This is a genomic window from Brevibacillus panacihumi (assembly GCF_003710985.1).
GTDB lineage: Bacteria > Bacillota > Bacilli > Brevibacillales > Brevibacillaceae > Brevibacillus > Brevibacillus panacihumi.
Map to the genome: position 1 here is coordinate 57,672 of NZ_RHHT01000003.1, position 176,640 is coordinate 234,311.

176 protein-coding genes, 1 pseudogene, 2 riboswitches and 2 other annotated features (1 of these 181 cut by a window edge) are annotated in these 176,640 nt (G+C 52.0%); of the genes and pseudogenes, 125 read left to right on the forward strand and 52 right to left on the reverse strand.

The features are described from left to right. The 8 genes from EDM58_RS03070 to EDM58_RS03105 form a co-directional block, all read left to right on the forward strand. Positions 1-574 carry the end of an amidohydrolase gene (locus EDM58_RS03070; protein WP_122912037.1) on the forward strand. Its footprint begins 686 nt before the window's first position, so only the last 574 of its 1,260 coding nucleotides appear in the window; its start codon lies beyond the left edge, outside the window; its stop codon occupies positions 572-574. A gap of 60 nt (positions 575-634) precedes the next feature. Next, positions 635-2,038, forward strand: a complete 1,404-nt coding sequence (locus tag EDM58_RS03075; protein WP_122912038.1) for a M20 family metallopeptidase — start codon at positions 635-637, stop codon at positions 2,036-2,038. An 80-nt stretch (positions 2,039-2,118) separates the two neighbouring features. Next, positions 2,119-2,365 (forward strand) — a binding site (T-box leader). A 74-nt stretch (positions 2,366-2,439) separates the two neighbouring features. Further along, the gene (locus EDM58_RS03080; protein WP_031305559.1) at positions 2,440-2,940 is read left to right on the forward strand and encodes an Lrp/AsnC family transcriptional regulator; all 501 of its coding nucleotides are present in this window, start codon (positions 2,440-2,442) and stop codon (positions 2,938-2,940) included. Then, the gene (locus EDM58_RS03085) at positions 2,937-4,121 is read left to right on the forward strand and encodes an aminotransferase (protein WP_122912039.1); all 1,185 of its coding nucleotides are present in this window, start codon (positions 2,937-2,939) and stop codon (positions 4,119-4,121) included. Before EDM58_RS03080 ends, EDM58_RS03085 begins: the two co-directional genes overlap by 4 nt. Before the next feature lie 297 nt (positions 4,122-4,418). Beyond that, entirely contained in the window at positions 4,419-4,958 is a 540-nt protein-coding gene (locus EDM58_RS03090; protein ID WP_183187398.1) for a sigma-70 family RNA polymerase sigma factor, read from the forward strand. After that, positions 4,951-6,018: a DUF4179 domain-containing protein gene (locus EDM58_RS03095; RefSeq protein ID WP_122912041.1), complete on the forward strand. Its 1,068-nt coding sequence runs from the start codon at positions 4,951-4,953 to the stop codon at positions 6,016-6,018. Before EDM58_RS03090 ends, EDM58_RS03095 begins: the two co-directional genes overlap by 8 nt. A 108-nt stretch (positions 6,019-6,126) precedes the next feature. Beyond that, positions 6,127-6,447, forward strand: coding sequence for a hypothetical protein (locus tag EDM58_RS03100; protein WP_122912042.1), 321 nt, complete (start codon positions 6,127-6,129; stop codon positions 6,445-6,447). Positions 6,448-6,554: 107 nt separating this feature from the next. Continuing rightward, on the forward strand, positions 6,555-7,013 hold the full coding sequence (locus tag EDM58_RS03105) for a DinB family protein (RefSeq protein WP_122912043.1): 459 nt from the start codon (positions 6,555-6,557) through the stop codon (positions 7,011-7,013). 77 nt (positions 7,014-7,090) lie between these two features. On the opposite strand, the gene EDM58_RS03110 is transcribed toward EDM58_RS03105, so the two are convergent. Then, positions 7,091-8,005, reverse strand: coding sequence for an amidoligase family protein (locus EDM58_RS03110; RefSeq protein WP_122912044.1), 915 nt, complete (start codon positions 8,003-8,005; stop codon positions 7,091-7,093). 292 nt (positions 8,006-8,297) lie between these two features. On the opposite strand from EDM58_RS03110, the gene EDM58_RS03115 reads away from it, so the two are divergent. Both EDM58_RS03115 and EDM58_RS03120 read left to right on the forward strand, forming a co-directional pair. Then, positions 8,298-9,065: a putative protein N(5)-glutamine methyltransferase gene (locus EDM58_RS03115; protein ID WP_221175399.1), complete on the forward strand. Its 768-nt coding sequence runs from the start codon at positions 8,298-8,300 to the stop codon at positions 9,063-9,065. Positions 9,066-9,595: 530 nt separating this feature from the next. Next, positions 9,596-10,393 (forward strand): hypothetical protein, encoded by a 798-nt coding sequence (locus EDM58_RS03120; RefSeq protein ID WP_122912046.1) that lies wholly within the window; start codon positions 9,596-9,598, stop codon positions 10,391-10,393. A 362-nt stretch (positions 10,394-10,755) separates the two neighbouring features. Here the strand turns inward: EDM58_RS03120 and EDM58_RS03125 are convergent, their stop codons facing one another. The 3 genes from EDM58_RS03125 to EDM58_RS03135 all read right to left on the reverse strand — a co-directional run bounded on the left by EDM58_RS03125 (position 10,756) and on the right by EDM58_RS03135 (position 13,506). Next, the gene (locus EDM58_RS03125) at positions 10,756-12,195 is read right to left on the reverse strand and encodes an amino acid permease (RefSeq protein ID WP_122912047.1); all 1,440 of its coding nucleotides are present in this window, start codon (positions 12,193-12,195) and stop codon (positions 10,756-10,758) included. A 123-nt stretch (positions 12,196-12,318) separates the two neighbouring features. Beyond that, positions 12,319-12,507: riboswitch (Lysine riboswitch) on the reverse strand. 81 nt (positions 12,508-12,588) lie between these two features. Beyond that, positions 12,589-12,939 carry a VOC family protein gene (locus EDM58_RS03130; protein WP_023556068.1) on the reverse strand — a complete coding sequence of 117 codons (351 nt, stop codon included), beginning with the start codon at positions 12,937-12,939 and terminating at the stop codon, positions 12,589-12,591. Between the two features lie 78 nt (positions 12,940-13,017). Then, complete coding sequence (locus tag EDM58_RS03135; protein ID WP_122912048.1) at positions 13,018-13,506, reverse strand: DinB family protein; 489 nt, start codon at positions 13,504-13,506, stop codon at positions 13,018-13,020. 152 nt (positions 13,507-13,658) lie between these two features. Between EDM58_RS03135 and EDM58_RS03140 the strand changes: the two genes are divergently transcribed. Next, complete coding sequence (locus EDM58_RS03140; RefSeq protein WP_122912049.1) at positions 13,659-14,216, forward strand: CGNR zinc finger domain-containing protein; 558 nt, start codon at positions 13,659-13,661, stop codon at positions 14,214-14,216. A gap of 42 nt (positions 14,217-14,258) precedes the next feature. On the opposite strand, the gene EDM58_RS03145 is transcribed toward EDM58_RS03140, so the two are convergent. Continuing rightward, complete coding sequence (locus tag EDM58_RS03145; RefSeq protein ID WP_183187399.1) at positions 14,259-15,056, reverse strand: inositol monophosphatase family protein; 798 nt, start codon at positions 15,054-15,056, stop codon at positions 14,259-14,261. Then, positions 15,056-15,847 carry a TrmB family transcriptional regulator gene (locus EDM58_RS03150; protein ID WP_122912051.1) on the reverse strand — a complete coding sequence of 264 codons (792 nt, stop codon included), beginning with the start codon at positions 15,845-15,847 and terminating at the stop codon, positions 15,056-15,058. The genes EDM58_RS03145 and EDM58_RS03150 overlap by 1 nt, the downstream gene beginning before the upstream one ends. A 147-nt stretch (positions 15,848-15,994) precedes the next feature. On the opposite strand from EDM58_RS03150, the gene EDM58_RS03155 reads away from it, so the two are divergent. Together EDM58_RS03155 and EDM58_RS03160 are read left to right on the forward strand one after the other, a co-directional pair. Further along, positions 15,995-16,735, forward strand: coding sequence for an alpha/beta fold hydrolase (locus tag EDM58_RS03155; RefSeq protein WP_122912052.1), 741 nt, complete (start codon positions 15,995-15,997; stop codon positions 16,733-16,735). Between the two features lie 102 nt (positions 16,736-16,837). After that, positions 16,838-17,302: a hypothetical protein gene (locus EDM58_RS03160; RefSeq protein WP_122912053.1), complete on the forward strand. Its 465-nt coding sequence runs from the start codon at positions 16,838-16,840 to the stop codon at positions 17,300-17,302. 58 nt (positions 17,303-17,360) lie between these two features. Here EDM58_RS03160 and EDM58_RS03165 read toward each other — a convergent pair whose 3' ends face one another. Continuing rightward, positions 17,361-17,798 (reverse strand): Dps family protein, encoded by a 438-nt coding sequence (locus EDM58_RS03165; protein ID WP_122912054.1) that lies wholly within the window; start codon positions 17,796-17,798, stop codon positions 17,361-17,363. Between the two features lie 88 nt (positions 17,799-17,886). Here EDM58_RS03165 and mobA point away from each other — a divergent pair, with 88 nt between their 5' ends. Then, entirely contained in the window at positions 17,887-18,504 is a 618-nt protein-coding gene (gene mobA, locus EDM58_RS03170) for a molybdenum cofactor guanylyltransferase (RefSeq protein WP_122912055.1), read from the forward strand. 57 nt (positions 18,505-18,561) lie between these two features. On the opposite strand, the gene EDM58_RS03175 is transcribed toward mobA, so the two are convergent. Beyond that, positions 18,562-19,050: a GNAT family N-acetyltransferase gene (locus EDM58_RS03175; protein ID WP_122912056.1), complete on the reverse strand. Its 489-nt coding sequence runs from the start codon at positions 19,048-19,050 to the stop codon at positions 18,562-18,564. Positions 19,051-19,068: 18 nt separating this feature from the next. Continuing rightward, positions 19,069-19,884: a formate dehydrogenase accessory sulfurtransferase FdhD gene (gene fdhD, locus EDM58_RS03185; RefSeq protein WP_122912057.1), complete on the reverse strand. Its 816-nt coding sequence runs from the start codon at positions 19,882-19,884 to the stop codon at positions 19,069-19,071. Positions 19,885-20,296: 412 nt separating this feature from the next. On the opposite strand from fdhD, the gene EDM58_RS03190 reads away from it, so the two are divergent. From EDM58_RS03190 to EDM58_RS03225, 7 genes are all read left to right on the forward strand, one after another. After that, positions 20,297-21,571, forward strand: a complete 1,275-nt coding sequence (locus EDM58_RS03190) for an L-lactate MFS transporter (protein ID WP_023556056.1) — start codon at positions 20,297-20,299, stop codon at positions 21,569-21,571. 50 nt (positions 21,572-21,621) lie between these two features. Continuing rightward, complete coding sequence (locus EDM58_RS03195; protein ID WP_023556055.1) at positions 21,622-21,987, forward strand: Na-translocating system protein MpsC family protein; 366 nt, start codon at positions 21,622-21,624, stop codon at positions 21,985-21,987. 217 nt (positions 21,988-22,204) lie between these two features. Then, positions 22,205-24,553 carry an FdhF/YdeP family oxidoreductase gene (locus EDM58_RS03200; protein WP_122912058.1) on the forward strand — a complete coding sequence of 783 codons (2,349 nt, stop codon included), beginning with the start codon at positions 22,205-22,207 and terminating at the stop codon, positions 24,551-24,553. A 50-nt stretch (positions 24,554-24,603) separates the two neighbouring features. Beyond that, positions 24,604-25,863, forward strand: a complete 1,260-nt coding sequence (locus tag EDM58_RS03205; RefSeq protein WP_122912059.1) for a molybdopterin molybdotransferase MoeA — start codon at positions 24,604-24,606, stop codon at positions 25,861-25,863. 3 nt (positions 25,864-25,866) lie between these two features. Further along, the gene (mobB, locus tag EDM58_RS03210; RefSeq protein ID WP_183187400.1) at positions 25,867-26,370 is read left to right on the forward strand and encodes a molybdopterin-guanine dinucleotide biosynthesis protein B; all 504 of its coding nucleotides are present in this window, start codon (positions 25,867-25,869) and stop codon (positions 26,368-26,370) included. A gap of 434 nt (positions 26,371-26,804) precedes the next feature. After that, positions 26,805-27,752 (forward strand): MBL fold metallo-hydrolase, encoded by a 948-nt coding sequence (locus tag EDM58_RS03220; protein WP_183187401.1) that lies wholly within the window; start codon positions 26,805-26,807, stop codon positions 27,750-27,752. Between the two features lie 93 nt (positions 27,753-27,845). After that, the gene (locus EDM58_RS03225) at positions 27,846-29,636 is read left to right on the forward strand and encodes a M3 family oligoendopeptidase (RefSeq protein ID WP_122912061.1); all 1,791 of its coding nucleotides are present in this window, start codon (positions 27,846-27,848) and stop codon (positions 29,634-29,636) included. Between the two features lie 65 nt (positions 29,637-29,701). Here EDM58_RS03225 and EDM58_RS03230 read toward each other — a convergent pair whose 3' ends face one another. After that, positions 29,702-31,351 carry an FAD-binding dehydrogenase gene (locus tag EDM58_RS03230; protein ID WP_122912062.1) on the reverse strand — a complete coding sequence of 550 codons (1,650 nt, stop codon included), beginning with the start codon at positions 31,349-31,351 and terminating at the stop codon, positions 29,702-29,704. Positions 31,352-31,583: 232 nt separating this feature from the next. On the opposite strand from EDM58_RS03230, the gene EDM58_RS03235 reads away from it, so the two are divergent. Beyond that, entirely contained in the window at positions 31,584-32,405 is an 822-nt protein-coding gene (locus tag EDM58_RS03235; protein WP_246000511.1) for an ArsR/SmtB family transcription factor, read from the forward strand. Between the two features lie 7 nt (positions 32,406-32,412). After that, positions 32,413-33,666 (forward strand): MFS transporter, encoded by a 1,254-nt coding sequence (locus tag EDM58_RS03240; protein ID WP_122912063.1) that lies wholly within the window; start codon positions 32,413-32,415, stop codon positions 33,664-33,666. A 56-nt stretch (positions 33,667-33,722) separates the two neighbouring features. Here EDM58_RS03240 and EDM58_RS03245 read toward each other — a convergent pair whose 3' ends face one another. The 5 genes from EDM58_RS03245 to EDM58_RS03265 form a co-directional block, all read right to left on the reverse strand. Next, the gene (locus EDM58_RS03245) at positions 33,723-34,850 is read right to left on the reverse strand and encodes a phosphotransferase (protein WP_183187402.1); all 1,128 of its coding nucleotides are present in this window, start codon (positions 34,848-34,850) and stop codon (positions 33,723-33,725) included. A 131-nt stretch (positions 34,851-34,981) separates the two neighbouring features. Further along, complete coding sequence (helD, locus tag EDM58_RS03250) at positions 34,982-37,336, reverse strand: RNA polymerase recycling motor HelD (RefSeq protein WP_122912065.1); 2,355 nt, start codon at positions 37,334-37,336, stop codon at positions 34,982-34,984. 235 nt (positions 37,337-37,571) lie between these two features. Next, positions 37,572-38,195 (reverse strand): DUF6143 family protein, encoded by a 624-nt coding sequence (locus EDM58_RS03255; RefSeq protein ID WP_122912066.1) that lies wholly within the window; start codon positions 38,193-38,195, stop codon positions 37,572-37,574. Positions 38,196-38,272: 77 nt separating this feature from the next. Beyond that, entirely contained in the window at positions 38,273-39,121 is an 849-nt protein-coding gene (locus EDM58_RS03260) for an arylamine N-acetyltransferase (RefSeq protein WP_183187403.1), read from the reverse strand. An 83-nt stretch (positions 39,122-39,204) separates the two neighbouring features. Further along, positions 39,205-39,579 carry a DUF423 domain-containing protein gene (locus EDM58_RS03265; RefSeq protein WP_023556038.1) on the reverse strand — a complete coding sequence of 125 codons (375 nt, stop codon included), beginning with the start codon at positions 39,577-39,579 and terminating at the stop codon, positions 39,205-39,207. 219 nt (positions 39,580-39,798) lie between these two features. Here EDM58_RS03265 and EDM58_RS03270 point away from each other — a divergent pair, with 219 nt between their 5' ends. After that, on the forward strand, positions 39,799-39,981 hold the full coding sequence (locus EDM58_RS03270) for a hypothetical protein (protein WP_122912068.1): 183 nt from the start codon (positions 39,799-39,801) through the stop codon (positions 39,979-39,981). A gap of 51 nt (positions 39,982-40,032) precedes the next feature. Here the strand turns inward: EDM58_RS03270 and EDM58_RS03275 are convergent, their stop codons facing one another. Both EDM58_RS03275 and EDM58_RS03280 read right to left on the reverse strand, forming a co-directional pair. Beyond that, positions 40,033-41,187: an MFS transporter gene (locus EDM58_RS03275; protein WP_122912069.1), complete on the reverse strand. Its 1,155-nt coding sequence runs from the start codon at positions 41,185-41,187 to the stop codon at positions 40,033-40,035. Then, on the reverse strand, positions 41,184-41,573 hold the full coding sequence (locus EDM58_RS03280; RefSeq protein ID WP_122912070.1) for a MerR family transcriptional regulator: 390 nt from the start codon (positions 41,571-41,573) through the stop codon (positions 41,184-41,186). Before EDM58_RS03280 ends, EDM58_RS03275 begins: the two co-directional genes overlap by 4 nt. A gap of 99 nt (positions 41,574-41,672) precedes the next feature. Here EDM58_RS03280 and EDM58_RS03285 point away from each other — a divergent pair, with 99 nt between their 5' ends. The 5 genes from EDM58_RS03285 to EDM58_RS03305 all read left to right on the forward strand — a co-directional run bounded on the left by EDM58_RS03285 (position 41,673) and on the right by EDM58_RS03305 (position 47,196). Next, positions 41,673-42,521, forward strand: coding sequence for an SDR family NAD(P)-dependent oxidoreductase (locus EDM58_RS03285; RefSeq protein ID WP_122912071.1), 849 nt, complete (start codon positions 41,673-41,675; stop codon positions 42,519-42,521). Positions 42,522-42,523: 2 nt separating this feature from the next. After that, positions 42,524-44,101: an AMP-binding protein gene (locus EDM58_RS03290; protein ID WP_122912072.1), complete on the forward strand. Its 1,578-nt coding sequence runs from the start codon at positions 42,524-42,526 to the stop codon at positions 44,099-44,101. A 159-nt stretch (positions 44,102-44,260) separates the two neighbouring features. Next, positions 44,261-44,584 (forward strand): YqzG/YhdC family protein, encoded by a 324-nt coding sequence (locus EDM58_RS03295; RefSeq protein WP_122912073.1) that lies wholly within the window; start codon positions 44,261-44,263, stop codon positions 44,582-44,584. A gap of 48 nt (positions 44,585-44,632) precedes the next feature. Beyond that, positions 44,633-45,526: an acetamidase/formamidase family protein gene (locus EDM58_RS03300; protein WP_122912074.1), complete on the forward strand. Its 894-nt coding sequence runs from the start codon at positions 44,633-44,635 to the stop codon at positions 45,524-45,526. Positions 45,527-45,771: 245 nt separating this feature from the next. Next, positions 45,772-47,196, forward strand: a complete 1,425-nt coding sequence (locus tag EDM58_RS03305; protein WP_122912075.1) for a SpoVR family protein — start codon at positions 45,772-45,774, stop codon at positions 47,194-47,196. Between the two features lie 69 nt (positions 47,197-47,265). Here EDM58_RS03305 and EDM58_RS03310 read toward each other — a convergent pair whose 3' ends face one another. The 3 genes from EDM58_RS03310 to EDM58_RS03320 all read right to left on the reverse strand — a co-directional run bounded on the left by EDM58_RS03310 (position 47,266) and on the right by EDM58_RS03320 (position 51,481). Continuing rightward, the gene (locus EDM58_RS03310) at positions 47,266-48,609 is read right to left on the reverse strand and encodes a DJ-1/PfpI family protein (RefSeq protein WP_122912076.1); all 1,344 of its coding nucleotides are present in this window, start codon (positions 48,607-48,609) and stop codon (positions 47,266-47,268) included. Then, complete coding sequence (locus EDM58_RS03315) at positions 48,606-50,018, reverse strand: DJ-1/PfpI family protein (RefSeq protein ID WP_122912077.1); 1,413 nt, start codon at positions 50,016-50,018, stop codon at positions 48,606-48,608. The genes EDM58_RS03310 and EDM58_RS03315 overlap by 4 nt, the downstream gene beginning before the upstream one ends. 86 nt (positions 50,019-50,104) lie before the next feature. Next, on the reverse strand, positions 50,105-51,481 hold the full coding sequence (locus EDM58_RS03320; protein ID WP_122912078.1) for a DJ-1/PfpI family protein: 1,377 nt from the start codon (positions 51,479-51,481) through the stop codon (positions 50,105-50,107). A 205-nt stretch (positions 51,482-51,686) separates the two neighbouring features. On the opposite strand from EDM58_RS03320, the gene EDM58_RS03325 reads away from it, so the two are divergent. The 13 genes from EDM58_RS03325 to cyoD all read left to right on the forward strand — a co-directional run bounded on the left by EDM58_RS03325 (position 51,687) and on the right by cyoD (position 62,472). Beyond that, positions 51,687-52,517: a hypothetical protein gene (locus EDM58_RS03325; protein ID WP_122912079.1), complete on the forward strand. Its 831-nt coding sequence runs from the start codon at positions 51,687-51,689 to the stop codon at positions 52,515-52,517. A gap of 1 nt (position 52,518) precedes the next feature. Next, positions 52,519-53,199 (forward strand): response regulator transcription factor, encoded by a 681-nt coding sequence (locus EDM58_RS03330; RefSeq protein WP_122912080.1) that lies wholly within the window; start codon positions 52,519-52,521, stop codon positions 53,197-53,199. Positions 53,200-53,281: 82 nt separating this feature from the next. Next, entirely contained in the window at positions 53,282-54,568 is a 1,287-nt protein-coding gene (locus tag EDM58_RS03335; protein ID WP_246000513.1) for a sensor histidine kinase, read from the forward strand. After that, the gene (locus EDM58_RS03340) at positions 54,565-55,500 is read left to right on the forward strand and encodes a 3-hydroxyacyl-CoA dehydrogenase family protein (RefSeq protein WP_122912082.1); all 936 of its coding nucleotides are present in this window, start codon (positions 54,565-54,567) and stop codon (positions 55,498-55,500) included. Before EDM58_RS03335 ends, EDM58_RS03340 begins: the two co-directional genes overlap by 4 nt. 86 nt (positions 55,501-55,586) lie before the next feature. Beyond that, positions 55,587-55,790 (forward strand): hypothetical protein, encoded by a 204-nt coding sequence (locus tag EDM58_RS03345; RefSeq protein ID WP_122912083.1) that lies wholly within the window; start codon positions 55,587-55,589, stop codon positions 55,788-55,790. A gap of 74 nt (positions 55,791-55,864) precedes the next feature. Continuing rightward, positions 55,865-56,569, forward strand: a complete 705-nt coding sequence (locus tag EDM58_RS03350; protein WP_122912084.1) for a TerC family protein — start codon at positions 55,865-55,867, stop codon at positions 56,567-56,569. Between the two features lie 235 nt (positions 56,570-56,804). Beyond that, entirely contained in the window at positions 56,805-57,017 is a 213-nt protein-coding gene (locus tag EDM58_RS03355; RefSeq protein WP_122912085.1) for a hypothetical protein, read from the forward strand. A gap of 119 nt (positions 57,018-57,136) precedes the next feature. Further along, on the forward strand, positions 57,137-57,499 hold the full coding sequence (locus tag EDM58_RS03360; RefSeq protein WP_122912186.1) for a group I truncated hemoglobin: 363 nt from the start codon (positions 57,137-57,139) through the stop codon (positions 57,497-57,499). 135 nt (positions 57,500-57,634) lie between these two features. Then, entirely contained in the window at positions 57,635-58,240 is a 606-nt protein-coding gene (locus EDM58_RS03365; protein WP_023556017.1) for a VanW family protein, read from the forward strand. A gap of 288 nt (positions 58,241-58,528) precedes the next feature. After that, positions 58,529-59,539, forward strand: a complete 1,011-nt coding sequence (gene cyoA, locus EDM58_RS03370) for a ubiquinol oxidase subunit II (RefSeq protein WP_122912086.1) — start codon at positions 58,529-58,531, stop codon at positions 59,537-59,539. A gap of 23 nt (positions 59,540-59,562) precedes the next feature. Continuing rightward, positions 59,563-61,533, forward strand: a complete 1,971-nt coding sequence (locus tag EDM58_RS03375; RefSeq protein WP_122912087.1) for a cbb3-type cytochrome c oxidase subunit I — start codon at positions 59,563-59,565, stop codon at positions 61,531-61,533. Beyond that, entirely contained in the window at positions 61,533-62,153 is a 621-nt protein-coding gene (gene cyoC / locus EDM58_RS03380; RefSeq protein ID WP_023556014.1) for a cytochrome o ubiquinol oxidase subunit III, read from the forward strand. The genes EDM58_RS03375 and cyoC overlap by 1 nt, the downstream gene beginning before the upstream one ends. A 1-nt stretch (position 62,154) precedes the next feature. Then, positions 62,155-62,472, forward strand: a complete 318-nt coding sequence (cyoD, locus tag EDM58_RS03385; RefSeq protein WP_122912088.1) for a cytochrome o ubiquinol oxidase subunit IV — start codon at positions 62,155-62,157, stop codon at positions 62,470-62,472. A gap of 40 nt (positions 62,473-62,512) precedes the next feature. Here cyoD and EDM58_RS03390 read toward each other — a convergent pair whose 3' ends face one another. After that, complete coding sequence (locus EDM58_RS03390; protein ID WP_122912089.1) at positions 62,513-62,836, reverse strand: hypothetical protein; 324 nt, start codon at positions 62,834-62,836, stop codon at positions 62,513-62,515. A gap of 174 nt (positions 62,837-63,010) precedes the next feature. Here EDM58_RS03390 and EDM58_RS03395 point away from each other — a divergent pair, with 174 nt between their 5' ends. The 4 genes from EDM58_RS03395 to EDM58_RS03410 all read left to right on the forward strand — a co-directional run bounded on the left by EDM58_RS03395 (position 63,011) and on the right by EDM58_RS03410 (position 66,222). Next, positions 63,011-63,580 (forward strand): FAD-dependent oxidoreductase, encoded by a 570-nt coding sequence (locus EDM58_RS03395; protein ID WP_122912090.1) that lies wholly within the window; start codon positions 63,011-63,013, stop codon positions 63,578-63,580. 48 nt (positions 63,581-63,628) lie between these two features. Continuing rightward, positions 63,629-65,191 carry an MDR family MFS transporter gene (locus tag EDM58_RS03400; protein ID WP_425455597.1) on the forward strand — a complete coding sequence of 521 codons (1,563 nt, stop codon included), beginning with the start codon at positions 63,629-63,631 and terminating at the stop codon, positions 65,189-65,191. 126 nt (positions 65,192-65,317) lie between these two features. After that, positions 65,318-65,608, forward strand: a complete 291-nt coding sequence (locus EDM58_RS03405; protein WP_122912092.1) for a DUF3817 domain-containing protein — start codon at positions 65,318-65,320, stop codon at positions 65,606-65,608. 95 nt (positions 65,609-65,703) lie between these two features. Then, a complete protein-coding gene (locus EDM58_RS03410; protein WP_122912093.1) occupies positions 65,704-66,222 on the forward strand; it encodes a DUF2179 domain-containing protein in 519 nt (172 codons plus the stop codon). A 55-nt stretch (positions 66,223-66,277) separates the two neighbouring features. On the opposite strand, the gene EDM58_RS03415 is transcribed toward EDM58_RS03410, so the two are convergent. Genes EDM58_RS03415 through EDM58_RS03430 form a run of 4 tightly spaced genes read right to left on the reverse strand, consistent with a single transcriptional unit; the run spans position 66,278 to position 69,842 of the window. After that, on the reverse strand, positions 66,278-67,099 hold the full coding sequence (locus EDM58_RS03415; protein WP_122912094.1) for an ABC transporter ATP-binding protein: 822 nt from the start codon (positions 67,097-67,099) through the stop codon (positions 66,278-66,280). Further along, positions 67,092-67,910, reverse strand: coding sequence for an ABC transporter permease (locus EDM58_RS03420; protein WP_122912095.1), 819 nt, complete (start codon positions 67,908-67,910; stop codon positions 67,092-67,094). Before EDM58_RS03420 ends, EDM58_RS03415 begins: the two co-directional genes overlap by 8 nt. Positions 67,911-67,929: 19 nt before the next feature. Continuing rightward, positions 67,930-68,490, reverse strand: coding sequence for a nitrous oxide reductase accessory protein NosL (locus EDM58_RS03425; RefSeq protein WP_122912096.1), 561 nt, complete (start codon positions 68,488-68,490; stop codon positions 67,930-67,932). Continuing rightward, positions 68,487-69,842 (reverse strand): right-handed parallel beta-helix repeat-containing protein, encoded by a 1,356-nt coding sequence (locus EDM58_RS03430; protein ID WP_246000517.1) that lies wholly within the window; start codon positions 69,840-69,842, stop codon positions 68,487-68,489. Before EDM58_RS03430 ends, EDM58_RS03425 begins: the two co-directional genes overlap by 4 nt. A 206-nt stretch (positions 69,843-70,048) precedes the next feature. On the opposite strand from EDM58_RS03430, the gene EDM58_RS03435 reads away from it, so the two are divergent. Then, a complete protein-coding gene (locus tag EDM58_RS03435; RefSeq protein WP_246000534.1) occupies positions 70,049-70,348 on the forward strand; it encodes a hypothetical protein in 300 nt (99 codons plus the stop codon). 115 nt (positions 70,349-70,463) lie between these two features. Here EDM58_RS03435 and lhgO read toward each other — a convergent pair whose 3' ends face one another. Beyond that, the gene (gene lhgO / locus EDM58_RS03440; protein ID WP_122912097.1) at positions 70,464-71,660 is read right to left on the reverse strand and encodes an L-2-hydroxyglutarate oxidase; all 1,197 of its coding nucleotides are present in this window, start codon (positions 71,658-71,660) and stop codon (positions 70,464-70,466) included. Positions 71,661-71,949: 289 nt separating this feature from the next. On the opposite strand from lhgO, the gene EDM58_RS03445 reads away from it, so the two are divergent. From EDM58_RS03445 to EDM58_RS03475, 7 genes are all read left to right on the forward strand, one after another. After that, complete coding sequence (locus tag EDM58_RS03445; RefSeq protein WP_122912098.1) at positions 71,950-72,672, forward strand: MBL fold metallo-hydrolase; 723 nt, start codon at positions 71,950-71,952, stop codon at positions 72,670-72,672. A gap of 23 nt (positions 72,673-72,695) precedes the next feature. Beyond that, positions 72,696-73,565, forward strand: coding sequence for a DUF6282 family protein (locus EDM58_RS03450; RefSeq protein ID WP_148039301.1), 870 nt, complete (start codon positions 72,696-72,698; stop codon positions 73,563-73,565). 26 nt (positions 73,566-73,591) lie between these two features. Next, positions 73,592-74,851, forward strand: coding sequence for an MFS transporter (locus EDM58_RS03455; RefSeq protein ID WP_122912100.1), 1,260 nt, complete (start codon positions 73,592-73,594; stop codon positions 74,849-74,851). A gap of 195 nt (positions 74,852-75,046) precedes the next feature. Then, positions 75,047-75,736, forward strand: coding sequence for a FadR/GntR family transcriptional regulator (locus EDM58_RS03460; protein ID WP_122912101.1), 690 nt, complete (start codon positions 75,047-75,049; stop codon positions 75,734-75,736). A 31-nt stretch (positions 75,737-75,767) separates the two neighbouring features. Further along, positions 75,768-77,171 (forward strand): FAD-binding oxidoreductase, encoded by a 1,404-nt coding sequence (locus EDM58_RS03465; RefSeq protein ID WP_122912189.1) that lies wholly within the window; start codon positions 75,768-75,770, stop codon positions 77,169-77,171. Beyond that, positions 77,168-78,502: a (Fe-S)-binding protein gene (locus tag EDM58_RS03470; RefSeq protein ID WP_122912102.1), complete on the forward strand. Its 1,335-nt coding sequence runs from the start codon at positions 77,168-77,170 to the stop codon at positions 78,500-78,502. The genes EDM58_RS03465 and EDM58_RS03470 overlap by 4 nt, the downstream gene beginning before the upstream one ends. Positions 78,503-78,665: 163 nt before the next feature. After that, positions 78,666-79,412 carry an SAM-dependent methyltransferase gene (locus EDM58_RS03475; RefSeq protein ID WP_122912103.1) on the forward strand — a complete coding sequence of 249 codons (747 nt, stop codon included), beginning with the start codon at positions 78,666-78,668 and terminating at the stop codon, positions 79,410-79,412. Positions 79,413-79,422: 10 nt separating this feature from the next. On the opposite strand, the gene EDM58_RS03480 is transcribed toward EDM58_RS03475, so the two are convergent. Further along, entirely contained in the window at positions 79,423-79,920 is a 498-nt protein-coding gene (locus tag EDM58_RS03480) for a DinB family protein (protein WP_122912104.1), read from the reverse strand. 405 nt (positions 79,921-80,325) lie between these two features. Here EDM58_RS03480 and EDM58_RS03485 point away from each other — a divergent pair, with 405 nt between their 5' ends. Further along, on the forward strand, positions 80,326-81,159 hold the full coding sequence (locus EDM58_RS03485) for an alpha/beta hydrolase (RefSeq protein WP_183187405.1): 834 nt from the start codon (positions 80,326-80,328) through the stop codon (positions 81,157-81,159). A 74-nt stretch (positions 81,160-81,233) separates the two neighbouring features. Here EDM58_RS03485 and EDM58_RS03490 read toward each other — a convergent pair whose 3' ends face one another. Next, on the reverse strand, positions 81,234-82,952 hold the full coding sequence (locus EDM58_RS03490) for a methyl-accepting chemotaxis protein (RefSeq protein ID WP_122912106.1): 1,719 nt from the start codon (positions 82,950-82,952) through the stop codon (positions 81,234-81,236). Between the two features lie 437 nt (positions 82,953-83,389). Here EDM58_RS03490 and EDM58_RS03495 point away from each other — a divergent pair, with 437 nt between their 5' ends. After that, the gene (locus EDM58_RS03495) at positions 83,390-84,304 is read left to right on the forward strand and encodes a DUF2268 domain-containing putative Zn-dependent protease (protein ID WP_122912107.1); all 915 of its coding nucleotides are present in this window, start codon (positions 83,390-83,392) and stop codon (positions 84,302-84,304) included. An 81-nt stretch (positions 84,305-84,385) separates the two neighbouring features. Here EDM58_RS03495 and EDM58_RS03500 read toward each other — a convergent pair whose 3' ends face one another. From EDM58_RS03500 to EDM58_RS03530, 7 genes are all read right to left on the reverse strand, one after another. Then, positions 84,386-84,916: a cupin domain-containing protein gene (locus tag EDM58_RS03500; protein WP_023555981.1), complete on the reverse strand. Its 531-nt coding sequence runs from the start codon at positions 84,914-84,916 to the stop codon at positions 84,386-84,388. Next, positions 84,909-85,703, reverse strand: a complete 795-nt coding sequence (locus tag EDM58_RS03505) for an ATP-binding cassette domain-containing protein (protein WP_122912108.1) — start codon at positions 85,701-85,703, stop codon at positions 84,909-84,911. Before EDM58_RS03505 ends, EDM58_RS03500 begins: the two co-directional genes overlap by 8 nt. Next, the gene (locus tag EDM58_RS03510; protein ID WP_122912109.1) at positions 85,704-86,672 is read right to left on the reverse strand and encodes an ABC transporter ATP-binding protein; all 969 of its coding nucleotides are present in this window, start codon (positions 86,670-86,672) and stop codon (positions 85,704-85,706) included. 11 nt (positions 86,673-86,683) lie between these two features. Beyond that, a complete protein-coding gene (locus EDM58_RS03515) occupies positions 86,684-87,574 on the reverse strand; it encodes an ABC transporter permease subunit (protein WP_246000519.1) in 891 nt (296 codons plus the stop codon). 13 nt (positions 87,575-87,587) lie between these two features. Then, positions 87,588-88,592: an ABC transporter permease gene (locus EDM58_RS03520; protein ID WP_023555977.1), complete on the reverse strand. Its 1,005-nt coding sequence runs from the start codon at positions 88,590-88,592 to the stop codon at positions 87,588-87,590. Between the two features lie 24 nt (positions 88,593-88,616). Further along, positions 88,617-90,251, reverse strand: a complete 1,635-nt coding sequence (locus EDM58_RS03525; RefSeq protein ID WP_221175397.1) for an ABC transporter substrate-binding protein — start codon at positions 90,249-90,251, stop codon at positions 88,617-88,619. Positions 90,252-90,333: 82 nt separating this feature from the next. Continuing rightward, complete coding sequence (locus EDM58_RS03530) at positions 90,334-91,035, reverse strand: M15 family metallopeptidase (protein WP_425455598.1); 702 nt, start codon at positions 91,033-91,035, stop codon at positions 90,334-90,336. Positions 91,036-91,319: 284 nt separating this feature from the next. On the opposite strand from EDM58_RS03530, the gene EDM58_RS03535 reads away from it, so the two are divergent. From EDM58_RS03535 to EDM58_RS03680, 30 genes are all read left to right on the forward strand, one after another. Beyond that, entirely contained in the window at positions 91,320-92,963 is a 1,644-nt protein-coding gene (locus EDM58_RS03535; RefSeq protein WP_183187406.1) for an ABC transporter substrate-binding protein, read from the forward strand. Between the two features lie 11 nt (positions 92,964-92,974). Next, a complete protein-coding gene (locus EDM58_RS03540) occupies positions 92,975-93,754 on the forward strand; it encodes a sensor histidine kinase (protein ID WP_183187407.1) in 780 nt (259 codons plus the stop codon). Next, positions 93,751-94,806, forward strand: coding sequence for a response regulator (locus EDM58_RS03545; RefSeq protein WP_122912113.1), 1,056 nt, complete (start codon positions 93,751-93,753; stop codon positions 94,804-94,806). The genes EDM58_RS03540 and EDM58_RS03545 overlap by 4 nt, the downstream gene beginning before the upstream one ends. 5 nt (positions 94,807-94,811) lie before the next feature. Next, positions 94,812-95,972 (forward strand): hypothetical protein, encoded by a 1,161-nt coding sequence (locus tag EDM58_RS03550; RefSeq protein WP_122912114.1) that lies wholly within the window; start codon positions 94,812-94,814, stop codon positions 95,970-95,972. A gap of 106 nt (positions 95,973-96,078) precedes the next feature. After that, positions 96,079-97,686 (forward strand): ABC transporter substrate-binding protein, encoded by a 1,608-nt coding sequence (locus EDM58_RS03555; RefSeq protein WP_122912115.1) that lies wholly within the window; start codon positions 96,079-96,081, stop codon positions 97,684-97,686. Positions 97,687-97,694: 8 nt separating this feature from the next. Then, positions 97,695-98,642, forward strand: coding sequence for an ABC transporter permease (locus tag EDM58_RS03560; protein WP_122912116.1), 948 nt, complete (start codon positions 97,695-97,697; stop codon positions 98,640-98,642). Positions 98,643-98,651: 9 nt separating this feature from the next. Further along, positions 98,652-99,521: an ABC transporter permease gene (locus EDM58_RS03565; RefSeq protein WP_122912117.1), complete on the forward strand. Its 870-nt coding sequence runs from the start codon at positions 98,652-98,654 to the stop codon at positions 99,519-99,521. An 18-nt stretch (positions 99,522-99,539) separates the two neighbouring features. Beyond that, the gene (locus EDM58_RS03570; protein WP_122912118.1) at positions 99,540-100,367 is read left to right on the forward strand and encodes a M55 family metallopeptidase; all 828 of its coding nucleotides are present in this window, start codon (positions 99,540-99,542) and stop codon (positions 100,365-100,367) included. 25 nt (positions 100,368-100,392) lie between these two features. Further along, complete coding sequence (locus tag EDM58_RS03575; RefSeq protein WP_122912119.1) at positions 100,393-101,373, forward strand: ABC transporter ATP-binding protein; 981 nt, start codon at positions 100,393-100,395, stop codon at positions 101,371-101,373. Further along, a complete protein-coding gene (locus EDM58_RS03580; protein WP_122912120.1) occupies positions 101,361-102,353 on the forward strand; it encodes an ABC transporter ATP-binding protein in 993 nt (330 codons plus the stop codon). The genes EDM58_RS03575 and EDM58_RS03580 overlap by 13 nt, the downstream gene beginning before the upstream one ends. 95 nt (positions 102,354-102,448) lie before the next feature. Then, positions 102,449-102,664, forward strand: a riboswitch (cobalamin riboswitch). 115 nt (positions 102,665-102,779) lie between these two features. Further along, positions 102,780-103,328, forward strand: a complete 549-nt coding sequence (cobO, locus tag EDM58_RS03585; RefSeq protein WP_122912121.1) for a cob(I)yrinic acid a,c-diamide adenosyltransferase — start codon at positions 102,780-102,782, stop codon at positions 103,326-103,328. Further along, positions 103,328-104,434: a threonine-phosphate decarboxylase CobD gene (cobD, locus tag EDM58_RS03590; RefSeq protein WP_122912122.1), complete on the forward strand. Its 1,107-nt coding sequence runs from the start codon at positions 103,328-103,330 to the stop codon at positions 104,432-104,434. Before cobO ends, cobD begins: the two co-directional genes overlap by 1 nt. Further along, positions 104,431-104,970: a bifunctional adenosylcobinamide kinase/adenosylcobinamide-phosphate guanylyltransferase gene (gene cobU, locus EDM58_RS03595; protein WP_122912123.1), complete on the forward strand. Its 540-nt coding sequence runs from the start codon at positions 104,431-104,433 to the stop codon at positions 104,968-104,970. The genes cobD and cobU overlap by 4 nt, the downstream gene beginning before the upstream one ends. Continuing rightward, on the forward strand, positions 104,967-105,704 hold the full coding sequence (gene cobS / locus EDM58_RS03600; RefSeq protein WP_122912124.1) for an adenosylcobinamide-GDP ribazoletransferase: 738 nt from the start codon (positions 104,967-104,969) through the stop codon (positions 105,702-105,704). The genes cobU and cobS overlap by 4 nt, the downstream gene beginning before the upstream one ends. A 22-nt stretch (positions 105,705-105,726) precedes the next feature. Further along, positions 105,727-106,323 (forward strand): alpha-ribazole phosphatase, encoded by a 597-nt coding sequence (cobC, locus tag EDM58_RS03605; protein ID WP_122912125.1) that lies wholly within the window; start codon positions 105,727-105,729, stop codon positions 106,321-106,323. Positions 106,324-106,342: 19 nt separating this feature from the next. Then, entirely contained in the window at positions 106,343-107,299 is a 957-nt protein-coding gene (gene cbiB, locus EDM58_RS03610) for an adenosylcobinamide-phosphate synthase CbiB (RefSeq protein WP_122912126.1), read from the forward strand. Positions 107,300-107,345: 46 nt separating this feature from the next. Further along, positions 107,346-109,127 (forward strand): precorrin-3B C(17)-methyltransferase, encoded by a 1,782-nt coding sequence (gene cobJ / locus EDM58_RS03615; protein ID WP_122912127.1) that lies wholly within the window; start codon positions 107,346-107,348, stop codon positions 109,125-109,127. Positions 109,128-109,148: 21 nt separating this feature from the next. Continuing rightward, positions 109,149-110,117: a sirohydrochlorin chelatase gene (locus EDM58_RS03620; RefSeq protein ID WP_122912128.1), complete on the forward strand. Its 969-nt coding sequence runs from the start codon at positions 109,149-109,151 to the stop codon at positions 110,115-110,117. A 12-nt stretch (positions 110,118-110,129) separates the two neighbouring features. Further along, on the forward strand, positions 110,130-110,903 hold the full coding sequence (gene cobK / locus EDM58_RS03625; protein ID WP_122912129.1) for a precorrin-6A reductase: 774 nt from the start codon (positions 110,130-110,132) through the stop codon (positions 110,901-110,903). 2 nt (positions 110,904-110,905) lie between these two features. Next, positions 110,906-111,556 (forward strand): precorrin-8X methylmutase, encoded by a 651-nt coding sequence (locus tag EDM58_RS03630; protein ID WP_023555955.1) that lies wholly within the window; start codon positions 110,906-110,908, stop codon positions 111,554-111,556. A 2-nt stretch (positions 111,557-111,558) separates the two neighbouring features. Continuing rightward, positions 111,559-112,695, forward strand: coding sequence for a cobalt-precorrin-5B (C(1))-methyltransferase (locus EDM58_RS03635; RefSeq protein WP_122912130.1), 1,137 nt, complete (start codon positions 111,559-111,561; stop codon positions 112,693-112,695). After that, positions 112,658-113,893: a precorrin-6y C5,15-methyltransferase (decarboxylating) subunit CbiE gene (gene cbiE / locus EDM58_RS03640; RefSeq protein WP_122912131.1), complete on the forward strand. Its 1,236-nt coding sequence runs from the start codon at positions 112,658-112,660 to the stop codon at positions 113,891-113,893. The genes EDM58_RS03635 and cbiE overlap by 38 nt, the downstream gene beginning before the upstream one ends. Beyond that, positions 113,886-114,602: a precorrin-2 C(20)-methyltransferase gene (gene cobI, locus EDM58_RS03645; RefSeq protein WP_122912132.1), complete on the forward strand. Its 717-nt coding sequence runs from the start codon at positions 113,886-113,888 to the stop codon at positions 114,600-114,602. Before cbiE ends, cobI begins: the two co-directional genes overlap by 8 nt. Continuing rightward, positions 114,599-115,381 (forward strand): precorrin-4 C(11)-methyltransferase, encoded by a 783-nt coding sequence (gene cobM, locus EDM58_RS03650; protein WP_122912133.1) that lies wholly within the window; start codon positions 114,599-114,601, stop codon positions 115,379-115,381. Before cobI ends, cobM begins: the two co-directional genes overlap by 4 nt. Then, the gene (locus EDM58_RS03655; RefSeq protein WP_122912134.1) at positions 115,378-116,520 is read left to right on the forward strand and encodes a cobalt-precorrin 5A hydrolase; all 1,143 of its coding nucleotides are present in this window, start codon (positions 115,378-115,380) and stop codon (positions 116,518-116,520) included. The genes cobM and EDM58_RS03655 overlap by 4 nt, the downstream gene beginning before the upstream one ends. A 2-nt stretch (positions 116,521-116,522) precedes the next feature. Further along, positions 116,523-117,905, forward strand: a complete 1,383-nt coding sequence (locus EDM58_RS03660) for a cobyrinic acid a,c-diamide synthase CobB (protein WP_122912192.1) — start codon at positions 116,523-116,525, stop codon at positions 117,903-117,905. Next, positions 117,898-119,418 carry a cobyric acid synthase gene (locus EDM58_RS03665; protein WP_122912135.1) on the forward strand — a complete coding sequence of 507 codons (1,521 nt, stop codon included), beginning with the start codon at positions 117,898-117,900 and terminating at the stop codon, positions 119,416-119,418. Before EDM58_RS03660 ends, EDM58_RS03665 begins: the two co-directional genes overlap by 8 nt. Beyond that, positions 119,415-120,464, forward strand: a complete 1,050-nt coding sequence (gene cobT, locus EDM58_RS03670) for a nicotinate-nucleotide--dimethylbenzimidazole phosphoribosyltransferase (RefSeq protein ID WP_122912136.1) — start codon at positions 119,415-119,417, stop codon at positions 120,462-120,464. Before EDM58_RS03665 ends, cobT begins: the two co-directional genes overlap by 4 nt. Next, a complete protein-coding gene (gene cobA / locus EDM58_RS03675; protein WP_122912137.1) occupies positions 120,461-121,234 on the forward strand; it encodes a uroporphyrinogen-III C-methyltransferase in 774 nt (257 codons plus the stop codon). The genes cobT and cobA overlap by 4 nt, the downstream gene beginning before the upstream one ends. 3 nt (positions 121,235-121,237) lie before the next feature. After that, on the forward strand, positions 121,238-121,876 hold the full coding sequence (locus EDM58_RS03680; RefSeq protein WP_122912138.1) for a precorrin-2 dehydrogenase/sirohydrochlorin ferrochelatase family protein: 639 nt from the start codon (positions 121,238-121,240) through the stop codon (positions 121,874-121,876). On the opposite strand, the gene EDM58_RS03685 is transcribed toward EDM58_RS03680, so the two are convergent. The 7 genes from EDM58_RS03685 to EDM58_RS03715 all read right to left on the reverse strand — a co-directional run bounded on the left by EDM58_RS03685 (position 121,873) and on the right by EDM58_RS03715 (position 126,601). Then, the gene (locus EDM58_RS03685) at positions 121,873-122,217 is read right to left on the reverse strand and encodes a DoxX family protein (protein ID WP_122912139.1); all 345 of its coding nucleotides are present in this window, start codon (positions 122,215-122,217) and stop codon (positions 121,873-121,875) included. The two genes, EDM58_RS03680 and EDM58_RS03685, sit on opposite strands and share 4 nt — an antisense overlap. A gap of 6 nt (positions 122,218-122,223) precedes the next feature. Continuing rightward, complete coding sequence (locus tag EDM58_RS03690; RefSeq protein ID WP_122912140.1) at positions 122,224-122,844, reverse strand: TetR/AcrR family transcriptional regulator; 621 nt, start codon at positions 122,842-122,844, stop codon at positions 122,224-122,226. 157 nt (positions 122,845-123,001) lie between these two features. Continuing rightward, positions 123,002-123,352: a DUF4260 family protein gene (locus EDM58_RS03695; RefSeq protein WP_122912141.1), complete on the reverse strand. Its 351-nt coding sequence runs from the start codon at positions 123,350-123,352 to the stop codon at positions 123,002-123,004. Continuing rightward, the gene (locus tag EDM58_RS03700) at positions 123,342-123,779 is read right to left on the reverse strand and encodes a MerR family transcriptional regulator (RefSeq protein WP_122912142.1); all 438 of its coding nucleotides are present in this window, start codon (positions 123,777-123,779) and stop codon (positions 123,342-123,344) included. The genes EDM58_RS03695 and EDM58_RS03700 overlap by 11 nt, the downstream gene beginning before the upstream one ends. A gap of 136 nt (positions 123,780-123,915) precedes the next feature. Beyond that, the gene (locus EDM58_RS03705; protein ID WP_023555940.1) at positions 123,916-124,239 is read right to left on the reverse strand and encodes an antibiotic biosynthesis monooxygenase family protein; all 324 of its coding nucleotides are present in this window, start codon (positions 124,237-124,239) and stop codon (positions 123,916-123,918) included. A gap of 60 nt (positions 124,240-124,299) precedes the next feature. Next, entirely contained in the window at positions 124,300-125,208 is a 909-nt protein-coding gene (locus EDM58_RS03710) for an alpha/beta hydrolase (protein ID WP_122912143.1), read from the reverse strand. Positions 125,209-125,344: 136 nt separating this feature from the next. Continuing rightward, complete coding sequence (locus tag EDM58_RS03715) at positions 125,345-126,601, reverse strand: dicarboxylate/amino acid:cation symporter (protein WP_122912144.1); 1,257 nt, start codon at positions 126,599-126,601, stop codon at positions 125,345-125,347. Between the two features lie 235 nt (positions 126,602-126,836). Here EDM58_RS03715 and EDM58_RS03720 point away from each other — a divergent pair, with 235 nt between their 5' ends. The 3 genes from EDM58_RS03720 (at position 126,837) to EDM58_RS03730 (ending at position 129,828) form a co-directional block, all read left to right on the forward strand. Then, positions 126,837-127,574: a stalk domain-containing protein gene (locus tag EDM58_RS03720; protein WP_122912145.1), complete on the forward strand. Its 738-nt coding sequence runs from the start codon at positions 126,837-126,839 to the stop codon at positions 127,572-127,574. A gap of 165 nt (positions 127,575-127,739) precedes the next feature. Further along, complete coding sequence (locus tag EDM58_RS03725; protein ID WP_122912146.1) at positions 127,740-128,429, forward strand: response regulator transcription factor; 690 nt, start codon at positions 127,740-127,742, stop codon at positions 128,427-128,429. Then, positions 128,410-129,828 carry a HAMP domain-containing sensor histidine kinase gene (locus EDM58_RS03730; RefSeq protein WP_122912147.1) on the forward strand — a complete coding sequence of 473 codons (1,419 nt, stop codon included), beginning with the start codon at positions 128,410-128,412 and terminating at the stop codon, positions 129,826-129,828. Before EDM58_RS03725 ends, EDM58_RS03730 begins: the two co-directional genes overlap by 20 nt. A 10-nt stretch (positions 129,829-129,838) precedes the next feature. Here EDM58_RS03730 and EDM58_RS03735 read toward each other — a convergent pair whose 3' ends face one another. Then, a complete protein-coding gene (locus tag EDM58_RS03735; RefSeq protein WP_122912148.1) occupies positions 129,839-130,882 on the reverse strand; it encodes a DctP family TRAP transporter solute-binding subunit in 1,044 nt (347 codons plus the stop codon). A gap of 93 nt (positions 130,883-130,975) precedes the next feature. Between EDM58_RS03735 and EDM58_RS03740 the strand changes: the two genes are divergently transcribed. From EDM58_RS03740 to EDM58_RS03765, 6 genes are all read left to right on the forward strand, one after another. Further along, on the forward strand, positions 130,976-132,568 hold the full coding sequence (locus EDM58_RS03740; RefSeq protein ID WP_425455599.1) for an ATP-binding protein: 1,593 nt from the start codon (positions 130,976-130,978) through the stop codon (positions 132,566-132,568). Beyond that, entirely contained in the window at positions 132,565-133,278 is a 714-nt protein-coding gene (locus EDM58_RS03745) for a response regulator (protein WP_122912149.1), read from the forward strand. The genes EDM58_RS03740 and EDM58_RS03745 overlap by 4 nt, the downstream gene beginning before the upstream one ends. Before the next feature lie 102 nt (positions 133,279-133,380). Then, on the forward strand, positions 133,381-135,030 hold the full coding sequence (locus EDM58_RS03750) for a peptide ABC transporter substrate-binding protein (protein ID WP_122912150.1): 1,650 nt from the start codon (positions 133,381-133,383) through the stop codon (positions 135,028-135,030). Between the two features lie 5 nt (positions 135,031-135,035). Then, positions 135,036-135,965 carry a S66 peptidase family protein gene (locus EDM58_RS03755; protein WP_122912194.1) on the forward strand — a complete coding sequence of 310 codons (930 nt, stop codon included), beginning with the start codon at positions 135,036-135,038 and terminating at the stop codon, positions 135,963-135,965. Then, on the forward strand, positions 135,962-137,164 hold the full coding sequence (locus tag EDM58_RS03760; RefSeq protein ID WP_122912151.1) for a M20 metallopeptidase family protein: 1,203 nt from the start codon (positions 135,962-135,964) through the stop codon (positions 137,162-137,164). Before EDM58_RS03755 ends, EDM58_RS03760 begins: the two co-directional genes overlap by 4 nt. A gap of 100 nt (positions 137,165-137,264) precedes the next feature. Further along, positions 137,265-137,717, forward strand: coding sequence for a Dps family protein (locus EDM58_RS03765; RefSeq protein WP_183187408.1), 453 nt, complete (start codon positions 137,265-137,267; stop codon positions 137,715-137,717). 114 nt (positions 137,718-137,831) lie between these two features. On the opposite strand, the gene EDM58_RS03770 is transcribed toward EDM58_RS03765, so the two are convergent. Next, positions 137,832-138,242, reverse strand: a complete 411-nt coding sequence (locus EDM58_RS03770) for a hypothetical protein (protein WP_148039302.1) — start codon at positions 138,240-138,242, stop codon at positions 137,832-137,834. Between the two features lie 266 nt (positions 138,243-138,508). Between EDM58_RS03770 and coaA the strand changes: the two genes are divergently transcribed. Then, positions 138,509-139,435: a type I pantothenate kinase gene (gene coaA / locus EDM58_RS03775; RefSeq protein ID WP_122912153.1), complete on the forward strand. Its 927-nt coding sequence runs from the start codon at positions 138,509-138,511 to the stop codon at positions 139,433-139,435. Positions 139,436-139,496: 61 nt separating this feature from the next. Further along, positions 139,497-139,939, forward strand: a pseudogene (locus EDM58_RS03780) (2-thiouracil desulfurase family protein). A gap of 1 nt (position 139,940) precedes the next feature. On the opposite strand, the gene EDM58_RS03785 reads toward EDM58_RS03780, so the two are convergent. Further along, on the reverse strand, positions 139,941-140,810 hold the full coding sequence (locus EDM58_RS03785; protein WP_122912154.1) for a LysR family transcriptional regulator: 870 nt from the start codon (positions 140,808-140,810) through the stop codon (positions 139,941-139,943). Between the two features lie 133 nt (positions 140,811-140,943). On the opposite strand from EDM58_RS03785, the gene EDM58_RS03790 reads away from it, so the two are divergent. Next, entirely contained in the window at positions 140,944-142,236 is a 1,293-nt protein-coding gene (locus EDM58_RS03790; protein ID WP_122912155.1) for an NCS2 family permease, read from the forward strand. 162 nt (positions 142,237-142,398) lie between these two features. Here EDM58_RS03790 and EDM58_RS03795 read toward each other — a convergent pair whose 3' ends face one another. Further along, positions 142,399-143,367, reverse strand: a complete 969-nt coding sequence (locus EDM58_RS03795; RefSeq protein ID WP_122912156.1) for a GntR family transcriptional regulator — start codon at positions 143,365-143,367, stop codon at positions 142,399-142,401. 144 nt (positions 143,368-143,511) lie between these two features. Between EDM58_RS03795 and EDM58_RS03800 the strand changes: the two genes are divergently transcribed. The 4 genes from EDM58_RS03800 (at position 143,512) to EDM58_RS03815 (ending at position 146,327) form a co-directional block, all read left to right on the forward strand. Continuing rightward, positions 143,512-144,042: an HPP family protein gene (locus EDM58_RS03800; protein ID WP_122912157.1), complete on the forward strand. Its 531-nt coding sequence runs from the start codon at positions 143,512-143,514 to the stop codon at positions 144,040-144,042. Positions 144,043-144,226: 184 nt separating this feature from the next. Next, positions 144,227-144,862 (forward strand): Crp/Fnr family transcriptional regulator, encoded by a 636-nt coding sequence (locus tag EDM58_RS03805; RefSeq protein WP_246000527.1) that lies wholly within the window; start codon positions 144,227-144,229, stop codon positions 144,860-144,862. 75 nt (positions 144,863-144,937) lie between these two features. Beyond that, on the forward strand, positions 144,938-145,450 hold the full coding sequence (locus EDM58_RS03810) for a ferritin family protein (protein ID WP_246000529.1): 513 nt from the start codon (positions 144,938-144,940) through the stop codon (positions 145,448-145,450). 196 nt (positions 145,451-145,646) lie between these two features. Next, complete coding sequence (locus tag EDM58_RS03815; RefSeq protein WP_122912158.1) at positions 145,647-146,327, forward strand: queuosine precursor transporter; 681 nt, start codon at positions 145,647-145,649, stop codon at positions 146,325-146,327. Positions 146,328-146,665: 338 nt separating this feature from the next. On the opposite strand, the gene trpS is transcribed toward EDM58_RS03815, so the two are convergent. Further along, positions 146,666-147,652, reverse strand: a complete 987-nt coding sequence (gene trpS / locus EDM58_RS03820) for a tryptophan--tRNA ligase (RefSeq protein ID WP_122912159.1) — start codon at positions 147,650-147,652, stop codon at positions 146,666-146,668. Between the two features lie 73 nt (positions 147,653-147,725). After that, positions 147,726-147,997 (reverse strand) — a binding site (T-box leader). Between the two features lie 130 nt (positions 147,998-148,127). On the opposite strand from trpS, the gene EDM58_RS03825 reads away from it, so the two are divergent. The 4 genes from EDM58_RS03825 (at position 148,128) to EDM58_RS03840 (ending at position 151,870) form a co-directional block, all read left to right on the forward strand. Then, positions 148,128-148,712: a TetR/AcrR family transcriptional regulator gene (locus tag EDM58_RS03825; protein ID WP_122912160.1), complete on the forward strand. Its 585-nt coding sequence runs from the start codon at positions 148,128-148,130 to the stop codon at positions 148,710-148,712. A 43-nt stretch (positions 148,713-148,755) separates the two neighbouring features. Then, positions 148,756-149,289: an HXXEE domain-containing protein gene (locus EDM58_RS03830; RefSeq protein WP_122912161.1), complete on the forward strand. Its 534-nt coding sequence runs from the start codon at positions 148,756-148,758 to the stop codon at positions 149,287-149,289. 120 nt (positions 149,290-149,409) lie between these two features. Then, complete coding sequence (locus EDM58_RS03835) at positions 149,410-150,648, forward strand: Zn-dependent hydrolase (protein WP_122912162.1); 1,239 nt, start codon at positions 149,410-149,412, stop codon at positions 150,646-150,648. A gap of 28 nt (positions 150,649-150,676) precedes the next feature. Continuing rightward, a complete protein-coding gene (locus tag EDM58_RS03840) occupies positions 150,677-151,870 on the forward strand; it encodes a M20 family metallopeptidase (protein ID WP_122912163.1) in 1,194 nt (397 codons plus the stop codon). A gap of 68 nt (positions 151,871-151,938) precedes the next feature. Here the strand turns inward: EDM58_RS03840 and rsiV are convergent, their stop codons facing one another. From rsiV to EDM58_RS03855, 3 genes are read right to left on the reverse strand one after another with little or no spacing between them, the layout of a single operon-like run. Beyond that, entirely contained in the window at positions 151,939-152,826 is an 888-nt protein-coding gene (gene rsiV, locus EDM58_RS03845; protein WP_122912164.1) for an anti-sigma-V factor RsiV, read from the reverse strand. Then, the gene (locus EDM58_RS03850; RefSeq protein ID WP_122912165.1) at positions 152,823-153,335 is read right to left on the reverse strand and encodes an RNA polymerase sigma factor SigV; all 513 of its coding nucleotides are present in this window, start codon (positions 153,333-153,335) and stop codon (positions 152,823-152,825) included. Before EDM58_RS03850 ends, rsiV begins: the two co-directional genes overlap by 4 nt. A gap of 59 nt (positions 153,336-153,394) precedes the next feature. Then, positions 153,395-155,293: an acyltransferase family protein gene (locus EDM58_RS03855; protein WP_122912166.1), complete on the reverse strand. Its 1,899-nt coding sequence runs from the start codon at positions 155,291-155,293 to the stop codon at positions 153,395-153,397. Between the two features lie 191 nt (positions 155,294-155,484). Between EDM58_RS03855 and EDM58_RS03860 the strand changes: the two genes are divergently transcribed. The 4 genes from EDM58_RS03860 to EDM58_RS03875 are packed head-to-tail and all read left to right on the forward strand — an operon-like array spanning position 155,485 to position 161,073. Then, on the forward strand, positions 155,485-156,171 hold the full coding sequence (locus tag EDM58_RS03860; protein WP_122912167.1) for an ABC transporter ATP-binding protein: 687 nt from the start codon (positions 155,485-155,487) through the stop codon (positions 156,169-156,171). Beyond that, positions 156,122-157,318, forward strand: coding sequence for an efflux RND transporter periplasmic adaptor subunit (locus tag EDM58_RS03865; RefSeq protein ID WP_246000531.1), 1,197 nt, complete (start codon positions 156,122-156,124; stop codon positions 157,316-157,318). The genes EDM58_RS03860 and EDM58_RS03865 overlap by 50 nt, the downstream gene beginning before the upstream one ends. 19 nt (positions 157,319-157,337) lie before the next feature. Beyond that, a complete protein-coding gene (locus EDM58_RS03870; RefSeq protein ID WP_246000536.1) occupies positions 157,338-160,205 on the forward strand; it encodes an FtsX-like permease family protein in 2,868 nt (955 codons plus the stop codon). Positions 160,206-160,209: 4 nt separating this feature from the next. Further along, entirely contained in the window at positions 160,210-161,073 is an 864-nt protein-coding gene (locus EDM58_RS03875; RefSeq protein WP_122912169.1) for an ABC transporter ATP-binding protein, read from the forward strand. Here EDM58_RS03875 and EDM58_RS03880 read toward each other — a convergent pair. Beyond that, complete coding sequence (locus EDM58_RS03880; RefSeq protein ID WP_122912170.1) at positions 161,070-161,675, reverse strand: MerR family transcriptional regulator; 606 nt, start codon at positions 161,673-161,675, stop codon at positions 161,070-161,072. The genes EDM58_RS03875 and EDM58_RS03880 overlap by 4 nt on opposite strands. Before the next feature lie 281 nt (positions 161,676-161,956). On the opposite strand from EDM58_RS03880, the gene EDM58_RS03885 reads away from it, so the two are divergent. From EDM58_RS03885 to EDM58_RS03895, 3 genes are all read left to right on the forward strand, one after another. Then, positions 161,957-162,145 (forward strand): LSm family protein, encoded by a 189-nt coding sequence (locus tag EDM58_RS03885; protein WP_122912171.1) that lies wholly within the window; start codon positions 161,957-161,959, stop codon positions 162,143-162,145. Positions 162,146-162,344: 199 nt separating this feature from the next. Next, entirely contained in the window at positions 162,345-162,980 is a 636-nt protein-coding gene (locus EDM58_RS03890) for a cyclase family protein (RefSeq protein WP_122912172.1), read from the forward strand. Between the two features lie 73 nt (positions 162,981-163,053). Further along, positions 163,054-163,749: a metal-dependent hydrolase gene (locus tag EDM58_RS03895; protein ID WP_122912198.1), complete on the forward strand. Its 696-nt coding sequence runs from the start codon at positions 163,054-163,056 to the stop codon at positions 163,747-163,749. A gap of 74 nt (positions 163,750-163,823) precedes the next feature. Here the strand turns inward: EDM58_RS03895 and EDM58_RS03900 are convergent, their stop codons facing one another. Beyond that, on the reverse strand, positions 163,824-165,122 hold the full coding sequence (locus EDM58_RS03900) for an amidohydrolase (protein ID WP_122912173.1): 1,299 nt from the start codon (positions 165,120-165,122) through the stop codon (positions 163,824-163,826). Between the two features lie 166 nt (positions 165,123-165,288). Between EDM58_RS03900 and EDM58_RS03905 the strand changes: the two genes are divergently transcribed. The 12 genes from EDM58_RS03905 to EDM58_RS03960 all read left to right on the forward strand — a co-directional run bounded on the left by EDM58_RS03905 (position 165,289) and on the right by EDM58_RS03960 (position 176,534). Then, on the forward strand, positions 165,289-166,152 hold the full coding sequence (locus EDM58_RS03905) for a MurR/RpiR family transcriptional regulator (RefSeq protein WP_122912199.1): 864 nt from the start codon (positions 165,289-165,291) through the stop codon (positions 166,150-166,152). Positions 166,153-166,168: 16 nt separating this feature from the next. Next, the gene (locus EDM58_RS03910) at positions 166,169-167,215 is read left to right on the forward strand and encodes a serine hydrolase domain-containing protein (RefSeq protein ID WP_122912174.1); all 1,047 of its coding nucleotides are present in this window, start codon (positions 166,169-166,171) and stop codon (positions 167,213-167,215) included. Positions 167,216-167,279: 64 nt separating this feature from the next. Next, positions 167,280-168,620 (forward strand): ABC transporter substrate-binding protein, encoded by a 1,341-nt coding sequence (locus EDM58_RS03915; protein ID WP_122912175.1) that lies wholly within the window; start codon positions 167,280-167,282, stop codon positions 168,618-168,620. Positions 168,621-168,791: 171 nt separating this feature from the next. Continuing rightward, entirely contained in the window at positions 168,792-169,637 is an 846-nt protein-coding gene (locus tag EDM58_RS03920; RefSeq protein ID WP_246000537.1) for a carbohydrate ABC transporter permease, read from the forward strand. Between the two features lie 83 nt (positions 169,638-169,720). Further along, complete coding sequence (locus tag EDM58_RS03925) at positions 169,721-170,509, forward strand: carbohydrate ABC transporter permease (protein ID WP_425455600.1); 789 nt, start codon at positions 169,721-169,723, stop codon at positions 170,507-170,509. Next, a complete protein-coding gene (locus tag EDM58_RS03930) occupies positions 170,496-171,485 on the forward strand; it encodes an N-acetylglucosamine kinase (RefSeq protein WP_122912176.1) in 990 nt (329 codons plus the stop codon). The genes EDM58_RS03925 and EDM58_RS03930 overlap by 14 nt, the downstream gene beginning before the upstream one ends. Beyond that, entirely contained in the window at positions 171,478-172,380 is a 903-nt protein-coding gene (gene murQ, locus EDM58_RS03935; RefSeq protein ID WP_122912177.1) for an N-acetylmuramic acid 6-phosphate etherase, read from the forward strand. Before EDM58_RS03930 ends, murQ begins: the two co-directional genes overlap by 8 nt. A gap of 241 nt (positions 172,381-172,621) precedes the next feature. Continuing rightward, on the forward strand, positions 172,622-172,936 hold the full coding sequence (locus tag EDM58_RS03940; protein ID WP_023555891.1) for a DUF3870 domain-containing protein: 315 nt from the start codon (positions 172,622-172,624) through the stop codon (positions 172,934-172,936). Positions 172,937-172,960: 24 nt separating this feature from the next. After that, positions 172,961-174,172 (forward strand): sensor domain-containing diguanylate cyclase, encoded by a 1,212-nt coding sequence (locus EDM58_RS03945; protein WP_122912178.1) that lies wholly within the window; start codon positions 172,961-172,963, stop codon positions 174,170-174,172. Positions 174,173-174,177: 5 nt separating this feature from the next. Then, positions 174,178-174,618 carry a hypothetical protein gene (locus EDM58_RS03950; protein WP_122912179.1) on the forward strand — a complete coding sequence of 147 codons (441 nt, stop codon included), beginning with the start codon at positions 174,178-174,180 and terminating at the stop codon, positions 174,616-174,618. A 201-nt stretch (positions 174,619-174,819) separates the two neighbouring features. Beyond that, a complete protein-coding gene (locus tag EDM58_RS03955; RefSeq protein WP_122912180.1) occupies positions 174,820-175,251 on the forward strand; it encodes a MarR family winged helix-turn-helix transcriptional regulator in 432 nt (143 codons plus the stop codon). A 5-nt stretch (positions 175,252-175,256) separates the two neighbouring features. Continuing rightward, entirely contained in the window at positions 175,257-176,534 is a 1,278-nt protein-coding gene (locus tag EDM58_RS03960; RefSeq protein ID WP_122912202.1) for an MFS transporter, read from the forward strand. Positions 176,535-176,640: the final 106 nt, after the last annotated feature.

Sequence of the window (176,640 nt, forward strand, 5' to 3'; positions counted from 1 at the left end):
AGGCGCATCGCCTGAGGTAGGGAAAAATGCTTTGCTGGGAGCAGCTACCGCTTTGCTTAACATTCATGCAATTACCCGATTTAGCTCCTCCGATACCCGCATCAACGTCGGCGTGCTGGAAGGTGGAACGGCAGCAAACATCATCCCTGCCTATGCGAAAATGATCGTGGAGACCCGCTCCGCGACGGAAGAGGTCAATGCCGAGCTCGAAAAACGAGTTCGCAACATTATCGCCAGCAGCGCTGCCATGCACGATCTCAATTATGAAATTGAAGTCATCGGAGGAGCCATTCCGATTGACTATGACGATGAGATGGCCGATCTGGCTTTGGAAGAGGCAAAAAAGGTCGAAGGCTTCCATTCTTTTAAAAAGGGTGAACAAAACTCGATGGGCAGCGAGGATGCCAGCTTTATGATCAAGCGCGTGCAGGATCGCGGGGGCAAAGGGACGTACATGTCGATTGGAACGGATATTCCGGCACCCCACCATCATCCGAAGTTCGACATTCAGGAGGAAATTCTTCCGCGCAGCGTAGAGTTGCTGAATCGAATTGCGAGACGGCTTCTTGCGTAAAGACTCTTCTATCGGTCACAGGCGAAGCTTCATACTGCAAAATAGAGAGGATGTTCCGATATGCATACACAACGGATTGCAGACATGATCGAAAGCAAAAGAGAGACGTTTATCAAGGTGAGCGACCGCATCTGGGAGTTTGCAGAGACTCGTTTCGAAGAATTCCAGTCGGCCGAACTGCTCGCGAGCACCCTGGAGAGCGAAGGGTTTACGGTAGAGAAAGGCGTCGGCGGAATCAAGACGGCTTTTATCGGAAGTTTCGGAAGCGGCGGTCCGATTGTCGCGATTTTGGGAGAATATGACGCCCTTTCCGGCATGAGTCAAAAGAAAGGTCAGGCGAAACAGGAAGCCGAGGTGCCAGGCGCAAACGGACATGGCTGCGGCCACAATCTGCTCGGCACCGCTTCCCTGGCGGCAGCGGTCGCGGTAAAACAATACATGGAAGAAAACAATCTGCCCGGCACGGTTCGCTACTACGGCTGCCCAGGGGAAGAAGGCGGCTCCGGTAAAACCTTCATGGCACGTGCGGGATTGTTCGATGACGTAGATTTTGCACTCTGCTGGCACCCGATGGGCTACAACAGCATCATGGCGATGAATTCACTTGCCAACTACCAAGTGTATTTCAAATTCCACGGGAAAAGCTCCCACGCTGCCGCCAGCCCGCATCTCGGACGCAGTGCCCTGGATGCCGTCGAGCTGATGAATGTCGGCGTGAACTACCTGCGCGAGCACATCATCCCGGAAGCACGTATACACTACGCAGTTACCAACACAGGCGGCTTTTCGCCGAACGTTGTGCAGTCGTACGCAGAAGTTCTTTACCTGGTGCGCGCTCCAAAAGTGGATCTCGTACAGGAAATTTACGAGCGTGTCTGCAAAATCGCCCGAGGCGCTGCGCTCATGACCGAAACCGAAGTGGAGATCGTCTTTGACAAAGCATGCTCCAACCTGGTGCAAAATCAAACGCTGGAAGAAGTCATGTACCGTAATTTCCAGCAACTGGGTGTTCCGGTCCACGACGAGGCAGAACTGGCTTTGGCCAAAGAGGTACGTTCCACGTTGACTGAGTCAGAATTGCGCACGTCGGAAAAAGAGACGCCAGACGGCCCGGACGCAGATATGGTTACCTGGCTGAATTCGTATACTGGCGAGCAAAGACCGCTCAACGGCTCCTCCGATGTAGGGGACGTAAGCTGGATCACACCAACCGCCCAATGCACGACAGCTTGCTTCATCAATGGCTCGACGCTGCACTCCTGGCAATGGGTCACGCTCGGTGCAACTTCCATTGGTCATAAAGGAATGCTGCATGCCGGTAAAGTAATGGCTGCAACAGCCGTGGATATGCTGAAAAATCCAGAGCTGATCGAAAAAGCCAAAGTCGAATTGAAACAACGTCTGGGCAAAGAGAAGTATGTATGCCCGATTCCGGATGATGTCATGCCTTCCGTGAAAAAATAGAAGGGTGTGACCAGCAGGTTTCAGTTGACAAGCGGGCAAAAGCTTTTTATAATCTGAGTCATTCAAGCAAAGCCATAACAGACAACGCTGTGAAAAGGAAAGTAGAAGAGAGCTTTGACGCAAAGAGAGCGGCCTGCATGCTGAAAGGGCCGTCGCAAACTCTTTTTGAACGCCACCTTGGAGCACTGCCTTTGAACCTGTTTCGTTTTTCGTAGAAGGCAGCGACTGGCCCTCGTTATTGGGCGCACGTCTTATTTGACTGCATGAGTTTGTCTTTTGTGAGAGGGACAAAAAAGCTGAGTGGTACCGCGATCGTTCGCCTCAGCAATCGGAACCAGGTGTATGCCCGGTCCCGGTTGCTGGGGCGTTTTTGATTTTACAAAGAGAATGGAGTGGTGAGAATGAACCGTCAAAAACAGATGGAGCTGCTGCGTCTTTTGGAAGAGGACAGCAGACAGGATGTAGAACAACTGGCGAAGATGCTGGCGGAGCCGAAAGAAGAGATAGAGAAGGCGATCGCCGCTTTGGAAGAGGAAAACATCATTGTGAAATATCCCGCGCTGATCAACTGGGAGCGGGTTGACGATCATCCGTATGTGACGGCCATGATCGATGTAAAAGTAACGCCGAAGCGCGATGTGGGCTTTGATGAGGTGGCCAAGCGCATCTGCCGTTTTCCCGAAGTGCAGGCAGTCTATCTGATGTCGGGAGCCAGCTACGATCTCTCGGTAGTGCTGGAAGGGAAAACGATGCGCGAGGTGGCGTCGTTCGTCTCGCAAAAGCTGGCGACGATCGACTCTGTCGTATCGACAGCAACGCATTTTATCCTGCAGCGCTACAAGCATGACGGCATCGAGTTGGAAGATCGTGATGAAGATCGCAGGATGGTGGTAACCCCATGAGTACACAATCAACCTTGACTGCAAAACGTCGTTTGTCTTCTACAGTCGCGTCTTTGAAGCCATCGGGAATCCGCCGCTTTTTTGACCTGGCGGCATCGATGGAAGGCGTCATCTCGCTCGGGGTCGGGGAGCCGGATTTCGTCACGCCGTGGCGGATGCGGGAAGCGTCGATCTCGTCGCTGGAGCGCGGCTATACCGCCTACACCTCCAATGCCGGGATGCTGGAGCTGCGTGTAGAGATTCAAAAGTATCTGGAGGAGCGCTTTTCCGTCAGCTATCATCCCGAGAAGGAAATCCTCGTGACAGTCGGGGCCAGTGAAGCGATTGACATCGCCTTGCGGGCGATCCTCGATCCGGGCGATGAGGTATTGGTCGTTGAGCCTTGCTACGTATCCTACGAGCCGGTGATCCGTCTGGCTGGCGGGGTGCCCGTCTTTTTGAAGACGACGATGGAGAACCAGTTCAAGCTGACACCACAGGAACTGGAATCACATATTACCGCTCGGACCAAAGCCATTATCTTCTGCTATCCGAACAACCCGACGGGAAGCACGATGAGCGCTGCGGAATGGCAAGCCTTGCTGCCGATCCTCGAAAAGCATGATCTGCTGGTCATCTCCGACGAAATTTACGGGGAGCTGACATACGGACGCATGCACGACAGCATCGCCGCATTGCCTGGGATGAAGGAGCGGACGATCCTGATCTCCGGTTTCTCGAAAGCCTTTGCCATGACAGGCTGGCGTCTCGGCTACGTCTGTGCAGAGCCAGAGCTGCTCGCGGGGATGCTGAAGATTCATCAGTACACCATGCTGTGCGCCCCCACGATGGCACAGATGGCGGCGCTGGAAGCCCTGCGTCATGGACGCGGCGACATGGAGCGGATGGTGGAGAGCTATCGGCAGCGGCGCAATTACGTCGTAGACGGCTTCCGTCAGATCGGACTTGCCTGCCATGAGCCGGAGGGCGCGTTTTACGCTTTCCCTTCCATTGCCTCGACAGGGCTCACAGCCGCAGACTTCGCGGAAAAGCTGCTGATGGAAGAAAAAGTGGCCGTGGTTCCAGGAGATGTGTTCGGAGAGAGCGGGCATGGGCATATCCGCTGCTCCTACGCGACCTCAATGGAGCAGTTGAAAAAGGCGCTGGATCGGATGGAGCGTTTTGTGAGCAAGTTGTCTTAGGTGTTGCCAAGGGGGCGTCAAGACGATCATTGGCGTGCCTCAGCTACAACTACGTCACCCCGGTGAAGCTTCAGGATGGCAGAGAAGCCGTCCTGTAGCTGGGTGTGCCGGGCATAAAGATTCAATCAGAGCTCGCAGCTCTGGACGTGTACGCGGGGATTCCCTAGTCCCCCAATATCTTCCTTTTGAGAACTTGCCGATAAGGCAAGTTTTTTCTTTTTGCAAAAAGTATGAACCGAACTGCTCTCTCGTTGTGTCTATCATATGAGAGACTTCAAACAGGATGTGAAGAATCAAATGAGAGAAGCGATGAATTACAGCGACGAAGAGCTTGCTTGTTCAGGAGATGTGGAGGCTTTTACGAGGTTGATCAAGAAAAACGAGCGAAGCTTGTATCGAGTAGCCCGTACCATATTACAATCCGAAAACGAGTGCCTGGACGCTGCGCAGGAAGCAATTTTAAAAGCGTATCATTCATTGTCTACATTACGTGAGCCCCGTTTGTTCCATTCATGGCTTATGCGTATCCTTGTGAATGAATGCCACCGTCTGGCCCGCAAAACCAGCAAACTTATGTTACTAGACGATTGGCAAGAGCCAGCATCACCCTACCGTTTTGAAGAGAACGTCGAGCTGCAAGAAGCGGTTCAGTTCTTGGAGAAAGAACTTCGACTCTGTATCGTTCTTTACTACTTTGAAGATATTGCGATTAAAGATATGGCGCTCATTCTGAGCCAACCAGAGGGAACCATCAAATCTCGATTGAGTCGCGCTAGAAAAAAGTTGGCTGCCTATTTCACTTCGGAGTCTACGGAATGGAGGAAAGGTTATGAATGAAAGACAAGTGGATAAAGAGCTTCGACAAATTGCCAAGAGAGCGACTGGAGAAGTTCCGGCACATTTCTCCGCTGGAATTGATCAAGTCCTAGAATCGCTCCCACTTCCCAATCGCCATGTACAAAAAAAGTCATACGTACGAAAGAACAATTGGCTGATCCCAGTTGCTTGCCTCATAGTAGGTATGTTTCTGTTGGTCAGTACGGGGTTTGTTTCCCCAACCATGGCCCATATGCTCAAAACATTGCCGTATGTGGGCTCAATCTTCGGATTTATAGGGGATTCCGGGGTAAAAGAAGCGAATCAGCAAGGGCTGACTCAACCACTGGATCAAACGGAGACAGACCAGGGGATCACCGTCGCACTCAAAGAAGCCTATCACGATCGTCTGAACCTCTCTATCGGCTTTACAGTTACATTCCCGCCGAATGTGGATGGGTTTCAACATATAGAAAAATTGAGTTACAACTGGGGAGGGCAGTCAACCACAAGAACGTTCACGGCAGAGGAAGCCAAAAAGAACTATCTACTGCATTGGCGTCACGTTGGAGGAAATACGTACTACGGAACATTCCAGCCGTTTTTCATGGAGGAATTGCCTCAAGAATTCACGCTGCAATTGGGGTTGCAGAAGATGGGGGGCGTTGAAGGCAACTGGTCATTTGAGATTCCGCTTTCCCGAACGTCGGCAGATGAGGTTACGAAAGTAATGGAGCCAAACGTCTCAGGTCAATCTAGAGGGTACACTCTAACGGTTGAACAAATTGTTCGAACCCCTAGTGCAACTAGAATTGTTTTTGGGGTACAGGGTGAAGGCGGGTCTTTCAACTTGAGCGATGACGAAAAGTGGTATCAGATCATGCTTTTGTCGGATGCGATTCGCGTTTTCGATTCAAATGGTGTTCCTCTTTCCAGCATTACTGACGAAAAGGGAAATAGACGAGGCGGCATTGTCGGGGAATCCCGGTTTACGAAGGATTTTCATCCCATTTCGGCGAACTCAAGCTCCATTACGATCGTTGTTGACCAACAATTGCGGTTTGAAATCCCCCTAGACTGACTAGGACATAATATCTGGAGTACAGATTCAGGCGTGACAAGTATCTTTCATTCAAGATCGGTTTGAATTGAAGGAACAGTCAGGATCATTCATGGAAGGGGGAAGTCTATGCCTGATATTGAAGCCAAAATTACTTTAATAAAAAGTAATGGTAGTGAAGCTGGAAGACATAGTGTGGCTTATTCAGGTTATCGTCCTGCACATTTGATTACAGATGATTATTTAACGACTGGAGAGCATGATTACTACGGCGATGCTGTAGCCGAGCCAGGTAAGACTGTTATGGGCACAATTACTTTTCTTTCACCCGAAGCTTATCCTCGAACTTTATGGATTGGAAAAAAGATCAGAATTCAGGAAGGATCAAGAATTGTCGGCTATGCTGAAGTAACACAGATTTTCAATGAATTGTTAAGAAAACAAGATTAAGATAACGGGTTCGCTAGTAAACGGGTGACTTATTATTGGCTAAAACCACGAAGGTATTTGATCCATAATCATGAAAATATGTATGTATTGATAGAGGAGGGGATCGGATGGAAAAGTTGATCGAGGAGTACAGTCAAGACTATGCGCTGCTGCGAGAAGCCATCGAAGGGTTGTCTGAGGAACAGCTGCGTTTCCAACCTGCACCGGACAAATGGAGCATCCATCAGATTGTGATTCATGTGGCCGATGCCGAAATCCTGGCGACACACCGGCTGAGAAAAGTCTTGGCGGAGGAAGAACCGCTTCTGCTGTCATTCGATCAGGAAGCTTGGACGGATAACCTGGATTATGAACGATTGGACCGCGAGCAGCATCTCCTCCTGTTCCAATTGCTGCGGGCCAGCATGCTGCCGCTTCTGGAAAATCTGACCCCCGAGCAGCTTGAGCGGGTCGGGAAATATCCCGATGGAGTGCAGTATACGTTCAAAGAACTGCTGGAATTGCGGGTTCAGCACGTCCGTGTTCACCTCGCCCAGATCGAGCGGGTAAAGCAGGCATTTCGCTAAAATAGGAATGTGGATTGAATGAAAAGCACGTTTATTATAAAGCCCCCCTAACTAGAGGGGGCCGATCTAAAGCAATCTTATGAATCTGGGAGCTTACCTTCCACTTTCCAGCCGTTTGAAGATAAATGGAAAAGGTATTTTATCAGCTTGCCATCGGGATTCTCGATGGCGACCAATAAACCATCTGGCCTAGGCAGTATATGAAGGATTTCGCTATCTGGGACGAGGCTGGTGGCTATAGGGGTTAATATCGGTACCAACATATTTTCCAACCATATTCTCTCTCGATACCAAAGTGGGGCGGGCATGGGCGGAGGATACCCGGTGAGAGGTACTCCGAGGTCATTTGCCATTTGTTTGGGATTACATGAAAGCTTGCGTCCTGCACCAACGGCTGCAACGAAGCGAAGACAAAATTCGACGGTAGTGATTACTTCATCGTATTTCAAAGTGCCGTTAGCATAACGAATTTCTACTGTCCTGTTATCGAACCATGCAGCAAGGTTGATGCCACACCGATGGGATTGAGGACGCCCTCTATGTCGAAGAGCGGCATCCCCTGGGGCGGAAAGAAACTGATCCCGCATTTCCCTGGTGACAGGAGGGCAGTATACCAGCCGATCTTCACTAGTATTTAAAACGTATTTCACTGATTCTTGATATTGCAATGCAGCATCGATAAAATCGGGAATTGCTTCTTCCCCCCAAGGCTCCATGCTAGCGTGGACGTGAAGTCCGCAATTCCAATTTACCCTCGCTCCTGTCGCAATGAGCCTTTTCAACATCGCTTTGATTTGTTCCCGATCTTTCCACTGAATGGGGGGAGTTTGAAGCTCGCTGCCGGACTCTTCGCCTGTATCATCAATTTGCCGTTCATCCAACGCCATTGTCCAGCCTGGCAAAAGCTCGACAACCTCGGGGTTCCCCCCAACAAATTCAATCTCGACGCCAAAATAAAGGTTTTTCCAATCCATAATAATAGGCTTCATCATTCGCCATCCTCCCTGGTTGTGATTGTCACGTTATTTAGGGGGGAAGGCGGCGGAGCACGGGATTAACGAGGGACTTTTTTTCTTGTCAAGAAAAACGCCTCCTGATTAACAGTTTGTAATATATAGATATTATAATCCGAAAAGAATTGGAATCACAAACCTATCAAGAAGCCCGGGATTCCTTGATCGATAAGGAGTCCCGGTTTCATGTTAAGTAGTCCTTTGATTACTATGATTTTCGATTATGATAAAATAAGCAACGAACCTTTCATTTCTAACGGAAGTAGATGATATCATTAACAAAATAATCGTAAACCGGCTTCGCGCTGCTGGTTGTGTTTTTGCTGAAGATGAGGCCCAATTGCTTATCTCCGAAGCACAGACAACAGCTGAGCTCGATGACATGGTAAACCGACGAGTCGCAGGCTTGCCACTCGAACATATTCTTGGCTGGGCCGAGTTCTGTGGTCTGAGGATAGCCGTGGACACTGGGGTTTTCGTACCACGTCAACGTACCGAGTTTTTAGTCCGCCAAGCTATTGCCCTAGCACGTTCAGAAGCCGTAGTGGTGGACCTGTGTTGCGGTTCGGGTGCGTTGGGTGCCGTGTTAGCCGGAAATGTAGAGCGGATCGAGTTGCACGCAGTGGACATCGACCCTGTCGCAGTAAGGTGCGCTCAAAGGAACATCACTACCGCGGGTGGTCACGTCTATGAAGGTGATCTTTATGAACCTCTGCCCTCCACATTGAGGAACCGTGTCGAAATCCTAGTCGCTAATGTACCCTACGTACCGACCGAGTCTATCAGGCTACTTCCCTCAGAGGCCAGAATATATGAAGCCCCCGTGGCACTTAATGGAGGCGAGGATGGACTTGACGTGATGCGGCGAGTAGCGACTGAGGCGGCACTCTGGCTGATTCCAGGTGGTCACTTATTGGTCGAGACTAGTGAGCGACAGCTGCCACTAGCCGTCGAAATCTTCGCACGCAACGGGTTAACCCCGCAAGTTGCAACTGACCAGGAACTAGACGCTACCATCGTTATCGGAACAAGAACCTAGCTCGTTTCGAAGGTAAACGAACGGGTTCGATCGTTGTTTCATAAAAAGAGGTATTCAGGAATGTATTTTGTCTGCTCCTGAATACCTTTATTTATTTTCCAATTAGATTTTCACTGAAAACTTGCAATCATGCCTTTTGCCATCTCCCTGTCGGATTCCTTCCCTGTAACAAGGGCGAATTTGGCGACAAGGGCCGGATAGGCAGCCCACTGCTCGATGATATGCTCATGCATGACAAATTTTGGTGTACACGAAAATAAGCACCATTTGACATCATGGACATCTGAATGGATAGAAAGATAAATCTATAACTAATGAAACTTGAAAATAAAGAGCAAGGGGCTCTCTCCTCCTTCATCATTTCTTTTTATTTTTAAAAATAATCTTGAATATGAACGGTGAAAAAATAATTAATAGAGGAATTAATGCCACTACTCCCATAACTATCTTTTCCAATTAATTCTCCTCCTTCTGTTTACATTATTGGGAATATATTGCAATATTATAACAAAATTCTAGGAGGTGTTTTTGTGAAAGGATTTCGTTTTCTGCTATTTTTTGCAGCAATGAGCCTTCTTTTAATGACAACACCGATCTTTGCAAACAGTAATGAAAGCCATCAGTTTGGAGTATCGATTCCAACAACTCAAGAATTCAAGGATGAAGACTCAGATAAAAAAGTTCAGCTTAGAGAAAAGAGAGATTTCAAAGTAGATGAAGAGCTGGAGAGAGAACTAAAAAAACTAACAAATGATATTACTGAAAAAAATGGAGAAGTTCAGTTCGATGAAAATAAGTATATATCGCTTAAAGATAAAAAAGGGAAAAGCTTCATAGTAGATAAAAAATATTTAAAATACCTTGAAGATGTATCCGATATTGATTTGTCCGAATCAAGAGCAACAATTCCAAATATCTTTGAAAATATCACCAAAAATGAACCAGCCGAAGAACAGCAACCTACTAAAGAAAAAATTTTAAAAGATATTAATTCCCCAGATGCGATTATAAACAGTTGGTGTGATGGGACAGGCCCCATAGGGGACTGCAGAGTTGAAACATATAAAGAAGAGCGCATAGTTACTAAAAAACAATACCTTTATTCAGAATGGAGACCTGATATTGAGATTATTGGAGATATCCCGGTACCTATTTTTAAAAAGGTTGACATTTGCTATATTTTATTTGACAAATATAGAACTCCAAGATACCGTTGTGATTATCAAGGTTGTGTAACTTATGTAACAGGACCAAAAGAATATGTTGGTGAATTCGCAAGTCCAGATATGGATTGCGATGATTTGCCTGATGTTGGGCAAAAATTCTAAGTTTATAGTTAAACGTCCGAATTGATTTTCGGGCGTTTTCGCTTTTTTCAGCGATACCCCGGTTACTACGAAATGTCTATGTAGAGAGGAGAATTCTCCCTCTGTCACCCCAAATCACGGTCTCGTCCCTGTTCCGATTAACTTCCCAATTCTCTTAGTTCGGATTCTACGAAAAAAAGATGTACTGTAACTCAATTGCCAACTAAGAATGGGATGATTCGATTTGATTTTTTCCGTGGATGTTGGACAAAACCTTAGTATCCACACATAACCCTTTAATCATTTGAGATAAATACAGAGTAACATTGTTCTGTCCCCCACGCAAAAGAGACATGGAATGCAAGCGCACCCCATGTCTTTTTCTATTCCTGACGCAAGTCTACTTGCTCCAATTCGACCACTTTCGTCTTTTTGCTCCATTTATACCCCAGCCAGACGATCAGGAAGAGCGGAAGGCCGATGTAGGAGACAGCCACGCCGTACCAGTCGATGGTGTCGCCGAGGAACGCCCCATAGTTCTGACCGATAATGACGATCAGACAGATGATGAAGGCAAAGATCGGGCCAAACGGGAACCACTTCGCCTTGTACGGCAATTCCCGCAGGTCGCGTCCTTGCACCAGAAAAGCCTTGCGGAAGCGGTAGTGGCTGATGGCGATTCCCAGCCAGGCGATGAAGCCGGACATCCCGGAGGCGTTCAGCAGCCAGACGTAGACCACGCCATCTCCGAACAGGGAAGACAAGAAAGCAAATGCGCCGATCAGGGCCGTCAAGATCAAAGCGTTGATCGGTACGCCGTGGCGTGTCAGCTTGGCAAACATCTTCGGTGCCTTGCCTTCCTTCGCGAGATTCCAGAGCATCCGTGTAGAAGCGTACATCCCCGAGTTCCCCGCAGAGAGGACGGAGGTAAGAATGACTGCGTTCATGACGGAAGCCGCGAAGGCAAAGCCTGCTTTTTCAAAGACGATGGTAAACGGACTGATGGCGATGTCGGTCAGATCCCCGCTGATCAGATTCGGATTGTCATATGGGACGAGCAGTCCGATAATGAAAATCGCCAAAATGTAAAACAGCAGGATGCGCCAAAAAATCTGGCGGATGGCACGCGGAATGTTGCGGGCAGGATCTTCGCTCTCCCCGGCCGCGATCCCCACCAGCTCGGTCCCCTGGAAGGAGAAGCCGGCGATCATGAAGACGCCGAGCATCGCCATGAATCCGCCGCTGAAAGGAGCGTCACCCTTGGTGAAGTTTTGGAAACCGACTGCTTCGCCGCCCATGATGCCAAAAATCATCAGAATCCCAAAGATGATGAAAAGAATGACAGTCACTACTTTAATCAGGGAGAACCAGTATTCTGATTCACCGTAACCTTTTACGGATAACATATTTAGTCCGAACATGAGCAGCAGGAACAATGCGCTCCAAATCATCGACGGCACATCTGGCAGCCAGTATTTCATGATCAGCGCGGCGGCGGATAGCTCTACCGCAATCGTGATGGCCCAGTTGTACCAATAATTCCAGCCCAATGCAAAGCCGAGAGATGGATCGACGAACCGGGTGGCATAGGTGCTGAAGGAGCCGGAAACCGGCATAAAGGCAGCCATTTCCCCCAGGCTGGTCATCAAAAAGTACACCATGATGCTGATCGCGATGTAAGCGACCAAGGCACCGCCCGGACCTGCGGAATGAATCGAGCCGCCACTGGCGAGAAACAATCCTGTACCGATCGATCCGCCGATGGCAATCATCGTCAGGTGGCGGGCTTTCAGACCGCGCTTGAGTTGCTGTTGGTTAGACATGATGCGTAAGCACGACCTTTCATAAGAGATATTTTTGGTGAAAGGAAGGTCGGAGAAACGAAAAAACCGCCCTTAGCCCAAATATAGGCCAAGAGCGGTATATTCAATCCCCACCAAGCCTTCACGGAAGATAGCACAACACGTCAGCGCAGGCTCGCCAACGTGACAGTTCTGTCCCTTTCGAGTACAGCCCCAGCCCGTTTGCACAAAAGATGCAGTGCGGGCTTCGGCAGCTTTTCCCTCTTCTGTAGTCCTCGATATCTTTTGTATCTCGTACAGATTCCTATAAAAGCCGCGACCTCTATCCTCATCGTGAAAGATGAGGATAACATGTATGAGATTATGTTACTCATCAAGTATAGTAAAAATTTGATCGAAATCAAGTATTTTGTCCTATTTATGTTGGATCAAACCGATGCCAAGTCCTACCGGATCCACGAGATACGCGAGATAGAAGGCATCGAACTCCATTTTATCGCGTACGATTTGCGCGCCGTTTTCAACCGCTGCCTTGATGGTTTCATCAATCGATTCCACTTCAATCACAACCCGCGTGCCATGGGGATAATCAGCTGGCCCCAGCGAAATCCCGCCATTGATTCCCGGCTGGTTGTCAGAGCCTGTCGCCACCTCCCGATAGCCCCAATTCGGCGCTGCCACCTGCCAGCCAAAGACAGAAGAATAAAAAGATGATGCCCGCTCCGGGTCCTGGCTGTTCATTTCAAATAGTACCACCCTCGACATACGATCGCCTCCTAGCAAAATTTGGATCCGAATTGATAGGAATATTCGCGAGAGTGGGGTTCATGTCCTGCAAAAAAATCAGGAACGTTGCGCGGGCCAGGTTCCCCGGAGCTTGCGCAATTGCACGATTTGACCGGTGTGAAAAGCATCGTGCATCACCAGGCTCATGGCGCTTTGCTGTACCGAGACCTGAGGCAAGGGCTGCTGAAGCTCCTCCATGGTCAGGGAGCGCAGTTTTTCATAGAGGAGATGATGAACTTCTTCCAGACGCTGGACGGTTCGTTTCCAGGCTTCTTCGTCGTCGCTGCTTCCCTGCGGGATAAAGGTATCTTCATTGCTCTGCGCATCGGAGACAAATTCTGTGCCCGACAGACGATGGAGGAAGCGTTCTTTGTAGTACAGCAGATGGCTGACGGTCTCCCAGATGGTATTGGCTGCCGCTCCGTCTGCCCTCCAGCTTGCTTCCTTCGCATCTACGCCAGTTAAGGCAGCACGCAAAGGCGGATACCAGTCCTCCTCGTCATACGTCCATCTCCACTCCTGCAGCAACAACTCTTTCACATCCATGCGAATCCTCCTCGTCTATTCAAGCTTATTTAAGTTGCACCTGTAACCAACGTAAATTAATTTGTTGGTTACAAGTTGGAATGTACCATATGTTGGTATATCATGCAAGATACAGATACGTTTTTTTGCATTGGACAAATGGAGGAATGTGAGTGGAGTGGCTCTGTGTAGACTTTTTAAATAGTGATTGGAGAGATTGGCGCGGCTCCGGCCGTTCGGAAAATCGTTTGGAGAAAACCGAATGGATGGAAGCTTTTCTGCATAAATGGAATCTGACCGCGCCGCTGCCTGCCCCGCAATCGGAGCTTGCATCGTTGCTCTCCTTGCGCCATTTGCTGCGGCAGATGGTCGAAGCTGTGGTCGAGGGCAAGGCCATCTCTGTAAAGGATTTGGATGCGCTGAATCAAGTCCTGGCTTTGTCGCCGTCACATCTGCGCCTGTCCCTAGCAGAACAGGATTATCGGCTGGAGCAGGTAAGTGCGGCAGGGGGCTGGGACAACGTCATGGGAAGGATTGCGGAGTCTTTTGCCGATCTGCTGGTTCATCAGGATCGTCGGAGGCTGAAAATATGCGACAACCGGGATTGTCAGTGGGTCTTTTTTGATGAGAGCCGCAACCGGGTGCGCCGCTGGTGTGATGACAAGGCGTGCGGGAATCTCATGAAAGTGCGCCGGTTTCGAGAGAGGCAAAAAGAGAAGGGAGAAGCGTAGAAAAAGCGCTTCTCCCTTTTTTGCAAGGGGGAATGATTAGCCTCAAGCCGCTATCAGCTTGAGCAACTGGGGATGAAGGGATGTCCCTGAAGCCAGAATTCCTGCGGAGCTCCAGCCGAATTCCTCTCCTGAAGCCGCCGTGACCCGTCCGCCAGCCTCTTGCACCAAAAGAGAACCTGCCAGCCAATCGTAGAGACCTGTCCCGTATTCCCAGTATCCGTCCAGCCGACCGCAAGCTACGTAAGCCAATTGCAGGGAACCCGCTCCCAGTACGCGTGTCGCAAATACTTCCGGCATCACACGAGAGACGGATTCTGCCGTCTGCTTGCCAATCTCCTCATTCATCGGAAAAGAAGAGGCGTACAAGGTCCCGGCTATCGACTGCGAGAGGTCGGTTTTTTTGCTTGCGTGTATCCTTTCGCCATTTCTCCACGCACCTTGACCTGCGCATGCAGTAAACAGCTCGTCTCGGCAAGGATCGTAGATGAAGGAGACGACCGCCTTTCCGTTTTTCACCAGGCAGAGTGTACTCGCCCACATCGTGACGCCATTTAGAAAATGGACCGCCCCATCGATCGGATCAGCAACCCAGTATGGCTGTTCAAACTCTGGCTGCTGTTGCATGGAGACGTCGAATTCGGCATCGGACCAGGCGTAATCGGGAAAATGCTGTGCCAGGGCCATTCGCAGCTGGTCTTGCGCCGCATCGTTCACATGCTGGAAGCGCTCCGTCATTTCCGCAGTAGTCGCGCAGGGATCGAAGGTATGGAAGTGCCGCAGCAGCTCTTTTCCCACCCGACGAATGAGTTCCTCGCAAAAACGCAATTCTGTTCCGTTCATCACAGTTTCCATCCTTTCTCATGTACAAAATGGTGTAGGAGCTTTTCGTAGTGCTCGCCGTATTTCTCTGTCAGCTCGTCTTTGAAATCGGCTTCGATTCTCTGCATCAGCATGTCGTGATAGAAAGCATTTTTCAGCATGGCTACGACGGCGGGATGTGTCGTCTCCAGGGCAGCAGGCTTGATCGCGCCGCCAAAGCTCCCGAGCATGGCCGTCTGCGAGTCGCACAGGAGCGAGAATTTCCGGGCCTCGGCATCTGGCCAATCGTCTCCGCGCTTGTGCACGAATAATTGGGTAAGCCGGGTCGCCACCTCGCCCAAAGAGATCAGGACGACTGTGACACCGCGCTCTTCCGCTTGCAGCAAGGCTTGCTCTACTACGGGTACATCCTCCGCAAAAAAGTCGGCGATCACCATTTCCCGGGCGTTGGCGATCATGCGGTGCAGCGCAGTCTGCAAGGCGTCGGCTCCCTGCCAGTTGTAAAAGGACGGGTTGCTGCGCGGCGGAGCGGAGAGCTCCTTGATCAATGTTTTGGCAGTCAGATCAAACGAGCTTTGCAAATAGCGAACCACCTCTTGGATCGGGACGGCATCATAGAGGACGGGATCAGCCTCGGTTTGCCGGATGATTCCCTTTTCCAGCAAGGAACGAAGTGCGGCATACACGTTGGTCCGGGAGACGGAGACGCGCTTGGCTACTTCATATCCCGAGATGCCTGCTTCATCGTGCAAGGCTAGATAGCAGCGTGCCTCCAAATCGGACAGACCGAGTAGCTTCAGATGTTCGATCATGGGCAAACCCCTCATTTCACAGTAGTAGTATGATTAAATACTACTATTGTGAAAGCAAGACGTCAAGGACCGTTAAACTTCCTGAAAGGACGAGGAAAATAGAGGCATACTAAGAAAACGTGCAACAGGATAGAGGGAGGGTTGACGATGAGTGACAGAAGGCGCAGATTCAAAAGAGGGCTTTTCCTGTTGTTGTTGATTGCTGCCTGTACGGCGATCTGGTTCCTGCGTCCGTTTCCGCCAAATGAGACGGCATTGAAGGCGATGCAGGGAGGAGAAGGCATCACTGTGACGGACTACGGAGAGTGGGTTGTTTTTGAAGGGGGCCGATCTTTTGATCCTTCCGTGATTTTGTACCCGGGAGCGAGAGTCACGCCTGAGAGTTATGCGCCGCTTGCCCGCCTGCTCGCGGGATACGGTCATCGCGTCTTTATCGCCCGAATGCCGTTCAATCTGGCAGTCACTGACATACAGCGTGCGGATGAATTATTGAAAAACTTTCCTGATCAGCCCTTTGTCATTGGAGGGCATTCGATGGGGGGCGCGATGGCTGCTCGCTATGCCGCGCTTCATCCGGACCGGTTCAGCGGTGTGTTTTTTCTCGCTGCTTATCCGGACAAGCGCGGCGATCTCAGCCTGACGAAGCTCCCGGTCCTGTCCTTGCTTGGGACGCGGGATGGCATCGTTAATCAACAGAAATTCGAAGCCGGCAAAAGCTTCCTTCCCACCCAGGCGGTCTATATGAGTATAGAGGGAGGAAACCACTCCCAGTTCGGCAGTTACGGGATGCAAAAAGGGGATTATCCGGCGATTATTTCGGCGCAGGACCAGTGGCAGCAGACAGCCGCTGCCCTGGAGCAGTGGATGCTCCTGACCATGCTGCGTTGACCTTGAAAAAGACGGAGATATTTGATAGGAGAAAGTGGAAACAGAGCCGTCTTATGTATTATGATGAAAGAAGTATTCTGAATAATAAAGGGGAACAACGCAATGTTTAATGAGCGAAAAGCGTTGCAGATGACATTACAGGCATTATTGGAACAACGAATGGCGTTGCGCAGGCAATATGTGGATCAGGACAAGCAGCTTGGCGGCGAGATCAAGCAGGTGTTGTCGCGGATTCGGGAATTGGATGCGGAGGATGGGGAAGATCCGGGCCAGTTTTTCCAGGAGGCTGCCGCATCCTCCGCAGAGGAGATTCCAAGCGCGATGCTGCAAAAGGTAAAGGTGAGAAAGACGCATATCCGGCATGATTACCAGCAGGTCGCAAATCAAATCAAGGAAATTTTGCGCGAGCGCATGTCTCCGGTGTCGCTGGCGGAATTGTGCGAAGAGTTGAAAGAGCGGCACGGTGTTGAATTTTCAAGTGAGTACATCGGCATTCAAAAGTCGTTAAAGCTGCTTCCAGAGGTGAAGGTAGGGAAATCGGGAAGAAAGCTCACCTTTTCCTTGTAAAGAATAGAAAAAAAGGGCAAAGTGAGGTTTCCCGCTTCGCCCTTTCTTTTTTGGTTTGTTATTGCAGGAATGCTTTCAGCATCCAGTTGTGTTTTTCCAGCTGTGCCCGAATAGCCAAGAGCATATCGTAGGTTTCTTCATCACCAGCTTGCTCGGCGATCTCCATCGCCAGCTTCAGCTCGTCCACCATGATGCCGAAGTCGCGTACAATGGATTCAACCATTTGCTCGGCTGTTTCCTTGCCAGATGCCTCCTGAATGCTGGCAGCCTGCAAACAGCCGGATAGAGTAGCGACAGGTTGACCGCCCAGAGTCAAGACGCGCTCGGCCAGCTCGTCGATATGTGCGGCGGCTTCTGTGTAGAATTCCTCGAATTTGGGATGCAAGGTAAAGAAGTGAGGGCCTTTCACGTACCAGTGATAGTTGTGCAGTTTGGTGTAGAGAACAGTCCAGTTGGCGACTTGTTTATTTAAGGCTTCAAAAAGTTGTTTTTCCATGAGTGTTTCTCTCCTTATTTAGAATTATTATTTGTTTATACTTATTATAAACTAGGTACAGAAAATGTCAACCATCCTGGAGGAAAAGATGAGCATTTTTTCGATTGGCGGTGTCATTCTTGCAGGTGGAAACAGCCGTCGCATGGGTTCGCCCAAGGAACTGCTCCCCTGGAGAGGAGGGACCATGCTCTCTGAACTGGTGGAAGCAATGACCGCTGCGCAGCTGCCCTGTCTGATCGTGTCCAATCACGGGGAGAGACTGCCGGAGGAAGTGAAGCAAAAAGGCGATGTGACCATTATCCCCGACGCAGTTCTCTCTGCCGGTCCTGTCAGCGGCCTGGTCACCGCTTTTCGCATTCGCCAGGAGGAAGCGCTGCTTGTCCTGTCCTGCGACCTTCCCTTTATGGACCGGGAACAGATCGAAAGGCTGATCCGATACGCTCAATGCGTCGAGGATTGGGATGTGATCGCGGCCCATGAGCAAGGCAGGCTTCATCCGCTCGTGGCCCTGTATCATCGGCGCACTCAAAGCCGCTTTGAGACTGCTTTGGAGCGAGGAGAGCTGCGCCTGATGCAGACGCTGGCAGAGTTGCGTGTCCATCCGACTCCCGAAGGTCTGCTGGACCCGTGGGCGGTGTTCAATGCCAATACGCCAGAGGAGTATCAAGCGGCAGTAGAAGAGGAGCAGCGGCGCAGAAAGGGATAACTGTAAACTAAAAACAGAAAGACGCTCCGATCATCTTCGATCTGAGCGTCTTGTTTCTTAAGCGCCGTAGTCTCCGTGCAATGTTTTCACAAATAAGACCCTGTCCTGATTGGGTCCGTCGTAGTCAGCAAAGACAGATATCCCGTCCACTTCTTTGTCGCCTTTTTCGATTTCAAAACCCATCTTCGTATGATACGCAATGGAGCCCTTGTTGACAGGGGAAGTAACCGCACGCACGATGCTCCTGCCGTTCTCTCGCATGACAGCAAAAAAACGATGATACAGCTCCCGGCCGATATGATGCTTGCGATAATCGGGATGAACCCCGACAAAGTGGATGTACCCTTCATCCGCATGCGATGGAGATGAAAAACCGATTAGAAAACCGACCATTTTGCCATCCAGCTCGGCGATGAAGCTGGTCGTTGTGAAATGAACAAAGAACAGCTTCGGCAGCTTGTCCGCCATTGGCCTGCCGCCCCACCATTCGTCGATGATGGGGGAGATGATGTCATAGTCGGAACTTTTGACAGAGCGAATGTTCACTCGTAGCACCCCTTGTGGCTAATTGGCTGTTTCCCGCTCATCCAGCTGAATCCGCTGCGCGTGCGTATAGACATTCATTTTGCCGTTGCGCACAAAGCCAACAGCCGTAATATTCAACTCTTCCGCCAACTGCAAGGCGAGCTCCGTAGGCGCGGATTTGGACAGAATGATGCCCGCCCCGATCTTCGCTGCCTTTAGCAGGACCTCCGAGGAAATGCGGCCGCTGAAGACGAGAATTTTATCCTGCGTGGAGATGCCTTTGCGCAGACATTCCCCGTATATTTTGTCCAGTGCGTTATGGCGTCCGATATCCGAGTATTGCAGCACAGGGCCGTCTGGTGTGCAAAGCGCCGCGTTATGGACACCCCCCGTCTGGCGATGAATCTCTGATGTGGATTGCAGCTCCTGCATCAGGCGTATGCCTTGGGCAGGGGTGATCGTAGTGGCGCCTTCCACGGGCTTGGCTGTGCGCGCATCGCTGAAAAAGTAAAAAGACTGCCTGCTTTTTCCGCAGCAGGAGGTAATGCGCCGCTTGGAAAAAAAGCTCTGCGACAATTGGGTTTTCTGATGCAGGTCCACATAGGCGAAGCCTTGCGCTTCATCGATGGTGAGCTGCTTGATCTCGTCGTATTGCTTGATCGCGCCCTCCGCAGCCAAAAAACCGATTACCATCTCTTCCAAATCCGCCGGAGTGCAGACGATGGTGGCGAACTCTTCGTCGTTCAAGAAGATGGTCAGGGGATATTCCGTAACGATTTCATCCTCTTCCCAGGCGTGCTGGTCAGTCGATATTTTGAGAACGGGTCTGCTGATTGTATGGGTCAGGTCTGCCATGTCTTCCTCCTTGCTCACAGGAAAGCACTGTATTGAGTGGGTTCTTCCCATTTTGATAAAGAATTTTTTTAGTAAGAAATATTGTCGAGTGAACGCTTACATGGTAGTATACTATGTAAGGTTGGGATTGTCACAATACTTTCATGATTTCCCCACTTATTGGACACAAATTGACGCGGGATAGCGTTCCTGTCGCCGGTTCTTTTGTGGCCAATCCGAATTGAATAGGCAACATAACACTTGTCTGTTGATGCTGAGGTAGCGTTCCTGCTGATGATTAACTGCTGTGTTTCACCCCTTTTCACTTTTTTCCTTTGCTTTGGAAAAAAGAAGGGTGAACTCAGCAGTTTTTCTTTTTGCAAGAGAGCCGTAACAGGCTTCTCTTAGAACTTATACAAGGAGATGAATGTTTATGGAGCAAAAAGTGAAAAACCGTTGGCTGATTGCCTTGGCTGCGGTGGGAATTCACCTCTCCATCGGTTCGGTATACGCCTGGAGCGTATTCACCAAACCCATCCAGCAGCAATTTGGCTGGGAATTGCCAGACATCCAGTTTACGTTTAGCATCGCAATTCTGTTCCTGGGATTGTCTGCAGCGTTCCTGGGTCATTACGTAGAAAAACACGGCCCGAGAAAAGCGGGTATTCTGGCTTCGATTTTCTTCGGTACCGGGATTGTGGGTGCCGGGCTGGCGACCAGCATGGGAAGCCTGCCGTTTCTGTACATCACGTACGGGGTCCTTGGCGGGATCGGGCTTGGTGTCGGCTACATCACACCTGTATCGACACTGGTAAAATGGTTCCCTGACCGCCGCGGTTTGGCGACTGGGCTTGCGATCATGGGCTTCGGGTTCGCGTCGATGATTGCCAGTCCGATTATGAATATGCTGATCGATAGCGTAGGGATTGCGAATACATTCTACATTTTGGGTATCATCTATTTTGTTGTGATGTTCGCTTCTGCGCAATACCTCGCTCCGCCTCCAAAAGATTGGGTTCCGGCAGGCTTTTCTGCCGATGCGAACGCGGGCAAAAAGCAAATCAAGAAAGATCTGTGCCAACTGACTGCCAACGAAGCAGTGAAAACACGCCGCTTTTATCTCTTGTGGCTGATGCTGTTCATCAACGTAACCTGTGGGATTGCCGTCATTTCCGTAGCGTCGCCAATGGCGCAGGAGATGGTCGGGATGTCTGTCGCGACTGCAGCTCTCATGGTTGGTCTGAATGGATTGTTCAACGGTGCTGGCCGCATCGGCTGGGCTTCCTTCTCTGACTATATCGGCCGTCCTAATACGTATACGGCATTCTTTATCATCCAGGCAGTTCTGTTCTTCCTGCTTCCTGCGTTGACCAATCCGATCCTGTTCATGGTGGCGATGTTCATCATCATGACTTGCTACGGCGGGGGCTTCTCTTCGATCCCGGCATACATCGGAGACTTGTTCGGCACGAAGCAACTGGGTGCCATTCATGGGTACATCTTGACGGCTTGGGCTGCGGCTGGTCTGGCAGGTCCGATCTTTGCGGCGTGGGTACACAAAACAACGAGCAGCTACACAGGCACATTGTCGATCTTCGCAGCCATGTTCGTGGTAGCGCTAGTGATCTCCCTGATCATCCGACTGGATATCAAAAAACTGCAAGAGGAAGCGAAACGAAACGAAAACGCTGTTGAACTCGCGAGTTGATCAATGGTAAAGTCATAATAAGAATGAAGAAGTAAAGGTGACTTGCCGCGATGAATAAATACGAAGCAGAATTTAGCAATCTGGTCAGAGCGTACCGAAAGCGTCATATGGGAAAGGGACCAAGCAAGATCAATACCACCTTTTGCAAAAACTGGGCTATTTGCGAAATGGAGGGCAACCTCTCACCGGTGGAAAAGTTCATTGCTACTTGGGAAGACGGAAAGCAGACCCTGCGAGCGGCACGGACTGAGATGGTCAAGGAAATGTACCGCAACAATCAGCCAGTAGACATGGAAGAATTCCTTGGAGCAAAATTCGTCGAATTATTCCTCGATATTGACATTGAACGCGACTTTGGGATGTCTATCTTCGTGTTTGATAGGGACATTGAAAAGAAATTTAAGAATGAGCCCTAGAATCTACACGAAGCAGCGGTCCTGTTCACCGGTTAGACAATGGGCTTCGCACAGACAGACACGCTGAGGAGACTAGGTAGCGAACCTGCCGTAGCAACCACCGTGAACGCACTCTTATCCTTTGGACAAGGGACGTCTCATGGTGGTTTTTTCGTCGCCTTAGAACCTTTAGGAGAAGAAGGGTGGAAGAGAAGCCAGGGGAGAGGGGCGTTGCGTTATGGGAAAGACGAGACATCAAGGACCGATCAAACTGGACACTTCATGGAAGCCATCGCTATGGGCGTCGTGGATGCCGATGGGAATGGGCAAAATCAAGCCCCACCACATCCGCGATACGATGAAGGTCGTGTATGAGAACCGGGATAATCTTGGATATGCCTATCGGATTTTGACGCAAGGGGTTTGCGACGGGTGCGCACTCGGCGTATCGGGCTTGTACGACCAGACGTTGACAGGACCTCATCTGTGCTCCACGCGGCTCAATGTACTGCGGCTCAACACCATGCCCGCCATCGAGCCGAAATTGCTGGAGGACGTCGATGCGCTGCGCGAGATGTCCAGCGTGGAGCTTCGCCAGCTGGGACGGATCCCATATCCGCTGTCCCGCAAGCCGGGAGAAAAGAAGTTTACGCGACTTGGCTGGAATGAGGCGCTGGACCGCATCGCCAGCAAAATCAAAGGAATCAACCCCAAACAGCTCGCTTTCTTCCTCACTTCGCGGGGAATCACCAATGAAGTCTACTATACAGCGGCGAAAATGGCCCGCTTTCTCGGCACCAACAACATCGACAACGCGTCCCGCATCTGCCATTCTCCGAGCAAGACAGCCTTGAAGCGCTCGCTGGGGATTGGGGCGTCCAGCTGCAATTATCAGGATTGGATCGGGACCGACGTCCTCGTCTTCTGGGGATCAGTGCCTGCCAATAACCAGCCTGTCTCCACCAAGTACATGTATGCCGCCAAAAAGGCAGGGACGAAAATCATCCTGATCAATCCCTACAGGGAGCCTGCGATGGAGAAGTACTGGATCCCGTCCATCCCGGAGAGCGCCATGTTTGGAACCAAGATCGTGGACGAGTTTTACCAGGTAAACATCGGTGGAGACATCGCATTTATGAACGGTGTCATGAAGATCTGGTTCGAGATGGAGGACGAGAAGCCGGGATCGGCGATTGATCGCGATTTTGTCAGCCAGCACGCCAATGGGCTGAAAGAGTTGAGAGCGCATGTCAAAAGCCTGGAATGGAAGGTGCTGGAGGAATCCTCCGGTCTCAGTCGGGAGCGGATGAAGGACTTCGCTCTGCTGCTGGCACGCTCCAGGTCAGGTGTGTTCGTCTGGAGCATGGGATTGACCCAGCATCGCTTTGGCACGGACAACATCTCACAGGTAGCCAACCTGGCGATTCTGCGCGGTTTTATCGGCAGGAAGCACTGCGGCGTCATGCCGATTCGCGGGCACTCCGGGGTGCAAGGCTCGGGCGAGATGGGAGCAGATCCTTTCAGCTTGCCTGGCGGTGATTTTGACGAGAAAAGCTGGAATCGAATCGAGAAGCTGTGGGGCTTTTCGATTCCGAAGTGGCAGGGAGATATTGTCGGCGTCAGCATTGAAAATGCTTTGCTGCCGGAGGGACACGAGCGCAAGACGAGGCTTTTCTACACCAGCGGGGGCAACTTCCTGGAGACGATGCCCAATCCAGACTTCATCAAGACTTGCCTGGAGAGCGTCGAACTGCGCGTACACCAGGATATTATCTTCAATACCTCTACGCTGGTTGACGCCCGGGAGGAAGTCATCATTCTTCCCGCGATGACACGCTACGAGCAGCCGGGTGGAGGCACTTCTACCAGCACGGAGCGGATGGTTTACTTCAGCGCTGAGGTGGAAGGGCCGCGGATTGAGGAGGCGCGTGCGGAATGGCAGATCTATGTCGATCTCGCAGCGCGCGTCTACCCGCAGAAAAAACATCTGATGCATTTTGACAATGCGCAACAGATTCGCAATGAAATTGCCAAGGCAAATCCCAACTACGACGGCATCCAGCACTTGAAAAATCGCGGCGATGTCTTCCAATGGGGCGGAGCCTGGCTATGCGAAGGCGGGATCTGTCCGACAGCGGACGGCCGCGCTAATCTGCTGCCAATCGAAGTACCGGACCTGAAAAAGCCGCAGGGACATTTCTACGTGACGACGCGTCGCGGCAAGCAGTTCAACTCGATGGTGTACGGCAAGACAGACCCGTTCAACAATGCGGACCGCTACGATGTGCTGATCCACCCGGACGATGCGCGCGAGCTGCGCATTGCGGATGGGGAAAATGTGGTCGTCTACAACGCCCATGGAACCTTCCAGGGACGGGCCAAGTATGAGGCAACAAAACGCGGGAATATCCAGGTATACTGGCCGGAGGGCAACGTGCTGATTCCCAAGGGCGTGTACGAGAAGTACGCTGGAATTCCGGAATACAATACAGCGGTTAAAATAGAGAAGGCCGACAGGTTTCACGCCAACAAAGACCTCCAATACGTCGAAAAACGAATTGAAGATCTGGATGTGAACGTAGGCTGACAGTTGAAATGGACGGACGACCTGGTGACAGACAGAAGGAGGAGCAGCAGATGCGTTTTTCACGACAGATGAAGACGGTGGAGGAAGCCTTGCAGGAGCTATTGGCAAGACTGCAAAAGCTGGATGAGGAGCAGGTAGAGCTCGGGGAGGCGTACGGAAGGATCTTGGCGCATGATGTGATCGCCACCTGCGACATGCCGCCTTTTGACCGCTCCCCACTGGACGGGTTTGCCGTGAAAGCCGCAGACACTGTTCATGCAGCTGTCGATCAGCCCGTATACTTGCGGGTGGTAGAGACGGTCGCCGCCGGTCAGGTGCCTCGCCTCCCGGTCGAGACGGGGTGTGCCACGCGAATCATGACCGGAGCGATGATGCCGGCCGGGGCAGACGCGGTCATCATGTTCGAGCAGACGGAAAATCCGGGAGTCCACTCCGAAGTCGTCGGGATCAAACGCGCCCTGCGCCCCGGAGAAAATCTCTCCCGGCGCGGAGAGGAGATCGCGCAGGGGACTGTTGTGGCTCGTGCGGGCGAACGCGTCAATGCAGGGACGATCGCCGTACTGGCGACGTTTGGCTATTCACAGGTGAGTGTCGTCCGCAAGCCGCGAGTCGGGCTGCTCTCCACCGGGATCGAGCTCGTCGCCGTCCATGAACCGCTTGCACCGGGAAAAATCCGCAACAGCAATACAGCGATGCTGGCGGCTCTGATCACCGAGGCAGGCGGGATTCCCGTGCTGTTTCCGGTTCTTCCCGATGATTTGGCGGAAGCGAAGCAAAAAATGACAGCCTACGTCCGCGAAGTGGATCTGTTGATCAGCAGCGGGGGAGTATCGGTAGGGGATTACGATGTCATCGCCTCCCTGGCAGATGAGCCGGAGGTAACGCTCTTGTTCAATCGGATCGCCATGCGCCCGGGAAGTCCCACGACAGGCTTGCTGATATCGGGCAGACCGGTCCTCGCCTTGTCAGGCAATCCCGGAGCCTGTTTTGTCGGGTATGAATTGTTCGCCCGTCCCGCTCTGCAGCGTCTGGCAGGAAAAAGGCAGGTCTCTCTTGATCCGATCAAGGCAAAGCTTGGCCGCTCCTACGAGAAGCCCTGTCCCCACCCTCGCTATCTGCGCGGCAGACTGCTGCAAAAAGACGGCGTCTTGATCGCACAGCCTGATTTCAACGACAAAGCAGGCAATCTGGGGACGCTCAAAAACAGCGAATGCCTGATCGTCATTCCGGCAGGGGGGCGAGGCAAGCAGGCTGGAGAGCTGGTCGATGTGATTGTACATGCTCAGCCAAGCTGGCGGGAAGAGGTGTAGGACGTGACCGACAAACACAAGAAACCGCTTGTGTTGCAAGTGGTGGGATACGCCAACACGGGCAAAACGACTTTGTTGGCCAAGCTCATTCCGCTGCTGGAGCAGGAGGGCATGCGGGTCGGGGTGATCAAGCATGATGGCGGGCATGATTTTGAGATTGACCAGCCGGGAAAAGACACCTGGCGTTATCGCGAGGCAGGCGCTTCGCTGGTCGCCATCACCTCGCAGACGAAGACAGCCTGGATCGAACAACGTCCCGTACCGCTGGCTTCTCTCATCGACCGCATGGGTCAGGCAGGTGTCGAACTGGTGCTGGTGGAGGGATTCAAACGGGAGGCTTATCCGAAGCTCTTGCTCATCCGGGAATCGGAACACCGGGAGCTGCTGCCGGAACTGACCAACGTGGCAGGCATTGTCCATTGGCAGGACGAGGTATATGCGGATCTGCCGCATTTTTTCATCGATGATGCAAGCGGGCTTGCCGCTTTTATACGAAAGCTGCGCTAAAGAGAACCGCCTTCTACGGAAGGCGGTTTATTAGGCTGACAAACCGCAATGGCTGATCCGAAACCCTTCCTTTCCAGATCATATGATCCGTCCCATTCAAGCACGTTGGCAACTCCCTGTCCTTGAAAATTCGGATGAACAAAAACGGTCCCGATTATTTTCCCGTCATGGAGTGCGAGATAAAAATATCTGTCTCTTCCATTCGTATCTAGATCCATTCGGAGATAATGGCATTTATCTTCGATTTCCTGCTCCCTGTCATGAATCAAGTGGGAGATACCTTCCTTTTCAAAGGTATCCGTGACAACGCAATGGAAGAAACCACGCAGCTCCTCAAAGTCAACAGAACTTGGCCTTCTTAACTCGATCGTGCTTAACCACCATTTTCCTTGCTATAATAATGAACATTGAGACTGAAATAAAGGAGTTCCTCCATGCTGATGACATTCTTAACCTGGGCCGGGGGAGTAATCGGGCTCTTCGCATTGTTGTTCGCAGTGTATGTTCTCTACATGTATAGACGGCATATGGCGAACCGGCCGAAAGCTGCCCGTCAGGAGCTGAAGCATAAACCAAACCCTTCCGATTGGCGAGATACAGAGGTTACGTTTTCCTGGATCGGACATTCCACCATCCTGCTCAATCTGTTCGGGGTCAAAATCATCACCGATCCCGTTCTTTGTGAAGGAATCGGGGTCCGCATCCCGGGCTTCGGGCAGGTTGGTCCCAAGCGATTTACGCCGCCAGCCCTGACGATAGAGGAGGTGCAAGAGGCAGGAATCGATCTGATCCTGTTGTCGCACGCGCATATGGATCATGTGGATTTGCCCACCTTGCGCAAGCTGGCCCGCCTCGAGACGCATGTCATTACGGCAAAAAACACGGCAAGGCTGATCAACGCGCTGCCATTCGGAATGATAGAAGAGCTGGAGCCGGGACAAAGCACGAACACGGCGAAGGATGTGACGATTCATGCCATTCCCGTACGTCATTGGGGCAATCGTTTTCCGTGGAATACGGATTATGGCTACAACGGCTACGTGATCGAGAAAAACGGAGTACGCATCTTGTATCCGGGCGATACGGCCTACATTCCGATGACCGACCTGCCAACGACATTTGGCAGATTTGACCTTGTCTTTATGCCGATTGGCGCGTACAGTCCGGATTCCTACCAGCAAGCTCATTGCACGCCGGAGCAGGCGTGGAAGATGTTCGAGGAGACCGGGGCCGATTGGATGGTGCCGATTCATTGGAATACGTTCGTTCTGTCCAGAGAGCCGATCCATGAGCCGATCCAGCGCTTGCGGGAAGCGGCGGGCGAGCAAAGGAAGCGCATCCTGATGGAAGAAATCGGGGATACCAAGACAATACCCGAGTAATTTGCAGGCAGGAATTGGCTTGCTTGCAAAGAATTATTTGAACGTACAAGAAAATTTCGTAGATTTGAAGTGGAATGAACTGGGGGGATTGACATGACGCAACAACTCGCACAGCGTTGGGATCTGGAAGTGCTGTTTCCCGGAGGAAGTGAATCGCAAGCTTTTGCTGCTTTTCTTGACCGCTTGGAAGCTGACATCTCGGAATGGAAGCGAGAGCTGGATCGCCCAGATCTCGTTTTTGAAGAAAAGGAGACATTTTTGGCGGCTGTCTCTTCTGTGCAGAGCTTGTCTGTGCGCATCAGGGAAGCGGGAGCGTTTATCTCCTGCCTGACCGCACAAGATGTAAAGGATGAGGCAGCGAAGCAGCTGGGCGGACGGGTTAAAAGCATTTCGGCAGCCTTATCTGCTGGATTAAGCGCTTGGGAACAGCGGCTGCTGGCGATTGAGGAAGACGCTTGGCGCCAATTGCTCGCAGAGGAGGAGCTGTCACCGCTCGCCTTTTCGCTCGATGAACGCCGCCGCCGCGCGAAAGATAAGCTGCCGACGGAACAGGAAGTGCTGGCAAGCGACCTGGCTGTAGACGGCTATCACGCCTGGCAAGAGCTGTACAATACGGTGGTCGGGCGCATTACGATTGAAGTGGAGCTGGATGGCGAGACGAAGCAGCTGTCGGTCGGGCAAGCAGCCAATCTGATCGGACATCCAGATCGTCAAGTCCGGGAAAAGGTATACGCCAAGTGGCTGGAGGCATGGGGACGGGAAACGGATTTGTGCGCATTGGCTCTCAACCATTTGGGCGGATTCCGCCTGGCCTTGTACCGTCATCGCGGCTGGGATCAGATTTTGCGGGAGCCGCTCGAAATCGGACGGATGCAGGAAAGCACATTGGATGCGATGTGGCAGGCCATCAACAACCGGCGTGACAAGCTCGTCGCCTATTTGCAGCGAAAAGCCAAGCTGCTCGGCCTGGAGAAGCTGAGCTGGTTCGATGTCGGGGCTCCTGTCGGCAGCCAGACGAAAAAGGTGCCTTATGACGAAGCGGCTGCGATGATCGTCGAGCACTTCGGACGATTCAATCCCAATATGGCTGAGTTTGCCCAAAAAGCTTTCGATGAAGCATGGATCGAGGCAGAGGATCGTCCCGGCAAGCGTCCGGGCGGATTTTGCACCAGCTTCCCGGTGTCCAAGCAATCCCGGATTTTCATGACCTATGCAGGCAACGCAAGCAACGTATCCACACTGGCTCATGAGCTGGGCCACGCCTATCACCAGCATGTCATGTGGGGTCTGCCGCCGCTCGCGCAAAATTACGCGATGAATGTAGCGGAGACAGCTTCCACATTTGCCGAGATGATCTTGGCGGATGCCGGGGTCAAGCAGGCAGCGAATGACGAGGAGCGCCTGGTGCTTCTGGAAGACAAGCTGCAGTCCGTGGTTGCGTTCTTCATGAACATCCAGGCGCGGTTCCTGTTCGAGAAAAACTTCTATGAAAAACGCAAGCAAGGGCTGGTCCGCGCGGCGGAGTTGGATCAGATGATGCTGGAAGCCCAGCGGGAAGCATACGGTGATGCTCTCGCGGATTATGAGCCGCATTTCTGGGCATCCAAGCTGCACTTCTACATCACCTCGTACCCGTTCTATAACTTCCCGTACACGTTCGGCTATTTGTTCAGCATGAGCGTCTACGCCCGGGCATTGCAGGAAGGCGAAAGCTTTGCCGCCAAATACGATGCCTTGCTCCAGGACACGGGACGGATGCGGGTCGAGGATTTGGCGCAAAAACACCTCGGCGAGGATATGACCAAAGTGGAATTCTGGCAGGCAGCTGTCGATCTGGCCGTCGCCGACATCGACGAGTTCCTGCGTCTGACCGAAAATCAGTAAGGCAATTGCATGATCTTATGCGAAAGGAGCCTGTCCCCGCGTGGCACAGGCTCCATTTTTGTTTCTCAGGATTGTGCCGCAATGGCCCTGCCTGCTACACGTCCGGTAAATAGGCAGCCGCCGACAAAAGTGCCCTCGAGTGCACGGTACCCGTGGATGCCTCCGCCGCCAAATCCGCAAACCTCTCCGGCAGCATAAAGCCCGGGAACGGGATTTCCAGCGGAATTCAGCACTCTTCCCGATAAATCCGTTTGCAATCCTCCCAAGGTTTTGCGGCTCAGGATATTCAGACGAACGGCGATGAGAGGTCCGTTTTTCGGGTCGAGGATTTTATGCGGCTGGGCGACACGGATGAATCGATCTCCCAGGTAATGGCGTGCACCTCGTATCGCCGTGATCTGGTGGTCCTTCGTAAATTTGTTGTCGATTTCGCGGTCTCTGGCTCTGATCTGCCGCTCGATGTCGGCCGGATTCAATAAATGGTCGCCAGTGAGCTCATTCATGCCGGATACCAGTTCTGCCAAGCCGTCTGCGATAATAAAATCTTCTCCCTTGTCCATAAAGGCTTTTACGGGGGCAGGGACGCTTTTTAAAGCCCTGCCGATGACTTGACGGATGCTTTTCCCTGTCAGATCAGGGTTTTGTTCGGAGCCGGAGAGGGCGAATTCCTTTTCAATGATTTTTTGCGTCAGGATAAACCAGGAGTAGTCGTAGCCTGTCTTTTGAATGGCTTCGAGGGTAGCCAATGTATCAAACCCGGGAAAGTTCGGGGGCTGCAAGCGTTGTCCGCGCGCATCCAGCCAAAGGGAGGATGGTCCGGGAAGAATTCGAATTCCATGCTTGTTCCAGATGGGAGCCCAGTTCTTGATTCCTTCCGTGTAATGCCACATCCGATCGCGGTTTACAATTCTTCCGCCTGCTTCCTCGGTGATGGCGAGCATCCGTCCGTCCACATGCGCCGGGACACCAGACAGCATCCGTTGGGGAGGCGGTCCGAGCCGGCTTGGCCAATTTTGCCGAATGAGGTCATGGTTGCCGCCGATGCCGCCGCTTGATACCAGCACCGCCGGAGCATAATACGCGAAGCTGCCCGTAACCTCTCGGCTGCTGGCTTCTCCGCGGGCGGCAGAGCTGGGGACAAGAATGGACCCGCTGACGCCTACTACGACACCATTTTGTGTGATCAACTGGTCGACACGATGACGCGGCCGAAACTCAACCAAGCCGTTCCTCCTATGCTCACGGACTCGGTGCTCGAAGGGCTCTACGATGCCGGGACCCGTACCCCATACGATATGGAATCGGGGTACTGAATTCCCGTGACCCTCTGCCAGGCCACCGCCGCGCTCTGCCCATCCGACTACGGGGAAAAAGCGGATGCCCATTGCAGTCAGCCAGGCCCGTTTCTCCCCAGCCGCGAAATCTACGTATGCTTCCGCCCATTTTCGCCCCCAATAATCCTCGTCATCCCGGTCAAATCCGGCGGCGCCCAGCCAGTCCTGCCAGGCCAATTCTTTGGAATCTTTAATCCCCATCCGCCTCTGCTCAGGCGAATCGACGAGGAACAATCCCCCGAAGGACCACCAGGCCTGACCACCCATGGAGGCTTCCGGTTCTTGATCCAACAGCAATACTTTTTTCCCGGCATCCGCGATTTCTGCTGTTGCGACCAGACCAGCAAGCCCTGCTCCTACCACGATTGCATCGAATTCCATGACCTTCCCCCCGACCGATTGATTTCTAATCTTTTGACAATTATATCACTTGCTCATCAAAATGATCCTCTGTACAGCGCAGGAAGCTTTGTGATACACTTGAAAAAAATCTATGTTCGATGGTGATCGAATGAATAATAAGTATTCAATTTGTATCGAATGGTTTCCTGCCTATGAATGTGTGATAAGTCTTTATGCGTACTTGAATGAAGCGGAAAGAAAGCATCTGCACATGGGGAGTGATTGGAAGGCGAAAACGCAGAGGATGCTGCCTGCGGATTTTGCCGAGGAACTGGAAGATGAACGCTGGGAGGTACTGCACCGGATCGTCTTGTTGGTCGCGCAGTCTCCCGAGAAGGAAAGTGTCGATGCGTTTCTGGACTGGCTTGAGCGCATTCCTCCCGGAGAAATCTACGAGCGTCTGGCACCGTGGGTGGAGAGCATTCCGCTCAATCTGGGAGAAATTCGCGACCACAGCCTGTCTTTGCTGCGGCGCTGGAATGAGCATTACTTTTCCAAGCTGGAGCCGCTCATTTTGGCCAATCTGCAGAAAAGCGCAGAAGAGCTGAAGGGCCTTGTGTCCACGCTGGAACCGCCCGCACTGATCGACTATGCGACTCGCGGGATCTGGATCGAGCCGATGGAAGATTTGCAACAGGTCGTACTCGTGCCGCAATATCATTGCGCATTTTCATCAGTCCTGGACTTTCATCGCGGAATTGCTACCTGCTTGTATCCTGTGCCGGATGCTGCTGTGGAGCAGTCTGAGCCGCTGCGCGAACTCCTGCCGATGACGCAATGCCTGGCGGATGAAAAGCGCCTGCAGATTCTGCGTTGTCTCGCAATCAGGCCCTGCACGCTGGGGGAGCTGCAGCAGCAAGTATCCTTGGCGAAAAGCACCGTGCATCACCACGTTACGGCACTGCGGCGCGCTGGATTGATCCGTGCCCACTATGCCGGCCATCCGACGGTTTCGTACTACAGCCTGCGCGAGTCGTTTGTCGATCGTCTGCCCTTGCTCTTGCGTGACTTTTTGGGGAGGGAAGGGGAGTAAGTGCCGCATGCAAAAGCTGAAACAGGCTTGGCTGGCGTATCATCCGGTCGTCCACCTCTTGATGGGGGGAACGGTCTTCGTCATGCTCACACAGATGATGAGCATGCCCTTTTTGGCGATCTATCTGAGTGAAACAACTACACTTGGCCCGGCGGCAATCGGAGGCATCATCGGCGCTGGACCATTGGCAGGGACGTTCGGCGGATTTTTGGGCGGTGTTTTGTCGGATATGTTCGGCAGAAAAAGGCTGATGATACTTTCCATGCTGACGATGGCGATCTCGTTCATGGTTTTTGTCATGGTTAGCGATCCGTTGGCCTTGCTGCTCATCAGCCTGTTGAAAGGACTGGCAAGCTCGATTTACGGTACTGTTTCCAAGGCCTTGATGGGAGATCTAACGCCGGCGGACAAAAGATTTCGGGTATTTTCCAACCGCTATATGGCGGTGAATATAGGGTTAACCATTGGGCCGGTCTTTGGAGCCTTTCTCGGGATTGCTGGCAGCGGGACCGCATTTTGGATGACCGCATTCTCCTACCTGCTGTTTGCTTTCGTGCTGCATGTGGCTTGCCGCAAGTATGGCGTGGGAGATGGCGTGGCGAAAGAAGGAATGGATGACGCCGAGGAAAAGCCCAGTCTCCGGCAAATGGGGCAGGTATTGTATCGTGATGCCGCTTTGCTCGCGTTCGTAATCGGAGGGATTCTGTTGGTAACGGTTCACGGTCAGATGTCTGTTACACTGTCCCAGTATCTGAGTGGCAACATCGCAGAAGGAGTAGCCTTGTTCGGGGTGATGATGAGTGCCAATGGCCTGACCGTCGTACTCCTGCAAATTCCGCTGACTCGTCTGGTCGAGCGCTACTCGCTGTTCTCACGGATTGTGGCAGGAGCCTTGCTGATGGCTATCGGGGAGATTGGATTTGCTACTTCTGCCGGGTGGAGCTGGTTTGTAGCGGCGATGGTCGTCTTTACACTTGGCGAGATCCTGATCATCCCTGCCGAGTACGCACAGATCGACCAGATCACGCCTGCCCGCATGCGCGGCACGTATTACGGCGCGCAGAGCATCAGCGAACTGGGAAGCTTTCTGGGCCCGTGGGTGGGAGGCATGATCCTGTTCGCTTACGGTGGTCCGGTCATGTTTTCGTTCATGGCGTTTTTGGCGGTATTCAGTCTGCTCTTTTATTGGCTGGGAAGGCAAATTTATGTGAAGCGGCAGGCACAGGCATTCGTGGTCATGAAAAAGTCAGTTGATGCATAAGAGGATCAAAAGGGAGTCTGGTGCCAGGCAAGCAAGCACTCAGACTCCCTTTTTTGTTATCCTGCCATATCTTTTGCAATGCGCTGTAGCCGGTTCGCTACCCATTCTACATCATAACCTGCTTCCTGCAAGATCACAGTATTATACAGCTCTTCGAGACCGATCCGAAGCATGTAGCAATGGAGCGTATTCTCGGTTTCGGGTGAATTCGAATACATGGCTTTCAGGTGAGTGAGTAGCGGTTGAAGCTTATCTTCGTTCCAGAACAGTAGATTGGCTATATCATAGAGATGGTCACCGTACATGGACAGGCTCCAATCGATCATTCCGGAGATGTGTCCCCGGTCGGCAATGACATTAAATGAGCCTAGATCTCCATGGATCAACTGCTTTTTTCTTAGAGTTACGCTACTTACACAACTTTTTAATTTCCTTATGGCCGTATCGATGATCTCAGCATCCAGGCCTTTTTTCTCTGCCGCGGACCAGTTATAGATCTTATCGATATAAATGGCCTCCACAAAATCGAGCCAAGTAGGGTAAGGGGCCTTTCCTGTTTCGTCAAAACGGCCATATCCATCCGAATTGGATACCTCGAGAGATCGGAGGGTAGACAGAATCTGCAGGAAAGAGGGAACGACTTCGGACAGTTCTTGTCTATTCAGGTCGAACACTTTCACTCCCTCGATGAAATCGTATATGGCGTAAGGTGGTTGCCGTTCTGGTTCATGAATCTGGATGACTCGGCGGATGGGGAGTACATGTTGATATTGGTTATACACCCATTGTTCTTTTTCGAACGCTTCTTTGCGAGATCCCGTCTTGAACACGTACTGGTTCCCGTTCGCTTCGAAAAAGAAGGTCTGAGAGGCTAAGCCTCCCGTCAATTCTTTGATTTCGGATGCGGCAGGATAATGGTTGCGAATGATGGCTTCCATCTCAGCTCTCGTACGTCTTGGAAACATGGTGAGCTCTCCTTTGAAATAGATTTTTCCTAGCAACAATTCATCCAAGGAGAGACCGTAAATGTGAGCGAGTGCGATGACGGAGTTGATGTCTGGAATATTTTTACCGACTTCCCAATTGGAAAGCGTTTGCCTCGTAATGTTCATTCTGGTGGCGATTTGTTCCTGAGTGAATCCGGCTTTTTGTCTTCTTAGCTTGAGCTTCTCGCCAATGTTCATGTTCATCCTCTCCTTACTGCCATTTTCTCATGTTGAGTGGAAAAATCTAGCAAGGATCTCTTGCTTTCGTTGTATAGAAAAAAAACAGCAGCAGTCTGGGATTTTCTTCTCTTACCAGACTGCTGCTGTTGTTATGACCCAATCCACTCACAAGCATCAGGCGAAACATCCGCTAAAAACGGACTGACTTCCCCCGAATAAAGAAGATGCAATTCATGCATTGCGCGGGTGCAGGCCGTATAAAACAGCTTTCGCTCCCTCTCATGACCGTAGCTCTCGCGCGACGCATCATAGAGAATCACGGCATCAAATTCCACGCCTTTGGCCAGATAGGAGGGGATGACCAGGATCCCGCTCTCGAACGTAATCGTACCGCTGCCGATCAGACGAAGCGCAAGCGAATCGTGAAGCTGCTCGTAGGCGGCTTTGGCTTCGGCTGCTGTTTTGGTAATGATGGCGATCGTCTGGTGTCCGTTCTCCTGCAGGGTGTGGACCCGGGAGCAAATCCAGTCCTTGCGCGCTGCTTCATCCTGCACGCGAGTGACGCTTGGCTTCAGCCCGTCCCGATTGAACGGCTCAATCCGCTCGCCACCGGGGATCAACTGTCGTGTAAACTCCACGATAGGCCGCGTCGAACGGTAGCTTTTGGTCAGCAGGAAGGTCTCCGTCTCTGCGGGCTCGTACAAGGAAGCGACTGCTTCAAAGCTGTCCTGGTCAAACGCGTGCGCATAGATGGCTTGATTCCAGTCGCCCAGCACCGTCATTTTGGCCCGCGGGAACAATCGCTGGATGAGAGCGAATTGAAAAGGAGAGTAGTCCTGCGCCTCGTCGATGAAGACATGGCGGACAAGATTGTTGGTCTGAAATCCTTCCAGCCGCTCCTGCAGGTAGAGAAAAGATGGCGTATCCTCATAGGACAGCTGATTTTGCTCCAGGCGAAGTAAAGTCTGCTCACAGATAGCAGGCCAGTTCCCGCTCGGTTCCCCTTCCGGCAGGAGGCTCTCGATTTGTTCAGGCTGGCTGAACAACTGACGGTAGATCGCTTGTGTGTCGATAAAGCCCAGCTCGCGAATCATCAGGCGCAGCGGTTTGAAAGCCCGTTTGACCAGCTTGGCAGCCAGCAGGTCGCGCTCCCGGTCAAAGTCATCAAATGACTCTTCGTGAAACTGGTTTTTGCGCCGCAGTTGCTGATACGCCTTGGCGAATTCTTCCTTGTCCAGCAGCTCCAGCTCGTCATCCACCCAGGGCTTTCTGCGCTCGGAACGCTCGCGTTTTTTCAATTCGGTGAGCAGCCATCTGGCGACGAGAACCATCCGATTGGGAATCGGCAAGGAAGTATCCAAGGAATAGAAGAACTCATGAATCTGCCGGGCGTCAATTAGCTTGCGATCCTGGAAAGCGATGTCGCGAAAAATCAAGCCGGATTGCTTGAGGCGTTCTACGTACTGGTCGATGACGTGCATAAACGCAGCCGAAGACTTCCAGCGGATTGCTTCCAGTCTCGTCTCGTATCCCGGCTCCTCCATCGCTCGCAGGACGTACTCCATCTGTTCCAACGGATGCTCCAGATCAAAGAGGGAGCCAAGCCGATGCTCCGCATATTCCTGGAACGTGGTCTGCTGCATGTTTTCCTCGCCCAGCTCCGGGAGGACGGTGGAGACGTAGCTGTTAAATAGGGCGTTGGGGGAGAACAAGACCACCTGCTCCGCTTGCAGCGTTTTGCGATACCGGTAAAGCAGATAAGCGATGCGCTGCATGGCGGCAGAGGTTTTTCCGCTTCCGGCAGCACCGGAAACTACGACCAGCCTGCTTTTTTCGTTGCGGATGATGCGATTCTGGTCCTTCTGGATCGTCGCGACGATGCTTTTCATCTGTGTGTCAGCCTGTTTGCCCAAAACTTCTTGAAGCAGCTCATCCCCGATGGTTACCCCTGTATCGAAGAGATGGAGCAGACGGCCGTCTCGAATCTTGTATTGACGTTTGCAGGTGATTTCTCCGTCCACGCGCCCTGCAGGTGTATCGTAGCTGGCTGGCCCCGGCGTATAGTCGTAATAGAGACTGGAGATAGGAGCGCGCCAATCATAGATGAGAAAGGCTTCGTCCTTTTCGTCCAGCAGGGAGGCAATCCCCAGGTAGACAGGTTCCGCTTGCCTTTCGCCCTCTTCTCGAAAATCGATGCGGCCAAAGTATGGGTTTTGCTCCAGTCGTCTCAAGGTCTTCAATTGCTTCACGGCATGCCGATGAGCACGTTCCCGTTCGGAGAGGACTTCTGCTTGCTGCTTGATGCTGGCATATGTCTCGACAGCTTCTATCGCATCCTCGAAGTTGACGGTCACGTCATCCCAAAAATGCTTGCGGATACTGACGATGTCCGTCGTGACATCACTCACCTGCTCCGTCAAATCATGGATCCGCTTGTGGATCACTTCCACGACCTGCTCAACGCGCTGTGCTTCCTCACGCCAGTCTTGGTCAGTTACGCTCATCGAACCGCTCCTTTTTGATTTTTTTGGTTCCGCTTGTTTTGTTGACAACCAAATGATTGTGTGCTAAGATAATAGTGGAAATACATATCTTAAAATAGCACAGTAAATTCAAAGACCAATTTCCATTGTAACACGGGATAATTGGCTTTTCAACGTGGGAATCTATTTTTATAAATGAAAGCAGCGGAGTGCGAGGGCACTCCGTTTTTTTGCGTTTTCGAGGGGGCCTCCGTATTCACCGAAACAATGGCTGCTCCCACCAGCCGATCGCAGACAGGACCTGTCCTCCTTCCCGCTCAGCATGGGGAAATTGGAACATCAATGCTGTGCCGGGAGCAAGAATCCAGTGGCCGTTTTTCTCCGCGTTGATGGTGGACATCGGAGGAAGAATGCGGGTGGAGGCGATCACGCCGTCAGCAGGAGGAAAGGCACCTCCGGAAGAGTAGTGGATCTGCCCTTGCGAGGAGGGACAGGGGGAGGGCTGCACAAAGCCGGAGGTAATGTGCGAGGAGGTCTTGGCTCCAGTCACGGCACGCGCCTGTCCGAACCAAACCTGCATTTCCACTGGCTGATCCGTGAAGTTGCTGACATACCAATCATTGATATAAAGCTGCATCGTGGAGCGGACGGGATTGACCAATGCGGCATAGCCCTGCGTGCCGCCGCTGATGTCGATCTTCTCCGTCTGCCCCAGATAGTATCTGCACTGCATGGACATCGACATGGCATAAGGAACCAGCACGTTGCCCGTGACAGCTTCGGGTGCAGGCTGGGTGGGAAAAGGGAAATATCCCATCTGCATGTACATGTCCGGCATTCCGTAGTAGTAGGAAGTATGAGTGTAGGAGGACTTTGCCATCGGTTCTTCTCCTTTAAGGAAATGGTAACTCTACAACATATGGCAAATGTCCCGGGGATGTGATTCGCCGGAATGACTCAATCTTTGGGAGCGAACACGTCGATCCCTTTATTTTGCAAAATGGAGATTGCCTCCCGCACAGGCAGACGCGGCAAGCCGAATTCCTCTGCTGCCACGGCCTCAATCTCGTCAAGGGAGTGGAGCAGGATCTTTTCTTCGGTTCCGTTTTCCAGCATGATTTGCAGCGAGTTGTTCAACAGGGAGAGACTGCGCCCCCGGTCCAATTGATAGAGCTGGACGCGCAGGCAGCCCATATAGGTAGCGTCCGGTTGAAAGGTAAGCGCCACGGATTCAGAAAAGTCGTGAATTTCCTTCGCCTCAGAAGGATCAAAATTCCACCTGTCGCTGACCAGTTCACCGCGGCGAAAGCGCAGAAAACGAAAGCGCTCTGGTTGAACGGGGTCCCGTACGATCCGGACAGACTCGAATCCAAAAGCGATTTCCTGCTCGGCTGCAGAGTGAAGGGCGACTGGTGCAAAAACCGGAGCGGCAGCCCCCATGTCGACGTATACGGGTTCATCATTCGGGAGCAGATCCCGGATGAGAATCGCCATATGCGTAGGCGACAACGGCATGAGATGGCCCTGGTAGCCCAAAGCGCGCAGCAGAGCAAGCAGACTTCCGTTGTTGGCGAAGCAGGTTCCGCCCATGTCGTAACGAACCGCGTTGGCGACGTACTCCTCCGGGGTGGGAACGAGCTTGTCGCTGGACTTTTGCTCGAAAAAAATCAGCTTGCTTACATTTTCATAGGGAAATACCTGCATATGTGCCCGACAAATCGCTTGCAAGAAAGGAAAATCCGGTTCTTGCGGCTCCAGGCGCATTCGATGCAGATAGGTGATTGCCCATTCAGGCAGTTGTTTCATGAAGATCCTCCTTGTACGTAGTATGAAAAACGCCCGCATCAGCAGATAGCTTTGGACTGATCGCGGGCGTCTCTTGGATGAAGTTAAGAAGCAATTTTCCAGGCGTGGATCACGAGCAAGGCCCAACCGACAATGAACAAGACTCCGCCGATCGGGGTGATGGCACCCAGTACCTTGATGCCTGACATCGCCAGTGCATACAGGCTGCCAGAGAAGATCAAAGTCCCGACGAGGAAGCTCCAGCCTGCCCATTGGAGGCCACTGGAATCAGGATACCATTTGATCAAAAGCGCGACAATAATCATGGCCAGCGCGTGGGTAGTCTGATAGGTGACACCCGTGTGGAAGATTCCGAGCGAATACTCGTCCAATCGCTCCTTCAACGCATGGGCACCGAACGCTCCCAACGCGACCGATAATAGTCCACTGATACTGCCCAGCATCAGAAACAGTTTCATGAAAGGGACACTCCTTTGGATAAAGCAGGCATATGTGCCGGCTTGTGAATGGGTCATTGAACTGTTTTCATTGTACCCCAAGATGGAAGCCCTTGCCCAATTGCAAATTCATGAACAACTGTATGTACAACGGTACAAACCCTGTCACCGGCCAGTTCATAGTATGAAGCAACGCAGGGAGCATAAATAGCCCTGCTGGCAAGGGAGGTGACAGGAATTATGAACAAACTTCTTTCTCTTGCAGGTGGTCTCTTGGGCGGGTATGGCTTGCTGAAAACGCCGCTGGAGAACTCCTTCCTTTCCGGACTCGATCCGGTAGTGGATGTGGTTGGGATCGTCGCGATGCTTGTCTTCTCCGTTGGTTTGATCTACACCGGCGTACGGGATTGGATTCAACGCTGACGGCAGGAGGAATATTTGGTGTCTCCTCGTGAGACGCCTTTTTCTTAGGTTTTATGAATGACGGTGGAGTCGGGTTAGGAAGACAAAAATGGCAAGCGCTATTCCGACTAGAATTCCACTGACGAGACCAACATAGTCAATCGAACTGAGACTGATTACTCCTCCTCCTACGATTGCCCCTAACCCGATTCCTACATACAAGGCGGAAGCACTAAAAGAAAGAACGAGGGAAGCTTGATTGGGATGCAAGGAAATCAGGTAAGAATGTAATGCAGGATTGAGAGCAAATCCAGGCATCCCCCATAAAAGCGAAACAATCGAGACCAGAACAATCGTCATCATGCCCGGAGTGAGCAAAGGCAATAAAGAAAAAGAGAGGAGAATGAGGCTGAACCCGCCCAGGGACATGCGCAAAGTCTTGGCCGCCCCGATTCGATCTGTACCGTATCCTCCCAGCAGGTTTCCCGCCAAGCTGCCAATTCCAAAAAGCATAAGAAACCAACTGATATTCTGCAAGGCTGTAATTTTGTGTAAAATAGGTGCTATATAGGTATAGGTAGCAAAGCCGCCTACAGTAGCGATAATACTGACGCTCAAGGTCAACCATACATGTGTATGTAAGCCACTGAGACTCGCTTTGATGGATAATTTCTGTTCTCTCTCGACTTTTGGCAACAGGAATAAAATTCCAACAAAGGTGATCAGCGATATGCTCGTAACAAGCAGGAAAGAGAACCGCCAGCCCCATTCTTGACCAACCCATGTTCCGATCGGCGCTCCCAAGATTAACCCGATTGTTATCCCGGCTGTAATCATGGCTAATGCTTTGCCCCTATGCGATTCAGGGACTAGGCTTGCCGATGCGGCCATCGCGATCGGGGTGAACAGGGCTGCGGAGAGAGCGGCTGCGATTCGAGTAGCGAATAGCCATTCAAATGAAGGGACAATGACGGAAAGTCCGTTTGAAATCGCAAACAGCAGCATGGAGAACAGCAGTAATCTTTTGATGGGCAAATGAATCGTCAATGTTCCCAAAAAGGGTGCGCCAATGGCGTAAGCGAAAGCAAAGGCCGTAACCAGTTGTCCTGCGGTAACGATGGAAACATCAAGATCGGCAGCAATGGTGGGTAAAATTCCTGCAATGACAAAATCGTCTGATCCAATAATGAATGTACCTAACACAAGGATCAAAAGGCGGTAGTTCACTTTGTGCCACCACCCTCACCCTGATTTTTCACCTGAGTCCAGAAATGGATAAGGCTTTCCAGCTCAGATTCAATCTTTTGTAAATTTTTGATTTGTTCATGCGTATGTTCCAGCTTCTCCATGTAAAGAGCGAGTGCAAAATCGGCGCATGTAGGATTAATATCGATCGGATGCAAGGGGTCGCAGGAGACTACGGGATGTATCTCCTCGGTATTCAAGCCTAAACCGAGAAACAGCTGAACTGCTTTCACACGCTCTACATCCTGTTCGCTGTAAATTCGGTACCCGTTTTCCAATCGCTTGGGATGAATGAGCTTCTTTTCCTCATAGTAGCGAAGAGAGCGGATGCTGACTCCCGTTTTTTGCGATAATTCACTTATTTTCATCTATGTTTGCCTCCTTGTATTCTGAAGTTATAGACAGAGTAAAGTATGACATCGTGTGAGGGTCAATAAGGCGTATTTTCGCCAAGAGAGGAGTTCATCATGTCTACCTACAGCGTTATCGAGCATCTGCTGTTTCCGCCGACATTGATACATAGCCAGAAGCTGCGGCTCGCGCTGGAAGGAAAGACTGTGCTTATCACGGGGGCGAGCTCGGGAATTGGTGAGCAGCTTTCGTATCTGTTGGCTGATCAGAGGGTTCATCTCATTTTGGTTGCCAGAAGAGAGGACAAGCTCCTGGCCATGAAGAAAGAGCTCGAATCAAGAGGAGCCAGCATCAGTCTGTTTCCGGCCGACCTTCGCCAGAAGCAGGAGATGGAGGGCTTGCTTGCATTTCTCCATCAGCTTCCCAACGGATTGGATATCGTCGTCAGCAATGCCGGTCATTCCATCAGGCGCCCGATCTATGACTCCCTGGGCCGCTTGCATGACTTTACCCGCACGATGGCAATCCATTATTTTGCCCCGGTCCAACTGCTCATGTCTGTGCTTCCCCTGCTCGAGAAAAAGCAAGGCCAGATTCTCAATATCTCGACCGTAAACGCTCTGCTCCTCCCCTTTCCCCATTGGGCGGCGTACCAGGCATCAAAAGCTGCTTTCGACACCTGGTTTCGATCTGCCCAGCCGGAGATGAACAACAGGGGGATTTCCACGACTTCGATCTACTTTCCATTGGTCCGAACTCCCATGATCGAGCCGACGGAAGCGTATCGGACGTTTCCTGCCATGTCTCCCGTGCACGCAGCAAGGATCATTGCAAAGGCAATCTACAAAAAAAGAGCCCTATACAAGCCATGGTGGCTGATTTTTGGCCAGTTGGCCTCCGTCGTTTTCAGAAGGTGGTTGGAGAAGGGCATTCCAAGGGTTTTGCAGAAAGGCAAGGGAAAATAGACGTGCTGAAACTACTTTATATCTTGAACAAAATGAAGCTGCTTTCTCCCTTGACGTTACTTCGTTTAACGGCCGCCGTCTACCGCCATGGAATCAATCTGATGACGCTGCTGAATTTCTCAGCGAGGATGTACGGGGAAAAGCTGGCGTTAGTAGGCGAAGGGGAAAGCTTAACCTATCAACAATTGTATACACAAGCCGAACAGCTTTGTGCTGTACTGCAAAAGAGATATCAACTTACCCGCGGCAAAAAAGCGGGACTAGCTTGCAGCAACCATGCGTCTTTGGTCAGAGCGATCTTTGCTGTTTCGTCGTCGGGAGCGGATGTCTACCTTCTTCCTGCAAAAACAAGCGAGGGGCAGTTTCAACGCCTGTTGCAGAAGCATGATTTCGATCTGTTGGTCTGCGATGAGGAACAGAGCCACTGGCTAGGCGATTTTCCGTCTGGGAAAATGCTGTTGAGTTATCATGAGACATTGCCAGCGATCAACAGCCTTTGCTTTGAACGTGCGAACGAGAAAACAAAGCTGCAACGGATGTCAGCGGGAAAGCTGGTTTTATTAACCGGGGGAACGACCGGAGGGGCCAAGGAAGCCAGGCACAAACCGTCGCTCTTTCATTATTTGGACCCTTTTTTCGCTTTTCTGACCCGCTTGAACATTTTGCCATGTCATACGGCGTATATTGCAACGCCGATTTATCACGGGTACGGGGTAGCGGTCTTGCTCTTATTCATGGCCCTGGGGAAAAAAGTCGTCGTTCAGCAGAGATTCGAACCCGTACAAGCATGCCGTTTGATTCGCGAACACCAGGTAGAGGTCGTCACCGTCGTACCGCTGATGCTGCATAAAATGCTGAGAACCAACGCAGCTGATTTGAAGTCCCTTGCATGTATTGCCTCGGGTGGAGCAGAGCTGAACCCAAAGCTGGTGAAGGAGACGGCTGAGAAGCTGGGAGCGGTCTTGTACAATCTGTACGGCACGTCGGAAGCGGGCTTGAATATCATCGCGACACCACAGGATCTCCGTTATTCTGCCCGGACGATCGGACGAAAGATTGACGGTGTGCGCATCAAAATCGTGGATGAACACAACAAAGAAGTGGCAGTCGGTCAACCCGGCCAATTATGCATCCAAAACAAGTGGTCGATGAAGAATCGCTCCAAAGCCTGGATCGAGACCGGGGATGTCGGCTACCGGGATGAAAAGAGCTACTATTTTCTATGCGGCAGAACAGATAGCATGATTGTTTCAGCAGGTGTGAATGTGTATCCGCTTGAAGTGGAGCAGATTCTTCTTACTCACCCGCATGTAGAGGATGCCGTCGTGATTGGAGTCCCGGACGAATGGTACGGGCAGCGATTGCAAGCCTATATCCTTCTCGCACCGCAGGCAGAGGTGACAACGGAGGAGATGTTCGCGTGGCTGCGCCCCAGGCTGGCACGCAATCAACAGCCGAAGGAGATTCTTTTTGTAGATCGTTTGCCTTATACCCATTTGGGGAAGGTGGACAGGAAAATGCTGTTACGAAATGGAATCAATTGGGGAAGGGAAAGTAACGGATCGTTCAGGAGGTGTTGATTTGTTTGCAATTGGTATACCGGGACTGATACTCATCAGTACACTCGTGTTATTGGTTGTCATCGTCGTGATGATCGTTCAGGCATTAACTAAGAGACCCTAAATCCGGTTAGATTACCCGTCTTTCGCTTACACTACTTTGTGAAAGGCGGGATCTGCATGCATGCACTCATTCGTTTTGTTCTGCTTTTTTTCCTGATCTCATTTTCTGCTTCCGCAATTGCCATGGCTCCAGAGACTCCTTCCTATGCGAAGTGGGGAAGAATGGCCATGCAAGAAACCCAAAAGCGCTACCCCATGGCCGCTATCATTGATTACCTGCATGTTGGGCGGGAGAACTTGCAGACTGATAGGGCGCGGGAGACCTTCAAGCTATGGCTGCGGCAAGACAGTAGAGAGTTCGGGGTATCGGTCATCATTACGTTTGACCCTCGGACAGAGAAAGTGATTTCGATGGAATTCAGAGATGGCCAGGCGCCATAAAATCCAAACTCTAAAATCACGCTTCGCAAATCAGAAAGGAGATCTAGCATGCATACCATCGCCAAAACAAACCACATCTTCTCATTTGCACCCGACCTCAAATCCGTGATGACAGTGGAATCAGGGGCTGAGATCGTGTTTGAGACCTATGACTGCTACCGGGGGCAGTTGACGGAACCGTCCAAAAACAAGATACATGCTCTGCAGGGGGTGAATCCCGCTACGGGGCCAGTTGCCGTCAAGGGGGCCATGCCGGGGGATACTTTGAAAGTGACAGTGATATCCATTGACCTCGAGGAGACGGGAATCATGTACCTGCGACCAGGGGCAGGAGCGCTGCATAAATATGTGCAGGAACCTGAAGTGAAAACCTTTCGCGTAGCTGATGGCTCGATTTATTTTAACGAACGGCATGTATTCCCTGTCAGGAAGATGATCGGCGTCATCGGTGTCGCGCCAAAGACCGAAGATATCCCTACGTTTTCCCCTGGTAATCACGGCGGAAATATGGATACGAAGGAAATTACGGAGGGGGCAGTCGTCTATCTGCCGGTTTCTGTTGCGGGCGCACAATTGGCCATTGGGGATGTCCATGCGTTGATGGGCGACGGAGAGGTAGCTGTTTGTGGACTGGAGATCGGCAGTCGTGTGCGGGTAAAGGTGGAGGTGCTGAAACAACAGCATTTTCACACCCCTGTTGTGGAGGATTCAACGAATTTCTATGTGATTGCTTCTGCCGCTACGCTCGATGAAGCCTGTCAGTCTGCTGTCGAGAGTATGTTTACATTTTTACAAGAGCGCCTGCCCGAATACGAGGCTAACGAGATTGTCTGCATCATGGGGCTGCGTGGAGATTTGCGCGTGTCACAGATCGTCAATCCATTGCGAACGGCTAAATTTGTGATGCCGAAGGAAGGGTTAGAAGTGACCTTTGCCAGGTAAGCATTGAAATAAGGCGAGAATCTTTTAGGCAAATTTTTTACGAAGTCCGAGAAATAATCGTTTCTTTTTTGCGATAACCCGAAACAAGGACGGGCAGTCAGGCAGGAAACACTTCTGCTTTGACTGCTTTTTGTATCTCTAGCTCAAATAACCTGCAGATGGACCGCATACTTCCGTAAAACATAGCGTCTTTTGCCGACAACCTCATATACATATAGCAGGTGCCTGAAAGAGGAGGGGACGTCATGACAAATGAAGAACGCAAAGAGCTGGAGCGGTCCATCGACGAGATCACCGAAATTGCCAAAGGATTCGGTCTCGATTTTTACCCGATGCGCTATGAGATTTGCCCGGCTGACATTATTTATACATTCGGGGCGTACGGGATGCCGACTCGATTTTCGCATTGGAGTTTTGGCAAATCCTTCCATCGGATGAAGCTGCAATACGACCTGAATCTGAGCAAAATTTACGAACTCGTAATCAACTCCAATCCCTGCTACGCCTTCCTGTTGGACGGCAATACGCTGATCCAGAACAAGCTGATCGTCGCACACGTCCTGGCCCACTGCGACTTTTTCAAGAACAATGTACGCTTCTCCAACACGAACCGTGAAATGGTGGAGAGCATGGCCGCGAGCAGCGAGCGGATTCGCCAGTACGAAATCCAATACGGCAAGGAAGCGGTGGAAGATCTGCTGGATGCAGCCTTGGCGATCCAGGAGCATATCGATCCCAGTCTGCTGCGTCCCAAGCTGCGCTGGAAGCGGGAGTCGGAGGAGCCGGTGAACACCAGCAAGGAACGGACCAGCCCGTACGACGATCTGTGGAATCTGGATCGCAAGGAGAAAAAGGAGCAGGATTCCGCCGCCAAGCCTGCTGCCCGCAAGTTCCCGCCGCAGCCGGAAAAAGACCTCCTGCTGTTCATTATGGAATACAGCACGGTGCTGGAAGACTGGCAGCGCGATGTCCTGACCATTATCCGCGATGAGATGCTGTATTTCTGGCCTCAGCTGGAGACGAAGATCATGAACGAAGGATGGGCGACCTACTGGCATATGCGCATCCTACGCGAGATGGATTTGACCGAAGCGGAGACCATTGATTTCGCCAAGCTGCATTCCTCGGTCATCCAGCCGTCCACGACGAGCATTAACCCGTACCACCTCGGCTTGAAAATCTTCGAGGACATCGAGGAACGCTGGAACAATCCGACACAGGAGGAGCAGGAGCGCTTTGGCCGCAAACCGGGAGAGGGACGCGCCAAGATTTTCGAGGTGCGGGAGCTGGAGTCTGACATCAGCTTCATTCGCAACTTCCTGACGCAGGATCTGGTCAACAAACTCGACCTCTACATGTTTGGCAAACAGGGGAACGAATGGGTCGTAACCGACAAGCAATGGGAGCAGGTGCGGGATGGTTTGGCCGCTACGCGCGTCAACGGCGGCTTCCCGTACGTCATGGTGCATGATGGCGACCACCTCCGCTCTGGGGAGCTGTATTTGAAGCATCACTACGAGGGGCTGGAGCTGGATGTCAAATACGTGGAAAAAACCTTGCCATATGTGTACCATCTCTGGGGCAGGGGCGTTCATCTCGAGACCGTGATGGAGGACCGGCAGGCGCTGTTCAGCTATGAAGGGAAAAAGGTGAATCGCCGCTTTTTGTAAGCATACGAAAAGGAATGTAGAAGGAGGAACTGCAAGCTCGGTCCGTGTTGGGGATCGAGCTTGCGTTTTTTATTTATTCCTGATAAATCGTCTATCGATATAGAAGGCTATGAACAAGGCGAGGAAAGCAGTCAAAAGCAGGTTGCCGTAAGTTTCGAGGGGAAATGGCTTGCCTTCCAGCTGGATATCACTCGCACGATACTCAAGCCGCTTGACTGCATGTTTAGCCGTAAGAAGGTCCTCTTGCTTGGCTAAATCTTCGAGTTGAACTTCGAATAGAAAGCGATCCGGTGAATGGCTGTGTACAAATTGCAGCTCCTTGTTGTTCCCCTGTTCGTTCCAGTTTTTGATCTCCTCTGCGGCCAATGATGTAGCCGTTGTACCCGGAACGATCATCTTATGGATTGTGGGTATTTTCGCTATTGGGTGTCGCGCAATCAGGTTTAAACCGTGCTTCGTTACAATGGGTTCGACCGTATTCGATATGGCATAGACTTGGGTCGTCCCGGAGGAAGAATAAATATCGAATACGGAAGCGAGAGCCATCTCCTCTACGCCATCATAGAGCAGCACTCCTGCCTTTTCCTTATTCCATTGAAAAGCAAGGTTCAGGACATACGTAGAATAGTGCCTATCGATATAGAAGGGATCTACCTTTGGATTGTGTACGAAGTGGTAAGCAGGATAATTCATTTCTTTGGCTACCTTGGCCGCCATCGGTTCACCAAGTTTTTGTGAAATCACATAAAGGACTGCATCGATTCCAGATGTAATACCGGCAGAGGACACTATGTTTTGATCAGCAAGAACATATCGCAGATCTCTCTTCCAGTCCACCTGCGGATAGTTTATTTTTCTAGACCAAATCGTTTGCCAATGCGAGGTGGACGATTTTCCATTCAACAAGCCAGTAGAGGCTAGATTGCCCGCGCCACCGCAAATGCTTACGATCGTAGTTTCTTGGTGTTGAAGGATCCATGCTTTAGCCGGTTCGAACGTCTCTTCCTGATCGGTCAAGAAAGGAATGGCGATAATATCCGGGCTCTTCCCTAGCATTTCATCCATTTCCTGAAACGAGTAGTGCGGCACGACATCCAATCCGCCTGACAGCGTCTTGATGCCGGTGTCTGCAGCAACGGCATATACGTTGTAGGCACCTGTCCTCGCGAAAATTTCGTAGGGAATCATGAAGTCCAGTCCCTCAGTAGCTTCGCTTCCCAACATAACCGCTACAGTAGGCTTAGCCGGATCGTGCTTCGGCATCTTTACACTTTGCAAGGAAGGGAGCGGCTCTTGACGAACCGCACCGTAAAAATCTTTTTGCGAATGAACAACCCCGAGAGTTGCAACCCCTCCAACTAGCAGGGTGAATATACAGACAAAAACAATCAAACGCAGGAATAGCCTTTTCATGTCGTTTTCCTCCTGAGGATGGTACATCCCATACAATACCTGTGTAAGGTATTCATTTGAAAAAAGGGCTTCTTGATGATAAATCTTCTGTCAATACAGAAAGCGATGAATAGGGCAAGGAAAGCAGTCAAAAGGAGATTGCCGTAAGTTTCGAGGGGAAACGGTCTGCCTTCCAGCTGTATATCATCCGAACGAAATTCGAGCCGTTTCAGCGCATGCTTGGCGGTGAGCAGATCCTCTTGCTTGGCTAAATCCTCAAGCTGCACTTCAAATAAAAATCGATCTGGGGAATCGCTGTGCACAAGCTGAGGGTTTGTATTGCTCCTCGTATCGTTCCATTGCCTGATTTCCTCAGCAGCCAATGAATTCGCATCTTTTCCCGGAATCATCAATTTATCCAATTGTGGGGCGTTTGCTATCAAGTGTCTGGAAATCAGGTTCAGACCGTGTTTTGTCACAATGGGTTGCTCCGAGCCGGACATGGATAAAACACGAGTCGTTCCGGTGTCTGCATAGATATCGAATACGGAAGCCAGCGCCATTTCCTCCACGCCGTTATAGAGCAAGACGCCTACCTTTTTCTTGTTCCATTGAAACGCATTATTCAAGAGATAGGTTGAAAAGCGAAAATCCATATAAAATGGGTCCACCTTCGGATTTTTTACGAATTGATAAGAAGGATACTTCATTTCTTTCGCTATTTTTTCCGCCACGGGTTCCCCAACCTTTTGCGAAATCACATAGAGAACGGCATCGATTCCTGATGAAACACCGGCCGAGGATATCACGTTTCCGTCATGATAATACCGCTGATCGTCTAACCAGTTCGTCTCAGGAAATTGCTTGGGGAAAACGACAAGATTCTGCCAGTGTGTTGCTGCTGACTTTCCTTTCAATAGACCGGCAGCTGCGAGATTTCCCGATCCTCCGCAAATGCTTACGAATGTGGTTTGGGAATGTTGTTGTATCCACTTTCGGATAGGAGCAAATTTCTCATCGTCATTCGTTACCATAAATGGGATCGTGATGATGTCAGGGCTTTTTCCTAACAGCTGATCCAACTCTGTAAAAGAATAGTGCGGTACCAGATCAAGACCTCCGGTTAATGACTTCACCTGATTGTCTGAAGCAACGGCAAAGACATTGAATGCCCCTGTTCTGGAGAACAATTCATAGGGAATCATAAAATCTGATCCCTCGGTGGTCTCGTTCCCCAACAAAACGGCTACAGTGGGTTTATTCGGATCATATTCGGGTTGCCTCACGCCTTGCAGTGAGGGAATGGGTTCTTGGCGAAGCGCACCGTAAAAGTCCTTGAATGAACGATTATATCCGAGCAACCCTACACCGCCTACAAACACAGCCAAAATCAACACATAAGTAGCCAAGCGCAAGAATAACATCTTCATCTTATTTTCCTCCGATTATAGGCAGCCTTTGCCTGAATGTAATCAGGCTGCCGACGTATCAACAGCCTGATGCCTGTGTGTATTGTCTATAGCGTTTTTCTCGATGACGTATGGGTTGTTTTCTTCGTAATGAACCGTCTGTCGATAAAGAATGCCATCAGCAATGCGACTGCTGTAAGCAAAAGCGGAACACCGAATGATTCGATAGAGAACGGGTTACCCTCGAATTTCAAGTAGTCAGCGCGATACTCCAAACGTTTTGCTCCGTATATCGCTGTCAGAACATCCTCTTGTTTGGACAAATCCTCAAGCGGCGCATCGAACATAAATCTGTCTGCTGAACCGGTATGCAAGTATTCAGGTACTACGCCATTGCCCTTTTCGTTCCACTCTTGTACAACCTTTTCCGCCAAGGATTTTGCATCGGTGCCTGGAACGATCACACGATCAAGCTCTGGAGCATTCTCCACTTGATATTTCGCAATAAGGTTGAGATGATGTTTCGTCACGATCGGCTGTTCCGAATTTGCAAGGGAAATTACCTTAGTCGTCCCGGAAGCGGCATACGTATCATAAATCGATGACAGCTCCCCTTCGTCCATACCGTCATACAGGAGCACGCCAGTCTGTTGCTGGTTCCATTGGAATGATTGATTGAACCAATAAACGATTTCGCTCAAATCAATATAATAGGGATCAATCTTTGGATTTTTGACAAAATGGTATGATGGGTAATTCATTTCTTTTGCGATTTTTTCCGCCATGGACTCGCCCAATTGTTGTGAAATCACATAGAGGGTAGCGTCGATTCCGGATGTGAGACCAGCCGAAGAAACCATATTCTCGCCGCCGACGACATATCGCTGGTCCCTGATCCAGGTCGTTTCAGGAAATGCCATTCTTGTCTGATCAAAGAATTGCCAATGTATGGTTGATGATTTTCCTTGCAATAATCCGGAGTCCGCAAGATTAATTGCTCCGCCACAAATGCTCAGGAGGAACGTTTTGGAATGCTTTTGGATCCATTCACGCACTGGTTTGTACTTTTCCTGGTCGCCTAAAGGCATGTATGGGATCACAATCAGATCAGGGCTTGCTCCCAATAATTGATCCATTTCCTCAAATGAATAGTGAGGCACCAGATCCAGACCGCCCGTTAATGACGTGATATTTTTGGTCGGTGCAACAGCATATACATTGTAGGCGCCAGTCATCGCCAGCATTTGGTATGGGACTACAAAATCAAATACCTCCGTAGTGGGACTGCCCAAAACAACAGCAGCAGTTGGCTTACTCGGATCATGCTCCGGAATTTCAATATTTTGTATCGCGGAAATCGGTTCATTGCGTATGGCGTACCAGTATGCTTTTTGTTCGCTGATAAATCCGAGCAATCCGCTTCCACCGACCACTAATAAGAAAATACCTACATAAACAGCCAGCCGTACTAACAATCTTTTCAATCGAATCTCCTCCTGTTACCTTCCTGATTACCTTTCTTGCGTCTGACTATATTCCACTTTTGTGAACTGAATATGAATGAAAAGCGATTGCTATCGAGCAGTCGTTTTTTTGTTCATATAGAGTTCACAAGATCGGTTTATTGTCTCTACAGGGTCAGTCTGCGTAGGGCTGGACTCCAGAAAAAATGATGAGGAGAAATGAATTATGAAGAAATCGATCATGACTGCCGTTCTATATGTAGCCGCAGTGATGGGCGGGTTTGCCGCCTATGATGAATGGGTAGTGGAAAAGCAACAGGTTGTCGCAGGGAATATGCATGAAACGAATGGGCATGGCGCACAAACCCACGAAAGCAGCCATGAGCATGGAAGCGATAATCTGCACGATGTACAAAGCGAGGTTAACGTGTCGGTCCAAGCAGAAAAAGAAGAAGTAGTCATTTTCTTAAAAGACAAGGAGGGAAATCCCGTCACGGAACTCGAAATAAACCACGAAAAGATCCTTCATTTGATTATGGTAGATGAAAGCTTACAAAAGTATTATCACGTTCACCCGGAGCAGACGGGCAAAGGAGAATTTCGAGTCACACATTCTTTGAAGGAAGGATCCTATAAGGCGTTTGTTGACATAAAGCCAAAACATCTCGCCTACCATGTGACTCCTGTTCCATTTCAAGTCGGCAATCCTGAAGTAGCCGCGGATCATGGACTTTCGCCGGACAGCACGCTCACGAGACAGGTTGACGGGGAGACTGTGACACTCTTGATGAGTTCATTGCAAGCGAATGAACCCGTTATGCTGAATTTTGAGCTAGATCAAACCAATCTGACTCCTTACCTGGGAGCGATGGGGCATGTCGTCATTCTGGATGAAAAGGCGCAGCATTTTCTCCATGTTCATCCTTCCGATGAGAAACAGCCCATTTTCGAGACCAAGTTCAGCCAACCCGGCATCTATAAAATATGGGCGGAATTCAAGCAAAATGGAAAAGTTCGGGCATTTCCATTTGTTGTAGAAATCAAAGGGGAGAAGTAAGTTGCCAAAAGTCGTCGTAGTAGATGATGATGCGAATATTCGTGAATTGGTCAGACTGTATCTGGAAGATGAAGGCTACGAAATCATCCAAAAATCAAACGGTGAGGAAGCATTAGAATACGTAGAGAATCATGTCGTGGATCTGGTTATCATGGACATCATGATGCCCAAAATGGACGGGTGGGATTTGTGTGCGAATCTTCGCGAGTTCGGAGAGATGCCGATCCTGATGATCACAGCGAAGGGTGAATCGACCGACCGGATCAAAGGCTTTAAGCTGGGGACGGACGATTATCTGGTAAAACCTTTCGATCCCGTGGAGCTGGTGCTGCGGGTAAAGGCATTGCTCAAGCGATATCGTATCGCTACCTCCAGCACGATTAAGCTGGGGAGCATCACCCTGGACCAAAAAAGCTATCATGTGATTTACAAAGACGGAAAAACGGCTACCATTCCCATGAAAGAATTCGACTTGCTGTACAAATTGGGAAGCTATTCCGGGCAGCTATTTACACGCGAAAATTTGATTGAGCAGATCTGGGGCATGGATTATGAGGGAGACGAGCGGACCGTGGATGTGCACATCAAGCGGTTGAGAGAACGGTTTGCCGAATTCGAAGCCGATTTCCGCATTGTGACGATTCGCGGTCTTGGGTACCGATTGGAGGTGAACCGCGATTAAATCTCTCTATTTCCGCGTAGTCCTTATCTTCATCGGCATCGTGATGGTTAGCCTGTTCACCGCGTTTTCAATCAGCAACTGGATGTTTCAAACGCGCATCCACGATATTGTATACGACGGCTTGCTTACAGACGGCCAAAAGATCATTCAAGCCTATCAGTCGACTCCTTCTGCCGAGCTGGTACCGTTTATGCAACACTTCTCCGGTTATTCGGGTAACCTTCTCCAACTCTACAAGAAAGACAGGGAGCCCTTGCTTCAAGAAATAGAGCCTATTCATGTGGATCCTCGTGATATAGAGCTCGTGCTTGCGAATAACATTACACGCACATTAGATGCAAATATTCATAGCATTCCGATGGTTGGGATCCCCCTTCAGATCAATGGTGAGCCTTACGCCATGTTTATTTCCCTGCAACATAATCGGGTAGAGGAAGAGCTCATGCACTCGATCCACGTCTTATACATGTTGATTCTGTTTTTTGGCAGCTTCCTCATTCTGATTGCCGCCCGGTATGTGGTGAATCCGATTCGACGTTTGACGGAAGCGACAAAAAAGATGGCAAAAGGGACATTTGATCGCGAAGGCCTCTCTACGAAGCGCAAGGATGAAATTGGCCAATTAAGCATCAGTTTTCATGAAATGGCCGAAGAGCTTACGAAACTTGATCAAATGAGGAATGAATTCGTTTCCAGTGTTTCCCACGAGATTCAGTCGCCGCTGACTTCCATCACAGGGTTCACGAAGGCTTTGAAGCAGAAGAAATTGAGCGAAGAGGTCCGGTTGAAGTATTTGACGATTATTGAAGAAGAAAGTGAGCGATTATCCCGGTTAGGTCAAAATCTGCTCCAACTCTCCTATTTGCAGCAGGATCACCATCCACTGAAGGTACGTGCATACCGGCTGGATGAGCAGCTGCGAAGGATTGTCATCACGTTGGAACCCTTATGGAAGGCCAAGGAAATCGAAATGGATGAGATGGAGGGCATCGCGATTGAAGCGGATCAAGATCAGCTGGATCAAGTGTGGATTAACTTATTGAGCAATGCCATCAAATTCACTCCGCCCCAAGGCATGATTCGTATCCGATCCACAGAAAACGCTCATCACGTCGTCGTATCCATATCGGATAATGGGATCGGAATCCCGGAAGAAGAGATTGCCTACATTTTTAAACCGTTCCATAAAGTAGACAAAGCCCGTAATAGCTCTGTAAAGGGAAACGGTCTTGGATTATCCATCGTCAAGCAAATCATAGATTTGCATCATGGTGACATCCATGTATCCAGCAATCTGGGAACAGGGACAACTTTTTCCGTCACATTGAATAAAAAAAATGTTCTTTCCCGTCAGGAGGATGACAAATGACAACAAGGGCAGCAGTGATCGGTTCCGGCGTCATGGGGCATGGAATCGCCCAGGTATATGCAATGGCAGGTTATTCGGTCTCATTGTACGATATAAAGGATGAGTTGCTGGGCAAAGCCAGACAAGCCATTGAGCGAAGCCTCTCTCTGCAGGTGCGGGAGGACGTACTGACAGAGCAGGCGAAGCAGGAAGCTTTGGCGCGAATCACGTTGACCACCAACTTGCAGGAAGCGGTAGCGGATGCTGATCTGATCACGGAGGCAATCCCCGAAGTAATCGACCTGAAATGGACCTTGTTTGAACAGTTGGAAGCGTACGCCAAGCCAGATGCAATCATTGCGTCCAATACCTCTACGTTTTCCATCGGGCGACTGATTGAAAAAACGAAGACGCCGCAGCGCTTTATCATTACTCACTTTTTCAATCCAGCCCAGCTTGTACCGCTTGTCGAGATCGTGCGCCACGAGAAAACCTCTGAGGATGTTGTGCAAAAAACAGTGGAATGGATCAAGCAGATCGGCAAATCTCCTGTGCTGCTGAAAAAAGACGTGCCAGGCTTCATCGCCAACCGCCTGCAGACCGCATTGATGCGCGAAGCCTTTTCCCTTCTGGCAAATGGTGTTGCGGAAGCACATGAGATCGATACCGTCATGAAAGACGGCATTGGATTCCGCTGGGCATTTGTCGGTCCGATCGAAACCGCTGACTTCGGCGGGCTGGACACCTGGCAGCGCGTCATGGACAATCTCGCTCCGGAGCTGGACAGATCCGAAGCAGCGCCCGCCATCATCCGGGAGCTGGTGGCAAAGGGCGATCTCGGCACCAAGACAGGAGCGGGCATCTATTCCTATGCGGATACCTCCGTCGAAGATCGCTTGCGAAAGCGCGATGAGCAGTTCCTGCGTCTAGCAAAACAAAAACGGGAGCAGTGAGCCTGTTTCTTGTTCAAAAAAGCTTGCATCGCACCCCGCGCAGCCGTATGATAGCACCATGAAATGATTGATGGGAGTGAAATCATATGGCGAAAAGCAATGCACGCAAGCAACGCGAAAAAATGGCTCGTGAAGGCAAACGCAATCCGGAACAAAACAGAAGCATCTTCGCCTTTGCAGACATGAGACAGCGTGTTACCAAAACGAAAGCAGAAAAACTGCATCAGCAAAAGCATAGAAGGTCGTTATCCTGGAACAGTGATGATGACCTTTTTCTATTTGTTGGATAGGAAAATGTTGGAAATAGTAGTGCGCACAAAGAAGGACAACATGATGAAGAGATCAACCTTATGGGGGAGCAACCATGACATCTGATTTTCTGCTTAGTATCCTGCAATTAATTATGGTAGACGTGGTGTTGAGCGGCGACAATGCAGTCGTCATCGCGCTTGCCTGCCGCAATTTGAGTCCGAGCCTGCAAAAGAAGGCGATATTTTGGGGAACCTTTGGGGCTGTCGGGATGCGTATCCTGCTCACCTTTATCGCGATCTGGCTGTTGAAAATTCCCCTGGTGCAAATGATCGGGGGTCTGCTGCTGATCTGGATTGCCGTCAAGCTATTGAAGGGCGAGGAAGAGGACGGTGAGATCGAGAGCAGCTCGTCGATGATGGGGGCACTGAAAACCATTATCTTCGCGGATATGATTATGAGTCTTGACAATGTGATCGCGGTGGCGGGAGCGGCCAAAGGCAACATTCTGCTCGTCGCAGTCGGACTTGCGATCAGCATTCCGCTGATTATCTGGGGGAGCCGATTGCTGATGAAGCTGATGAAGCGTTTTCCCGTCATTGTTTTGCTCGGGGCAGGCATACTGGGCTTCACGGCAGGGCAGATGATCATGGAGGACAAGCTGGTCGGCGTTTGGGTCGAGCGGTATCTTCCCCTCTCGCCTGTCCTAGTACCTGTTGCTCTTGCTCTTGTGATCATTGCACTTGGTACTTACATGAAACGTCACGGCTCCAAGCCTGATCCGCTTCAGCCCAAAAAGACAGGAGAACAGCTGCACTAAATACAAAAGCGTGAAAAGCCTGTGGACTTCCGGTAGGGGAGACCGCAGGCTTTTCACGCTTTTGTCACAGAGGAAACATATGACAACCCCCTCTCCAATAGGACTGCGAAAAAAACTTTGACAATTTTTCAATAAAAATTTGAACAAAACATGAACAACAAGTGAATTTTATGTTACAATCAAAGCATCGATAAGGAAAACGCAATCATACTCAGATGATAAGGGGTTATGCAACATGAATCATGATTATAAAGCTGCCAGCACATTAAAATGGATGGCTTGGACCGCTACAATTGTGGGAATGCTTTTGCTGGTGTTCAATGTAAGCGATCTCAGATCCGAAAACCTTCCGCTCATGGTCTCCATTGGCTGCCTGATTGCAGGGATGAACATTTTCCTGTTAAGCGCTGTATTCCGCCTGATGAGCTTGAAAACACAAAAATTGTAATCAGATAGAATCAACGAATCGCTCTCTTCGCAGGGCGGTTTTTTTTGTTTCTACATAACACTTCCTTCCCGAGAAAAAACTAAGCATTGGCGGATATCATCGAGGAAAAGGTGGATGGGATGACAACAGGAACTCTTTACGAAAAGCTGGGCGGGGAAGAAGTGATTCGCAAGGTTGTGGACTACTTTTACGATCTAGTCCTCAAAGACGAGACCGTGAACCACTTTTTTGCCAACACGGATATGGAAAAGCAACGCCTTCACCAAACCAAATTCATCAGCTTTGCTTTAGGTGGTCCGGGTCGATACACGGGACAATCCATGGAAAAGGTACATACCGGAATGAATCTGCAGCCCGAGCATTTCGATGCGATCGTCCGGTACCTGCATGATGCCTTGGCCCATTTTCAGGTGGACGAAGCGGATATTTCCCAGGCTTTGCAAACAGTGGAGACGTTGCGAGACGATATATTGTATAAATAAACTTCTACAAGCATACATCGATCTCCAAGATTTACAGATTGTGTATTGGTTCGTTCGCTTGTTACAGTGGTTATGGGATGATGCTGGATCCATGCACGGATACAATCCCAAATCATTGAATTCGAGGGAGAAACCATGTTGAATCGATCTCGTTACTGGATATTGACTTCATTGGCAGGACTCATGCTGACTGTGATCAACGCTCCGCTTGCAAGTGCTGCTCAACCAAATGCAGCTGTACAAAGCTTTGATCGGCAGGAGCTGATCGAGAAGCTGGACGTCAAGGAAAAAGACGTCATCGGGCTCTATTACACCTCCATGGAGGGAAGCTCTGAGAATCGCATTCACAACATCAAGAAAGCGGTAAAAAAGATAAATGGCGAAAAGGTAAAACCGGGTGAATTTTTTTCCTTCAATCAGGAGGTAGGCAACTCCAATCTGGCTGAAGATGGTTGGAAGAAAGCGAATGTCATCGCGGACGGCCAGCTTACGGACGGCTACGGCGGAGGAATCTGCCAGGTGTCTTCCACGCTGTTCAACGCCGTTCAGGAAGCGCAGCTGCCGATCCAGGAGCGTCACAGTCACAGCAAGACAGTCGGCTACGTCCCTGTAGGACAGGATGCGACGATTGCGTATGGCTTGCTTGATTTCCGGTTTTCCAACCCGTACGATCATTCGCTAAAAATCAAGGCCAAGACTTATGACGATTCTGATGTCGTGATTGCTATTCTGAAAAAATGAAGCTAGGAAAGACGTGCTGAGCGCGTCTTTTTTTATGTCTGCTATATCCCTCGCTGGAACAATTTCTCCAACGCAGGGGATTCGTAACAATAATATGATCAACTCGTGAATTCGACGTGAACACTTTGTAACAGAAAAGATACGAAAATATGAACGTCCCCAAAAACCAGTACCAATTCTTTTGCGTTCTGATAACATGATAGTGCGCAGATGAGATGTGTTCACATTTACTAAAATTGAGCTTCCAATTAGGTAGGTCTGTTTTGTCAACGAGGAGGGATTGGGAGAATGAGTGGAGGAAAATGGCCGAGACGACTTCAGTTGGCTGTCTTGGCGGCGCTGGCGAGTATCATGCTGGCCGGTTGCGGCAGCGATTATGTAGTCTTGAACCCCAAGGGGCCGGTAGCACAGACGCAATATGATCTCATTATGATTTCCATTATATTGTGCTCGATTATCATTATCCCGGTTATTGCGCTCACCGCGTTTATCGTCTATCGATATCGGGATACACCGAACAACAAAGCGACGTACAAGCCAAATTGGGCGCACAGCACCAAGCTGGAGGTAATCTGGTGGTCGATTCCGATCGTGATTATCGCGATTCTGGGTTACTTCACCGTGCGCGATACTTATGCATTAAAAGAAAATCCGAATAAAGAAGTACAACCGATGGTCATTCAAGTAACCTCTCTGGATTGGAAATGGTTGTTCACTTACCCTGAACAAAACATTGCAACGGTCAACTATTTGCAGATCCCTGCAGGCGTGCCTGTCCAGTTCCAAATCTCTGCTGAGGCACCGATGAACTCCTTCTGGGTACCGGAGCTTGGCGGACAAATCTACGCCATGGCGGGTATGACGACGGAGTTGTATCTGCAGGCTGACCATCCGGGCGAGTTCCAGGGCAGAGGAGCGAACTTCACGGGTGAAGGCTTTGCTCACATGCAATTCAATGTGAAAGCTACTTCGCAGGACGAGTTTGACCAGTGGGTGAAAGAGGTAAAAGGAACCACACCTGCGATGAGCAAGGAAGATTATGAACAGTTGAGAAAGCCGGGTCTGTCGGAAGTGCTGACGTACTCGTCGTTCCCGGAAGGCTTGTTTGAAGAGATCGTATCCAAATACAGTCACGGCCATCCGATGGAGACAGGCGGCAGCATGCATGACTCGATGCATATGGACGGAGACAAAAAAGAGTCTGCACCTGGCTCAGAAGCCGGGGAGAAAAAAGATGAATCCGCACACTCCACTCATCACATGCCCAACACGGCAATGACACCTGTGATGAGTCACTAACGGAAAGGGAGGAGGAATACCTGATGTGGGAGAGCTTAAAAGAGTTTGCATCTTGGTTCTTTGTTACGGGCGATCCGCTGATCTACGGTGCCATGGTCTCCATTGCTTTGACCATGGTGGCGATCGTCTTCGTTTTGACCAAATATAAAAAATGGGGCTGGCTGTGGCGCGAATGGCTGACGACAGTCGACCACAAGCGAATCGGGATCATGTACCTGATCGCATCCCTGCTGATGCTGTTCCGCGGAGGCGTGGACGCCTTGCTGATGCGTGTGCAGCTGGCATTCCCGAATCTGGAGTTCTTGCACTCCGATCACTACAACGCGATCTTTACGACACATGGTACGATCATGATCTTGTTCATGGCGATGCCAATGATGTTCGGTTTGTTCAATATGGTTGTTCCGCTCCAGCTCGGGGCGCGAGATGTAGCGTATCCGTTCCTGAACGCCGTCAGCTTCTGGCTGTTCATGTTTGGTGCGATGCTGTTCAACCTGTCGTTTGTCATCGGGGGTTCTCCTGATGCTGGTTGGTTGTCGTATCCACCGCTTTCGCAAAATGATTTCAGCCCTGGTCCAGGCCAAAACTTCTGGATTTGGGGAATTCAGATTTCCGGTATCGGTAGCTTGGCGACCGGGATCAACTTCATCGTCACCATTTTGAAAATGCGTGCACCTGGCATGAAGCTGATGAAAATGCCGATGTTTAGCTGGTCTGTATTTTCCAGCTGTGTCATGATCATTCTCGCTTTCCCAATCTTGACGGTAACAATCGCTTTGCTTTATCTCGACCGTTTTGCCGGCGCCCACTTCTTCACGATGGATGGCGGCGGTAACCCGATGATGTACCTCAACCTGATCTGGATGTGGGGTCACCCGGAAGTGTATATCGTAGTCGTGCCTGCCTTCGGTATCTTCTCTGAAGTGGTAGCGACATTTGCGAAGAAAAAACTGTTCGGTTATACATCCATGGTCGCAGCCGTTATGGGGATTGCTATTCTGTCCTTCTTTACCTGGGCTCACCACTTCTTCACAATGGGTACGAGTGCGAACGTTATTGCGTTCTTTGCGATCACGACGATGCTGATCGCGATACCGACCGGTGTGAAGATCTTTAACTGGCTGTTTACGATGTATCGAGGCAAGATCTCCTTCAAGCAGCCGATGATGTGGACGATTGCCTTTATCCCTTGCTTCGTCGTAGGGGGGGCTACAGGTGTTATGTTGTCGGTAGCACCTGCTGACTATCAATATCACAACAGTTACTTCCTGATCGCCCACTTCCACCAAGTCTTGATCGGTGGCGTCGTGTTCGGGTATCTTGCAGGGATATACTATTGGTGGCCAAAACTGTTCGGCTTCAAGCTGGATGAAAAACTGGGAGCATGGGGCTTCTGGCTCTGGAACATCGGTTTCTACGTCTGCTTTATGCCGCAGTACGCGCTGGGCTTCATGGGTATGACCCGTCGCTACTACACATACGGCTGGGATCTCGGCTGGGAGCCGCTGAACCTGGTCTCGACCGTAGGTGCGTTCCTGATGGGGGCAGGCTTTGTCTTCCAGGTATGGCAAATCACGTACAGCATCAAGCACGGCGAACGCGACACCACAGGGGACCCATGGAATGGCCGCACGCTCGAATGGTCGATTCCGTCGCCTGCACCGTTCTATAACTTCGCTGTCGTACCACAGGTAAAAGAGCTGGACGACTTCTGGAGAGTGAAAGAGGAGAAGGCGAACGGCACGTACAAGGAAGAGCCTGTACACCTGGAGCCGATTCACATGCCGAAAAACTCCGGTCTTCCGTTCATCATGTCTGTCTGCTGGTTTATCGCAGGCTTCGGGTTCGTCTGGGAATGGACCTGGATGGCTGTCATCGGTATGGTCGGTGTGGCTTTGGTCATGTGGGCCCGTTCGTTCCAATACGATACCGATTACTATGTACCAGTGGATGAAGTGCGTCGTACGGAAGCCTCACTGGGGAGGGTATATTAATGCAACAAGTGGCGAACAACCATGAGCATGGACATGCGCACGACCACGAGCATGGCCATGAAGATCATGAGCAGCTAAAGGTACTTGGTTTTTGGATCTTCCTGGTGACAGACTGTATCTTGTTCGGCTCCCTTTTTGCGACTTATGCAGTTTTGATGCACAGTTATGCAGGGGGACCTACCGGGAAGGAATTGTTTGAGCTCCCGGGTGTCATCGCCTCCACCTTCATCCTGTTGACCAGCAGCTTTACCAGCGGTCTTGCGATTTTGGCGATGAACAAGGGAAAAGTGAAAGAGCTGATCGGATGGCTCGTAGTAACGGCTCTGCTCGGTCTCTCCTTTATCGGACTGGAGATCAGCGAGTTTACCCATCTGGTGCATGAAGGTGCGACGATGTCCACCAGTGCGTTCTGGTCCGCATTCTTCACGCTGGTCGGAACACATGGTGTGCACGTGTCGGTCGGTCTGTTCTGGATGGTCGCGATCATGATGCAGCTTCGTCGCCGCGGACTTACTCCGGTGACACGCCGCAAAGTAACGACACTCAGCCTGTACTGGCACTTCCTGGACGTCGTATGGATCTTCCTCTTTACGGTCGTCTACCTGATGGGGGTGATGTAGGATGGCGAACCACACAAACCATAACAGCCATGCAGAGAGTCATGGTTCACTGAAATCCTATGTGATCGGCTTTATTCTCTCGATCGTGCTGACGATCATCCCGCTCGTGCTGGTGATGAATCCGCTGTTCAGCAAAGCAGGGACCATCATCGCCATCATGATTATGGCAGTCCTGCAGTTTGTGATTCAGCTGTTCTTCTTCATGCATATCCGCGAAGGAGAAAAACCGCGCTGGAACGTGCAGACACTGGTTCTCGGTCTGGTGATTGTATTGACGATCGTTGCCGGTTCGATCTGGATTATGGCGTTCAACGTATAAGAGATGAAAATGAAAGAGGCATGACCCGGGTAGGATGGGGTCATGCCTTTTGATTTTTAGCAGTGTGCTTCAAGAAGAACATCCACCATACCAGAAGATACAAGTAGCTGATCATCGTCAGAATCGGCCATAGGAATCCTTGTTGTAACTGGACTACAAAATGTTCAAATTCATTCATACCTTCTAATCTTCCAATGCTATTGATTATACTAATAATTGGAACTGTCACAGAAAGAACGATGGCGATGATGGACAGACCTCTTAATGTATGTTGGACGAAACAATAAAAAGCAGTTCCGATGGTTGCTAACAAAAAAAGATAGTACATGATCCAAAACCAATTTGGGAGGGTTTCCCAATACATTTGTTCACCTCCTTGCTAGTTCGCATTTTACATGAAATGGTTAAAACTTACAAATCATATCATTGGCTTTGCAAGGATACACTCACATAAAATTGAAGAACTGCAAGCTAGGACTTTCCCTTTAACTATACTAAGTATATAATTATGTTGTTAAAGATGAAGGGAGCGATTTCCATGTATGATATTGTCATTATCGGAGCAGGACCTGCAGGAGGAAGCGCAGCGCTGTTCGCTGCCAAAGCGGGAAAGAAGACACTTCTCATCGACAACGACAAAGGAATGACCAAACGAGCTTGGTTGGAAAACCATTACGGGATCATGGAAATCACGGGCCCGGATCTGATTGAGATCGGGAAAAAGCAAGCGGTTAAATTCGGTGCTGAGCTGCTCGACGCGCAAGTTACCAACGTAACCAAAACAGATCAGGGCTTGAGCGTGGAAACAGAAGGACACGGCAGCTTTGAAGCCAAGCATGTCATTCTGGCAACAGGCGCGGTTGTCGAACTGGCCACCAAGATTGGCGTAAACATCAAGGATGGTACAGAACCAAGAATCAAGAATGTTGTTGACGTTGACGCGCAAGGAAAAACCAATGTGGCGGGCATCTGGGCTGCAGGTACCTGCGCAGGAGTAAGCGTCCATACCATCATTACAGCAGGTGATGGGGCGAAGGTAGCGATCAACGTCATCAGCGAACTGAATGGCGAGCGCTACGTCGATCACGATGTATTGAAAACTACGTAACTGTAGCTTAGAGGGCAGACCAATGACACCTCCCTAAATCAGCAGTAGATGATTTGGCGGAGGTGTCGTGCCTATTGTTGGGGAGGAAATGACGTGAGTGTCAAAGAAAGCAGAGTCAATTTCGTCGTAGCGGGACTTTTACTGGGCCTGCTGATGGCATCGATGGACAATACCATCGTCGCGACGGCGATGGGAACCATTGTGGGGGAAATGGGCGGTATGGACAAATTCGTCTGGGTAACCTCCGCCTATATGGTCACCACAATGGCAGGCATGCCGATCTTTGGAAAGCTGTCGGACATGTACGGACGCAAGCGATTTTACATATTCGGACTCGTCGTATTTCTGCTTGGCTCAATCCTTTGCGGTACTGCGAACAGCATTGTGCAGTTGAGCATCTACCGCGCGATTCAGGGAATTGGCGGCGGGGCGCTGATGCCGATTGCCTTTACGATTATTTTTGATTTGTTCCCTCCGGAGAAACGTGGGAAGATGACGGGATTGTTCGGGGCGGTCTTTGGCACATCAAGCGTCTTCGGACCGCTTTTGGGCGCATACATTACCGAATACATCAGTTGGCAGTGGATCTTTTACATCAATGTGCCGATCGGGATTTTGTCGCTGTGGTTTATCGTGTTCAACTACCGGGAATCTCTGCAGCACCGGAAGCAAAGCATCGACTGGTGGGGGGCGATCACGCTGGTTGGAGCGGTTGTCAGCCTGATGTTTGCGCTGGAGCTGGGCGGAAACCAATACGCCTGGGGATCCGTGCAAATCCTGAGTCTGCTGATTGCCTTCGCTGTGCTGTTTATTGTGTTTTTGCTGGTGGAGCGAAAGGCGGCAGAGCCGATCATTTCGTTCGCCATGTTCCGCAAAAGGCTGTTTGCCGCCTCCAATGCGGTGGCTCTCATGTATGGCGCATCTTTTATCATCGCGACAGTCTACCTGCCGATTTTTATCCAGGGCGTATTCGGCGGCTCTGCGACGAATAGCGGCCTGATTCTCATGCCGATGATGCTGGGCTCCGTCTTTGGCAGCCAGATCGGCGGATTGTTGACGACACGTACGAGCTTTCGCAATATCATGCTGCTCTCTGCTGTCTTTTTCATCCCGGGCGTCTATCTGCTGGGGACGATTTCGACGGAGGTTCCGCGTTGGCTTTTGACGACGTATATGATCATTACCGGGTTCGGAGTCGGGTTTTCCTTCTCGGTCCTGGGAATGTCCGTTATTCATGGGTTTGACATGCGGCAGCGCGGTTCCGCCAGCTCGACTGGCTCTTTCTTCCGTTCGCTGGGCATGACGCTGGGGATTACGGTATTCGGCATTCTGCAGCGCAATTTGTTTGAGGGCGGCATGACCTCATCATTTGCAGGGCAAAAGAGCATGGCAGGGTTGGTCAGCGATCCGCGTGCCATCCTGTCACCGGAATTGCGGGCCTCTATACCGGAGCCTGTTCTGGAGCAGATCACGACGATCCTTGCGAACTCTATCGCCCAGACATTCCAGTGGGCCTTGGTTCCTGCAGGCCTCGCGCTATTGTTTATCTGTTTGATGGGCAAGGAACGAGTGCAGATCAAGCGTCCCGATCCTGAAGGCACCAAGGCGTAATGAAGATCGCTTTCTCGTAGAGCAGTGGAATATGAACGTATTATGAACATTGAGGGTTTTTCCTTCTTTTGATAGTTTTTCATCTTATAATATTGGAAAATGGACTTGCAAGGAGGAGCCCCTCTCATGTTGAAAACTGCTCTCGGGCGATTTCGCGCCGTTGGCTTGCTTGAGGGAATCTCGTATCTGGTGTTGCTCGGGATTGCCATGCCGCTTAAATATTACTTTGATGTGCCGGAAGCTGTGAAAATCGCCGGTTCACTCCACGGCTTGCTTTTTGTCCTGTATGTCCTGGCTTTGGCTCAGGTGCATTTCAAGAACAAGTGGTCTTTTCTTTTTTCGATAGGAGCATTTATTGCTTCGTTGATTCCTTTCGGCAATTTCGTGCTTGAGGCGAAGTTGCGCAAGATGGCATAGTGTAAAAATCAGGCAACGAGACGGGGATTTCACCCGTCTTTTTCTATGGTATGGTTGGGTGGGGGAGCCAAGTCGGATCAGAAGGAGAATGGACAGTGGGAATGGAGTTCGTGCTGATCATCATCGGCATCAACATTTTGTATGTATCGTTTTTTACGCTGCGGATGCTGATGGTGATCAAAGGCTACCGCGTCATGGCATCCTTGTTGGCAATGGTGGAAGTATTCGTCTATTTGAAAGGGCTGGGTATGGTCCTGAACAATCTGGACAATCCGATCAATCTGGCGGCGTACTGCATCGGTTGGGGGATGGGCGTCTTCATCGGCAGCAAGATCGAGGAAAAACTGGCGCTGGGGTATGTGACGGTGCAGGTGGTGGTCGATTCGCTGGAGATGGATCTGACAGCAAAGCTGCGTGAGCATGGGTATGGTGTGACCTCCTGGGTAGCGGAGGGAAGGGATGGCCCGCGTCTCATGATGCAGGTGTTGGCGAAGAGAAGCAATGAGCAGAAGCTGTGGAAGCTGATCGCAAGCCTCTCCCCAAAGGCTTTTATCGTATCGTTCGAGCCAAAGCATCTCAAAGGCGGATTCTGGGTAAATCGCCTGCGCGGGTAAAAATACTGCAGCCGCTCCAATCCCTTAAGCGGGGAGGAGCGGCTGCTTTTTTGGATTAATCATCGGAGCGTCCCTTGATCTTGACGGCCACCTTCCCCGGCTTATCCGAGAGCGGGGAAGACGAGGGGCTGCCTGGATCCGGTGTCGCAACGGGCCGGGTAGGACGTGAAGACAGCTCCGAGAATGCGCCATGCAATCCCAAAGCTCCATAACGTGTGCGAAATTCCTCGATGGTGCCGGACTCGACAATCTGTCCGTTCATCAGGAAGATGGCCCGATCTGCGGCTGCATCGGCTACCTGCAGCTGGTGCGTGGTAAAAATGACGGACTGCCCGGCAGCCTTCAAGCCTTTGACCAGATCGACGAAGGCGTCCATCCAGTACGGGTCGAGTCCATTGGTCGGTTCGTCCAGGACGACGAGGGACGGATGGGCGATGATGGCTTGGGCGAACAACAGGCGTTGCTGCATTCCTTTGGAAAACTGCGTCACTCTTTTGTCTCTCGCATCATACAATCCGACCGCATGCAAGGCATCGTCCACCTTTGCTTTCGGCACACCCCGCAAGGACGCATAGAAGGAAAGAGTCTCACGCGCCGTCAATCCGGCGGCAAACTGGAAGTGGTCCGGCATGTAGCCGATTTGCTCCAGGTATTCGACGCGCTGTTCCTTCCAATTTAGCCCATTCAGCTCGATGCTGCCTGCACTCGGCTGCAAAATCCCCACGATCATCCGCAGAATTGTGCTTTTTCCCGCTCCGTTTCCTCCACACAGAGCCACCACTTCCCCAGGTTCGATGGACAGGTCGAAGGGATGGACGATCTGTTTCTTGTCGATCTTTTTTTCTGCTCGCGTCATGCGCAATCCCATCTTACTCATGCCTTCTCCCCCTTTCCCACACAAAGGCAGCCAGCAAGAGCATCAGGCTGATCCAGATAAAGCACAAGGTGATGAAACCAACGACACCGAATGGGGAGTCAAACCAATTGACCCACTTGTAGTATTCCGGGCCGAAAATCGAGCCCCCGCCAAGCGAAATCACGGAGAAGAGACGCACCAGCTCGGCGGGATTCAGAATCGTGGCGACCTGGAGGACGGGCTTGATCCACGTGTAGGGGACGAAGCTGAGTGCCGAGATCAGCAGCGTGGGCCATGCGAGAATCAGGAAAAACCAGACACTGACGCCCCAGGTGAGAGCTTGCCAGCGATTTTTGCTCAACGCTCCGATCAGCATGGCGATCCCGAGAAACATCAGGATGAGGCAGATGGAAAAGCTCAAGAGAAAAAGGAGCGTAGAAAAGGAAAACCCTGCTCCGAGCAAAGCGCCGATGACGCCGGAGAGCCCGTACCCAAAACAGACGATAGCGATCAGCACCAGGGCTTGACCGAAGTACTTCCCAAGTAAAAAGGATGACGTCGTCAACGCGTAGGTGGAAAGCAATTGCCAGCTGCCTTCCTCCTTTTCTGCTGTCAGGGAAAAGGAAGAGAGCAGGATCGTCATCAGCGGCAGGAGGTAGAGGACCAAAGTCAGCATGGTTCCAGTCGTGTAGGTATACCCTTCCAGATACGAGCGGGATTGGATCACCATCAAGGCGAGAGTAAAGAGGGTAAACAGGGCCAAAAAAGAGTAGGACCAGGGATTGCGAAAGCCCATTTTCAACTCCCGTCTGGCGATGTGATACATGTGCACGTTTGCCCACTTCCTTAAGTTAGTGTTTTGTATGCTGGCTGTCCGTGCCGCCGTGCGTGGAAGAACTAGATCCGCCATCGTGACTGCCTTGGCTGTCGTGGCCGGCTTGATCGTGGCTCATGCTGCGCTCCCAACTGTGCTTGGCCAGATCGTCATATTTCATCAGGGTGCCTGTTCCTCGATCCTGGATAAACTTCTCAGCGGCAGGGGCTTCCTTGAAGGAGTAGATCCCGTAGCCCATAGGCGTCGTCAGAGTGGAATCATAGACGAAGGCTCCTTGCTCAGCATTGAACCATTCTTCTGTATTGTAGTCGCGCACAAATTGGACGTTGATGTTCTCGACACCGTTTTGGGTGACCCATTCGTTCATGCAGCCGATATCGTCGAATTTGAGCGTGCGTCCATCTTTTAACAAAATTTGTGTCGCATTGTAGTCATCCGGAACATGCATGTGGCAGACTTCGCATTTGTCTACGCCCTCCTGGATGGCGACGGCTTGCGGTTCTTCTTTTCCGCAGCCGACCAACAAGAGTCCCATGCCAACTACAACAGAGAGAATGGCCATTTTCAACGTTTTCATTTTCGATTCACTCCTACATAGATAAAAGTTAAGCTGATGAGCAGAAGCAGGGCTCCGAGAAGACCGGTTTGTGTCCGCGAAGATTCGAGTGGATCACCCTGATCAACAGTGGAAATCGGCGTCATCAAGGGGCTTGCATCCCGGACCTGGACGCTTCCCGTAGCAAACAGACTTTCCAAAAAAACAAAACCCGGCGATTGAAAAAATAGCTGGTAGGGAGGGACAGCGTCTGTCAAGGCGAGAAAGAACGGGTTCATTTCATAGGAAAGATCGCTTCTCTCGTCACCGTCGACATCAAGCCCCTGCAAATTGTCCCAGTAGTTGCCGTCAAAGGAATCTGCATCGCTGTCTTGCGCTTGGGCTTGAATCACGTTGGAGACAAATTGGTTAAAGATAAGCTGGTTGTCTGCCGAGTCCTTGACCTGCATGCCGATGAAGTTGAGCAATAATTCATTGTTGGTGATTTCATTGCCGCTGGAATTCTCTACATACAGTCCGACCCGATTCCCTTCGATGCGATTGCCTTCGAGCAGCGAGTCGCTTACCGAATAGAGCAGGATGCCTTGCGAGTTGGGATTGTCTTTTTGCTTGAGAAAGCGATTGTTGCGTACCGTAGCACTGGCGGTATCCATCAGCATCGCACCTGTGACATTGCCATTTCCTGTATTTTCCAAAACCTGGGTTTTGGAGGTGCCCATGAGATGGATGCCGTAGCGGGATTTTTCTACCTGATTTTGTTCGAGCAGGTTCTCGTGGCTGTTCTCCAGATACAAGCCGTCAAACGCGTTGATGATCTGGTTGCCTACGAGGCGATTTTGATGCGATTGGCGCAGGTCGATGCCATTCCCTTTTTTCGCTTGGACTTTCGAATCTTGCTGTGTTTGGGTGAGCAGCATATGGGCGCTGTGGTCGTGCCCGATGTCAGCCGCGGATTCATTGGGATCGAGGACATGCCCTGTCACGCGAATCTGGCGCAGTTCATTGAAGCTTGCGTCGCGAAGCTGAATGCCTGTCCCCATCGTATCGATCTCCACCTGCTCCACCAGGTTCTGGTTGCCGCGAATGACCAAGGTGGCAAGAGTCTGATTGATCCGCTTGTCCTGCAGCTTCAGCCCGCGCAAGGTCACCTGGTTGCTGTCGATGGTCAGGACGGGATCATCTGTTGCTGTAAGAAGGATGACTTCGCCTGATGCTTGCAGTGTGAGGGGCTTCGTCACGTGAAAGGGGCCTTCGTATTCTCCCGCTGGTATGGTGATGACATCTCCCGGGGCTGCCTGGTCAATCTTTGCCTGCAATGATTCCGTTGCAGCCAGCAATGACTTTGTCGGCAAGAACGTCCACTGGCAAAGCAAGACAAGGCCCACCAAAAGCATCGCACGCGGAATGCATGGGCTTCTCCATCGTCTTTTCAGGGTTCTCCCCCCTTCCGTTACGCGATGAGAATCAATGTGATACGATAATCATAACAGTGATGGCTTTTTTTAAAATGACTCATCCGGGCTATGAAAAGTGGCAAAAAACGGAACTTCGTGTTGGCAGAGGAGGTGTGAATACCGTGATGGATAAAGCCTTGAGGACGATGCTCGACAATTGGGAGAAGATGAAGCGCAGCGAAGAAGATGAGGCCGAGGAGGATGCCAACCAGTTCGAGGCTTCCTTCTATGCATTGATGCAAGAGGTGCGCAACTGGGTTGATGGATTGGAGCAGCCGCCGAAGACGCTGGAGGAAGCCATGCAGTTGGAAAAGATCGAGGAGCTGGTCGAGCAGCTGCCGGTTGAGATCATGCTGAATTTTGAGACGGAGCTGGAGTTGATCGTAGACGGCGAGGTGCGGGAAGAGGATGAGAGGTATGATTGATCCTATATAGCCTTCTCGTTTCTATACGTGCAAGATTAACCATTAGGTACAAGAAAGAAGCTGGTGATAAATGATTCGTTCATCGCCAGCTTCTTTCCTATTTTTAGGGACTATCCTACAACTTGGCTGGCTCCGGTATGCGCTCGCCAATGCTCCGTCCGATCGCGATCGATGCCGTAGCAGCCGGGGAAGGAGCATTCAGAATATGAGTGGATCGTTTGTCATTGACGATGAAGAAATCATCCACCATTTTTCCATCCCGGGTAAGAGCTTGCGCCCGCACGCCATTTTCCGATACGACCAGATCGTCTGCGGTGATTTCCGGGATCAAGCGCTGGAGACTTTGCACAAACACTTTCTTGCTTAACGAACGAACGATTTCCTTCAACCCCTCTCCGAGGTTTTGGGAAGCGACCTTCCACAAGCCTGGATAGGTGACCGCCTCGGCGAAGTCTTTCAGATGGAAATCAGTCTTGCGATAGCCTTCCCGCTTGAAGCTCAATACCGCATTGGGACCAGCGTGAACATGTCCATCCATCATGCGCGTGAAGTGAACGCCGAGAAATGGAAAGTTGGGATTGGGTACAGGGTAAATCAAATGCTTCACCAGATGGTGCTTCTCAGGCTTTAATTCGTAATACTCTCCGCGGAAAGGAACGATTTTCATATTCGTTTTCAGTCCCTGGAGGGAAGCGATACGGTCGGAGTGCAAACCTGCGCAGTTGATCAAGTATTTGGTGCGGATCGTGTTGTTGTTGCACACGATTTCGAGGCCGGCACTTCCTTCCATAATCTTTTCAACCTTCGTGCGCAAGAGAATCGTGCCGCCCTTCTCCTGGATGATTTTGGCCATCGCTTCTGCGACACGCTTGTATTGCACGATTCCCGCATCCATCACCTGGATCGCTTGAAGGCCATACGCATGCGGTTCGATTTCTGCGAGCTGGCTTGAATCGATCAAGGAAATATTCAGTTGATGCTCCAGGCCGCGCTTATACAAATTTTCCAGCAGGGGCAATTCCTGCTTTTCAGTAGCGACAATGACTTTTCCGCACATTTCGTACGGGATCTCATTCTCGTTGCAAAAGGCGCGCAGTAAGTCGCCGCCTTCTTTTGACAGCTTTGCCTTCAGACTTCCCGGCTTATAGTAGATACCGGAATGAATCACCCCGCTATTATGACCTGTTTGGTGAAATGCGAGGGTGTTTTCTTTTTCGATGACGGCGATTTTTGCTTGCGGATATTTTTGAATGAGGGCATAACCGGTAGAAAGACCCACAATGCCACCACCAATAATGACATAGTCGTACATAGGATCACCTTTCTAATTTGGACATAACTTGTATTACAATTATAATTCACATGTAATACAAATCAATCAAAATTATTGAATAATTTCTTGTTTAAAAATATAGACAAATGAAAATTAATACGATATTGTTGATATCACCTAAAAAAAACATACGATTTTGTTCGAAGGAAAGAGAGTGATGAGGAAAAAACGTTTTACTTGTAGTACAACTTGTTTATACAAGTTGATAAGGTTGTAAGATAACCTTGTGGATTTTTCTCGTTTTTTCAAACAAAAGGTGGGTTTGAGCATGGAGATTACCCTCTTGTTTCAAGGCTTTCCAGGAAGAGCGAGCCGTGGTTTTCTTGGTTGGAGCAGCTGCGTACTGATTCGCCAGGTGGGCAAACCACCCATTCTATTTGATACGGTAGGCTTTAACGAGCGTTATACCCTCTTATCGAGGCTGGAAGAATGCGGGGTAAAGCCAGAGGAGATTGGCACGGTGCTGATCAGCCATTTTCATTTTGATCATGCGGTCAATTATCCATTGTTTCCGAACGCTACTTTTTACCTGCATGAAGCAGAAGTGGCTCATATCGAAGAGAATGGCGATGTGGATCTCGCAGTTCCAGCACAGATGTATCCGGCACTGAGAGATTCCGGGAGACTGGAAATCTTGTCTGGAGTGTCAGGCGTTGTCGAAGGGCTGCCATGGCGACTTACGCCCGGTCATACACCTGGTCTGTACTCACTCCTTCTCGATTATCAGGGGAAGAAGTGGGCGCTTGCTTCTGATGCGGTGAAAAACATTTCGGAATTGACTAGCGGCGATGTGGCGGATACGTGGGACGATGAAAAGAGCAGGGAGAGCATTCGCTTCATCAAGCAATGGGCGGATATTGTCGTTCCCGGGCATGATAGGGTGTTGGAAATCAAAAGAACGGACGAAGAAACGAAGATCATTCCAACCCAGGACAGTGAGATAGAGATAAGCATTCCGTGGGTGGAAGAGAAATTCCGGCTAAAAGTGTAAAAGAGAAAGATGGTGAGATGTTCATGAAAGGTTTACAAGGAGCAATCGACATTCACGTTCACTCCAGTCCAAGTATCTTTCCACGATCTGTCAATGATTTTGAATTGGCGAAACAGGCAAAAGAAGCGGGGATGCGGGCCATTGTCCTAAAGGCACATGAGGAGTCTACGGTTTCACGCGCGCAGCTTGTCAGCAAAGTGGTGGAAGGAATCGAGGTATACGGTTCGCTTGTTCTGAATGAATACGTGGGCGGACTGAATCCATATGCCGTGGATATGGCGATTCAACAAGGGGCGAAATTGATCTGGATGCCGACGGGATCAGCCAAGCATCATCTGGATCATTACGGAGGAAAAAGCGACTACAAAGAGCAGAAATCCACCATCCGTCTGTTGCCGCAAAAAGGCATTACGATTCTCTCCGAAGACGGGAAGCTATTGCCGGTAGTCTATGACATCATTGACTTGATCAAGGGATCAGGAGCTGTGCTGGCTACGGGACATCTATCCCCTCTGGAAACGAAAATTCTCACGCAGACAGCGATTTCGCGAGGCGTGGAGAAAGTGCTGGTCGCACATCCGGATCTCAAAATCAATAAAATGGATCTTTCCCTCCAGATTGAATTGGTCCGCATGGGAGCATATGTGGAAAAATCGATGCTAACCCTGATGCCGCTGTGGAAATCGATCGAACCGGATGAACTGGTAGCAGGCATGCGCCAGATTGGCATTGAGAAATGCATCCTGCAAACCGATTTTGGACAGGCCAATCACCCGTCACCAACGGAAGGGTACGGTCATTTTGTCCAGATCTTGCTGGAGCAGGGAATGGATGAGAAAGAGATTGAACAAATGGCTTGTACCAACCCGGCAGAATTGCTTGGATTAACATAGGAAAACAAGGAGAGGAGCTGTTGCAAATGTCTCAACTTCAAGTATCGAACAAGCCCTGGTATAAAGAAGTGACGAAAACACAGTGGCGCGCATTGATCGCAGCCGGCTCAGGTTGGGCGCTGGATTCGATGGACGTCATGCTGTACTCGATGATTTTGGTTCATGTGATGAGCGATCTGCAAATGGACCAAACAATGGGCGGCTTTTTGGCAACGCTTACTTTGCTTAGCTCAGCCATTGGCGGAATTCTTTTTGGTATGGTAGCGGACCGGTATGGCCGCACGAAATCATTGATGCTCAGTATTTTGATTTATTCCTTGTTTACCTTTCTATGCGGCTTCTCGCAAACGATTACACATCTGGCTATCTTCCGCTTCTTGCTGGGGATTGGTATGGGCGGAGAGTGGGTTGCGGGCGCGGCTTTGATCACCGAGACATGGGATGCGAAACACCGCGGTAAAGCGATGGGACTGGTGCAAAGCGCGTGGGCAGTCGGCTATGCGTTGGCGGCTATTGTCGCAGGCGTGATATCCCCGATTTGGGGCTGGAGAGGTGTGTTTTTCTTCGGAATCGTACCAGCTCTCGTCGCCATCTGGATCAGAAAAGGAACGAAAGAACCCGAGATCTGGGAGAAAATGAAAGCGGACGAATCGAAACAGAAAACGAAGAGCAAACCAAAACTTGCTGAGCTGTTTTCCGGCAAAGTTCTTCGTTGGACCATTCTTGGAGCTCTGTTGAGCGTTTGTGCCCAGTTTGGTTACTGGGGCTTGTTTACCTGGATTCCTTCTTTTTTAGGCACGCCGATTGAGCAAGGCGGAGCAGGGCTGGATATCATGAAATCCACGACCTGGATTGTCATCATGCAGACGGGAGCCTGGTTTGGATACGTGTTATTCGGCTTTATGGCGGACAAGTTTGGAAGAAGGAAAGCCTTTATCCTGTTCTTCGTCATGGCGGCTATCCTTGTGCCGATTTATGGCATGACGAGTGATGCGACTCGCCTGCTGATTCTGGGTCCATTCGTCGCCTTCTTCGGTTCCGGATACTTCAGCGGATTTGGAGCTGTTCTGGCCGAGTTGTTCCCGACAGAGATCCGCGCCACTGGACAAGGCTTCTGCTATAACTTTGGACGCGGGGTTGCGGCAACTGCGCCTACAGTCATTGGATTTATGGCCACAAGCATCGGTTTGGGAGCGGCATTTGGTTTCCTCGCGATTGCCTTTGGGCTGGCTGCCCTTCTCGTTCTCCTGTTCTTGCCGGAAACCTTGGGCAAGCAGCTAAGCTAAGACAGGGCAGGGCAAATCCTTTCAATTGCATATTATAAATAAAAGTTCATTATGGATGATCGCCATCATGAGCTTTTATTTATATCAACCCGCGTGATATTTGTAATACAATATTCAATTTTTAGCGGAAAAATTGACTTTTTTCTCAAAAACCCTTAATATTTGTATTACAAATACAAAGATCGGAGAATGGTCATGTCGAAAGAAAAGCTGTCGCAGATGATTTCGCGAGAATTGTTAAAGATGATTGAGTCGGGCAAATACCCTCCAGGTTCAAAATTGCCGACGGAGATGGAGTTGGCCAATCAATTTGGCGTAAGTAGAATCCCGATCCGGGAAGCCCTCAGTGTCCTTCGGGCAGCGGGTGTGATCAACTCCCGCCAAGGTGGAGGGAGCTTCGTCGAGGAGAATAACGGTCCCAACATCTTTGGCAACATCCACATTGAAAAAGACGATGCAGAAATTATCAGCCATCTTTTTGAGATGAGAAAAATCATGGAGCCTGAGGCTGCTTATCTGGCAGCCCTCAGGAGGACACCTGAACATCTGGAACGCATGCGGGAAGCACTGCGCTGGTTGGAAGAAGAGATGGCGGATGATAGTAAAATCGGAATGGAAGCCGACATGGAATTCCACCGGTCCATGATCCAGGCAACACTCAACCCGATCATGATCCAGGCGATGGAAAGTCTGTCTTCCCTGTACGAAAGAGCTTTGCAAATCACGCTGTTGCCCAACCTGGGATTAAAGCAGAAACGAAAAGCAGTCTACCAAGAGCATCAGAACATCCTGCACGCGATCGAGATGGAAGAACCGGAACTGGCAAAAATTCAATGTATCATTCACCTCAAGAACGCGGAGAAAAAACTGGATCTGTTTTTCTAGACAAACAACATGAGGAGAAAAAATGGAAAAGATGACAGAAGGACATATCAAAGAGATTCGCGATATCGTGAAAACCGGCCAAGTGCTGACAAAGGAAAGTGATCGTTTCAGCTATTCGTTTGACGCTTCATTTGGAACCTACCTTCCCGATGTGGTCATCCAGACCAAGAGCGTGGAGGAGTTGGCTGCTCTGGTCAAGCTTGCGAACCGCGAGAAAATTCCCGTGTATCCCCGAGGGCAGGGAACCAGTCTAAGCGGAGGCCCCCTCCCGGTCAAAGGCGGAATGGTCATCGATCTGTCTGTCATGGACGACCTGCTGGAAGTGGATGAAGAAGATCTGGTTGCCATTGTCTCTCCCGGGGTCCTGACCGCCGATATTCACAAAGCGGCCGAGAAAAAAGGCCTGATGTATCCACCCGACCCCAGCAGCTCGCATGTTTCCACGATCGGAGGAAATCTGGCCGAGAATTCCGGGGGGCCGCGCGGTTTGAAGTACGGAGTGACGAAGGATTATGTGATCGGTTTGGAACTGATCACGCCAGAAGGGGAAATCATTCGCACCGGGGGAAAAACCGTCAAAAACGTCACCGGGTATGACTTGACCAAATTGGTCGTCGGGTCGGAAGGGACGTTGGGGATTATCACCAAAGCTGTACTTCGTCTGATTCCCAAGCCACCTGCTTCCGAGACGGTGATGGCGATTTTCGACAGCCTGGTAGACGCGGGACGAGCGATTTCCTTGATCTTAACTTCTGGAATTCTGCCCTCCAAAATGGAACTGATGGACCAAGCCTCGATGACAGCTGTAGAGAATTACAAGCCGTCTGGATTGCCCACGGATGCAGAAGCCTTGATTTTGATTGAATTGGACGGACATCCGGCGGCGATTCGCGATGAAGCGGAACAGGTGCGTCATGTCTGCCAGAAAATTGGAGCAAGGGAAGTTCGCATCCCGCAAACGAAGGAAGAAAAGGAAGAGGTATGGAAGGCGAGAAAGCTGGTTTCTCCCGCGATCGTGAGGGTGAAGCCGACGAAGATTTCCGAAGATGCTACGGTTCCGCGCAGCAAAATTCCGGAAATGTGCCGCCGACTGCAAGAAATCAAGGAAAAATACCAAATCCACCTCGTCGTTTTTGGTCATGTGGGAGACGGAAATCTTCACCCCAATATTATCGCGGACAAGTCTGACAAAGAAGAGATGGCGCGTGTGGAAAAAGCCGTTGCGGAAATTTTTGAGGCGGCCGTCCAGCTCGGCGGAACGTTGTCGGGTGAGCACGGAATCGGCCTGATGAAGGCTCCGTTTATGGAAATGGAATTAGGTGCGGCTGGTCTCGATATGATGAAGCGTATCAAACAGGCTTGGGACCCGAACAACATTATGAACCCTGGCAAAATTTTTCCTGAACCGGGACAAAAGTTGGTGTTGAGCGAATGAAACCAGATGAACAACAGCTTGCCGCTTTGCGCAGCGAATTGAATTACGACAAGACGAATAAATGTGTGCAGTGCGGGTATTGTCTGCCGGCGTGTCCGACTTACTTGACGATGGGAGTGGAAACACACTCCCCCCGCGGTCGCATCAACCTGGTCAAGATGGCGGGAGAAGGCAAGATCAAGGATTTGTCCGTTCTGGAAGAGCCGTTGGATCTGTGTCTGGGATGCCGGGCTTGCGAAACCGTTTGTCCGACTGGTGTTGAATACGGCGCCATTCTGGAATCCGCCCGTGCTGCCATCACGCGGAGAAAAACGTTCACAGTCCCGCAAAAGGCGATGCGCAATCTTTTGTTCAAAAAGGTATTCCCCAGCCGTAAAGCAATGAATCTGATCGGCAATGCGATGTGGGTCTATGAAAAAAGCGGTGTCCAAAAGCTGGCGAGAAAGAGCGGATTGATGAACAAGCTGCCCGCGCATCTGGGTGAATTCGAAAAAATCACCCCGCCAGCCGTAGCGCCTGCGCAGCGTGCCAGTCTTCCTGCCTTTACGCCGGCTAAAGGAGAGCGCAAATACACGGTCGCGATGTTTGTCGGCTGTGTCATGGACGCCATGTTCCGCCGGATCAACCAGCTGTCTGTACAGCTTCTGGCGGAAGTCGGATGTGATGTGATCGTCGTGGAAAATCAGACATGCTGCGGCGCTCTGCATGCCCACACGGGGGAACTTGACGAGAGCAAGAATTTGGCGAAGAGAAATATCCTTGCTTTTGCGCAAAACGATGTAGATTTCATCGTAAACAACGCGGGCGGATGCGGTGCGATGATGGTTGAATACGATCATCTATTGGCAGACGAACCGGAATGGGCGGAACGTGCGGAGCAATTTGTACGGAAAACGAAGGATATCTCCCAGGTTCTTGTCCTTTGCGGAGGCATACAGGGCGAAAAGAGGCCGGCTGAGAGAGTCACGTATCAGCGCTCTTGCCATATGACAAACGTGCAAAAAGTTACCGAAGAGCCTGTTTCGCTGTTGAAGAACCTGTCTCATGTGGATCTGATCGAGATGAATAATGCCAATATGTGCTGCGGCTCTGCGGGTATTTACAACATCGTGAACTACGATGCTTCGATGGAGATCCTGGATCATAAAATGAAGGATGTCAAAGAGACAGAAACGACGACGATTGTCACTACCAATCCGGGCTGTCTGTTGCAAATGAAGTTGGGAATCGAACGTGAAAATATGGGAGATCGGGTACGAGCCGTTCATCTGATTGAATATCTGGCAGAACGATCTGGCATGATCAACGCTGCGGACCAAAGCCTTTCCTAGATAGGAAGGGCTGTTTTGGTTCGATTTGCTTTCCGAAGAATCGCGCATTGATTCGACTGCCAAAAGTTGGTAGTCGCTCGTGAAGGATGACCGACTTTTTATAGCATTTATTTAGAATATGGTTCATGCTAACCTAAGAAATAAAAAGAAGAGGAGATGAACCATGGATAGAAACAGATTTTCAGCGATTGCCCACCAGCATCATGCATTTAGTAATCCAATCAATGAAGCTAAGCTTATGAAAATGATACAGCTGCTATCGCTCAAGCCACAAGATAAAGTGATTGACATTGGGGCAGGAAAATGTGAACTGTTGATTCGTCTAGTAGAAGAATTCAAAATTACAGGCACTGCGATTGAATTGTATGAGGGGGCCATTGAAGAAGCTAAAAGGAAAGCTACTAGCAGAATTCCTGAGGGCAGCATTGAGTATATTGTGGGTGATGCCAAGGCAGCTGTACAGAAACAAGAAGGTTATGATCTGGGGATATGCATTGGCTCCACCCATGCATTGGGCGGACTAGATACTACCCTGCAAGCAATGAAACGCCTGGTAAACAAAAATGGCTATATTCTAATTGGTGAGGGCTACTGGAAACAGCGTCCTTGTTCGGAATATTTGCAAGCGCTTGGAGGAGCTGCAGAGTCTGATTTAAAAAGCCATGCCGAGAATGTAATAGTTGCAGAGGAATTAGGTATGGTTCCGCTCTGGTCTTATGTGGCAAACGAAGATGACTGGGATGATTACGAATGGCTCTATTCTTCATCGATCGAAAATTATTGTCATGAGAATCCCGACGATCCAGATTGCGATGCCATGCTCGCACGAATCAGGTCATGGAGAAGGACTTATTTGCAATGGGGGCGGGATACCCTGGGATTTGGATTGTATTTATTCCGTAATTCGTAACAGTCGTTTACTAGCACAGTGCTTTCAGCTCTTTAATTTGCTCTATATGCCTTTGCTCGTGTAAATACAAGAGTTCAACCCATTGATCCAACGGCAGGTTGCCAAAGACAGGATTCTTTACTGTTATTGTCTTCAAGATCGATTTGTCATCGATCTGACTGAGAACATTCATGAATGTAGTTCGTGAATCGCTTAATAGTTGAATGATTTGCGGAACTTGGAAAGGTTCTGAACTTGGTTCTGAAATTTCAGGCGCTTGAATCTTTTTCGTCCTATCTGACACATGCTGAATCGGTATGTGTTCTCCGTCGACTGGCTTCTTCTTTTCAAGTCCATACAGTATCGATTTTCCAAATAAAGTTTCCGTAATAAACAAATGATGACAAACCTGGGCTATACTCCATTTCTCCGCATCGAATCGTCGATTGAAATCGTCAAAACTCAGTGAAGTAATCTCATGTAACAATTGCTCTCTAGTCTTACCTAGCTGATCTATTAATGTTTCCATACTACTTCTCCTTTCGATTGGCGAGTATCTGAAATTACTTATAGATAGGATATACCAGTGAGATGGAACTTTCTATTATCATAATGCAAGTGATAGACGATTTATGCCTAGAAAGTTGACCTACTATTCTCGAAAAAGTACCCTAGCTGTCATCGCTGCGGGCATTCTTTTTTCGGTGGATCTCATTCGCTATTTTGATAATCTCTTCGTTTGGAAGCGTCTTAGTGGAGCCGAAAAAGTTGAGCGCAACATACATTAAAATATTTCTTAATGTTAAACAGTTAACAATCAAAGGAAGACATTCGTGTATAATACTATATATTCTAAATAGTCAAAAAACACAGAGATTGCGCTCTTTTTCCCATCGATGACGAAATGATGATGTACGAAAATGAGGTGAAGATAGTGGGTACGATCACTTATACAAAAGAGACGGTTTGCTATACCCGGACGGATCGAGAAGAGCTGTATGCGGATCTTTATATCCCGGAAAAGGGAGCAGGGACTACTCCTCTGTTAGTGATGATTCACGGCGGTGCTTGGAAAGCAGGCTCCAAAGAAATGAATCAGGAATGGGGACCGTTTTTGGCACAGCAGGGCTATTGTGTGATGTCGATCGACTATCGGCTGGCAACGCCTGAGTATGCGACTTGGCCTGGCGTTACAGAAGATGTTCGCGCTGCGCTCGCCTATATGAGGGAGCATGCTGCCGAATATCAAGTAGATCCAGCGCGCGTTGGTCTGATCGGGGATTCCTGCGGGGCGCATCTCTCTATTCTATTGGGACTGGAAGAGGAATTCTCCCAATCGGTGCGAGCGATCGTCGGCGTATATGGCGTATACGATGTCAAGCAATGGTGGGAACACACGCAGACCAGCCGCACCGATGATCCAGTGGGATTATTCATGGGAGGCACGCCAAGCGAAATGCCGGATGCCTATCTGGAAGCATCGCCGATGTATCGTCTGGAACAGGCGCTTCAAAAAGGACAGATGAAAGAGACGCCCTTTCTCGTAGTCTGGGGAGATGAAGACGAGGTGGTGTCTTGCCAGCAGTCGAAGGATTTTGTTCAATTGCTTGCACGGTATCAGGTACCCCATAGAGCGATTGAATATCCGGGCCACAAGCACTTCTGGTTTTCGATTCTTCCCTGGCTGGAGGGCGGAGGAATCGGCGATGAGCCGAATGCGCAACTCATCCCGGAGCTGCTTGATTTTTTGCAGGATTCACTGAAGTAGCACGGCAATGACTGGCGAACATGGAAAAGGCCGCCTGGCTATGAGAGCTGGCGGCCTTTTGTCGTCGTTATGCACTACATTTTAAAAGTGTTCAGCATTTGTTTTAGCTCAGTTGTTTTCTCCAAGAGCTGATTCATGGATTGCGACATGTGCTCCATGTTTTCAAGTTGTTCATTTGCTGCTTTGGTCATGTTGGAGGCGGCAACCTCTGCTTGTCTCGCAATGGAGATATTCTCCTGGAAAGCAGCCGTAATTTCCTCAGAACCTGCAGACAGCTGTTCCGATACGGCCGAAACTTCATGAATTTGCTCGGTCACATGCTTAATTTCTTTCAGGATACCGCTGAACAGAGTTCCGGTTTCCTTTACAATCTGTACGCCGGCATCCACATTATTCGTTACGATATCCATGGTATCAATGACTTCTCTCGTATCGTCCTTTGTTTCTTGAATAATTTGAATGATTTGCTGAGCTGACATGGTGGATTGCTCCGCCAGCTTCCGCACCTCATCCGCAACAACAGCGAATCCTCTTCCATGCTCGCCCGCGCGTGCTGCTTCGATGGCAGCATTTAAAGCCAACAGATTGGTTTGATCGGCAATCGCCGTAATAGCCGAAACAATGGTCTCAATTTCCTTCGATTTTTCATCCAAGTTTTTCACAGACAAAGCAGAATTTGCGACAGAGCTCTGGATCAAGGCCATTTGCTCCAGTGTCTTTTGGATATAACCGGCGCCTGTTTCCGATTCCGTAAAGGTTTTCGTAGCCGATTCCGATACCTCGGAGGCTGATTCCGCGATCCGTTGAATGCCAATCGCCATTTCTTCAATCGCTGTTCCGCTTTCCTCAGAACGCGCCACTTGTGTTTGAGCCCCACTTGCCACTTCTTTCATGGAGAGTGTCGTTTCATTTGTCGTAGCATGGGTTAGCTCAATAATTTGCAGCAACTCCTTTGAGGCATGTGCAGTGTCATCAGAGGTTTGTTTCACTTTCGACATGATCTCGCGAACATCTGTAACCATTTTATTGAAATCGTTGGCTAACATCCCGAGCTCATCTTTCTTCCGAATTTGTAAGGAAACGCTAAAGTCACCATTACTGAGCTTTGCAAATGCTTGTTGGATGTCTTGGATGGGAGCAAGCATGCGTTTTGTAGTAAAAAATTGCACAATCAAAACGATCAAGATTACGAAGATCAATACAATGGAGCTGCTTTTCAATAGTTCCAACTGTGCCTTCGAAATGATCGAGGCATCGATATCGAGTCCAAAATATTTGTGGATGGAACCATCTGCTTCTTTTAACGGGATGAGTACAGAGACCCATGTTCCGATGTCATCGGTGTACGGCTCCGTTGTCACCGCTTCGCCCGTTTCGAGCATCTCTCTTACTTTGTTGGCGAGTATGTCTGGCTGGGCGTAAAAGTCCCCTGGGCCAATCTGCAATTCCTGTTTCAACATTTCGACAATATGGGTTGGCGATAGGATGATGGAGGTTTCATTGCCGTTCTGCAGCTCGGTTCCAAAGAAGTAAGCTTGTGCGATTTGCGGGTAACGTTCGGAAATGAGGTCGAGCTGCTTAACCAATTCTGCATCGCTCTGAGTCAAATCCTTGCCCTTGAATGACTCAAGCGCGTAATTGCCGAACCCAATGGCCTGCTGCTGAAACGATTCCAAAAATACCTTTCCCTGGATGTAGGAACTGGCGATGGTAATGATGATCCCCGTAATTAATATATAAATGGTTGACGAAAGAATACTTTTCCCAAAAATGGATTGAAGTCTAAGTTTCAAAATACGTGTCCTCCTCTTGTACAAAATGTCATGATGAAGCAAACTGAATCTAGAAAGATTTCCTAATAATTCCCTCCTATATTTTCTATCGACTATTTCGGAAAACTATTACATATCTATATCTATTTTCCATTACCCATTGCCGGAAAAAGTTAAACGGCCCTTACGAAATATTTAACTGTATGTTTTATAAATTTTGAAAATTTTAATTACTGCTAAACTACCGCTGACTTCATACCTCCTCAACCGTGATCATGGCTGCCGTCCATACCTTTTTGCTAACATAAATGAATAGAGTAGTAGGTAAACGAAGTATAGCGATGAAAATTATCTGAATATTGAATAGCTTACATGGAAGGTTATGGTTGGTCAATATTAACAAAAATATTATAGTGTTTGTTTATATTTACTAAAACGTCAGTTAAGGAGGGGGAGAATTGAAGCGATTTGCGATTATGGCTTTCACTTTCTCTATGATGCTCATCACGCTGCTCTGCTCGAGTGACCGATTGCATACTGGCAACCTCTCCATTCAGCATCGCGCTGGCACGAAGCAAGCATTTACCGTTCTTTTGCTTGATCAGCAAATAGCTGAATATTTACGGGCTGTAAAAAACGATCCGGACAAGCCCAAAAGGGAGATCTTTGAAGAGAGCGTCTTCCAGCCGGTTTGGGAGGAATGTTTTCAAGGCGGTGAGTATCTTCATTTGCTTGCCGAAGTTAGAAAAACACCCCCTGAGGAATTGGTTTTTTTGGAAAAAATCACAAATGACCAGCAAAGCCTTATCAAGGTCAAAGCTACCGTGCAAGAAGCGCTGATTCAATCTGCGCACTATCTTCCGGGTCAAGAAACCACCACCGTCTGTATCATGCCGGCCACATCTCGGAATAGCAGTGCCTTGACCATTGGCTCCGGCAAGATTTTGCTGTTCTACAATCCGTATTTATTTCGATCCGATCATGAGCTGGCAGGTACCGTAGCCCATGAATACCATCACAGCGTGTGGACTGCGAAGCATTTTGATCCCTACCAGCCGTTTACGCTGCTCGATGCATTGCTTTTCGAAGGCAAAGCCATGCATTTTCAGGAACTTGTCTATCCGGGGTCATCTTACATCCCGAATTACGATGATCGCTATGAAGAGGCAAGGGAAGAGTTGATGAAACGTCTTGGTTCTGTAGATAGAAATCTTCGAAATGAAATGATGTTTGGAAATGATCGGATTCCCTATGCGTTTGGATACGCTGAAGGGTATAGACTGGTCAAGCAATATCTGCAAAAAAATCCTCAAGTAAAAATCGAGCAATGGACATCCATGGAGCCGGAGGAATTTTTGAAAAAGATGGATTGATAGGTGTCTACCCGATTCAAGGAAAAATGCCCGCAGCCGATTGCCAGCTGCGGGCATTCTCTATGTGTCTGATCTTCTGAACTACGTCGCCCGCGCCCAAATCGCCAGCGAGACGGCATTGCCCGGGTTGATGAAGCGATGGGGGGACGTGCTGTTGAAGCCGATGCTGTCTCCCTCAAAGAGATGGTACTCGCGGTCTTCCAGCAGGACCTTCAGCTCGCCGCGCAGGATGTAGCCGCACTCTTCCCCGGAATGCGAGATTTGCTCCTGCTCCAGCGCTTCCCCAGGCTCAATTTCGATCAGCAGAAACTCGATCTTCCCTTCCTGCAAGGGGGTCAGCACATGGTATTTGGTATTGGTGTTTTTCAAATGAATGATTTTGTGCATGCCTTTGCGGATGAGCGGATCATGATCGTCCTTCAGCCGGAAGAAGTGGTTGATGGGAACATCGAGAGCGGAGCAGATTTTCCAAAAGGTTCCTACTGTCGGGTCTACAAGACCGCGTTCGATCTGAGAGAGCAGGCTCATGCTGAGGCCGGTTTTGTCAGCGAGATTTTGCAGCGTCAATTGTTTTTGTTTGCGGATCTCTCTCAGTTCTGCGCCGTTAAACATGAATATCCTCCTTTTTTTCATGGAGCTGCGGCAGGGAGGACAACAAGGTTTTCGTGTAGCTGTCCACAGGATTGACGAAAATATCGTTTACGTGGCCGATTTCCACGATGCGGCCTTTTTGCATCACAGCCATGCGATCGCACATGTAGCGGATGACAGCCATGTTGTGGGAGATGAACAGATAGGTCAGATTTCGCTCGCGTTTTAGCTCCTGCAAGAGATTCAGCACATTCGCCTGCACGGAGACATCCAGCGCGGAGGTAGGCTCATCCAGCACGACGAAGCTGGGGTCGGTGATCAGGGCGCGGGCGATGGCGATCCGTTGGCGCTGTCCGCCGCTGAACTCATGCGGATAGCGGTTCAGATGATCCGGCTTCAAGCCGACGCGGGTGATCAGGGCTAGAAGGCGTTCTTTGCTGCCCTTTTCTTTTCGCTCAGCCGCAGGCAAAGCGAGCAGCGGCTCTGTAATGATGGCCTGTACGCGCATGCGCGGGTCCAGAGACGACTGCGGGTCTTGAAAGACGATCTGCATCTCGCCCGGCTTCAAGCGGTTAAATCGGTTGCCATTCCACAGTGAATTCCCTTCATAGGTGATCGTTCCGGACGTCGGTGGCTCCAACCCGGTGACCATTTTCCCCAGGGTGCTTTTCCCGGAGCCTGACTCTCCGATCAAGCCGAATGTCTCCCCTCGGGTGATGGCAAAATCGACCCCGGACACAGCCTGGAAGCGGTGATTGCCTTTCGTGTATTCCTTGGATACGCCGTTTACGGCAAGCAACGGGTTCATTTATTGGTTCCTCCCCCAGCACGATACTTGATGGGTCAGCGAGCCAGAGACGGCAGGTTCCAGGACGGGATGGTCCTCCCGGCAGATGGGCAGTGAACAAGAACAACGGGGTGCAAATACACATCCATCAGGGCGGTTGCGCAGGTCGGGAGACTCTCCCGGGATCGCCAAGAGGGGCTGGCCTTGCTCCGCCAGATCGGGCAGGGCGCCAATCAAGGCTTTGGTATAAGGATGGCAAGGCGAGTGCAAGACCTCTTGCGTCGTTCCTGTCTCGACAACCTCGCCTGCGTACATCACGACGACGCGCTGACAGACCTGTGCCACGACCCCCAGGTCATGGGTGATCAGCATAATGGAGGTGCCGCGCTTTTGCGCCAGTTCTTGCATGAGCTTCAGCACCTCATGCTGAATCGTTACGTCGAGTGCAGTGGTCGGCTCGTCCGCGATCAAGAGGTCGGGCGGGGCAGACATCGCCAGGGCGATCACGACGCGCTGACGCATTCCGCCGCTCAGCTCGAACGGGTATTTGCGCGCCACCAGCTCCGGATCGTTGATCTGCACCTCGGCCAGGCTCGCGACCGCCTGCCGATATGCTTCCTTATACGATATGCTGCGATGCCGATGAATCACCTCCGCGAGCTGATCGCCGATGCGCATGGTAGGATGCAGCGCAGTCATCGGCTCTTGGAACACCATGCCGATCTCCTTGCCGCGCAGGCTTTGCCAATCCTTTTTCGAAAGCGATAGCAGGTTCTTTCCTTTATAAGAGATCGAACCTGTGGAGATGTGGGCGTTCTTTTCCAAAAGGCCCAGGATGCTCAGCGCTGTTACCGATTTTCCCGAGCCGGATTCACCGACAATGCCGACGATTTCGCCCTCGTCGATGGAGAAGGATACAGCTTGCAGCGCTTTGACCCTGTCCTGCATGGATTCAAACTCCACCGAGAGATTATGGATTTCCAGCAGCATGTACATCACCCCTAAGAACGGTTTGCTTTCGGATCGAGGATATCCCGGATGCCGTCACCGATTAGATTAAAGCCGCAAGAAGCCAGGAAAAGGGCAAGCCCCGGAAAAGTCGGGTACCACCAATAATCCAACAGGTATTTCCAGCCGATGCTGATCATCGCACCCCACTCAGGTGTAGGCGGCTGTGCGCCCAGGCCGAGAAAGCCCAAGGTAGCTACGAGCAGAATCGCGTCCCCGATATCGAGCGTCACCTGGATGATGACGGGAGACAGGGCGTTCGGGATGATATGACGGACGATGATGCGCCAGGAAGGAATGCCGAAGGTAACGGCTGCCTTGACAAAAAGCTTTTCCCGCAGTGCCAGAGTCTCCGCGCGTGCCAACCGGACATAGACCGGAATCTTGATGATGGCGATGGCGAGCATCGCATTTTGCAGATTGGGACCAAGCGTTGCCGCGATGGCCATCGCCAGGACGAGAGCAGGAAAAGCGAGAATGATGTCCATGAGCCGCATGATGAGCTGATCAATCCTGCCGCCGAAATAGCCGGAGACGGCTCCGATGATGGTGCCGATCACGCCAGCGCCGACGACGACCGCGACCCCGACGCCGAGAGAAAGACGAGCGCCGTACAGAATGCGTGTGAAAATATCCCGGCCGACCTCATCTGTGCCGAACCAATGATCGGCGCTCGGCTGCGCAAAGCGCTCGGGAATATTGATTTTTGTCGGCTCATACGGACTGATCAGCGGCGCGAAAATCGACAGCAGCAGGATCAGCAGGAGCAAAAACAGGCCCAAAAGAGTGAGCGGATTGCGGCGGATCTTGTACCAAAAGGGGTTGACCGTCTTGGCTGATCTTGCTGCTGGAAGCGATTCGGTTTTCAACGTTGTACCAGACACCAGCTTTTCCCCCCTATTCCTTGATTTGCGGATCAAGCGCGTAGTAAGTCAGGTCGACCAGAAGATTGATGATGACGTAGCCAAGCGAGATCACAAAGGTAAAGCCCATGATCGCCGGGAAATCGAGGAAGGCGATCGATTCGACGACGTATTTGCCCATGCCCGGCCAGCCGAAGATCGTCTCGGTCACGACCGCCCCGCCGAGCAGCGAGCCGAAGCTGAGTCCCACTACCGTAATCGTCGGGATCAAGGCATTGCGCAAAGCGTAGCGGAACAGCAGGACCGGACCGTGGATGCCGTTGGCAAGCGCTGTGCGGATGTAGTCCTGACCGAGCACCTCCAGCATGCTGGCACGCACCTGGCGGGTGACAGTAGCCAACTGGGCGAAAGCGAGCGTGCAAGCGGGCAGGATGAGATGCCAGAGACTGTTGGAAAAGGCTGCCCAGTTCCCGGTCAGCAGACTGTCCACCAGGAAGAGTCCGGTGATTGTCGGCGGAGGAGTGACCATCAGGTCGATCCGTCCGCTGGAGGGCAGAAGATTAAACACTTTGTAAAATAGCAGGATGCCGACCAGGCCGCTCCAGAAGACCGGAGTCGAGATGCCTGCAATGGAAAAGAAGCGTCCCGCATGGTCCCAGCCGGTATCTTTTTTGACGGCTGAAAGAATGCCGATGGGAATGCCGATGACAATCGCGATGACAAACGCAGTCAGGGCAAGCTCAATCGTGGCGGGGAAAAAGGTAATCAGATCATTGATGACAGGTTGCTGCGTACGGATCGAGTCGCCAAAATCACCTGCAAGAAGCCCCTTCATATAGGTAAAATATTGGACCCAGACTGGTTGGTCTAGGCCCAATTGACGACGAACTTCCTGCAGTGTTTCCTCACTGGCGCGCTGCCCGACCATCATTCGTGCCGGGTCGCCCGGAATGACGTGGGAGAGAAAAAAGGTGATCAGCGTCACTCCGAACAAGACCAGCACGAGCATGGCAAGGCGTTTGGTGATGATTTGTCTCACGAGGAAAACACTCCTTCAAACGGCTTATTTGGACATGTCGGCGAGGTTGTAGATCCCCTCCAGCATCGGGTTGAACACAAAGCCTTTGACCTGCTTGCTGATCGGGAGCTGGAAATCCATCTGATAGAGATAGAGGTACGGCGCTTCGTCGATGACGATGTTTTGCGCTTCCTTGTAGAGCTTTTCACGCTCTGCCTTGTCGTTGATCTGGGCTGCCTTGCGCACCAGCTCGTCCACCTTGTCATTTTTGTAGAACGCGCGGTTGCCAGCGAGGCCGAAGTTGTTGGAATCAAACCAGTAGTTCATGAACATGTACGGATCCCCGAAGTCCGGGCTCCAGACGCCAAGTGCCAGGTCAAATTCGCCTTTGTCCATCATTTCGCGAGAGGTGGCGTAGGCGATTTTTTTCAGATTGAGCGTTACACCCACATCTGCGAAAAAGGATTGCAGAGCCAGTGCTTCGGTCTCCCACCATGCCTTGTTGTCCGAGTACAGAAGATCGAGCTTCAGGTTGCTGACCCCAGCTTCAGCCAGCAGGGCTTTTGCTTTTTCCACATCACGCTTGTATTGGTGTGCGGACTCGTCATGACCCCACAGACCTTTGGGAATCGGACCGCGCATTTGGGTCGCGAAGCCTTCCTGGACAGAGGAGGTCAGGGCATCGTAGTCGACGGCGTAGCTCAAAGCCTGCCGAACCTTTGGATTTTGCAGAGCCGGATTGCCTTTGGTGGAGTTCACGTAGACGTAGTCCACAGCAAGGCTTGGCTCTTGCAGAACTTCGACGTTCGGGAAGGCCATGACGGCTTTCAACTGTTCTTTTGGAATTCCTTCGGCGATGTCGATCTCGCCTTGTTCGAGCTGCAGTCGTTGGGATGTAGCGTCAGGCACAATCTTGAAGAAGACGTTCTGGATTGCGGGTTTGACTGAGGAGTGAGGATTCAACGTCAGCTTGATGTATTCGCCTTTGCGCCATTCGCTGAGTTGGTAGGGGCCGCTGCCCATGGTGTTGTTTGCGAGGTAGTTTTGGCCGAGGTCGCCGTCTTTTTCTTCCTTCATGACATTTGGATTGACGATTCCGCCGTAGTTGGCTGCCAGAGTAGAGAGGAATGGCGGGAAGTTCTGGTTGAGAACAAAAGTCACGCTGGTCGGCGAATCTACTTTTACTTCCTTGATGACATTGTAGACATCGGCAGGGCCTTTCTGGATTTTCAGGGTGCGGTCGAAAGTAAATTTGACCGCTTCCGCCGTGACGGGAGTTCCGTCTGCGAACTTGTTTCCTTCTGCCAGGGTGAAGGTCCAGGTAAGTCCGTCGTCGCTCACCTTCCACTCCTTGGCGAGACCTGGTTTTACTTCTGTCGTGGCACCGTCGTACTCCACGAGGCGCTGGTAGGCAGGATAGGTGATCTTCCATGCGCCATTGTCAAACGTGACGGCTGGATCCAAGGTGCCTTGGTCGGCATTGATAGCGACGAACAGTGTGTCGGTGGGCGTTGCTGACTGGGCTTGCTGTGCTGAGGCGTTCTGTGCTGGGGTATTCTCGGGTGGTTTTGTTTCTCCCTGTGACTGATTTGCGGGCGTGCTGCTGCATGCGGCTGCCAGTAAGGACAGGCTGAGCAGAAGACTGGTGAAGAGATGAGACCTAGACCATCTGCGCTTCAATCAAATCGACCCCCAAGTGGTAAATATATTTAATTAATTTTTAATATATTGCAAATATTATGTGTATTCAACTCTTTTTTGCTTACATCGACAAAATTCCTCCGTATCGAGGCTCCTCACCGGTACGCACAGCCCAGCTTCTGGTGCCGTACTCGTAATGCCACCACTCTTTCGGATAGTTGACGAAACCAGCCTCGATCATGAGGTGGTAGAGGAGGCGGCGGTTGTCGCGGATCAAAAGGTCGCGTTCGCTAGGTTCAGAGATTTCCTCGTAATGACGGGTCGTCGCCAGATCGCTGAAGTCGTCGAAGGCCGTCCCCATTTCCAGCCAGCCGCCTGGTCCTGCGATGGTCAGGTCGATCGCGCCGCCGGAGAGATGAGGCGAGGGCTTTTGGATATCTGTGGTGGGCAAGGCGACGAATTTGCCGAGTTCGGCTTTCAGCTCGTCTCCGTCCTGCCATCCTTGCCGCAGCAGGGATTGGCGGAATTCTTCATAGAGAGAGGCTTGTACCTGTGTAGAGCGCCAGCCGTCCAACGCGACGAAGGAATAGTCCGTCGGCAGCTTTTCGGCGGCTGCAGCCAATCGCTCGGCCGCGCCTTCTCGCAGGTAGATTTCAGGCTGCGTGCCGTCATAGCCCTGGTGGTAATAGGCGGAGTAGACGGTGATTTTGGGCGAAAGCGTCGAGAGTGGAACCAAGGACTCGCCGCAATCATGCCATACAGACAGGTTCGCGGTCGACACTTCCGGAATCACAGGGATGGGAGGGTACAACAAGTCTCTCACCTCGTATACATGTTTTGGAAATATGGTAACGGATATTTGAATTATAGTAAACTACAATTTTTTTTCATATGTTGTATACCGTTGCATGTTCACAGTTGTAAAAATCCTTTACACTCATAGGGTCAGGCAGAGGCAGGCCAGAAGAATGCCACGATGTGAAATACGAAAGGGGGGAGCAAAACAGGTTCAAAAATCGAAAAAATAATGTGATTATTTCGAATTAAACAACGAACATTCATTGCTATGATGTGATGTACCAGCATCATAGGCGAAAAGAGGAGGACATGAAAGCTGTGCGTGTCAAGGTAGCAGCCTGTCTCGTGATCATCCTGCTGGCAAGCATGAGCGTTGCGGCTTGTTCGGGAGATCACCTGTCATCACTTTCTTCGGGGAACGCTGGGAATCTGTTTTCAGGCAAAAGCGGGGGAACCCTTACGATCGCGCTGCAAACAGATATTGTTTCCCTTGACCCGGCCTTTGCTTATGACTACTCCACCATGCCGGTAGTTTGCCAGATTACAGAGGGTCTGCTGCGTTTTGACGAGCAATCCCGCCTGGCGCCCAATCTGGCGGAAAAGTGGGAGATGAAAGATCCGCTCACGTATGAGTACACGATTCGCAAAGACGTCCATTTTCATGACGGAACGCTGATGACGAGCGATGATGTGGTTTTCTCCCTGCGCCGAATCAGGGATCAGCAGACCGGGTCGTATCTCTCCTGGATGTATCGCAATGTCGAAAGCATCAAAAAAACCGCAGAGTGGACCGTTCAAGTCAAGCTGAAACAGCCGGATGCCCTCTGGCGTTACGTACCTGCAACGACCGCTGGGCACATCGTCAGCAAAGCCTCTGTCAGCAAGCATCAATCGAGCTTCGGCAGCGCTGAAGCAGGCCTCGTCGGGACCGGCCCATTTCGCTTCGAGAAATGGGATACAGGCTCACAGGTGGTGTTAAAGCGAAATGCCGACTATTGGAACAAAGAGGGAGGCCCCTACCTAGACGAAGTCATTTTTCGGGTCGTCCCTGACAAACAGACACATATCACAGGCCTCAAGTCTGGAATGGTGACCGCTTCTTTCTCTCTCCCCGTAGATGTCATTCCCGAGGTGGAGCGGCTGGACAATGTCCAGATCCAACAAACTGAGGGATATGTAAGCGACTTTATTGCGTTCAATACCAAGCGAAAGCCGTTTGATGAAATCCAGGTGCGCAAAGCGTTCAGCTACGCATTCGACCATGACAGATATCTGAAAGAGATTGTGAAAAACTACGGCTTGCCTGCGAAGAGCGTCCCGATCCACAGCAAGATGTGGACGTACGAAAAGCATAGCTGGGATTCCTACTATAAGAATCTTCCGAGATATGTAAACGATTTCGAGCGTGCCAAAGAATACCTGGCGCATTCCTCCGTTCCAGACGGCTTCAGCGCGAAGATCCTCACCGACAACACGCCGATCAATCTCAATGCGGCACTTGCGCTGCGGACCGCGGTCAAGCCATTGGGAATCGAATTGAAAATTGAAATGGTAACCAGAAAAGAATTGACGGCCCGATCTCTGGGAGGCACACGCGATTATGACCTCATCGTCTACCAATGGGGTTCTGATATGCCGGACCCGCTGGGAAATCTGCTGCCGTTGTTTCACTCCGACTATCTCGGGAGCGGGGGAGCGAATTATGCCAATTACCAGAATCCCAATGTAGATTGGCTCATCACCGAGGCAGCGACGCAGATGGATGAGAAAAAACGGGCCAAGCACATGATCTATGCGCTCACGATCATCGCCTTGGACAGCCCGTGGATTGTCCTGGATCATCCCAAGCAAATCCTCGTGATGAACAAGGCCTTGACGGGATACAGCCTCTCACCGCTGTGGTATTGGGACAGCTTCACCAAAAATATCAAATACATGCATGCGCCGTTATAAGAGGGATGGCTATGATCGTATCACAATCCGCATTTACGTTTCTGATCGTATACGGCATCGTTGGCGGCGTAGTCGGCCTGACGACATTGGTCCTGGTCCTCTTTTGGGAAAAGGAAGTGGAGTACCTGAAGGTGGAAAAGCGGAAAACAGATCTGGAGGTGCTCTTGATCGAATCCCAGCTTTCCAATCTGACTTCGCAGATTCAACCCCATTTTTTATTCAATGGTCTCAATACCGTGACATCCTTGATTCGAATCGGGAAGTACGAAGAAGCAACCGAAGCGATCCATGGCATATCCTCGTTGCTCCGGTATACCCTTCGTGCGGACAGCGATTTGATCAGCATAGATGAAGAAGTAAATACCGTCATGATGTACCTGAAAATCCAAAAGCTTCGCTTCGGCCCCAGGTTGCGGTGGCATGTGGACATTGAAGAACGCTTGCGTCCTTTCAAAATACCCATCTTTCTTATTCAGGCATTGGTCGAAAATGCTTGCAAGTATGGAATCGAGCCATTGGCAGAGGACGGCGAAATATCCATTCGCATCTGGCACACCGCTGGCAGCCTGCAAATCGAAATTTACAACAACGGACCTGGCATTGACCAAGAGATCGTCGAGCACTTCAACCTATGGAAGGAACAAGGCACATCTGCAGAGCGAATCGGGATTGGATTCAAGAACACCCAGAAGCGTTTGCAGCATTACTTCCCGAATCGGGGAGATTTGCAGGTGGTTCCCAGTGTAGAAGGGTCCAGATTCGTAATCACCATAAAGGAGGTCGTGCTATGAAGGTGCTTTTGGTGGACGACGAGCCTTTTGAGCTTCTCAATTTGCAAGTGCTGCTGGAAAAAAGCAGCTCTGATTACGGGATTACAGCTGCCCACCATGGGGGAGAAGCGTTGAAGATCCTGGAATCGGAGCCCATGGACCTGATCTTCCTGGATATTCGCATGCCTGTCCTGGATGGCATCGCGGTATTGGAACGGGTCAAGACCAGCTGGCCGGATACCGAGATCGTCATGGTTTCCGCCTACGACGAGTTTTCTTATGCCAAACAGGCGCTGGAGCTGGGCGCGTCAGCCTATTTGCTGAAGCCTTTTAGCACCACTGAATTTTACGAAACCCTGCAAAAAGTGGAGCGAAAGTACCACGAAAAATCGAAGGCGAAACCGTTGCTGCAGCAATCCTTATTGGAAAAAACCATTCGCTCCGGAGATGCCATCGATGAGCATGTGTGGGGGCAGCAATTTGGTTTCGTACCCGATGCGGTGGCAGCGGTGCATGCGGCTTCTCCCGGTTGGCGAAGCCTTTTGCTGGAGGAGCTCAAAGCCTCCCAGATCGTGATCGCTCCTGAGCCCATAGACGGTGCCGAGCTGGTGCTCTCTACGACGCGGCATATGCAGCCTTTGCGAGAAGCACTGCTGCGGTGCAAACTGCTTTCGCCCGACGAATTGTTCAGGTTCGGGCTGGGAGAGTCCCTCAATCTTCGGACTGCGTGGGAAGAAGCGATGCGGCAGCTCCAGGATGCCGAGGACTCGATAACGGCCCGCTGTCTCCGTTTTATCCAAGAGTATTACCAGGAGGCCTTGACCTTGGCGGATGTCGCAAAAGCGGTACATGTCAGCCCGACCCATCTCAACCGACTGCTGAAAAAAGAAACAGGCTGCACCTTTATCGAGGTGCTGACGGCAATCCGGATCGAGCGGGCCAAAGAACTGCTCAAAAAAACGGTCAGCATCGAGTACATCGCCATGGTCACGGGGTTCAAAAGCGCTGCTTATTTCTCTTCCACGTTTAAAAAAGTGACCGGGCTCTCGCCGAGAAGCTTCCGAAGGGGGTAATCATCATGGCGCAAGGCTTGGCAAAAAAAATGGTGTTTTTGTTAGTCGCCAATGTACCTCCGATGCTTTTTTTGCTGGCGCCGCAAATTGCCTACGATTACGGTGTCGTGGGGATTGTCGGGTTTACGGCAGCGGGGATGCTCTCCTTTTTATTCGCGCGTTTGGCTTATCAAAGGACGCGAGAGCATGAGGGGGGACGCTTGCAAACCGTCATGCTCTTTTTCGCGATCGTACAATTTGGCTGCTACCTGCTGTTGACGGCCAAAATTATCATCCTGCAAACCTATCTGAATGATTCCATCTGGTATCTGCTGGCTTTGGCAGGTGTGATCACGGTCTTGTTCCTTCTGGCGAGCAGGCGGGGATACGGCAGGTGGATTCCGGTCAGCGTGATCATGATGGGAATGATCGCGTCGGTCATCATACCGACTCTCGTCTATCTGCATGTCAGTATTCCAACGGTCTATTCCGGCGTTCACTTTTTGTCGATCGATACCCTTTCTGCGAACAAGGCAGAAATGTGGTGGGTCCTCGCAATCTTTATCGTGGGATTGATTGCGCAGCAGCTGCTGCCGGTCCTCATCGGCAATGGCAAGCAGAAAGGCTTGTCCCAGCAAGCTTATCCCCACACCTTAAGCGCATTTCTGTGGTCCTGCCTCCCGATATCGCTCGGCTCACTGGCATTTGTGGCGAAAGCCCAAGCCATCTGGCCCAAGCAAACGGATCAGGTCGGGGTGTTTGTCATCGAGCAATTCGGCGGACAGGTTGGGCACACGCTTTTTCTTGTTTCCATCCTTTCCATGCTGATTTACTCGCTGGCCAGCACGGTGCGAAAGGTGAAGCAATCTGTACTTGGAGCGAGGGGATTGATTGGCGCGCTCCTGTTGGCTGTATGCATCAGCCTTTGGCCAAGCATCACGATACTGGATATTTTCGTTGGATTTTGCCTGGTGTGGGGGCCCTTATTGTCGGTGATCGCTGTCGGGACGAAGGCGAAGGCGAATTTGCTTCTCGTTTTCTTCGGGTCAGCAGCAGCCGTCATCATGTCCTTGCAAACCGGAATGATTCCGGGAATTTTAGGAGGAAGCTTGCTCAGCGCCTTACTCGCGTTAGCATACAAATTCGTTGGCAAGAAAACGGAGCAATCGGCAAATGAAGCAGCCTGAATCACCGAGCCAAGCGATTTGAAAGGGGGGATTTCTGGGCAGGATCAGAACTTTTGGAAGTTGCTTTTAGCTAGGAAGGATACATCAGAAGGAGGTAGAGTGGATCATGAAAAAACGTCTCGGCCTGGCACTCGTAAGTGTATGGACCATGATCAGTTTAGTAGCCTGTTCCGCGTCACCGGCCAATCAAACCGCGCAAACGCCGCAGCAGCCGGCTCCGCAGCCTGGAGCGGGACAGACGGCAGAGCAGGACAACACCCCGCAGCCGGGAGGGGTTCTGCGTTTTGCCCGAAATCATGATATTACCAGCTTTGATCCGATCATCCCCGCCACGAATTTGGCGATTTGGACGATGCTGAACATGTACGATCAGCTGGTTCGCCTGTCCCCGAACGGAGACGGAATCGAACCGGGTGTTGCGACAGACTGGACCATTTCGGAGGATGGCAAAACCTATGTCTTCAACCTGCGGGATGATGTGAAGTTCCATAACGGCATGCCGCTCACACCAGAGGATGTCAAATATTCCTTGGATCGTGCGCGGGGCGGGGACTCCAACTGGGATTGGATCTATCCGGCGATCAAATCGATTGATGTAACAGGCGAGCATCAGGTGACGATCAACCTGGAGGCTCCTTATCTTCCTTTGCTGTCTACTTTGGCATTATCCAGTTCTTCCATTGTTCCCAAGCAGGTCGTCGAGGAGAAAGGAAAAGAGTTCTTCGCGAATAATCCCGTTGGCTCCGGGCCGTTTCAATTGGAGAGCTGGCAGCGGGGACAAAAAATCGTGCTGAAGAAAAATCCAGACTATTGGCAAAAAGGCAAGCCGTATCTGGACGGAGTGGAGTTTGTCCAGGTACCTGAAGATACAGCGAAAATTTTCATGCTGCAAGCCAAGGAACTGGAGATCTCATCCAACGTCCCGTTCAGCTCCCTGCAGCAATTAGAGGCTGACCCATCCCTAAACGTACTTGTCGCTCCTTTCGCACGTCTGGATATGATTCCGATCAATTCGACGGTCGAACCCTTTAACGACCTGAAAATCCGTCAAGCGATGAACTACGCCATCAATAAACAGGAAATCATTGATGCGGTGCTGATGGGGCATGGAGAGGTCGCGACCTCTTATCTGCCAAAAGTGATGTACTATAACGAACAGCTTGAGGGCTATCCCTACAATCTGGAAAAAGCCAAGCAACTGATGGCAGAATCCTCGCGGCCAGACGGCTTTAAGGCGACGCTGACCATCAACTCCGGAAGTGATATCAACAGCCAGATGGCGGTCATCGTGAAGGAACAGCTGAAGGCGATTGGCATCGATCTGGAAATCCAGCAATTGGAGCCAGGAGTCGTAGACGAAATGCACTCCAGCATGAAGTACGAGATGATTACCACGTACTACTCCAGCGATATCATCGATCCGGACGAAATCACGATGTTCGGCGCTGCCCCGAGCGGCGGTACGAGTGCGTATTATACCGGCTACAAAAATGAAGCGCTCGACAAACTGGCGCTCCAGGCACAGCAGGAACAGGACGAGACGAAGCGCAAGGAGATGTACTACGAACTGCAGCGCATCTTTAGCGAGGATGCTCCGTTTATCTTCCTGTTCCACACCCCGAATTCTTATGTGACGCAGAAAAATGTCCACGGATTCCAAGTATCCAACATGGGCAGCTACCGGCTAGAAGACGTTTGGCTCAGTAAGCAGTAAAGAAGGTGATGGACATCGGACGCGTGCAATATGCTGTCAAACACATCGTTTCGCTTGTTCCCGTTTTGCTGGGAATTTCCATCATTACGTTTTTTATGATTCGTCTGATTCCCGGAGACCCGGCACAGATCCTGCTGGGCCCCCGGGCCAATCCGGAGACCGTGCAGCGAGTAACAGAGCGAATGGGGCTGGATCAGCCGCTGCCCAATCAGTACCTCATTTACATGCAAAACCTGTTTCAAGGGAACATGGGTGACTCAATCATCATCCAGCAGCCCGTTCTCACGCTGATTGGCGAACGACTGGATGTCACGCTGTTTCTCGTCATCTACACAACGATTCTCAGCGTGCTGATCAGTGTACCGATCGCGATGTGGTCCGCAGTGCGAAAAGACAGTCTGCTGGACAACGGCTTTCGTGCCGCCTCGATCGCGGGGCTTTCCATGCCCTCTTTCTGGATCGGGATTCTGCTGATGCTGCTCTTGAGCATCAAGGTAAAGCTGTTTCCCGTATCGGGTTACGGCAATACGTTCAGCGAGCATCTGCGACACCTGTTCCTCCCTGCCTTGACGATTTCCTTTTCCCTGACCCCGGTGCTGATCCGACCGCTGCGCACGAAAATCATCACCATTCTGTCCGCAGAGTTTGTGGAAGCGGCGCGGGCGCGGGGAATCAAGGAAAGCCAGGTCATGATCAAGCATGTCCTGCGAAACGCTGTGCTGGGGACGGTCACGATCCTGGGGGTAAATGTCGGCTGGCTTTTGGGAGGATCCGTCATTGTGGAAACCGTTTTTTCCGTACCGGGATTAGGCCAACTTTTAATCAGCTCGATTTTGACCAGGGATTATCCGGTGATACAAGGCCTGGTCCTTGTGTTTGCCGCACTCGTGATTGTCGTAAACCTGCTTACGGACATTCTCTATACAATCCTTGATCCCAGAGTGAAATTGGAGTGATGAAAAGCGATGTCCCACATACAGACAACTGTTACCAAACCCTACCCCAGAAGGGTTCTGCCTGATTTCGTCCGAAGACTGCCCGTCAATGCCAAGATTACGCTCGGGCTGATGATCATCCTTTTGGTCCTGCTGGCATCCATCTGCGCTCCCCTTCTGACACCCTATGATCCGGTGAAAAATGACTTGTCCCAGGCCTTTCAGCCGCCTGGAAGCGAGCATTGGTTCGGTACAGATAATTTTGGGCGGGATATCTTCACAAGGATGCTGTACGCAGCCCGCATCGATTTGCAGATCGGCGTTTTTTCGGTGATCACGCCTTTGTTGCTGGGGTCGCTGATCGGCCTGCTGTCGGGGTATTTTGGCGGCTGGTTCGATTCCGTCATGATGCGGCTGGTAGATATCGTGATCAGCTTTCCTTTTATCGTCCTGATTATCGCGATCATCTCCATTCTGGGAACAGGCTTGTTCAATCTGTACCTGGCGATTGCCCTGGTAGGATGGAGCGCCTATGCACGCATCGTCAGAGCAGAGGTGCTGGTCATCAAGCAGCAGGAGTATATCCTGGCCGCGAGAGGGATGGGGTACGGACACGGACGCATTTTATTCCGGCATATTTTGCCCAACGTCATTTCATCCGCTTTGGTGTTTGCCATGTCGGATGTGGTGCTGTGCATTTTGCTCGGGGCTTCTCTGAGCTTTTTGGGCTTGGGCGTTCAGCCTCCAACCCCTGAATGGGGAGCCATGATTGCGGAAGGAAGAAATTTCATTATCAATGCCTGGTGGATTGCGACGATTCCCGGTCTGGGCATCATTGTCACGGGCTTGGGCTTTAGCCTTTTAGGTGATGGTCTCGCGGAAAAAATCGAAAGCCAGTAAAAAATGGAGGAAAAGCAGATGAAATTGTTTATTTCCGTGGATATGGAAGGCATCTCCGGCGTTACGGATTGGGATGATGTCGATAAGGGAACCAGCGACTATGACTATTTTCGCACCTTGATGACCGACGATGTGAATGCAGCGATCGAAGGGGCGCTGGAGGCGGGAGTCACGGAGGTCGTCGTCAACGATTCCCATGACACCATGCGCAATCTGATCGTAGACCGCCTGCACCCCAAAGCGGAAGTGATCCGCGGCTTTGTGAAGCCTCTGCTGATGATGGAAGGGATCGACGAGTCGTTCGACATGGCCTTTTTCATTGGCTACCACTGCATGGCAGGGACCGATCAAGCCATTCTCAACCACACGCTGAACAATAAAGCCGTGCAGCGCATCACGATCAACGGCCGGGAAATTGGCGAAGCCGGAATCAATGCCGCGATTGCCGGAGCATTCGGAGTCCCGGTGGTGTTGGTTACGGGAGACAGCCAGACAGCGACGGAGGTTAGTCGAGAAATCGAGGGTGTCCACACGGTAGCGGTCAAAAAGGCGATCGGCATGTTCACGGCGCGCTGCCTGCATCCTGCGGTTAGCCAACAGATGATTCGGGAAAAAGCCATCGAAGCTGTGCGCAACAGGCAGCAGGTCAAGCCCGTCAAAGCGCTGGATCATTATGAAATCGACATGGAATTCAAATACACCAGTTCTGCCCATCTGGTCAGCTTTCTGCCAGGCATGACGCTGGTCGGGGGGAGGACCATTCGCTTCCACACGGATGACATCCGCAAGGCGATGCCCGTCCTGCTAGCCATTCTTCTTTTGGGAGATGTGAAGGAGCTGTCCTAGAACGTGGAGTACAGGAGTGATGAAGATGGATCCACTTTTGGAAGTCAAAGATCTGGAGATCGTCCTGGAACTGAAAGAACGATCCGTCTATGCCGTCAACAGTGTTTCGTTTGACGTCAGACAAGGGGAAACTGTCGGACTCGTCGGAGAGAGCGGAAGCGGCAAGAGCATGACATGCCGCTCCATTCTGAATTTGCTGCCTGGGACCAAAAGCAAGACGGTGAAGGGAAGCGTTCAGTTTGAAGGACGAGATCTGCTCACTTTGCCAAAGCAAGAATGGCAGCAGGTGCGCGGCAAGCAAATCGGGATGATCATGCAAGACCCGATGAGCTCGCTGGATCCGGTCTATCGGGTGGGAGATCAGATCGTGGATACCCTGCGAACCCACCAGAAGATGAGCAAAAAAGAAGCGTGGGAGAAAGCGATCAAGCTTTTGCAGCAGGTAGGAATCCCGTCTCCTGAAAAACGAGTCTCTCAATATCCGCATGAATTGAGCGGAGGGATGCGGCAAAGGGTGATGATTGCGCTGGCGATCTCCTGCAACCCCAAACTGCTGCTCGCTGACGAACCGACCACGGCCCTCGATGTGACGGTACAGGATCAGGTGCTCCGCTTGTTGAAGCAGCTTCAGCAAGATCTTGGCATGGGGATCTTGCTGGTCACGCATAATCTGGGCATTGTGGCGGAGATGTGCGATCGCGTAGTCGTTCTGTACGCGGGCAAAGTCATGGAAATCGCGAGCGTGGAACAGCTGTTTGCCGCCCCGAAAAACATGTACACAAAAGGGCTGATTCGCTCCGTTCCGCAGCTTGATTCAACGGGTCGGCTGGAAGGAATCCCAGGCTCGCTGCCGAGGATGAATCAGCCCCTCGCAGGCTGTCCTTTTCGGGAGCGCTGTTCGCTTGCAACCGAGGAATGCGCCGATGCCGAAAAAACCCGATTGCAAGAGGTTAGTCCAGGCCATTGGTCAGCCTGTGTCCATCATGAAAGGGTGTGTGGCTTTTGACTTCGATCTTGAAGGTAGAGGGGCTGCATAAAATCTATCAGCGCAAAGAGACGTGGCTGGATCGCGTTTTTCGCAGAAACAATCCGAAGCTGTTCGCCGTAAGCGATGTCTCGTTGGAGGTAAAGGAAGGCGAAACACTAGGGTTGGTAGGAGAGAGCGGCTGCGGAAAAACGACGCTATGCCGCACCCTGATGAGACTCTACGAACCGACAGACGGCACCATCTCTTTTTTGGGCCATGACATCACGCATGAAAGTCCGGGAAAGCTGCGGCATATGTACAAGGATATGCAGATGGTTTTTCAGGACCCCTATTCTTCCCTGAATCCGAAAATGACGGTGAAGGAGATGCTGACCGAAGCGATTCGCTTTCACGGCATCTGCACGTCGGAGAAAGAGACGGACGAGTATATCGACTATTTGCTCGTGAAGGTCGGTCTCTTGCCTGGCGACGCGAACAAATACCCCAAAGCATTCAGCGGAGGTCAGCGGCAGCGTATCGCCATTGCCAGAGCTATCGCAGTAAAGCCCAGGCTGCTGATCGCAGATGAGCCGGTAAGCGCCTTGGATGTTTCGGTTCAGGCGCAAATTCTGAATCTGCTGGAGGATTTGCAAAACGAGCTGCAACTCACCATGATCTTTATTTCTCATGACTTGTCCGTCGTGAAGTACATCTCGGATCGAGTGGCTGTGATGTATCTGGGGCGCATCGTCGAGATCGGACGGACGGAGGAAGTATTCGAACAGCCTGCCCATCCGTATACCCAAGCCTTGCTGTCCGCCGTCCCGAGAATTCAGCCGGGAAAAAAGCAGGAGCGCACGCCATTGGAGGGCGATCCGCCGAATCCGTTTGAATCAAAGGAAGGGTGCCATTTTTACGCGCGCTGCTCCCAGCGCATGGAGAAATGCAGATCTGTCACACCCGACGCAAATCCGCTATCTGCTACCCATCAATCCCGCTGTCATCTGGCTGTCGAGTAGAAAGCTGAGCATTCCGTTGACCCGTTTGCAGCTTTTGCTTGAATCCCCACCAGCATTTGCTATGATTAGTACAAGTACTTGTCAGCTGGAAAAATGAATAGGATTGACAAACAGGTCCTTGTTTATGCGAGTGAGTCTCGGATAAGCAGGGTTAAAAGGGAAGTTTGGTGAAAAGCCAACGCGGTCCCGCCACTGTATGAGAGGAGCTTTTTCTTCACGGCGCGATGCCATCCACTGCCCAATCCGGGTGGGAAGGAGAAGAAAGGCGATGATTCTTGAGCCAGGAGACCTGCCTGTTTTTGTGTTGCACTGATTTCCTTCGGGTCAAAGGAAGAGGTGAGGATTGTGATCGTATGCTATCCGCGCTTTGTTTTCCTTTTTCTATGAAGGAGAACAAAGCGTTTTTCTATTTCAGGAGGGATGACGATGAACCAGCAAGCCAGCAAACGCGGGTTGCTTTTGGTCTATACGGGTGACGGCAAGGGAAAAACGACAGCAGCTTTGGGGCTTGCGGTACGGGCGACCGGAAGGGGCAAAAAGGTATTGATGATCCAATTTATCAAATCGCCGGAGCGGACCTATGGCGAAAAGATCGTCTTTGACCGCCTGGGGATCGAGATCGTGCAAAAAGGGATCGGCTTTACCTGGACGAAAACGCCCGAGGAGCATCGGGTCGCCCTGGCGGAAGCATGGCGCTTTGCAAAAGAAAAGCTCCTGTCAGATGCCTACGACATGGTCATCCTCGATGAATTGAACAACGCGCTTGCCATCGAGAAGTTCCCGATCGATGATGTGCTGCCGCTGGATGATGTGCTGGATACCTTGCAAAAGCGGCCGGAGCGCATGCATGTCGTGATTACCGGGCGCAGCGCCAAGCAGGAGATTATGGATCTGGCCGATCTGGTAACGGAGATGAAGGCGGTCAAGCACTATTACGAGGAAGGCATCCCCGCTGTACTGGGGGTAGAGTTCTGATGGAGGTCCTGGAAAAATATGGACATGGCGGCGACTGGGTGTCGGCAGCCAAGCGCTACGGCATGCCCGAAAACGGCTTTCTCGACTACAGCGCTAATATCAATCCGCTCGGACCGCCTCCCTCCGTCATCACAGCGCTGCAAAACCATCTGCATGAAATGACGCGCTACCCTGATCCGGCGCATCGGGCGTTTCGCCAAGCCTTGGGGAAACGATTGAAGCAGGATGAGGACTGGCTTTTGCCTGCGAACGGCGCGGCGGAAGCGATGGCTCTGGCGCTGTTGGCGCTCGCTCCTGAAAAAGTCGGGGTGGTCTACCCCTGTTTTTCCGAATACGCGCAACTTTCGGAGCAGTTTGGCGCCCAGGTGATGGGCTGCTTCGGTCGCGAAGAGAACGGCTACAAGGCGGAAGAGTCGCAGCTGCGGCAGCTTTTTGAGCAGACGGATTTGGTGTTTGTCGGGTCCCCGAACAATCCGACAGGCATCCGCTACGCAAAAGCTGAGCTGGAGCGCATGGCGAACTGGACGTCTGAGACAGACACCTGGCTGATCGTGGACGAGGCTTTTCTCGATTTCATCGACGAGGATCATCCATTCACCTTGGCGGATTCATTGGGCGATTATCCGCGGGTGATTCTGATGCGCTCGATGACCAAGATGTACGCGATTCCGGGGCTGAGGCTGGGATATGCCATCGCTCACCCGGATGTTATCGCGCGGATGAAGGCGAAGCAGGTGAGCTGGAGCGTCAATGCCTTGGCTTTGCTTGCCGGGGAGCGCTGTCTGGAGGAATTCGCCTATGAAGAGAAGACACGCAAGCTGATCGCGGGAGAGCGCGAGTATTTGCGTGCCTGTTTGCACACGGAATTGGGCTGGCAGGTTTGGCCGGGCGAAGCCAACTTTCTGCTCGTACGCTCTTCGGAAGACTGGACAGCACAGGAGCTGCAGGCAGAGCTCGGGAAAAAAGGCATCCTGATCCGCAGCTGCGCGATGTATCCAGGCTTGACCCCAAGAGATTTCCGCATCGCCGTGCGCAAGCGGGAAGAGAATGAGCAGTTGATTGACGCCTTGCGCGAGGTTTGCGAGGAGAGGGGGACGAAGCGATGAGTCTGATTCTGGTCACGGGGGGAGTCCGTTCGGGAAAAAGCGGTTTTGCCGAGGAGCTGGCGTCTCAGACAGGCAAGCGAGTCCTCTATGTCGCGACTGGAGAGGCGAAGGACGAGGAGATGCGCAGCCGGATAGCGCTGCACCGATCCCGCCGCCCTGCTGATTGGGGATGTGTGGAGATTCCTCTGCGCTTGTCAGAATCGATCCAGGCAGCGCGGGAATACGAGGTCGTCCTGATCGACTGCCTCTCTACCTGGGTCAGCAATCGGCTGATGGCGGTTCCCGAGCCGGAGTGGAGAAGCGAGGCCATCACCCGGGAGGTCTATAAAGAAGCGACTTCGTGGCTGGACGGAGTGGCAGCATCATCACGGACAGTCATCGCGGTCACCAGTGAGGTCGGGTTAGGCGGGGTGGCGATGAGCAGGCTGGGACGCTGGTTTGCCGATGTGCTCGGGGACGTCAATCAGATGACGGCCCGCCGCGCGGATACGGTCTACGCGGTCTGGTCGGGAATTCCCTGGAGGATCAAAGGATGAACGCATTTTGGCATGCCCTTTCTTTTTTCACGCGCATTCCGGTCCCTTGGCTGCGTCCCAGCGAGGAAGCGTGGAAAAAAAGCGTCGCCTGGTATCCGGCAGTTGGTCTGGTTATCGGGTTGATCTTGTGGGGCGTTCATCAAGCAGGACTGTGGCTGTTCAGCCCTTTGCTCGCAGCCGTGTTGACACTGATCGTCTGGGTGTACATCACCGGTGGCCTGCATCTCGACGGGTGGATGGATCTGGCGGATGGCCTCGGAAGCAGCCGCTCCCGAGAAAAAATGCTTGCGATCATGAAGGACAGCCGGGTTGGAGCGATGGGCGTTTTGGCGGCTCTCTTGCTCTTGCTGCTGAAAACGGCGGCGTTGGCTGAGCTGACGCATCCGTGGTGGGGGATGATGCTTCTGTTCGTTCCGATGGCTGCCCGCACGCATGTCCTGCTGGCGATTCGGTACTGGCCTTACCTGTCTGCGGACGAGGGGATTGGCAAGGGGATCAGCGAAGGGCTTTCGGTGGTACATATCGTGGCAGCCTACGCGCTATTGCTTGGGGCCGGCTGGTGGCTTGGAGGCTGGCAGACGATTGGCGCGATCCTTTTCTCGCTCTTGTTTGCACTCGCTTTTTCACGCGGAGTGGCGCGCAAGCTGGGCGGCTTGAACGGAGACTGCTATGGAGCGGTGATTGAGAGCAGCGAGGCGGCGATGCTATTGGCCTTGCTCCTATTTACCAGATAAGTGCGAAAGGAGCTGTTCGCCGATGAAGTGCCTATGGGTACGGCATGGAGAGACGGAGATGAACAGGCAGTCGAGATACCTGGGACATACCGATGTGGGCTTGCACGAAAACGGGAGGCAGCAGATTTCAGCGCTGGCAGAACAGTTGCAGTCTTTAGAACTGAACCCGGCGAAAATCTATGCCAGCGACTTGCAGCGTTGTGTGCAAACAGCACAATTGCTGACAACGCGCTTTCCTTGCTCGATGGAGACGACCGCTGCTTTGCGGGAGCTTTCCTTCGGGGAGTGGGAATTGCTTACATACGACGAAATCGTGCAGAAGAATGAAGAAGAGGTTAAGAAGTGGCACAAAGATCCCCTGCTCGTCAGCCCGCCCGGCGGAGAGAGCCTGCAGCAGCTGGGAGAGCGCGTCGATGCCTGGCTGCAGGAGATTGTGGAAATGCATGCGGGCGAAGAAGCGCTGGTGATCGTGACGCATGGCGGAGTGATTCGCTGGTTTCAGTCTGCCTGGCTGACGCAGGACAAGAGCCATTACTGGCAGGTGGAAGGATTGCGTCACGGCACGGCCATGCTGACGGAGTGGGATGGACAGCGCTGGACCTATCAGCCCCTTCTGTAAAAGAGAGGGAGAATGACAGATGAATGAAGCGGCGTGGGTGCTCGTGACCGCCTATTTGATCGACAGGGTCGTGGGCGATCCGCGAAGTCTCCCTCATCCGGTGGTGATCATCGGCTGGTGGATCTCACGGCTGGAATGGTTGATTCGAACTTGTGTCAAACAAGAAAAGCATCTCAAAGCAGCAGGAGTGCTATTTCCGCTGCTGATCGTAGCCGGGAGCTACGCAGTTGTCTGGCTGATCGTCTGGGCGGGGGCGCTGGTGTCGCCATGGCTGTCCTTCGCTTTGTCAGCCTGGCTGATTTCCACCACGATCGCGACCAAAGGACTGGCGGATGCGGGCCTTGAGATCATGCGCCATTTGCAGGCAGGCGACATCCCAGCAGCTCGGCGCTCCTTGTCGATGGTGGTAGGGAGGGATACCGAGCATCTGGACGAGTCGGAGATTTGCCGCGGCGCAGTAGAGACAGTCGCGGAGAACATTGTGGACGCCATCGTCTCTCCGCTCATCTACGCAGCGATCGGCGGCGCGCCGCTCGCGATGGCCTATCGGGCGACGAACACGCTGGACTCGATGGTGGGCTACAAAAACGAAAAGTACCGTAATCTGGGCTGGGCGTCCGCTCGTTTTGACGACGTCGCCAACTATATTCCGGCGCGGTTGACCGCCCTTTTGCTGCTCGCGGCAAGCTGGCTGCTGCGTCTGGATGTACGGCAGAGCTGGCAGATCATCCGCAGGGATGCGCACTTGCATCCCAGCCCCAACAGCGGATTGCCGGAAGCGGCTGTCGCCGGAGCCTTGGGCGTCCAGTTGGGCGGGCTGAACACCTACCAGGGAGTTCCATCCCATCGCGCCAGGCTGGGGGATGCGCATCGCCCGCTGTGTCCCGACGATGTGCGCATGACGGTACGTATGATGTACTGCGCCTCCCTGCTGTGTCTGCTGGCATGTCTGGGAGTCGCCGCATGGATTGGCTGATTTAGGAAGGGAACAAGCATCTGTGGAAAAGAGGAGGTTCATCCGTATGAAAGGCAAGTTGTTTGTGATCGGGTTTGGTCCGGGCAGTTTTGAGCATATCACCAAACGGGCGCGGGAAGCGATCGAGGAGAGCGATGTGATTATCGGCTACTCCACCTATGTGGACTTGATCCGGGATTTGCTCACGGACCAGGAGATCGTCAGCACCGGGATGACGGAGGAAGTGACGCGTGCTCGGGAAGCAGTCCGCCAGGCGGAAGAGGAAGGCAAAAAGGTGGCTGTCATCTCCAGTGGAGACGCGGGCGTATACGGCATGGCCGGTCTGGTCTACGAGGTGCTGGTGGAAAAAGGCTGGCAGCAGGCGACAGGCGTCGAGCTGGAAGTGATTCCGGGAATCTCGGCGATCAACTCCTGCGGAGCGATTCTTGGCGCACCGATCATGCACGATGCCTGCACGATCAGTCTCAGCGACCATTTGACGCCATGGGATCTGATCGCGAGAAGAATCGATGCGGCTGGCATGGCAGACTTTGTCATCGCCTTGTACAACCCGCGCAGCGGACGGCGCACGCGGCAGATCGTCGAAGCGCAGCGGATACTATTGCAGTACCGCTCGCCAGATACCCCAGTCGGAATCGTGAAGAGCGCCTATCGCGAACGGGAGCACGTCGTCGTCACCACCCTGGCGCAGATGCTGGAGCATGACATCGGCATGCTGACGACGGTGATCATCGGGAACTCCTCTACATTTGTCTACGATGGCAAAATGATTACGCCGCGCGGCTATCAGCGCAAGTACACCTTGTCTTCGGATGAGCAGCCATTGAAGCCGCATCAGCGGCTGCGGGTGGAAAACGAGCCATGGTCTTTGGAAGCGGCAGAATCGGGAGAAAAGGCTGAAATTCAGCAGGCACCGCAAGCGATGTATTCTACGCCTGCACCTGACGCGAAGGAATCAGCCGCAGCTCAGCCAGTGCCGACTTCTGCTGCGGGTACCGCAGTCGCCACGCTGGCTATGCCGACTGCCGAGACAAAAGCTCCGACCGTCCAAGAACATTCGCCAACACCGCTCGATTGGGCGACGCAAGCACTGCGCATGGTAGACGAAGCCAATGGAGTGGTTGCTGAGTCACCGGCTTCGGCTGGAGCAACGGTCCGTACGGTAGACTCCTTCGTCCCGGAGATGATCTTCGAGTGCGCGGTCAGCCCGGGTGTCGCCAATAAAAAGCTTTCTCCCCAGCAGATGATGGTCCTTGCAGAAGTAGCGGGAGAGAAAGGCGAGATCGAGTATACGCCTCACCATCAAATGATCCTGCGCGTCCCGACAGCAGACCCGGAAAGCGTGACACAGCGCCTGCGCGAGGCGGGGCTTACGCTCAGTCCGACTGGCGATGTGCTGCAGGTAAAGGCTTGCGATTTCTGCGACGGCGAGAAAAAAGACGGCATCCCGTACGCGGAGGAGCTGCAGCGTCTTCTCGGCGGCAAGCAGATGCCCAAGGAGACCCGCATCGGCTTCAACGGCTGCGGCATGGCTTGTTACCAAGCAGTGACGGAAGATATCGGGATTGTATTTCGCAAAGGAAAATTTGACCTTTTCCTGGGAGCCAAAACGGTGGGAAGAAACGCCCACTCCGGCATTCCTGTCGCAGAAGGCATCCCCAAAGAAGAGATTGTGCCGCTTGTCGAGCGAATCGTGACGCGATTTGCAAAAGAAGCCTTCCCGAATGAGCGGTTCCACAAATTTTTCCAACGGGTCGGGGAGCTGGAGGGCTTCGCCTGGCGCGAACCGGCCAAGTTTGAGATCGAAAACGCCGCATGCGGCGATTAAAAGAAAGCAGGGGGAATGGAAATGGATGCAGTCCTGTTCGTTGGTCACGGAAGTAAGGATCCTGAAGGGAATGAAGAGATTCGCCAGTTTGTAAACGGATTGGCGCCAGAAATCGATGTTCCGATTATCGAGACATGCTTTTTGGAATTTGAACGCCCCGATATGCTGCAGGGACTCAGCGCTTGTGTCAAACGGGGAGCGACCCGCGTAGCCGTCATCCCGATCATTTTGTTCTCGGCAGGACACGCCAAAATCCACATTCCAGCCGCGATTGATGAAGCCAAGGAGCTGTATCCGAATGTGCAGTTCATCTACGGTCGCCCGATCGGCATTCATGAGGAAGTGCTGAACATCCTGGCGACGCGCATGGAGGAGGCGGGCTTTGCTTCTGGCGAGGAGCACGAGGATCTGGCGGTGCTGGTCATCGGACGCGGCAGCAGCGACGCTGACGCCAACAGCGATATTTACAAAATGTCCCGACTCTTCTGGGAGCGCTGGAAGGCGAAATGGGTGGAAACGGCTTTTATGGGCGTGACATTCCCGCTGTATCAGGAAGGGATCGAGCGTTGCCTCAAGCTGGGAGCCAAGCATGTGGTGGTTCTGCCGTATTTCCTGTTCACCGGGGTGTTGATCAAGCGCATGGCCGATCAGCTGGAGCAGTTCCGTGCGCAATACCCGGAAGCGCAATTCACCCTGGCGGAGTATTTCGGCTTCCATCCGCTTTTGAAAGAAGTGTTGAAGGACCGCGTAGAGGAAGCGCTGCACGGCGAGGTCAAGCTGAATTGCGACACCTGTCAGTACAGGCTGGCAGCGATGGAGCACATCGATCACCACCATCATCATCACGACGATGAGCACGGCCATGGGCATCATCACCATCATCATCATGGGCATCACCATGACCACGAGCATGACCACCATGACCACGAGCACGAACATGACCACGACCATCACCACCACGACCATGACCACAAGCATGTGACCAAGTAGGAGGGACCTGAAATGATTCTGGTACTGGCCGGGACGAGCGACGCCCGCGAGTTGGCGGTTCGCATCAAGGAGACGGGGTATGAACTGTTGAGTACCGTTGTGACCGACAGCGCCGCGAAGAGCATGGAGGAAGCAGGCCTTCCCGTCCAAGTGGGAAGATTGACCGCGCAGGATCTCGTCAGCCTGATCGCCGAAAAAGGCATTCGCTGCGTGGTAGACGCTACCCATCCATTCGCAGAGGAAGCCTCGAAAAATGCCATGGCAGCGTCACAGGAGGCGGGAGTTCCGTATATCCGCTACGAGCGGGAAAGCCTGTCCGCCCCAGGGAGCGAGAAGCTGATCGTCGTGGAGGATTACGTGCAGGCGGCAGAGCTCGCAGCGAAGAAAAAAGGCGTAATCATGCTGACAACCGGTAGCAAGACGCTGAAGATTTTTACGGACCGTCTGCTGGGGCTGCCGGATACGACCTTGGTCGCCCGGATGCTGCCGCGCCTCGACAATATGCAAAAATGCGAGGAGCTTGGACTGGAGCAAAAGAACATCGTGGCGATGCAAGGCCCTTTTTCCAAGGATCTCAACAAGGCGCTCTACGACCACTACAAAGTCACGCTGATGATCACCAAGGAGAGCGGCAAGGTCGGGGCATTCGATGAAAAGGTGGAAGCCGCGCTGGAAATGGGCATCGAGACGATTGTCATCGGCCGCCCCAAGATCGAATACGGAGAAAAGTTTTCGGATTATGACAGCGTATTGACCCAACTCAACCAAGTGACAGGAGGAAAATGACGATGGATTTTCGCACGGATTTCAAACCCCTGACGGTGCAGCCGCAGGAAATCGAAGACATGAGCTTTCAGATCATTACGGACGAGCTAGGGGAGCATCCGTTTTCCGAGGAGCAGTACAAGGTCGTGCAGCGTGTGATTCACGCCTCGGCGGACTTCGATTTGGGACGAAGCCTCGTGTTTCACCCGGATGCGGTACAGGCAGGGATCAGCGCGATCCGCAGCGGCAAAATCGTCGTGGCAGACGTGCAGATGGTGCAGGTCGGCATCAGCAAAAACCGGATCGAGAAATACGGCGGAGAGGTGAAAGTATATATCTCCGATCGCGACGTGATGGAGGAAGCAAAGCGCCTCAACACCACGCGTGCCATTATCTCCATGCGCAAGGCGATCAAGGAAGCAGAGGGCGGCATCTTCTGCATCGGCAATGCGCCTACCGCCCTTTTGGAGCTGATCCGTCTGGTGAAAGAAGGAGAAGCCAAGCCGGGTCTGATCATCGGAATGCCCGTCGGCTTTGTCTCGGCGGCTGAGTCCAAGGAAGAGCTGGCGAAGCTGGATATCCCATTTATTACCAATATCGGGCGCAAAGGCGGCAGTCCGGTGACGGTGGCTGCCCTGAATGCGATCTCGCTGCTGGCGGAACGGTTGGGGTAAGGATGGCGGCGATGGCAGCGAAGGATGAAAAAGAAGCCAAACCGCTCCGTCACGGCTATACGACAGGTGCTTGCGCCACGGCAGCGACGAAAGCTGCCCTGGTCGCACTGATTACGCAGGAGCCGCAAAAGCAAGCGACGATCCGCCTGCCGATCGGAGAAGACGTAACCTTCCAGATGGAGCGCTGCGAGTTCGACGAGCGCAAGGCTGTGACCGGAACCATCAAGGACGGCGGGGATGACCCGGACGCGACCCATGGCGCTTTGATCGAAAGCCGCGTGGAATGGCTGGACGAGCCGGGCATCGTGCTGGATGGCGGAATCGGAGTAGGGCGCGTAACCAAGCCGGGGCTCCCAGTGCCGATCGGCGAAGCGGCGATCAATCCGGTCCCGCGCAAAATGATTCGGGAGACCGCCCAGGCTGTGCTCGATCAGTATGAGATCGAGCGGGGCATCAAGATCGTCATCTCGGTCCCGGCAGGCGAGGAGATCGCCAAGAAAACCTTGAACGGCAGACTCGGGATTCTCGGCGGCATCTCGATTCTCGGGACGCGCGGCATCGTGGTGCCGTTTTCCACTTCTGCCTATAAAGCGAGCGTGGCGCAGGCCATCAATGTAGCCAAGGAAGCAGGCTGCGACCACATCGTTTTGTCGACGGGAGGAAAAACCGAGTCTTTCGGGATGGAGATGTACCCGGAGCTGTCGGAGGAGGCCTTCGTCGAGATGGGCGATTTCGTCGGCTTCGCCCTGCAGCAGTGCAAGCGCAAGCAGATGAAAAAAGTGACGCTGGTCGGGATGATGGGCAAGTTCTCCAAAGTGGCGCAGGGCGTCATGATGGTTCATTCCAAGAGCGCCCCTGTCGATTTCGGCTTTCTCGCGCAGATGGCGGAGGAGGCAGGAGCCGGCGACGAGCTTGTGGAGCAAATCAAAGGGGCAAACACCGCCTCGCAGGTGGGAGATCTCATGGCAGATACCCCAGCCTTTTTTGAAAAAATGGGCGAGAACTGCTGCCGGGCCGCACTGAAGGAAGTCGGCGGCGGCATGGAGATCGAGACGATGATCATTACGATGAAAGGGTCCCTGTTGGGAAGGGTGACGTTGCATGACACAGACGATGAAAGTGATCGGCATCGGGGATGACGGGCAAACGAGCTTGCTGCCCTTGTATCGGACATGGATTGAGGAAAGCGAGCTGTTGATTGGAGGGGAACGGCATCTTTCCTTTTTTCCCGAGCATACAGGCGAGAAGAGAGTGCTGAAGGGCGGACTCTCCGCTATGGTGGAGGAGCTTCGCACCGAGACGCGCAAGACCGTTATCCTCGCCTCGGGAGATCCGCTCTTTTACGGAATCGGCAGCTTACTGGCGAAAAAGCTGAAAAACGTGGAGATATTCCCCAACCTCAGTTCCATTCAGCTCGCGTTTGCCAAGATGGGCGAGGCATGGCAGGATGCGGCATTTGCCAGCGTGCATGGACGCAGCATCAAGGGATTGGCGCAGCGCATTGACGGCAAGGAAAAGGTGGCTTTGCTGACCGATCAGGAAAATACGCCAGCCGCCATTGCGAAGTATCTGCTCGCTTTCGGGATGACGGAGTACGATGCGTTTGTAGGTGAGAATCTCGGCAGTCCCGAGGAGCGCACGGGCTGGTACGCCCTGGAGGAGATGGCGGACCAGCGTTTTTCTGACCTGAATGTCGTCATCTTGAAAAAGCGTCGTCCCAGCCCGGTCTGGCCGTTGGGCATCGCGGACGAGGAGTTTTCCCAGCGCAAGCCGGACAAGGGCTTGATCACGAAGCGGGAAGTGCGCATCCTGAGCATTGCGCAGCTGCAATTGCATGCGAAAAGCATCGTCTGGGACATCGGCACCTGCACAGGCTCTGTTGCGATTGAAGCGGCGCGCATCGCCAGAGACGGCGAAGTGTACGGCGTGGAAAAGAACGCGGATGATCTGGAGAATTGCCGCCAGAACATGGCGAAGTTTCGCACGGACCTGACGGTTGTTCATGCGCGGGCCCCGCAAGGCTTGGAGCATTTCCCTGACCCGGATGCGGTGTTCATCGGAGGAAGCGGAGGCGAACTAAGAGAGCTTTTGCACATCTGCTGCACTCGACTGCGTGCGGGAGGCCGGATTGTGGTCAATGCCGCTACGATTGAGACCCTCTACGAAGCGACGCAGGCTTTTGCCGCAGAAGGCTTTGAAACGTCCGTCACGCTGGCGCAGCTGTCGCGCAGCAAGCCGATCCTGTCGCTGACCCGTTTTGAAGCGTTGAACCCGATCTACATCATTACCGCATGGGCCAAAGAGGCAACGACAGAAGGAGGCAAGTCAGATGAGTAAGATCGGAACTCTATACGGACTGGGAGTAGGTCCCGGCGATCCCGAGCTGATCACGGTCAAGGCGTTTCGCCTGCTCCAGCAATCGCCGGTCATCGCCTACCCGAAAAAACGGATGGGCAGCAAAAGCTACGCTCACCAGATCGCGGAAATGTACGTAAAGCCCGCGCCGGACAAGGAAATGCTCGGGCTGGTGTTCCCGATGACACGCGATCCGGAGATTTTGGAGCGCGAGTGGACGAATACGGTCCAGATCGTTTGGGAGCGGCTTTCTGCTGGGAAGGACGTTGCGTTCGTTACAGAGGGCGACCCCTTGTTTTACAGCACGTTCATCCACATGATGCGCGGCATGCAGGAAGCTCATCCGGAGGTGCCGATCGTGACGATTCCCGGAGTTTCCTCCTTTCTCGGGGCCGCAGCCCGCTTTAATCTGCCCTTGGCAGACGGGGATGAACAGATCGGAATCATTCCGGCTACTGAGGATCGGGACGCGATGCGCCAAGCGATTGAGAATCACGACACGGTCATCTTCCTGAAGGTCGCCAAAGTCTTGCCGATGATTATCGGCCTGCTGAAGGAGCTGGGGCTGGACGATAAGGCGGCGGTAGCGACGAAAGTCACTTCGTCCGAGGAAATGGTCTGGACGGATATGCGGGAGCTGGAGCGCGCGGAGCTTGGCTATCTTACGCTGATGGTGGTGAAAAAGGGATGAAGCTGTACATCGTAGGAGCGGGTCCGGGCGACCCTGATCTGATCACGGTAAAAGGCTTGAAGCTGCTGCAAAAGGCGGATGTCATCATGTACACGGATTCGCTGGTCAACGAAGAACTGGTAGCGCTGGGCAATCCCGACGCGGAGGTGCTGCAAAGCTCCGGCATGGCCCTCGAAGAGATGGTCGAGCTGATGCTGACTCATCTTCGTGCAGGGAAAACAGTCGTGCGTTTACATACAGGCGATCCGTCTGTGTACGGGGCGATTATGGAACAAATCGCATTGTTGAAAGCAGAGGGCGTCGAAGTGGAGATCGTGCCGGGGGTAAGCTCCGTCTTCGCTGCGGCAGCCGCTGTCGGGGCTGAACTGACGATTCCTGAGCTGACCCAGACGCTGATCCTCACGCGTGCCGAGGGGCGGACCCCTGTGCCGGAGCGGGAAAAACTGCGTGCGCTGGCAGAGCATCACTGCACCTTGGCGTTGTATCTGAGCGCGACGCTGACCAAAAAAGTCGTGCGCGAGCTGATCGAGGCAGGCTGGCGCGAGGATACGCCTGTCGCAGTCGTGCAGCGGGCAAGCTGGCCGGATCAGCTCATAGTCCGCACGACGTTGGCGAATCTGGATGCAGACATGGGCAAGCACGGCATCCGCAAGCATGCAATGATTTTGGCGGGCTGGGCATTGGACCCGGATATTCATGAAAAGAGCGAGCAGTACCGCTCCAAGCTGTACGACAAAACCTTCACGCACGGGTACAGAAAAGGTGTGAAAGAAGGATGATCATCGAGCTGAAAGAGGGAGAAATCCCCGAGATCCGGCAGCGCGGCGATTACGCCGTCGTCGCCATTACAAAGCATGGCGTAGAGATGGCGCGCGATCTGGTGCAGAAATTCCCTGGGGCGGATCTCTACTACATGAGCAAATTTGAGCGTGGGGACGAGGAAGCGCGGGGCATTCAGCTTTTTACCAACAGTGTGCGCATGCTGTTTCCTGCCCTCTGGCCCGTCTACAAGGGATTGATCATCATTATCTCGCTTGGCGCAGTGGTGCGGATGATCGCTCCTTTGCTCGAAGATAAAAAGAAAGATCCCGGAATCGTGGTCATCGATGATCGCGGAGAAAATGTCATCAGTGTCCTGTCCGGCCACCTCGGCGGGGCGAACGAGCTGGCGCATGAGGTGGCAGCGGTGATGGGGGCGCGTCCGATTATTACGACTGCTTCCGATGTGCAGAAGACGATTCCTGTCGACCTGTTCGGACGCCGCTTCGGCTGGGAATGGGAATCAGACGAAAAGCTGACCCCGGTAAGCGCCTCGGTCGTGAATGAGGAGCGGGTCGCTGTCATCAATGAATCAGGCGAGCGGGATTGGTGGATGCACGAGACGCCGATGCCGCCGTCGATCAAAGAGTACGCGACCATTGCCGAAGCGCTGGCGGACGAGCCGCAGGCTGCACTCGTCGTGACGCACCGCATCTTGACGCCGGAAGAGCAGCCGATCCTGCAAAACGGCGTGATCTATCGTCCCAAAGTCATTGTGCTCGGAATGGGCTGCAACCGTGGGACATCTGCCGAAGAGATCGAAGCGGTGATCAAGGAAACCTTGGACGAGCTGCAATTCTCGATCAAAAGCGTCAAAGCCCTGGCAACGATCGCCTTGAAAAAGGATGAAGCGGGACTGATCGCCGTCTGCGAAAAATACGGTTGGCCGTTCGTCTGGTATGAGCCGGAGGAATTGAACCAGGTGGAAATCAGCGATCCATCCGAGACAGTGTACAAGTTCACCGGGGCCTATGGCGTCAGCGAGCCCGCAGCCAAGCTGTACGCTGGCGTCGAGGAACTCGTACTGACCAAGAAAAAGTCGGGCAATACCACGATCTCCGTAGGGCTCATGCCCTACCACAAGGAGGGGCGCAGATGAGCATGAGCGGCAACCGCCGATTGGTAATTGCCGGGACGGGCAGCGGAGCGGGAAAGACGACAGTGACCATCGGACTGATGGCCGCACTGAAGCAAAAAGGCTATACGGTCCAAGGCTTCAAATGCGGACCTGACTACATCGATCCCACCTATCACACTGCCGTAACCGGAAGACCCTCGCGCAATCTGGACAGCTTCATGCTTGCCCACGAGGCAGTGAAGGAGATTTTTGTCCGGGGGAGCCAGGGAGCAGATATCTCCGTCATCGAGGGCGTAATGGGGATGTACGACGGCAAGGAAGCAACCAGCGACAAGGGCAGTACGGCAGAAATCAGCATCCTCACCGAATCGCCTGTGCTGCTGGTCGTCAACTGCCAGAGCATGGCCCGCAGCGCGGCTGCCATCGTCAAAGGCTTTCAATTGCTCAACCCTGCTGCACGGATCGTCGGCGTTATCGCGAACAAGGTGGGCAGCGAGGGCCATCACAAGATCGTCAAGGCTGCGATCGAGCAGGAGTGCGGAATCCCGGTCGTTGGCTATCTCAAGCGGGAGGGCGATGTGGAAATCCCCGAGCGCCATCTGGGATTGGTGCCGTCCGTGGAGCGCGGCGAACTGAATCCCCTGTTTGACCGCTTGGCGGAGATCATCGCACAAACCGTCGATCTCGAGCAGATTTGGGAGCTGGCAAAGGCGGAGCCGCTTCATGCCGAGCCTGTTTTGTTCGCGAAGAAGGCGGTTCCTGACCGAGTGACCATTGCTGTGGCGAAAGACCCGGCCTTTCATTTTTACTATCCGGAGAATCTGGAGCTGTTGGAAGCCTACGGAGCCAAGCTGCACTTCTTTTCGCCGCTGGCGGGTGAGTGCGTGCCGCAAGAAGCAGACGGCTTGTACATCGGCGGCGGCTTTCCAGAAGAATTCGCCGCGGAACTCTCGCAACAGACTGAGGTGCTGGCATCCTTTCGTCGGGCGATTGGCGCTGGTCTGCCGACGCTGGCGGAGTGCGGCGGCTTCATGTATCTGACGGAAGCGATCGTCACGACGGAGGGCAAAAGCTACCCCATGGTCGGACTGATCCCGGGCACCGTAACCATGCAGAAAAAGCTGGCGGCGCTCGGCTATCGGGAAGTGCGCGGTACAAAAGAAAACTTCCTGCTCGGCACGGAGGAGCAGGCGAAGGGGCATGAGTTCCATTACTCTACCCTCGCCAGCTCGCAGGAAGAAGAGCTTCCATACGCCTACGAAACCAAGGGCTTGCGCGGCACGAAGCCGGAGGGCTTTGCGCAGGACAATCTGGTCGCAGGCTATACGCATCTGCATTTTGGCTCCAATCCGGCTGTCGTCGAGCGCTGGATCACGCGTTGTCTGGAGGTGGCAGGACGTGCCTAAGACCTTGCCGCTGATGATTCAGGGAACCAGCTCGGATGCGGGGAAAAGCGCCATCGCGACGGCTTTTTGCCGGATTTTTGCCCAGGACGGCTACAAGACAGCTCCCTTCAAATCGCAGAACATGGCCTTGAATTCCTATGTCACCCTCGATGGCAAAGAGATCGGGCGGGCCCAAGGAGTACAGGCGGAGGCGGCAGGGATCGTAGCCACGACCGACATGAACCCGATCCTGATCAAACCGACGCGGGACGCCGAGTCGCAGATCGTGGTGAACGGCGAGCCCTACGCCAATATGAAGGCTCTTGCCTACCGGAGCGATTTTTTTGACGAGGGGCTGCGAATCATCCAGGAGTCTTACCAGCGTCTGGCCGACTCCTACGAGCGGATCGTCATCGAAGGGGCAGGCAGTCCAGCCGAGGTGAACCTAAACGACCGCGAACTGGTCAACATGCGGGTCGCCCGTCTGACCAATGCCCCTGTCATCCTGGTCGCGGACATCGAGCGCGGCGGCGTTTTTGCCAGTCTGGTCGGCACCTTGCAGCTGCTGGAGCCCGAGGATCGCAAGCGGGTCATCGGGGTGATCATCAACCGTTTTCGCGGCGATCTCAGCCTCCTGCAGCCGGGACTAGACTGGTTCGAATCGTATACAGGGGTTCCGGTGCTCGGGGTGGTTCCGTTCATCCCTGATCTGTGGATCGATGCCGAGGACTCGCTGATCCTGCATCGCTATCAGGGGCGGCAGGAGACAGCCAAGGAGCTGGATATTGCGGTGATCCGCTACCCGCGCATCGCGAATTTCACGGATCTCGATCCCTTTTTCGTGGAGCCGGATTGCCGCGTCCGCTATGTGTCGCGTCCGGAGGAGCTGGGAGAGCCGGATCTGATCGTGCTGCCCGGGAGCAAAAACACGCTGGAGGATCTGCAATTTTTGCGCGAGACAGGTCTTGCCGGGCGAATCCTGCAATTGCACCGCGAGCAGGCATGCATGCTGATCGGCATCTGCGGCGGCTACCAAATGCTCGGAGAGTGGATTCACGACCCGGCAGGCGTGGAATCTCCGCTGCAATCCCTCGAAGGGCTGGGCTTGATCCCGATGGTGACGACGCTGGAGCAGCGAAAAACGACCGTCCTGTCCCGTGGCACCGCCCGCTTTTCCGGCAAGAAAATCGAGCTGGAAGGCTACGAGATTCATATGGGACGCTCCGTTTTTGAACAGAATGACACGGCCTTTATCCAGTTGGAAAATGGGACGGACGGCTATTGTGATGCGCAAGAAAAACGGATCGGCACGTATTTCCACGGACTTTTCCACAATGATGAATTTCGGACATTATTGTTGAACAAACTCCGCATGGAAAAAGGGCTTGCACCGATTCACGAACGCCCATCTCTCGTCGCTTTGCGCGAACAGGGCTACAATTTGCTGGCGGATACGGTCAGACGCCATGTCCGACTGGACGCAATCGAGGAAAAAATGAAGGAATTTCAGCAAAGCGAGGTGCCGAAAAAATGACGAAATGGCAAGATTTCCTGCCTGCCATCGGATCTCGTAATCCAGAAGCAGCAGCGCAGGCGAGGCTTCATATCGACCAACTGACCAAACCGCTTGGCAGCCTGGGACGCCTGGAGGAATTGGCCATAGAGTTGGCTGCGATTACGGGCGAAAGCTTTCCTGTCGTAACGCCTCCAGGTGTGATCGTGTTCGCGGCCGATCACGGTGTCGCTGTCGAGGGTGTTTCGGCATATCCGCAGGAGGTCACTGTCCAGATGGTCGCCAACATGGCGAACGGAGGAGCGGGGATCAACGTATTTGCGCGCCAGATTGACGCTCTGGAGCGGATTGTCGATGTCGGCGTGGCGAACGAGGTGGAAGTACCTGGCGTCATCGCGCGCCGCATCAAGGCAGGAACGGCCAACATGCTGCGAGAGCCCGCCATGTCGCGGGAAGAGGCAGAGCGCACACTGCAGGTCGGAAGCGAAGCGGCGTTGGAAATCATCGAAGCGGGTGCCAAGGTATTGATCGTTGGCGAGGTGGGAATAGCGAATACGACGGCAAGCAGCGCCATTCTGGCCGCCTTGACAGGGGCTGATCCCGATGAGATCGTCGGACGCGGCACAGGACTCGACGACGCTGGCTGGGCACGGAAAAAGCAGGTGGTGCGAGAAGCAATTGCCTTGCATCGTCCGGACGCAGCAGAGCCAATCGACGTGCTGGCCAAGGTAGGAGGTTTGGAAATCGGCGCGATGGCAGGAGCGATCCTTGGCGCTGCTTCCAAGCGTATCCCTGTCTTGCTGGACGGCTTCATTGCTACGGTAGCGGCTTTGCTGGCAGTACGTCTATGCCCAGGCAGCGCTGATTTCCTTATCGCGGGACATCGCTCCCTGGAGCCGGGACACGCCTATGTGCTGAACGTGCTCGGAAAGGAACCTCTGCTGGATCTGCAATTGCGGCTGGGAGAGGGAACAGGGGCTGCCTTGGCCTATCCTGTGCTGGAGGCGGCCTGCCGCATGATTCATGAAATGGCGACCTTCGCATCGGCGGGAGTGAGCGGAAAATGAGCCAAAAAGGAAAGGTGTACCTCGTCGGGGCGGGTCCCGGAGACCCGAAGCTGATCACTGTAAAAGGAATGGAATGTCTGCAGCAGGCAGATGTCGTGGTGTATGACCGCCTGTCAAATCCGGCTCTGCTGGAGTACGCGCCGACCCATGCAGAACGGATTTTCTGCGGCAAGTATCCCGACAACCACACGATGCGGCAGGAAGCGATCAACCAGCTGCTGGCGGAAAAAGCCTTGGGCGGCCTGACCGTCGTACGGCTGAAAGGCGGAGATCCCAGCGTATTTGGACGAGTCGGGGAGGAAGCCGAGCACCTCGCGCAGTACGGCATCCCTTTTGAGATCGTTCCGGGTGTGACCGCTGGCATCGCCGCTCCCGCCTATGCCGGGATTCCCGTCACGCACAGGGAGTACGGCTCCTCCTTTGCCGTCGTGACCGGACATCTGCGCGAGGAGAAGCCGGAGCAGGCGGTGGAAAAGTGGCGCGCATTGGCGCAAGGAATCGATACGGTCGCGTTTTACATGGGTATTGGCAATCTGCCGATGATTCGCAAACAACTGATCGAGCATGGCAAAGATCCAAAGACACCTGTAGCGGTGATTGCCTGGGGGACGCTCCCGGAGCAAGCAACCGTGACGGGGACGCTGGCTGACATCGAGCAGCGCCTGGCGGATAACCCGCAGATCACCAATCCGGCGATTATTCTTGTTGGTGAGGTCGTACAATTGCGTGAAAAGATCCGATGGTTTGAAGCCGCACAGGTTGAGGTGTAAGGCATGAGCTTGTATCCCATGTTCGTCAATCTGACAGACAAGCGCTGCCTGGTCGTAGGCGCGGGCCAGGTGGCAGAACGAAAAATTGCCAGCCTTCTCTGCGCTAAAGCCAAGGTCACAGTTGTCAGCCTGTCTTGCACGCCAGTCATCCAACAATGGAGCGACGAGGCCAGATTGACACTCCATCTGCGCGCTTTCAGCCCGGAGGATATGCAGGAGATGGCCATCATCATCGCCGCTACGAGCGATGCCGCTGCCAATCTGGCTGTGCATCGGGCGTGCCAGCCGCATCAGTGGGTCAATATTGCCGACCGGCCCGACCTGTGCAGCTTCATCGTCCCGGCTATGGTCGAGCGCGGCGATCTGCAGGTAGCGATCTCTACGGGCGGAGCCAATCCCGGGCTGGCGAAAAAGCTGCGCCGCCAGGCAGAGCAATGGATTGGCCCGGAATACGAGTCCTACACGCAGTTTCTCGGGGAGATGAGGCAGCAGGTCCTCCATCTTGGACTAGAGGAAGGAGAGAAGCGGATCATCCTGCGCGAATTGCTGGATGACCGCTTTTTTCAGTGGACACAGAACGGGGAAATCGAGCGAAGAGATCGGGAGGCAAAGGAACTTCTTCATCGCCTCCCCCGCGGCTAGACGACATTCCGAATCATCACCCATACCGCAAGAATCAGGCAAATGCTAGCTGGAATGGCCATGGCAAAAGGCTGCTCAGCGCGGAAGAGATGGGCGTGAATGGCTCCCAGCATCAGAATGACAAACAAGATCGCCGATCCGGCAGCCAGATGCCGATTCCACAAGCCTGCAATCATGGCGAGTGCCCCGAGGATTTCCAGTGCTCCCGTCACAGACATGAACCACAGAGGGTAGTGATAGTGCTGCCAATGGTCCACTTGAAAGGGAACACGAAAGACCTTGATGAAGCCGCCGATCAGAAGAAAAACCGCCAAGACCACTTGCAGGATGGGCGCGAGCATCCGCTGTCACTCCTTATGTAAATTCTTTTTTTCTGCGGGATGTCCATTGGTGAGCATCCCGTGAAGCAAGAGGTCGACTACCTGCTGCGCCATACCATTTGGAGCTTGCAATCCCGGCAGCAGGCAGGAGACGGTCAGACGCTCCATGATTCCGATCAGGCACTCCGCTACGGTCTGCATCTCCAGCTCGGAGCGGAAATAACCCGACTGTTGCTCCCCTTGCAAATTCTCCTGGATCATCGCAGCAAGCTCTGCTTTGATCTGGCTGGACTCAGTGGCCAGAAAAAACCCGACGCGCGTCAAAGCGGGATCCTCCGCCAGAAAGCGAAATACGGCTTCCACTGCGAGATAAATCCGTTCCGAAACTTCCTTGGCTTCGATCCCGGCCTCCAAGCGGGCTTCTTGCGTCAGTTCGCGCAGACGGGAGCGAAAATGGTCCACGATCTCAGCGAAAATCGCTTCTTTGCTGGGGAAGTACAGATAAAAGGAAGGCTGCGTCAAACCCGCCCTTTTCACGATATCGCTTACTTTTGCATCATGAAATCCCCGCTCGGCAAACTCAGCCGTGGCTGCATCCAGCAATCGTTTCCGGCTTTCTTTTCCTTTCCGGCCTATTTCTTTCTTCATACCAGATTCAACTCCAAAAAGATACTCATGAGTAATATTACTTGTGAGTATTATTTCACAGCGATCAAGCAACAGTCAAGACACGCAAAAAAACGTGCAGACAAAATACCCGACAGGTACGATGCTTGCACGTTCAACTCTCATGTATTCCTGATGACTATATTTTTTGTAAATGCGTTTCTTTAAAGCTGTGCGAATATTTTAGTCCATATCCGATTGCGCGATCCATGAAGATATGTGCGTACCAAATCAACGCAATGATGAATAGGAAATCTGATTGAATCAAGAAATAAGAGAGTAGAATGATGGTTGGCAGAATTATACTATGTCCCATATTGTAGATTTGGGCGCCGGTTTTTGCATTTGCAAGATAGCCAAGCATCGTAATATCTGGGACCAAGAGCAACCCAAAGAACAGGAGAAGGGAAAAATCAAAGTGACTGTAAATAATGAAAGTTAATGCGAAAAAAATAGCATTTTCTGTTTGAATAATCCACCTATTCTTCATGAGCCATGCCCCCATTTTGGATATCTGCATACATATCGGTAATAAGCTGCTGAATAACTTCTTTATTTTCTTCATATTTGTTTTCGTTCATCAATTGTTGCACCTGCGTCAATGCTTGATAGGCTTGTTGATAAAAAAGAATGTGCTGTGAAATCTCATGTATTTTTTGCTGCATGAATGCATTCGAAACGATATTGCATTCTGATGATACAGGTTTTTCTTGCAGCTGAAGCAAGCTTTCTATTTCCTGCAAGGTAAAGCCCAGCCGTTTCAAAACCAGAACGAATTGAAGGGCTTCCTCACATTTTTTATCGTATTGCCGGTAGCCATTTTCCATTCTGGCAGGCTTCAGCAATCCCATTTTTTCATAGTAGCGAATACGGTCCGTTGATACATGAAACTTTTGGGCAAATTCTTTAATTCGCATCCAGTCACTCTCCTTGCCTAGAACTATAACATTGGAGTAAACTCCAAGGTCAAGCGAATATCAAAAAAACGTGCAAACCAGGCACCTGACAGGTACGAGGCTTGCACGTTTTTTGGCATGTCATGCGATCCAATTTTTATTCAGCAGCGGCTTGCTTCACGGATTTCACGTAGTAGACGCCGCCTTCGGAGTTGAGCAGATACTCGGGCTTCGGCTTGCCGAGATTGGCTTTATGCCCGGCGATATGCGCATCGCTTTTCTCCCATTGCTTCCAATGCGCCTCAGATTCCCAACGCACCTGGACGATGACTTCTTCCTCTCCGCGCGGAACCTTCTTGACCATGACGGTAGAATCGATAAAGCCTTCTTGCTTTTCGATCAAGCCTTCGCCGCTGAAGCGATTGACCACTTGGTCCGAGAAGCCTTCCTTTACTGTGATTTTTCGCATTTGAACGAACATGTGACCCGCTCCCATTCTCACAAAATATCTTCCTGAGACCAGTGTAACTGATAATGATTCTTATTTCCAGTGTTGACCGCTGGTGGAAGCACATCGGCAGTCCAGCCAATGCAAGAGGTCTGCGAGAAAGAGCGAATTCCCCTCCTCGTCAAAAGGGCGATGACGCATATGCTCATAGGCGATTTGCTGCTTGTCGCGGGAGCCGACAGATTCAAAGAACTGGCGCAGCTTTTCCGGCGGGGTCAGGCTGTCGTCTGTACCGTATTGCAGCAAAAACGGTACCCGCAGAGCAGGCGAACGCTTTTGCAGCAGTCTTTGTGCCGTGATGATCCCGCGACCCAAGCCTGGCGTGACGGTCTGGTGGCGCAGCGGATCGCCCTTCGTCCAGCCGTTTCGATTGGGTTCTCTCGCATTTCGCGAATGGAGGGATTTTTCGACGGTGTAATCCGGCTTGAGATAGCTCATCAGGAAAATGAGCCATTTTTCCATGGGTCTGATGGTGTAGGAAAATGCGGGTGCGATCGCGGCGAGGCCGGCAATTCCTGTCTCTTCATGGAGGCAATAGTCGAGGCAGATCAGACCGCCAAGACTATGCCCAAGCAAAAAAAGCGGCAATCCGGGATGCAAACCGCCGACTACTTGTCGAAAAGCGTGCAAATCCCCGCGATACTCGTCCCAGCGGCGCACATATCCCCGCGTGCCGCTGCTTCTGCCGTGACCGCGCAGGTCAAACGAATAGGCTGCGTATTGGTGTTCGGCCAAATGCCGGCTGATCCTGTCCATGCCCCCGCTGTGGTCGCCAAATCCATGAACGATGATCACCGCGGCTTTCGGGGATGGCGCTGGGCAGAGGCTGCGATAGTATAATTCTAAGCCGCCCACCCCGGCAAACGTTCCTTCTGCTGTCAGCAATATGCGGCTGCACCTCCTTGCCTGGCAGCTTTTCTGGGCGTAAGGCGAATGAGCCATACAAAATTCTCCAGAGCAAATAATACACCAGGTTTATCCATGATGTTTTTTTGATTATAGCATGGGTTGAAAAAGAGGATCTCTCGTCACTTTTCTGACGATCAAGATCCTCTTTCTGTTCAGCTAGAGCCAATTTTTACGCTGTCATAGGTGCGGAGGAATTCTCCTCCTGCACGGGGTTTGGATTGAATTCGCCTTCTGTCTTGGCGATCACGACGGTTGCGACTCCATTTCCGATCAGGTTGGTGATCGCGCGAGCCTCAGACATGAAACGGTCCACCCCAAGCAGCAGAGCCATCCCTTCGACCGGAATCATCGGGAAGGCAGCCAGGGTTGCGGCCAAGGTAATAAAACCGGAACCGGTCACACCCGCAGCTCCTTTGGAGGTAATCATCAAAATTCCGAGAAGCGTCAACTGCTCCCAGACGCTCAGGTCGACACCGTAGGCTTGCGCGATGAAAAGGGCAGCCATCGACAGGTAGATGGAGGTGCCGTCCAGATTGAAGGAATACCCGGTCGGAATGACCAGTCCGACAACCGATTTGGAACAGCCGTACTTTTCGAGACGATCCATCATGCGCGGCAGGGCTGATTCGGAAGAGGAGGTGCCCAGTACCAGCAAAACCTCTTCACGGATGTATTTGATGAACGAAAAAATGTTGAACTGGTAGTAGCGAGCGATTGCACCCAAAATGAGAACGATAAACAGAAACATGGTGATATAGACGGCTGACATCAGAAGGCCCAGCTTGGTCAAGGAGCCGAGGCCGAATTTTCCGATCGTATACGACATGGCCCCGAAAGCTGCGATCGGAGACACTTTCATGATCATGTTGACGACGCCGAAGAATCCGTGAGAAAGCTTGTCGAACAAATCAATAACCGGCTTCGCTTTTGAGCCCATGGCTGCCAGAGAAATACCGAAGAGTACAGCAAAGAACAAAATGGGGAGCAGGTCTCCGCCAGCCATCGCTCCGACTACGTTTTCCGGAATGATCCCCATCAAAAAGTCGATGACGCCTTGGCTTTCAGCGGCTGCCTTGGTGTAGTTCGAAACATCGCCTTCCAAGCCGGATTTGTCAAAACCAACTCCTGGCTTGATCAGATTGACGACCAAAAGACCGATGGCCAGCGCAATGGTGGTAACGATTTCAAAATAAAGCAAAGCCTTTCCGCCGATCTTGCCGACCTTTTTCATGTCTCCCATACTGGCAATTCCGTTTACCACCGTAAAGAAAATGATAGGAGGGATCACCATTTTGATCAGCTTGATGAAAACATCAGCCAGCACCTTGAGCTGTGCCCCGAACGCAGGCGCGTAATGCCCGACAAGAATACCGATGATGATAGCGATAACGACTTGTACAGTCAGATTTCGAAAATTGATTCTCATGCCATTCTTCCTTTCTTTTGTTGTTGTGAAAGCGCTTTTTTATTTTCTTGCATTGTAAGGAATGGCAGGAGTGATTTAAATAATATGGTCATATTGTTTGTTTTGGTCTTTTTGGTCTTTTTCTACATCAAAGAGAATTGCGATTTGACATCCTCTCGACATGTTCAATCTGTAATCTAGATCATGTACATAGCATCGCGTCAGAAAAACATCGGGAGAAATGGAGGAGTTTGTTATGTTTAAGAAACATTATCTTGCTACAGCGGCTGCTGGCTTGCTTCTGGCGACAACGCTGATTCCATCTGGAGCGAGTGCAGAGGTAGCGACCAAGAATCTGCAAGCAAAATACAACAATATCAAAGTCTTGAATAACGGCTATCAAATTTCCACACCTATTGAGCCATTCATCGTCAATGGCACGACGTACATCCCATTGCGCATGATGGCTGACGTATTCAAAAAAGACGTCACTTGGGATGGAAAAACCTATACGATCAACGTGATCGATAAGCCTGATCCGAGCGTACAATCACAAATTGCAATCAAAGACGCGGAAATTGCTAGATTGAAAAATCAAATCACTTCGTTGCAGGATGAAATCGAAAATCTCGAAGACAAGCTGGATAAAAAGAACAGCAAAGATGATGACGATTTCGATGATGATCTGTCAGACTTGGAAGACGAATTGAACGATGATTACGGTGAATTCGAGGATCTGGAATGGACGATCTCTCTTGATGGAGATGAGGATGAGATCGAGGTAGAAATCGAGATTGATCTCTCCGAGTACGGTGATGATTTCGATGAACTGACGAAGAGCGAACTGAAAGCATTCGTTCAAGACATCGTCGATGACATCTGGAGAGAATTTGACGCCGACATCACAGGCTACATCATCGACAGCGATGAAGATGATAAGCTGTACGAATTCGATGCTGAGTACGATGATGATCTTTCCTTCAGCAAATATTAAAATTTCATAGGTGCAACCCAAGCCTTGCTTCTCTCACACCGAGAAAAGCAAGGCTTTTTTCCTATTTCCATAATGAAGGAATCCCAATATAAAGAAAAAAGAGGTAGACTGGAAGAGATGTGAGGAAACCATCTATTATGTCTTTGAAATCAGGAGCGGCTTTTCATGAAACAAATTCTTTTGGTGGAAGATGAGTTGGTTATCTCCCGCGTACTGAAAGCGTATCTGCAAAAAGAAGACTATCAGGTTTGGCAAGCCGAAAACGGCAATGACGCCGTTCGCCTTTTTGACGAACAAAAGCCGGATCTCGTCCTGCTGGATGTCATGCTTCCGGAAATGAGCGGCTGGGAAGTCCTGCAGTACATAAGGGAAAGAAGCGCCTGTCCTGTCATCATGATGACGGCCTTGGGACAAACCGATCAGAAATTGAAAGGCTTCAATCAGGGAGCGGACGACTACATTACCAAGCCGTTTGTGGCCGAGGAGGTCGTGGCACGGGTAAACGCTGTCCTGCGCCGTTCTGCGATTCTCGTCAAGGATCAGGAGACGCGTTTTTTTGGCGGACTCAAAATCAATTTCAAATCGCATAGCGTGACACTGCATGGCATCGATTTGCAGTTTCATCCGAAAGATTTGTCTTTGCTGCTGTTTTTGGCGCAAAATCCAAACCGGACATTTTCCCGCGAGCAATTGATCGAGCATCTATGGGGGATGGACTATGAGGGCAGTGATCGGGCTGTAGACCTGGCTATCAAACGAATTCGCAAAACCCTGCAAAACTGGCCTGCCTCCGAGGGGGAAATCAAAACGCTCAGAGGGGTGGGGTATCAGTTCAGTGTTTTTGATAAATCATAATCCGACCTCCCTGCTGCGGTATTGGACGACGCGATATCTGCTCACCCTGTGTGTAGGATTGCTTATTATTGGGGTCGTCTCTGCGATTTGGATCAAGGAGGCGGCGACGGAGAAGCAGCTCGAAGTCACGAGCTTGTTCGTGGAAGAGGTAGCCGATCGGGTTGTGGACAACGAAGGAAAATTGTATGTCGGTGAGACGCTGCACCAGATTTTGGAGAGCAGGCGCCGCTTTATGGGCGTAGACCGCAATCTGCTGCTGTTTATCAAGGATGTGCATGGTCGGATCATCTACAGCAAATCGGGCTTGCCCTCTTCCTTCCAGGAGGATGTCCCTCGCTTGCTTATGATCGCGGAACAGTCCAGCAAGGTCAAGTCGCTTCAAGGGGATACTCTCTATGTCGTAAAAAAAGATCTGGACAATGACCGTGAAAAGCTGGGGACCATCCTGTTGCTGTTCCCGGAGACGGATGTTCGCGTCAGTCCGGAACAGCTTCAATACCTGGTCATCATGCTGGGCAGCTTGGGCGTGTTGGGCTGGGCCGTCATCTATTTTCATTCCCGCAAGCTGGCCAAGCCGATCGAGGATGTAGTCGCGGCCGCGAAGCGAATCGTGGAGGGCGATTACGAGGTTACCATCACCAAGCAGATCAAGGAAAAGGAAATTCACGAGCTGGTCTCGACGTTCAAGGAGATGGCGGATCGGCTAAGGCAATTGGAGAGCATGCGCACGGAGCTTTTGGCTGGCGTCACGCATGAATTGAAGACTCCGGTCACTTCTATCAGCGGCTTGATTCAGGCGATTAATGACAAGGTGGTCTCAGGAGAAGAAGAGCGGGAGTTTTTGGTGATCTGTCTGCGAGAGACCAAGCGCCTGGAGAAAATGGTGGAGGATTTGCTCGATTTCAACTCTTTTGCTGTCGGCGAAATCACGGTCAACCGAGAGTTGCAAAATGTGAACAAACTCATTTACGAGATTGCCTCCCAGTGGCAGATCGGACAGGATGCTGAAATCCTTAGACTCCATGCGACTATTCCGGAGCAGCAGTGGGTCGTGCCTGTCGATCCTGGGCGGGTGCAGCAGATCCTGATCAATCTGCTGAACAACGCACGGCAAGCGATCGATGCGGATGGCAGGATCGAGCTGCGACTCTATGAAACGGAGGATGATCTGCGCTTAGATGTGACGGACAATGGCAAGGGCATCCCAGAAAACGAACAACCCTTAATTTTCGAGCGATTTTTCCGGGGCAGCAATAAAAAGGACAAGGTCCGTGGATTGGGTCTGGGTCTGTCGTTTTCCAGAATCATGGCGAGAGCCTTGGGAGGAGACCTCATTTTGACGAAAAGTGATGAGCATGGGTCTACGTTCACGCTGATCCTGCCCAAAAACAGGGAATGACGAAGAAGCTTCACCGCGCAAGGTGAAGCTTCTCGATTTCCTGCATCAGCTCAGGGCCGATTTGAGGGGCAAACGAGTCATAGACTGGCTGCAAAGCCTGACGCCAAGCCGCCCGCTCCTCCTCCGTCTGGATGTGCGTTTGCATCAATTCCTTCGTGAGCAGCTCGTCCAACTGCTGCGCATTCATTTCCACAGACAGTTGATTGTTGAAGGCCGTCGCTTCCTTCAGCGCTTCTTCGATGGCTTGCTTCAGGTGGTCAGGAAGCTCCTTCCAAAACGGTTCGTTTACGATCACCGCATATCCCAAAAAATTGTGGTTGCTGACCGTCAGATGCTTTTGGACTTCGTACAAGCGTTTGGTATACAGATTGGAGATAGTGTTCTCCTCGCCATCTACCTTGCCTGTGGCCAACAAGATGTAGAGGTCGCCGAACGAAGAACCGACGGGAATCGCCCCGAGAGTCCGGTAATGGGTGTCCAGCACCTTGCTGGGAATAATGCGGATGCGTTGCCCCTGAAAATCCGTCGGCAGGATGAGTGGCTGATTCGCTGTCACCTGCTTGAAACCGCTGCTCCAGAAGGCCAGCCCCTTCATGCCGGACTTTTCCAAGGTTGAAAAGAGGATTTCTCCGATCTTTCCCTGAAAGGCGGTCTCCACTTCTTGATAGACATAGGGCAGCTCCAGGACGGACCACTGCGGAATCGTACCGGAGAGGTGGGAGTATGCAGGGGCGATCATCTGGATCTCGCCGCTGATCAAGGCAGGAATCTCGGTTTGCTCGGAATGCAGGATGCTATTGGGGAAAACCTGGACTTCCACCTTGCCGTCCGTTTTTTCCTTCACCAGCTGCGCAAAGCGATCCACCGCCAGACCTTTCGGCGTGTACTCTGCTACGACATGACTGAATTTAATGATAATTTGTTCTGAGAGCCCTTCCTGTTCCCCGTCAATATCCGATTCCCCGATGGAAAAATAATCAGGGCCGAAGCCGATGAGAAGAGCGCTCGCCAGTCCAAGCAGGATGATCAGGGAAATGCTGATCCAGGACTTCATCGACGATCACCTCCATGATCTTGCGTTGATTTGCCGGACAAGCTGTAACAAAATATATGGTAGCAGGCAACACTTGCGGAAAGGAAGAGCTTTTTGTTCAAACATCTAAAAATAAAGTGGAAGATCACCCTGCTCTCCGTCGGGATTGTCCTGTTCTCTCTCATCATCAGCAGTCTGATCATGGTGGGCGGCATTATTCGCATGACGGAAACGCAGCTTGGACAACGACTGATGACGATAGCCCGGACAGTGGCGGAGATTCCATTGGTTCAGCAGGGCGTCCAGGAGCCGAACGGGTGGGTAGCGATCAGCGAGTCGGTTCACAGAATGAGAATTGTCAATGATGTAACGTATATCGTCGTTTTAAACAAGGATCGCGTACGCTACTCGGATCCCCTGGACCAGCGCGTCGGAACAGTATTCCAGGATAAAGGGGTCGAAGCAGCCTTTGCAGAGCATTCCTACCTGCATAAGGTAAGGGGGGAGCTAGGCACCGCCCTGCGCGCGTATGTACCGATCATGGACGGGCTGCATCAGCAGGTGGGCGTCGTAGTCGTCGGAAGAGTGATGCCGAGTGTCTGGGAGATCGTGCAGGAGGAGAAGCATAACATCGCGGCGACCTTCCTGTTGTCGCTTCTTTTCGGAGTATGGGGCTCCTACTTGCTGGCACGCCATATGAAAAAACAGATGCTTGATCTGGAGCCGGAGGAAATAGCGCGGATTCTGGTGGAGCGCACAGCTACCTTTCACGCGATGCATGAAGGCGTCATTGCGATCGACACGCAGGAGAGAATCACCATTTTCAACGACAGGGCCAAAAAAATCTTTGGGATCGAAGGAGAGGTATTGGGCAAACCCATTCGCTCTGTTTTGCACGATACCCGCCTGCCCGAGGTGCTGGAGTTGCGTGAAAATTTCCTGAATACGGAAATTCATGTTGGAAATGCCCTGCTGTGGTCCAATCGCTTTTTGATCCGGGTAGACGAAAAAATAGTGGGGGCCCTCGCCATTTTTCAGGACCGGACCGAGGTTTCCCGGATCGCCGAAGAACTGACGGGTGTGAAAGAATTCGTCAGCGCGTTGCGTGTGCAAAATCATGAACATATGAACAAGCTTCATACGATTGCCGGGCTGCTCCAACTCAACCAGAACGAAAAAGCCCTTGCTTATCTCTTGGAGGTGAACGAACAGCAAGAAGAGCTGACCTCCTTTGTCACGGCTGCGATCGAGGACGAGAGTGTAGCCGGCCTCTTGATGGGTAAAGTAAGCCGCGGCAAAGAGCTTGGCATACGCGTGGTCATTGACCGGATGAGCTGCTTGAAGCGTTTCCCGCCATGGATGGACCATCACAACTTCGTGCTGATCCTGGGCAACTTGATTGAAAATGCGTTTGACTCTCTGGAGAGTTCTACGCGGACGGACAAGGAAGTAACAATCAGTATCGAGCAGGATGACGAAATCTGCTCCATATTGGTGGAGGACAATGGCATCGGCATGGATGAAACGACGCGCAGGAACATGCTGGAGCGGGGCTACTCCACCAAGGATGGAGAGCATCTCGGACTTGGCCTGCATCTCGTCAATCAGCTGATTCACAAAGGAGGAGGCGAACTGGTCTGCACGTCGTCTCCTGGCGAAGGTGCGAGCTTTCTGATCACATTTCCGATGAAGGAGGTGAATGCATGAATCTTGAATCTATTCGTGTAGTAGTCATTGAAGACGACCCGATGGTCCAGGAAATCAACCGCTCGTTTATCGAGCGCGTCTCTCCTTTCCAGGTGGTCGGGGTGGCGAATAATGGCGTGGAAGGGGTGGAGATGGTCCGCGAACTTCAGCCTGATCTGGTTGTTATCGATGTATTTATGCCCGTGCAAGACGGGATCAAGACCTTGACGCAGCTTCGCGCCGGTACGGAGACGGTGGATGTGATCGTCATAACAGCGGCCAATGACAAGCAGACGATCCAGACGATGCTTCGTTACGGTGCCATGGATTTTATTATCAAGCCCTTTCAATTTGAGCGTATCCGGCAGGCATTGGAAAACTACCGGGAGTTTCGGAGTCAGCTAAGACGGGAAGGCATGGTATCGCAGTCAGAAGTGGATCAACTGTTGTTTCGCAAATGGACGGAACAGTCAAAAGACCAAACAATCGCGTTGGACAGCCTGCCGAAAGGACTTCATGCCGTCACACTGGGACAAATCGTGCGACAATTAGGCGCAACTGCAGAAGCCCTTTCGGCAGAGGAAGTGGCGGAGCGAGTGGGAATCGCCCGAGTAACAGCCAGACGGTATCTCGACTACCTGGTCAAGGCAGAGCATGTAAAGCTTGCAGTCATGTACGGTGGAGTAGGAAGGCCGACGAATCGTTATGTACTCGCACCCAGGAAGGGGTAGGAACACTCGGCGGCTGATCTTGAATAGAAGGCGGGAGGAAGAGGAACTCTTTTAGACTGGCAGCTTGATTTGACCAAGACTAAAAGGAGTGCGTGCAAGGTCGTGACAAAATTCCTTTTCTCTTATGTAAGCGCCTTCCTGTTGGCAAGCAGCGTACTGTCCGCCGTTGGCAGCGCAGGGAGTGCCTTCGCCTCGCAACCAGCTCTCTCAACCGCACAGGAAAAGCTCGCTGCAGCCTCCCATTCCCGGGCGCAAATCTTGCGGCTAAACATGGAGGAGCCGGCGACGCTCAATCCGATATTCGCCGAGGATACAGTCTCGGGTGCCCTGATCCGCCAGCTCTACGACAGCCTGACTCGACTGGATGAAGACGGAAATCCCGTCCTGTCTCTTGCCTCCGACATGAAGCTGTCACCTGACAAGAGGACCTATACCTTTACCTTGAGGGATGCCAAATGGTCCAACGGCGACCCGGTTACCGCCCATGATTTCGAATACACCTGGAAGCATGCGCTCGATCCGAAAACAGGCTCCCCGGCTGCCTACAACTACTACAGCATCAAAAACGCCCAAGCTTTTTCGGCAGGCAAAGCCCGAAGCGAAGACGTCGGCGTGAAGGCTCTCGACGACAAGACCCTCCAGGTTGTTTTGGAAAACCCGATTCCTTTTTTCCCGACGATGGTCTCCTTTCTTCCTGCGGTGAATAAAAATGTGGCGCAGGCCAATCCACAGTGGGCGACGGACCCGAAGACACTCGTCAGCAATGGTCCGTTCAAGCTGGAGCAGTGGGAGCACAGGAATAAAATCGTGCTGGTGAAAAACAGGTCGTATTGGGAGCAGGAAGCGGTCAAGCTGGAGCGGGTGGAGATTTTCATGATCGCAGATGCCAGCACCGAGCTTTCCATGTTTGACAAAGGCGAACTTGATTGGGCCGGCAATCCGATCAGCGGGCTTCCGATTGACGCGATCGAGCCGCTCATGAAGGAAGGCAAGCTGCGGACAAAGCCCAAGGCGACCTCGTATTATATCCGCTTCAACACGGAGCGGGAGCCGTTTACGAACGCCAAGATCCGCAAAGCGTTCGCCTACGCGATCAACCGGCAGGAAATTGCCCGGCATATCGGACAGGCGGGACAAACACCCTTGATGGGCATTACACCGATCACCGCCAGCTTGCGGCCGGAAGGATTTTTTGCCGACAATCAGCCAGAGGAAGCGAAGAAGCTCCTGGAAGAGGGCATGAAAGAGCTGGGAATCACGAAACTACCGGAAATTACCTATCTATACAACATCTCCGACCGCAACAAAGCGATTGCGCTCACCCTGCAGGCCACCTGGAAAAAGGTGCTGGGCGTTGAGGTAAAGCTGCAGAGCAAGGAGACAAAAGTCGTTCTGGATGATCAGGAACAAGGCAAGTTCGCGATCACCCGATCAAGCTGGACGGCGGATACGAACGATCCGGTCGACTTCCTGCAAAAATTCGTGGAGAAATACAGCTCGTCCAATATTACGCGATGGCACAATCCAGTGTATGCGGAACTGATCCGCAAGTCGTACGTAGAGACAGACAAGGAAAAACGCAAGCAAATCCTGCTGGATGCGGAGGCTTTGCTGATGGAAGAAATGCCGCTGACGGGGATATTCAGTGATGTCAATGCCTGGGTACAAAGTGATAAGCTAAAAGGAGTGCGAATCGATCCGCTCAGCAAAATTGATCTGAAGTGGGCCTATCTGGAGGAAAAAGGGGAATGAGAGAGATGAACAAGGGAAGAGCATGGCGAGCAGGAGATACCATCGGGATCATCGCGACATCCAGCCCTGTCGATCAGGAGCTGTTGCCAAAGGCGATCGCCGAGGTGGAGGCGCTGGGATACAAGGTAAAAGTCGGGGAGACCTGCAAGCAAAGCTACGGGGGGTATCTGGCAGGTACCCCCGAGCAGCGGGCGGATGGACTGAATGCCATGTTCGCTGACGATGAAGTTGACGGAATTTTGTGTCTGCGCGGAGGATACGGCGCGCCGCAAATCCTGCCGTTGCTCGATTACGACTGCATCGCGCAAAATCCGAAGCTGTTCGTCGGCTACAGCGACATCACGGCTTTACATACGGTATTTGGGCAAAACGCCAATCTGGCGACCCTGCATGGACCGATGGCAGCCTCCGATCTGGCCCACGGCTTGGACGACTGGTCCAAATCGTATCTGATACGTGCGCTGTCCGAGCCAGAACCTTTGGGCGATCTGATCAATCCCCCAGGGGAAGAGATTGTCTGCATGGTGGAGGGCTGTGCCAGCGGTCCCGTAGTTGGCGGCAATTTGACGTTAGTCGCCGCCTTGATGGGGACGCCTTACCAATTGGATACCCGCGGCAAGCTGTTGTTCCTCGAAGAAATTGACGAGGAGCCGTACCGTGTGGATCGCATGCTGACGCAACTGGCTCTGGGAGGTGTGTTCGAGGATTGCGCCGGAGTGATTCTCGGGACCTGGACCAATTGCGAGCCGAAAAAGCGGGAAGGCTTCTCGGTCTGGGATGTGGTTCGGAACATTGTCGTTCCTTACGAGAAGCCGACGATTTGGAACATTCAGATCGGACATGGCGCTGTAAACATGGCGTTGCCGTTCGGAGTAGAAGCGACGCTGGATGCCACAGCCGGAAAACTTACCATAGAGGAGAGTGTAACGAGATGAGTCAAGTAGGAAAAGAGCAGGTTTGGCAGCAAGCACAGGAGATTTTGCCGTGGCTGATTGAAGTCCGCCGAGATTTTCACCAGTATCCGGAGATCGGGCTTGAGGAGTTCCGCACACAGGAGCAAGTCATGCGATACTTGGACGAAATGGGCATCCCCTACACCAAGTCGGCAGGAACGGGCATCGTCGGATTGATCCAGGGAGGACGCCCGGGAGCGACGGTCGCTCTGCGTGGAGATATGGATGCGCTGCCGATCCTGGAAGCAGAGGACCGGGAATACCGCTCGAAAATCCCCGGAAAAATGCACGCTTGCGGCCATGACGCGCATATGACCTGTTTGCTCGGGGCTGCGCGCATTCTGAACCATTACAAAGCGGAGCTGGCGGGAAATGTAAAGCTCTTTTTCCAACCGGCAGAGGAGACGGTCGGCGGCGCTTTGCCGATGATCAAGGAAGGCGTGCTGGAGAATCCCAAAGTGGATGCTGTCTTTGGCTTGCATGTATCCAGCGATATTCCGGCAGGACATATCGGAGTCAAATACGGTCAGATGAACGCCTCTTCTGATGATTTGAGCATCATCGTACGCGGTGAAAACGGTCATGGCGCCTATCCGCACAGCGGGCGCGACGCCATCGTCATCGCGGCGCATGTCATCACCGCCCTGCAGACAATCGTCAGCCGCAACGTCGATCCGCGCAGAGCGGCGGTCATCACGATCGGGATGATTTCCGGAGGCACAGCGAACAATATCCTGGCACAGGAGGTCAAGCTGACCGGAACGATCCGGACGCTGGAGCCAAGCGTGCGCGAACAGGTGAAGGAAAGAATACAAGAAGTGGCCGCATTGACTGCCCGCGCTCTCGGAGGCGAAGCGGAAGTCACGTATGAGGAAGGCTATACGTCCCTGATCAATGATGATGCATTGGTGGATCTGGTAAAACGAAACGGCGAGGAGCTGCTTGGCGAACAGCATGTGCGGATCAATGAACTGCCCAACATGGGGGTAGAGGATTTTGCCTACTTCGCCGAGAATGTCCCCGGTGCCTTTTTCCACCTGGGTGTACGAAACGAAGAGACGGGGTGCGTCTATCCGGTCCATCATCCAAATTTTGATCTCGATGAACGCAGTCTGGCGGTAGGTGCTGCGATGCAGGCTTTAAATACACTGGTTTACCTGAAGGAGAATGAGCAGCGATAGAGAAGGTGACGGCAAAGCGTGATCGCGAATAGGATGCGGCTCCCAGCGGGAACACTACAGACGCCATGAGATTTTTCCATGAAAGGAAGAGAGCCGTAGTATGAGCATCACGATGAGCCGTCCTGTCACCGAGGTCTTGAATAAGCAGGTTGCGAACTGGTCTGTGCTGTTTATCAAGCTGCACCACTATCACTGGTATGTGAAAGGCTCCAACTTTTTCACCCTGCACGCCAAGTACGAAGAACTGTACAACGAAGCCGCGAAATATGTGGATGAACTGGCTGAGCGTATGCTGGCCAAGGGAGGAAAGCCTGTCTCGACCATGAAGGCCTGTCTGGAGCAGTCCTCCATCAAGGAGGCAGCGGGCGGAGAGTCTGCGGAACAGATGGTGCAGGCTACTGTTAGCGATTTCCAAACCTTGATCAAAGAACTGAATGAAGGAATTGCCGCAGCGGAGGCGGAGGACGACGAAGCTACCGCAGACATGCTGACCGGGATGATCGGCAGTCTGGAGAAGCATGTCTGGATGCTGCAGGCTTTTGCGGGGAAATAGGCAGTAACGGAAGAGGAGCTGATCCGTCATTCGGGCGTGGTCAGCTCCTCTCAATTTGATTGACTAGTTTATGTTTTTTTACCTTTTGCGAAATAACTGCTTCCTGCATTTTCATCAAAATGCGATACCTTTGGGATGGTATTTATTTTTCTCAAATTCTTCGTCTACCTCTCCCAATGGTATTCTCACCATCATTTCTTTATTGACTGAATAATAATACAACAAAGTTATATCTTTCTTTTGTTCACTTTTCGATTTTGAAGCTACATTAACTAAATATGCCCCCTGCGGTTTTCCATCCTTATATATCGTTGCTGGCTGAGGAAGCGATACCATAATTACTTCATAACCATTAGCTTCAGAATCTTTTTTCGCTGTCTGAGTAATATCACGTAGTTTTTCGAATGTTTTTTCATCAAGTTGTAAGGCATCTATCGCGGCTTTTTCAGTCACTTCTTCATTTGCAGAGCAGGCGGTTAAAAGAATACAACTCAAAGCAATTTTTAACATGTTATGCTGTTTCAATTTTATCAACACCTTCCTTTTTTTATATATAAAGTAATATTTTAGCATAAACATGAATACCGGCTCGAAGCGTATTTATTGAACTTTTAAATCCCGTACGATTATTAGTTTGCTTACTTGCAATGTTGTGTGGGATATTTTTACGTGGAATCGCTAAATTGCCCAAAACGAATTGCACCAACATTATTCCCATGCGGGGGCTACTGGTGTAAACTAGCAGTGTGACCGGAGAAAGCACTTTCAAGATGGAAAGGATGTACACTTTCATGGCATCACCATACGTAACCTTTAACCGCGAGCAATGGAAGTCTCTGCGGGCTTCTACGCCGCTGACCATATCGGATGATGAGCTGGCCTGTTTGCAGGGCGTCAACGAGAAGATCTCGATGGACGAGGTCTCAGAAGTTTATTTGCCACTCTCCCGATTGTTGAATCTGCACGTAGGGGCGACACAGGAGCTGCATCAAGCTACGCATACGTTTTTGGGAATTCAGGATGCCAAGGTTCCTTTCATCATTGGAATTGCCGGGAGTGTAGCCGTCGGAAAAAGCACGACGGCGCGTATTTTGCAGACACTGCTCTCCCGCTGGCCGAACCACCCCAAAGTGGAGCTGGTGACGACGGACGGTTTTCTCTATCCCAATCGCGTGTTGGAAGAGCGAGGGATCATGAAGCGCAAAGGCTTTCCCGAAAGCTACGATTTGCGCCGCTTCCTGCATTTTTTATCGGAAATCAAATCAGGAGAGCCGGAAGTATCCGCTCCTGTCTACTCTCATCTGGTCTATGACATCGTGCCGGACCAGTGGCAGACGGTAAGACAGCCGGATATTTTGATTGTAGAGGGATTGAACGTCTTGCAGCCCCCCAGGGATAAGAGCCTGTCAGAGCTGTTCGTGTCTGATTTCTTCGATTTCTCCATCTATGTGGATGCGAAGGAACAAGATATTTTCCAATGGTACGTGGAGCGGTTCAAGGTGCTGCGCCAGACGGCCTTCTCCAATCCGGCGTCGTATTTCCGCCGCTACGCAAGCCTTTCAGACGAGGAAGCGGTCGAGGTCGCGACAGGCATCTGGAAGGAAATTAATGAAATCAACCTGCGAAAAAATATCCTGCCGACTCGCGTGCGTGCGCGTCTGATTCTCGAAAAGGGACAAGACCACAGCGTGCAGCGCGTGAAGCTGCGCAGGCTGTAGAACATAATAAGACGACGAAGCAGGGGGCGACTCCTGCTTTTGTTGTACAGGGAGGACTAAAATGAAATTGATAAGTGCCTGTTTGATTGGCTGTGAATGCCGCTACGATCAGAAATCCTGCCGTACTCATCTAGGAGAGCAGCTGCTGAGCCAGGGAAAAGCCATTCCTGTTTGTCCCGAGCAGCTGGGCGGTCTGCCAACCCCGCGCCCGCCAGCCGAGATTGTCGGAGGCGATGGCTTTGATGTCCTGGATGGAAGGGCCAAAATCGTGGACAACCAGGGCAATGATGTAACCGATATTTTTTGGCTGGCGCTCATCAAGCATTGAAAATCGCTCAGACAGCCGGTGTGACATCCGCCATTTTAAAAGAAAACAGTCCCTCCTGTGGAAGCTCATTCATCTACGACGGCACCTTTACGGGTAAAAAAGTGCAGGGTGTAGGGCTCACTGCCGCACTCTTCCTGCGAAACGGGATTGAAGTGAGCTCGGAGCGGAGGGAGTAGTCTACGAAAACATCCCGATAAAGCGCTTGGCTGCCTTGGACAAATGGCGTCCCGACTGCCAGACGACAGCGGCAGCGGACTGAATCGAGGTTCCGCTAATCTCGATCCCGCGTATCTGTTCGTTGCGGTGGGTCTCCCAGGCCGAGCGCGGAACAATGGAGCAGCCGACTTGTGCCGCCACCAGATTGACTGTCAGGGAGATGTCGGGGCACTCGCAGATGACGTGCGGAGCTGCTCCCAGCCGCTCGAACTCCTTGACGAGCAGATCGTAAATGCCCAAGCCCGGCGTGCTCGGCATGATCAAGGGCAGCGCGGCGATTTCGCTCATGTGGATCTGGTCAGCCGTTGCATAGGAGGTGGCGTTAGGAACGATCAAGACAAACGGTTCTTCCTCCATGGGAATCGTCGTGCAGTTCGGGAGGGAGTGGGGGAGCCTGACGACAGCGACCTCGATCACTCTTCGCTCCAGCCACTGTGTCAGAAGCTGGGTATCCCCCTTCCACACCTTGTAGGCGATCAACGGGTATTTTTGCTGAAACAGCCGGATTTGTTCAGGCAGGAAATAGGCAGACAGGGCGCTCACACCGATGGAGAGGGTGCCGCGGATGCCTTCGCCCGTCTCTTTCACTTCGGCGATGGCTTCCTCCATCTGATGGACGATGTTGATCGCCTGCTTGTACAAGGAGTGGCCTGCTTCGGTCAGCTCGATGCGTTTTCCCGAGCGCTCCACGAGAGGAGTCCCCAGTTCTTCCTCCATCTGCTTCAGCTGTTGGCTGAGCGGCGGCTGAGCCATGTTCAGGCGCTTGGCGGCTGCCGTGATCTGTCCCTCCTCGGCGATGGCAATAAAATAGCGCAGTTGGCGAATATCCACGATGCAGTTCTCCTTTCCAATAACCATATGAAAATGATATGAAAGATAGATGTAACGGATATTTTTCATATTGATAAGGCTATGATAGCATAGTTCCGAAGCTTCATATGGAAAAGAAAGAAGGGAACAACCTGTGCGTACGTGGCTAGAAAAAGTCTTTCACTTACGCGCTTGCGACACGACGTTTCGACGGGAGCTCATGGCCGGAGGAGTCGGCTTTATCACCGTTGTCTACATCATTGCCGTAAACGCATCGATTCTTGAGGACGCAGGAATACCGCTTGCTGCGGGGATTCTGGCAACAGTCCTGACTGCCTTTGTGGGCGCGATCCTGATGGCATTTTGGGCCAATGCCCCGATTATTTTGGTGCCCGGAATGGGGATTAACGCGCTCTTTACCTATACGTTATGTCATTCGATGGGGCTCAGCTGGCAAGAGGCGCTGGCGGCTGTTCTCGTCTCGGGTCTGATCTTTAGCGCCATTGCCTTTACACGAGCAGCACAGCTTATCTCCAATGCGATACCGGCTTCGCTGAAGGAAGCCATAACAGTCGGGATCGGATTGTTCCTGACGTTCATCGGGCTGCAAAAAGGCGGATTGATTGTCACCAATCCTACAACTATCGTGGCGTTGGGAGACTTGTCCAGCCCGGCTGTAATCGTGACGATTGTGACGTTGATTATTACGCTGATCCTGTTTGTCCGCAATGTTCCGGGCAATTTTTTAATCGGGATTGGGGCAGGGACGGGTCTGGGAATCCTGCTCGGGGTAGTGGAGCCGGGATCAGGAGGCTCGTTTTCCCTGGCGGAGTACGGAGAGGTATTCGCTGGCTTCTCCTTCGCCGGGATCGGGAACCTGACGTTCTGGATCGCGACTTTTTCGCTGGCCATGGTGATCGTGTTTGAAAATATCGGCTTGATTCACGGCTATACCACAATGATTGAAAAGCCCCAGAAATTTCGCCGCTCATTGCAAGCGAACGCTGTATCTGCTGCTCTCTCCGGTGTGATGGGAACCAGCCCGACGGTTGCGACCGCTGAGAGCGCTGCGCTGATTGCCGCAGGCGGGAGGACAGGCATGGCGCCACTGGTGACGGGAGCCTTGCTGCTGCTGTCGCTTGGGCTCTTGCCGGTGGTTCGACTGATTCCTGACGGAGCGATTGCGCCTGTGCTGATCATTATCGGTGCGCTGATGCTGCAAAATGTGGAGAAGATCAACCTGAAGGATTTCAGCGAGGGCTTCCCTGCGTTTTTGATCATTGCGATCATTCCTTTGTCCTACAGCATTGTGGATGGCATCGCGTTCGGCTTCGTTGCGTATCCGCTGCTGAAGCTGGCTTTGGGGAAAAGACGGGAAGTGCCAGCCCTGTTGTACGTGATCGCCGGCTTGTTTTTATTGAATTTGATCCTGCCTGTGCTGGCTTGACGGGAGGAGCCTTTGCGGACCCTTGGGGAAATCGGCTTGGATTGTTTTGAGTACAAAGATCCGCAGGAGATGAGGAAGAGGATCAGTGCGATTTTGGGAACGAAAGCAGAGTAAAGAAGACCGTCTGTGCAAGGGGAGGATTCCTCGTACAGACGGTCTTTTTCATGAGTGAAGGGAGGCTCGAACATCCTGGAGCAGAGACAGGCTGCTTTGCTCCAGGACCATCGGATACAGCCTGGTTTTTTCTGGCGCCAATTGTTGCACTTGTTCATAGACAGCGGCAGAGGCGTAGAGGTAATCGGCGGAATGGATGAGTTGTTGCAGCAGGTCCGTTTGCCCGATGCCGACGGGAATGCTGTTCATATGATCGATGCCGGCCTCGGCCACTTTTCGCAGCATCCATTCACCGCCGTTTTTCCCGAGACAGACGAAGGCCACAGTGCTTTGCGGGTTAAGGCGGGCGATTTGCAGGAGCGCAGCGGGTTCAAGTGTTGCGCCAATGGTCAAGACTGATTTATCGATCTGTGCGGCCAGGGTTTTGACCTCATCTGCATGATTGAGCGTCGAGATGATCCCGTCCGCCTCTTTCATAGCCTCCAAAACGGATGATTCCGGATCGTCCAGAAAGGCCACACGCAGTTGTATGCCAAAGAGTCGCTCCACCTCTTGGCGATAAAAAAGATGGTCATGTCCTTTGCACTCGACCAGCAACCAGACGGGTTCATGCTTTGATTGCAGGGAAAACAACTGACGATAGGCAAAGCAGGCCAAAAGCAGTTCGTCGAGCGGCAGTCCGCGGTCGCTCGCCTCTGTCAGCAGATGGCGCGCTTGCTCATAAAGCGGTTGCTGGCGGATGCGAAAGGCTGTGACTTGCTGATTCGAGGCAACGGCCGTTCCGCGCCCTTTTTGCATGAGGACAAGCCCTTCATCACGAAGCTGGGTATAGACGGCATTGACCGTATTGCGGTTAACCTGTAGTTGCTCTGCAAGTTGTCCGGCAGGGGGGAGAGAATCTCCCGGCTGAAGCATGCCAAGCCCGATCAGCATTTTGAGCTGATCCTTGATCTGGACATGGATCGGTAATGGAAAATCAGCACTGATCCGGATCGGGGCAGATGCGCTATGTTTCATGTCAATCGCCTCTTGTTCGAAGGTTTTGCCCTCATTGTACTAAATGCCTAGGTAACTGGCTATGTGCTTTTTTCGTTTCTTCTGTAGGATGGCTTACAGAAGGAGGGGGAAAATGGCGCTACGATAGGTCCGGGAGGGGGAGTTATGATGCAATGGTCAGGTTTGCAGACGTATGTAAAAAAGATGAGCGGCACAGGAAAAAGGTCGCCGTTGAAGGTATCGGGCTCAGTCGCGCTTTTTGCGGGGGCAGGGGGCATGTTGACGATTGGGCTTCTGGGTTTACTGACGGAAATGACAACCGTTCTCTGGCTGATGGCGCCGTTTGGGGCGAGCTGCGTCCTCGCTTTTGTGTTATGGGACGCACCGTTGTCACAGCCGCGCAATATTATCGGAGGGCATTTTATCTCCAGCCTGGTGGGGATTCTGCTTTATCAGCTAGGCGGGAATTCGATATGGCTGGTTGCCTTGGGGGTTGGGCTTGCGATTGCTTTGATGCATGTGACCAAAACCACACATCCTCCTGCTGGGGCGGATCCTATCGTAGTCATGGTGGCGGGCTGCGGGTGGGACTATCTTTTCAGCCCTGTATTGATTGGGGCGGTAGCAGTGGTAGGAGTAGCAATCGTATTCAATAATCTGCATAAGGCTCGGCATTATCCGGTATTTTGGTACTGAGGGAGCCAGCAAAACAGGCGTAAGTTATCGCAGCGAGGAGGCGGAACGGACGTCTGTTTTTTTACGTTTTTCTACCGTTTCAGCCTGTGTCGATTGTCAGGAAATACGCTGAGAGGGATTGACAAATAAAATGAAATGAATAAATGTATAGATAACTAGATAATTGTTGAAAAGGGTGGTCGGCTTGCAAGAGCATCGTTCGGCCTTGAAAAACGCGGAAGTGATCGTAGTTCCGAGGCAAAGCTTGTTTCAGACACCTGAGGTCCACCGATCAGGTGTGTATGTCATCATGAAGGGAATTTTGCGTTTCTATCGGCTCAAGGAAGATGGCAAAATGTTTACGGTGGAATTATTGGGGGAAGGGGATGTATTTGGTCATGTTGACAGCCTGTCATTCGGAACCACCCGCGGCATCTATATAGAGGCACTGCAAGATACAATCTTGAAGATTTGGGGCAGCAGTGATCACGCCAGCAATGATTTCCAGCATTCTCCATTCGTTTTGCGGCAGATGCTTGCACGGATGGCTGAACGTCTGGAAAATTTGGAGCAGCGCATGGAGAGCCTTGCTCTCGATTCGGTGAGAGAGCGAGTATTGCTGTTGCTGGTGCAAATGTGCAGCCGTTTTGGTTATCAAGAAGGAACATACTGGCGATTGTCGATTCCATTGAGTCATCAGGAAATTGCCAATATGGTCGGTTCCAGTCGGGAGACAGTATCGGCCACGCTCAGCCAGTTGGCAAAGGAAAAGCTTCTGCTTGCATCACGTTTATCCATCCGCTTGCACAGTTCCGTCATGGCGCCAGCACATCGCCACTAATATGCCGAGGATAGGCTCAAAAAGCCTCTCGGGCGCATATCCTATGACGGAAAAAGAGCAAAGGAGAAACTGAGAATGTCTATGAACCCAGTATGGTACCCTCCCTTTGCATACGTAGGCTATGATCCTTACGCGTATCCGAATCCGTATCTGCCTGTAGCGGAAACACAGGATGAAGAAGGCATGCAGCTTATCCTGCGACTGATCCAGGAATCGATCGCAGATGAGCGGCATGACGAGTTGTTTTACGACTACTTGCTGAGTGTGGCTCCAAGCGATCAGGACAAACAAGTCATTACAAGCATCCGGGATGACGAACGAAAGCATAATCGCTGGTTCCGTCAAATCTACACGGAGTTGACTGGCCAACGCCCACCTGAGATGCCGGAGAGGGAAGCATTTCAACAGCCGCAGAGTTATCTGGACGGGATCGAAAAAGCGTTGATGGGAGAATTGAAGGCGTTTGAAAAGTACCGGATCATTTATCTCAACATCCCCGAACAGTACCGCGATACGATTTTTGTAATCATGACGGATGAGATGAAGCATGCCAGCTACTACAATTGGCTGTATGCGAAAAACAAGTAGGGAGTTTCAAGATAGCCTTTTCCATGTAACGGACGTACCCCTGTGCCTGCGCACCGGGGTTTTTTCATGCCGATGAAAAGCATCGTGTGAAAGAGTTTGCCAAGGAAAGGGAAAAACCGTAGAATGACAGCATGCCCGCATCAGGGGTGCAGATTCTACAGCTTTTGTGAGCTAAGCCAGGAGGCCGTTTTACCCGATGTACAATTTATCGCTCGGAGTGCTGTTTGCACTCGTCAACTTTGGACTATTTCTTCTTTGCTACCGCATGTTTGGCCGAATGGGTCTCTATGCGTGGGTCGGGGTGGCTACCGTTCTCGCCAACATCCAGGTCGTGAAGACCATTGAAATGTTTGGACTCGTGATGACGCTTGGCAATACGATCTATGCGTCGATTTACCTGACAAGCGATCTTCTCAATGAAAAATACGGTGAGAAGGCAGCGAAAAAAGCCGTCTGGTTCGGTTTTTTCACCCTGATCGCAACGACGATCATCATGCAGCTGGTCATTCTTTTTGACCCTACGGAGACAGATATAGCCCAGCCGTCGCTGGAAGCCTTGTTCGGATTGATGCCGCAGCTGGCCTTGGGCAGCTTGTGCGCCTATCTGCTCAGCCAATTCGTCGACGTGAAAATCTACACCTGGCTGAAGAAAAAATGCCCGCACCCCAATCAATTGTGGATTCGCAACAACGGCAGCACCATGATCAGCCAGTTGCTCGATTCCCTGACGTTTTGTACCATCGCCTTTTGGGGACTCTATCCCTTCGGCGTCTGGGCCGAGATTCTTTTGACCACCTACCTGATCAAATTCGTCGTCTCTGCCGCGTCTACGCCAGTGCTGTATATTGCTAGGAGCATGAAGGTCCCGGAGGAATGAAAAAGAGGGGGTTCCCAGGTTGAATTGCTACCTGAGGAACTCCCTCGTTTATTATTATTATTTTTTCCTGTAACACGCTGGCGACTGGGAGAAGAAGATTTCCGGACGAGCTCATTGCGGAGTCCGACCCAGCGGAGCGGCGAGTGGCGGGCAAAAGAATCGCAACCCTGCATCACTTCGAAGCGTCCGCTGCTTTTGCGATTCCCCGTCACTCGCTGCGCAGTGGACAGTCCCCGCCCCTTGCGGACGCAGAACGGAGCGGAGACCGGAAATCTTCTTCTCCTCCCCCAAGCCCCATTCCTAGCGCTTTTCACTAACCAGCCAGCGGGTTGCAGGAATTACACCCGCGCCATGCCCATTGCCTGCTCGACTTTATGCAGCATCCGGTTAGCAGCTTCATTGGCCTTCTGAGCTCCCGCCGACAGGATATCATCCAGCTCGGAAGTGTGGAAAAGCTGCTCGTAGCGCTCCTGAATCGGACGCAGTGTCTCGACGACGACTTCCGCCAGATCCGTTTTAAACGCGCCGTAGCCTTTTCCTTCGTACATGGCCTGGATCTCTTCCAACGATTTGCCGGAGCAAAGCGAGTAGATGGTCATCAGGTTGGACACGGCAGGCTTCTCGTCTTTATCATAGCGCACCTGGCTGTCAGAGTCTGTCTGCGCCCGTTTGATCTTTTTCGTGATCGTATCCGGATCGTCCAGCATGGAGATGAAGCCGCCCTGGTTGGCATCCGATTTGCTCATTTTCTTGGTGCCGTCCTGCAGGGACATGATGCGTGCGCCTGTCTCCGGCAAGCGAATATCAGGAATCTTGAAGATCTCGCCGTAGCGGCTGTTGAAGCGGTTGGCCAGATCGCGCGTCAATTCCAGATGCTGCTTCTGGTCTTCGCCGACAGGCACGAAGTCTGTGTCATACAGCAGGATGTCGGCTGCCATCAGCGGCGGATACGCCAGCAGTCCGCCAGGGATAGACTCGCCGCGTCCGTCCGATTTGTCTTTGAACTGCGTCATCCGCTCCAGCTCGCCGAGGTAGGAGGTGCAAAGCATGATCCAGCCCAGCTTGGCGTGAGCGGGCACCTCGGATTGGATGAACAGCGTCACCTTGTTCGGATCGAGTCCGACAGCCAGGTACAAAGCTGCCAGACGGCGAACGTTCTGCTTCAGGACAGCAGGGTCTTGCGGCACGGTGATCGCATGCAGGTCGACGATGCAGTAGTAGCAGTTGAATTCGTCCTGCAGAGGGACAAAATGCTTCATCGCCCCCAAATAGTTGCCCAAAGTCAGGATGCCGCTTGGTTGAATCCCGGAAAAAATCGTTTTCATCTAGATCATGCTCCTTTCATTTTTCCACGCTTGATTGCTTGCAAATGAACGCAAAAAAGGTCCATCCGCCCTGGACAGGGACGAATGAACCGTGGTGCCACCCTTTTTATTTTGCACATGACAAAAACATGCGCAAAATCACTTTGTTCCGTACCCGAGATCGATACGGTGTCCGCTGGTAACGTACGGACGTTACGCCAAAGCCTACGCGCCGCTTTTTGTAAAAAGGCGGGTTCGGTTTGGAGCTCGGAAGCCCATTCAACATTCACTCGACGCTGATTCGCACCACCCATCAGCTCTCTGAAGCCTCGTCAAATGCCTACTCTTCTTCCTCATCGCTGTGCAATCTTCCTTTGATCGATTATTCTACAGAGTCATTCTCAAAAAAGCAAGTGCCTCTTGTGTAAAAACATTGGAAGGTGCTAAACTAACTTGTAAGTTATATAACTTGTGAGTTAGTTTTGAGGTGAATGCCATGAACAGAGCGAGAACGGAAAAAGGGGAGCAAAGCCGTAAGCGTCTTTTGGAAGCGGCAGCAGAGGAGTTCGCGAACAATGGCTACGACCGTACGCGGGTCAGCGATATTGTGAAGCGGGCTGGCCTGACCCAAGCAGCCTTTTATCTCTACTTTCCCAGCAAGGAAGCTGTCTACGGAGAGCTTCGGGATGCATTTTTCACGGAGTTGCGGGTGCTGGCGGATGCCGGCAGGCAGGTGACGCCGCTCCCCAAGGAGATGACCGTGCCGAAAATCAGGGAGAATCTCCTTGGACTCTTCCGGTTTTTTGGCGCAAGTCCCAGGCTGACGCAGGTGTTTCTGGCTGCCGCGCAGGAAGGGGAGCTATTGCATCGGCAAATGGCGAAGCTCGTAGCGGAAAATCTGCGCACCAACCAGAATGCCGGACATGTGCGCCCGGAGCTGTCGCCAGAAGTCGCTTCCGAAGCCATGGTAGCGGTCTTGTATCGGCTGACAGAGCGTTTTTTGCTGACGGGAGAGATGACGGCAGAGGAATTGGCAGACCATGCCACAGCACTGCTGGCAAGCGGCATCGTTTCGCCGTAACGTTCCACACATCCCAAGAATCGATAGAAAGGGGAAAGCAAGCATGGAATTGACGCATGTAATCTGGATGCTCCTGATCGTGTTTGTCCTGCATGACCTGGAAGAGATCATCGTCGTGGAAAACTGGCTGATTCGCCATCGCGAACGGCTTGCTCGAAGCATACCCGCTTTTGCGCAAAAGACGTTTCAGCCGATGCTGTCCATGAGCACCGCCCAGTTCTCGGTGGCAGTCACCTGCATCTTTGCGGTATTGTCTGCCGCTGTCCTCCTGACGGTTCTGACCTGGCAAGCGGGCACGTACTTGACTTTCTTCCTGGTCTGCCTGCACGTTCTTTTTCTGCATGTCTTTACCCATATCGGACAAAGCCTGCTGTTTCGCACCTACACCCCTGGCGTCGTCACAGCAGTAGTACTGGTACTTCCTTACAGCGTGTACACCTATTACCGCTTGCTTGCGGAAGGATGGATCAGCTGGTCGATGATCGGAGAGACGCTGCCTTTTTCGCTGCTGGTGATTCCGGTTCTGTATGTGGCCTTGACACTGGGAGAAAAGGCGATCAAACCGCTGAAAGGCTAGTTGGCAAAAGGAAAACTGGACTGGCGACCTTTCCAAAATTGACAGACTATTCTACAATGGGGAGGACAAGCAAAGCGTGACAACACAACAAGAACAGGCAGATACTGGAGGTGCGCATACGTGATTGATGCAGAACGTCTGTGGGAACGGCTGATGCAGCTTGGCACGATTGGCAGACAAGCAGAAGGAGGGGTGACCAGGCTTTCCTTTACCCCGGAGGAACGGGCGGCCAAAGACTTGGTGACACGTTTTATGCAGGAAGCAGGGTTAACCGTAAGAGAGGACGAGATCGGCAATCTGATTGGCCGCAAAGAGGGCAAGAATCCTGCGGCACCAGTAGTGCTGGTCGGCTCCCATATCGATTCGGTGCCGAATGGCGGTGATTTTGACGGCCCGCTTGGCGTCCTCGCCGGAGTAGAGATCCTGCAAGCGATGAATGAGCGCGGCGTGGAGACAGAGCATCCCATCGAGGTCATTGCTTTTACCGATGAAGAAGGAACGCGCTTCGGCTATGGCATGCTCGGGAGCAGGGCGCTCGGAGGCCGGCTGCAAATCGAGGAGTTGGACGCCCAAGACGAGGAAGGGATCTCCATCGCTGAAGCCATGCGGCATAACGGACTCGATCCTGCACAGATCGGCCGTGCGAAGCGGGAGCCGGGAAGTGTAAAGGCATACGTGGAATTGCATATCGAACAGGGAAAAGTCCTCGAGAGCCGCGGCTTGTCTGTGGGCGTCGTCAAGGGGATCGCTGGACCGATCTGGGTCAAATTTACGCTCGAGGGTGAAGCAGGGCACGCTGGTACGACACCGATGACGATGCGCCGCGATCCGCTGGCAGCCGCGTCAGAGATCATGCTGGTCATCGAAAGGGAGGCGGCCCGGACAAGTAGCACAGTCGGCACGGTCGGCAAGCTGCAAGTATTTCCCGGCGGGGCGAATGTCATCCCGGGGCGCGTCGAGTTTACGCTTGATCTGCGTGACGTCGATGAAGCAGTGCGTACCCGTGTCGAAGAGAGCATTTTGCGGGAAGCAAAAGAAATTTGCCAGCGCCGCGGGGTCAAGCTGCTGGTAGAAGACCTGCAGCGCATGGCTCCGGTGATCTGCTCTCAGGAGGTGCAGCAGGCAGCCCTGGCAGCATGCGAGGCAGAGGAGCTGGAGACCATGATTCTGCCAAGCGGCGCCGGACATGACGGCATGCAGCTGGTAGATTTTTGTCCTGTCGGCATGATTTTCGCCCGTTCCCGGGATGGCATCAGCCACAACCCGGCGGAATATACGTCCAAAGAGGATTGTGCGAAGAGTGCCGCGGTTTTGTATCGCACGGTACTTGCATTGGCGTCACCATCACCCCGAAAATAAAAGTCCCAAATTTGAGGAGGAGAACAGGATGACAACGACCGTCGCAACGCTGAATCAAGCTGTAGAGGAAATCAAGGAGCAGGTGATTGCGTGGAGGAGGTATCTGCATCAACATCCGGAGCTGTCTTTCCACGAAGAAAAAACGGCACAGTTCGTCTTTGATACGCTGCAATCCTTTGGCAATCTCGAGATTAGCCGTCCGACCCAGACTAGTGTCATGGCTCGCCTGATCGGCCCTGAGCCGGGGACTGTGCTGGCGATGCGCGCTGACATGGATGCGTTGCCGATAACCGAAGAGAACACATTCGAGTTCGCCTCCCAAAACCCGGGTGTGATGCACGCCTGCGGTCATGACGGGCATACCGCCATGCTGCTTGGTGCGGCAAAGCTGCTCGCGGGGATGAGAGATCAGATCAAAGGGGAAATCCGCTTTTTATTCCAGCACGCGGAAGAACTTCATCCTGGCGGAGCGGAAGAAATGGTCCAGGCTGGCGTCATGGAAGGCGTCGACCTGGTGATTGGGACGCATCTGTGGGCTCAGATGGAATACGGCAAGGTCGGCATTAGTTCAGGTCCTGTGATGGCGGCTCCCGACACCTTCTGGATTACAGTGCAGGGAAAAGGCGGCCATGCCGCAATTCCGCATCAGACGATCGACAGCATAGCCGTCGCGGCCCAGGTCGTGACCAATCTGCAGCATATCGTCTCCCGCAATACCGATCCTTTGGACAGTCTCGTGATTTCCGTCACGCAATTTGTTGCCGGGACCACACATAATGTCATTCCGGGTTCGGTCGAGATGTGCGGTACGGTGCGCAGCTTCGATCCTGCCTTGCGCGAAAGCGTCCCCGGCTTGATGGAGCGCGTGATCAAAGGGATTACAGAGGCGCATGGAGCTTCCTATACCTTCAAGTACGTAAATGGCTACCGTCCCGTCATCAATGACGAGGAGGTCAGCCGTCTGATGGAAGAAGTCGTCGTCGAAACACTGGGTCCGGAGTGGGTTGTAAAAAGCCGCCCGACGATGGGCGGGGAGGATTTTTCCGCCTTCCAGCAAAAAGCGCCTGGCTGCTTCTTTTACATCGGGGCCGGCAATGAGGAGAAGGGCATCGTTTATCCGCATCACCACGCTCGCTTCACGGTGGACGAGGACGCGCTCGAGATCGGCGTGAAGACATTCGTCAATGCGGCTAGAAAGATTGTAATGGACAAAAAAGCTTGATACCACGCGACTTGTGGTTATAAAAAAGACCGTCAGGGTGCTTCCCCGACGGTCTTTCTGCTTGAACATTACTTGATGTATTGATGACTGACCAGATCGTCTGACAATACTTCAGTAGGAATGACAAATTCTACGACACCCATATAGCCTGGTGCCACGTCGTATTCATTGAAGACAATGACGAGCTTGCCAGCGTTGTTGATATAAAAATTTTGGTCTTTCGCAATGGAAGTGAACGCATCCGTCATCTGCTCTTCCTCACCCGTTGGAATCCAGTATACCTTTTGGGGATCTGCCGCCATCTGAGCCCTCATTTGTTCTTTGATATTTTCGCTAATCCGTTCGATATACTGATCGTCTTTAAACAACATCGGCAATGTGATGAGCAATTGATTCTTTTTATCAATAGTATCAATCTTGATTCGGGTTGATGCAGACCCTGCGATCTCTAGGACGTATCGTTCGATCGAGAGAATGTCGTCATTATCTGTTTTCACTTCGTAACCTGCGACCAGCCCCAGATGCCCTTCACCTAGTTTTCTTATTTCTTTGATTTCTGCCTGGAACTTGTCATATAGTTCCTTGCTTTCTTTGAAATACTTCTCGTTCAATCCGGCCTCGAGTGCTTTGTTTTCGAGGTGGGCAATGGAGGGAACCTTAATATCCGCATTGTAATTTAGTTCGTCGATCACATATTCCTTCCATGTCAGCACTTTGATAATCCGGTCCACGCCGGGGATCGAGGACAAGGCGTTCGCTACGGTCGGACTGGCATTAATGGTAGCGACGAAGATGACAGCAGCAGCTCCGATAGCAGCCAACCCTTTGGATTTGGGGCTTCTGTTTCTTTTCATTTTCAAAGATTGGGTAATGGCCCTGTCTACGACGAAATCCAGCTCTGCCGGTATGGGCACTTCTTGATACTCTTTTCGCAACTGATCTATTTTATTGTTCATTTTACTTGTTCTCCTTTTGTCGGCTCGACTGTCATCTTTATTCGTAAAAGCTGAAGGGCCTGATACAGCCTCGTTTTAATCGTATTTACGTTCTCGCCAAGGACATCCGCGACTTCTTCTATTTTCATATCCTCAAAATATCTCAATACGATGACGCTTCGGTATTTCACTGGCAGATCATCAAGGGATCTTTGCAAATCCAAGTCCGAGTATATATCCTCTGCGCCCATCGCGTGGAATTCTATGATTTCATGGTCCGCCATGTGAACGATCTTCTTCCTGCGGAGAAAATCCAAAGCGGTGTTCACCACGATTCGGTAGAACCAGCTTTTGACCGCTTCGGAATCCTTCAAGCGATCCATATTGGTCATGGCTTTATAAATGGCGTCCTGGACGATATCGAGCGCATCTTCCTTGTTTTTGACATAGCTGTACGCGAGCCGGTAGACATTCTCTTTATGCTCGGTGATACAGAGGATCAGCAATTTTTCGTGTTTCCTGTTCAACATGTCGTATTGCCCTTCCTAACTTGATTGAGGTGTTTTATGAATAAAACGAATGGAGAGGTTCAAAAAGTTTGTGCTACAGCTTTCGCAAGAATCGAGGCGTAATACTCGGCACCGTCCCGGTTCAGATGCACGCCATCACGATAGAAGTATTCGCCCTTGCCCTCGCTGGCTGAATACCAGTCTACTATAGCGGTATTGTTGAATTCATTGGAAACCTCTGCAATCGTTGCATTGACCGTATCCTGCCAATTCCTGGGGACCCGTGTATTTACTAAAACGACCTGCTTCGCATCGCTAAGCGAATGAAGCAAGGCTCGTAATTGCTTTTTGCTGAAAGCTCCATTCGTCCCCAGCTCAATGATGATCCGGTCGCCTAGCTTGCCCTGTGCCTTGAGCTGGTCAATGGCATCCTGTGCCTGCCGCATCTGACGGCCGACCTTCCCGTCCACGGCTATACCGGGGAGCATTTTTGCGAGAAAAGGTTTCGCATCCAGGATGACGGAATCTCCAATCGCTGTGATGCCTTTTCCTGATTCGATGATGTCCGGTGGCACAAGTGTCTGGGCTTCCGGATGAGCCGTGTCTTGTGCTGCAGACGCGGGTTTCCGGGCTTCCGGATGCTTCGTATCTTGTACGGTGGATGGCGTTTCTGGTTGCTTCGATCCGTTCTGTGAGCCTGCTGTTTCGACAACATGTGCAGGAAGTCCCTCTTTGGACTGGGAGATGCTGCAGGCGGACGGAATAAGGAATGCCGGCAAAATGGCTGCAAGAATAACCGGAAGGACGCGTCGGCGCAGCGGAGAGTATGACATTTTCCAGTGGAGGTGTACTCTTCCTCGCCGAAAAGGCTCCTCGATATATCGATAAGAGAAAGCGGCAAGTATCAGGCTCGCTGCCAGTTGCAGGATGATCCTGGTCACTCCGGCATCATCCGTATTCGCGTCAGGACTCGTCAGGATGATGACTGGGTAATGCCATATGTACAAGCTGTACGACCGGACCCCTAACCAGCGCAGAGGCTTGCAGCCCATGATTTTTCCTACCCTGCTTGCCGGATGTGAAAGGACGGCAATTACGGCTGCAGCAATCAAAGACAAAAACAGCAATCCTCCGCGATAAAGCCAATCGTCATATTCAACGGTTTGATAGATGAACAAGATGAGAGCCAAGATCCCGATGCCGCCTGCGATATCGAGCGTATTGCGAGCAGCCGTTGAGACCCGATCATTCATCTTCTGACTCGGCCATACTACCGCCAAGGCAGCGCCGGTCAAGAGGGCGAAAGCACGAGTATCCGTACCATAGTAAACGCGGCTGGGATCTGTACCCGGTACATAAATCATAGCCATGGCCATAGCAGAAAGCGCCGCGCCTGCCAGGATCAGCAAGGCAAGTGTCCCGCGACGGGAGGCAATTTTTAATCCGATCACGAGCAGCAATGGCCACATCACATAAAATTGTTCCTCAACAGACAGGGACCAGAGGTGCCCGATCGGGGAGGGGGGGCCAAAGCTCTCAAAGTACGATACCTGGTGAAAAATCAGCCACCAGTTGTTTATGTAAAAAAGCGAAGATAGAAAATCTCCCTGGAGAGCGTGCAATCGGGAGGAATCTACAAAGTAAAGCCATGCAGCCACAAACAGCAGCATGCCAATCATAGCCGGAAGCAATCTGCGGGCTCTGCGGATCCAGAAATCTACTAGACTCAGCCTCTGATGCCTGTTCCATTCCGTAATGATTTGATCCGTAATGAGGTATCCGGAAATGACAAAAAAGATCCCGACGCCAAGCAAGCCTCCCTGCGCCCATTTCAGATTCAGGTGGTAAGCAATGACGGCAAGGACGGATAATGCTCTGAGACCATCAAGTCCCGGCATATAACGTTTGGCATTTGCCCGATGCACACCTGCCTGGCTTCCGGTGGTTTGATGTCTGAACAGCTTCGTGTTGTCGTTCATGATGATTCAGTCCTTACGTTTGTTTTATCGGATAAAGCTAGGACGGCCAGACTTGGGTAAAAAGTTTTGATGAGGAGAAAATTTATTTCTCTTTATTTTCAGTTAATTCCAACTTCAGGCAATTGTGCTATAATTTATTCTTCGAAAAGTCTATCTACTTCGAGTGATTATGCAAAAAGCGGGGGGTTTTCATGCCGTTTATCACGGAGACAAAAGATCTGGGCCGCATTTTTGGAAGCGGTTCTGCTGCGGTTCACGCCTTGCAAGGAATTGATCTGCAGGTCGAAAAAGGGAAGCTGCTCGTGCTGAGAGGCCGTTCCGGTTCCGGAAAAACGACCTTGCTCAATCTGCTTGGCGGATTGGACCGACCGACCAGCGGGGAGGTTTACTTCCAGGGAACAGAGATTGGGAGACTGCCAGATCGAAATCGCACAAAAATCAGAAGACAAGGCATGGGATTTATTTTTCAATCGTTTGGCTTGTTTCCTTTGATGTCTGCGGCGGAGAATGTGGAGTTCGGCCTGCGCTTGTCAAAGGTCGCCACCAGGGAATGGAAGACGAGAATCAACGAGTCGCTGGAGCTTGTTGGATTGAGCAAAAGAGCCCATCATCGCCCATATGAGATGTCGGGCGGAGAACAGCAGCGCTGCGCGATTGCCCGGGCAGTGGCTCATCGACCGCAGCTGCTGTTGGCCGATGAACCAACGGCAGAATTGGACAGCAAGACGGGCAAAAAAATCAGCGGCGTTTTTCGCAAGCTGGTGGAAGAAGAAGGGATGAGCATTATCATGACTACGCATGATCCGAGTGTGATGGAGGTGGCCGATATTGTATACGAATTGGAAGACGGAACCATCCGTCAAAGCAAGCTTGCCTAGCCTGATGAGGCATGCAGCGATCGCATCCGCTTTTGCAACGCTGCTGTCCGGCTGTTCCCTGTTGCCCAAGGAAGAACCGATCCTCGCGCCTCCGCTGGTAGAGCCTGTCCAGGTCACGTATGACGTAGCAGAAGTCACGCTCGGAACGATCAAGAGGAGTATCAGAGGAACAAGCACCTTTACCACTGTCGACAAAAAGGAGCTCTCTTTCCCGGAGAGCAAGGGCTTGCGGCTGAAGACGCTGAATGTCAGCAGCGGGGATATGGTGAAGGCGGGGCAGGTTCTGGCTGAGCTCGATGCAACCGAGCTGGAGCGAAGCATCGAGATGGCGAAGTATGAAGTAGACAAAGCCAAGCTGGAGCTTTTGGAGGCCCAGCAGGATAACCAATACGAGGTGGAAGAGGCCAGGTTGAATGTCCTCAAGGCAGAAATGAACGCCAAGGTCAGCGAGACCAAACTCGCCCAGATCGAGCTGGAGCAAGCCAAGTTAAAGCTGGCGGAGCTGGAAGATCCCAAACGGCGTGAATACAAGATCGAGCGTGCGAAATTGAATGTCAAGCAACGGGAGATGGATCTGGCCAGTTTGCAAAAAAGATTGGCGGATACCAAGCTTATCGCTCCGATGGACGGATTGGTTCTTTTCGTCAGCAATGAGCAGGTCGGCGACGAGATAGATGCCCATCAAACGCTGGTGACCATCGGTGATCCAAACAAGCTGCATGTACTCTATACGGCCCCGGAACGAGATACGATCAAGGATGTGAAGGATGGAGTAAAGGCACTCATCAAGCTGCCGGACGGGACAGAGGTAGAAGGAATTGTCGTACAGACTCCATTGAATGTACCCGATGATGTGCCTGAGGAGCTGAAGCGCTTGTACCACCGCAGCCTGCTCATCGCACCGGTCAAACCACTGCTGGGAATAGAAGTGGGCACCTCCGTGTACTTCGAGATTGTCGTGGAGCAGCAGGAAAATGCGGTGATCATCCCGAGCAAAGCATTGCGCGCATTCAATGAGAGAATGTATGTCCATGTACTGGAAGAGGACGTGAAAAAGGAAGTTGACGTCACAGTGGGCATCAAAACCGAGGCCGAAGTAGAAATCTTAAGCGGACTGCAGCCGGGCCAGTTGGTCATTTTGGAATAAGGGGGGAAGCATCGTGGCTATGCTGCAGATGATTTTGCGAAAAATGCTGAATAACCGCTGGCTGGTCGGCAGCCTGCTGCTCGGGCTTGTCGTCGCGGTCGGGCTGATGTCCAGCATCCCCGCGTTCACGAATGGCGTATTGCAACGATTATTCGTCAAAGACATGGAAGAATATCAGCGGGTAGTGAAAAATTTTCCTGGCGGCCTTTTGGTCTCCATCAACCAGGACATAGGCGCCCAAAATGGAGCCAAAGTGCTTGCTCACTTGACGAACATTCTCGAGAACGACGTCATACCGTCCTTGTCCGCGCCATTGCTCGAGCGAGTGACCGTAATGCGGTCGATTCCCTTCATGGCGGTATTGCTGGATCAAAAGGAAGGGTCTCCCGAGACAGGGATTTTGTATTCGTTGACCAATCTGGATCAGCATATCACCTTGATAGACGGCCGTCTTCCCGCGGCAGAACCCGTTGACGGAATCTATGAAGCGCTCGTCACCGAAAAAGGGATGATGGACCGCAAGATGGTGCTAGGCCGTATCTACGAGCTGACGACGAGCAGCGCGGAGGACGCGACCTTTCGCGTCAAACCGGTAGGAGTCTTCAAGGAAAAGGAGGGCAACGATCCGTACTGGTTCGCCAAATCCACCGAGTACAACAAAGGGTTTATATTGAATGAGGAGCTGTTTCGCAAAACGATATTGGAAGAGAAAAATCTGGTCACCGCAATCCGCTATTATGCGGCCTTCCAATATCAGGAATTCCAATTTACGGACAAGGAAAAGCTGGTTTCAGTCGTGCCGGAATTGGAAGAAAGTCTGATGCAGATCGGACTGAAAAAATCGGATTTGAGCTTTCAGTTTCCCGTCAGCTCGATCACGACAAAATACGATGAGCAGAATCAACATTTTCGGACCATTTTGTGGTCCATGTACGTCCCTATTTTTGTCATGCTCATCATCTATCTGGTCATGGTCTCAGGGCTGATTATAGAGAGGCAGCGGACAGAGATCGCGGTTCTCGGGAGTCGAGGAGCTGGAAGAGCACAGATTTTTGGCATCTATTTTGTGGAAATTCTGATTTTGGGTCTCCTTGCCTTGCTGATCGGACCGTTTGTGGGGATCCAGCTCAGCAAGGTTCTGGGGATCTCCAACGGATTTTTGGAATTCGTCGATCGGACCGGGATCCAGGTCAGGATGGATGGCGAGGTAATGGCCTACGCGGCTTGGACAATACTCGCTTGCATGTTCCTCTTGCTCATCTCTATCTTTATCGCGACGCGGCAAAACATTGTGACGCATAAGCAAAACACAGCCAGAATGACCGGTCAAGCCATGTGGCATCGGCTTTTTCTCGATGTGCTGCTCTTGCTGATTGCCGGGTACGGCTGGTACTCCTATCAAAATATGATCGAAAATGTCGGAAAGACGACAGAAGGCTCGATGGTCATGACCGTGGACGTCCTGCTGTTTTTTGTACCTGTCTTGTTCTCTCTCGGATTTGGTCTGTTGTGTCTGCGCATCTATCCTTTGTTTTTGCGCGGAATCTACTGGCTGGGGCGAAGGATCTGGCCGATATCGGTACATACCACTCTGGTGCAGGTAGGGCGTGCTTCGCGGCAATACCAGTTTTTGATGGTGTTTGTGACCATCACTGTAGCAGTCGGGATGTTTAGCGCGAGTACGGCGCGAACAATCAATCTCAATGCAGAGGAGCAGGTCTTTTACCAAAATGGTGCGGACGTGCGTCTTATGGTGAACTGGGCCAGCGACAAACCGTTTGTGTTTATCCATCGGAACCCCAACATGCAATTCGAGGGAGCCAAGATCGCGCCGGAGCCCGTCAGGCCCCCGATTCAGTACGAGGAGCCTGATTTTGAACAGTTTCAACGGCTTCCTGGCGTCGAGCACGCAACCCGGGTTTTCATACACGACATGGCAGAAATCAGCGAAGGGCAAAAAAGCGTCAGGGAAGTAAGGCTGATGGGCATCGACCCGAAGGAATTCGCCCAGACGATCTGGTGGAAGCAGGAACTGCTGCCCCATCACATCAATGACTATCTCAATGTATTGGGGAAAAAGCCGAATGCAGTGTTGATTTCCCGTACCTTGGCCAACAAGATGAACGTAAAGGAAGGAGACACCGTCATGGTCGGGTGGAAGCGGATCCGCCCGGTAGAAATGATCGTATACGCCATCGTTGACTATTGGCCCGGTTGGAGTCCGGTCGGTCCGCGTTCCTCCTCCTCTTCAGTGATGGAGGAAAAGTATCTGATGGTGGCCAACCTTCCTTTCATCCATGGGAAAATGCATCTGGAGCCGTACCAGGTCTGGCTGAACATGCAGCCGGAAGCATCGTCTGAGGCGTTGTACAACGGGCTGACGCAAAATGATGCCAAACCCATCTTTTTAAGCAATGCACGCCAGCAGCTGATCGAGATCAAGAACAGCGCGTTCTATCTGGGGGCAAATGGGTCTTTGACGCTCGGTTTCTTGTTGTCAATGCTGATTACTTTCATTGGATACGTGATGTACTGGGTGCTCACGCTGGGTGCGCGCAAATTGCAATACGGTGTTTTTCGAGCGATGGGCTTGTCATTTGGCAGCCTCGTTCGCATCATCGCCTGGGAGCAGTTTTTTACCTTCGGCGTTGCTTTTGCGATGGGAATGGCAGCGGGCAAGCTGGCGAACATGCTGTTTCTTCCGGCGCTCAGTCTGTATCTGCATGCAGAAAAACAGGTTCCCCCCTTTACGATCACTTCCGCTGCGGAGGATGAGTGGATGATCTATTCCTTCGTCGCCATTACGTTGGTAGTCGGGATCGGGATCGTCGGGGCCATCCTGTCGCGCATGCAGATCCATCAAGCCGTGAAGCTGGGGGAGGATTAGGAGCATGATTGTATGTGAAAACCTGGTGAAAATCTACAAGGCTGCTGACTTGGAGGTCGTGGCCTTGCAGGGCCTGGATCTGATCGTGGAGGAAGGCGAGCTGATGGGGATCATCGGCAACAGCGGAAGCGGCAAATCCACCTTGTTGAACATGCTGGGCGGATTGGATCGCCCCTCCGCAGGGAAGCTGTTCGTGGCAGGGAAAAACCTTTTCCAGTTAAATCAAGCGGAGTTGATCCAGTACCGCCTGCGAACGGTGGGCTTCGTCTGGCAGAACAATGCGCGCAACCTGATTCCCTACCTGTCAGCCCAGCAAAACGTGGAGCTGCCGATGCTGATCGCGGGACAGCGGAAGCGGGATCGCGCCCGCGAACTGCTGGAGATCGTCGGCTTGGGACATCGGAAAAAAAACAAGCTGAGTGAGCTGTCTGGCGGGGAACAACAGCGTGTAGCCATCGCGATTGCCCTCGCCAACGAACCAAAGCTGCTGTTGGCCGATGAACCGACCGGCAGCGTGGACAGCAAAACAGCAGCGATGATCCTGGACCTTTTTAAGGAATTGAATCGGACAATGGGGCTTACGGTTGTGATCGTGACGCATGATCCCGAGATCGCCAAGAAGGTAGATCGCGTCGTAGCGATTCGCGATGGAAAAACCTCCAGTGAAATCCTGCGTCGGGATACGGCCGGAGAGCAGGAGGAAGGGGAGGCCGAGAATACGCATGAGGAGTGGGCGGTGCTCGATCAGGCGGGGCGTCTGCAAATTCCGCAGGAGTACCTGCAAGCGATCGGCGCGGAGGGGAAGATCAAGATCGAGTTGGAAGAAGGACGGATCGTCCTGTATCCGCCTCCTCCCAAGCGAGCCTAGTCCAAGCGGAACAAGCGGTGCCAGATGGAGCTTTTCCGTTGCTCGCGCTGGATCTTTGCCAGTTCCGCCTTGACTGAGAGAATATCATTCATCGCTTTGGTCAGACGCCAGTCCCGTTCCTTCAGACTGGTACGGATATATGCTTCCTGCTTCTCCACGCGCTCGGTCAAGGCATGGTGAGCGAGCTCCTGCTGCTGGACGTGACAAGCCAGAGCGTGCAGTCTCGCTTCCCATTCAGTCGGGCGCAGCTCGAGCTGCTGGGGAGCTTGCGCAGATGGGGTTGCAGGTACTGGTGCGGGTGCCGAAGCGGCGGCGCTTTCTGCACGGGCGGATTCAGGAGACTGTTGACTTACGATCATGAGGGCTGCTTCCTCCTGGGGAAAAAGCTGGTCCTTGGTCAAGCGGTAAAATCGCTCCAGCGCGGCTACGTCAATCTGGCGATATTCCCGGCGGTTCTGGCTGTCGCGTACGAACCAGTACCCTTGTTGCTCCAATAAAAGGCTCCATTTGCGCAAGGTGCTCGCACCGATTCCCAGCTTTCGGGCTACCTCTTTGCCCGTGTAGGTTCTTTCCCTGGCGACCAATTCAATAACGTTTCCCAACGATCATCCCTCCTGTCTCAACAATTCCTTCTTCATACTAGGCTTTTTCGTTGCCAAACGGGCATATCCTGTTGCCAATCGTGCGACAATTTCTATCAGTCTTCGTACGGTACGCAGCGTTGTGTCGACTGGCGTCAATCCCTGATTTTGCAAGGCAGCCGCATGCATGCAGAGGACATTGGACCAGGGGGTACACGTACATTTTCGGTCAATCTCCGCTTTTGCTCTAGGTAGGCACTGCCAAACGTACATAGGATGCAAAAGAAGGAGGGATTGACAACATGGCATTTAGAGACCAGGTAAGAAAATTTGAAGGGCGACAGGTCAGAGTAGAAACGGTCGATGGAACCTTCACTGGCAGACTGGTTGAGGTCAAATCCAATACGATCATTCTGCGGGAGAATGACAATCGTCGTACTATTATTCGTAATTCCAAGATTGTTGGCGTTACTGAGCAAGACGACTGCTAAAGCATGATGGCTCATGACTACATTAACAGGAAGTCCTAGTACCTAAGGGCTGTCGAGAAATCGGCAGCCTGTTTGCTTTGCCGCAGGATGCGGATGGGGGAGTAAAAAGATGAGGTTGCCACGAAAGCGTGTAATGATTGATAATATAAGAGTTAGGCATATTATTCCAAAAATTCTTTTGTTTTGAGGAGGGGTTTGATTGCGGATCATTGATTTGTCGCAAACGATGGAGACCGGCATGCCGCAGTATCCAGGACAGCCGGATGCCAGCTTTGTTCAGGTGAGTCGTGTGGAAACAGACGGGTTTCAGGTGACAGATGTTCATTCTGTCGTCCACGTCGGTACGCATTGCGACGCGCCTGCTCATTTTATTTTGCATGGCGAGACGATTGAAACAATCCCGCTGGACCGTTTCGTCGGCGAGGCGGTAATCGTCGATGTCCCCCCTTCTTCAGAGCGGGAATTAAAGCCGAACGTGCTGGAAGGGGTCGCCTTTTCACCAGGAGACATTCTGCTGTTTCGCACAGGCACCAGCGCCAAATGGGGAACGGAGGCCTACAAGAGCGAAGCCCCGTACTTCGGCGAAGAGCTGGCGTTGGAATTGGTCAGGCGCGGGGTCAAAACGATCGGGCTAGACTTCATCTCGCCGGACCCCGTGGAGACAGAGACCTATCCAGCCCATCATATTTTTCTCGAGGCTCGTCTCGGCATCGTAGAGAATCTGATCAACCTGGAACAACTGGATCGGGAGCGGGTCTTCTTCTCAGCGGCTCCGATCAAGATCAAGGGAAGCGACGGGGCCTTCGCCCGCGCATACGCCGTCTTGTTTGACTAAGGGATGCGAGGAGGTGCGCCTTCGTGGTAACATGGATATGTTGGGCCAACATTCCAGGAAGGCAGGAGAACCTATGTTAGAGATCAGATTCCACGGACATTCTACCGTACAACTGTCGAGCGAAGGACACTCAATCATCATCGACCCGTTTATCACCGGGAATGCGCAAGCGACGACGAAACTGGCAGACATCCAGGTTTCCTACATATTATTGACTCACGGACATCAAGACCATATCCTGGACGCCGTAGAATTGGCGAAACAGAACGAAGCGACGATTGTGACGACTCACGAGCTGGCGACGTATCTGGGCTGGCAAGGAGTACAGACAATCGGAATGAACCTTGGCGGATCGCTTGAGCTGCCGTTTGGAAAAGTAAAAATGACGCAGGCTTTCCACAGCTCCGGTGTGATTTTGGACGATCAAAAGCAAATCGTCTACATGGGAATGCCAGGCGGATTTATCATCGAGATGGGCGGAAAAACCGTCTATCACGCAGGGGATACAGGTTTGTTCGGCGACATGAAGATGCTTGGTGAATTGCATAAAATTGATCTGGCCTTCCTCCCGATCGGAGACTTGTTTACGATGGGACCTGAGGATGCAGCTCTGGCTGCGCAGTGGGTCAGAGCCGACTATGTCGTGCCCATTCACTACAATACGTTTCCGCCGATCGTACAAGACGGGGATGCGTTCGTCGCGGGACTGGCGAAGAAGGACATTCAGGGCAAGGCATTAAAGCCGGGAGAAGAGCTGCGTCTGCCGTAAAAGAATATCGAATCGACGCAAAAGCGAGAGCCGCGATCCCGAACGGATGGCGGCTCCCTTTCTGTGCAGCCTTTCTACAGCCCCTCGACCAGGCGTGCTGCGCGCTCGGCGGCCTCCCGGCGAAGCTCCTCCCAGGAAAAGCGCGTAAACTGGCGACCTCGCATCAGAACCTGACCGTTGACGATTGTAGTGTCTACATCTGCTCCCGTGGCGCTGTAGGCGATCAGGGCGCAAAGATCGTGAACGGGCTGCAAATGCGGCTTATCCAGATCCAACAGGATCAAATCCGCTTTTTTGCCTGGCTCGAGCGTCCCGACCTCGTCATCGATTTGCAGCAGCTTGGCGCTTTCGATCGTGGCCATCCGCAGCACCTGCCAAGCCGGCAGCAAGGTCGGGTCGCCGTGCTGCAGCTTTTGCAGCCAGGTAGCGGCCTTGATTTCGGCAAACATGTCCAGCGTCGTGGCACTTCCGGCTCCATCCGTCCCAAGTCCTACGGTTACGCCCTGCTCCAGCATCTCGCGTACAGGTGCAATTCCGCAGCCCAGCTTCAGGTTGCTGACCGGGTTGTGGGCGACACCGCCGCGCATGCCGGAAAGCAGCAGCACGTCCGCGGCATCCAGATGGACAGCGTGGGCGAGCAGGACGTGATTGTCCGCGAACATGCCGAGCCCATGCAGGTATTCAGTTGGAGTCTGATTGTACCGCTCGCGTATTTTCGCCACTTCCTCGCGAGTCTCTGCCAAATGGATGTGCAAAGGAATCTGCCGGCTGCGGGCGATCTGGATAATCTCGCTCAACGGCTGCGGGGGGCAGGTGTAAGGAGCATGCGGGCCTAGCATGGTAGTGATCCGTCCTTCTCCCGCACCGGTCCAGGTGTCGATGAGATGGAGCGCCTCCGCCATCCGCTTGCCGCCGTCATCCTGCAAAAAGACGACGCCGCGTGTCAGCGATGCACGCATGCCGCTGTCCACGACAGCTTGTGCCACCTGATCCATGTGGACGTACATGTCGGCAAAGCTCGTTGTCCCGGATGCAATCATCTCAGCTGTCCCGAGCATCGTCCCCCAGTAGACGTCCTCCGGGGTCATCCGCGCCTCGGCAGGCAGCATTTTTTTGTCCAGCCAATCCATCAGCTTGAGATCGTCGGAGAAGGTGCGAAGCAATGACATGCTGGCATGGTTGTGGGCATTGATCAGCCCGGGCATTGCCACCAGTCCCTTGCCTGCGATCACCTCGTCCGCTGGATGCTCCAGCTTCAGGTCAGGCCCGATCGCCGCGATCCGCTCGCCTTCGATGAGCAGATCTCCGACGAAGGGGGCATCTCCTTCACACATGGTGAGAATGGTACAGCCTGTGATCAAGGTTCTTTTCATCGTTCTTCCCTCCTAAGATTCGTTCGCTATTACGGTAAAGCTTGACGTGACGGGAAGGTCAAGAGATGAAATTCTATGAAATTTTGTTTAATAATTGGCGATTGACGAAAGAAATATTACTTCCTACAATAGAAGGTAAGATTTGGGTGAAAGTGACGGTGGCAACATGCTAAACGGGGGACTTGTCAGTTTGCAGGCGATATTGGAAGAATTGAAGCCATCTGAGCAAAAAGTCGCCCAGTATATTTTGGCGCATCCGGAAGAGGTCGTGAAGCTCTCCGTGCAAAAGCTGGCTGAGCTGAGCGGCGTATCGGAAGCGACGATTATTCGCTTGGCCCGTTCACTCAATATGAAAGGGTACCAGGAGCTCAAGCTGCGAATTGCAGGAGATTTGAACAAACAAGTCACGAACAATCTCGGCAGCTACCAGGAAATCATGATGGAGGGCTCGATCGAGTCCATCATGCAAGCGGTGAGCTGGAACAATATCCAGTCCATTCAGGATACGCTGTCTGTTCTGTCCAGCGATGAAGTAAAGCGGGCGGCAGACTCCCTCTCCCAGGCGCGCAAAATCGATGTCTATGGCGTCGGCGCTTCCGCGGTGATTGCGGCTGACATCAAACAGAAATTTTCGCGGATCAATCTCTGGTGCGAAGCCTACGCGGATTTTCATGCTCAGCTGACTTCTGCTGTCAATCTGACAGAGCAAGACGTCGTGATCGGCATCTCCTACTCCGGACAGACGGAAGATATTATCCAGTCCTTGACGGAAGCGAGACAGCAAGGAGCGACCATTATTACCTTGACCAAATTCGGCCCTTCTCCCGTCGCGGAGCTGGCTGATATACGCTTGTTTACGAGTTCTGTGGAAAAAAGCATACGCAGCGGTGCCATGGCATCGCGAATCGCCCAGTTGAACGTCATCGACATTTTGTTCATTACCATGGTGAGCAGACAGCAGGAGGAGGTCATCCCACTGCTGGAAAAAACGCGGGTGGCGGTAAGCAGGACAAAGCGCTCATCCGGATGAGGAATGGAGGAGGGGCATGGACGAGGTAAAAGATTTATTGCAGGAATGGGTCCGTGAAGGATTGCTGCCGGGAGCCGCATTGCGGGTTGTGCATAAACGCAAGGTCTGGTACGCCTGCGAGGCAGGGACAACTTCCGTCAGCAAGGAGCAGCCCGTAACGTCCGAGACTTTATATGATCTGGCTTCCTTGACCAAAGTGACGGCGACATTGCCTGCGATCTTGTGGCTGATGCAGAAGAAACAGCTGGCGCCGGAGGATCCGCTCGGCAGGTTTTTTCCGGATTGCCCGGCTGACAAGAAAGGAATAACCGTCGCGCATCTGCTTACACATACATCCGGCTTGCCAGCAGATTTGGAACAGCGGAATCGTGATGACACCCTGGTCTTCCCGGAGTTGATCTATCAGCAGCCGTTGCAAAGCGAGCCAGGCACCAAGGTCGTCTACAGTGATCTCGGGATGATCTGGCTGGGATTGTTGATCGAGAGGGTCAGCGGCGAACCGTTGGATGCATTTGCGCAGAAGCATATCTTCCGCCCTTTGCAGATGAATCACACCCTTTATTGTCCGAATAAATCCCATTTTCAAAATATTGCATCTACGGAGTATTCTTCCTTAATCGGCGGCTACATCTGCGGAGAGGTTCACGATGAAAAGGCGTACGCGATGGGGGGAGTAGCCGGTCATGCTGGTCTGTTTGCTACCGCTGACGACTTGGCCGTCTATGCGCTCAGCTGGCTGGACGAGGAGAGGGCGATACTGGAATCGAAATGGAGATCCATCGCGATTCGCTGCCATACCTTGGGCCGCGGCGGAACGCGTGGTTTCGGCTGGGATTTGAAAGGACCAGACCGGGAGAGCAGCTGCGGGGTGCGTTTCCATCCGACCAGCTTTGGGCATACAGGCTTCACCGGAACGAGTCTTTGGATGGATCCGGTCCAAGAGATCGCGGTTGTTTTCCTGACGAATGCGGTGCATCTCGGGCGAGACCATCAGCTTCGCCGCTTGCGGCCGCTTCTTCACGACGCTGTCACGGCCCGTATACGCAAGGGCCTGACCGAATAATCCTGCGTGTCCATCAGGGATGGCAGGAAAAGACCAGTTTTATCATTCAGGGGGAGGGTTTGGCATGAAGCAATTCCGTTCTCGCATGGCGGCATCCATTTTTCTGGCTGCTGTCATGACACTGGTTGGATGTAGTGGGGGAGGCGGCGGCAGCGGTACTACCGATCCTGGCGGCAGTACAGCCGCGCCGGGAGGTCAAACGTCTGAAGGCTCGAGTGGCGGCAGCCAAGGCGGGGGTGAACAGGTCACCGTCTCCATGCATAGCTGGCGGGTAGAGGATACCGAAGGCTACTCCAAGCTGATTCAAGCATTTGAAGCGGAGAACCCCGGCATCAAGATCGATTTCAAGCCATTCAAGGCAACTGAGTACAACACGATTCTCAATACCGCCCTGCAAAGCGACAGCGGTCCTGACATCCTGCAGCTTCGTCCGTACGCACCGGGAATCTCATTGGCTGCAGCTGGGTATCTGGAGCCGCTCGACAACCTGTCTGGCATCGATCAATTCCCCAAAGACGTCCTGGCTGCTGCTACCGGCAAGGATGGCAAGGTGTACGGAGTGCCGTTGTCTCTGAACTCCACGCAATTTTACTACAACAAAAAAATCTTCGAGGACAATGGCCTGAAGGAGCCGAAAAGCTGGGATGAGTTGATCGCCATTTCCAAAACACTGAAGGAAAAAGGCATCACGCCGATTTCCTTTGGCGCCAAGGAAGGCTGGCTGCTCTCGCTCAGCCACGGTGTCATCGCGCCTGGGACCTACAATGGCAATCCTTTCGTGGAGAAGCTGGTCAAAGGAGAGGTTGATCTGACCAGTCCGGAATTCCTGAAGTCCATCGAACGAATGAAGGAACTGGTGCCTTATTTCCCGGAAAATTATGTGGGGTTGGAATTAAATGATATGCGCACCTTGTTCGCGACCGGAAAAGCAGCCATGTTTATCAATGGAAGCTTTGAACTCGAAGGGATTCAGAAGCTCAATCCGGATCTGCAGCTCGACTTCTTCCCGATGCCGACAGAGGACGGCAAAGCGGTGCTGACTACGTGGGTAGACGGCTCCTATGCAGTGAACGCCAAGGCGAAGCACAAAGCCGAAGCGCTGAAATTCCTGGAGTTCATGACCACGCAAAAGTTCGGCGAGCTGTTTGCCAACGAATTCAAGCGGATCAGCGCAGTTCCCGGCGTCAAGACAACCGACCCGCTGGTCAACAAGATGGCGGAGCTGTCGCAATCCAGTTCCACGCCGTACATCATGGTGGTTCATTTTGCTGAGGGGAATCCGACGACGAAGCAGACGCTCGAAAATGCTTTGCAAGGGATGTACCTCGACAAGATGACGCCGGAGCAGGTCGTGCAGGAAGTGCAAAAATCGGCTGCTTCCTGGTTTGAGCCGTTCAAAAAATAGGCATTTGCGAGGGCTATGGCAGGGGTGAATGGCGTCTCGTCCTTCGCCCCTGTGACTCTGAGATAGGAGGTGGCGAACATCGGTGTTCCCAAAAGACAAACGATTACGCCAAAGGGACGCTTTCGATGGATAGTCCATCTGTTTCCTTTGCCGGCCCTTGTCATCTACGCCATGTTTGTCGTCTATCCCATTTTCTCCGCGTTTACCTACAGCTTGTATGAATGGAATGGCATCAAGCAGGGAGTGTTCGTCGGTCTCAAAAATTTTCTGACGCTGTTTTCCGTCGAGCCGTTCAATACGATGTTCTGGAACGCCTTTGGCCATAATGTGATCTATTTTCTTGTGGAAATGATTGTGCAAAACGGCATTGCTTTTGCGCTTGCCTTCTTTATTTATCGCAAGCTGCGCGGTTCGGGCTTTTTAAAGGTGGCGTACTTCATGCCGCGCCTGCTCTCCGTGATTGTAGTTGGGTTTTTATGGAAATTGATTCTGAACCCGAACTACGGCGCTCTCAATACTCTGTTTACCAATCTCGGGCTGGGCTCGTGGGCAAAGCCGTGGCTTGGTGATCCGGATACCGCCTTGCTGGCGATCATTCTGGTCAATTGCTGGTTTGGGATCGGGTTTGCCATGCTGATTTTCCTGGCTGGCCTTCAGTCGATCCCGGAGGAGCTGATCGAAGCAGCACGTCTGGATGGGGCCAAAGGGATCAGCATGCTGGTGAAGATCATTTTGCCGCTTTGCATGCCCGCTATCACGATTATGACCATTTTTACCTTTATTCAGGCATTTGAAGCCTTTGAGCTGGTGTATGCCATGCAGGGGTCGATGGGAGAGCCGTTTCGCTCTACCGATACCCTGGCAGTCTATTTCTACCGGCTGGCGTTCAGCAGTGCGGGAGGCGGGGACGTGGCGATTGGATTGGGCTCAGCTCTGGCGGTCGTACTCTTCGCGATTGTCGCCTCGGTGTCGGCGTTGTCCTTGTATTTGATGCGAAAACGGGAAGTGCAGCATTGACCGGGTGAACACTACCATCGGCAGTCTGGAGAAAGGGGGAATTGGACCTGAAAACAAGTGTGAGTACCCGTGCGATCCAGTACATGCTTGCCTATCTGTTTGTCCTGGTGGCGCTATATCCCATCGTGCTGATGGTTGCTTCTTCATTCAAGACGAACATGGAGATCTTTGCGAATCCGCTCTCCTTGCCCCAGTCCTTCAGCCTGGATGTATACCGGAAGCTGTGGGAGGTTGTGCCTTTTGGCGATTTCCTGCTCAACAGTGTCATCGTCAGTGTCACATCGGTCGTGCTGATCGCGGTCTTTTCGGCGATGGCAGCCTTTTATGTCGCACGTTTTTCCTACCGCTGGACAGGAGTGCTCTACTTCTTTTTTCTTGTGGGCTTGATGATCCCGATCAAGCTGGGGATCGTTCCGTTGTTTCTGCTGATGAAAAATCTCGGCCTGCTCAATTCGCTCTGGTCGCTGATCTTGATCTACACAGCGAGCGGCATTCCGATTTCGGTCTTTATCCTGACCGGGTTTTTCCGTACCCTTCCTGTCGAACTGGAGGAGGCGGCGCGAATCGATGGCTGCAATCACTTCCAGGTGTTTTGGCGGGTGCTGCTGCCGCTGATTCGCCCAGCCCTGGGCACCGTGGTCATCATTAATTTCATCAGTGCCTGGAATGATTTTTTCTTTCCGCTCATCTTCATTCAGGAGGATGCGCTCAAGACGATACCAGTCGGGATGATGGTCTTGTTCGGCGAGTACGAGACGGACTGGAGCCTGTTGTTTGCCGGTCTTACCTTGTCCGCTCTGCCGATGATCGTGGTCTTTTTGCTGGCGTCCAGGCAATTTATGGAGGGGTTGACAGCTGGTGCAGTCAAATAAGCAACGGAAACGCTGGGTGATCGGGATCGATGGAGGCGGGACCAAGACCAGAGCGGCGATCGCGGATACGAGGGGACAGGTGGCCGCAATCATGACAGGTGATGCTTCCAATCCGCTGTCGCGGCCTTGGACGGATGTGGAGCAGACGCTGCGAGAATTGATAGAGGCGTTGGTTCGCAGTGTTGAAGCGGGAAGTGAGGACGTAGCCGCACTCTATCTCGGCTTGGCAGGGGCGGACCGCGCTTTGGTAGCGAATCAGATCTCGTCAGCCTTTGGGCAGGAGTGGCAGGGGCGTCTGTTCGTCGACAACGACGCCACAGCCGCCCTCTACGCAGGGACATGGGGGGAGCCCGGCATCGTTCTGATCGCGGGGACGGGGTCGATCGCCTATGCGATTGATCGACACGAGCAGCGGCACCGCGCCGGAGGCTGGGGCTATTTGCTGGGGGACGAAGGCAGCGGATTTGACCTTGGCAAGCAGGCGGTCGTGGCTGTCCTGCGGGCATTCGATGGCAGAGGGGAAGCCACTTCATTGACAGAGGCGCTGCTCGCCCATTATGCAATCCGCTCGCCTGCGGACGCGATTGCGCTGATCTATGGGAGCTCCAATCCGCGCAAGGAGCTGGCCGATTGCAGCCGTCTGGTTGAGCAGGCGGCGCAGGGGGGAGATGCTGTTGCGATGCAAATCATTCAGCAAGCGGCAGCCTCGCTGGTGGAATTGGTTCACGCCTGCCAGCGGAAACTGGACGAACCTCTGCCTGTCGTTCTTGCCGGAGGTCTACTGTCGACCGATACCAGTTTGAGGCGGGAGCTCGAGAAGACAGCGGACTTTGAGCTGTGTGTGCCTGTCGTATCGCCTGTAGTTGGCGCTCTGGTAGCGGGATTGAAGAAAATACGGATTCTGCCAGACGGAGAAGTGATCGAACAGCTTCGGAAAACGCAGGCGGTTCAGGAGGGGAGCGATGTTGATGAGTGAGAATCTGCAAGAGCTTCAGACCGAGATGCGCAATCAGGCGAGTGAACGGCTCGATCAGATGTCCGCACTGGAAACGGTGACGCTGATGAACGAAGAGGACCAAAAGGTGGCGCTGGCGGTCAAGGCGGCGCTTGGCGATGTGGCAAAAGCGGTGGAAGTGATCGCCGCTGCCCTGCAGCGAGGGGGACGGCTGCTCTATTTCGGTGCCGGAACGAGCGGACGACTCGGGGTGTTGGACGCTTCGGAGTGTCCGCCTACATTTGGCACCCCTCCGGGTATGGTCCAAGGCGTCATAGCAGGCGGGCCAGCTGCCTTGGTGGAAGCGATCGAAGGGGCCGAAGACTCGCTGGAGCTGGGGCGCGAGGACGTCCAGCGGATCGGTGTGACGAGCCAGGATGTCGTAGTCGGCATCGCGGCAAGCGGCCGTACGCCTTACGTGATCGGCGTGCTGGAGGAGGCGAGGCGCAGGCAGGCCAAAACGATCGCTCTCTCCTGCAATCCTGAGCCGGATATCAGTCAGGGGGTGGATATCGCCATCAACCTGATTGTGGGCCCAGAGGTCGTGACGGGCTCGACCAGATTGAAAGCCGGTACGGCCACCAAAATGGTGCTGAACATGCTTACGACAGCGAGCATGGTCCAGCTTGGCAAAGTATACGGCAATCTCATGGTTCACTTGCAGGCGACCAATCAGAAGCTGCGTGTGCGAGCGAAGCAGATGGTCATGCAAGCGACCGGAGCTGGCAGCGAAGAGGCAGAACGACTCATCGCCGAGGCTTCTGGCGATGTGCGGGTAGCCATCGTAATGAAGCTGGCGGGATTGACGAAAGAGCAAGCAGCACAACGTTTACATAGAGCAGCTGGTAGAGTTCGGCAGGCGATCGAACAAGAATAGAAAAGCCAAGAGACCTTTGCGACACGGCTCAGGTCTCTTTTTCATCCAGCACATTCCCTATTAGAAAAAGATGGAAAAGGGGAATAGAATAAAGTAAAATAAAATTTGAATGGAAATGGATCACGGCTGAGGCTATTTCTTCTAACAGGAGTGGCCATTTTCCCATACCTTTTTGGGAAAATGGCGTTCATTGCCTGAACTGGCTGGATGCAGCGAAGGCAGGTTTGGAGGGACGCAGTGGATGGGGAATCATACGATTTTAACAGCGGGTTTTGCGCAAATTCCCAAAGGGACAACGCTATACGAGGTCTCTCCGATCGTAGGTTGTGTCCTGATTATTGATAAGGAACATGATGTGATATGCGATGCGAGCTTTACTTTTGTCATGGAGAAGACAAACGAGTTTCTGGCAAGTTTGCTTCTGGGAAAATCAGTTGCGCAAGGGATGAAAGAGATTACCCCGGTCGTTTCGGAACGCTTTCTGGGTCCAGGTCAGGGGGCAGTTCTCCAGGCCATTCGCGCTGCGGTGGATCGTTACCTCGAATCAAAAACATGATAGCCTATAGCCGGAGGGTTGCACATGCGTGAGGACCTTACAGAAAAAGACGTATACACTCGCCAATTGTTGGAAAAGTACTGTCAATGGATCAGCAGAATCGAACAAGTGGATCAGATAGAGGTAGAATTGACGGTTAACGAAATGAAAACGAAATTGCCAGAGGCGGACAGCGTTCTGCACGGCCGTGTATTGCAAGAGATCGGAAACTTGCATGAGAAGGTAACCGAGATGCAACGAATGTCAGAACATATGAAAATTTTGCATGATTTGAGCCATACCTTTGCAATGACATTCGACGTCAATCAAATATTGTGGAAGGCATTCGAGCTGGTCTCGCGGGTGATGAGGGCAGATGCATTTTTCATCGCTTTTCTCAACGAAGGGGACAGTGAATTTCAGATCCCGATCAGCGTCGAGAGCGGAGTCAATTACGGCCCCTACACGATACCCTACGGACAAGGCTTGGTTACCAAAGTAATAGAAAGCGGAGAGACGATCCACCTTCGCACGATGAGCGACGAGCCCAGTGAGATCGAGATCATCCGATGGGGCAGAGAGGAAGTCGATACCAATACGTGCCTGTTCGTCCCGTTGATGCTGGGCAAGCAGGTAATCGGCGTCATTTCCGTTCAGTCCTACAAGGAGTTCGCTTACAAGCAGGATGATGAAGAGCTGCTGAAAATCATCGGCTTTCAGGTGGCCAGCGCTGTAGAGAATGCGAGATTGTATGAGCGCCTATACCAGATGTCCTTTCAGGACGAGCTGACGGGCTTGTCCAACTATCGGGCTTTTCACCGGGATCTCGAACAGCTTATGACCGAAGGCAGGCCCATCGCTTTGATCATGCTGGATTCAGACAGTCTCAAAACCGTCAACGACCGCTATGGCCATCATCTGGGGGACGAGCTGATCAGACGGGTTGCGGATGCGATGAGAGCGGTTGCCGAAGATGGCGATACCACGTACCGCTACGCGGGTGACGAGTTCATGCTGCTTTCCCCGAATGCAACCCTGGAGGAGGCAAAGAAAAAGGCGTGCGCGATTCGTGATTATCTCGAGGAGTTTCCGCTGATTCAGGAAGACGCCTGCATTCCCATCACTGTCAGCGTAGGGATCGCCTGTTATCCGTCCGATGCGAATACGGGGGACGGACTGAAGCGGGCGGCTGATGAGGCTTTGTACAGATCCAAGCGCAATGGAAAGAACTGTACGACTGTCTACGCGGTAGGGTGAGGACCATGCAAAAACTAGCGGTAGGCTTGGCGATGATGACGTTTTTATACTTTGTTGTGCTCTGGACAGCGTTTGCCATGTACCATGTCATTTTTCAAACGCCATTCGATCATAATTGGGATCAATCCGGGATGTTTATCGGGATCGGGATGGTGACCATACCTTATCTCATTCTTGGTTTCATTCTGCGATACTTCAGTGAAAGACCGGTCATGGAAGCTTTTCAAATCAGTCTTTTGACGGTGGTATGCGAGCGTGTTTCGATCTATTTGATCGGGTATTACTATGCTTCCCATGGCTACGGCAACCCCGAACCGCTGCAATTCATCCGCGGCGAGGCGGCTCCGTACTATACCCCCGCCTATATTTTTGCGGGAGGGATCATCAGCGTATTGCTGGCAATGGTGGTTGCGAGGATTCGGGTGAATAAGGCGAATAGAGTCTGATTTTACAGGACGTTCATATAACGCGAGGGGCAGTCGGGATTGACCGGCTGCTTTTTTACGTCCCATTGTTTCTACCCGGTTATAAGAAAATGTAGCGTAGTGCTTCATATATCATTGCACACATATTATTTGTATGCAAATAATATGTGTGCATGTTATGCTTAACCTAATGACTTTCTGTGAGGAGTAAGGAGGGTTCATATGGATCGTATTGAAGATTGCTATGGATTTCTGTTGGGAAAAGCGTATCAAAAGGTCTGGCAGATGGAAAAGGCGGCACTTTCTCAGTACGGAATAACTCCTGTCCAGTTTGTCCTCTTACATGTTCTGTGGGAAAAGGATGGACAAAAAGGAGTGGAATTGGGAAGTAGGCTGCGTTTGGATGGAGCAACCATTACAGGTGTGCTCGATCGATTGGAAAAAATGGGCCTCATTGAGAGGCGTCCCGATCTCAATGACCGTCGGACAAACCTGATTTTTCTGACTCCCAAAGGTAGCGAACTGGAAAAGCCGTTGAATCAGGTAACCGATGCCGTGAATAAAGAGGTAATCTCGATGTTCAGTGAGGAAGAAGCGAAAATGTTCAAAAGCATGCTGACCAAATTGGGTTTAGGTCAGAAAGGTCATAGTTGATATCAATGGAAAAGAAACTGCACTATGCTTGGATCATTTTGTTCGTAACATTTTTCGCTTTATTGGCCGTACAGGGTATAAGGCTTTCTTTTGGCGCCTTTATTGAATCATGGGAGAACGAATTCTCTCTGGATCGCGGCACTATTTCACTTGTCTCGACGCTGAGCTTTATCATTTATGGAGTCTCCCAACCGATTGCAGGCAGGCTGATCGATCGCTTCGGAGCTCGAACGATACTTCTATACAGTACTCTTTTGGTTGGTCTTAGCATGCTGTTTACACAATGGATCACATCAGCATGGCAATTGTTTTTCCTCTACGGCGTAGTTGCGTCCATCGGCGTAGGTGGAGCCTCCAATGTAGCGGCGACTGTCCTTGTCTCCAATTGGTTTAACGAAAAGCGAGGCTTAGCGTTCGGCGTGCTGGAAGCCGGCTTTAGCGTTGGACAAATGATAGTGGTTCCTGCCGCCCTTTTTTTCATTCAGTGGTACGATTGGAAAATGGCCGTTGCCATTTTTGGTTTCTTCCTGCTAATCGTCATTTTCCCGGTTCTGCTGTTCCTTTTGCGGAATCATCCTGCCGAAAAGAACCTGCAGCCGATCGGGGGGGCTAGAGAAGAAGATAAACCAGGCAACCGAATCCCTAATGACGCAGCTCCCCCGGTCGGGAGCATTTTTCGATCCAGGAACTTCTGGTACTTGATTTTACCCTTTTTTATCTGCGGATTTACTACCACCGGCTTGATGGATACCCATCTGATCCCATTCGCCCAACTTTGCGGGTTTACAACAACCGTGACTGGGTTGGCTGTGAGTCTGCTGGCTGCTTTTAACACGATGGGGACATTAATGTCTGGTTTTATTGCGGATCGCTGGAGCAGCAGAAAATTTTTGGCGGCCTTGTACATATTGCGCGCTCTTTCAATCTGTTTCTTGATTGTGTTTGTAAGTGATCCCGAACTTCTGCTGTTTTTTGTCGGACATCCATCGCTGCTGCTTCTGTTCGCAATCTCGTTTGGTCTTGTGGATTTTGCAACGGTGGCGCCTACCCAACTACTTGCAACGCAGCATTTCAAACAATACTCCATGGGACTAGTCATGGGCTGGCTTTTTCTAAGCCATCAGGCAGGTTCAGCGTTGGGAGCATACTTGCCCGGTATGTTTTATGAACACACGGGTGATTATACGCTCGCATTTTATGTCTCGGTCCTATTGCTTGTCGGAGCTGCTGCTTTGAATCTCCTGATGCCTGAGCCAGATAAGATTATGAGTCGTAAGGCATGAATGGGAAAACATCATTTGAGGCAAGAGGACCAGGAAAAGCTGGCCCGAGGAAAAAGGAGAAAAAAGCGAAGGCATTTGGGATCTTGACCAAGCCGGAACGGAAAAG

Bases quoted from the DNA above. Each gene is read 5' to 3' on its own strand.
- EDM58_RS03075 (WP_122912038.1), top strand. From the start codon at position 635: ATGCATACACAACGGATTGCAGACATGATCGAAAGCAAAAGAGAGACG.
- EDM58_RS03080 (WP_031305559.1), top strand. From the start codon at position 2,440: ATGAACCGTCAAAAACAGATGGAGCTGCTGCGTCTTTTGGAAGAGGAC.
- EDM58_RS03085 (WP_122912039.1), top strand. From the start codon at position 2,937: ATGAGTACACAATCAACCTTGACTGCAAAACGTCGTTTGTCTTCTACA.
- EDM58_RS03090 (WP_183187398.1), top strand. From the start codon at position 4,419: ATGAGAGAAGCGATGAATTACAGCGACGAAGAGCTTGCTTGTTCAGGA.
- EDM58_RS03095 (WP_122912041.1), top strand. From the start codon at position 4,951: ATGAATGAAAGACAAGTGGATAAAGAGCTTCGACAAATTGCCAAGAGA.
- EDM58_RS03100 (WP_122912042.1), top strand. From the start codon at position 6,127: ATGCCTGATATTGAAGCCAAAATTACTTTAATAAAAAGTAATGGTAGT.
- EDM58_RS03105 (WP_122912043.1), top strand. From the start codon at position 6,555: ATGGAAAAGTTGATCGAGGAGTACAGTCAAGACTATGCGCTGCTGCGA.
- EDM58_RS03110 (WP_122912044.1), bottom strand. From the start codon at position 8,005: ATGATGAAGCCTATTATTATGGATTGGAAAAACCTTTATTTTGGCGTC.
- EDM58_RS03125 (WP_122912047.1), bottom strand. From the start codon at position 12,195: ATGTCTAACCAACAGCAACTCAAGCGCGGTCTGAAAGCCCGCCACCTG.
- EDM58_RS03130 (WP_023556068.1), bottom strand. From the start codon at position 12,939: ATGTCGAGGGTGGTACTATTTGAAATGAACAGCCAGGACCCGGAGCGG.
- EDM58_RS03135 (WP_122912048.1), bottom strand. From the start codon at position 13,506: ATGGATGTGAAAGAGTTGTTGCTGCAGGAGTGGAGATGGACGTATGAC.
- EDM58_RS03145 (WP_183187399.1), bottom strand. From the start codon at position 15,056: ATGAACGGAACAGAATTGCGTTTTTGCGAGGAACTCATTCGTCGGGTG.
- EDM58_RS03150 (WP_122912051.1), bottom strand. From the start codon at position 15,847: ATGATCGAACATCTGAAGCTACTCGGTCTGTCCGATTTGGAGGCACGC.
- EDM58_RS03155 (WP_122912052.1), top strand. From the start codon at position 15,995: ATGAGTGACAGAAGGCGCAGATTCAAAAGAGGGCTTTTCCTGTTGTTG.
- EDM58_RS03160 (WP_122912053.1), top strand. From the start codon at position 16,838: ATGTTTAATGAGCGAAAAGCGTTGCAGATGACATTACAGGCATTATTG.
- EDM58_RS03165 (WP_122912054.1), bottom strand. From the start codon at position 17,798: ATGGAAAAACAACTTTTTGAAGCCTTAAATAAACAAGTCGCCAACTGG.
- mobA (WP_122912055.1), top strand. From the start codon at position 17,887: ATGAGCATTTTTTCGATTGGCGGTGTCATTCTTGCAGGTGGAAACAGC.
- fdhD (WP_122912057.1), bottom strand. From the start codon at position 19,884: ATGGCAGACCTGACCCATACAATCAGCAGACCCGTTCTCAAAATATCG.
- EDM58_RS03190 (WP_023556056.1), top strand. From the start codon at position 20,297: ATGGAGCAAAAAGTGAAAAACCGTTGGCTGATTGCCTTGGCTGCGGTG.
- EDM58_RS03195 (WP_023556055.1), top strand. From the start codon at position 21,622: ATGAATAAATACGAAGCAGAATTTAGCAATCTGGTCAGAGCGTACCGA.
- EDM58_RS03200 (WP_122912058.1), top strand. From the start codon at position 22,205: ATGGGAAAGACGAGACATCAAGGACCGATCAAACTGGACACTTCATGG.
- EDM58_RS03205 (WP_122912059.1), top strand. From the start codon at position 24,604: ATGCGTTTTTCACGACAGATGAAGACGGTGGAGGAAGCCTTGCAGGAG.
- EDM58_RS03220 (WP_183187401.1), top strand. From the start codon at position 26,805: ATGCTGATGACATTCTTAACCTGGGCCGGGGGAGTAATCGGGCTCTTC.
- EDM58_RS03225 (WP_122912061.1), top strand. From the start codon at position 27,846: ATGACGCAACAACTCGCACAGCGTTGGGATCTGGAAGTGCTGTTTCCC.
- EDM58_RS03230 (WP_122912062.1), bottom strand. From the start codon at position 31,351: ATGGAATTCGATGCAATCGTGGTAGGAGCAGGGCTTGCTGGTCTGGTC.
- EDM58_RS03235 (WP_246000511.1), top strand. From the start codon at position 31,584: ATGGGGAGTGATTGGAAGGCGAAAACGCAGAGGATGCTGCCTGCGGAT.
- EDM58_RS03240 (WP_122912063.1), top strand. From the start codon at position 32,413: ATGCAAAAGCTGAAACAGGCTTGGCTGGCGTATCATCCGGTCGTCCAC.
- EDM58_RS03245 (WP_183187402.1), bottom strand. From the start codon at position 34,850: ATGAACATTGGCGAGAAGCTCAAGCTAAGAAGACAAAAAGCCGGATTC.
- helD (WP_122912065.1), bottom strand. From the start codon at position 37,336: ATGAGCGTAACTGACCAAGACTGGCGTGAGGAAGCACAGCGCGTTGAG.
- EDM58_RS03255 (WP_122912066.1), bottom strand. From the start codon at position 38,195: ATGGCAAAGTCCTCCTACACTCATACTTCCTACTACTACGGAATGCCG.
- EDM58_RS03260 (WP_183187403.1), bottom strand. From the start codon at position 39,121: ATGAAACAACTGCCTGAATGGGCAATCACCTATCTGCATCGAATGCGC.
- EDM58_RS03265 (WP_023556038.1), bottom strand. From the start codon at position 39,579: ATGAAACTGTTTCTGATGCTGGGCAGTATCAGTGGACTATTATCGGTC.
- EDM58_RS03270 (WP_122912068.1), top strand. From the start codon at position 39,799: ATGAACAAACTTCTTTCTCTTGCAGGTGGTCTCTTGGGCGGGTATGGC.
- EDM58_RS03280 (WP_122912070.1), bottom strand. From the start codon at position 41,573: ATGAAAATAAGTGAATTATCGCAAAAAACGGGAGTCAGCATCCGCTCT.
- EDM58_RS03285 (WP_122912071.1), top strand. From the start codon at position 41,673: ATGTCTACCTACAGCGTTATCGAGCATCTGCTGTTTCCGCCGACATTG.
- EDM58_RS03295 (WP_122912073.1), top strand. From the start codon at position 44,261: ATGCATGCACTCATTCGTTTTGTTCTGCTTTTTTTCCTGATCTCATTT.
- EDM58_RS03300 (WP_122912074.1), top strand. From the start codon at position 44,633: ATGCATACCATCGCCAAAACAAACCACATCTTCTCATTTGCACCCGAC.
- EDM58_RS03305 (WP_122912075.1), top strand. From the start codon at position 45,772: ATGACAAATGAAGAACGCAAAGAGCTGGAGCGGTCCATCGACGAGATC.
- EDM58_RS03310 (WP_122912076.1), bottom strand. From the start codon at position 48,609: ATGAAAAGGCTATTCCTGCGTTTGATTGTTTTTGTCTGTATATTCACC.
- EDM58_RS03315 (WP_122912077.1), bottom strand. From the start codon at position 50,018: ATGAAGATGTTATTCTTGCGCTTGGCTACTTATGTGTTGATTTTGGCT.
- EDM58_RS03325 (WP_122912079.1), top strand. From the start codon at position 51,687: ATGAAGAAATCGATCATGACTGCCGTTCTATATGTAGCCGCAGTGATG.
- EDM58_RS03335 (WP_246000513.1), top strand. From the start codon at position 53,282: ATGTTTCAAACGCGCATCCACGATATTGTATACGACGGCTTGCTTACA.
- EDM58_RS03340 (WP_122912082.1), top strand. From the start codon at position 54,565: ATGACAACAAGGGCAGCAGTGATCGGTTCCGGCGTCATGGGGCATGGA.
- EDM58_RS03345 (WP_122912083.1), top strand. From the start codon at position 55,587: ATGGCGAAAAGCAATGCACGCAAGCAACGCGAAAAAATGGCTCGTGAA.
- EDM58_RS03350 (WP_122912084.1), top strand. From the start codon at position 55,865: ATGACATCTGATTTTCTGCTTAGTATCCTGCAATTAATTATGGTAGAC.
- EDM58_RS03355 (WP_122912085.1), top strand. From the start codon at position 56,805: ATGAATCATGATTATAAAGCTGCCAGCACATTAAAATGGATGGCTTGG.
- EDM58_RS03360 (WP_122912186.1), top strand. From the start codon at position 57,137: ATGACAACAGGAACTCTTTACGAAAAGCTGGGCGGGGAAGAAGTGATT.
- EDM58_RS03365 (WP_023556017.1), top strand. From the start codon at position 57,635: ATGTTGAATCGATCTCGTTACTGGATATTGACTTCATTGGCAGGACTC.
- cyoA (WP_122912086.1), top strand. From the start codon at position 58,529: ATGAGTGGAGGAAAATGGCCGAGACGACTTCAGTTGGCTGTCTTGGCG.
- EDM58_RS03375 (WP_122912087.1), top strand. From the start codon at position 59,563: ATGTGGGAGAGCTTAAAAGAGTTTGCATCTTGGTTCTTTGTTACGGGC.
- cyoC (WP_023556014.1), top strand. From the start codon at position 61,533: ATGCAACAAGTGGCGAACAACCATGAGCATGGACATGCGCACGACCAC.
- cyoD (WP_122912088.1), top strand. From the start codon at position 62,155: ATGGCGAACCACACAAACCATAACAGCCATGCAGAGAGTCATGGTTCA.
- EDM58_RS03390 (WP_122912089.1), bottom strand. From the start codon at position 62,836: ATGTATTGGGAAACCCTCCCAAATTGGTTTTGGATCATGTACTATCTT.
- EDM58_RS03395 (WP_122912090.1), top strand. From the start codon at position 63,011: ATGTATGATATTGTCATTATCGGAGCAGGACCTGCAGGAGGAAGCGCA.
- EDM58_RS03400 (WP_425455597.1), top strand. From the start codon at position 63,629: ATGATTTGGCGGAGGTGTCGTGCCTATTGTTGGGGAGGAAATGACGTG.
- EDM58_RS03405 (WP_122912092.1), top strand. From the start codon at position 65,318: ATGTTGAAAACTGCTCTCGGGCGATTTCGCGCCGTTGGCTTGCTTGAG.
- EDM58_RS03415 (WP_122912094.1), bottom strand. From the start codon at position 67,099: ATGAGTAAGATGGGATTGCGCATGACGCGAGCAGAAAAAAAGATCGAC.
- EDM58_RS03425 (WP_122912096.1), bottom strand. From the start codon at position 68,490: ATGAAAACGTTGAAAATGGCCATTCTCTCTGTTGTAGTTGGCATGGGA.
- EDM58_RS03435 (WP_246000534.1), top strand. From the start codon at position 70,049: ATGGATAAAGCCTTGAGGACGATGCTCGACAATTGGGAGAAGATGAAG.
- lhgO (WP_122912097.1), bottom strand. From the start codon at position 71,660: ATGTACGACTATGTCATTATTGGTGGTGGCATTGTGGGTCTTTCTACC.
- EDM58_RS03445 (WP_122912098.1), top strand. From the start codon at position 71,950: ATGGAGATTACCCTCTTGTTTCAAGGCTTTCCAGGAAGAGCGAGCCGT.
- EDM58_RS03450 (WP_148039301.1), top strand. From the start codon at position 72,696: ATGAAAGGTTTACAAGGAGCAATCGACATTCACGTTCACTCCAGTCCA.
- EDM58_RS03455 (WP_122912100.1), top strand. From the start codon at position 73,592: ATGTCTCAACTTCAAGTATCGAACAAGCCCTGGTATAAAGAAGTGACG.
- EDM58_RS03460 (WP_122912101.1), top strand. From the start codon at position 75,047: ATGTCGAAAGAAAAGCTGTCGCAGATGATTTCGCGAGAATTGTTAAAG.
- EDM58_RS03465 (WP_122912189.1), top strand. From the start codon at position 75,768: ATGACAGAAGGACATATCAAAGAGATTCGCGATATCGTGAAAACCGGC.
- EDM58_RS03470 (WP_122912102.1), top strand. From the start codon at position 77,168: ATGAAACCAGATGAACAACAGCTTGCCGCTTTGCGCAGCGAATTGAAT.
- EDM58_RS03475 (WP_122912103.1), top strand. From the start codon at position 78,666: ATGGATAGAAACAGATTTTCAGCGATTGCCCACCAGCATCATGCATTT.
- EDM58_RS03480 (WP_122912104.1), bottom strand. From the start codon at position 79,920: ATGGAAACATTAATAGATCAGCTAGGTAAGACTAGAGAGCAATTGTTA.
- EDM58_RS03500 (WP_023555981.1), bottom strand. From the start codon at position 84,916: ATGTTTAACGGCGCAGAACTGAGAGAGATCCGCAAACAAAAACAATTG.
- EDM58_RS03505 (WP_122912108.1), bottom strand. From the start codon at position 85,703: ATGAACCCGTTGCTTGCCGTAAACGGCGTATCCAAGGAATACACGAAA.
- EDM58_RS03510 (WP_122912109.1), bottom strand. From the start codon at position 86,672: ATGCTGCTGGAAATCCATAATCTCTCGGTGGAGTTTGAATCCATGCAG.
- EDM58_RS03535 (WP_183187406.1), top strand. From the start codon at position 91,320: ATGAAAGCTGTGCGTGTCAAGGTAGCAGCCTGTCTCGTGATCATCCTG.
- EDM58_RS03540 (WP_183187407.1), top strand. From the start codon at position 92,975: ATGATCGTATCACAATCCGCATTTACGTTTCTGATCGTATACGGCATC.
- EDM58_RS03545 (WP_122912113.1), top strand. From the start codon at position 93,751: ATGAAGGTGCTTTTGGTGGACGACGAGCCTTTTGAGCTTCTCAATTTG.
- EDM58_RS03550 (WP_122912114.1), top strand. From the start codon at position 94,812: ATGGCGCAAGGCTTGGCAAAAAAAATGGTGTTTTTGTTAGTCGCCAAT.
- EDM58_RS03555 (WP_122912115.1), top strand. From the start codon at position 96,079: ATGAAAAAACGTCTCGGCCTGGCACTCGTAAGTGTATGGACCATGATC.
- EDM58_RS03560 (WP_122912116.1), top strand. From the start codon at position 97,695: ATGGACATCGGACGCGTGCAATATGCTGTCAAACACATCGTTTCGCTT.
- EDM58_RS03565 (WP_122912117.1), top strand. From the start codon at position 98,652: ATGTCCCACATACAGACAACTGTTACCAAACCCTACCCCAGAAGGGTT.
- EDM58_RS03570 (WP_122912118.1), top strand. From the start codon at position 99,540: ATGAAATTGTTTATTTCCGTGGATATGGAAGGCATCTCCGGCGTTACG.
- EDM58_RS03575 (WP_122912119.1), top strand. From the start codon at position 100,393: ATGGATCCACTTTTGGAAGTCAAAGATCTGGAGATCGTCCTGGAACTG.
- cobO (WP_122912121.1), top strand. From the start codon at position 102,780: ATGAACCAGCAAGCCAGCAAACGCGGGTTGCTTTTGGTCTATACGGGT.
- cobD (WP_122912122.1), top strand. From the start codon at position 103,328: ATGGAGGTCCTGGAAAAATATGGACATGGCGGCGACTGGGTGTCGGCA.
- cobU (WP_122912123.1), top strand. From the start codon at position 104,431: ATGAGTCTGATTCTGGTCACGGGGGGAGTCCGTTCGGGAAAAAGCGGT.
- cobS (WP_122912124.1), top strand. From the start codon at position 104,967: ATGAACGCATTTTGGCATGCCCTTTCTTTTTTCACGCGCATTCCGGTC.
- cobC (WP_122912125.1), top strand. From the start codon at position 105,727: ATGAAGTGCCTATGGGTACGGCATGGAGAGACGGAGATGAACAGGCAG.
- cbiB (WP_122912126.1), top strand. From the start codon at position 106,343: ATGAATGAAGCGGCGTGGGTGCTCGTGACCGCCTATTTGATCGACAGG.
- cobJ (WP_122912127.1), top strand. From the start codon at position 107,346: ATGAAAGGCAAGTTGTTTGTGATCGGGTTTGGTCCGGGCAGTTTTGAG.
- EDM58_RS03620 (WP_122912128.1), top strand. From the start codon at position 109,149: ATGGATGCAGTCCTGTTCGTTGGTCACGGAAGTAAGGATCCTGAAGGG.
- cobK (WP_122912129.1), top strand. From the start codon at position 110,130: ATGATTCTGGTACTGGCCGGGACGAGCGACGCCCGCGAGTTGGCGGTT.
- EDM58_RS03630 (WP_023555955.1), top strand. From the start codon at position 110,906: ATGGATTTTCGCACGGATTTCAAACCCCTGACGGTGCAGCCGCAGGAA.
- EDM58_RS03635 (WP_122912130.1), top strand. From the start codon at position 111,559: ATGGCGGCGATGGCAGCGAAGGATGAAAAAGAAGCCAAACCGCTCCGT.
- cbiE (WP_122912131.1), top strand. From the start codon at position 112,658: ATGACACAGACGATGAAAGTGATCGGCATCGGGGATGACGGGCAAACG.
- cobI (WP_122912132.1), top strand. From the start codon at position 113,886: ATGAGTAAGATCGGAACTCTATACGGACTGGGAGTAGGTCCCGGCGAT.
- cobM (WP_122912133.1), top strand. From the start codon at position 114,599: ATGAAGCTGTACATCGTAGGAGCGGGTCCGGGCGACCCTGATCTGATC.
- EDM58_RS03655 (WP_122912134.1), top strand. From the start codon at position 115,378: ATGATCATCGAGCTGAAAGAGGGAGAAATCCCCGAGATCCGGCAGCGC.
- EDM58_RS03660 (WP_122912192.1), top strand. From the start codon at position 116,523: ATGAGCGGCAACCGCCGATTGGTAATTGCCGGGACGGGCAGCGGAGCG.
- cobT (WP_122912136.1), top strand. From the start codon at position 119,415: ATGACGAAATGGCAAGATTTCCTGCCTGCCATCGGATCTCGTAATCCA.
- cobA (WP_122912137.1), top strand. From the start codon at position 120,461: ATGAGCCAAAAAGGAAAGGTGTACCTCGTCGGGGCGGGTCCCGGAGAC.
- EDM58_RS03680 (WP_122912138.1), top strand. From the start codon at position 121,238: ATGAGCTTGTATCCCATGTTCGTCAATCTGACAGACAAGCGCTGCCTG.
- EDM58_RS03685 (WP_122912139.1), bottom strand. From the start codon at position 122,217: ATGCTCGCGCCCATCCTGCAAGTGGTCTTGGCGGTTTTTCTTCTGATC.
- EDM58_RS03690 (WP_122912140.1), bottom strand. From the start codon at position 122,844: ATGAAGAAAGAAATAGGCCGGAAAGGAAAAGAAAGCCGGAAACGATTG.
- EDM58_RS03695 (WP_122912141.1), bottom strand. From the start codon at position 123,352: ATGAAGAATAGGTGGATTATTCAAACAGAAAATGCTATTTTTTTCGCA.
- EDM58_RS03700 (WP_122912142.1), bottom strand. From the start codon at position 123,779: ATGCGAATTAAAGAATTTGCCCAAAAGTTTCATGTATCAACGGACCGT.
- EDM58_RS03705 (WP_023555940.1), bottom strand. From the start codon at position 124,239: ATGTTCGTTCAAATGCGAAAAATCACAGTAAAGGAAGGCTTCTCGGAC.
- EDM58_RS03710 (WP_122912143.1), bottom strand. From the start codon at position 125,208: ATGGCTCATTCGCCTTACGCCCAGAAAAGCTGCCAGGCAAGGAGGTGC.
- EDM58_RS03715 (WP_122912144.1), bottom strand. From the start codon at position 126,601: ATGAGAATCAATTTTCGAAATCTGACTGTACAAGTCGTTATCGCTATC.
- EDM58_RS03720 (WP_122912145.1), top strand. From the start codon at position 126,837: ATGTTTAAGAAACATTATCTTGCTACAGCGGCTGCTGGCTTGCTTCTG.
- EDM58_RS03725 (WP_122912146.1), top strand. From the start codon at position 127,740: ATGAAACAAATTCTTTTGGTGGAAGATGAGTTGGTTATCTCCCGCGTA.
- EDM58_RS03735 (WP_122912148.1), bottom strand. From the start codon at position 130,882: ATGAAGTCCTGGATCAGCATTTCCCTGATCATCCTGCTTGGACTGGCG.
- EDM58_RS03745 (WP_122912149.1), top strand. From the start codon at position 132,565: ATGAATCTTGAATCTATTCGTGTAGTAGTCATTGAAGACGACCCGATG.
- EDM58_RS03755 (WP_122912194.1), top strand. From the start codon at position 135,036: ATGAACAAGGGAAGAGCATGGCGAGCAGGAGATACCATCGGGATCATC.
- EDM58_RS03760 (WP_122912151.1), top strand. From the start codon at position 135,962: ATGAGTCAAGTAGGAAAAGAGCAGGTTTGGCAGCAAGCACAGGAGATT.
- EDM58_RS03765 (WP_183187408.1), top strand. From the start codon at position 137,265: ATGAGCATCACGATGAGCCGTCCTGTCACCGAGGTCTTGAATAAGCAG.
- coaA (WP_122912153.1), top strand. From the start codon at position 138,509: ATGGCATCACCATACGTAACCTTTAACCGCGAGCAATGGAAGTCTCTG.
- EDM58_RS03795 (WP_122912156.1), bottom strand. From the start codon at position 143,367: ATGAAACATAGCGCATCTGCCCCGATCCGGATCAGTGCTGATTTTCCA.
- EDM58_RS03800 (WP_122912157.1), top strand. From the start codon at position 143,512: ATGATGCAATGGTCAGGTTTGCAGACGTATGTAAAAAAGATGAGCGGC.
- EDM58_RS03810 (WP_246000529.1), top strand. From the start codon at position 144,938: ATGTCTATGAACCCAGTATGGTACCCTCCCTTTGCATACGTAGGCTAT.
- EDM58_RS03815 (WP_122912158.1), top strand. From the start codon at position 145,647: ATGTACAATTTATCGCTCGGAGTGCTGTTTGCACTCGTCAACTTTGGA.
- trpS (WP_122912159.1), bottom strand. From the start codon at position 147,652: ATGAAAACGATTTTTTCCGGGATTCAACCAAGCGGCATCCTGACTTTG.
- EDM58_RS03825 (WP_122912160.1), top strand. From the start codon at position 148,128: ATGAACAGAGCGAGAACGGAAAAAGGGGAGCAAAGCCGTAAGCGTCTT.
- EDM58_RS03830 (WP_122912161.1), top strand. From the start codon at position 148,756: ATGGAATTGACGCATGTAATCTGGATGCTCCTGATCGTGTTTGTCCTG.
- EDM58_RS03840 (WP_122912163.1), top strand. From the start codon at position 150,677: ATGACAACGACCGTCGCAACGCTGAATCAAGCTGTAGAGGAAATCAAG.
- rsiV (WP_122912164.1), bottom strand. From the start codon at position 152,826: ATGAACAATAAAATAGATCAGTTGCGAAAAGAGTATCAAGAAGTGCCC.
- EDM58_RS03850 (WP_122912165.1), bottom strand. From the start codon at position 153,335: ATGTTGAACAGGAAACACGAAAAATTGCTGATCCTCTGTATCACCGAG.
- EDM58_RS03855 (WP_122912166.1), bottom strand. From the start codon at position 155,293: ATGAACGACAACACGAAGCTGTTCAGACATCAAACCACCGGAAGCCAG.
- EDM58_RS03860 (WP_122912167.1), top strand. From the start codon at position 155,485: ATGCCGTTTATCACGGAGACAAAAGATCTGGGCCGCATTTTTGGAAGC.
- EDM58_RS03870 (WP_246000536.1), top strand. From the start codon at position 157,338: ATGCTGCAGATGATTTTGCGAAAAATGCTGAATAACCGCTGGCTGGTC.
- EDM58_RS03875 (WP_122912169.1), top strand. From the start codon at position 160,210: ATGATTGTATGTGAAAACCTGGTGAAAATCTACAAGGCTGCTGACTTG.
- EDM58_RS03885 (WP_122912171.1), top strand. From the start codon at position 161,957: ATGGCATTTAGAGACCAGGTAAGAAAATTTGAAGGGCGACAGGTCAGA.
- EDM58_RS03895 (WP_122912198.1), top strand. From the start codon at position 163,054: ATGTTAGAGATCAGATTCCACGGACATTCTACCGTACAACTGTCGAGC.
- EDM58_RS03900 (WP_122912173.1), bottom strand. From the start codon at position 165,122: ATGAAAAGAACCTTGATCACAGGCTGTACCATTCTCACCATGTGTGAA.
- EDM58_RS03905 (WP_122912199.1), top strand. From the start codon at position 165,289: ATGCTAAACGGGGGACTTGTCAGTTTGCAGGCGATATTGGAAGAATTG.
- EDM58_RS03910 (WP_122912174.1), top strand. From the start codon at position 166,169: ATGGACGAGGTAAAAGATTTATTGCAGGAATGGGTCCGTGAAGGATTG.
- EDM58_RS03915 (WP_122912175.1), top strand. From the start codon at position 167,280: ATGAAGCAATTCCGTTCTCGCATGGCGGCATCCATTTTTCTGGCTGCT.
- EDM58_RS03920 (WP_246000537.1), top strand. From the start codon at position 168,792: ATGTTTGTCGTCTATCCCATTTTCTCCGCGTTTACCTACAGCTTGTAT.
- EDM58_RS03925 (WP_425455600.1), top strand. From the start codon at position 169,721: ATGCTTGCCTATCTGTTTGTCCTGGTGGCGCTATATCCCATCGTGCTG.
- murQ (WP_122912177.1), top strand. From the start codon at position 171,478: ATGAGTGAGAATCTGCAAGAGCTTCAGACCGAGATGCGCAATCAGGCG.
- EDM58_RS03940 (WP_023555891.1), top strand. From the start codon at position 172,622: ATGGGGAATCATACGATTTTAACAGCGGGTTTTGCGCAAATTCCCAAA.
- EDM58_RS03945 (WP_122912178.1), top strand. From the start codon at position 172,961: ATGCGTGAGGACCTTACAGAAAAAGACGTATACACTCGCCAATTGTTG.
- EDM58_RS03950 (WP_122912179.1), top strand. From the start codon at position 174,178: ATGCAAAAACTAGCGGTAGGCTTGGCGATGATGACGTTTTTATACTTT.
- EDM58_RS03955 (WP_122912180.1), top strand. From the start codon at position 174,820: ATGGATCGTATTGAAGATTGCTATGGATTTCTGTTGGGAAAAGCGTAT.
- EDM58_RS03960 (WP_122912202.1), top strand. From the start codon at position 175,257: ATGGAAAAGAAACTGCACTATGCTTGGATCATTTTGTTCGTAACATTT.